This is a genomic window from Paenibacillus sp. Y412MC10 (genome assembly GCF_000024685.1).
GTDB lineage: Bacteria > Bacillota > Bacilli > Paenibacillales > Paenibacillaceae > Paenibacillus_AQ > Paenibacillus_AQ lautus_A.
In genome coordinates this window covers 6,831,030-7,061,715 of record NC_013406.1, presented here as the reverse complement: position 1 = coordinate 7,061,715, position 230,686 = coordinate 6,831,030, and the positions used below count along the sequence as shown (strand labels likewise).

The following is a 230,686-nucleotide window of genomic DNA, read 5'->3' as shown; positions in this document are numbered from 1 at the left end:
TAGAAAAAGGGGCCTTCGGCCCCTGATCATAGCTGCGTCATAGCAGCGATATTACTTCATGGCAGCCGCATGATCGGCTTTGGCCTGCTCCAGCATCGATTTCCAATCCGGGAAATCGGTTTCTCTGGAAACATGACGGTCAAACAGTTCGTCCGGAATGTTATCGATATCTTCGTGCGTTTCCACTTGGAAGTTACCTTTTACGACAAAATCCCCAAAGCTGGTATGGGAAGAATGCTTACGCATAAACGATTCATTGAACAGCTTTTCCAGAGAAATGTTATCCGGATCCTCCTGTACCGATTTTTGGCCTTGCAATTCCTTCAGCAGATCATCAAACGACATGGGCTTTTGCTTTCTCAGAGTACCACTCCTATAAATTAATATTTGTGTTCAGTATAACATAACCGGAATTCTCATATACATGGTGAGCATCCGGAAGGCTGGGCGCACCGTTATCTTCTTAACAAGGAAGACCAGGTTTGCTCCAGCCAGCTGTCGAAATCGGCGCCTTTGTCGCCCTCGTACGTATCGTAGATGTCGATTCTCATCTTCTTCAGCTTCTCTTTGAAGTCTTCATACGTGTGGTCACGGGGAAGGCTCTTTTTGATGCGCAGGAGCACCTTCGAAACGTCTTTCATCAGCTCGCCTTTGCGTCTTTCGGGCATCTGCACGTCCTCGCCAAAGGCCAGGAGTTTATGATAGGCAGCCTCCCGTACTTGGTGAACCGCATCCGTATTCAGTCTATGCAGCAAAATATCGATGGATTTTTGATTTTTCCATTTTCCCAGCTCTTCAACGGCGTTTAAGCGTTCTCTCCAATTGGCGTTTCGGTTGGCGGAGCTTTTCAATTCCTCATAATTCGACGGCATGTCCGTCAAAACTTCTTGATTGTCCAATCCGTTCATCTCCTTCATTAGGTTGTATCAGGGGTTCTTAAAACCATATGTTCATTATGGGGTACCTTTATGATTATCGGCGTCCGCTGTATTGTCCGCCTGCTTGGTCCCTTTACTGGTATAAGGTTTGGGTTTACTCTTGGCTCTTCTTGCGCTTGCATCCCATCGGCTCCAGCCTTTCTTGCCCGTGCCTCTGCCTGTTCCGCCCTTGCCCTTGGATTTACTCAACCCATCACTCCGTTACGGTATATTCTTGTTCCTATATGCTGATTCTTTACCAGCCCTGTTGAAATATACACCGTATTTGTCCATATGTATAGGATACCACGGAAATAAACCTAAGAATCGAAATAGATCGAGATGGAATCCAACATTCATATGGAGGGAAGGCGTATCCGTTGACTAATTTTTGCCAGCATGGTATCTTATTTTTGAACTGACCAGTCAGAATAAGAACAGTGAACTAAATTTAGCTGTGAAAGGGCCAACCCTATTGTGAGCAAAGAAAAAATTATCCAAGCAGCCATTGAAGTATTCTCCGAGAACGGATACCACCGCGCAAGCATGGACGAGATTGCCGCCCGCGCCCAGGTTGCCAAGGGGACGCTGTACTACAACTTCCCGGGCAAATCCCAGCTCTTCAAGACGGTGGTGAAGCAGGGCTTTGAGGATATCATGCAGCGGACGGAAGCGGATCTGAATTCCTCGCTGCCGATGAAGGAGAAGATTGAGCGGACGATTCGCCATCATTTGGATTTGTTTCTTGAATCCCGACATTTCTCGCATATCGTATTCAATGAGATTTCGAACGGTATCGAGCAGGATGTCCTGGATGAGTTAAAGGAGCTTAAGCGAAATTATTTAAGCTTTCTGGCAAGCATGATTGAAGAAGGACAGTGTGAGGAGAACCTGTGCCGTGCCGTGGATCCCAACCTGGCCGCTGCCAGCATCGTCGGTACGCTGGAGAGCACTTGCAATTACTACTTGAATCATCAAGATCGGTATTCGCGCGAGGATCTGGAGCGGTTTGCATTCACGATGATTACCCAAGGCCTGTTTATATCGCTTGAATAAGCAAGGCCTTCTTTTTTTACATGTGTGTAACTGACCAGTCAGTTCAAATTTGATGAGGAAAGCGAAGGTGTTAAGCATGGAATGGAATAAGAACGGTTTACTCCCGCTGGAATGGTTTCGCCAGATGCGGACGGAATCTCCGGTGACGGCCATTGATGGTGGCGGAGCCTGGAACGTATTTAAATACGAGGATGTTAAAGCGGTCTTCACGAATTACGAAGTGTTCTCTTCCCAGGGCTCCTCTTCCTCCGATGACCCTATTGAATCCAGTGTGCTGCGGCAGGATCCGCCGAAGCACCGCCAGCTCCGCAAGCTGGTATCCCATGCTTTTACGCCTCGCATGATCGAATCGCTTGCCCCTAAGATCCAGGAGATCACGACCTCTTTGCTGGACGAAGCCGAGAAGAAGGGGAAGATGGATATTGTGGCCGATCTCGCAAGTCCGTTACCGATCACGGTGATCGCGGAAATGCTCGGCGTATCGATGGAGTATCGGGAACGGTTCAAGGCCTGGTCGGATGCTCTGGTGGGTGACAATGCCGATGCCTATTACCAATGCCAGCGCGAGATGAGCGAATACTTCTCCGAGATCGCAGAAGACCGTCGCCGGCATCCTCAGGACGATTTGATCACGAAGCTGGTCGAGGCCCGTATCGACAATGAACACCTGACCGAACTGGAGATTATCGGGTTCTGCATTCTTCTTCTCGTAGCCGGCAACGAAACGACGACCAACCTGATCTCTTCGGCCGTGCTCGCCTTCGACAGCCTGCCTGAGGTCCGTGCAGCGGTGCTTGGAGATTCACAGCTGCTTCCTGGGGCCATTGAGGAAGTCTTCCGCTACTTCTCGCCCGTTCAGCTGATGTTCCGTAGCTTGAAGCAGGACACGGTGCTGCGGGGGCAGGAGCTGAAGCAGGGACAGTTCGTTTATATCTGGATGGCCTCGGCCAACCATGACGAGGATGTGTTCGATCAGCCGGATGTATTCAACATCCACCGCAACCCGAACCCGCATCTGGGTCTGGGAAGCGGCATCCATTACTGCATGGGCTCCCAGCTGGCACGTATGGAGACCCGGATTGCCCTTCAGACTTTGCTGGACCGTTATCCCCAATTTCGTCGTGATCGCTCCGTAGAACTGGCACGGATGGACAGCACGATGATGTTTGCGCTGAAAGAGCTGCCGGTTATTTTAAAATAGATAGGAAGTGAAGAAGAGTCGCTCCCGTTGGAGAGGGCTCTTTTTTAATATACGGCTTGAGTTTAGTGGAATCGAAAGAGGGTGAGAGCTCTCTTAGGAGGTGGGATGCGTATGGTATGTCCTTAAATTGGCAGCGGTACCATGTTAGAATGAACGTCATAAAGTCGAGTTTAAGGAGCGAAAATACGCCATGAATATACAGATGGTATGCGTAGGCAAGTTGAAGGAGAAGTACCTGGTTCAGGGCATTGCGGAGTACAGCAAGCGTCTTGCGCCTTATGTGCGCCTGACCGTGCACGAGGTGCCGGATGAGAAGGCGCCCGAGAACATGAGCGAAGCCGAGATGCGCCAAGTGCAGGAGAAGGAGGGCGCCGGCATTCTCGGCCACATCAAGCCGGACACCCACGTCATCGCCTTGGCGATCGGTGGCCAGCTGTGGTCCAGCGAGGACCTGGCGGCCCATATGGACAAGCTGGGCACGTACGGGACCAGCAACGTGGCTTTTGTCATCGGCGGCTCTAACGGCCTGTCCGAGGACGTCCTGAAGCGTGCCCAGACGAAGCTCAGCTTCGGTCGGATGACTCTTCCGCACCAGCTGATGCGCCTGGTGCTGGTGGAGCAGATTTACCGGGCGGTGAAGATTAATCGGGGGGAACCCTATCATAAGTAGGGCGAAAGCCCCAAAGTATTTATATTAATTTGTCAATTTTACTGATAAAATGTTGGTGATTTAAATAAAACATTTAGGGAGTGGAGGGAACTTTGGAAGAGTTACTAGAAAAAGTCCTGCTTTATTTTAGAGATGACCCCGATGGTTTTTTCAATAACTTTGATGAGAATATTGCTGTAATATCCTCAGATAATAAAGATATTGACGGGTTAATTGAATATTCTGATCAAGATATAAAAGATTATTTAACGGCTAGTTATAGTGATAAAGAGCGAGAGAAATATTTAATGTTTTTGACACGTGTTAAGAATACTCTGTCAGTTGCTAAAATTGAAAATGAGACAAAAGGAGATAATACTGAGGGAGATGATCTATTATCGTCAATAAAAGAGTATTTTAATGAGTCAAATATTCCATTTGATGAACTTGAATTATCTTTAGAAAAAGATAGGTTAGTAATGAACATAAACTTTTCAGATGGTAGTAGATTCAAGGATAAAATCCAAGAACTAAATTCGTGGTCTACCGAAAATGTAATTGAAACTTTTTCTAATAAGTATAGAGTACCAGTTGTAAATATATCTTACATAGATAGTGTAAGTAAGTATATTGAGTTTATTTCAGGATTTGAAAATATTAATTATGTTTCAAGAGGGCAGAAAAATTGCCAATATGACTTGATACCATCTCTTCATAGATTATATAAATCAAGCTATAAGAGTCACTCTTCAATATATGAGTCTTTATTCAAACAAAAGGTAGCTTTCTATGATAGTTCCTTGGAAAATAAGGATGCTGAGGAATTACGCGCGTATGGCCAGCATTTTGGATTACCAACCAACTATTTAGATTTCACTGAAGCACACTTAATATCTTTGTTATTCGCAGTGGAGGATTATAGGTATACAGAAAACCATTCTATTGTTTATTTCGTCGATGCGCTAGCACATAATAAAGAAGCTATAAAAGATGAAATAAAATTAGTTGATTTCTCAGATAGAGAGCTGAAGGCGACAAAGGAGAAGAATTACTCTGATAAATCTTATTTTATCAAGGTTGGAAATTCGAGTGAGAGAATTCATTTCCAAAAGGGGTGTTTTCTAAAAGTTGAGCCGAATGACTCGCTAAGTAGTATGCTTCAAAATTATACAAAAGTTGCAATTATTGATCGGAATTCAAAGAAGACAATACTTACAGAACTGTTTAATTTAGGAATTACCTTCGAAAATATATATCCAGACAAAGATAACATGGTCAAAACAATTAAATTTATCAACGAAGAAATATGATAAGGAGGGGAACCGATTTTGGAAATCAAATATTCAAGGCCACTTGTTTCAGTCCAAGATGCTGTGAATTTTATAGATAAAGGCGAAAAATATATAAAAAGTGGGCTAGAAGGTCTGAATGATGCTGAACAACTGGAAGTACTACACGGAATTGTACTAAGCCCAGATTATCAAAGGCAGTATCGTTCAACACCTCAGGAAGAAATATCAATTATTGAATCTTTACTGCTTAATATTCCTATACCGGAAATATTCTTAGTAAGAACAAGTAACAAGGGAATTCAATTAAGACATGTAATGGATGGTCAACATAGACTAACTGCTATTTATCGATATATTAAGGATAAGTTCCCCTTGAAAAATTTAGAAATATTAGGTCCAGATTTAAGGTACAGCAATAGGAAATTTTCAGAATTAGATAGAGAAGATAAAATAAAAATTCTAGGTAGCCATTTGTCAATATTAGAATTTCTTCCTTTTGAAGATGATGATATAGAAATTGAATTATTTAAGAGATATAACAGAAATACAAAACCTCTAGAGAAACATGAAATTGCAATGGCTACTTATTACTCTAAAACCAGTCAGTATATCGGTAATTTCATAAATAGGATTACGGACGAGAAAGAAACTTCTGCTAAATATGAAAGACTAATAAAAGTTTATAATATTACCCCGGATAGAAAGAACAAACAAAAAAATCACCAAGAAATGTGTATTATAATCAGTATCCTTGATGAAGGTCCAGATTTTAAAGCTAAGGATGGGGTAGAAGCTTCTACCAATCTCCTGAGAAGAAAAGCTGATTTATTCAAAGCGGATGAAGATGAGAGACTAGATTTTTTGAAAACTGAATTTGATAATTTTAACGAGTTTATTCTTAAATTATCGGATAATATGGATTACCCTTTTTCAAGCAGTATATATAAAGAATTTGATAAGAGATTAGCTAAGTTTCATGTTGGAGTTTCGATGATTTTAGCAATCTTATTTTATTTTTTTGAGATTGATTTAGAAGATCCATTGTTGCTAAACGAAATTAGGAGTATTTTAGCAGATTCGCCTTTAGGTGATGTTGAGTATAATGCATCTAGTACAAACACAAGAAATATTATGAATTACCTAAGTGTTAAAAATAATGTTTTTGAACAGCAATATAGCTCACTTAGTTTAAAAAGAGATAGACTTTATAGAATTGAACAACAGCTCAGAATTTTTTGAAGTTTGGTTTAACAAATAAAACAAGGCACTCAACACTGAGTGCCTTTTCGCTTACTGGATGATACGGTGAACCGTATCATCCAGTAAGCGAAATTTATTAAGAGAAACCTGTTGAATCTTAATAATCAGTTAAATAATAGGTTTTCAAATGGTGAATGACAAGTAATAACCAAGTAAATATAATGATTTCATGGGCATCCGATAGGGTGCCTTTATTGTTTGTTAACTCGGTTACCTCTAAGAATTTAATATGATGAATTGAGTGGAAGTATGTCGAAAGAAGAGTTAATTTATATACAATTGTAATAGGCATTCTGTATAATAGGAATATGATGGAAATTTAGGAAGATGGGTTGTGGGTACCTTGTCACGAAGCGCCGACTATACTATACAAGGTTTTATTTATCAGTTTAATAAAACATTACTAGAAATATTAAATGATGAAGATGATTCATTAATTTCAATTGAAGGCATCATTGAGGATATAGAAATCGCCACTGCCCTCACAACAAGGGCAATACAGTGTAAATACCATGAGGAACAAGAGAAGTTCACCCTAGGTAATGTGTACAAACCTATTCTTCAGATGATGGAACATTATTTTGATAACATTGACAAGGATATAGAGTATAAACTCTATGCGCATTTTCCAAATGAAAGTGAGGGTAGTAATTTTGAGATAAATGAGGAACATATAAAGACAATACTTCAATCACGCGATCAGAGGTTTCAGAGAATTATTAATAAAATAAATGGAAATGTTGATATTCCAGGTTTTCTTAAACGCTTTACTTTGGAATTTGGTGCTTCTCTGCAGGTAATTATTGAACGTATCACTATGTCTCTGGAGAGAAACGGTCTACCAAGGGATGACATAGATACTTTATTTTACCCTAATGCCATCCAGATGATTGCAGACCTGAGTATACTTCATGAGGCTCAACAGAGGATAATCAAGAAATCCTCAATGTTAGAGGATCTACAGCAAATTAGGAAAACTGCAATTACAAGATGGACAAGATCATTGAGAACATTGGATAGAATTTTGACATTCAGAAGAAAACAGTTGAAAACTAATCTTGATAAGAACTCTAGGTTGCGATACTTATTTTTATCCCAACAATCTATCAATAATTTCAATGATGAAATAGTAAATTTCATATCTGATTTTGTGAATAAGTACCATTTTAAAGAGGTGCACGATAAAACGCCACTAATTTGTATAGATTGTTCACAGGAAGTTTTTAAAGAGATACGAGTAAGGTTACATAAAAAGAATATTAGATATAATGATGGATTAGTGACTGACGAATACTTTGATAAGAATAAATTTCTGACAGGACCTGTAAGATCCAAAATAGGGAAACAATTTTATTCTGAGTTTCAAGTACGACTTCTACGATATGATGAGAATGAAATCGGAATATTAAATCAAATAAAATCTGATGATTTCTTCTTATTTACAGATACTGTACCCGATTTAGATTTTCAAGATGTAAACGTGGAGCATATAAATCTAAACGAAATCAATCAAATTAAATTTGTTATGGGAATGGTGGACACTTATGAGTAATGTAATTGGTAAAGTATTGTCTAGTTCTCCTGATAGTATTGTTGTGACAATACAAAATTTAAAGGCCCTTGAAGATAACAAGGACAAATTACAAATTGGACAATATTTAAAAATAGCAGATGGAAACAGCAATTACATTGTGAGCGTGATAAATAATATTAAAGCGATGGATTATAGTATTGAGGATGACATTAAACTAATAATTGAAACGCAACCAATAGGCAGTATAATTGAGGATGGTTTCCGCAGGGGAACTAAAAATTTACCTGTTCCAACAGAACCCGTATATGTATTAGATGCTGGAATGCTTGATCGTATTTTTGGAGCAGGTGCAGAATATAATTTTCCTATGGGTGTTCTGTCTCAGAATGAGAACATTCAAGTAAAAGTAAATGGTGACAAGTTTTTTGGGAAACATATTGCTATTGTAGGCTCTACTGGCGCAGGTAAATCATGTACAGTAGCAAAAATACTACAAGGAGCTGTGGGTATTAATAATTCATTAAATATTTATTCAGAGGAACAAAAGAATTCTCATATTATAATTTTCGATATTCACTCTGAATATTCCGCTGCTTTTACACTAGCGCAAGAGCAGAAATTCACATTAAATAATCTTTCCGTGGATAAAATGAAACTACCTTATTGGCTAATGAATTCTGAGGAGTTGGAATCATTATTTATAGAGAGCAATGAAAATAATTCCCACAATCAGATCTCAATGTTTAAAAATGCCGTTATCTTTAACAAGGAGAAACATAATCCTACAATTAACGATATTACATATGATACGCCTGTCTATTTTGATATTAAAGAAGTATTTAATTATATCGAAAATATGAACAGAGAAGTGATTAGTAAGCTTGAAACTGAAAATTGCCCAAAATTAGCAGACAATACGTTGGTGAGAAATCGAAAACAACTCTACTTTGATGATGTATATGAATTTGTGCCACAATCTACAGCCGCTGCAACTAAAGCTTCTAACGGTCCATTTCATGGTGAGTTTAATCGATTTTTGTCCAGATTAGAAACGAAACTTACCGATAAAAGGTTGAATTTTTTATTGAATCCAACCAAAGAAGATGGTGGATTATATTCGACTAATGACTTTGAAGAACTAATGAAGCAGTTTTTAGGATATCTAAATAAAGCAAATGTCACAATAGTTGATCTTAGTGGAGTGCCCTTCGAAGTTCTGAGTATAACAGTTAGTTTGGTTGCAAGATTAGTATTTGATTTTAGCTTCCATTATTCAAAAATACAACATGATAGAGAGTTACTTAATGATATCCCGGTAATGATTGTTTGCGAAGAAGCTCATAATTATATTCCACGTAACGGTGGCGCAGAATACAATTCATCAAAAAAATCTATTGAGAGAATTGCCAAAGAAGGGAGAAAATATGGGCTAAGTTTAATGGTTGTAAGTCAAAGGCCTTCTGAAGTATCGGAAACAATACTAGCGCAGTGCAATAATTTTGTTTCACTTCGTTTAACAAATCCAAATGATCAAAATTTTGTGAAAAACCTCATGCCAGATAGTACAAAAAATCTTGGGGAAATACTCCCGAACCTTGGGCAGGGTGAGTGCATAGTCGTAGGTGATTCAATAATAATGCCTACTGTTATAAAGATGGAGAAACCGATACCGGAACCGAAATCGCAAAGTGTCCCATTCATTCAAGAATGGGAGCAGCCTTGGAAACAGGTAACCTTTTCAGATATTATTAAACGTTGGAGAAAAGAAGAAGGACTATTAGAAACAGTAATTATAAGTTAGGGATGCGGATGCATCTCGTTTATCTAGTCTATTAATCCCAAGCAACTCATAATATTCTTGAATTCTTCTTTTCATTTGATCTAATCTACCCTGAATACAAAGAGTTCTTTCAGTCGGTAGTTGAGGCTTGGAAGCTAGGAGCTTGAGTAAATTATTATTTAGCAAATTCAATTCCAATGGGACTAGCCTTTAGGACTGGTGGTGACTGTGCAGTCACACACCGTTCGAATATTCGCTGATAGGGTGATACGGTGAACCGTATCATAAATAGCGGTAAGTTTCTGTTGTACAGTATTACGTTTCAAGGGAGCAGTCAATGAACAAAACAGATCGTTTGTTGGCCATCGTGCTGGAGCTGCAATACAGGCAAGTGGTACGTGCCGAAGATTTGGCGGCACGATTTGAAACCAGTGTGAGGACCATCTATCGCGACATTCAGGCGCTCAGCGAAGCAGGCCTTCCGATTACAGGCACTACAGGCACAGGGTATTCCTTAATGGAGGGATTATTTCTACCTCCGATCAGTTTTACAATAGAGGAAGCTGTGATCTTGCTTATAGGAACAGAATTTATCGAGCAACGATTTGATGACAGGGAGCATTTTGACTTAAGGGAATATACACCTTTAGATGATCGCCACTTGCGAGTATGCCTTCGATTTAACCATGACATCGCAGATAAGGTGAAGGAATCGAACTATCATTACGTAGAGGATATGAAAGAGCATCAAGATGGATTGGATGTGGTCTTACGTGTTCGCCAGCTGGATGAATTGCTCAATGGGTGCTTGGTCGGGGAGCGGGCGTAACAGTGTTGGAACCCGAATCATTCCGAAATCGAACTCATGAGGAAGCCAAAGAATTCTAGTACGCTACTGACATAACGTTGTCAGTAGCGTTTTTTTATAATTGGACATGTAAATGTAAAGGAGATAGATAAGGAAAAAGTTTGTTTTACAACGGCTGTGGGACACAGTCAAACCTATTATTAGGAAGGATGATATCTTGTGAATTTCGCTTCTGTACGCATCATTACTGACGACGTGGATCGTCTCATCGAGTTCTATGAGAAAGTCATGGGGGTTTCGGCGGAGCGACCCGCGCCCGTATTTGCCGAACTCGCCTTGCCATCATGCACCCTTGCCATCGGCCACTCCCAGACGACGCAGCTATTCGGCACCGATTCTGTAGTGGGCGCCAATAATCGCACGGTCATTATTGAGTTCCGGGTCGACGATGTCGAAGCCGAATATGTGCGCTTGAAGCCACTTGTCGATCATTGGGTAAAGGAACCGACCATGATGCCGTGGGGAAACCGTTCTATGCTGTTCCGCGATCCCGATGGCAACCTACTTAACCTCTTCGAGCCGGTGACCGAGGATGCGATTAAACGGTTTAGAGGTAGACATTGACGGGCAGTAAGGCTGGCCTTCAAACTTGCCGTAACAGGCAACGCGGTAAGCCGTAAGTATAAGTAACGGCGGAAATTGGATGCAAATCGGTAACCGAGAAGTGGTAGGAGATTCAATTTCAAAACGGGGCTCAGCTTGTTTTAGCCTGCTGAGCCCCGTCTGAAATCGAATGCTTTTGGGTAGTATCTTATTTTGAAGGCTGAATGAAGCCAATCAGTTCATTCAATTCGGACTGTAATTGCAGATGGAGTTTCTTCACGATCGAAAAATCGGTGGCCGCAACATAATAGGCCTTAATTTGAGAATCGATGGCTTCGGCTTCCGCCAGATAGGAGGTGGCCTCTTTCATTTTTGCCGAATAGCGTGCTTTGATACCGGCAATTTCGTCAGCATGGGCTTCATCGGTACCAGGAGCTATAGTCCGTATATACATATCTAGGATCTCATCCCCGTCCCGATCCGGAAAGTATTCATGCGGAGCAGTACTGTCGAAGATAGCTGTTCGCAGCTCCGGGAATATCAGCATATCCAGACTGTTCGGATCAAAGCCGCAATGAAACACTTGAACGTCGATTCCTTTCTGTTCGGCAGCGGAGGCAAGCTTTTTCAGCAGCGTCGATTTGCCGGATCCCGCCCTTCCTTTGATGAAAATCCGTCTTTCCAGCTGAGCGGTCAAGCTTTGAATAAAATCGAATGCCCCCCTCGGAGTCGCAGCTCCGAAAAATAAGTGACGCGAAGCGGTTGGCGTATCGCTTTCATGACCGGCGTATAATTCTTGAATCAAATCCTGCGCAATCTGGTCGGCCTTCGCGAAATCCATATTTTCGATATAATATTTTTCCCACTCGTCATGAATCCGCAATGCCGTTGCGAACGTTTCATACGCATTTGAGTAGGCACTCTCAAGCTTGCCTCTAAGATCTTCTATCGTGATGAAGTCTTCCGATGAAATAAGGCTGTTATCAAACGCTTCCTCGAAATGGATAAAGGCGATTTCCCTAGCCCCGCTATCCGATATCCCCTTACAGACTCGCCCGTCGACAATACCCACCTTCAATTCCGTAAAAATGATGCCATCCAGTTCGTCGGGACGGAGAGGGGAGTGGAAGCACTGCACATGCAAGCCTTGATCAAGCAGGCTATCCGCCAAGCTTTGCATGACCGTCGATTTCCCCGTGCCTTGGGGCCCCGTAAGGACAAATATCTTGTTCAGCCCACCAAATGCGGATGTATACAAGAAATGAGCCCCGCGCGCAGTGTTGCCGTGGGCAAAATAGTGAGATGATTGTAGTACCAACCTACACACTCCTTTGTGCCTATTCCGATTTGCCAAGTTTACAGAATAAGCATGATTGGGATAAGTGCCTATATATTTGTATATTCCGTGTTGTAACAAGTGGTGTTCGTCCTCTCCCATGTTTTTCGTTATCTGTTGACCGGGCTACAGAAGGTAAAAATCAAACCTGCGATAAATGGGCAGATTTCACTTGCCCTGCGCAGGCTTTTCTGTTATTTTTGATAGTAACAAAATGTTATTAACAAAATGATACTAAGTATTGACTGAGTGGTTTCGCTCTATAAACCAGTGAAGAAAGCAGAGGGATGTATTGTGAAGATGGTTGCGCGCGGCTGGAACCTGTTCGAAATCGCTTGGTTGGCGCTGTTTACCTCGATTGCGGTGGGATTTACGGTGATGTCCAAGGATTCTTTATTCGGATTTACCGTTTTTATTACCGGGGTGCTATGCGTGGTGCTTGCGGCGAAGGGCAACCTGATGAGCTATGTTTTCGGCATGTACAATACCATCGGTTACGCTTATCTCGCCTATATTAACGGGTTGTTTGGAGAGGTTATGCTGAATCTGCTGTTCTTCGTTCCGATGAACGTCATTGGCTTCTACATGTGGAAAAATCACCGCCAAGACGGCAAGCTGATCATGCGCCAAATGGAGCTTAGAGGTCTGCTTCTCGTTGGGGCAGTCTGTGTATTAGGCTGTTTGCTGCTGGGATATGGGCTATCGTTCATCCCGGGACAGAACTCGCCTTACATCGATGCGACTACGACGGTGCTGTCCGTTGTGGCCACCTTTTTAATGGTCCGCAGATTCAAGGAACAATGGCTGGTCTATATTGTGTTGAATTTGTTTACGGTGCTGCTGTGGGCAATTCGATTGCTGGAGGGCAGCAGCGAAGGCATGCTGATGATCGTCATGTGGAGCGCGTATTTGGTCAATGCGGTATACGGGTATTACAATTGGAACAAAGGGGCCAAGGAGGTGGCGGCATGAAAACGCTCGGATTAACGCTGGGGAAGTTTGCCCCGCTGCATAAAGGCCATCAGTTCATGATCGAAACGGCGCTGCAAGAGGTCGATGAATTAATCGTGGTCATTTACGAGACGCCGGTCACTCCGATCCCGCTTCATATCCGGGCGAATTGGATACGGCGACTATACCCGGCAGTCCGGGTTATCGAAGCTTGGGACGGACCGGACGGGTATTCGGATGACCGAGAGCATGAGGTTCGGGAAGAACAGTATATACTCGGTTTATTGAACGGCGAGCAAGTCACGCATTTTTACTCGAGCGAGTTTTACGGCAGGCATATGAGTCTCGCTTTGGGCTCGGTCGACCGGCGGGTCGATGAAGCCCGAAAGCGGGTTCCGATCTCTGCAACCATGATCCGTTCCGACCCATATAAGTACAGGGAGTTCATAAGTGATATTGTGTACCGGGACTTAATCACGAAGGTGGTATTTGTTGGGGCGATGTCGACGGGGAAGTCGACGATCACCGAAGCGCTGGCAAGACGGTATAACACGACCTACGCGAGCGAATACGGACGCGATTACTGGACCGAGCATCAGGTGGACCGCAGAATCGGCCTAGAGGCGTTCGATGAAATCGCAGTGGGTCATATCGAGCGTGAAGAGCAGGCTTTGCTTGCGGCGAATCGATTCCTGTTCGTTGATACCAATGCGATTACGACATATATGTTCGCCTTGGATTACCACGGCCGGGCCCCGGAGCTATTGACCCGAATTGCTCTGGAGAACGCGCAGCGCTACGATCTGTTCTTCTTGTGCGACGATGATATTCCTTACGACGATACGTGGGATCGAAGCGGGGATCAGAAGCGGCATGTTTTTCATAAACAGATCATCGCGGATTTGAAGGAGCGGCGCATTCCCTACATTACGCTGCGGGGGAGCCTGGAGGAGCGTATGCGCAAGGTAGACGAGGTGCTGGCGAAGTTCGAGCCCTACCGGAACTACTTCGGGGAGCTGAACGGTTAGAATTCGATGCAGGCAGGGAGTAAAATGAACCCATAACCACAGCTCATTAGAATCAAAAAACAAGGAGGCGCACCCATTGGATTTGTTGGATCGGAACGGACTTACGGAACGCGAATTTTTGGAGCAGTACCGGGCAGGAGATTACGAGCGGCCTTCGGTGGCAGCCGATATGGTGATCTTCACGGTTACGGATGAGGAAGCTGACAGCTATCGGAAATTACCGGAAAAGGAGCTCCGCATCCTGCTCATCCGCCGGGGAGGTCACCCCTTCCTGGGGAAATGGGCGCTGCCTGGCGGCTTTGTCCAGCCGAGCGAGACGACTGAGCAGGCAGCTGCAAGGGAATTGCGTGAGGAAACCAGCGTGGACGACGTTTATTTGGAGCAGTTGTATACGTTCAGCGATATCGGGCGAGATCCCCGAACCTGGGTGATGAGCTGCAGCTACATGGCTCTGATCAACAGCGACAAGTTGGAGCTTAGAGCGGGAGACGATGCGGCCGACGCCTCTTGGTTCAAGGTCTCCTATCGGCTGCTGCGGGAGCAGAAAGAGTTGATGGAGGACGGATACGTCAAGACGCTGGAGTATGAACTCAAGCTAAGCGGTGAAGAGGAGCTTTCGGCGGTCGTGGCCAGAACGTTGACAGTGAAGACGACATCGACTAGCACGGAGTATAAGATCGTATCGAATGACGGATTGGCCTTCGACCATGCGAAGATTATAGCGTGCGCGATCGAGCGGCTGCGGGGAAAAGTGAATTATACCGATATTGCGCTGCACTTAATGCCAAAGCTTTTTACCTTGACGGAACTGCAGCAGGTTTATGAGGTTATTATGGATAAAGAGCTATTGAAGGCGGCCTTCCGGCGCAAGGTGGCCGATCTCGTGGCGGAGACCGATCATTACACCGAAAATGCGGGACATCGGCCATCCCGGTTGTATCGGAGAAAACTGGAGGATTAACGGATGATTTACAATCTCGATGAGCTAAGAAAAGCTTATAACGAAGGAAAAACGTTCAAATATGTATTCTTTTGGGGCCATACGCCGCCTAAGGACGGGAGCGTCGACAAAAGCTGCTTCAGCCAGTGGTGGATGTGCCCGTTCACGGTAGAGGGGACGGAGTATTCCTGTGCCGAGCAGTTTATGATGGCCGAGAAGGCAAGGCTGTTCGGCGACAACGAAATGCTGGAGTCGATCCTTACGGCTAAGCATCCCAAGGAGATGAAGGCTTATGGGCGCGCGGTCCGAAACTTTGACAAGGATACTTGGGACAAGGAATGCTACGGCATCGTCAAAAGAGCCAGCTTGGCCAAGTTTTCGCAGAATCCGGAGCTAGGCGATTATCTCAAGTCGACGAAGAACCGCATCCTCGTCGAAGCCAGCCCGCGGGACCGTATATGGGGGATCGGCATGGGCCAGTCCAATCCGGATGCGGAGAATCCCGTGAAATGGCGGGGCCGAAACCTGCTGGGGTTCGCGCTGACCGAAGCGCGGGACGAGTTGCTGCAGAGTGAGTAAGACATCGTGATGGAGTAGTGAAAGGGCGCTCTCCGTAAGATACATATTATTCTGGAGATAAAGGAGCCGTGGTATGCTTAAACGGGTGTTAGGCAAAGAGGAAGATATGATTCGGGCGTTCGCAAAAGAGATTGTTGACTCCATCGCAGATGGACGATATGAGGAAATTGCCCGAAACGTTGATGATATGCAGAATTGGGACATTGAGCTGTTAAAAGAGGTCATCGAGAGTTTTAAGGAAGATAATGAGTTCGAACAGATCGATAGGTTTGATGTAGAATGCACCTTTAGGCCTGTTTATAAAGATGGCAGTGTTTATCAACAAGAATCTTTCTATCACTTTAACGATGGAAGCGGAATTGCTTACGAATATGCATTGACGACCGATGGCGAACCTAATGATTTGACTTTGAGCGTTGAGTTTCACGTTGAAGGTGACTATTTGAAAGTCATTTTTGAGAGTGGGATTACTGTACTTTAATAATATCGTATTTAAGAACAACAAGGTACCAAATACGGCTACGAATATGCACAGCTATTTGTTGGCTGATGCATCCTGCTGCTTGCAGGATTGTTCCTGATCTGAAGAAAAAGGCATAAGGATAAAGGTTATTGAAGCAGGCCATCTGCAAGTTTACAGAGGGCCTGCTTTTACTTATAGTCCAGAAATCAAGGTATCCTACCGTGCAAAAATCTAACCGGAGAACTCCATCCAAGGGGGAGAGAATTCATGAAGGGGCGCAATTAAAGAGATAACGTATCCAGCGGTATTTCAAATGCACGTTTAATAACTAACCCGGCAGCAAGCTTGGTTTCATCCGGTTTGTCCTGAAGGTGGATCAATTGTACGTTATTAACTGTCACAGGCAACTGGTGCATCACTCTAGCTTTAATCTCGTTGAACATTTCGGGACTGATGGTAGGAATGACTCGGCCAGTCATAAGCAGACTGTCTGGATTGATAAATGTAATAATATTAGTAACGGCGATCGCGATGCCATCGACAATTTTTTCGTATAAACCAAGGAACTTAGGATCTCCTGTTCTTATGCCTTCTGCGAACTCCTCTAGTGTGCATTTGATGGAAACACTAAGTCCGCTGCTGGAAGCCAGCGTCGTTAAGCATCCGGATCTGCCGCAATGGCATGGATAGGCATCTTCTCCATAGAAGCCTTTATAATGCCCGAATTCACCTGCAACAAAGCTTGATCCTGCAATAATTTGTTTATCATGGACGATCGCGCCGCCTGTACCATAATCAAACTTGATGGTGATATTGTTATTGGAATCCTTCAAGCAGCCGTTCATATTCTCGTTGACAGAGAGAAGATTGACATCGTTCTCGATATACACGGGTATGTCATATTTGTCTTCAAGCAGCTGCTTGAGCGGCAGGCGATGAACGCCTATGCCAGGTGTGCGCAGAACGATGCCATGCTGAGAATCGACCAGGCCCTGCATACTGATTCCGATCCCTTTTACTTTGGAGGTGTTGGGTACCTGGGTGAGCAGCTCATCGATAACTTCATGCAACAGCTGCATCAGCACATCTATAGAACCATATTTGTTGCTCGTGCGTTCTGCGGATGCGACAGCTTCTTGACGCAGGTTGAACACTTTTCCGCGAATGTATTTGCCGGCGAGCTCAAGCCCGATGGCATAAAAATGGCCGCTGTTGATATGAAGGCCGACTCTTTTCCTTCCGCTGCCTGCCTCCAAGTCGATAAGCTCCCCTGTCACGATTATTTTTTCCTTCAACAGGCGATTCACGATATTGGTTACCGTTTGTCTGCTTAGTCCAGTCTTTTCCGCAAGCTCTACGCGAGAGATCGGCCCCTCTGAATAAATGAGAAAAAGAACCTTCTGCTGATTTATTGATTTTAATAACATATGGCTGGTTTGTTTAACCGAATCACTCACAATATGCATCCTCTTTCCAATAACGTTTTATATAATATAGATTCAAAACATTTGACAAATTAGGAACATACTTTGCTTCAAGTGTAGCATTAATACGAGGCGAATAAAAGTTGCAAGTTCGTTTAATTCAACTAACGTACATTTTTAAATTTCTTAAAAACGATGATAAATGGCGGCTTTATGCAGCATGATACAATCAGTACGAAAGCTTTCAATCCAAAAACACTGAAAAAAACGCAGCGAATTGTATTGACATTGTAATAAAAAAGGATATTATATTTGTAAACTGATTTGATTAAATACAACAATTTGACGCCTAGAGGAGTAAGTGATGGTATGGATTGGATGGATCATTGCAATAGCAGCGATGACGGTGCTGACTTACATATGCTGGCTGCATGCAGTTATGTTACAACCTGGTAAAGCAGATGCACTTATTGTACTTGGCTATGTATCTAAAGACGGCCGAATACACCCGTTGCTTAAAGAAAGACTGGATGAAGCTTGCAAACAATTTCGGCAATATGGGCACGAATATATTATTGTATCGGGGGGAGCGGTTGGTTCACGTCGCTCGGAAGCGGAGCTGATGAAGAAGTACCTGGTTGAGAAGGGCATCCCAGCAAAAAGAGTATTAAAAGAAGACAAGTCAAACAACACCGTTCAAAATTTAATCTTTAGCAAGCAATTGATGGAGCAGTACCAGCTAAAATCTTTTGTTATCATAACCAATTTATTTCATGTCCGCCGCACGAAGTATATTATGCATCGTCTTGGCATAAAAGGCGGATTCTACGCTAATCGAAGCCTTAGAAGCATTGTGGAATTCCAGCTTAAATTAACCTTTTTGGAGATTCGGGCATTTCGATTAACTCTCCCCATTATTAAGAGGGTCATTAATGATCAAAACAATTGACAAAAAGGTTGACAAATGACCAATTCGTAATTAAAATGAAAGCGTTTACAGCATATTATGGAGGTGAGGCTTAGCAGTCTAAAGCCAGTACTTATTTACAAATTATTTACCCTGACTTGATTGCTGATTAACAAAACATAGTTATGCTTAAATAGTTAATCCAATTTATTTATTAATTAACGGGGGAGTGAAATAATGTTGAATGGAAAAATGAAACGATTCATGAGCACGGGTGTGGCAGCGGTATTATCTTTAACCATGCTGGCTGGTTGCGGTGGAAACAGCGGAAAGAACGGGGCTAGTCCAAGTACAACTCCTGCTGGTTCGGATAAGCCGGGTGTATCTGCAGAAGTAGAAGTTTATGAGAATGGATTGCCGAAGAATGAGGAAGTAACGCTAAAGGTAGGCTTTTTTGTAGGAGGATATGGCCGGGAGTGGTTCGATTATGCAGTTGAATCGTTCACAGCCAAGTATCCAAATGTCAAAATAGACATCACGGCTTCAGCTGATATGAAGACGATTCTTTCTACAAAAATCTCTGCGGGCAATGATAATGACATGTTTGATCTATTTAATACAGATCCAGCGGGAGGTATTGTGGGGCTCGCTGAAGCCGGCAAGCTTGAACCAATGGATGACATTTGGGAATACCCTCTTCCAGATGTGCCGGACAAAAAGGTCAAAGATCTTATGATGCCGGGCATGTACGAGTCAACGCAACTGATCAATGGGAAAAGGTATGAATTTACGACGGCGAGCAGCTTTGGCGGGTTGTTTTTTAACAAAAAGCTATTCGAAGAGCATGGCTGGAACCAAAACCCGAACACATGGGATGAATTTAAAGCACTTCTCGCAGACATTAAAGCGGACGGCATTGCTCCCATAACGTTCCCGGGTATTCATCCAAGCTACCATAACTGGGCTTTCGGAACAGCTAAAAATTTTGAGCTGGCTGATATCAATGGCCATGTCGATGAATTTATCGAAAATTATAGAACCTATGCTCTGCCGCAATACACAAATCCGGAGACAGTTGAAACCTGGACGCGCATCTATGAGCTTGGCCAACAAGGATATTTTGCAGAAGGACTTCCGGCATTGAACCATACGCAATCGCAAATGCAGGTTATTCAGGGGCAAGCGGCGATGGTATCGACAGGGACTCATGTCGAGAATGAGATGAAGGAAGCAACACCCGAGGATTTCGATTGGGGCTTCATGGCTGTTCCTTTCAGAGATAACACAAATCAAACGCTTTGGATTCGAAGCGGAACTTCAAACTTCAACTATATCTGGGCAGCTAAGCCGGAGCTTAACAAAAAGTGGGCCAAAGAATTGATCACGTGGATGGTTACGCTTGAAAATCAACAATTTGCTGCTGAAAAAGCAGGCGCTTTGCCAATGCGCAAGGATTTGACGGAAGACCCTGCCAGAACGGCTAACCTTTCCAGTTCCGCCCAATCTGTTCTGAAGTACATTGCGGATAATAATGCTCAAACTTATAAAGCAAGCCGGTCTATCAGTATTTCGGATCCGAATCTTGCTCAAGCGGAAAAATTATTGAATGAGAATATTGTTAAATTTGCTATGGGTATGCAGGATCCGAAACCGATTCTGGAGCAAGCCGAAGAGCTGCTGAAGAAAGCTGTAGAGGCTGAAAAGAAAAAATAAGACGTGATGGAGCGGGGAGGATTCATCTCCGCTCCTCCGTTTTAACTTCTGCGACCCCATAGGCTACACGCTGAAAATGACTAATAGTACGTGTTCAAAAAGTCGGATTTTCACTTCCAGTAAGATAGGAGTTGATCTCTCGTGTCTGATTCAACCGCTGTGAAGACACCAAGGCCCTCTGTGCTGCGCAAACTGGGTCTTGATAAAGCGAATACGCAGAAGTGGATATTTCTGTTCATAGCCATTGTGCCTCCCTTTGGCGGATATTTGCTTTTCACGTTGTTTCCGAACATTTTATCCGTTTATTATGCGCTGCTTAATTGGGACGGGTTTACGGATGCAACGTTCGTCGGGGTGTCCAATTTCGTCAACGCATTTCAAGATAAATACGTGTGGCGCGCGCTTACCCACAACTTGATTTTAATGATAACGGTGCCCTTCTTTGTTATTATCATCTCTTTGATACTTGCCTATTTAATTACAAATAAATCGTATAAAGAAAATAAGTTTTTGAAGATATTGTTTTTCTTTCCGAATGTTTTATCTACGGTCGTAGTCGCGCTCCTCTGGGCTTTTATTTATGACGGATCGTACGGTTTGCTGAATGGGCTACTAAAGTTCATTGGCATTGATACCGGTAATTTCTATTGGTTGGGCAATGAAAATACGGCGCTTGCGTCGATTATCCCGGCATGGGTATGGGGCGGCGTCGGCTTGTACGTCATTATCTTTGCCAATGCGATGCTGGCGATTCCAAAGTCATTGTACGAGGCGGCGATTCTTGAAGGGGCCGGACATATGACGCGTTTGTTTAAAATTACAATGCCGCTTGTTATGCCCATTATTCGGGTCAGCGCTTTGTTCCTGGTCGTTGGCACGATGAAGGGCTTTGAAATCATCCTCATTATGACAAATGGGGGCCCATTCGGGTCGACGGATGTCATCGGCCTCTACATGTTTAACTTGGCTTTTGGCGTAGAGTATCGGAATTACGGCTACGCTTCCGCAGTCGGTATGATCCTGTTCGTCATATTAGTAACGGCAAAGCTGTTAATCGATAAATTTGTGCCGAACAAAGGCTACGAGTATTAGTTTCCATATGAAGTTCGGAGGGATAAAGTTTGAAGGAAAAACGAACGTTTATGGACGTTGTGTGGCGTGTGCTGCTTTATGCTTGGTCGCTGACCATATTATTTCCTTTAGTCTGGGTTATCTATGAATCGTTAAAAAGCAATCCTGAGTTTTTTAAAGATATATGGGCGCTGCCTTCGGAACTAAGATGGCAGAATTATTCGAAGGCTTGGAATCAATACGGTTTTGGGCAATCACTCTTAAATACCCTTTATTATGTTGGCGGAAGTCTGGTGCTTGGGCTTTTCTTTACGACAATTAACGCCTATGCGCTTACTCGAATGCAGTTCAAAGGCAGAAAATTGATTTGGGGCTTGATTATGTTGTCCCTGTTCCTGCCTGGCATCAATGCGCTTGTACCCCAGTATGTCATTATGCGGGAACTGAGTTTGACCAATAGCTTGACCGGATTAATTCTTCTGTCCAGTCTGGGTGAAAGCGTGTTCTATCTTATGCTGCTCGGAGGGTTTATGAGCTCTCTGCCGATGGAGCTTGAAGAGAGCGCAACGATGGATGGCGCTACATTATTCCAAAAGTTTTGGCGTGTTATCGTTCCTTTGTCTACACCGGGAATTGTAACCGTTGGCGTATTCAAGTTCTTAGGGTTCTATAACAATTTCTTAGCGCCGTTTATCTATTTGAGCGATCCCAAGAAATATCCCATTGCGGTGCAAATGTATTCTGCGAATAAGCAAATGGAGTTTACTGCGGATTGGGTAACTTTGTTTGCCGGTGTAACCATTGCGATGGTACCGTCCATTATTATTTATATCCTTTTCCAAAAACTTCTTATGGAAGGCGCGACCATGGGGGCGGTGAAGGGATGAATACTGCAGAACAAGTGAAGGCGAAATATAAGCTGATTGCATTGGATCTGGACGGGACGCTTCTGACGGATGAAAAGCACATTACGGATGAGACCAAAAAGTGGCTTCAATATGCAGTAGATCAGGGTGTTAAAGTCATGTTCTCCACCGGGAGAGGCTTGCAAACTGCCAAGGGCTTTTGGGATGAGCTTGGGCTCGATTCCCCCATGGTGCTGCTCAATGGAGCAGAAGTTTGGGAGGGACCGGGCAGGCTTAAAAAGCGAGTCTTCCTCCCTCGGGACGCGGTCCGCGATATGCACGCCATTGCTGCCAAGCGGGGCGAGTGGTACTGGGGCTACAGCGTGGAAAGCTTGACGGGCGACAAGGATTGGACGCCGGAGATGTTCGAACGGGATTGGATGAAATTCGGCATTGGCAGTAATGATCAGCGGAAGCTTGCGGAAATTAAGGAAGAGCTGCTCAGTTGGGGCACGCTCGAGGTTACCCATTCGGCTCCTACTAATATGGAGATTTCAGTTAAAGGCATTACAAAGGAAAGCGGAGTGCGCGAGGTTTGTCAGACGCTGGGCTTCTCGATGTCCGATGTCATTGCTATGGGGGACAGTGATAATGACGCGAAGCTCCTGAAGGCGGCAGGTCTCGGTGTGGCGATGGCCAACGGTGAAGAGCATATCAAATCCATAGCGGACGTAATCACGGCTACCAACAACGAGAACGGCGTTGCTCAGGCGATTCGGAAATATGTATTCCAAATGGAGTAAACCCATCAAAGGTATTCTAATAGTGCGAGTTCAAAAAGTAGGATTTTCAGCACCGAGAAGGTTGGATGAAGGTAGGGAGTGAGGAGCGGAGCGTACGTTTTGGGTACGTGAGCACCGGAAGGCCCGGCTGAATTCAAGATTCGATGCCGAGTTACTTCTTGGCTCACTTCGTGATCAAAAGGCGACTTTTTGAACAACCTCTAGTAAATATAGTGAGGGAGTAGATATAGATGGCCGTACAATCGAAAGAGATAAACTTAGATCAACTGGGCGGAACGATATACCCGGAGACAACAAATGGCGAACAGTTGAGATGGCATTCTCCGCTGGAAGCGCCCTTTCACATCGCGGGCTTCCCTTGGCTTGCGCAGGATGGGATATACAGACGCCTGCCCTTGGCTTCCGGGGCTGTCTTGTCGCCCGCGGTTGATACGCTTGCTTATTGTACGGCAGGCGGACAAATTCGCTTTCGCACCAATTCTTCAAGGCTGGTCATAAGGGTACGTCTTGCCGGACCGGCCAATATGTATCATATGCCGCCTACAGGGCAGTGCGGGGTTGACTGCTATCTTGGAGAGCCGGGAGAGCAGAGCTTTATCACCACGGCTAGATTCAAACCAACGGAAAGTGAATATGAATCCCAGCTTTATCAGTGGGATTCAAAAAAAGATGTGGCCGTCACCTTAAATTTACCGCTCTATCAAGGGGTAGAAGAGGTGTGGATCGGTGTAGATAAGGATGCTGTCATAAGCGATGCACCTGCCTATGCTAGCAGTAGACCCGTTATTATATATGGAACTTCGATTACGCAAGGGGGATGCGCCTCCCGACCGGGTATGGCTTATTCTAATATTCTCAGCCGTATGATTCCGGTGGAGTTCGTCAATCTTGGCTTCTCGGGGAATGGAAAGGGCGAGCCGGAACTCGCGCATATCATGTCGGAAATCGATGATCCGGCTCTATTCATTCTTGATTATGAAGGGAATACGGGGGAGGCCGGAAACATCGCACGAACGCTGCCTGCCTTCATCCAAATTCTGAGAGACCGGCATCCAGAGGTTCCTATATTGGTAGTCTCCAGGATTAGTACTGCCGAAGACCAATTCTATATAGAGAGGAGGGATCTTAATGACCGCCGCAGGCTGATCCAGATCGAGAATGTGGAGCAGAGGCGGACAGAAGGAGACGCTAATATCCATTTCGTTGACGGTTTTAAGCTGCTGGGCGATGATTTCGTCAATGATTGTACGGTTGACGGAACACATCCAACGGACCTCGGATTTTTGCGCATGGCACAGTCGCTTGCACCTATCATTAAGCGATTGTTGAGACTGTGATGAACAAGACAGATGATATGAACAGCCTTCAGACTGCATTTTTTGGTTTAGGGGCTGTTTGTTTATCAGTCAGACACCTGTCTTACCATTTAAGCCGAAAAAGGAGAGGATTTTAATTGAAGTCCCAAAGAAGAAGTCTGCCTTTTATTGTGGTGGCTTGTATGATTGCGGGGGTTGTTAGTCTTTATTACGGCATTAATGTATTCGCGGCGTCTTCAGAGACAGAGAATGTTGTCTCTAAAAAAGATAGAGCTAAGTACTTAGGAAATTCACTGTTCAAAGGTCACATGCATTCCCATACTTCTCTCAGTGACGGGATATTGCTGCCTAATGATGCTTATAATTTTGTGAAAAGTAATACAGATTTTGATTTTTTTGCAGTGACGGAACACGACGTGACTTATGATATCAGTACGGGCAGTGACTTTATTACGAATGTTCAAGACTCTTATTCAGAAGAATACAAGCTGCTGCATGAGCAATCCGATGCTCACAATCGTGATCACGAATTTATTACGCTGCCGGGCACGGAAGTGACTTGGTATGATGAAGCGGGCCATATCAATTTATTTAATGCTCCATGGTTTGCAAGAACACATGGAGTAGGTGCGGATGGCACTTGGGGCTGGAGCGACATCAAATATGATCTGCCAACCTTTTACGCAAGACTTGCCCAAGATCCGAATGCGATTGCGCAATTTAATCATCCACGTTCGTCAGGAAATTGGAGTTTCAATGAATTTAAACACTATAACCGGGAAGTTGACAGAAACCTTAATCTGATCGAATACAAATCCTCCAATGATTTTGCAATCTATACCAAAGCATTAGATCGAGGCTGGCATGTTTCTCCCGTGTTTGGCGGGGACGAGCACAAAGGGAATTGGGGAATGGTTCAGCCCCATGTGACCGGTATGTGGGGAAAAAAGCTTACTAGAGAAGGCCTTTACGAGGCGATGCGAAACCACCGCACCTATGTATCATTTGATCGCAACTTAGAAATGGCGGTTTCAGCCAAAGGTCAGATGATGGGGTCGATTCTTCCGGCCAAAACAAAGAAAATTAATCTCAAGATACAGATAAGTGACCCTGATGCTAACGATGTGTTGGATAAAGTCGTTGTTTACAAAAACAGCGGTGAAATCATCAAGGAGTACGGCAATATTGCCGGCAATCAATTTAATCAGGAAGTATCCTTAGCGAGTAAAGATGGGGACTACTTCCTCGTAAGAGCTTTCCAAGTGGACGGTGAAGAGGCTATAAGTGCTCCAATATGGATTGGTGATGAGACGAGGGGCACGGTGCATGCGCCTGAAATTAAGGTTCATGGACAATATCCGGATACTATTAAGCTTGGGGATCAAGTAGAAGTGCTGGGCGCTTCGGCGACAGATCACAGCGGTCAATCTTTATCGGTGGAAGCCATCGTTCTAAATGATAAGGGAGAAGTGGCGGCTCTAAATCAGCATTTCAAGGTCGACATGTATGGAGAGTATTTCATTAAGTATGTAGCAACCGACGCCCAAGGAAATACGCGTGTTGAACTTATTCGAATCCTTGTTGATCAACAAAATCTGGATGCCGATAAAGTTCTAAATGAATTTCAGCCCATTGTTAATGTAGGTGGGAATGAACGTGAAGTAGGAATAAATTTGGTGACGGATAAGGCGTTAGAAACGTCATATGTTCAGTATAAACCGGAGTCAGAGGCGACGTGGGACAATGCGGAAGTGGTACAAGCGGGAGTCTCTTATTTTCAAGTCGCGTATGGCGATACATTTGCCAAAAGTAACTATCGCGTGCTTGCAGCTCATGAAGCGAATATAACAGGTCTCGACTTAGGGACTACGTATGACTATCGGTATGGAATGTCACCGACTGGACCTTGGAGCGACAGTTACAGCTATAGGACCGCGCCAGCTTCAGAGGAAGCCGTTATGTATGTGATGGGGGATCTTGGCGTTCCGGATCGAAATCCGGAAAGCTTCCAGCTCTTTAAAAATATGCTGGACGTTCTGCAGGAGAAGAATTCAAACGGACAGACGGTGATTCAAGTCGGAGACTTGGTCGAGAACGGCGGCAATATGTATGCATGGGATGATGTGTTTAGCAACATTTACAACAATGATATGGGTCTAGTTTCTGCTCACATTGTCGGGGACCGTGAACGTGCGACGGAACGGAAAATCGGACCGTACTCCGGGTTTTTCAACCTGCCGAAGAACGGTGAAGGCAGTTACCGGGAAACGAATTATTCGTTTGATTATGGCGATATGCACATTGCTGTTCTGAATTCCGTGGTGGATTTCGACAAGCAGCTGTCATGGCTGGAAAAAGATTTGCGGGCAACCGACAAGAAGTGGAAAATCGTTATGGGGCACTATCCTTATTATGGCGGTCAATCAGGTGATGAGACCGGTATGGACATGATGAGAGTGAAATTGTCTCAAGCCTTTGAACGGCTTGGTGTCAGTCTGTACATTGGCGGTCATGATCATTTGTATAAACGGACAACCATACGAAACGGTGTAAAAGATATATCGGAAGAAGCGATGAATCTAGGTACAACTTTTGTGACAGTTGGTTCATCAGGTCCAACGTTCTATGATAACAAATCGTTTGACTGGGATCATATCGTATATGATGAAAATAAGCAGACGGGTGTTATTTTAGAATCAAACGATCAATCTCTTACGTTGAAAGCCTACAACAGCGACGGTGATGAAATTGATTCATTTACGATTAAACAACCTGCAAATTATATGAACTTAACAAGCGCAATAATAGAAAATAACGTCTTGAAGGGCGTCGGGGTCCTGAATTACCCGAGCTCCCTTGAACGTGTCACCGTTATCGGGGAAAAGCGGGATCATACAGGTGAACAACTGCTGGAAACGGTTATTCAAGAAGCAACGCTAGAACATCTCGGACGTGAACAAATCATCTTATTTGATAACCCGCTTGCATTTGGCGATGAACATACGATCGTCGTAAGAGTGGTTAATAATCCAATCGATCAAGAGCCGTTAACGGAACCGTTCATAGCTAAAGAAGGCATGCTGGGCGATGGTTCGGAAGGCAACCCCTATCAAATCAAAAGTGCCAGTGGACTCAATAAAATGCATGAGTTCCCGGACAAACATTTTATTTTAGCTCAAGACATTGACGGTAATGGCATGTTTTTTGAAGCCATTGGCGCGAATGGCACTCCATTTACGGGTACGTTTGATGGGCAAGGGCATACGATTACAGGTGTTATGGTCTCCTCGGGCGGCGCCGGTCTCTTTGCTATTAATGAAGGGACGATTCGTAATGTAGGAATCACCCATGCCGATATTGATGTTCGCCGAAGTAATATTGGGATCCTGGTTGATCAGAATGATGGGATCGTGGAAAATGCCTACAGTACCGGATCTATTCGAGGTAATTCTACAGTTGGCGGTCTTGTGGGCTACTCGAACGGTACCGTTAGAAACAGTTATTCAACAGCTCGAGTCCATGCGCGAGGCAAGCAAGCCGGCGGCTTGATCGGGATTACGAATCGGGGGAGTACAACAGAACAGGTCTATGCAACCGGAGCCGTAATAGCAGAAGAATCAAATGCTGGCGGCATCAGCGGATACGGATATAACCATACGGTCATTCGAAATAGTATGGCATTAAATCCATCTATTGTTACAGGTACTGCATCGAATCGAATTGTCGGCAGAGTACTAGCTGGGGAGACGGCAACTTTAGTCAATAATTACGCTGATGAAAATATGTTTGTTAGCAGTGAGAACGTTACGGTGAATGATCCGAACAATGAGAAAGGACAGGGGGTCGGTGCAGAAACATTCACGGAGCCATCTTTTTTCATTGAGACTCTCGGTTGGGATTTTGATACGATCTGGATCTGGAATGAAGATGCCAAACGTCCATTACTGCAAAGTAATTTGGAACAAATTGACGAAGATCATATTCCGAAGCCGAAGCTTGATCGGAATGAAGAGGGGTACTACATCATCCGCTCGATTCAAGAATTAAAAACGATATCCGAATTCCCAAATGAGAATTATATATTGGAGGATGATCTTGATTTTGAAGGGCGGCTATTTGAACCTTTATTTAAAGCGACGCCATTCCTTGGCACGTTTGATGGGAACAATAAATCCTTAACCAATTTTAAATCAGAAAATGGCGGCTTATTTCATCTCAATGGCGGAACCATTAAAAACATAGCTATGGTAGATGCAAGCGTCACTGGCGGAAGTAATATCGGCATACTCGTTAATACGAACAACGGAGCGGTAGAGAATAGTTATGTCACGGGCTCAATCGAAGGCTCCAGTACCGTGGGCGGTCTAGCGGGCTATTCCAATGGCATCGTGAGAAACAGCTATTCTACGGCAGATGTAACGGCCCAACTGAACCAAGCTGGAGGTCTAATCGGAATTACGAACTCAGGCAGCTTAACGGAAAACGTGTATGCATCCGGGGCTGTCCAGGCGCTTAGAAGCAACGCAGGCGGAGTGACTGGCTACGGTTATAATGATACGGTTGTTAGAAACGTGATTGCTCTTAACCCTTCCGTCGTGACGCCGACGATGGCGAACCGCGTGGTGGGACGAGTCCTTGCCGGGCATACCGCAACGCTTCAGAATAATTATGCGTTCGATGGCATGATTGTGGATAAAGAAGGCGAGAGTATTGCCGCTGCTGACAACAGAAAGGGTTTGGGGCTTTCTCAGCAGCAGGTTGAAGACCCTAACACGTATACCGATCGACTGAACTGGGATTTTGAGTCGGTTTGGATGTGGAATGATGCTTTAAAGCGTCCGGTATTGAGCAGTAACCCTGAAGAGGCAAGCGAGCCTGTCGTGCCTTTGGAAAGAAATGAAGCTGGTTATTACCGAATCAAGTCCATTGCTGATCTGAATGTTATGGAAGCCTTCCCGGCAGAAAAGTATATTTTGGACCATGATTTGGATTACGCAGGACAACCGGCTGAGTCACTTTTTAAAGATGTTTCGTTCACCGGTGTTTTGGATGGCGACGGGAAGAAAATAGTCAACTTTAATTCCTCGAGCGGCGGCTTAGTCCATCTTAATGGCGGAGTGATTAAAAATATAGCCATGATCGATGCCGGCGTCACTGGCGGGAGCAGAATTGGCATACTCGTCAACACGAACAATGGCGAGATAGAGAATAGTCTTTCAACAGGCTCCATTACAGGCTCCAGCACAGTAGGCGGCCTAGTGGGCTATTCTAATGGCATTGTAACAAATAGCTATTCTACCGCAGATGTAACCGCTCAGGTAAGTCAGGCCGGCGGCCTAATCGGAATTACGAACTCGGGCAGCCTAACAGAAAACGTGTATGCGTCTGGAACCGTTCGAGCGATGACGAGCAATGCGGGCGGAGTGACTGGATACGGATACAATGATACGGTCGTCAGAAATGTCATAGCCCTCGGCCCTTCGGTTACGGCGCCAACGATGGCGAACCGGGTGATGGGACGAGTTCTTGCGGGGCACACCGCCACGCTCGAAAATAATTATGCGTTTGACGGCATGATGGTGAATAAAGAAGGTGTCACTGAGGGAGCATTAACAACCCTTAAAGGATTAGGGCTGTCTGAAACTGAAATAGAGACTCCATCCACCTATACGGACAGATTAGGGTGGGACTTTAACGCTGTTTGGAGATGGGACGGTATTGTTAAACGGCCTGTTTTACAATCGGTATCAGAAGGCAACGAAGTGGAATTGGTTACTCTGACTGAGCTTGAATTCGAAGGGCCTGCTGTACTGGTCGTTGGAGAGAGTGCTCATACGGTGACTACCGCAGTATATAGTAATGGAAGTCGTGAAAAGGTAGACACAAACATTATCTACACAAGCAGTGATCCAAGTATAGCGGAGATTAGCGCTAGCGGTGTAGTAACAGCCAAGTCGGAAGGAACCGTGCTCATTACGGCAGAGTATGATGGCTTGATTGCATCCTATGAGCTAAAAATCTCGGCTCAGAAGCAAATCGATATGGAGGGGGGCGTGGATGCGGAAGTCACGCTTCCACTCACTTCTTCAGCCTTAGTAGGAACGGGAGAGCGGGGGATCGCGAACCGGATGCCGCACCCTCCTGCCTTCATGGCGGGAGCAAGCCATGAGATCGTTTGAACGGCACCATAAGTATTAGGCAGTTGAATGAAATGAGTCCGGTAATGATACGGGCTCATTTTCTTTTATCTCCGCAAGTAAACTTATTACTTTTTGAACAAGCCTCCGTTCCGATAACTGAGATCGTTTCAGGAATATCCTCCCTCATGATAACCCTCCCAATCTATTATTGAGATTTGTAAAGAGAGGCACTTCTTCACATTGTAGAGATTTTGTAGAGATTAGGTTTTTAAACTATGAAAAAGAAAGTGTGGAAATTCGGAATAAGGGAGGAGGTATAAAAGGAGGGAACTCCGCAAGATTTCGATGATGCAAAGGGCTGCTGGGATTAAGCAAACGGAAGATGTCTACTCGACTTGAGCGTAATCGGGTCGATGATCTTACTGTCGCTAAATTTCAGCAGTTTCGGGAATGGAGGAGAAATGTTTCTTGAAACGAAAACGCAGTATAGGTAAAGCAATACTCTCTTTATGCTTGGCAATCATGCTTGTCTTGCAGACGGTGGCATTCTCTGTCACTGGATATGCGGATAGCGCGCCAAGCGATTCCGGGCCGGCGGCTGTTATCGAAGCGGATTTGCCGAGCGCGGACGAACCGACGTCAGTAACTGAGGCAGTGTACGATGTGCCGGCTTCCGCCCCGATGGCCTTAGCGGCTGGGCCAACGGATAAGACGAGTTTATTTATGGGTAAAAATGACCCTTTTCCGCTGACGGTTTCCCAAGGGGCTCCTTCGAGTGAGATAAAGTCTACTACAGCCCCTGGCTACGACCCGAACGTTGACAAGATCAACGGCAGGCAGACTTTTACAATCACGTCGGAAAGTCTCCGTGTGCCGATGCGGAGCGATGAAGGCATTGATGTGAATGAACCGAACACATACATCCAAAAAGGCGACTTCATTGAGTTAACGCAAGCGGATTGGTTCGAGGGCGTAACCTTGACGAACGCCACAACAGTTCTGAACGTCACCCTGTTCGGGCAAAACTACAAGCTGGGCACCGCCTATTTCACCGAGACCAGCATCAAGGTCGTTTTTGACGGCGATGATAGCTTATTCCTCCAAGGGAAAAATGTTTACTTCCGCTTTGACACCACGGCTAAGGCCGATGTGGCGGGAATGGGCTACGGCACGACGAAGCCCCTCGCCTTATTCGGGAGCGGCTACATGCTGGAAAACCCGGAAGTTACAGCGAAGTATAACATCAGCTTACGCTCCAACAGTAACACGGACAGCTTTGTGAGCTATACGCAGCAGCGAGGCAGGGTTGAGATATCCAGCACCGATTTCCAAGCCGGCAAAGTTAAATGGGAAGCGATCATCACAGCTACCGATATGGACGACGTGAACATCAAGCTGCCGCTGGACGGAACGATATTTTCCAATGATTTGACTAATGTAGGCAATTATGTGACAGGTTCTTTCGAGGTAAAGGATGCCGCCAACAACGTCGTGACAGGAGCAACGCCGAACTATAACGGGAGCGAGCTGACCTACACCTTCCCTGACAATATCGGCGATACGGCAACCATCAACTTCGAAACCTGGATCCCGAAGGAAAAATATTACAAACAATATCGGTATAATGATAGTAGCTGGGACTTCAGCTCAACACAACAAGTAAGCAATGGTGCAACAACTGGTACGGCAACAAGCGCAGTAAAATTGCTGAAAGCGGACAATACGGAGCTGGCAACAAGTAATCTGTGGACTGTTGCGCTCAAGCCCGTCTGGATTCAGAAGGACGGCGTGCAGAACTACAAGGATAACACCATCACATGGACCATTACGGTCAACCATAATGGCAAATACAACAGGAAGCCTCTGCAAGACTTGTCAATAACGGATATCATCCCTGTAGGGCTCTCCTTCAAGTCGGCAACGTTTCAGAAGTCTGAAGCAAATGTATGGTCGGATATCAATACGATTACGACAAGGCCCGCAGACGATGTCTATTCCTTCGGACAAGTGGAAGGCCCGGTGAGGCTGGTCATTGTCACCGACATTACCGGCACTCAAACTAGCTTTACTAACAAGGCTACCGCCAAGTGGAATCTGGATCAGACAGACGGGAACGGGCAAAACAACGATATCGGGGTAACAGACCAGGCAACGGTCAACAAAGCGACCAATAGCCTGAGCAAGACGGCCAACGGCGGTGATTTGACATCAGGTACTTTAGGATGGAAGGTGACCGTTAAGCCGCTGGACGCGATGCCGGACGGGAACATTTATGACCTGCTCGTGTATGGAGATGGAAGCGACATAGACTGGAATAACGTTCAGGTCAGTCCGCCCATCGATTCGGAACTCTTGACAGCAATACGAACCAAAAGTACGGCAAATCCAAGGTACTGGCAGCGGTATAAGCCGGGTTCCTTTAGCTCTGCCGATGGGTTAACTGAAAAAGTCTATACCATTACCCAAGATGGCAAGGCAGTCGCCGATATTCTGGCCGTCACCAGCCTTACAACCGGAGAAAAGGTACATACGTATACCTTTAATACTTTCTTGACGAACTGGAAGCACTTTGCACACAATTTAGGGAGTAATTTCTATAATCAGGTATCTCTGTTCGACGCTGGAACTTATGTAATGGGTGCAGGCTCGAACGCTAACGCTTTCAACAGCGGAATGCTATCCAAGGGGATGCTCTTTGCGTCAAAACCGGCGAATCCGACAACCGGCGTGGAAGATAATGTTGCGCCAAATCAGGTCAACAGTTTTATCTACTCTGGAAATGAGAAGGACTATTGGACAAGAGCGGCCTATGACCGGTCGACCAATTCCGTAACCTTCCGTCTGTCGGTCAATGCCAACGGAATCAAAACCGAGGAAATGGCGCAGCATGGCGGCACGCATGTCGCACAAAATATTCAGGTGGTCGACATACTCCCCGAAGGCTGGGAGTTTAAACCTTATTCCGAGGGGAAAGCATTTGAGATTTATAAAGGGGCAAGAGCCGATTATGGGTTAAGGGTCGACGCTACTGCACCTGCTGTACCTATTGCCGATCCCGAAAATCTGGTAAGCTTTTCTGCCGCAGGCAACGTGGGGACATTTAGCTTTACGAAGTTGGAACAGCCTTACGTGATTTTGGTGAAGGCGGGTCCAACGGCGGCAACCCTCAAGCATTATGCCGATGCCGGTCAGACAGAACAGACGGTATATAACAAGGCGGAGCTGCGCATCAAATGGGGAGACGAGGATACGGTAGTCGACGTCGAGCGGGATAACAAGACGCCCATTCAACGTAAAGTCATCGTTCCTCCGTCAAAGTCCATAAACAAAACTGTGAAAAAAGCAGCGCCTGGCGTGCTGGAGTGGACCGTGGAATATGCCACGCCATTTACCGTGAAGGATACCGCCTACTTGCAGGATACGTTAGGCAAAGGACTTAAACTGCGCAATGATGAATTTGACCGACTCTCACTCCGGGCTCCCGATATGGCGGTCTATCCTGCCAAGCTAACGGCTAGCGGAGCTTTGGCGAAGGATGGTGAGGCTCTTGATCTGTACGCTCCAGACAGCGAGGTCAAGGTGGAGGCGAACAAGGAGACAGACGGGACAACGACTCTGACCTTCAAGATGGCGAACCCGAACAAGCTGTATCTGTTCGTCTACCAAACTGAAATCGACGGCACTGTACTGGGTGTCGGCGACAAAGCCGGCAACAATGTGCAGATGATGGGCGACGATGCCGCCAAGGATGTCGGCAGCCATGCAGAATACATGGTAGAAAGTGCGGATATTAGCGGAGGCGCCGGATGGCAGCCTATTCTGATGCTGAAAAAGGTCGATCCGGACGGCAAGCCGCTGCAAGGCGTAGAGTTTACGCTGTACAACAAGGACGGTTCGGTAGCTCGCGACAAGAATGGCGATCCGATCAAGGGATTTACCGACAGCAAAGGCGAGCTGATTTTTAATGTTGAGGTAGGGCTGTACGATCTGAAAGAAACCTGGATCGACGAGACGACCTATCTGCCTACCGAGCGAGTTTATAACGTGCGTGTGTCCAGTACACCATTTAACCCTATCTGGGTGGACGGCAATCTGGTAGATAGTAAAAATCCGCTGGTCGTACCTACGCCTGCCCAAGGTAAACTGACCATCAGCAATAAAGTGGAAGGCAACGGAAGCGATGCTTCTAAAGCTTTTGAATACACGGTGACCTTCACCGGCGAGGGCGAGGACGGAGAGTACACATATAAGAAGCCGGATAATACGTTTGGCACGCTCAAGAGCGGAGACAAGATTATCCTCAAGCATGGGGAATCTGTTGTCCTTCCGGCCCTGCCCGCGGATCTGGCCTATACCGTAACCGAGGCGGATTATACGACCGTTGACGGTTACATGACCATGCCGGAGACAAGAGAGCTTTCCGGTACAATCGTGAATAAAGGCGACCATAAGGCGGATTTCGTCAACAAGCGCTACGTTAACAATCTGACCGTAAGCAATACCGTCACGGGGGACGGCGCAGAACCGGACAAGCCGTTTAAATACACGGTGATCTTCGACGGTGCAGGTAAAGGTCAAGCTTACAATTACGAGCATTCAGACGGCACGACCGGCACGATCAAATCCGGCGATACCTTCGAGCTCAAACATGGTGAGATCATTATAATTAAGGATCTACCAGAAAATTTGAAGTATATGATCACCCAGGACGGTTACGCGAACGACGGCTACGCAACCACCCCTGCAGGATTGTCTGATGAGGGAATCATGGCAGGGGCCGATCGCAATGCAGACTTCATCAATGATCGGATCGTAAACAAGCTGACCGTCAGCAATACGGTCATGGGCAATGGCGGCGCCAAGACGAAGCCGTTCGAGTACACTGTCATCTTTGAAGAAGCAGGCAAGGATGGAAGCTACGCGTATACGAAGTCGGACGGCGCGACGAGTACACCGGGCACGATCAAGTCTGGCGAATCCTTCACCCTTAAGGATGGAGAGAAGCTGGAAGTTGTGGGTCTGCCTAAGGATCTGAAATACACAGTGACGCAGAAAGACTACACAACGGACGAATACGTGACCCTGCCTATCGAACGGCATTATACCGGGATTATGGAGGGCAAGAATGAAGCTGCTCCATTCACGAACGTGCGAGTTATCGAAGGCGGCCTGATCATCAGCAACAAAGTTGAAGGCAAAGACAACGACAAGACGAAGCCGTTCAAGTACACGCTCACCTTCACAGGCGAGGGAGCGGACAAATCCTACGCTTATGAGAAGTCGGACGGCAGCACAGGAACGATCACGAGCGGAGATACCTTCGAGCTTACCGACGGTCAGACGCTCGTTATCGAAGATCTTCCGACGTATCTCAAGTATACGGTGACCCAGGATGATTATTCGAAGGACGGCTATGTGACGGATCCTGAAAGTCTGGAACACACAGGCACCATTCCGGAGAAAACAAAGGCTGAAGCGCATTTTGTCAATATTCGCCCTTATCTGGAAGGCATACTGCGTGACAACAACACAGGAGAAGTCATTCCGAATGCATCCATCACGGTGACCAATCTGAAGTCAGGTGAGAAGCAGACGATTCAGACGAATGAGAAGGGTGAATATTCCGTCCCTGCCGAGGCGGATACCGACTATACGATCACGTATACGAAGGTGTACACGGTAGGCGGAAAAGAAGTGCCTATCGAATTCACGCAAAAAGCAAATGTGGACAGCAGTGTGACAGGCGAGACCGTGCCGGCGGATATTACGGCCGTAGGGATCGTTCTGTTCAAGCAGATGGACGGAACAACAGAGCTGTTCAACCCTTCGCTTACCAGTCAGATGCGCATCTACTTGAAGGACAAGGACGGCAAATATATTCAGGAGAACGGTCGTCCTAAGGCGTTCCCGCTGGCTTCGAAAGGCACCTTCTCCATAGAAGACGAACAGCTGAGTGCGCAGCAGTACACCATGGAAGTTCGCTATCAAGCTGAAACCGGCGAGGAACTGCTCTTCAAAGTAACGCAGCTGGACGTGAAGGCTAACGGAGAGCTGAATATTTCCGAGGCATTGGTCGACCCTTACGGTACGGTTTATGATGAAACGACAGGTGATGCCGTCACTGGCAAGAAAATTGAAGGAGCCACAGTGACACTGTATTATGCGGATACACAGCGGAACAGAGATAAAGGCCGTACTCCGGATACGAAGGTAACGCTTCCTCCGGTTCCGAATTTTGCGCCGCATGACAACAAGAGCCCGGAGCAGGATAGCGACGCAAATGGCTTCTATGCATATATGGTGTTTCCTGAAGCGGATTATTATCTGATCGTAACGAAGGACGGATACGAGACGCACAGAAGTGATACGATTTCTGTCGACTTCGACATTGTGAAATACGATGTGCCGATGAAGCCGATCAACACCGGCGGCGGACCAGGCCCTGTCAACCCAGCTCCAGAGCCGGAGAATCCAGGCCCAGTTACTCCAACGCCAGAGCCGGAGAATCCAGGTCCTGTTAACCCAGCCCCAGAGCCGGAGAATCCAGGTCCTGTTAACCCAGCCCCAGAGCCGGAGAATCCAGGTCCTGTCAACCCAGTCCCAGAGCCGGAGAATCCAGGTCCTGTCAGCCCAGCCCCGGAGCCGGAGAATCCGGGTCCTGTTAACCCTGTTCCAGAGCCGGAGAATCCAGGCCCTGTCAGCCCTGTTCCTGACCAGCCTGGCAATTCCGAGCCTGGCAACGTCAACAATGGGAATAACAACGACAACGTGCCTGATGTCAGCGACTTGGCCGATAAGGGTGCGGGCAATGGAATTAACGAGCTGGACGATGCTCCGAAAACCGGAGACAACAGCGTGTCGCCAATCTTCTATCTGGCTTTGGCGCTGATGTCCTTGATGACGATCGGGCTCTGTCTACTCGGTAACAAAAAGAAAACGCACATCCAGTGACCGGAAAGGCGGTAAGAAATGAGCAAAACCAAAAAAATTCTTATCGCCGTTTCTTTCCTTGTATTGGTATTTTCGCTCTTTAATTTTTCGAGAACTCTCTTGCGGGATTATGCGGAGCAGCAGAAAATCGAAGAGCTGGCAACAGCTTGGGAGGAAGGGTCGGACAAAGGCGGAGGGGCTGCATCCCCCTCCGTTTTGTTCAATAAGGCGAATGAGCCGGTCATGCTTCCCGAATTTCGAGAGCTTTACGAGAGGAACTCGGACATCGTCGGCTGGCTGAAGATGGACGGCACCCGAATTGAGTACCCGGTCATGCAGAATCCACAGGATGCGGATTACTATCTCAATCATGATTTCGATAAAAAGGAAAACCAAGGCGGCCTCCCCTTTTTGGACGCGCATAGCCGGACCAATGGTTCGGACATTTTGCTGATTCATGGCCATCACATGAAAAGCGGCTGGATGTTTAAAGATTTAATGAAGTACAAGAACGAAAGCTTTTATAGAGAGCATGCCACGTTCCAGTTCAGCACGCTTTACGAAAAGGAAGAGTATGAGATTGTTGCCGTCATTCTGTCACAAGTTTATCGCAAATCGGACGACGTTTTTAAATACTACCAGATTGAGAATGTAAGTACGCCCGCCGAGTTCGATTCGTATGTTCACAACATCAAAAAACTCGCTCTTTATGACACGGGCGTAACAGCCCGGTATGGCGACAAGCTTATTGTACTGTCCACGTGCGAGTACTCGACCGAAAACGGCCGGTTAGCGGTGGTCGCCCGAAAGCGTTTATGACGATGTTGAAACAGGAAATCAAGTTGTTTTATATCGCGTTCTTCCCTTGGAGGACGCGGTTTTTTTTGCCCGGAAGCAAAAACGGAATCGACGCACAAGCGCACAATAACGTCTACTAGGCGGAATACCAGCGTACTGTCGATATGGGCGAAGTATGTGGATAAAAAATGAAAGAACCCTCCAAACCTGGAGAGTTCTTTTCTTTCATTGAGTACCGATCCACTTATCCACTTCATGAATCTTAAAAACGCGGTCATGTCGACGGGGCTTCACAAGACGCTGAAGACCCTGATTTTGTCCTTTCCGCAAGCTTCGTAATCGACTCAATGTCTTGATCCGTTAATTGGTCAAGGAAATGTTTGCGTATTGCCTTGGAGACTATGGGACGGGCATCATCCAATGCCGATTTTCCGGCGGGAGTGATGACGACTTGGACACCACGATCCGTGTCTAATGGTTTCCTCATCACAAGTCTGCGTTTTTCCATTCGCGTCAGATGATGTGACAATCGACTCTTATCCCAGTTCATCGAGTCGGCCAATTCCTGTTGGCGAAGGCTTCCGTTCCCCAAGAGGTCTAACCGATCCAATACCCCATAATCACCCTCAGATAGTCCTGTATGCTCAGACATCTCTTTTATGACACGACCGAAAATGCTCTGAAAGGAGCCTTTCCACATGTGCCATATTCGCATTTCCTCTTCGTTCAGCTCGTTCTTATCCATAGGAACATCATAGCATGGTTGACGTGTCAACTACAATGTGTTATCGTTACTTTGGTTGACGCATCAACCTGTAAATTCGGTTTTTATCAGGATACTGCTTGACCGCTTCTTCCCTTCAACGGTTGGGCCAATCTTTCTCCAAGAAAGGAACATCTATTATGGAAATCAACATTAGTATGTCTGCTCCGGTCATCTCGGTGAAACCGGTAGTTCTATCGGCACCAGGGCGCGGCGAGGATCTGCAAGTGCGAGTGTCTGCACCCGCGGCAGGAAGTGAATTGCCTATTATTGTTTTCTCGCACGGCTTTGGCTGGTCGCTGGACGGCTACGGCCCGTTGGCCGACTACTGGGCTGCTCACGGCTTCGTGGTCATTCAACCCACTCATCTCGACTCGAGGACGCTGAACCTTCCTCCTGACGATCCCCGCACGCCACGGATCTGGCGTTTCCGAGTCGAGGACCTGAAGCGCATCCTCGATCAGCTTGATCTTATCGAAGCTTCCGTTCCCGGTCTTAGTGGGCGCCTCGATCGGAGCCGCATCGCCGCAGCCGGCCACTCCTGGGGAGGCCAGACGGTGAGCATGCTGCTCGGCGCGCGAGTCCTCGATCACAACGGCGAGCCGGGAGAGGATATGTCCGACTCGCGCATCAAGGCGGGCGTGCTGCTTGCCACGACTGGCAAGGGTGGAGCTGACTTGAGTCCGTTCGCGGCAGAGCACTTTCCCTTCATGAACCCGAGCTTCGCGGAGATGAGCACGCCGACCCTCGTGGTAGCGGGGGACCATGACCAGTCCAGACTGTCCACTCGGGGGCCGGACTGGTTCACCGACCCGTACTTCCTGAGCACGGGCAGCAAGAGCCTGCTCACTCTCTTCGGGGCAGAGCACTCGCTCGGCGGGATCTCCGGCTATAGCGTCGCGGAGACGACGGATGAGAGCCCCGAACGAGTTGCCTTGATCCAGCGGCTCACGTTGGCCTACCTTCGCAACGCGCTCGACCTTGAAGATTCCAGCTGGTCGGCAGCTTGTGCAGCTCTGGAAGAGAGCGCCATCCCGCTGGGGCGTATTGAGTCCAAGTAAGGGAAGTAGAAAATGAGATAGACAGCCTTTGCTAACACTGGGAATTAGCAAAGGCTGTTTCTATTCTGGAGGATTGTTACAAGTTTGGACTATTCAAAATTAGGACAGCCAAAAATTCTGGCAGAGCGTCACGATTTCACTTGAACCTTACGTAACGTAATGTTTTACAATAGAGCTACCGGTACATAGCTAGCGCCAAAGAGTGGAGATGGTTCATGAAGAGACATTGGAAGGTCGGGGATCTCGCCAAGCTGACGGGGCTTACCGTCCGAACCCTGCGGTTTTATGATCAAATCGGGTTGTTCTCTCCGTCGGGGCAAACGGAATCCGGCCACAGGCTGTACAATGAATCGGATTTGTCGCGTTTGCACCAGATATTATCGCTTAAGGAGCTGGGATTATCTCTGGAGGAGATTAAATCGGCCTTGAATGGCGGGCAGATCAGTCCGCTTGAGATCGTGGAACTGCAGATCGACCAAATCAAAGAACAGATTAAACTGCAGCAGAAACTATTGGAGCAGCTAAGATATGTATCCAAGCTTATGCAGGGCAAGGCGGAATTAACGGTTGAAGATTTCACGAGCCTTCTGCAGGCGATGAAGATGAGATTTGAGAAACCGGTCATTGAGCGGCAAACGGGTTGGGAGCGACATTTGGACCTGTTGGGAGATTTTCTTGCCGAAGAGAATGGAATTTCGAAACATAAGGAGGAAAATGAATGAACGAACGATTCGTCAAGCATGGAACCTTCGTCGTAGAACGGATTTATGCGGCTACACCGGAGAGGGTTTATCAAGCATGGGCCGACCCGATTGCTAAAGCCAAGTGGTTTTCGAAGCCGGAGATCTTCGATTTCCAGGTTGGGGGACGGGAGTACAGCCGCGGCGGGCCGCCGGAAGGGCCGGTCTTTACCTTCGATGCCAGCTACCAGGAGCTTGTTCCAGAGCAGCGTATTGTCTATACGTACACATTGGATTCAGGTGACGTACGTGTCTCCGTCTCGATCACAACGGTCGAGCTTATCAAGGTAGAGGGTGGTACGAAGTTGATTTTCACAGAGCAAGGTGCATTCTTTGACGGACACGATACGCCAGAAATACGGGAACACGGGACTAACATCATGTTGGAGACACTGGGCAAGGTAGTAGAAGGGGAGTAGGAACATGACCATAGGTGAGAATGAATTTATCGCTTCGCGCGAGTACGATGTCCCGCAGGAGATTGTGTATCGGGCATGGACAACCCCTGATTTATTAGCAAAATGGTGGGGGCCCAAAGGCTTCAGCAATACGTTTCACGAGTGCGATATGAGGCCGGGAGGTACGTGGAAGTTCACCATGCACGGACCGGATGGCGTGGATTATCCTAACCATAATGTCTTTGTTGAGTTCGTGCCGACGGAGCGGGTCGTGATTGATCATCTAAACGTTCACGAATTTCGGGTGACGGCTACCTTTGAGGGCTTCGATGGCCGCACCAAGGTCACCTTCCGTCAACGTTTCAAGAAACAAGAGGATTTTGAAAAAGCTAAGCCCATCTGCGTAGAAGCTAATGAACAGCTGCTTGACCGACTTGGCAAGGTGCTGGCGGAATTGGCCGACTAGCTTTGTAAAGTGATATCGCATTGACCCGAAATGACTGCTGCCTAGGTGATGACTCTAAAATGGTCGCCGTTCACGATCCCTGCCGGGGAATCGGACGGCGATTTTTGTTTTAGTAACGGAAGGCACCGGTAGAGATCTGTAGCGCCTATCAAGGCGGATCTTCCTTTGCTGATTTCTCCGTCAGCTGAGCCGTGAGCACAACCGAATTTGAATGCTCTCGCTTAAAGTCGGGTATCGAAGAATTATATAACCGATATTAGCCGGCTATCGCAACCTTCAGTCGCTACTTGTTAAAATATATTCACTTAGTTTGGTAAGAAATGTTGACCATCTCGCTTGAAATTCGGGGTCAGTCGACTCGACTCCAGTAATGATGTTGGCAATATTGCTGAAGATAATGGGATACGTCGTTAGAGCGGTTAATGCCAGTGCTAGAAGTTCAGGCTCAAGCTCTTGCGGTACTATCCCCTTTTTCTTTTGATCCTTCCAATAAGCTGTATAGGATTGAAGTGCGAGCTCGGACGGGTGGTCATGATTTATTGTTCGCCGACCTGAAAATTCAGGTGAAAAGTAGGTAGACTCAGGACAAACGATCTCTATAATGGAATAAGAGACATATGTTGCGAGGGGAAAAGGTGAGACGATTTGAAAGCAAATCGGATGGAAGCATTCAGCGATGGCGTGTTGGCCATTATTATTACGATCATGGTGCTGGAATTCAAAGTGCCGGAAGGCCATGACTGGCATGCGCTAGTCGAGCTTGGCCCCAAAATAATTAGTTATATTTTCAGTTTCGTCTATGTCGGCATCTACTGGAACAATCATCATCACCTGCTGCATATGGTTCGAACGATGAACGGAAGGTTGATGTGGCTCAACTTGCTGCTCCTATTCTGGCTATCCCTTGTGCCTTTCACGACAGCTTGGATGGGGGAAAGCCATTTTGCACCTACACCCACGGCGCTGTACGGGATCATTCTATTCCTAGCTGCGCTCTCGTACTGGCTGCTTCAGCGCATGATTATGAACCAGCATTCCGGCGATTCCTCATTCGTTGGAACGATGGGTAAAAATCGGAAGGGGAAACTCTCTCCTTTACTCTACTTGACGGCGGCCTTGACCGCATATGTGAGTGTTTGGATATCCGGCTTCTTTTTCGTACTTGTTGCCGTAATCTGGTTCATGCCCGATAAGCGAATCGAGCATGCCCTGAGAAGCCAATAAGAAAGACTCTTCGATTCTCGCATGCGGGCGGGCTTCGAAGAGCTTTTTTGGTTTATAGCGCTTGCTTTTGTTCGATCCTGGTTTTACTTTTCATCGGCATAAATAATGTGATAACTAACGCGATGACGGCCAGGATCATCATGAAGGAATAGGCGTCGCTTGCCCCTAAAATGGAAGTAAGGGATTTAAGGAGCTCAGCAGTCGTTGTAGGATTGTTCTGCATCACATCAGCTGCATGGCTGGTTGCTTGCACGGTATAAATCGTGATCACAACGGCAGTACCAATGGCGCCGGCTATTTGGCGAACGGTATTGTTCACCGCGGTACCGTGCGTACCGAGGTGTTTGGGCAGCGCATTGAGACCGGCCGTATTGAGCGGCATGGTAATGAAGCTTAATCCGATCCGCAGGCCAATGGTACGAATCATCAAATACATATACGTGGTCGACTCAGATAAATCTGTTACCGCCCACATGGATGGAATAATAAACAGCAAACCAATGATGAACAGCGGCCTCGCACCGAATCGGTCGTATAACCTGCCGGTGACGGGTGACATCAGCGCATTGACAACCGCACCCGGCAATAAGAGCAGTCCTGCATCGAATGCCGTAAAACCACGACCATCCTGCAGATAAATAGGCAGTAAGATCATGTCCGCGTACATCAACATCGTGACTAATACGTTAATTAGGGACGTTAACGTAAAGATTTTGTTTTTGAAGACAGATAGGTTCAACAGGGGATCATCGGACTTGACTTGTCGCATACAGAATATGGCCGTGACCACGATCCCGATGCCTAAGGACAGGATGACCATGGCATCGTCCCAGCCTTTACTGCCTGCACTGCTGAAGCCGTATAAAATAAAGCCGAATCCGATGGTTGATAGAAGAACGCTTCCCACATCAAGCTTTGACTTGGCCGTTTCGGAGACATTGACCAAATATTTGAATGCCAATGCGATGACCATGATGACAAGTGGGATGAGACCGATAAATAACCACCGCCAAGAGTGGTATTCGACAATAAATCCCGCGAGCGTCGGCCCAATGGCCGGAGCGAAAATCATGGCCAGTCCCAGCAGCCCCATAGCACTGCCGCGTTTTTCAACGGGAAAGATGGCGAGCACAACACTCATCATGAGGGGCATCACGATTCCTGCACCGGCTGCTTGGACCATCCGTCCTAACAAGAGCACAACAAAGCTTGGCGCCGCCGCGCAGATGACTGAACCGATCAATAAAAACGACATGGCGCTTATAAATAATTGCCGCGTGGTAAAGCGTTTCATTAAATAGGCCGTAATCGGGATCAATATCCCGTTGACCAGCATAAATCCCGTTGAAATCCATTGGACGGTGGCTGCCGTGACATCAAATACATCCATTAGATTGCTTAAGGCGACATTTAACAGCGTTTGATTGAGCGTGGATAAGAAACAACCAAGGATTAAGATGGTTAGTAATATCCCTTTATTTATGTTCTTTATGTCTTCTTGCATGGCTGCGGTCCTCTCTTCATTGCTTTTTCGACACAGTGTCAATAAAATATATCTTAACAGCATTGAAGAGCGATTCCTATTTACAATTCTGCTGAAACTGTCGACTAAACGACAGTATGGGAAGATCGGTCGATGAACTGTCAAATAAACGATAATCGAGGGATGACATGCCTGAACATAAAAGAGTGGATCCACGAGCCGTTCGCTCCAAAAAGCTGCTGAAACAGGCCGTTTTTTCATTACTGGCCGACAATCTGGAAATCTCTCAATTGACCGTCCAAAAAATTGCAACCCGCGCAGAGCTAAATCGCGCCACGTTTTATTTGCATTATGAGGATATTAATGATTTGCTGCGCCAGATCGTGCATGAGATCTTTGACGACCTGTCCATGAAAGTCGAGCCGTTATTACAAGTGAAGAGCAGAAACGAACGGGAGCAGCTAATTACATTTTTATATTATTTTTATGAATACCGAAAAATTTTCGCCGTGTTAGTTGAGCATACGGGCTTCAAAATCCACTTGTCGAACCTATTGAAAAACACGATAGAACAACGCAGAGACGCAAGAAACATCCATTCCACAAGTCGGGTTGCCTCCGTTGATATTGTGGCAGCATCGCTTCTGGGGATTATTATGTGGTGGATTAAGGATGGTACCGAGCATAGCGCCGAATACATTGCGGATCAGATTACCTTGATGTATAGAAGAAAGTATGTGTAACCGATGAGGGCAAAGAGGTAAAGCTTGGAACGTTAGAACCAACATGCATAGGAACATTGCAAATATTCCCAGTCCTCTATATGATGGACCTATCTTATGTAAAAAGCCTATCAAAAGAGATACATCCGCTTAAATGCACTGGGAAATCATCAAAAAATAATAGTGACAGCCAGTTTAGATATCCTGGCCCGGGAGGAGAAGAACATGCACACATGGGAAAGTTTAATGAAGCAATTAGAGCAGCTGGGCATTGACGGAAAAGGGACCTTGCTGGTCCATTCTTCCATGAAGAGCATGGGGCCGGTCGAAGGCGGCGCGGACACGGTCCTCGATGCGCTGACAGCGTATATGAAAGAGGGGCTGCTGGTGCTGCCCACCCACACGTGGTCTTATATCAATGCGGATAATCCGAAGTTTTACGTGGACCAATCCCCATCTTGCGTCGGCATCCTGCCCGAGCTGTTTCGCAAACGTGCGGGTGTGGTGCGTTCGCTGCACCCCACGCATTCCGTGGCGGCACTGGGCCAGGATGCCATCCCGTTCACAAACGACGATCATCGTTTCGACACGCCCTGCGCTAGAGGATCCGCTTGGGGCAAGCTGCTTGACCGCAAGGCGACGATTTTGTTAGTGGGTGTCGATTTAAAGCGCAACACTTTTATTCATGGAGTCGAGGAGTGGGTGGACATCCCGGGCAGGTTAACGGATGGCCATGAGAAGCTGTACACGGTTTTACCGGATGGAACGGAAATCCCGGTGCCTTCCCGCAGACATTGCGGGTTGTCGTGGTCGGAGCATTTTTGGAAGGTCGAGGAGGTCCTGGAAAGTCGGGGCGCGATGCATAAGGGGCATCTTGGCGATGCCGTCGTCCGGGTATGCGATGCGGCCGCGGTGGCGGATGTCATAACGGAAATGCTCAAGGACAATCCGGATTTGTTCTCGGATAATCAACCCTTGGACCATACCATGCATAACGTTTAGACGAGGACTTTCATCGCAAGCGCCCGAAGATATGAAGCATTGCGAACGCTGCGAATTGTGCAAACAACGGAATCGCTTCATCTGGGGTGAAGGCAATCCGCAAGGCTCGCTGATGATGATCCTGGATAATCCGGGAGCCCGGGAAGACCGGGAAGACCGGGAAGGAAATCCGTTCTTGTACGGGACCCGGGAAACCCTCCAACTCGGCATGAGGGAAGCGGGCATGGATATCCACTCGGTTTACGTCGCCTATTTGCTGAAACGCCGGCCAACCCGTGCTTACGATAAGCCTGCAACCCGAGCCGCATGCCTTCCGCATTTGCAGTCGCAGCTCCTTCAGAAGCAGCCGCTATTATTATTTGGCTTTGGCAATGTCGTAGTCGAAGGATTATTCCCGCAGAAGGAGAATGCCACCGTCAAGGAGCTGCGGGGGAGCTGGCATGAATTTGAAGGAATCCCGATTGGCTTTACCTATCATCCGCTGGCCGTTAGAAGAAGACTCAATTTGCTAAGATTCTTTGTCGAGGATTTGAAAGGTTTGAGGGCGAAGTGGGAGGAGAGAGCAGGGAGGGGGACATAAAAAGGAGCGAACGCACCCGGCGTTCGCTCCTTTTGCTGCAGCTTATTTCATCAAGGTCTCCATAAAATGTTCCTGAAACCGCTTGGCGTCGACGCCGATGCAGACGTTAACGTTCGGCTGGTCGGTACAACGCGGACGCAGATCGGCAATGGTTCTGCCATAGGAGTGGATGCCTTCCAGATCTACCTGGAGCACCATCGGCTGGACCTCGACCAGGGTCGGGTCGATCGCCACGGCTACCGCCAGCGGATCATGCAGGGCACAACCGGTCCGGTCGCCATAGGCTTCCCGGTAGCCTCCGATATAGTAGGAAGTCATGTCCGCCAAAAAGCGGGTCAGGTCCGAATCCAGATCTCTCCAGCGCTGGATATCCTTTAGACTGAGCTCGGTCTGCATGGTCACATCCAGTCCGACCAGCGTAATCGGAGCTCCGGATTGGAAAACGAGCTGGGCCGCTTCCGGGTCGGAGTATACATTCGCTTCCGCATGCATCCGGCGGTTGCCCGCCACGCCCACGGCTCCGCCCATCACGATAATCTGACGGACCAGCGACGCTATCTCCGGCGCCTGCAGAATGGCCGCAGCCAGATTGGTCAACGGGCCGACACAGATGAGCGTTACCTGCTTCGGATATCGCCGGACCTGATCCACCATAAAGGCCGCGGCGGATGTTGAGACCGGCTTGGCTGCAGGATCGGGAAATGCCAAGTTGCCGAGCCCATTCTCGCCATGAAACTGGACGGGATAGGACTTCATCGAGGGATGGAACAAGGGGGCGGCTTCCCCCATGGCGACTGGAACCCCGGCTGCGCCAAGCCGTTCCAGCACATGGAGCGTATTCCGGGTTGCATCCTCCACCGGTACGTTTCCGAAGCAAGTCGTTATTCCAAGGATATCGAGAGCCGAAGACCGGACAGCGTAGGCAATCGCCAGCGCGTCGTCAACGCCGGTATCCACATCCAAGACGATTCGATGCATCAATCATGCTCCTTCCTCTGACGGTTACGATAGCACCGTTTGGATATAATGTTGCAGGAATACCTCTTCACGGACCTGCATGCAGACGGAGGCATTAGTCCGTGACTGCGGGCGTCTGAAGTCGACCAGCGTTGCGCCGGAAGATACCTGTCCTTTTGTCTCGATATAGACGTAATAATCCTCCATCTCCACCAGGGAAGCGTCCTCGACGACAGCCAGCGCCAGCGGATCATGCATCAGCCGGTATCTGCCCTCGTTCAAGCGGTCGCTTGCCTCAAAGCTGAAGGTGAATATATGCTGCATGAAAGCTTTTAACTCTGCCTGTTCCTCCGTGAAGCCGCTCATGAGCTGTTGATAATGAGCTTCGCCGAACCTGGCCTTTCCGGTCACGTCCAGGCCCACCATCGTAATCGGAATCCCGGACTCGAACACCCGGTGCGCCGCTTCGGGATCGCCGTGGATGTTGGCCTCGGACACGGGCGTTATATTGCCCGGCACTTTGATGGCCCCTCCCATCAGCACCAGCTTGGCTTTCTGCGCGATCGACGGGTCCTTGGCGAGCGCCACCGCCAAATTAGTCAGCCTGCCGGTGAAGACCAGCGTAATGTCATGCGCTTGTTCCCGCACCTTCCGCACGATGAAATCGGATGCCCTCTCGTTCACCGGCGATCGGCGCGCCTCCGGCAGTTCATATCCGGCCAGGCCGTTGGCTCCATGAATGGCGGTTACGTTCTCCCGGCGAGGGCGAAACAAAGGGGCATCCGCTCCCATGGCAACGGGAATTTCGTACCGGGGCTGAGCCAATTCGAGCACCTGGAGCGTATTCTTCGTCGCCTGCTTCACGTCCACATTGCCGAATACCGTTGTAATGCCTTCTATATGCAGCTTATTGGACTTCACGGCAAAGATGAGCGCCAGGGCATCATCCACGCCGGTATCCACATCCAAGAGGATGTGTTTAACCTGCTCCTGCTCCATATTCTTGTCACTCCCTTACTCCATCACTTATGCTTGGCAAGCTCGTCCGCAAGCTCCGGTATCGCCAGGATGTTATCGCCGATATTCAGGGAGTGGCTGAGCCTGCTGATATGCGGCTGCTTCAGCATCGCCTGCTCCAGCACATCCGGATTCCAGAAGATGGCCCGCTTGTCGTCGTCCGCAATGACCTGACGGTTCGCCATGACGATGACCCGCTGGAAGTTGTTCACGACAAATTCCATATCATGCGTGATGGTGATGATGGTTTTTCCTTCCTGGTTTAAAGCCTCGATCAGATGGGCGAGCCGCGCCATGGCCGGAAGATCCTGACCTGCCGTCGGCTCATCCAGAATGATGACGCTGGAATCCATCGCAATGACGGAGGCAATCGTTACGAATTTACGCATGGAATAGGGCAAATTGTAAGGATTGTCCTTTAGAAACGGAACGACGCCTGCCAGCTCCGCCGCCTTCATGACATTCGCTTTGACCTGTTCTTCCGGTAGGCCCAGCTTGCGGGGGCCGAATTCAATCTCGCTGTACACATCGTTATGAAAAATCTGGTCGTCTGGGTTCTGGAACACGTAGCCGACCTTCCGCGATATTTGCGCGGTGGTATAATCCCGCGTATTCCAGCCGTCAATGACGACATCCCCCTCGGAAGGCTTGAGGAGCCCGTTCATCATCTTGACGGTGGTCGTTTTACCTGCCCCGTTCTGGCCGACAATGGCAACGGATTCCCCCTTTCGGAAGGACATGTTGACGCCATCCACCGCTTTGTAGCCGTTCGGATAGGCAAAGGAAACATTCGTCAAAGTCAGAAAGCTCATGCGTTAACCCCCTTCTTCATCCATGTCTTCACGGCCTCAAGGGCTTCTTTTTCCGTTAAGGGGATGCTCCCGAGATCCATCCCCCGTTTGCGCATGTCCAGGCCGAACAGCGAGTATTGGGGGAGCGCGGCTCCGAATGCCAGGGCACGCTCATCGGTAAGAATCTCCTGTGAGCTGCCTTGCATGGCCACTTCACCCTCGTTCAGCAGGATGACATTGTCGGCATATTCGGCGATCAGCTCAATTTTATGTTCGACGAGAATGATCGTTTTCCCCTTTTTCTTCATCAGCTCGATAATCTTGAACACTTCTTCCGTTCCCTTCGGATCAAGCTGCGAGGTCGGCTCGTCAATGACCAGTACATCCGGCTCCATGACGATGATGGAGGCGAGCGCAACCCGCTGCTTCTGGCCGCCGGAGAGCTCGAACGGGTTTTTGTCCCGCAAATAACCGATCTCCAGCATGTTGATGACCTGATCTACCTTCTCCCGGATCAGTGCGGGCTCCATGCCCAGATTTTCCAGGCCGAATGCAATCTCTTCAAACACGTTATCCTTCACGCCACTGATCTGTGTAAAAGGATTCTGGAACACATAGCCGATTTTTTGGGAGAGCTCGCCCATTTCCCATTCGCGGATATCCTTGCCTTCGATCAGCACCTCGCCGCGCAGATCTCCCTTATAGAAGTGAGGGATAAACCCGCGAATGACGTTGCACAGGGTTGTTTTTCCGCCTCCGTTGGCCCCGATCAGCGCATACAGCTTGCCTCTTTCGATCGTTACGTTCACGTTCTTGAGTGCATCGGACTCGCTGATCGGATATTGGTAGGATAAATTCTTGATCGTAATGATACTCATAGCGCAACTCTCCAGACGATTAAGATAGCAAGCAGTACGACCAGCAGAATTCGAACCAGCCGATCATGCTTTGTTTTCTCCAGTTTGTAGATGCTGCTTTTTTTGACATTGGCCGAGAAGGCTCTCGACTCCAGCGTCAGTACCCGTTCCTCCGTGCTAGCCACGGATCCGAGAATAAGCGGACTAAGGGTCGGCAGGAAGGCCTTCATGCGGACAAGCAGCTTGCCTTCGGTTTCAACGCCTCGTGTTTTTTGGGCATCCATGATGACGTGGGTCAGCTTTTTCATCTCCGGGATGAGCTGCAAGGTGGACAAGATGACATAGGTTACTTTGGACGGCAGGCCGATCTGTTCCAGGGAATGCACCAAATCCTTGACCTTGGTGATGCGGAAGAACAGAATGAAGGCCGATGCGACCGCCACGATTTTGGATGTCAGGAACAGGGCGAATTCCAGTCCTTCCCGCTTGATGGAGAAGATGCTCCAGCTCCACAGAATGTCGTTGCCGGGATAGAAGAAGCTCTGCAGGATAAAGATGAACACAACAATCATCAGCAGAGCCTTAATCGCCAGATTGGAAAACTCCTTAAAGCTGCCGGCGAAGTAGGCCAGCACCATGCAAATCGGCAGAACCGCGTAGCTGAACCCGTAGCCGGGCACGATAAATGCGGCCAAACATAAAGCGATGATAATCATAAACTTGGTTGTTGGATAAAGACGGCTCAACAAGGACCGTTCGTTATTCACAAGAACCCCTCCTTTATGAAAGCGTATCCATTACGGACTATACGTCATTTCTTTTTGATAAAAGCTGCACCGTAATTGAGCTTGGACAAGTACCTTGGGGACATCTTCATCACGATGACAAAGGCAATGACGTTGCTGATGATTTTGTCGACGCTTTCCACCAGGATTTTGGTTGAGAATACCGCTGTCCAGATCTGCTGACCGGAGGCCAGGAATGTAGCAACCACGGCATCCGAAGAGTTGCCGGTCGCTCCGCCGAACATCAGCACCTGGATCGGAGAGGCCACGATCAGAACGGTCAGTACGACAGCGAATGAAGACAAGATGACTTTCCACAGCTTCGTATACATGCCTCTCATGGAGAGCAGGCCGACCACCAGACCGACGGCCATTTGTACAGGCGTAAATGCGAACGAGACCGGGTTCGTTATGCCGACAACAAGATTGGTGCTCGCCCCCGTAATCATACCGACCCAAGGACCGGCGATCATGGCCGTCAGAATCGTCCCGATGGTGTTCAGGTAAATCGGCAGCTTGAGCAGCAGTATGATTTGCGCACCGACAAAGTTGATGGCGATCCCGATCGGGATCAACAAAATGGCCAACAACGAAAAATCATATTTAAATCCGCGTTTGATTCCCATTGATTTTTCCCCCTAGAGCATAGTTAGTTTTCAAGCAATCCCTATTCGTCCGCTAAGATGGTATGGAGCGCGACCTCGACCATGTCGTGGAAGGACTTCTCGCTGTCTTGATGGGACGAGCGTTCATTGGTCAGCAGATGACTGCCTACCGTCAATATGGATAGGGCCCTGACACCGTATTTAGCTGCCAGCGTGTATAGGGCGGCACTTTCCATCTCGACCGCGAGCACGCCGAACTCCATGAATTTATGAAGACGGTCCAAAGTTTCCCTATAAAATTCATCGGAATTATAGATGTTACCGACAAAGACATTCACCTGCTTCTCCTGAGCCAGTTGATGGGCTTTGCTTAACATGCCGTAATCGGCGGTTGGCGCGTAATTGCAGCCATGAAATATTTTTTCCATCAGATTGCTGTCCGAGGATACGGCTTGGGCCAGTACGATGTCGCGGACCTGAAGCTCTTTTTGCATGGCGCCGCAAGTACCGATGCGGATCAGCTTTTTGACCCCGTAATCCTGAATCAGCTCCGTCGCATATATGCTCATGGTCGGGTTGCCCATTCCCGTACCTTGGACAGAAACGGGAACTCCTTTATAAAGGCCGGTGTACCCGTACATGCCTCTCACTTCGTTGTAACAATATACCTCCTCCAAAAAGTGCTCTGCCACAAACTTCGCCCGCAGCGGATCGCCGGGCAGCAGCACGCGTTCTGCGATATCTCCCTGTTGTGCTCCCAAATGTATGCTCATCTTGCTCCTCCTGCTTACTGGCCTCCCTCTTAAGAAAGCGCTTTAATATTGTATGCCTTCATCATAGTCAGAATCGGAGGGATAACCAAGACCAGAAAGTTACGGAGCTTAACGGAAAAATGCAACCATGAGGTCTCATGGTTGCATTAATTCCTTGCGGATATTTTCTAAATCCCGTTTGGTCGGTATCGTTGAAATAATGACCACGGGCACCGTATGCAGCTCAACGGGGAACGTGCTGATCACGAAATCGATGCCGTGCTTCTGAATCATTTCATCGGTAAGCCCCTCCATAATGGAGGTGTTGATGATCAGCTCGTCACCGATTTCATTCTTGATGAGCTTGGCGACGTAATGGCGGATGGAGAATTCCTCGCCGATCAGCAGGAAAGCCTTTTTGCTGTTATAGCGCAGGCTGGAGCTGATCAACAGCGTCAGCTTCGTCAGATGATAGTCGTTATACTGAATGCCCGGATAGCGCTGGCTCCATTCCTGCATGCAGCTCTTTACGACCTGGTACATGGGGCGGCAATCCCTTAGGACATATTCCGTCAGGCTGCTTGCCGAGACGGCGATCAGATCGGGAAGCGCATTTTCCAGCCGGAGCTTCTCGAAGAAATCTCCGATTTCCCAGATGAACCGGTCGTTCATTTCAATCGCAGGGAACGCTGCAAGCGCCAGCATGAGGAAATGATTGAGGATTTGATATTTTTCCTCCGTGATTTCCACGAGATTTGCTTTCTCCCTCGATATCATCGAGCTGACTTTCGCTTCATCATAATAATTGTATTGGCCCAAGCTGAACATGGCCTGCAGAAACCGGATTTCGTCCAGCGGCAAATGAATAGCGTACCGCTGTTCCAGCCCTCTGGCTAATGCGGCAACAGAGGCGTGAAGCATGCGTTTCTCCCAGTCATATGGTCCGCTCGGAACATCCGCATATTTGCCCTGCAGCACTCGGGTAATCATGATCGCCGCCAGAAAAGACAAGCTCCGCTTAGCGTTAAGGAAATACACGATGTCATTCTCCGACTCGATTGCCGTTATGTACTCATGGATCTGAGCTTGGTCGATGTCGGCAAATGGCCAGCCGGAGAATTCATAGGCATCGTAAAACATTTTCCAGTAAAAATAACGGATACTGATTTCACTGCCTTTGACCTCTGGCATGGAATACGCAATGCGCAAATGGTATGGCTTCAATTCATGGTTGTTCAGCCGGATGATCAGCTTTTTCAGCGAGGAAGAACTCATATACAGCTTGTCGGCCAGTTCTTCCAGCGAGTAGCGCCCTCCCTCGGCAAAAAGCACAGCCAGCAGCTGGTAGAAGGTTCTCTGCCTGTACATGGAAGAGATGACCTCGCCAATCGCGACATTTCGTTTATCGTAATGGAGAATAACGCCTTTTCCCCGCGAAATTTCAAAATGAATGGAAGGAGGAAGCTCCTGCTTGGCTTCATCGATAATTTTACGAATGGTTTTGTCCGATACGCCAATTTGCTCTTCAATCTCGGCAAGGGTGAACCACCGATATTCGGAATCGAGCAGGGTCAACAGCTTATGTGTCAGTATGAATTCCTTTTCCAAGTGTCTGTTCTCCCCCTTACTGAGAGTAGGTTAGATGTCGGTTCTCACCATGCAGTCGGTGCCCATCTCCCTTAGCGATTACAAATAAATCCTCCGAGCCTCCTCATTAAAGAACGCAATCACGTTCGTATAATCGGCAATCTCGATACGATGATGCCGCAGGATCTTCTGCATAAAGATAGCATCCGTAAAAAGGGAATTAATCATTCTCTCGCACCATACCGGCGTATCTTTAAAATAATCCACCAAATGATGAATTTGCTCAAACTCAAAATAAAGGACATAACAGGCATAATTCTGAAGCAGCATACGGAAGCAATGATCGCGGTAAGGGGTGGAGCGAGCGTCCGAGAGGAAATCGCTCATGATCCCGAATAGCGTCGTTTTATCCACCGAATGCATGTGCATAAAACCATCCGCGTCATTGATCAGCCGTAGTAGGGCCTCTAATCCTTCTTCCGGTGGCATCTCCAGCTTGGCCGATTTGCCCTCGATGGACCTTAACAGCTCCAACATAAGATCCTGGCATGCCTGAATTTCAGGGGGAGCAATGAATATTTGATCTTTGTGCTTGTCGAGATGCTCGCTGTAGTAATCGTGATATGTAGTTACATAATGCTCAACATGAATGTTGGTTTTCGTATGGATCAAATCCTGCCCGCGGAATGAAAAGGCGTAGAGGGTCTCCTCATTCACAGGGTGCGCGTAAAGGTAGAAAAAGAAGAAAAAGTCTCTTAATTGCAGCTTCTGTTCCTCGTTCAAGCGGGTGACACCGTTTAATTGAGACAACTGAAAGAAAGCATAGTTCTTCATGAAATCATTCATGGCATTGTACGGGTTGATCTTGGCTATGGACGTCGTTGCATTGATCGTAAACAGCAGATAATAGAATACCAATTCATCATAGACGTCCAGCTGTTTAAAAGAATCGGACAGCACAGGCTTCCAATCCGGGATCGCAACATAATGGGCGTCCCTCGGCTGCAATTCATACGTCCACTCCACAAAAGCCTCATCGTTACGCTCGGCAAAGAATAATGCAGCGCCACCGTCCTCAAGAAGGCCGTATGCAAAGCCGCCTATCGGAGTGGACGGTAATCCTCGATTGAATTTCAGATTCAGATATTCATTATATAGGAATTGAAGTTTCATCAGTCATATCCTCGGTTCGTAAGGGTTTCATTCATCATGAACACGACAGTAGCTAACACGGATCCTTAATAAATATTCAACATCCAGCAGGGCATTCCTCTAGTTTCGCGACAGATGGACATTATCTGAAAGCAGCGACATGCCATGCCTTCTTCATAAGCGGCGGATCCTCAAAAACCTGCGGTGCCCTCCTTTTACGTTCTCTTCAGCAAAACCTCCTGCTAGTCTCTGGATATCCTATGCGGACCAGTTGAGGGATTCGCCACATCCAGTATCATGCAGATCGTCTCAATAACACGTTCGGTGGGGACGAACGGAATCCAGCCTGCCGTTTCCGGCACAGCCCATCCATGCCGTCCCAGTACAGCAGTGCTCGTTCACAGAGATGCAGAATGCAATTGCCGGGTTTACGGAAACGGTGTACACTGGGTGCCGAAGTGACCATTATAGAACAGGGTGTGTTACATATTTTCAGACTGCGCCAATTTTATTTAAACCATCTGAAGCGAAAAATGTTCAACAAAATCGTCGTGCTGTATTCGGCCGTCATGATCGTGCTGTTTGCGATTGCGGCGACCTTGGTCTATCAATACCAGACGCAGCGCATACTCCGCGAGCAGACGGACGCCAATCTCAAATCCGCGCATGTCCTGAATATCTATTTGAGCCGGCAGTATGAGAGCATCCAAAATATATTCCAGCAGATTTACGGCGACGCCACGCTGAGCGACGAGCTGATCTATTTTTTGAACAACGAATATGAAAGTTACCTCAAATACCGCCTGGATTTGTACACCAAGACGGGGGAGCAGCGTTTGCGGTCCTTCAATACCCTGCTGAAGAATTACCTGGAGCAGGAGCCCAGCGCCAAAAGCGTGTCCATCTACAGTTATCCGAACGATTTTTATATGCACATCAGCCGGACCAACCAGCAGCTGAATAATGAATCCGGTTCCAAAAGCAAGTGGGAGAACTGGTTCGCCCGCCGGGAGCAGCACAGCTGGGATACCATGCCGCTAAACGAGCTTTCAGGTTCAGTCGCAGGCTCCAGTGCAAGGTCCTATTCCTATTCGCGAGAGCTGAAGGACCCTTGGACCCTGGAACGGGTAGGCATGTTGAACGTGGAGTTCGACGCCCGGCAAATATCGACCTGGCTAGAGAGCAGAGCTTCGGTTAAAGGCCGGATCATGGTGTTGAACGCCCAGGGAACCGTGATTTACGACTCGGAGGATGTGTATTACGGTCAAACCTATCCCTACCACTTGGAACCGGAAAAAGCCGGAGACTGGGTGGAGCTGGACGAACCCTCCAAGGTGAACATGTTGAATGTCGGGAATGCGGGCTTGTCGGTGGTGGGTATCGTGTCGAAATCCTCGATCGAGGAGAATACGGAGAGTTTGAGGACCGGACTGATCCTGGTCACGCTTGTATTTATGGCGGCCAGCTTTGCAATTACGTTCACGATCGTTCGAAAATTCTCCAAAAAAGTGCAGCGTATCATCCGCTCGATGAACCGCATCGGCGAAGGCGATCTGTCGACGCGCATCCAGATGTCCGGCGAAGACGAGCTGCAGCAAATTTCCCGCCGATTCAACGACATGGGCGACCGTTTGGAGCAGTACATCGATAAGATGTACACCTCGGAAATCAAGCAAAAAAACGCGGAGCTGGTTGCCCTGCAGTCGCAGATCAATCCCCATTTTTTATACAATACGCTGGAATCCATTCGCATGAAGGCGTATTTCGTGGGAGCGAAGGAAGTGGGCCAAATGATATACAGCCTGTCGGTCATGTTCAAGAACATGGTGAAGAAGAGCACGATGGTTACCGTTGAAGAGGAGATTGATATGTGCTCGGTTTACCTCGACTTGTTCCGCATCCGCTATGAAGGGCGGCTGGAGACGGAAATTGAGGTCGACCCGGAAATCCAAAACCTTAGCATTATCAAGCTGCTCGTCCAGCCGATCGTGGAAAACTATATCGTTCACGGATTCCGTCCGCTCGAGGACAACAATAAAATTTCAGTCCGGGCCCATGGGACAGAGGACCGGGTCGTGATTACCGTCTCGGACAATGGAACGGGGATACCGGAGGACAAGCTGATCCAGATCCGCCAGACGCTGGACAAGGTTCTCCAGCCTCCGGACAAGGGCTACCGGTCGATCGGGCTGATGAACGTGCATGAACGGATCGTTCTGAATTACGGAAGCGATTACGGCGTGACCATCTGCAGCACGGAGGGGCGGGGAACCGAGGTCCGCATGGAAATACCGAAGCTTCGCAAGGGGGAGACGACATGAGGAGCGTGTTTTTTGTTGATGATGAGCCTTTGATTGCTCAGGGATTGGCCACGATTGTGGATTGGCAGGAATACGATCTGCACGTGTCCGGTTCGGCCAACGATGGGCTGCAGGCGTTAGAGAAATTGAGGGAAGAGCCTGTGGATCTGCTGATCACGGATATTATGATGCCAAGAATGAACGGACTCGAGCTCATTAAGAAGGTGAAAGCCATGCATCCCCGCACCAAGTTCATTGTGCTTAGCGGGTATGAGGAATTCGAATATGTGAAGATAGGGATCACGCTCGGCATCCAAAATTACATTTTGAAGCCGATCAACATCGAGGAGCTGGAAGCAACGATCAAGCATATCCGGGGCGATTGGGAACGCGAGGAGCTGAAGCGGTTTCGCTCCGAGGAGGATTGGAAGGTTCTCCGCAGCAATATTTTGCAGCGATGGGTGAGTGGCGAAATCAAAAGCTCGGAGCTCAAGCAAAGAGCCGAACTTCTCGGCATTCCGCTGCATTATCCGTCATACCAGGTTAACGTGCTGCGGCTCATATCCGACGAGCGCTCGGTATCTCAGCTCTTCCGCCTGACCAGCCTGGCGGATGAATGCTGCCAAGCTCTTTCGGAGGAGCTTGGGGGAGATCATGAGGTCATTTGTTTTCCCGATGCGGATGACGACATCGTTGTTTTGACGGCCTCGATGAAGGAGCGGAAGGATGCTGCGCGGGAGGGGATGCGAGGAGCCATGGCCAAGCTGCGGCAGTTGACCGGCTTGCGTATGTGGTGCGCCGAAGGTCATGCGGCTGTCCATGATTTTAAAGATATTCAGGAGAGCTACAGGCTAGCGAAAGGCCATTTCAACGCCTGCCTGATTGCAGGAGATGAAGAGACCTTGTACCATCCGCCTGCGGAACCGGAGTCCGATCCGGCATCTTCGCCGTCGGTTCGCCCCGATGCTTTTGCGAAGCTGCTGATCGAAGGCGATGTTTCGTCCTTGCAGGCCTACATCGAATCCGTTCTTGACGGCGGCAGCGGGGCGCAGACGGTACCCAGGGGAGCCTGCATGAATGCGGCAGTCCAACTGATGATAGCGGCAAAGGACGTGGAGAAAAGCCCCGACTACAGCGAGGTGTTCACGCCAATGCACCGGATCAATACGCTCCAGGGGCTCCGAAGCCATGTATGGCGCATTGTCGAGCGCAGCCTCCAGCGCCTGCAGGAAGCAGAACAGGGGTACAGCCTCCATGTATCGTTCCTTGTCGAGCAGGTGCAGCACCATTATCCGGAAGAGCTATCCTTGAAGACGCTGAGCCAGCGGCTGCAGATGCATCCGAATTATTTGGGGCAGCTCTTTCAGCAGGAGGTCGGCGCAAGCTTTTCGGATTATTTGAACCAGTACCGCATCGAGAAAGCGACGCAGCTCCTGCTGCATACCGATCAGAAGACGGCGGATATTGCTTTCAGCGTAGGTTACACGGACAGCTCGTACTTTTACAGGCAGTTCAAAAAATATACGGGCGTTTCTCCAACCGAGATGAGGTCCATGTATCGGATCTAACACCAACGTTTCTCTTTGCGACAGGCTCAAGGCGAATCCGCTTTGGCCTGTTTTTCTTGTTGTTTGTGGAGGATTCTTTAATTTATCCATCCCGTTCTAGTATTTTTCAACTTGAGGGCGGCAGCGCTTACTTGGCACAATGAAAGTAGTTAAAGGACGAGTGAGAAGATAACGGCCGGCTCTTGGATAAAGCCGCATTGACAACGATCATGGGAGATTTTAAAGCTTCGGTCGCATCGCTTGCATTTAACAGGGAAGAGGAGGAGTGCCCATGTCGGGGTTCATCAAAAAGGTTATACGCAACCGGTTCATGCTGCTGATGATACTGCCCGGAACCATTTGGTTTCTGATCTTTGCATACTTGCCCATGTTCGGTACCGTGCTCGCGTTTAAGGATTTCCGCATCAGCCCGGACGGTTTCTTCGCCAGCGTGTTCAACAGCGAATGGGTAGGATTCAAAAACTTCGAGTATCTGTTTACGACCAATGATGCCTATATCATTACGAGAAATACGATTCTTTATAACCTCGCCTTTATCATTCTGGGCCTGGTCATTGCGGTCGGATTTGCGATCATGCTGAGCGAGCTTGTCAACAAGCGGACGGCCAAGGTATATCAGACCGGCATGTTTCTGCCGCATTTTTTGTCGTGGGTCATCATCAGTTATTTTGCGTTCACCTTTCTGAGCGTGGACAAAGGAACGCTGAACCAAATCATTACCTATTTCGGAGGAGAGCCGATCAGCTGGTATTCGGAAGCGAAGTATTGGCCCTTCATCATCATTTTTGTCGGCATCTGGAAAGGCGTAGGCTACAACAGCGTTATTTATCTTGCGGCTATCACAGGGATCGACAAGTCTTATTATGAAGCGGCCGTCATCGACGGCGCCAGCAAGTGGAAGCAGGTGCGGTACATCACCATTCCGCTGTTGAAGCCGCTCATGATCATCCTGACCATACTGGCAATCGGCGGCATCTTCCGTTCCGATTTCGGATTGTTCTACCAGCTTCCGAAGGATTCGGGGGCGCTGTACCCGGTTACGAACGTCATCGATACCTTCGTCTACCGCGGGCTGATCAACATGGGAGACATCGGCATGAGCACGGCAGCGGGCTTGTACCAATCGTTTGTCGGACTGGTTCTGATTCTGGTTGCCAATTATATCGTTCGAAAAATCGAAAAAGATCATGCGATTTTCTAATCCGAGGGAGGTGTAACATCAATGTCGCAGCTATCAACGCAAACCGCCCGCCAGTCGGCCAAGCGTTCAAGGAAGAGAGACTATAATGCCATCTCCCCTTTGTGGAATACGATTTTCAATATCGTGATCGGGCTCTTCTCGTTCTCCTGTATCTTTCCGTTCCTATTTGTTATCATTATTTCCCTGACGGACGAACAGACGCTGGTCCTGGAAGGCTTTAGGCTGCTGCCGAGTCAGTTCAGCACGGCCGCGTACGAGTATATTTTCAAAACGGGAAGCGAATTGCTGTCCTCATTCGGCTTGACGCTCCTGGTCACGGTACTGGGAACGCTGGTGAGTCTGGCGCTGGTTACGACCTATGCGTATGCCTTGTCCCGCCGAAACTTTGAATTTAGAGGGTTTTTCAGCTTTCTGGCGTTCTTCACCATGTTGTTCTCGGGCGGCATGGTACCGGGTTATATCGTGATGACCCAGTTCCTGCATCTGCAGAACACGATCTGGGCGCTGATCTTTCCGCTATCCTTGAGCGCGTTCTCCATCATCGTCATGAGGACCTTTTTTCAAACGACGATTCCGGATGAGATTATCGAGTCCGCCAAAATCGATGGCGCCGGCGAATTTCTGACCTTTATCCGTATCGTCCTGCCGGTCTCGCTGCCGGGGATCGCCACCATCGGCTTGTTCAGCTCATTGGGCTACTGGAACGACTGGTTTAACGCCTTGCTGTATTATAACAATCCGCAGGCAACGCCACCGCTGCAGTTCATGCTCATGCAGATCGAGAAGAACATGGACTTCCTGACGAAGAATGCGCAGAATATCGGCTCGTTCGATGTGGCCGCCGGCCTGCCGACGGAGACGGTAAGGATGGCGATGGTCGTATTGGCCACGCTGCCGATCGTCATGGCGTATCCGTTCTTCCAGCGGTATTTTGTCCAGGGTCTGACCGTAGGCTCGGTCAAAGGATAATTTCATAAGGTTGAACCCGCAAGCGCACACTGCCGGAGAAATCCGGCTTTCATGTCTCGGGTGTGTAAGCGGTATCAATATAGCAATAACCATTAAGTGACACAGGGGGAAAAACTCATGTTTAAGAAGAAGATTTCTTTACTGTCCCTTGCTCTCGTGCTTCTGCTGACCGTTGTACTGTCGGCCTGCGGCAGCAAGGAAGGCGGCAGTAAGCCAAGTGAACCAGCGAAGGAAGAGGCGGCTGTCCAAAGCGACGGCACCATTGATGCCTCCAAACTGGATCCGGTCAAACTGAAAATGTACATGATCGGGCCAAACCAGAAAGACCTGCCTATGGTTCAAGAGGAAATCAATAAATATTTGACGGAAAAAATCAATGCAACAATCGAAATCAGCATGATCGACTGGGGCGATTATAGCCAGCGGATGCAGGTGATTACGAGCTCCGGCGAGAATTACGACATCGCCTTCACCAGCTCGTGGGCGTTCGATTACCTTCCAAATGCGGCAAAAGGCGCGTTTAAGCCGCTGAACGAACTGCTTGATCAGTACGGAAAAGGCATTAAAGAAGTACTGGATCCCCGTTTCCTGGAAGGAACGAAGGTTAACGGCGTCAACTATGGCATCCCGGCCAACAAGGAACTGGCACAGCAATTTGTATGGCGCTTCAACAAAAAGTATCTGGATAAGTACAACCTGGACATTTCCAAGGTGACCACGCTTGAAGATCTGGAACCGCTTCTCAAAACGATTAAAGAGAACGAGCCTGCGGAAATTACGCCGCTTGCCGTACCGAAAGGCTTTAAACCGTACATGCCGTTTGACTACCCGCTCGGCGATGAAATTCCGATCGGCATGTATCTGGACACCGAGGACTTTAAATTCGTGAATTTGCTGGATTCGCCTGAATTGAAATCGGCGCTTGAGACCATGCGCAAATACTATAAAGCGGGCTATGTGCGTGAGGACATCGCAACGCTGGACGGCATCGACAACATCAAAACCGGCAAATGGCTCGTGGACCGCGAAATTACGCAGCCATACGCAGAGCTTGGCTGGTCCAGAAACGCGGGCTATGACATCGTGACCAGACCGATGCATGATCCTGTCATTTACACCAGCTCCGCAGCAGGTTCGATGATGGCCATTTCTTCTTACTCCAAAAATTCGGAGCGGGCGATGATGTTCCTGAACCTGCTGAACACGGACGTGAAACTCCGGAACATGATTCAATACGGCTTGGAAGGAACGCACTACAAGAAGCTTGAAGAGCCGTATATCGAGGATATGCCTGCCATGCAGGAGAACTACGCGATGCCTGGTTTCGCGCTCGGCAACATGTTCCTGACGTACCTTCACGAAGGCGAGCCGAAGGACAAATGGGAAGCATTCGAGAAATTCAACACCTCTGCCGTAGTGGCGCCTACGTTCGGCTTTAATTTCGACACGGCTCCGGTCAAAACGGAGGTTGCCGCCATCACGAACGTAGCCAAGGAATTTATTCCGGCGCTGTACACCGGCTCCGTCGATCCTGAAGAATATCTGCCGAAAGCTAAACAAAAGTTTCAGGATGCCGGCATCGACAAAGTGATCGCCGAAGCTCAAAAGCAGTTCGATGAGTGGAAGGCTCAAAACAAGTAATCCGTAAAGGGGATGAAGGGTAGAAGCGGCTGTTCCTTACGGCCGTTTCTCTCTGTCCTTTCTTTCTTCACCGAAAAAGGCTCCAATGTGCGTAAGCGAAATGATCTTCGAATAATAGGAGGTTTTTCCATGAAACGAATCAAACCGGATTATTACGCAAGAACCCAGTGGAAGCGCAGAATGGCGGCATGGATGAGCACGGCTTTGCTTGCTGCATCCCTGACGGGCTTTGCCGGAGAAGCCGAAGCGGCCCAGCCGCATTCGTCGTATTGGTATCCGAACACGCTGCTGGAATGGTCGCCGTCCAAGGACAAGGATGCCCGTTTTAACCGGGGAACGGTGAAGCTGGAGGATCAGCGCATCCAAGGAAGCAAAGTAAACGGCAACGCCAAGGAAGAAGTGAAGGTGCTATCGATCGCTTCCATGTATCCGAGCACAAGCGGAGCTCCTTCGCAAGGCTCTGAGAAGTTCCATACCTATACGTTCAGCAATTGGCAGTACATCGACAAGCTGGTCATGTGGGGCGGCTCCGCAGGCGAAGGATTAATCGTTCCGCCAAGCAGCGACGTCATCGATGCGGCCCATAAGAATGGGGTTCCTGTTTTTGGAACCGTTTTCTTGCCGCAAACCGAGCACGGAGGCAAAATCCAGTGGCTGCATGATCTGTTAAAGCAGCGGGAGGACGGTTCTTTCCCGGTTGCGGATAAGCTGATCGAGGTAGCGACGTACTACGGCTTCGACGGCTGGTTCATCAATCAGGAAACGCAGGGCGGAACGCCGGAAGATGCGGCCAAGATGGCTGAGTTTCTGACTTACCTGCAGCAGAACCAAGCGCCCGGCATGGAAGTGATCTGGTACGATTCCATGATCGAGGAGGGGCCGGTGAAGTGGCAGGGGGCTTTGACGGATAAGAACGAAATGTTCTTCCAACAGGGAAATCAGCGGGTTTCCGACAATATGTTCCTCGATTTCCGATGGCAGTTCAAAGACGAGAAGAACGGCCAATACGATTACATTACTCCGTTCTTGAACTCCCCGGCCAAAGCGGCGGAGCTTGGCCGCAGTCCGTATGATCTATATGCCGGCATCGACGTGGAGGCGAAGGGCTACGAAGGTAGGTTCAATTGGCCGGTTCTGTTCCCGGACGGGAAGAAAGCCACGACCTCCCTGGGAATTTACCGTCCGGATTGGGCGTACAACAGCTCCGAAACCCATGAGGAGTACATGAATAAGGAGCAGATTTTCTGGGTGGGACCCGGAATGAATCCGGCGAACACGTCACAACCCGAAGGGACCGATCCGCTTGCCTGGAGAGGGATTGCCCATGATGTCGTTGCAAAAACCGTGCTGACCGACTCCGAATTCGTCACCCATTTCAATACGGGCAACGGCCATTTGTTTGCGGTGGACGGCAAAGTGATGCGAAGCCGCGATTGGAGCAACCGGAGCCTGCAGGATATTTTGCCGACCTGGCGATGGATCACGGAGACTAACGGCAAAGGCGAGGCCCTGAAACCGGGATTTGATTTCGGCAAGTCCTATTACGGCGGCAGCTCGCTTCAAGTGGCGGGTGCCGTAAGCAAAGGCTCCTCCACCCATCTCAAGCTGTACAAGGCGAATATCCCGGTGGAAGCGACCACGGAAGTATCGCTCGTGTATGCCGACAATGCCAAGGACGCCAAGGTGAAGATCGGCTTGGCATTCTCCGATGCGCCGGATCGGTACGAATTTTTCGAGCCTGGCAAGTGGACCGCGACGGGCGCGAATCAGGATTGGAAGCAGGGAAGCGTCAAGCTGAACAAGTATAAAGGCCGTACGATCACCGGAATCTCGCTTCAATTCGAGTCCGCGGCGGATCAGGCGGATTATCGGGCCAACATCGGCCGCCTGGCGGTTACGCAGGTGAACGACAAGGCGAAGAAACCGCACGCGGTGAACGATTTGAAGGTAACCGAGAATGATTTCCGCGATGGAATATATGGGGATGCGCGCTTGTCGTGGGAAGCGCCGAAACAGAATGAAGACGTTCTGTACTATCAGGTTTACCGCGTCCATCCGGACGGCAAGTACGAACTGATGGGCATGACGGGAAATACCGTTTATTACGTACCGGAAATGAAGCGTTCGCTTAAGGAGGAGGCAACCAAAATGGTTGTGATTCCGGTAAACCGCCACTACCAGCAAGGAAAAGCGGCATCAGCCAGCTTCGACTGGCCGGAATATCCGAAGCCGACGGCAGCCTTCAAGGCGGATAAAACCCTGATTGCGCCGGGAGAAACGGTGCAATTCACGGATCTTTCCTCGGAAGTGACGGAGTCCTGGAGCTGGAGCTTCCCTGGCGGGCAGCCGGCGTTCAGCACGGACCAGCATCCTAAAGTGACCTATCCCGAGGAAGGAACGTATGAGGTCACGCTGACCGCTAAAAATAGCGTTGGCGAGGATCGGATCCAGAAGAAGCTCATCACGGTAACCCGGGAAGCCGAGAACGGCGTCGGCAACCTTGCTCTAGGCAAAAGCGCGTCCGCATCCAGCTTTGTGAACGAGAAGGAAGCGCCGCCATTTGCAGTGGACGGCAATGTCGCCACCAAATGGTGTGCCGTCGGAGGCGGACCGCACTGGTTGACGATAGACTTGGGAGCCGAGCACAAGGTCAGCGAATTCGTGATCAAGCACGCGGAAGCCGGAGGCGAGCCGGCCGCGTTCAACACGCGGGCCTTCTCCATTCAAGTAAGCTCGGACGGCAAGGCGTGGAAGGATGCCGTCTCGGTCAAGGACAACACGCAAGGGATCAGCAGCCATGCCATCGAACTTACCTCCGCACGGTACGTGCGTCTTCAGATCGAGAAGGCGACACAGGGCGGGGACACGGCTGCACGGATTTACGATGTAGAAGTGCTGGGCTTGAAATAATGCGGATGACTAGAAAGAGTGTTTCCCTTAATTGGGGAACACTCTTTTTTGGTTATTTATATCGCCCCGATCGGTCATAGAATCGCCGTTTAGGCCCTGAGCCAGCGCGTCGTGTATAGATTTTGTATAGATAGGGTTGTTAATCTGATGTAGGACACTATATGGATGCTGCGCAAATGACGCGTGCTGAGGACGGCATTGATGGCAAGAATGCTGAAAGTGACCGGTCTGACCGATAAATAAGAGTAACGCAAACAACCATTGATGGCATGGTAGTCATCAATGGTTGTTCTTTCATTTGGGTTTGCAATTGTAAATAATGGAGCTATGCTTACGTTAAAGTGGATTAGGAGAGGAATATCTCTTGGCAAAGAGCCCACCAAGTCACCAAATAAGAAAGAGCCACATTTTATGGTTAATAGGATTACTCATAGTGATTCTATCGAGCATGCGCCTGCTGTGGGTGGAAGTGTTCCCTGATCAACAGCAGGTGACGATAAAGAAGGGGTATCTCGATTTGCGCGAATGGGATGCCGAAGAAGGCGGCATTCTGTTGCTTGACGGAGAGTGGGAGTTTTATCCCATGCAGTGGCTGCTGGATGGGAGCGGGCAGGATGCATCAGGCGGGCCGAAGCCGCCGAAGCTGATTGCGGTTCCGGGGGGATGGAATCAAGCTCTGCATGGTAATGGCAAAGCGTCTCCATATGGATTTGCTTCCTATCGCCTGCGTATTCTAGTGAATCCCGAGGAGAAGCTGAATTATAGCATTCGCGTGCCTAGCGTACGTTCGTCATCCGAATTATATGTCAATGGCCGTTTGCTTGCCGAATCCGGGCGGGTGGCGGACACGAAGGAAGCCTATACCGCGAAGAACCTGCCGTATTCTGCAAGCTTTACGGCGGACGGCAACGGCGTCATCGAATTAGTAATTCAGGCGGCCAATTATGTGGATAGCCGAAGCAGCGGCATAGCCAGGTCCATTAAATTGGGTTCAGAGGAAGCCGTGGCCAAAGAAATGAAACTCTCGGTTTCGATGCAAACGCTGGGAGCCGTTATCTTTCTTATGCATTCCGTTTATGCACTCATTTTATTTTTACTGGGGAATAGGGAAAAGAGGCTGCTGTATTTTTCCTTGCTGACCCTCTGCGTAACCCTTTCGAGCATATTGAGCACGGATGAGAAGCTGTTCCATCAATTCATATACATCAGCAGCGATTGGGATTTTCGGTTGTCCAATGCCGCCTTTATGATTGGATGCTATGCGTTGCTGGAATGCACGAATCATCGCGAACTCTCTTATTGGAACAGGGTTCATCCCGTTTATGCCGTCACGATCTTAGGAACTGCCGGCATTACATTGTTCTTGGCTCCGCCGCAGGTGATCATGCTTTTCCCGGTTTATTTTTTGCTCGGCTGCGTAACGGCCGTCATCACGATCATTGCAATCACCAAAACCATAATGAAGGGCATTAAAGACCATTTGCTGCTGCTTTTTTCCATGGTTGCGTTGGTCCATCATTTCCTGTGGGCGTTGTTCTTGCGGGAAAGCGCCTTAAGTGTTGCCCATTATCCGTTTGACCTGATCCTTTCGATGGGATGTTTGGCCGCTGTATGGTTTAAGGGTTATTTCAAGATGCATGCGAACACGAAAGAGATTGCCGCAACCTTGCAAAGAGTGAATGACCATAAGGATCAATTCCTGGCGAACACGTCCCATGAATTCAAAAATCCGCTGCACAGCATGCTTAACATGTCGCAATCCGTGTTGAACCGGGAACGGCCTTTGCTGCAGGACAGGAGTGTGAAAGAGCTTGAAACGATTCTGACCGTCGGACGTCGTCTAACACTAATATTAAACGATTTGATGGACGTCATGAGTCTGCGGGATGGCAATCCGCGGCTGCAGAAAAAAGCCGTATCGATCCAGCCCATCGTGACGGGGGTGATGGATATGCTGCAATTTAACGCGGAAGTGAAGTCGGTCAGCATCGTCAATCAGATCCCGGAGGATTTCCCTCCCGTCTTGGCGGACGAGAACCGGATGATTCAAGTCGTGTTCAATCTGCTGCATAATGCCGTAAAATACACGAATGAAGGGTATATTTCGATTCAAGCTTTTACAGAGGACGACAGAGCCTATATCGCGATTGCCGATACGGGGATCGGAATGGACGAAACCATGCTGAAGCGCTTGTTCCTTCCGTATGAGCAGGCGAGCGCCAGCGAGACCATGATCGAAGGCGGATTTGGGTTAGGTCTAAGCATAAGCAAGCAGCTCATTGAGCTTCATCGGGGTACGCTTGAGGTGGCCTCCGTTCCAGGGGAGGGCTCGAGATTTACGTTTTCATTAAAGCTGGCAGGGTTCGAAACAGAGGAAGTTCAGCGTGATTCTAACTCTAACGGACCGCCGACATTGCCGTCCATGCCGATGCAGGATACCATTGGGGCCGGTTTGCAAAAAGAGGAGATCTTCCCGCCAGCCGCGATACAAGGAGCTTTACCCGAAAGGAGAAGTAACCGGCCGACCCTGCTCATCATTGACGACGATCCCGTCAACCTTCAGGTGCTTGAAGCCATACTGCCTCCTGACGAATACGAGGTGACGATGGCAACAAGCGGTAAAGAAGCGTTGGCGGTACTGGATGCGAAGGAGTGGGATTTGGTCATCTCCGATATTATGATGCCGCAGATGTCCGGGTATGAGCTGACGCGGAGGATTCGCGAGCGGTTTACGCTCACGGAGCTCCCTGTGCTGCTGCTTACTGCAAGAAGCCAACCGAAAGACATCCAAAGTGGGTTTCTGGCGGGGGCCAACGATTATGTGACCAAGCCGGTGGAGGCCTTGGAAATCAGGTCGAGGATTGAGGCCTTAACGACGATTAAACAAACGGTCCGGGAGCAACTCCGACTGGAAGCGGCATGGCTGCAAGCGCAAATCCAGCCTCATTTTTTATTCAATGCATTAAATGCGGTGACGGCCCTAAGCGACGTTGATTTGGACAAGATGCGGAATCTGCTTGAGGAGTTCAGCAACTTTCTGAGATATAAATTCAGATTCCAAGACACGGCTGGACTTGTACCGATCGAGGAGGAGCTGAGTCTGGTGCGCTCGTATCTTTATATCGAGCAGGTTCGGTTTGAAGAGCGGCTGCAGGTGGTTTGGGAGGTAGACGACTGCGGAGCCTTGCAAATTCCGTTCCTTTCGATCCAGCCCTTGGTCGAAAATGCGATAAGGCATGGCGTCATGAAGCACACTTATGGGGGAACCATACATATTCGAATTTCCGTCCATGCCGCGCATGCCGAGATAACCGTTCAGGACGATGGGATCGGAATGGAAGAAGCTCAATTGCAGCGAATCCTAGAGAGAACAGCAAACCATCAGTCCGGGGTCGGATTGATCAATACGGACCAGCGATTAAAACGGCATTTCGGAACAGGGCTTCATATTCAGAGCAGGTTAGGCGAAGGAACCCGGGTAACTTTTCATGCACGCATCTAAACCTCGGGATAAAACGATATCAGGCGGTGAGATGAATGGAGAGATTGAAAAACAGCGGATTTTATAAACTGAAATTTCTAATAACGCCGGAAGAATTCAACCAAATGTTGACATGTTTTGAGCAAAAACAAGCCAAATTTCACCGTACGAATCATGCCATGACCCAGCATGATCTGGATCAGGTGACTGAGGCGTATCGTACCTATTATCAGTATTTTACGGCGCAAGAACGGCCCGATTACCACCCTTTCTTTGTCTATTCTATTTCGATTGCTGAGGGGGATGAAAGCTCCGGATTCTTTGTCAGAAATGAAGGTGTCTCATTCCCCTTCCGGGGACAGTGGGCAGAAGATGAATTACCCTATATCTTGCTCTCCCTTCCAAAGGGAATTCGAATCGATGCAGAGGATGAACGAGGAAAGTATTATCTGTATGAGGATATTCGGGGACACCGGCCGTTGACGTATGTTTTTTTCGAAGAAATGGCAGCATCCATGAAAAAAATGACCAAGCCGCTTCGTTTCTCGGTACAAGCCGCAAACGCTATGCAAGAGCAGAAGCCGGCTGTTCGCATAAGTCAACAAGCGGTGAATGATCTGATTGACTCGTGGATCGTTAAGAAATATGGGCTGGTTATGAACAACTAGAAGGACATATCAGGCACGTATAGAGCGTAAGGCAATCTAGCCTTCCAGAAACACCCGGTCCGGATACTTCACTTCCGGGTATTCCTCCGAGGGGCCGGTTAGAAGCTTACTCTCCATTCCGCGCAAATGCTGATTAAAGAATTCCAGCACGTAGCGGTTGACGATTTCGGCTCCCCTTGATCCATTCATGCTTCCGGTCATGCCGGTCAGGCGGGTAAGCGGAGAGTACAGCTGAAGATCGGTGAAATTATAGTGTCCTGCGCCTTCGATATAAACGGTCCGTCCTAGTCCCTGTTGAGATAAGCGATCCATTAGCTTCAGTTCCAATTCCCGATTCGCCAGAATCATGTCGAATTGTTCTCGCGTTAACCCCAGTGCTTGGAGCTCGGCTTCCGTAGCCGGGGTTTGGCGATACTTCGCCTGCTGTTCGTTCACCTTCATAAAATCCTCCGATTCCATGAACATAAACGGTTTCTCCATGTCGTCCCGGTCCTTCGTTATGAATAACGTTCCGTCCATATTCACACCGGCTTTGATCCGCGGGTTGGAATAAACGGCTTCAAAGGCTGCAGCCCCGCCGAAGGAATGGCCCATCATGCCGATGTTGTCCAGATCTAAGGCTCCTTTAAACTTGCTGGCGACGGCGCCTGATTGAAGCCTCTCCAACTGATCCGTGACAAAGGCGATATCCTCATTCCACACCTTCAAAATAGTGCGGCTGTCCTCGAATAATCGCTCCTGGGATTGTTCCGTGAGAAAACCGGTTACGCGCCCATCGGGAAATGCGGTGGCGGCCGTGCTGTACGTATGATCGATGGCAAATACGATATAGCCGTGGCTGGCAAGATGTTCAGCCTGGGACGAATGCAAAATTCTGCCGACCCCCATTCCGTGCGACAACAGCACCACCGGATACGGATTCTCCGCCAGCCGCAAATCGGCATGGCCGTTAGCGTTGGCCCGGCTGTATTTCCAATAGTCTAACGCGGCCGCGGGAAGGCCCAGATATTCGGAATATGCTTGCATATAGGTATGAAAGAGCCGTTTATCCTTAGGAAACACCGTAGCTTTCTCGGCGTCATGGCCAGACGCTGCGGCCGGATACCATACCTGAACGATAAGCTCACGTTTGTCGCCTTTTTGTTCGGTAAACGTTTCTTCCCGGTCCGCATCAACGAAATGGAGCGTATCCGTTCCCACCCTGAACTCGCCCGAGGGCTTCGGTAAATGGAAAACCGGCAGCAGTGCCGATAAGGCAACCGATCCGCCCAGCAAAACGACCGAAAGGCCCCATATCGTGTACCGCAGCGGTTTCTTGACCGTTCGGCGTTTGAACAGAACCAACACAAAGAGCAAAGCGGTGACGATGTAGGCCGGAATCATCTGCCACCTGTATCCCTCAACCAGCAGCTGCACGGCGAACAGCAAACCGCCAGCGATGCAGACGATCGCGCCAGCCTTCCGATTTATTGTGTTACGGCTCAACAGTATTATCAGCATCGCAACGCAGGCTGCAACCCACAACATTTCCAGAACTCTCATACGCACGCTCGCTCCTTGTTATCGCAATTATTTGTATGATAACGGATCAAGGTTAAAACGAGCGGATGGTTTCGTTTAAAAAAGGTTTAAATCCGTGCTGTCCTATGTAGGATTCTCCGGTGTCGGTACCGGAGGCTCGCGCTTTTTGCCAAACCTGCATGTTTCTACATATCGGCATCTTTCGGCTCGAGCAGTGCCAGCAGCTCCGAAATGGAGTCGGCATGCTGATCGCTGCCGTTCATAATTGCTTTGAATACAGGAGCCGCTTCCTGCAGCAGCACATAACTGAAGTAATAATAACTGATGAAGATTTCCGCTTCATAACCGGGGGGTTCCTCTTCTTCCCATCGCAAATCGTCTTCTTCGTCGTCTTCCGGCCATAAGTATCTTTCGTCCAGCAGCTTATCCATCGTTTCAACCGTTTGTGCCGAATCCATATATTCCACGGTTATGGCTGAAGCTACGGATAAGTATAATTCCATTTCCTCTGAAGAGACCTGCTCCGGTTTCTGTTTGGCAAGCTCCCGCAGGAGCATAAGCAGGGCCCATGGTGTCGTCTGCCACAGGGTGCCTTGGTGCTCGATCAGGCTGGCCAATTCTTTATATTGTCGTGTTTCCAATAGCCGAGGAATATCCGTACCTCTTCCATAGGCTGTCGTCAACCGCTGCCACGGCACGCTGGCTGTCGTATGGGTCAAAGCGTTCATCTCCTTCACCTCCTACATATGTATCCCGGGGAGTTTACAGCCACCCTTTATCTTCCGCGATCGTGACGGCCTGCTGCCGGGAATCCGCCTCCAGCTTCTGGATGGCGGAGGACAGGTAGTTGCGCACGGTTCCCCTTGTCAGAAACAAGGCTTTGCTGATGTCGCCGGTAGTCATGCCTTCCTTGGTTAACCGGAGCATTTCGATTTCCCGTTCGCTGAGCGGATTCTCCTCCTTCATGAAGAGCGCGGCCGCCAAGTCGGTGCTCACGACCCGCTCGCCCTTCATGACCCGCCGGATGGCCTCAATCAAGAAATCGATGGGCTCGTCCTTTAACAGATAGCCCTCCACCTGCGCCTCCATCGCTTTTTGCAAATAACCGGGACGTGCGAAGGTCGTGACGATCACGATTTTGCAGGATAGGCCTGCTTGACGTATGGACTCGGCCAATTCCAGGCCGTTAATATGAGGCATCTCGATGTCGAGCAGGCACACGTCCGGCTGATGCTGCCGAATCGCGTCCCAGGCGAGCTGCCCGTCCGGCACCTCGGCCACCACCTCGATGTCGTCTTCGAAATTGAGCAGTGAGGCGAATGCGCCGCGAAGCATTTGCTGATCTTCTGCAATGACGATTCGAATCATGATGCGTCCTCCTTTTCATGCCGGCGAAGCGGGAGTTTCAGGGACACCTTGGTGCCCCCCTGAGGCAACGGGTCGATGGCGGAGGACCCGCCCAGCGTCTTCATCCGCTCCATGATCGACGGAAGGCCGTTTCCGCCGGCGTTCCCCGCAAGACCCACGCCGTCATCCGCGATATGGATCCCGAAGGCATGATCCTTCGTTTCCAGTTTGACGGTGCACCGGTCGGCCCTGCTATGCTTGATAATATTGGTCATGGCTTCCCGGACGCAGAGCGCCAGCATCGTTTCTTCCACGCTGGATAACAGTGGAGGCTTCTCCGGATTCTCGATGCTCAGCGCAATTCCTGCCGTATGCAGCAGCTTGGCCGAATGCTCCAGCTCGCTTGCCAGCGAGATGAACTTCATATCGGATACCAGCTCCCTCACCTGCTTGAGGGCGGTTCTGGAGGTATCCAGAATCTCGCTAAGCTCCCGTTTGGCCTGGCTCGGATCCTTATCCACCCATTTCGTTGCCAGCTCGCTCTTCATTTTGATCATCATGAGGGTCTGACCCAAGGTATCATGGAGATCCCTGGCGATTCGCTGCCGCTCCTCCTGCTGGATATACTTTGCGATCTGCTCATTGGCTTCATCCAGCTCCCCCTGCAGGCTTTTTGCTTTCTCCTTGATGTAGATGACGATCGGATATACCGACTGTATGATCATGATCGGAAGGTAAATGGCATTGGACGTTTCGAGCAGCGGTTCCTTTCGGAAAACGAACACGAGCAGGAATGATAGGGCAATGGCCGCACAGCCGATGGCGATATGTACCTTGGACTTGGACCGGCCCAGCAAATCGGCAAAAATGATCCCGAACAGCAGGGTGCTCGGCCCCGTATACACCCCGAGTACGCCTACAGCGAACAGGCCCGCCAGCACGGCAGCCAGCAGCCAGCCGCCCCGACGCCATAATGCGACATAGAATGAAACAAGGAACAGCAGGAGCAGCAAAAGGCTGCCCCACAGTCCCAGCGCCGTATCCGAACGAAACACCTGGTAGCATAAGAATACGGTCAGTATGATATCGATGAGCAAATAACTTTTGATCTGATCCCTCGGGTACAACTTATAGAACATATCAAGCCCCCAATTTCGGCTATCTTGATTCGAAGAAACCTATCGCCTGTTTGCGGGCGGTCTCCATGGGCCCAAGCTTAAAGCGGCGGAGCCATAGGGACGCCATGCCCAGCAGAAATGCGGAGATAACCAGCCAGATGGCGATAATGGCCGCTGAATTCAGCTTGCCGGCAAGCCCCAACCCCCAGCCGTAAAAGATGGTGGATGCGATGATGTTCTGGAGCACATAGCAGCTCAGTGACATTTTTCCGACGTTCTCCAGACGGCACCATAGCCATTCCCATTTCGTATATTGTATCATTCTCGCAATGATTGCTATATACCCCATAGACATAAGTGGAGCGAATAAATAGCGCACCGGTAGATCGAAAGCGCCGCCGGGAACGAATATGAGCAGGTTGAGTGGCACGCCGACATATATACCCAGCTTGAATAGCCTTTTTCGCAGCCTTTTGCCGTTGTCATCTGGGGCGAATACGCCTGAGCGCATAAAGCGAACCCCTAGCAGGAACAGAAACACATTGGTCGGAATCACGAGGATGGCTTCCATTCGCAGCGGAAGGAAGTTCGCCAGCCGATATTGGACTTGCTCCATCCAAGTTCCTTCTTGATAAAGAGCAACGATATCGCCAAAACTGCCCAGCGATACGTTTGCGCCGCTCGCCAGCATCAGTCCTGCGAGGGCCAGAATCGCAATAGCGAAGACGCTGCCGATTATGTTCATCGTGCGGGCGATGAGCCGGTCGCCGCCCTTTACGATAAAGGCTGCAATGATGGCGGTAATCCCGTAACTCATCAAGATGTCATACTCCATGACTAATATAAAATGCAGCAGGCCTTCGAGGATTAAAAACAGAACGGCCCATAAATAAACACCAGGCCACGGCTTTCCTTTGCGCTTGGCCTGCCGGTACTTCATTTCCAGACCGACCCCGAACATGATCGTCAGCAGTCCGAGCAGCTTCCCGTTTACCAGAAACAAGACGATCATCCGGAGAAGATCGTCCGCTCCCCACCAGCCGGAGTGATCAAAGGTGGTAATGTAGCGTAGATCCCCCGCATGTGCGAAGATCCAAATATTCGTCCCGAGCGTTCCCAGGATCGCGAAGCCCCGCAAAATATCCAGCAGGCGAATTCTGCCCGTTCGTTGTTCCATTCTTCCATTCCTTCTTTCTTCTAGGTTCTCTTGTCTTTTTATTGTAGGTACGATCTCCCTGGCGCAACATTCACACCTGTAAAGAGATCCGTATGACACGTGTCATAAAAGCAGGGAGAACGAACGGAAGAAGTCGGATGGGGTTCTCGTCATGGCTTGAAAATTGTGGAATAATAGAAGAAAACAGGAGGAGTGATCATGTACATCGTATCGGGACCGAGGCCGCTGTCGGATGGCCAGAGTCAAGTGCTTGGAAGAGAGGAAGAGGGGGTTTATCCGCCGGGCTACGTCCGGTTTATGCAGCGATTCGGCGAAGGGACTTACCGCGGGTGGATGAATGTCCAGCAGCCGGATAGGGAGGTGCTGCAGCCTTTTGCCGAGTACGGGTTATGGGAGCATGACGATGACAGTCCCATTACGGAGCCGCAGATTGCAGAGTGTATCGCTATAGGCACAACGGTGGACGGTGATTTTCTGGCGGTGCATCCCCAGACGGCTCAGTTGCTCTGGCTGCCTCGGCATGCGGAGCATATACAAGCAATCTTGCTGCAGTCACGGGAGCGGAACGATGAAGGCCTGTACGCCGCGGTGCTGGATGAAATATACCGTCAGGTGTATGGAAGCAGCCAAGAGGGAGTCGTCTATTACGAACCGTGGACGGGTACGCGGAGCCATCTCTTTTTGCGTTTGCCGCCAGGGGAGGATCAGCCTTCGTTGCTCGAGCTGGCCGGTATGTGTCAAGCGTCCTTTCCGCCGGATCTGTGCGTGGAAAACGAATATACATGCAGCTTGTTCTATCGGGAACTGGGCGGATATGTACGATTCAATTATGCTTATCAGCAAGAGGTAGCCGTCTTCTATGAACAGGATGCAGGGCAGGCATTTGCCGTTATAGAGGCATGGCTCCTGTCGAAAGGGTGCGAAAGGGTATCATAACACTTAGATCCATATCGGTACTCATCAAGTGGGGAACTGCGTTTAAGATAAGGGGGGACATGGGATGAAGCTGGCTTTTTCGCTGGATGCACACGGAACGTGCGTAGGTCAATTAAGGGACGAGCTGCTGCCGTTAGGGGAACTGGCTGCCGCCTGGAAGTTTCCGTTCGATATCTTTGTTGTATTTCACGTTTTGCCGGAAAGTTATGGCCGAAAAACATCCAGACGTTTGGATAGCAGGGATCATACCCTCGACTTGGATATCAGTTTAAGTTATGAGCAGTACCAACGAATGTCCAAACACGAGCAGCGCGAGGCACTGGGGAGTTATCTCTACGACTATCTGTCGGAGTCCGTTGCTAAATATAAAAAGCACGCAGATGCGGAGACCCAAAAACAGCTGCTGGACCGGGTGAAAGAATGGATGCTCGAACACGGTTGGCTGCATGGAAAAATCCATCAGGCACGGGAGCTTCTGGCGCAGGACATCGACCTCTATGAAATCAGCCGAACGCTGCAAATGCCGCTGGAAGAAGTGGAATATATGTATCTCCGCATGAATGGACATGAGCCTGCAGACGTTCATCCCGATAACATCGCAGCAGGAAAAGCCCCGCCATATCCTTTGTAGGCGCCTAAGGAGCGGAGCTGTTCGTGTGATAGGAGCGTATCAAGCGACAGGGCTAGAGCTGTCCCAAATCTCGAACTGCCGTCTCCAAGATCAGCCGCGTATCTTCCTTAAGCTTGTCATTCAAATGCTCCCCGATGTAAGGGACAGCCGTTTCGCCGAGCTCGATCAGCTGCTCGTACGCTTCATAGTTCCACTGATTAGTTTGCCGATCTGCATATCATATGCACTCATTGCCTTGAACAACTCCTTTGATTTGATCGTTTATGCCATATTCAACGCCTGCCGGAGGCATTCCTGCCTTACACATCATGTGAAAGGAAAATTCGTTCCAATTATTGAAATAAGGAAGAAGCATACATACACAGGATTTACGCAGGGAGGAATATCGATGATCGTTCTGAAAGATATCGGTAAATTCGAGGAACTGCCGGAGATTGCGATGCACATCTACAAAGGGAACATTCCGGCTTTGCAGGAGGCAATAACCGCAGGCTGGGATATAGAGGATGGCATCGTACTAAGCAAATACACGACGGTAAGCCCGCTCGATCTGGCGTTGATCTCACAGCGCATGGATGTTGTGAAGCTGCTGGTCGAGCACGGCGTTAACCTGAATGTCCATCATAATCCGGCTTTTTTGCGAGCGGTGCGGTACGGCAAGGAAGATATCGTTCGTTATATCGCAGCGCAGGGCGCCGAGCTGGATAAACTCAATCAAACCGGGTCAGGCGCATATGCACAGGCCTATTACGGCAACAAAAAAAACATCCCGCTCATTCATGAGCTGGGATTGGATCTCAAGCTGCATGGCAGCGCGGTGCTGCGCCAAGCCGTGTCGGACCATGATTATAAGACACTCGATTATCTACTCGATCATGGGGCGGACATCAATTATAATCAGCCCGATATGGTCTATCCTTATCAAGCGACTCCGCTAACCGTGGCCACGCGGAGGGGGAATCAGCGCATGGTCAAGCATCTGATTGAGCGCGGCGCTGACGTGACGTTGGCGGAAAAGGACGGCGAGCGGCCGTATACGATTGCGGTCGGCAATAAGGATACCGTCCTGGCCGACTACTTGAAATCGCTGGAGCCGGCCGAGTTTCATAGCTTAGAGAACAAGAAGTATGCGCTGAAAAAGTATAAATTGACCGATGAATTGGTCCGTTTTCTGACAGGAGACCAGCTGCGGCTTAAGCTGCCGGAGAATGAATATGAAATCGGGTATATCGATTTCTTCACCCTGACAGATACGATCGAGATGAAAGTCGGCCGACAAAAGTTTCTGCGCCTGTCAGCCGACATTGACAATTACTCCGATCTGCAGCTCGTATGGAATCCGAAGAAAAAGGGCCTGATTGGCTGTTACGATGTGGAGCATCAGACGTATGCCGATCTATGCAGCTTTACCGAGTTCCTTGCGCAGCCTGAATCGTACCTCATCCCTTATCTTGAGGGAGAGCTGTAATCGAGAATTCAGGGTCAAGGTATATAGGCGCCTACGACCTCGAATTTCAACTCATTATCTATGGTCATATGCCTTACTTCGATGATATTGCCTCGTTGGAACGTGGGGATGCTTATGATCGGGATAACGGTTCTTACGACGGTATGGATCGTCCCACCATCCGGTTTGGTGACGCTTAGGTCGAGCAACACTTCAGGTTGATCGTTAACCTGCACATTCGTTTGCCGGATCGAGTTGATCTGTGCTTGAGCGGGCGTACCGCTCGCGAGAATCGTCTTGCGCTGCACGTTTCGGTTGTTGTACGCCCGTAATTCCTTGGTGAATTTCGCGATGAAGAAGGACGGCGTGATCAGTGAGAAAATGACGATGATCACAATAAGGGTCGTCAATGGCTGCACCTCGCTTTCCAATCATAATCGGAATTCTAAAATCGCACGGCTTCCATTTTAAGTTTATTTTAACAAAAAAGATAAGTCCAGGCGTTTCGCTTTTTTTTATCATCTATAAGAGTGAAATCATTCCTCATTTTCCAAAGTCGTAATACTTTCGCCCTGTTGGCCGGCTGCAAGGTATGGGATGATGGGTTCATCAAAGATTTGAGGTCATGGACTTTGAACCTTTGGCCTTCAGGCTATTGCGATCCTTCCTTCTATTTCAATTGGCGAACCTAGGGTCGCAGCTTTCCTGAGGGAGTTTGATTCAAGAGAGGAGGCGTCCAGGCTATCATATTCCTTCCTTCTATTATTCTTTCAATGACATTAGGGATATGGCTTTCCTGGACTCTTTAATATGATGAACTCGATTTATTTACGTAGAGCGAACAAATTGATGGTTGATGCAGAGAATGAATCGGATCGTCTCCCAAAAGCTTATCTTGCGACGGCCGCGAAGAATATCGAGCAGCTTGGGTATACGTTCTCGTATCCATTGCTGCACGCCGTGCGAGCCTTATCCAGAGAGCAGTTCGAAGCGCTTTATCAACCGCTGATTAACGATTTACGGGTGATGGTAGGCGCGCATGTAAAATATGAGCCGATGTATCCCGCGTTCCCGATGCAGGTGATGGGGGAGGCTGATGCGGAGCTGTACCTGAATGCCATCTATCATTATCTGACTTGGGATTTGCCTGCATATGAGCATGAAGAGAGACCTCCGTTGCAGGATGAAGTCAACCTGAAAACCATTGATCTGGGAAGCAAGGCGGGTTTCTATGCCATGATACGCCAGCTGATCCAAGCTAAAGGCTCCATCTCCCCAACGGATAAAGAGGATATTGAGACCGTTATTGAGCTTCTCGACCCCGAGGAACTGGATGTCATTCTCCCTCCCGAGATTCCGTTCAAGGAGAATGCGGGATTCGTGGCAGCTGCGTTAATGAAGCATGACAAGGGGAATGTCGAGCGGATCGGGCGTTATTTCAAAACCGCAACCGATGTCCTTCGACTGGCGGTGGCATGGTCAGGCGGAGATGTCAGTCTGGCGGAAGCCACCCGGTTTCGCAAATTTAAGCGGCGCGAAAGACGGCTGCTTCTGGGATTGCTGGAACGCTGCCATCCGATAACGGAGGATATGCTCAGATTTAAGGACCGCTGGATTCGTTTGGGCGAAATCCTCCATCCTTCCGAATATAAGCACCGGTATAAACGCTGCGAGGAAGCCTTTGATATTTTGCGGAATCATAAGCCCTTTACCACCTATAACGGGAGTGTCGAGCTTGCATTTCAGTACAACCAGGTCTGGAATTTGATCGATTTATTGATGCAGCGTCCGGGCGAATTTGCCCGCAGATTGGATCAGTTGCTGCGATCCACCGAACATACGGAGTATGTCGTTCTGGCGTTTGGCGAGGTGGCGAATCAAGTATCGACGCCGGTCTTGCTGCAAGTGAATAATCATTTTGCCCGTCGCCGTGAACCTCAAGAGCTGCGCGTCTTTTTCCCGAAAGGAAATGTGGCTAAAGCCTTTGCCGTACCCCACACTCTTCCGGAGATCGATGAAGCGGCATGCCGAGACATCGTGCAGGTATGCGAGCAGGTGCTGGTCCAGCGGTTCGCCTCGCTGCCGCCCTTGGGGAAGGCCTATGTCGATAAGCGATTGAAGGATTATCATGTGCCGTTCTCGCATAGATCGGCAAGCAAAGCCCTGCATACGTTGGTTCGGGGAAGCCGCGTGCCGATGGCGGAAGGGGATACCATCCGTTTCTTCAGCTGGTGGAAGGAAGGACGCGTGAACGGGGAGCCTACTGGCCGCGTGGATATTGACCTGTCCGCCGTCATGTATGATCACGACTGGCAGTACGTCGAGCATATTTCTTATACGAATCTGCGGTCCTCCCATTACAGGGCCGTGCACAGCGGGGATATCGTGTCAGCTCCTCAAGGAGCATGCGAATTCATTGATCTGCATATTCCAACCATCGTCCAATACGGCGGACGATATATTGTGGCGACTCTTCATTCGTATACAAATCAACCGTACTGCAACCTGCCGGAGTGCTTCGTGGGCTGGATGATGCGGAAGAAACCCGGTTCCGGTGAAATATTCGAGCCCTCGACGGTGGCTAATAAAATCGATGTCGCCGCCGATACGCAGATCGCTATTCCCGTTATCCTGGATTTGGTGGAGCGTACGGTCATCTGGACCGATCTGTCCCTAACCAGACATCCACACTACTACAACAATGTAGAGGGGAATCAGAAGGGGATGGTCTTGATGGGCAAAGCCATGACAGCCCTGCGGAAGCCCGATCTGTACGATCTGTTCATGCTGCATGCCAAGGCAAGAGGAGAGTCCGTAGACCATGCGGAACAGGCGGAAACGATCTTCTCGGTGGAACATGGGGTGACCCCGTTCGATATTGAGCATATTATGGCGGATTATGTTGTGTAAGTTCATGCGGATGCCGTTATGATTAGGAGCAGCTTAGGCTGCTCCTTTTTTGCTGGATCGAAGAGTGAAGAAGCATGTTTTTGGTTACCCCTGCATTCCGGAATTCAGTATTTCTAGGTAATGAGCATTGTACATGATGCCAAGTATGTTGCCGAATGGATCGGTGACGGATGCCGTGATGAATCCTTCCCCACGGTGGATGAGCGGTTCGTACTCTTTGGCTCCCATGGATTTCAATCGGCCGAAGGTGGCTTCTATATCATCGACATGCCAGTACATGATCGATCCGCCGGGGCCGGAGGTTGGCTGACCAGGGGCAAAACGGCGATCGATGAGACCCAGCTCGTGCTGGTAGTCTCCAATCCGAAATTCGGCGTAAGCCAGTTTCCCGTCGGGACCTGACCTTTCGAAGTATGGCCCCATACCCAGCAGATCGGAATACCAAGCCTTTGCCGCTTCCATATCATCTGCCCAGTAACTGATGGTCGCAAATCCCCGCAATGTTTGGTTTCTGTTCATCATTTATTTACCTCCTAAGACGTTTAAGATTGGTTTTATGGCTATTATGAGTGGTGATGACTGACGCCTTTATGTCAGTGTTTTGGTTTTTTCTAAGCGCCGGAGTATTTGGTTAACACGATAGGAGCTATCATTTTTATGATATGGGGATGTAAAATGACGATTTTCATGACAGCAGTCACTATTTTGAAAGAAATGGACGATATACAATAGAAGGCGGTTGGAATTTGTCGATAAAAGTAATTCACATCATATGGAATATGGCGTAAACTGCGATAATTCCGACGGTACGTACATAATTGGATAGGTTAAGGAATTTGACACCACTCATTAGGGGAGGCACATATGCATATTGTCAAGAAAATAGGGCTGTTATCTCTAATCGTATCTATTGTAGCTGGGCTGTTGTTTCTTAAGCCGACCGGTGTAGTCTATGCATCGTCTCCGACGGCCACGATCGTGGTTGCCGATACGACGCTATCGATTGGTGAAACTTCATTGGTAACGATCACGTTCTCGGAAGCAGTAACAGGCTTTACGCTAGCAGACCTGACAGTAGCGAATGGCACATTAAGCGGTTTGAGCACGTCCGACAATATCACGTATACGGTGACGTTAACGCCAGACACCGGCATCACAGATGCAACCAATGTCATTACGCTGGATAACACGGGCGTGGCCGATTTGGCGGGCAATGCGGGTACTGGTATCACCAGTTCCAACAATTACGCAATCGATACACTGAGACCAACCGCTACTATTGTAGTTGCCGACACGGCGTTATCCATCGGCGAAACTTCAACGGTGACCATTACATTCTCGGAAGCGGTAATAGGCTTCACGAATGCAGATCTGACGGTGGCAAACGGTACGCTGAGTGCCGTGAGCTCGTCCGATGGTGGGATCACATGGACGGCGACGTTGACGCCAACTTCTGGCATCATAGATGCAACCAACATCATCACGCTTGATAATACGGGTGTGGCCGATTTGGCGGGCAATGCGGGTACTGGTATCACCAGTTCCAACAATTATGCGATTGATACGACACAGCTGACAGCCACGATCGTGGTTGCCGATACGACGCTATCGATTGGTGAAACTTCATTGGTAACGATCACGTTCTCGGAAGCGGTAACAGGCTTTACGCTAGCAGACCTGACGGTAGCGAATGGCACATTAAGCGGTTTGAGTACGTCCGATGGCGGGATCACATGGGCGGCGACGTTGACGCCAGTCCCTGGCATCACAGATGCAACCAATATCATTACGCTCGACAATACGGGCGTACAGAATGCAGCAGGTAAAGCGGGTAAGGGTACCTCCGATTCGAACAATTACGCGATCGATACACAGCGGCCGACCGCTACCATTGTAGTTGCGGACACGGCGTTATCTATTGGGGAAACTTCATTGGTGACCATTACATTCTCGGAAGCGGTTAGTGGCTTCGCCAATGGGGACCTGACGGTGGCAAACGGTGCGTTAAGCAGCGTTAGTTCAACTGACAACATGACATGGACAGCAACGCTCACGCCGAATTCCAATGTAGACTCGGCGACGAATACCATCACGCTTGATAACTCGGGGGTGACCGATTACGCAGGTAATGCGGGAGCAGGCTTGACGGAATCCAATTCGTACTCAGTGTTCACGGTGCCGGCATCTGCGGATTTAAGCAGTGTGACGTTATCGAACGGGACACTAAGCCCTGTCTTTGCTTCTGGAACAGAAGTGTACACGTCAAGCGTGCCTAATTCCGTTTCCTCGCTGACCGTAACCGCGACTGCACTCGATAGTCGTGCCACGATGACGGTTAACGGTAATTTAGTAATAAGCGGGCAAACAAGTTCCAATATACTGCTGAACGTAGGATCCAATACGATTGTGATTGTTGTAACGGCAAGCGATCAATCGACGAGAACCTATACGATCACTGTGACCCGTGAGAATAGTTCCTCTACCGGTGGTGGTCCTTCTAATGGGGGAGGTTCATCCACTGACAGCGGTTCGTCTACGCCACCGGCTCTCATAGACAATACAGTTACATCATCCGATGGAAAAATCACGCTGCCAACAGGAAGAGCTGGGTTGGTTAGCCTGGGGAAAGAAATCATCATTTCCATTCCGGCGGGCGCCACATCTCAGGAGCTGAAATTATCAATTCAGAAAATTCGAAATACCGAAGCTCTCTTAAAGAACAACGAGGTTTTGGCAAGCCCGGTGTTTGATGTTCTAACAAACGTCTCAGGGAACTTTAGCAAACCGGTGAAACTGACTCTAGCTTACGACGCTGCAAACTTAAAGAGCGATCAAACGGCGGCCGTCTTTTATTTTGATGAAGTGAAAAAGGCATGGGTGAAAGTCGAGGGCGGCATGAAACAGGAGAATGATATATCCGTAGAGGTCAATCACTTTTCGAAGTATGCAGCACTCGTAGTAAATAAAGCCAACGGAATGCCCGTAGTCGACAAAACAACAGACCCGACAACGGAAATTTCCTTTACCGATATTTCCGGACATTGGGCCGAAGTCAGCATTAAGGAAGCGATACGTGAGGGTATCGTAACGGGATATCCCGATGAAACGTTTAAGCCGGGCAATACCGTGACGCGCGCTGAATTTTCCGTCATGCTGATGAATGCACTGAAGTCAACCGATGCTGAAGCGGAGTTGATATTCACGGATACAGCATGGATTGGGGAGTGGGCCAAGAAGGCAGTTTCGCAGGCTGTGCAGGCGGGCATTATTCATGGCTATCAGGATGGATCTTTCCGTCCAAATGCGAAAATGACGCGCGCTGAGATGGCAGCAATGATTGCAAATGCACTCGAGCTATCCACCAAGGAAATCCCCACCACCTCTTTTACAGATGACAAGGCTATTCCTGCTTGGGCGAAAAGCTCTGTTAAAGCGCTGAAGGAACTTGGCATTGTTAAGGGAGTAGGCGCAGGCGAATTTAATCCAAGCGCTCAAACCACAAGAGCAGAGGCCGTAATCGTTCTGATGAACATGTTGGGTCAATCCCAATAAAGATAACGACGAATACAGAGGACACCGATAAGGTGTCCTCTGTATTCGCATTGAGCGTAATAAACCGCAAGTGTGCTTGCTTGTTGTCATATACTTGATCCGTTCTCTGGCTTCCATGCTGGAGAGGGCTATGCTGGAATGGTATAATTTCAGAAAGGATGAATAGAGTGGGAGGCATGAACGATGAGTGAGGAGCTTTTGGAGCAGCTGGAAGAGTGGCATGAAGAGGACGAGTTTGAAGAAATCGTAGATGCGATTACGGAGATCCCGGAGGAAGAGCGGGATTATGCGCTGATCAGCCATTTGGGCCGGGCGCTGAACAATCTCGAACGTTACGAAGAGGCGGTTGAGCAATTTCTGTCCATTCAGGAAGAGGGCAAGGACGATCCGCTGTGGCATTACCGCATTGGGCTCGCGTATTACTATTTGGACCGTTACGAAGATGCTCGGAGAGCGTTTGAAGTGGCCGATCATTTAGAACCTGGAGATGAGGATACGCTGGAGTTTCTGGAATGGATCCGGAACAAAACGGCTCCGAAGCCAGCAGAGAAGTCCAGTGCCGCCGTGTCTTATACGGATCCTGACGTACTGAATTTCTGGGATGACGACGCCCCGAAAGCTGACAAATACGTCTCGGCTCCGCCTACGGACGAGCTGATCGAATCCGTGGAGGAAACGCTGGTCTTCAAGCTGCCGGCATCTTATATTCAAGCCATGAAAATACATAACGGGGGTATTCCCCGAAACCGGAAATTCCCTATAGAGGATGGAGCACAGGATTTTATTGAAATATCAGGTGTTCTGGGAATCGGACGAGACAAGAAAAAATCCCTATGCGGAAGCCTGGGCAGCCGCTTTATGATCGAGAACGGCGGGTATCCTGAGATTGGCGTGGTGATCTGCGATTGTCCGTCCCCGTCCGAGGTCGTGATGCTGGATTACCGTTCATCGGGGAACGATGGGGAGCCGGAGGTTATTCATGTGGACAAGGCCAGCGATTACAAGATCACCCGTCTTGCCGCGAACTTCGAGGCCTTCATTAGTGGATTGGAGTAAAAAGATAGGCAAGGCGAATTCACGATCCATGATCTCGCTTCTAACAAAGAAAGCATCCCCTGCAGGAGATGCTTTTTCTTTTTGCATACAGTTATCGTCATCATAGCTAGTTTCTAGTTCGTTTAGATTCGTCCGTAATGCAATATTTTGCGTATCCTAAAATATTCCAAGCTATGTTAAAATGGATATAAAACAGACAGTTAGGGAGGCAATTTATTTGATAGGGCGCAGTGGAAATCCGACACTCAACGAAGAAACCTTTGAGAAGAGTGGGTATTACAACAACCAAGAAACGATGACGATTGGCGGAACGGTGAACAAATCGTTCATGCTGCTCGCGCTGCTAATCGGGGCAGCGGTCATTTCTTGGGTTATGTTTTTTAACGGGTATGAGGTATTCCCGTTCATGATCGGCGGAGCGATCGGCGGTTTTGTCCTGGCGCTGATCATCAGCTTCGTGCCGAAGGCAGCACCGTATCTGGCGCCGATCTACGCGATCCTGGAAGGCTTCTTCCTGGGTGCATTATCCGCGCATTACGAATATCTGTACTATGGCATCACTTTGCAGGCGGCTTTACTGACGATGTGCATATTCCTGGGCATGCTGCTCGCTTATAGGACAGGTCTGATCCGGGCGACGCCAGGCTTCAAAAAGGGGATTATCGCGGCAACGATCGGCATTGCGCTTGTCTACCTGTTTAGCATGGTTCTCGGCCTGTTCGGCGTAACGGTACCTTACCTGCATGACAGCACCCCGATCGGTATCGGAATTTCCGTTGTGATCATCATCATTGCCGCTCTGAATTTCGTGCTGGATTTTAACTTTATTGAAGAGGGCGCGCAACACGGTGCACCTAAGTATATGGAGTGGTACGGCTCGTTTGGTTTGCTGGTAACACTCGTCTGGCTGTATATCGAAATTATCCGGTTGTTGGCGAAGCTGGCGAATCGGGACTAACGATTCGTATGAACCAAACATCGCTGTCGAGGGATTCTCGATGGCGATTTTTTTTATGAATGCAGCAATTAACCAGCAGAATAATAAATTTCCTTCAGTAAACCCTACAAAGAGCGACTTGTGTTTAAATAATAAGTGAATAACGTCACCATCAAACTGCTTGAAGAAGGAGATCCCATGACCAACCGGAAAGCTTTAAACGATATAGGATGGAATTTCGACAATAGTTACGCGAAATTGCCGGCATCTTTTTTTACCAAGCAAGATCCCACGCCTGTGCGCTCGCCGGAGCTGATTGTTCTAAACGAACCGCTGGCAGCGTCGTTGGGATTGGACGTCGATGTTCTGAAAAGCCCGGAAGGAGCGGCAATGCTCGCTGGCAACGAGATACCTGAGGGGGCCGAGCCGCTCGCCCAGGCATATGCCGGGCACCAATTCGGATATTTTACGATGCTTGGCGACGGCCGTGCGATTCTGCTGGGCGAACAAATCACGCCGCAGGGGGAACGCCTGGATATTCAGCTCAAGGGCTCGGGCCGGACGCCGTATTCCCGGGGAGGCGATGGCCGGGCTGCCCTGGGTCCGATGCTGCGCGAGTATATCATCAGCGAAGCCATGCATGCGCTGGGCATTCCGACGACCCGCAGCCTGGCGGTTGTGGCGACGGGTCAGCCTGTCACTCGTGAAAGAGATCTGCCGGGCGCCATTCTGACCCGCGTGGCTGCAAGTCACGTGAGAGTGGGGACGTTTCAATACGTTAGGGGAGCGGGCACAACCGAAGATTTACGGGCTTTGGCGGACTACACCCTGCAGCGGCATTACTCGAAGGCAGACCTTGGTGACGGTGCCAACCGTTATCTGGTCTTGCTTCAGGAGGTCATCAAGCGTCAGGCGGCCTTGATCGCCAAATGGCAGCTTGTCGGTTTTATCCACGGGGTGATGAATACCGATAATATGACCCTCAGCGGCGAAACGATAGATTATGGGCCTTGTGCCTTCATGGATACCTTTGACCCGAATACGGTATTCAGCTCCATCGACTCTCAAGGCCGCTATGCCTATGTGAACCAACCGTATATTGCGGCTTGGAATCTCGCAAGATTGGCCGAATCCCTGTTGCCTCTGCTGCATGAGGAAGAGGAACAAGCCGTCAAGCTGGCCGAGGGTGCGATTGGGTCCTTCAACGATCTGTATCACGAGCAGTGGCTTGCAGGCATGAGAGCCAAGCTGGGGATCTTCCATGAAGAGGAGGACGACGAATCCCTGATCGAAGACCTGCTCAAAATGATGAAAAATTACCAGGCAGACTATACCAATACCTTCCGTGCGTTAACGTTTGACAAGCTGGAGGACACGCCTCTAAACGGCACGCCGGAATTAGCTTCCTGGTACGAGCGCTGGCAAGCAAGACTTGGCAGTCAGCAGGAATCCAGGGACCAATCCCATCAGCTGATGCGCAGCAGCAATCCTGCGGTCATTCCGCGGAACCACCGGGTGGAGGAAGCGCTGGAAGCCGCCGAGAACGAAGGGGACTACAGCGTGATGAAAGAGCTGCTGAACGTTCTGTCTAATCCCTACGCGCATTCCCCGGAACAAGCGGAATATGCGATCGTGCCCGAGTGGTCCCGTCCTTACCGAACCTTCTGCGGCACGTAAGGGAAGGATTGCCACCCCGTGGAACGTCCCGAAGATTATTAGATGGATAGTATGGGGGCTCCGTCGTTCGCCTGATTATAACGATCCCCATCCGTTGATTATCGTGTATCACAGGAAACGGATGTGAAAACCGAGATCCTCAAGTAGACCAAGCAAGAATGACCCTGCTTGGTCTTTTTTATATATAAAACACATCAAAAAAGCCCCTGGACCAAGCATCCAAGGGCTATAAATCGTATGGCTATTTTATTCAAGACCTAATTCAACATCATAGCAGAGCCGAAAGAAATAGTCTATATTTTTCCCCGGAAATGCCATAGAGTGGGGGAGCCGGCAAAAACAATGGAACGGAGCGTGGTTTCATGAGTTGGACTTGTCACCTCGATGAAACAGATGTACAGGAGTATGTCGGGAAGGTTTTGGGTACCGGATATACTGTGGCGGATGTAACGAAGATGCATGGCGGAGCGCAAAAGGTGGTCTATAAAATTCACTGTCGCAATGGATTTGCCTGCGTGCTGTATGTGTGGGATTTGACGAAGAATTATTTTCAAGAAGAAATAGCGAATGAGAGTGTGCATGAACGATCCTTTGGCGGCCATTCGTTCGAAACCAATAACAGATGGTTAAGGAATCATGGTATTTCTACGCCTACTCTATATGATCTTCACACGGGACAGGACCGTTACCCGTTTGACTATGCTCTTGTTGAATGTATTGAAGGACAGAAGGCAGAAGCTTACTTTCAGGACCCGGATCAACGGGTCCGGGATGAGGTCCTGGAGCGGATAGGCAGCATGATCGAACGCATGCATGCAAACCACAGGCAGAGTTACGGAAAGCCCGATCAAAGCGGGAATCAACCGGAGCGATGCCACCTTGTACAGCTGGAAAATGCCAAGGAACAGCTGTCCTACATCGTCCTGCATAACGAGAGTATCCGGAAGAATCACGACAGGCTGCTCGCTGTGTTGGATGAGCTGGAAACCAGGATAGATTCACGCAAGCGATATGGCTTTATCCACGGCGAGTTGGGACCCGACCATGTCCTGGTCACAGACCGTTTAGAGCCCTATCTCATTGATATTGAAGGTGCGCAATTCTTCGACATCGAGCATGAGCATACATTTCTGGAGCTGCGATTCGGGAAGCATTATCGGTATTTCGAACAAAACGAACTTGATCCGAATCGGATGCTATTTTACCGTCTGCATCACTATATCTCATTAACCTCGGGCGGCTTGAAGCTGCTTCACCGTGGATTTCCGGATCAGGTCTTTGCTTCGAATTTGGCTGATTATCATGCGCGCAACACCCTACGATTCATGGAGGAATGGCAGCTCGATAACTAGCCCTCAAGAGATAGGCTGAAAACATCACGAACTCTCCGCTGCATAGGTTCTAAGATTTGACTGCAAACTCCTGCTTATAGATTAGCTCGATCGTGCTAAGCAGCTCTGCACCTTGGCTTGAGAATTTCAAAGGCGTTGCTTTGCCCTTGTTGAGAAAGACTCCCGTCGATTGTCGGGAGCGGCCTAGCGCTGCTTCATACAGGCGTGAGGCTCCTTCACTGGGATGGGAGAAGAACAGGTTGCGGATCGGAATCATAAATTTTGGCATCCCGGCGTTTTTGGTCATGGTTGTTTTATTCCCTCCCGGACAGACACTTCGGATCGTAATGCCATCTGCCTGCATGGAAGGGGCGATCTCCTGAGTCCACAACGATAAGGCTAATTTGCTCCTCGCATAAGGCCCAATCAGCTTCTTGAACCCGACAGGGGACGCCAAGGTACGGTGATCGAACTGTTTGAGATACAACAACGCATTCGAAGACGTATTGATTACCGTCTTGAAGCTGCCCTTCCCAAGAAGCTCTTTCAGTTCCATTAAGATGATATACGGGACCACGGAGTTTACTTCAAAATGCATCTCCCGCCCTTGTTGGGAGTAGGATAATTCGCCGAAGGAGACGCCTGCGTTATTGAACAGCAAGTCAATATGACCCTCGTATTTCTTGATCTGATCCAGCGAGGCTTGGAGATCCGTGAAATCCGACAAATCAGCCTTGTACGTTCTGAGCTGCCGCAATCGCAGTGCATCTTGAATCCGTGCATCGTCCGTTGGAAAGGCAGAACGGATCAAAGCGAGGACTTGCCAGCCTTCGGATAACAATCGCTTGGTTAGCTCCAAGCCAATGCCGGAGCTTGCGCCCGTGATCAAGGCGACGTTATTCATTCTTTTCTCTGTCATGTGTAAATCTCCTATACTTCGGATTCTTTGCTGGCCGCCTTGTCGGGATTAAGCAGGGACTGATTTTGGTTCAACTTGTCATCGATGAACCGCAGAATGCGCTGCAGGTCCGAAATCTGACCGGTAATTTTTTGACGGTAATTCTGGAGCATGGCATTCAGCTCCGGAACGGATTGAATATTTTCCTTAAAGGGAAGATGCACATAGGCTTTCATATCCTCCAGCGACATTCCTGTCTTCTTCAGGCATGTGATCAACTCCATAATTTCGGCATCCTCTATGTGATAGACACGGTGGCCGTTATCCTTTCTTTTGGGAGAGGGGAGGAGCCCGATTTTTTCGTAATAGCGAATGGCATCCTCGGTCAATCCGGTTCGTTCAGACACTTGTTTGATGGAGAATGTTTCTCCCATAGGATCACCTCTTTTCTGCAGCTCGTAACGGGTTGCAACGTTATCGTACAACTTGGTGTTCACACCAAGTCAATATCTATTTTTTATGGGGGAGAGTTGTTTAGTATAATTAGGCTAAACCAGCGAGAAGATTCGAAAAAAATGTAGCAAACAGCCTGTTGGATATTTATACGGGATGAAGGGAAAGGAGCTGAGGGAGCATGAATTTTGATATCAGGGAAGCCGTTGAGATTCTGGAACGAACCCCCGTCACCTTGGAGCACATGTTATCCGGTTTATCGGATGGATGGCTTAGGAGCCATGAAGGGGAAGGCACCTGGAATGCCATGGAGGTGATCGAGCATCTTATGGAAGCTGAGCGGACCAACTGGATACCGCGGCTGGAGTTTATGCTGCAGGAAGGGGAGGGTAAGCCGTTCCCACCCTTTGACCGTTACGCCCACTTGAACGAGGCAACTGAGCAATCCATCGATCAAAAGCTGCAGGCGTTCAAGGCTATCCGTGCTCAAAATCTGGCTAAACTGAAGGTTCTGATGGATTCGGCGCCTGATTTCGAACGGACGGGTCTGCACCCGGCATTCGGCGTGGTGAAATTAAGAGAACTGCTGTCGACGTGGGTGGTTCACGATTTAACGCATACGTCTCAAATCGTGCGGGTCTTGGCCGAGCGTTACCGGCATGACGTGGGCCCATGGATCGAGTATTTGGGAATTCTGAACAGGCGAGAATGATGTCAATCGGCAGGCCCTACCCTCAATACGGCCGCGGGTAAGCACCGCGGGAGTCTTGCCTACATATAAAAAGCCGATGATCCGCATACGACTGCGAGGATCACCGGCTTTTTTCACGTATAGAGTTGGTTGCTACCAGACCTACGCTCTTCTCAAGACGGGGGTGCAGCTCCGCTTAAGGCAGTCACCGATGTTACCGTTTGGCGTCTTGCTGACGCTCGTTCAAATGCTCACTCAAGTAGTTCACGATGCCATCCTCTGCATCCTGCGAATACTGCCAGACCATCGCGCCCGCGAGATTCTTGCTTTGGATGTAGCTCACCTTCTCCTTCAAGGCCTCCTGATCCTCGTAACTGATGAAGGTATGGCCGTCATAGAGGTAGGCAGCCTTGGCTTTGTTGTCATAGTAGCGCTTGAAGCCATTTTTGTTCAGGTACGCTTTCTCGATCTGCTTATAATGGAGATTTACCTTGTCGATGTCGATGGGCGTTCCGGGAGCAAAGAGGCCGTTCTTGGCCCCCTTGTTTTCCTTCACGTTCTTCCAGCCGTACGAGTAGGCAGGGATGCCGAGCAGCAGCTTCCTGCTGTCGATGTCGTGGTCCAGGTACATGGAGATGATGCCGTCAATGGAGTGTTTGGATTTCCCCTGGCTGTCCGCGTACAGATTGGAGTTAAAGCCCGTGGTATCCGACCACTTGCCTGTCAGGTCGTAGGTCATGACGTTGATGAAATCCACGTATTTCTCCACTTTTTTGACCTCGACGTTCTGGAAGTACCAGTCCTGCGTTCCGGAAGCGAAGGTAAGCAGATACTTCTTGTTCTTGTGAGGCAGCCTGTACAGCTTCTCCCGCAGCTCCTTCATCAGACTGGTAAAATTCTTCGTATCCTCCGGCCGTGCCTTCTGCGTGTTCCAGGCATGGAACGCCGGATACTCCCAGTCGATATCCACGCCGTCCAGGTCCAGCTCCTTGACCAGGTTGATGATGCTCTCGGTGAAGAGGTACCGGTTGCCGTCCAGCGAAGCGTCGGAGAAGCCGTCTGCTCCGTAGCCGCCTACGGCCAGCACCATTTGGGTCTTCGGATTCGCCGCCTTCAACTGCTTGATGTTTTCTTTGATCTGGTTGTTGGTCGTGCTGTCTTCATGGAAGTAGAGCTCCGTTCCCTTGATCTTCGCAAAAGCGATAAACGCAATGTCCACGCCTTTCTCCGATAGCTTGATGTTTCGGTAATCCTGCCAGGCCTCCACGTAGACCGCCGTAATTTTCCGTTCCTCCGCCGCGGAGATCTGATAGAAGTAAAGACCCATGCCTGCAAGCAGCACCACAATGAATATTTTCGTATATATCGTTATTCGCATCGTCCTTTAACCCCGCCCGCCGAATAGAATGTAGGTTGCCGTTTTGCTTAGGTTTAACACCTTGACGGTGATATAGCTGATGGCGAAGATAATGGTGATATTCACGATCAGACTAAGGGAGGCTTCCAGGAACGTGGCCTCGATTTCGGTTCGGCCGGATAGCATCATTTCTACCAGCAGGTGAACCAGGTAGATGCTGAAGCTGGCCCGGGAGAGCGAGCTGATCAATTTCTGGATTTTATAGTTCACTTGATCGCTGATCCTGGATTCCTTCTCCTTGAAGAAGATAAACAACCCGACAGCCATGAAGAACGTGGTGATGGAGTAATTGCCATAGAACATCTCATCCAGCACGCCGCTGCGCAGCGAAACGAAGTAGGTGGCAACCGGCGTGATAAAAAACGAGATGATGCCCAAATTGTACAGGATATTCTTGGCTTTGAGCGGCAGATCGAAATGGAAGAGATAGTACCCTAGTATGAAATAACCCAAGAATCCCATGAAGAACGGGATGTTCATGATCGGAATGTTGATGTATTGATCGGTTGCGCGGAAGACGGCATCCGAGATGAAACGATAGGCGATGCTGACGATGAACCAGAGCAGCAGATAATACCGCAGATCCTTCTCGCTGCACGATTTGATGAATTTGCTGATCAGCGGCACCGTCATATAGATGGCAATAATAGCGTACAGGAACCAGAGATGGACGTAATTTCGGTCGGTCAGCAGCCGGTAGCCGAAGTCGATAACGAACTCGTACGCACTCAGCTTGCTTCGCATCAGATAGTATTGATTGTACAAGCCGTAGATGAGCGACCAGGTCAGGAGGGGGATGAGCAGCGGCACGACGCGCTTCGTATAAAACTCACGGTAGGAGGTTATCTTCGTCCGCAGAATCATCGCTCCGCTGATCATGAAGAAAACCGGGACGGCAAAGCGGGAGATGGAGTTGAATCCATTGCTGATCCACCATGAGGAGGAGTGGAAATCATTCGTGCTGGTCAGCACCTCCGCCGTGTAGTGCAGGATAATGACGGCTACGATAGATAGAATTCTTAGAATATCGACATAGACAATTCGTTTGTTGGGAACCATGCGGTTTCGGCAGTCTCCTTCACTATAATTTAGTTCGATCCAGCGGCAATGTTCTGGCTGATGGCGGCCACACCTTTGCGCTCCACGAATCCCCAGCCCTCATCATTGTCAAAATATTTGAACGTGCCCGCAATGTTGATGTACAGCAGCAAATTCCGGTAGGTTAGCAGCTCCGCCTGGCTGAACAGGAACATCCTCACGTAATCGCTAAAGGCATAGGTGCTGCCATATTTACGGCATAAGTACAGAGAGATGACGATCTGCGCGGCATTCAGCACCACGCTCATCAGCAGAAAGATAATGGCATGCCACAGGTTCCCACCCACAACCAGCGTCTGCCCCAGATAAAATATCGTGGTAAACGCCGAGAGCGTCCCCAGCATAAATCCGTCAATGGCAAAGAACAGGCTCACGCTGACGCTGAACTTCCGGGACAGCCTGGACCAATAGATCAGGATGCAGTCAATGAAGGCCTTCTGCCAGCGAATGCGCTGTTTATAGAAGTTCTGAAGATTCTCCGGACATTCGGTGTAACATACCGCTTCGGGGGCATAGACGAGTTTTTTCTTCAGCCGATGGGCCTTGATGTATTCATGGATTTTCAGGGTAATGTCGATATCCTCGCCTACCGTGCTGCGGAAGCCGTCGACATGAACGAGGATTTCTTTATAGAAGGCCCCAAAGGCGCCTGAAATCACCACGATCGAATTAAAATACGATTGCGTGAGCTTGCGGACGTAGAAGCCGTGCGTATAATTGATGATCTGGCTTTTGATGAGCCCTTTTCCGCGAAATTTCTCGACGACGGCACCGTTCTTGTCCCGGACGGCCCCCTGCACGATTTTGACCGTACCGCCTAGCGCAATGATATCGTCATCGTGAAAATATTGATTCACATACTTGAGCGAGTCGGCTTCCAGCATGCTGTCCGCATCCAGGGTGATGACGATGTCGGAGACGGCATAATCGATGCCAGCATTCAGCGAGTCGGCTTTCCCGCCATTCATCTTATCGATAACGTAAATATGGCGGTATCGATTGGAACGATAGAATCCTTTTATTGACTTATAGTTCAGCTTGCTGTCGGCCGTCCTGGCACTCGGCTCCAAATCCAAGAGCTCGTCTAGGGCGGATAAGGTTCCGTCCTTGGAGCCGTCGTTGATGATCATGATCTCATAGTTGCTGTAGCGCAAGCCCGCCATGGCATCGATGCAATTCCGGATCGTCAGTTCTTCGTTGTAAGCGGGGACGAGCACCGTGATTGATTTTTCGGCGAGATCGGAATTCAGTTTTTTCACCTTGCTGCACAGCAGCGGTATGAACGTGTAGAGGGCCTGAAACACGAGAAACACGCCGGCTAATCCATAAAAAAAGTACTGCAAACTCCTCACTCCTCTCTTTCTCTATCTTTTTGTGATGAAGACTAGTATGATGCGCTTTGGGCCTGCTCTATGGGGTGCGGATTAGAGCGCTTTTTCTGTCCATTCGATGTCAAGGGATAAAATCGGGCATAGAGGGATAAAATCATACATTTATAACCTCTAATTCCATATAAATACAAATTACATCTTATGTAATAAACTATCGCAATCGTGCTAGTAATGTAAACCCGCTCCATGGATCAAGAAAACGAATACATAGATGCTTTTCGAGAACAGTCTCTGCATAGGTTCGTCTTTCTATATTTTAGGCGGCTAAAGCGATTAAGCATCTATGTACATGGAGCCCGTTCATCTTTCGCCTAACTTCGATTCAACTCGTCTTAAATCGACAAACATTCGGCAAAATGACTTGAAATTTACATAGGGTCCCTTAGAATGGAGAAAGAAGGAAGAGCATAGAGGAGTTTATGTCATGAATGAGGTTATTGCACGGAATCACGTGAAGGTGCGGGGGACAGGGGAGCGTACGCTCATGCTGGCGCACGGCTTCGGCTGCGACCAGAGCATGTGGAAATATATTCTGCCTGCCTTCGAACCGTTTTATCGTATCGTGCTGTTCGATTACGTAGGCTCGGGTGGTTCCGATTTATCGGGGTATACATCGGAGAGGTACGGCAGCCTTCGCGGTTATGTGCAGGATGTGCTGGACATTGTGGAGGCGCTCGAGCTTAGGGACGTGATTTTTATAGGCCATTCGGTCAGCTCCATGATCGGGATGCTGGCGTCGATCGAACGTCCGGAGTATTTCGCTCAATTGATCATGATCGGGCCGTCTCCGCGATATCTGAATGATGAGGGGTACGTCGGAGGATTTGATAAAAGCGATGTGACGGAGCTGCTGGATATGATGGAGATGAATTTTGCCGGATGGGCAAGCTTCCTGGCGCCGATCGCGATGAAGAACCCGGAGATGCCGAAGCTGACCCAAGAGCTGGAGCGCAGCTTTATTTCGGCGGATCCGGCGATTACGAGGGAGTTCGCCGAGGTGACCTTTTTCTCGGACTGCCGGCAGGCGTTATCCCAAGCCACGGTTCCCTCGCTGATCCTGCAATGCTCGGATGACAGCATCGTCCCTATTGCCGCAGGCGAGTATTTGCACAGTCATCTGGATAACAGCACGTTCCGCTTGATGGAAGCGAAGGGGCATTATCCGCATATCAGCCATCCCGAGGAGACGATTACGTTGATAAATGACTATCTGAAATCTGAAGCGGCGTATACAGGCTAGCGGGAATGTACTTGGAAAGGATCGATCGATAAGCAATGGATGAACGATTGAACTATGCGCCATGCGGCTATGTCTCCATCACTCACGAAGGCATGGTGGCGGAGGTGAACCAGACCTTTCTCGACATGATGGGGTATCGGCTGGAAGACGTGTTGCAGAAGCATTTTGAAGCTATGATGTCGACGGCGAACAAGCTTATATTCCACTCTTACTTCTATCCGCATATCAATCTGGACGGGCATGTGGAGGAGCTGTTTATCCGGCTCAAGAACAGCCGGGGGGAATCGGTGCCGTTAATATTGAATGGACGCAAATTTGAGCGTGAGGGCCAGGAACGGCTGGACTGCGTATTGGTGCAGATGGGGAAACGCATCGATTATGAAATGGAGCTTCGGATGGCCAACAAGCAGATTGAAGAGGCTTATTGGGAAAAAGACCAGGCATTGGCCGAGCTGCAGCAGATCCATGCCGAGATTGAACGGAAGCAGACGGAGCTCATGGAGATTAACGCGGTTCTGTTGGAGCTGTCGAATACCGACAAGCTGACCGGACTGAAGAACCGAAGATTCTTTCAGGAGAGGCTGGAAGAGCAGCTGATGCAGTATAACCATAACCGGATTCCGCTCTCGTTGTTCATCATCGACATTGATCATTTTAAGCGCGTGAACGATACTTGGGGACATGGGTATGGGGATGAGGTTCTGTTTGATGTAGCAACCATTCTGAAGACCCACGCCCTCGAAGGAGAGACGGTGGCCCGGTATGGCGGAGAGGAGTTTGTCATGATCCTGCCGGAAACGGATGCGGAGAAGGCAAAGGCCGGCGCGGAGCGGTTACGGCGGGCAGTCCAGGATTTCAGCTGGAAAACGGGCAGCATGACGATCAGTATCGGCATCATCACGGCCAATCCGGACGACAATGAAGCGACGCTCCTGCAGAAAGCGGACGAAGCCCTCTATGCCTCCAAGCAAAACGGACGAAACCAGGTTACCCATTATGACGATTTGAGGCTTCGGGGATATTCGCATTAATACATTCTTTATCCATGAAAAAGCCATAACCAAGTTGAGCCTAAGCTCGCATGGTTATGGCTTATAGAGGTTCAGGCCTCAGTGCCTCCTTTACCTATTTTTTGCGTGAGGATCGAAACTACATAAAATCGTAGAAGTAACGGATGAAATGAAAAAAGATCGGCGAGGTATAGGTCAGGCTATCCACGCGGCTCAGGTAGCTTTTCTTTAAAGCATCGAAACGTCCGTCATCCCCGATTAATAAATCGCGCTTCAGCACGGAAACCGTCAAGCTGCCGAAGAAGCCGGCGAGGCTGATCAGCATGCCGGATAAGAGCCCAAAGGTCGGGCTAAGCGGCGTCAGATAGGGATAGATAAGATAGGAGCATCCGGTGGTGACGAGAAACGCGCACGCAAAGCCTTCCCAGGTCAGATTCGGGTTCGATGTCGGGACGATTCGTCGTTTGCCAAAATAGAGGGAAGCTATAGTGTGCACCACATCGTTCAACTGCGTTAAGACGACGAGAAACAGCACGAGCCCTGCTCCATACTGGGGCGTGGCAAATTGAAAATAAGCCAGGTGGCTGAGACCGAATACCATGAGCATGAGTCCCCACTGGGTCGAGCTGACGCTGCGCATAAATCCGACGGTGCCTTTGTTGATTAACCGCGGAAGCGGCAGCACCAGGAATACATAGATTGGAATGAATACGATGAACATCCCGTACCATTCGATATAGATCCAGTAGAATTGGACGGGGATCGTTAGATAAGCCCACAGAAATAAACGGCGGTCGGCCTTCCGGGTTTTGATCATCGAGAAATATTCTTTGAGCGTAAAGAAGGTCAGCACCATAAGGGATAGCAGGGATACGACGGGATTCAAAAGCGTCGCCAAACAGAAGATGACGAGCATGCCCCACCAGGTTTTGATGCGGAATCCTACTTCGGTATAGTCGATATTCGGCTGCGTCTTACTCATCACGTAATACAGGAGCTGGATGACCGATAAGACGGAGAATATAAGGATCAAGGTTAAAAGCGAGCTTTCCATATGCCTGTCATCACCAACTTGTCACGGGGTACGATTCTTGTTCTACTAAAAGAATCATATGTTATTATGAAGGAATAATTCAATACGGATAAGGGGAAATTTCGTAAATGGTAGACGATCAATCGGTCTTTATATTGCTTACCAATACCGGAACGCTCTTTACGAAAGTCATTCAGGGCTATACGAGAGCGCCTTATAATCATGCTTCGATCTCCTTTAACCGGGAGCTGTCGGAGTTATATAGTTTTGGGAGGAAGAATCCGAACAACCCCCTGAACGGCGGGTTTGTAAAGGAAGATTTGAAGACGGGAACGTTCAGCAAGTACCCCAACACGACCTGCGTGATCTATGAGCTGCAGGTATCCGAACGCGACATCGCGAAGATGAAGCGGGTCCTGCAGGCTTTTATTCGAAAGGATAAAAAGTATTTTTATAACATATTGGGTGTCCTGGGCATCGCCCTGAAGGAACCGATCGAATTCAGCAATTCCTATTTCTGTTCGCAATTCGTGGCCGAGATTCTGCAGCGTTCCGGAGTAAGGTTATGGGATAAGCTGCCTGCCTTGGTGACGCCGGACGATTTTCGCCAAAGCGAGCGCCTGCAGTTGATATATGAAGGGAGGCTGAGCGAGTATGAGCCTTGAACTTCACAAGGCATTGCCGGATTCCGGCGGACATGGCCAAGCTGTACGGGGGACGGTTGCCAAGACATTCAGCTTCATGCGGCAGCAGCGTCAGCTTGTTCCATCCGAATGACCACGAGCTAAGGAAAAGCCCGCTTAGTCTGCATCCAGATGAGGCTGGGCTTTTTGCAGTTCGTGGATATGAAGGTCGGGGGCCCCTCCCAGCAGCAAGTACTGGAGATTAAACAGCATTTGCTATAAAATGGAGTTATAAAAAATGAAATACAGTTTCATCTAATGAAACGATAGACCGTCGGTGTCAGGATTCGCTTATATCTTGGATGGGAGCGTGGTTTAGGATGAACAGCAAGGAACGGTTTTCGAATCGCGTGGATTCGTACACGAAGTATCGCCCGAGTTATCCGCAGGAGGTCATGGATTATCTGTATGGCACGGTGGGACTGGATGGCGAGATCGCCGATATTGGCGCAGGGACGGGGATATTCACGAAGCTGCTGCTGAAACGGGGGAGTCATGTGACCGCCGTGGAGCCCAATCAGGCGATGCGGGAAGCCGCCGAGTCGGACCTTGGCAGCGAGCCCGGCTTCCGCATGGTTTCCGGTTCGGCCGAAATGACGGGTTTGCCCGATCAATCGGTGGATCATATCGTGAGCGCCCAGGCTTTTCACTGGTTTGACCGTCATGCGGCCCAGGCGGAGTTTCGGCGGATTCTGAGGCCGGGCGGGAAGGTTGCCCTGATATGGAATTCCAGGCTCACGGAGGGAACGCCGTTCTTGGAGGCATATGAGCAGTTGCTCCTTACCTATGGCACCGACTATAAAGAAGTGGACCAGAAGAATATTGGGCATGAAACGCTGGCGGCCTTTTTCCGGTCAGGAGATATGAAGGAGGCGAAATTCTTCAATCGGCAGACATTCGATTATAATGGACTATGCGGCCGTCTTCACTCGTCATCTTATGCTCCCCTGCCCGGGCATCCGAACTACGAGCCGATGATGAAGGAGCTTCAAACCATCTATGAACGGAATGAGCAGGATGGCTGCGTGTTTTTTGACTACGAGACGAAGGTGTACTGGGGAGAGGTTTAAGTCCTTTCGGAGGTAAACATAGAATGAACAAGACCGATCGATTACTGGCCATCCTGCTTGAGCTGCAGCAGCGCAAGGTTATGCGGGCCGAAGATTTGGCATCCCTATTCGAAACGAGTGTCCGGACCATCTACCGGGATATTCAGGCTCTTAGCGAAGCAGGCGTACCCGTGATCGGAGCCCCCGGGCAAGGATACTCGTTAATGGAGGGGTACTTTCTGCCTCCCATCATGTTCACGGCAGAGGAAGCCGTGGCGCTGCTCATAGGAACGGATTTCGTCGAGCAGCGCTTTGACGCAGACTATGGCGAGAAGGCTAGGGCTTCCCGCAAGAAGATAGAGTCCATTCTGCCGGACCGTGTCCGCGCAGACGCTGCCCGGGTTCGAAAGACCATGCGGCTCCTTGCTCCCGGCAGCAAGGCAGCTTTAGGAGAAGAGAGGGATTATCTGGAATTGGTTCGTAGGGCCATACTTGAGGAGCGGAAGCTAGAATTCCATTACGTGAAGAACATGCCGGATTCCAAAGGCAACCGAAAGAGCTTTCGCTCGGCGGCCCCTTATGGCCTGGCCTTTCTTCAAGGCTCATGGACATTGATTGCCTGGTGCGACCTCCGGCAAGGCATTCGCCATTTTCGGTTGTCCCGCATGAAGGATCTGACGATCCTTGAGGAGCGCTTTGAGATGCCGCCGGATTTTCATTTGGAGAATTATCGGCCACCGGATGACCGCAATCTGCTGGTTCGGATTCTGGCAATTCATGGCATCGCGGATCGAGTGAAGGAAGCCGGCAACTATTATATCGAGACTTTAGAGGAATGCGAGGAAGGATTGCTTGTGAGCTTTCGCGTCCGCCGTCCGGAGGAGATCCTGCATTGGGTTCTCGGCTGGGGATCGGATGTCGTTGTGCTTGAGCCGCAATCCTTCCGTGACCGAATCCGCGACGAAGCGGAGAAGATGTTTAAACGCTACTGACATGACGTTGTCAGTAGCGTTTTTGTATATTCGGTACAAAAGATGAAGGAGCTGTTGATATGAATACAAAGGAAGCATTGCAGCGTTTTGAAGAGACGGTGAAGGTTTATGTACAGGAACTGGATGGATTCAGCGTGGAGCAATTAAGATATAAGCCGGCGGAGGACGAGTGGTCGATCGGGCAAATGTACCAGCACTTGATTCAATCCGCGCTGTACATGCATCTGAGGAACATCGACCAGTGCTTGAACATGAATGGAGATGCGGCAGCTTCTCCGGCCGGAAAAACGGAAGTGGGAGCGGCGATATTCGAGCAGGGCAGTTTCCCGCCCATCCGCATTCAGGTTCCGCCGTCTCCGCACTACACGCCGGAACAGCCCGCAGACAAGGAGCAGCTGATTCAAGGCTTGAACGCCGTCCTCCATCGGGTGAAAGAAACCGAACCGAAGCTTGGTGAGGCATCCCTGCAGCATACCGTCCCCCATCCGAGGTTCGGAGGATTGCATGCCCAAGAGTGGTTTTTACTCATTGAGATGCATTATCGTCATCATATTCGACAGCTGAATCGGTTGAAACAGGCGTTAGAGCAGCGGGTATGACGAGATATCGGCAATATCGGTTTTCTTGCAAGAAGATTGTTTGAGACACGCTCGGTCCGGGTACTGGTACACGAGTGAACAACGAGTCGAAAGGAGCGGATGACCGTGGAAGTACATGTCAGATCATTTTTCGTGAATGATGATGGAGAGGTTCCCAACAATCCCGACCTGCCCGTCATTGTGTACAATGGGGTATTCGCGGATGACCCGAGCGGGTTGGAGGCAGCCTTTAACCGGCATCGCTGGAGCGGCAGCTGGTCAGGCGGCGTATACGATTACCATCATTATCACAGCAATACGCACGAAGTCCTGGGCGTGCGGTCCGGAAGCGCGACCGTCCTTGTGGGCGGGGATGCAGGGGAGCGGTTGGAGCTTGCTACAGGTGACGTGATCGTCTTGCCGGCGGGTACTGCACATATGAAGCTTACCAGTACGCCCGACTTCGAAGTGATTGGTGCCTATCCCGAAGGGAATACGCCGAACATGAGGGAGCGGAACCCGACGGATCGGGCCCAGGCGATCAACGAAATCCAAAGCGTGCCTGTACCGGATACGGATCCTGTCTTTGGAGAGGAAGGGCCTCTGCTGCATAAGTGGGTGAAATAACCTAAGCATGCGACATTATTAGAAACGAAAAGACTCCCGCTTGCCGCAAGCAGACGGGAGTCTTTCTGCGCGTTACAAAACAGCATGTTAGCCTCATGCCGGTTCACGCACGACCTCTGCAATGCTTCCTGCTCCACCCTCTGCTCAAAGTCCTGTGCGGTTCAACCCTTTTTGGAAATTGTAATGCACCCGTGCCCATGCTATCGTAAAGGATAGAAGGTCAAGTTGCAGTCAGTCTTCTCATTATTGCTACCGGAGGTGCAGTTTATGAAAGCGTTGTTTATTGGAGGAACCGGAACGATCAGCACGGCGATTACGAAGCAGCTGCTGGAACAAGGTTGCGAGTTATACTTGCTCAATCGAGGGAACCGAAACGACACGTTGCCCGAGGGCGCACATATTTTGCAAGCCGATATTCATGACGAAGACCAAGTAGCGAAACTGATTGAGCATCTCGATTTTGATGTTGTAGCCGACTTTATTGCATTCGAGCCCGCCCATCTGGAGAGGGATTACCGCCTATTTGCAGGAAAAACCAAACAGTTCATCTTTATCAGCTCGGCTTCAGCCTATCAAACGCCCCTATCCGATTATCGCATTACGGAAGGGACGCCTTTATCCAATCCATACTGGGCGTATTCCCGAAACAAAATAGCATGCGAAGATTATCTGATGAATCAGTATCGGGAGCATGGCTTCCCGGTGACCATTGTAAGGCCAAGCCATACGTACGATGAGCGGTCCATTCCGCTCGGCGTGCACGGCAGCCAGGGAAGCTGGCAGGTCGTGAAGCGCATGCTGGAGAATAAACCGGTCCTTATTCATGGAGACGGGACATCGCTGTGGACCCTGACGCATAACCGCGATTTTGCTAAAGGCTTCATCGGCCTGATGGGCAATATCCATGCCATCGGGGAGTCGGTGCATATTACCTCTGACGAGTCGCTCACCTGGAATCAAATCTATGAAATCATTGCGGATGCACTTGGCGTACAGCTGAATGCGGTGCATGTGTCTTCCGAGTTCCTGGATGCTACCAGCACGCAGGATTTCCGCGGCTCGTTACTGGGAGACAAAGCGAATACGGTGGTGTTCGATAACAGCAAGCTGAAGCGGCTGGTCCCTGAATTCGTGGCAACCATCCGTGCCGATCAAGGGATCAAGCAGACCGTGGACTATATTTTAGCCCACCCGGAACATCAGCGGGAGGACGCAGAGTTTGATGCGTGGTGCGATAAGGTCATCTCCGCGCTGGAAAAGGCCAAGTCGATCATTACGGGGTAAGGCTTAATCTTTCAGAGGCGGAAGTATTAGCGGACATCTGTTTCGAATATAGGGTATAGTTATTGTAAAACGAATGGAGAAACGAAACGATGTCTACTTTGCCGAATTGCCCGAAATGTAATTCAGAATATACGTATGAGGATGGGAACCTCCTGATTTGCCCCGAATGCGCTCATGAATGGACCCCGGGGTCCCAAGCGGAGCATGATGAAGATGCGAGGGTCATTAAAGACGCGAACGGAAATGTATTGGCCGACGGCGATTCCGTAACGGTAATCAAAGATCTTAAAGTAAAAGGCAGCTCATCCGTATTAAAAATAGGCACGAAAGTGAAAAATATACGTTTGGTCGACGGCGACCACGATATCGATTGCAAGATCGAAGGATTCGGGGCCATGAAATTGAAATCGGAATTCGTTAAAAAGAGTTAAGATGTGTTAGCACGGTTCCATCATGAATAGCAGCAGCAAAAACCCTCCATCAAGGAGGGTTTTTCTCGTCTAACCAGGGCTTTTGCAGCCTATTGCGACAACAAATGAGGAGCAGTCTTGTGATGGCCTTATGGTACAATGACAGGATGGGCTTGCTTCGTATAGGAGCTCCCCGAATAGGTGAAGAAAGCAGGTGCAGCGTGGATATCATACTATTTGCGGTTATTATATTCGTGGCGTCGATTCTCCAGACCAGTACCGGTTTTGGGTTCTCCATCCTGGCTACGCCGTTTCTGCTGTTGTTGTTCCGGCCCGCCGAGGCCATTCAGATTAATCTGATTTTATCGCTTGTCATATCGGCTGCCCTGGTTGCCAAAATCCGCAAAGACATCGACTACGGCATCCTTAAACGATTGGTGATCGGAAGCGCGGCAGGTCTCCCTCTGGGCATCGTTGTTTTTTCGCTCATCGATATCGGCTATCTGAAGCTGGGCGTCAGTCTGATCATATTGGCCCTGACCGTCATGCTGATGCTGAAGTTTAGAATAAACCAAAGCCGCGGCAGGGACTTGGCGGTGGGAGGACTCTCAGGCTCTCTAACGACGAGCATCGGCATGCCGGGTCCGCCCCTGCTGTTATATTTTTCGGGCACCGATACGCAGAAGGCCAAACTGAGAGGGACGACCCTGGCCTTCTATTTGTTCATCTACTCCCTGAGTTTGATCATTCAGGTGATTGTGGCGGGAACGTCCAAGACGGTCTGGGTATCGAGCGGAATCGCGCTGCCGCTGGTATTCATCGGGCTGTTTATCGGACAACGTTTATTCAACGTCATCAACCAGCGCGTGTTTCAGATCTTTACCTATATCATTTTGATCTTTACCGGTGTGTATATGCTGATCGAAAGCTTGTAGCCATGCCAAAGAAGATGGCAGGATCATCATTTGGACTGCTCGAACAGCGTCTCGGCCAGCAAGGGAAACAGGTTATCAAAAGCATGCGTATTCCCGTCAAACACGTATCCTCCCGGATAAGCGGGATCCTGATCCCGGAATTGGAGCATGCTTTCATGCAGCTGCTGCGCCCATGGGAGGTCATTGGTTTGCAGCGCCAGAATGATGGCCAGACCGTAAACGGCAGGCGACTCGTAGTCCGCGTCCGGTTTGCGGCTTTCACGGGTGTAGCGGCCTGCCAGCCGCTGATGCTGGCGGAATTCTCCCTTCAGGAACGCTATAAGATCTGTCGGCGGATGATTCATCTCGGCGAGATGGACGCCAACGATCAATTGATCGATCAGATTGACCGATGCGTCGTACTCATATTGGCCGGAGCCGATGTGATAGGTTTTGGGATAGAAAACGCCGTCCGAAGGCATATGAGCGAGCAGGTTTTGATATCGTTCATAATCCTGGGAGGGTAGGATTCCGTTATCATGCATTTCGCGCAGTGCCGATAAGTCAACGTAGACCAGGCTTAACGCGGCGGCGGATTCATCCCGTGCAAAATCATGATAATCGACGAGGTAACCTTCGGTTTGAATCGCAAGGAGTGCAGACCCGATCCTTTTTGCCAATTGAAGGTATTCTTCCTCGCCCCAGCGATCGAACGCCTTCAGCAGGGCATCGAGGATTCGCAGATCATCGCCCAGCGCATTGGTTGTGACCTCGGATTGACCGTCCGGTCTGAGCTTCCATTGGATATAAGGCTCTTGCTCCTGATTAAGAAAATAGGTGGTAAGAAGCTGGACGCTGTCGTCGAACCGGGCTCGATTGCCGGATACCACGGCAGTCTGCATCCAAAGCCCGAGCGACTCGGATAACGCTTCCCGACCGGCAACGATGTCCGGATTCTCGGAAGCAGCGGGTTTAAGATAGGTGGCAATGGTACCGTTATCGTTTGTCATATGCTCTTCAATGAACGCTGCGGTCAAATCAGGATTCTCCTTGTTCTGGATGATCCAGCAGGCTATGAGGACGATGCCGCCAAGGGCAAGAACGACGATGATCGCAAGAATGGCTTTCTTGCGCGTTGAAATCCGGTTTGTCATAGGTTCACCTCGACGATACTATTTCGATATTCAACAGGTTAAAGCCTTCAAGGAAGACTGGGCGGCGGTGAACATAGCCCCCTGGCTGTAGGAACGGTTATACTTCACTAAAAAAGGCTGTACCTGATGTTGGAAGCTCCAAGCCATCTAAGGTACAGCCCTTCTCGTATAAGGAATAGCGATTATTGCAAACTGACGATGGTAAGTCCCTGATCCTGCAGGCTCTTAATGATTTTCGGTAACGCATCCACGACCGCCTGGGATTCATGCAGGAGAATAATGGAGCCGGAAGCTTCGATGTGCTGGACATAATCCAGGATTTTGCCCTCGTCGCGGGTCAGCCAATCCTCGGGATCCCGGTTCCAGAGCACCACTTTATTGCCTTGCTGGCGGCTTAACGCCTCGGTCCGGTCATCAAAGGCACCGTAAGGCGGACGGAAGAGCACCAGCTTCTCATCGGTAATATGCTCAATGAGATCGGCCGCGCGGGTCAATTCCGCCTTTTGTTCTTCATAAGTAAGGCTTGGCATCTGGCTATGGGTCATCGAGTGGCTGCCGACGGAGTATCCGTTGGCATGGATGGCCTTGACGTAGTCCGGATGTTTTTTCACATTGGTGCCGACAAAGAAGAACGTCCCGCCAACCTCGTGTTTCTTCAAGACGTTCATGATATCCATGGAGTGCTTGGATGGCCCGTCATCGAACGTAAGGGCGACATACCCTTTAGGGATGCTGTAGGAGATGAAATCCTTAAGCTCCAGCTGTGGAACGGCAGCCGAAGTCTTGATCTCCTTCCTCGGTTTGCTATCCGCTTCCTTCTCCACGGAGGCGGCTACAGGTTTGGCGATCATCGCATTCCGGTTCTCGGCAAGCAATTGGATGACCGTTTCAACCTCCGCTGCGGCGGTTATCGCAGCTTCATGCCCGATATCACTCGGGTACGAGTAATTAAATGAACTTAGCAATACCACAAAAATCAAGCTCATTAAGGTTGCGCTTGCCAGCTTAAGCGGAAGCCGATGCCGCTTTCTTGCAGAGTGCGTGGTGTTTAGATTTCCATCGGTCTGTACCTCTTCGGCCAGACCCGGTTCGGATGGAGGCGCAGACAGGAAGGGCAGGGTAGATACAACGTCCAAATGCCGGATAGCCTTGATCGCCTCTAATTCGTTCCTGAAGTGAACGGAGCAAGCAAATGAAAATCGCTCGCCATGGTCACGATATGTACGCGTAATGGAGCCTATGTATTTGTGTTGGATGGCATCCCATGTTGTATGTAAAGATAACCGGTATTTGTGAACCCCGTCAAATTCCGATACGGTCGCTATATTCGCTATGGTTTCATGATCGGTTAACCACAACAGCTCCGCCGATTCCGATAAGGATAGCTTGATTCGCAGAGCAAAAGCCTCGGTATCCCTCTCGATCGCCAGCAGCTCAATGACTTTTCCATAGGAGTCAGACATGACGGCCCTCCTTTCTCTAGATGTTCATGCAGTGATTATGCTTATTCCGATGGTGTGTTGGGAGCCGATGTTTTTGGTGAGAAGGAGAAGGACATCTTCTCGGTAAAATCATTGATGGTCTGCATCAATTTGGCTTTATCGTCCAGAATGTTCTGGTACTGCTCCGCATACTTCTGGTTTGCAATCTCCAGCTCGCGCACCTTCTCTTCAAGCGCGTTGATCTTGAGCATGCTCTGATATTGGGTGTTGTTAGACTCTTCGTAGAGCTTGTTGTACTTGGCGGTTTCGGTCTCCAGCTGGTTGGAGAGCTTCTCGTACGCCAGGTTCGATGTCAGCTGGTATTCCTTGTAATCCTCCAACAGCTGGTCGTAACTCATCTGTTTGTTGGTCAGCACGTTCTCGAGCTCGCGGATTTCCTTGTTCTTCTCCTGGACCAGCTGATCGCGCTTGATCTGTTCGTGCTTATACCGGTTGATCGTCTCGTTGGCGGTAAATAGCTGATCCTCCAGGCCCTTGTTCTTATAGGACAGCAATTGCCGCTCCTTCAGCATGTTCTCGATCGAAACGATGACGTCGAGGCCGATTTTGTCCTGGTTGTCCTTGGAGAAAAGATGCTTGCTGCTCTCCGCGGCGGGAAGTTCAGGCTCCGCGGAATATGCCGGCTCTTCTTCGACGGTTACGGCAATTTCCTGGTGTTCGGCACTGTTCTTCTCGGGTTGGTTCTGGTTCGAGCGGGCATTCTTAAACCAGGCCATTCCCTTTTTTTCTGTTTCCCTGGCCAAAATATCAACTCCTATATATTTCAATGAATGCAGCATGAATTTAGGATAAAAGACCCTATTAATAGTCATCGGTAAAAACACCCTAAAAACTTTGCCCTTTGACCCTATGAAAATAAAAAAAAGCCCCGCAAGCGAGAGGGGTCTTTTTAGAGGGCGGATCTTCCGGTTTATGCGGCCTTTCGACCCGCCTATATTCATGAATTGAAACGAACGCGATGCTTCGACTTATTCCGTCTTCTTTATGGTCAGCTCCGGGGCGATAACGTCGACCCGGTTCGTCCAAATCCCGCCGCTGTAGTCGTCCGGCAGCCTTTCCAAATCCGCTACGGAGTCAAAGCCCTCCGACCAGCCGCCGTCCCCGGCCACGAGGATGACCCGCGTATTGATGCTGTCCATCCGGTTTAGGAATTTATCCGGCCATCCCCATAAATAACGGGCATATTTCTCTGGTATATGGAGCTGGGTGTTGCGGCAAACCGATGGAAGGTAGCCGCTCCAGCCGGCCCCGGCGTAGGATACGAGACAGCTTTTGAGCGTATCCCTGGACATGACGCGCAGCGAGGGGAGCTGCGATTTTAACGTGCGGATCGGCTGGTCGTCCCCGTAAACGGTCAGTTGGCTGAGACGCTTCACCGGCAGACCGGACAGATAATCGGCCAATTGTTTTCCCTCTTCAGGGTCCGTGCTTTTGATGTGGATCAGAAACGCGCCGTCCGGGAATGCCTCCAACACCTCGCCTAACGACGGAATCAGCCCGACTCCCTTTCCCCGAAAAGGATAAGTCGCTCCCTGGTCGGCCGTGTAGCCGTACCCGATGTCTATGTTTTTCAGCTCGTCCATGGTATAATCCTTGACCGAGCCCTCCACGTTGGTGCGGCATTCCAGCGTCCAGTCATGGAACACGGCGAACTGGCCGTCCTTGGTCGGTTTGATATCCAGCTCCACAATATCGGCGCCTGCCTCGAAGGCGGCTTTCATGGACGGAATAGTGTTCTCCAGGTATGCGTGCTCCGGCACATAAATGCGGGAGGCGGTACACGTGTCGGCTTCAATGCCTTCCATCGTGAAGGTCTGCCCAAGCCCGCGATGTGCCAGCAGAAGCGGCTCGCCGTCACGGTCTTTGGTGAACAGGGATGAATTGTTAACGAACAAAAACACGAGCAACACAACAAAAAACAGTATGATTTTCTTCCATCTTAGTTTTCGCATGATCCAATCCCCCAAAATCGTATACAATATGCAATAGTAGATTTATATTTTTCTCTTTCTCTAAACGAAGTTCTCTATTTATATCCTTCTTTATTCAATCTTAGTGATTTTGGGCGCATACTCAATGGCTGGAACATAACAATTGCATAATAACGAACTAACAAATACGAATGAGCGAGTATATGGGAACAGGAGGGAGCATGATGGACAAATCCTCCTTTTTGATGGTGGAGCGGGGAAATCCCTACGAACGCGGGGACGTTATAGCTTTGACCAAACCGATCACGGTGCTTGGCCGCAAGGGCCAGCATTTTGATCCGGATATCGCGTTTGACAATATTTTTGTGTCCCGGCGGCATGCGGCGCTGCTGCATCGAAACGGGAAGTTCAGCATCAAGGATCTGAACAGCAAGCATGGCACCTTCGTTAATCAGGCACGGCTGGCTCCCCATGATGAAATACCCCTTCAGCATGGAGATACCATCGTGCTTGCAGGAGATCTGATCGTGCTGTCCTTCTCCATCCTCAGCATGGATGAGACGATGGACATTACCCCGCTGATCAAGCAACTGGCGGCGGTTGAGGGCTCCGGCGGGCTTAAGCTGAATCCTTTCAAGCAGGAGCTGGTATACGGCGAGGACGTATACGTTTTTTCGGAAAAAGAGTACAAGTGCATGGAGCTGCTCGTCAATCACCAAGGACAGTTCGTGTCCAAGGAGCAGCTCAAGGCATACGTTTGGCCCGAGCGAAGCTACGGGACGGACGAAGTGCCCGATGTGAGCTCGGAGGAGCTGAATGCGCTGATCTACCGGGTCCGCAAGAAGACGAGGGATATTTTGGCCATTGAGAGCATCCGGGGAAAAGGCTATATTTTGCAGTCGACGGCTGAATGACGATCGCAAAAACAAAAACGCAATGAAATCTAAGGAACCATGCAAACGGCAAGCCCTTCCTCCATGCAGGAAGGGCTTGCTTGCATGAACAGGACAAATTCGATGGCGGTGAGAGGGAAATGGCAGGCCCCAGCGAACTGTTATAGCATGGAAGTTTCGAATGAAACGACAATCGAAGGGGATGTGCAGAGCAGATGAATATGGAGCACGTGCAGCAAAACGGCATTGCCGTTAACCAGCTAGGTTATCGGGGCCGGGACGCCAAGATTGCCGTCATTGCCGGTCAGGGCGGACGGTTTCGCATCGTCAATGCGCGAAACGGCGAGGTCGTATGGCAGGGGCAGACGGCGCCTGCCATAGAGGATGCGTCCAGCGGGCAGACGGTAAGCAGAGGGGATTTTACGGCATGGGAAGCACCCGGTACCTATCGAATCGAGACGGAGGCTGGGCAGTCGTCGGTACCTTTTGTCATTGCCGACGATGTATATGAGGATGCCCACCGAGCAATATTGAAAGCGTTTTATTATTTCCGGTGCGGGACGGCTTTGGATGAGCCGCATGCGGGGCCTTGGAAACATGAAGCCTGCCATCTCACGCAGGCCATCGTTCATGGACATGAATCGCGGCGGGTGGATGCTTGCGGAGGATGGCATGATGCCGGGGATTATGGCAAGTACGTCGTGCCTGGCGCCAAAGCCGCCGCCGACTTGCTGCTGGCCTTCGAGCTGTACCCCGAAGCGTTTGCCCAGCCGCTGCCGCTGCCGGAAAGCGACGGCCGCATGCCGGATGTGCTGCATGAATGCCGGTATGAGCTGGACTGGCTGCAGCGCATGCAGGATGAGGAATCGGGGGGGCGTGTTCCATAAGCTCACGACGCGGCAGTTTCCGGCGGGAGACGTCATGCCGGAGGACGATACGGCCCCGCTGTACTTGTCGCCGATCTCGGCAACGGCAACCGGCTGTTTTGCTGGTATCATGGCCATGTCGGCACGGATCTATTCTCCCTATGATGAAGCCTTCGCCGCGAGCTGCCTGAAGGCAGCGGTTCGGGCTTGGGCATGGCTGGAGGAGCATCCCGACGAGCCGGGCTTCCGCAATCCGGCTGATATTGCTACAGGCGAATATGGCGACGGCCAGGATGCGGACGAACGGTACTGGGCAGCGGCAGAGTTATACCGTACAACGGGGGAGACGCCATATCATGAGGCTTTCCAAGCTTTAGCCATGCAGGACTCTTTCGGAAAGTACGAGCTGGGATGGGCGGACATGGGCGGTTACGGGACGTTTGCCTATCTGATGTCGGAGCAGGAAGAAGAGCCCGAGCTGGCGCAAGAATTGATGGCGGGCCTGCTGCGGCGTGCGGGTGAGCTTGCTGCTGTCAGCGATCGGGACGGCTATGGCCTCTCGCTTCTGCCGGATCAATATATCTGGGGCAGCAATATGCTGGTCATGAACCACGCGATGCTCCTGTTGGTGGCGGGAAGACTGTCGGGGTCCGAGGACTTTGAGCGGCATGTGCACGAGCATGTGCACTATGTATTCGGGGCGAACGTGATGGGGACAAGTTATGTTACCGGATATGGGGCGAGGCCGATCCGGCATCCCCATCACCGTCCTTCCGAAGGCGACGACGTGGAGGAGCCGGTTCCGGGCCTCGTCTCCGGCGGTCCGAACAAGGGGCTTCACGACGATTATGCGCGTGAGCACTTGGCCGGCAGGGCGCCCGCAGCCTCTTTTGCCGATGTGATGGAGAGCTATTCCACCAATGAGGTGGCTATTTATTGGAACTCGCCGGCCGTGTTCGTACTTTCTCATTTTGTATAGAAAGAGCATTACATAGAAAAAGAAACGCCGAGAGATTCTTGACGTTTCTTTTTTTGTAATGGACTGAGGATTCTTCCATCTCCAAAGAGTCGAGTAAAGCATGGGCTTAATTTATCGTGATCGCTCGGTGAGGCTTGCTGTAATGGCTTGTTCCGCCCCCGCCAACCAGAACTTTTCCTCCTCTTCTAAACACCAGCAGCTTGGTTAGTCCGCCTGCCAGCAGCACCTCGACTTTGGCATGGTTCGAAGTAGCGATATAAACGACATAACCGCTTTTCGAAAGCACGGTTCTCCAGTTGCCGTCAAACTCCGATCTCAAGACGCGGTTGGAGTAAACTTGATTTTCCATTCGATCCGATTGCGTTGTTCTCATGGTGTACGCTCCCTCCATTCATGGCCAACGTGGGAAATGACCGTGCTGTCGCTGCATCATTTCCTATCTATTCTATGCAGCTGCAGATGATAGGTTTGGATGCTAGCCTCTTAATTTCCCCTTCACCAGCGGATGAAGCACCGTGGCAGCAATGCCGCAGACGATGCCGACGACGGTACCGGTCACGATGCTGCTGATGAAGGCGAAGGTTCTGGTCAAAAAGCTGTTGGCTGCTGCAGGGAGGTCGGCCAGGTTGCCCCCTAGAGCCGGCGGCGTTTCGAAGGCCATATTCCATAACAGCTGATGCGTGATGCCAAGAAACAGCCCATAGACGGCTCCGACGGCCATTAAGGGCAGAAAAGGGTGTTGAACGTGATGCCGCTTGCGGAGTACATAGAGTATCCAGACGATCGGGGGAATGAAGACAAGCAGCCGATTGATGATCCCGTGGGGATCGACCCATTGCAAATCGTGGGCAATGACGCGGGGAACGCCGAGCAATGCCAGAAGTATGATTGAGAGCATCGGCAAGCCGTTGTTATTTCTTCTTTGTATGTTCATCTCGCAATTTACCTCCGTAACCTTGAATTTTAGATTCCCGATGTTAGCCGAGATGGTTTTAGTTTACCGAAGGCATGTTGTGAACTTATGACGAGGGTATACGCAATCCGTGAAATTACGCCGCTTCGGCTTGAAACTTGGAATATACAGGATCAAGGAGCGGGCTTGTTCTACGAATGAAACCGCGTCAGGACTGCATTTTCATAATGATGACATGATCCATTTAAAATTTGTCAACAATATTCTTGACGAAACCCGCTTTTCCTTTCGTTGAGCCTTTTGCCGGGCTGACTTAACATAGAGGTGTCAGATGAAAGCAACACTACAACATTCAGCTTTATTTTCAAATATGACTAGGAGGTCAGTACGATGTCCAACGAGACAAATACAAACGCTTCCAAAGGCATTCGCGTAAGGGTTCAGCAGCTCGGCCGGCTCCTTAGCGGCATGGTGATGCCGAATATCGGCGCGTTTATCGCTTGGGGCCTGATTACGGCTCTGTTCATCCCGACCGGCTGGTTCCCGAACGAGAAGTTGGGAGCTCTGGTTGACCCGATGATCAAGTATCTGCTTCCGCTCTTGATCGGTTATACGGGCGGACAGATGATCCACGGCAAACGAGGTGCGGTTATCGGTGCGGTTGCCACGGTCGGCGTTATCGTCGGTGCAAGTATTCCGATGTTCCTTGGCGCCATGATTGTCGGCCCTCTGGCTGCATGGGTATTAAAGCAGTTCGACAAGCTGATCGACGGCAAAATCAAATCCGGCTTCGAGATGCTGGTGAACAACTTCTCGCTGGGGATTATCGGCGGTGCGCTGACGCTGCTGGCCTACACCGGAATTGGTCCCCTTGTGCAGGGCATTACCAAAGTTCTTTCAGCCGGCGTTGACGTACTGGTCGATGCCAACCTTCTGCCGCTGGTCAACATTATCATTGAACCGGCGAAGGTATTATTCCTCAACAATGCGATTAACCACGGGATTTTCAGTCCTCTCGCTACAGAGGAATCGGCTCGGATCGGCCAATCCGTCCTGTATATGCTGGAATCCAATCCGGGACCCGGGCTGGGCATTCTTCTCGCCTTTTGGTTCTTTGGACGCGGTTCTGCCAGATCCTCCGCGCCGGGGGCGGTTGTGATTCACTTCCTGGGCGGTATCCATGAGATCTACTTCCCTTATATTTTGATGAAGCCGGTCCTCATCCTGGCCGCTATTGCGGGCGGCGTGGCCGGAACCTTCACCTTCCAGATTCTTGGAGCGGGACTCGTGGGACCTGCGTCGCCAGGCAGTATCCTTGCTTATTTCGCCATGGCGCCTAAGGGCGGCCTGGTTCCGGTGCTGGCCGGTGTCCTTGCTGCAACGGTCGTTTCCTTCGTGATTGCGGCATTGCTGCTCAAAACGGGTAAACAAACAGAAGAAGAGCCGAATTTGGAAGAAGCATCCGCCAAGATGAAAGAAATGAAAACCGGCGGCATGAACGACCAAGTTGCCCCAGCTTCTGCGGCTGTGGCTAATCTGGACAAAGACAACGTGAACAAAATCGTGTTCGCTTGCGATGCCGGCATGGGTTCCAGCGCGATGGGCGCCTCGGTATTGCGTAAGAAACTTCAGCAAGCAGGCGTCAACATTACCGTTGTGAACTCGGCGGTAAGCGAAATACCGGATGACGCGGATATCGTCATTACCCAGAAGACTCTCACCGAGCGGGCCATCGCCAAGAATCCGAATGCCGAGCATATCTCGATCGACAACTTCCTGAAGAGTCCGAGATATGACGAGCTGGTGGAACGACTCAAAGACTAACATAAGCTTGAACCATATGACACGCTGGCGTATTTACGCCGGCGTTGTCTCCATTTCATGAAGAAGGGAGCCATGGATCTGGGACACATTACTGCCCGCCAGCGACAAATCCTTCTGCTCCTCATGAGCAGGACCGATGGCATGACGGCTGCAGAAATAGCCGCTGACGTTGGGGTCAGCGTCAGGACGGTTCACCGGGAAATGGAGGAGATCGAGAAGGACCTGCAAGGTACGGGCGTTGTGCTTCTCAAAAAGTCGGGAACGGGCATCCGGCTGGAAGAAGAGAAGCCCGAGGGGTTGTCCCTGCTGCGACGATCCCTGCTTGCGGGGAAGCCGGCCGATTATTCCGTGGAAGAACGCAAAATCCTCATGCTGTGCGCTTTGCTTGAGGCGGATGAGCCTATCAAATTGTTTGCTTTGGCCCATAGTTTGAAGGTTACCGTTCCGACTGTGAGCAATGATCTGGATGAACTGGAGCCGTGGATGAAGCGGTTTAACCTGAAACTCATACGGCGCCGGGGCTACGGCATCGAAATCGACGGCGCGGAAGGCGTAAGGCGAAGGGCGATTGGCAGGCTCGCCGAGGAATATCTGGATTATTCCGATCTTGTCGGTGACGGATACAGCGACACGCGGGAACCGGTGACGGCCCGGCTGCTGTCCATGATCGATAAACCGGCTTTGCTGGATGTAGAGAAAACCTTGTGGGATATGAATTGGGATTGGACGGAGGATCTTAGCGAGAGTGCCTACACTTCGACGCTGATCGCGTTATCGGTTTCCGTAAACAGGATCAAGCGGGGACGGGGCATGGAAGCTGCCGATATCGCCGGGTACCCTCCTTCCCCTGTTTCCGTCGAGGAGGCGGGAGATTTTGTGGGTCGCCTCGGCGAGACACTGGAAATGAATTTCCGCGAATCTGAAATGATCTATATCGCCCAATTGTTTGAGGCGGCGAAGAACATGTCCGAGGTCAGCGAACTGGTTCATGCGGACGTGGAAATGGTGGAGATCGCCCATCGCCTGATCGAACGGGTTCAGGGGCGCACCGGCATTCCGTTCCAGGAGGACCGCACGCTGCGGGCAGGTCTGGTGGAGCACATCGGGGCTGCACTGAAACGGATTCGGGAAGGGACCCGGATCCGAAACCCGCTGCTCAGTCCGATTCGGAAGGATTATGAGGAATTGTTCGGGATCGTCCGGCGCTCGGTCGACGAGCTGAAGCTGGATTTAAGCATCCCGGATGAAGAAATCGGGTTTCTGGTTATGCATTTCGGAGCATCGAGCGAACGGCTGAACCAGCCGGAACACCATCTGAAGGCCATCCTGGTATGCTCCAGCGGACTCAGCTCCTCAAGGCTTCTCGGGACAAGGCTGAATAAGGAGATGCCGCAGATCGAGGTGCTCGGCAACGTATCGTGGTATGAAGCGGCGCGGATCCCGAAGGAGCAATATGATCTCATCATATCGACCATTGATCTGCCGCTGCCGAAGGATCGATATGTAAGACTAAGCCCGCTGCTGACGGCGGATGATAAAGAGGCGCTGCTTCGATTCATCCAGAGCACATCCTTCGAACCGGCCAGCAGCAGGGCTGCCGTCAGCCGAATCGAGGAAGATCGTAAAGCTGCATCTTTCGAGCGGCTCCGCATGCAGGCCGCCCTGATGAACGAAATCGTATCGCTTCTGGACGGCTTCCATGTCTACCATCTGGATAATCTTCAGAATGATTTGCAGGGCACTTTGAACGAGGCTTTGGTTAAGGTATATGAGCAAGGGGCTCTCCGTGATGCGGAGATGGTGAAGGAGCGCCTGCTTGAACGCGAAAGGATGGGTACCCAGCTTATTCCCGACACGACGCTGGCTTTATTCCATACGCGAAGCCGCTATATCACCTGGCCTTCGCTGTCCCTGTTCAGGCTGGCGCATCAAGCGCCGCTTGAGGATGGGGCCCAGGCGGGCGTCATTCTGCTGATGCTGGCACCGAAGCAGCTTCCGAAGGAGAGTCTGGAGGTGCTCAGCGAAATCAGCGCCATGCTGCTTCGCTCCGAGCTGATCGAGCTGATGGAGCGGGGCGGCGAGGAAGAGATTCGATCCTATTTGGCGGAAGAGCTGCAGCATTTTTTCAATCACAGACCATAGAAAGAGGGAGACTAACATGAATAACATACTGTCCAAAGATAAAGTCGTACTGAACGCAAAGGCTGACAGCAAGAGCGAAGCCATCCGCATGGCCGGGAATCTGCTTGTGCAGGCAGGCCATGTATCGGCCGATTACGTGGATAAAATGCTGGAACGCGAAGAAATTGCGTCCACTTACATGGGCGGGGGACTTGCGATTCCCCATGGCACGAAAGAAGCGAAAGGCATGGTCATCTCCACGGGATTGTCGATCGTCCGCTTCCCGGAAGGCGTGGATTTTGGCGGAGACGAGCCGGCGTTCATCGTCATTGGCATCGCGGCTGCCGGCGGCGACCATATGGAGATTCTGACGAATGTGGCCATGATTTTCACGGATGACGAGAGCATCGAGAAGGTCATGAATGCTTCCAGCGAGGAGGAGATTCTGGCCATCTTCGAGGGAGGAATGGGCGCATGAAGGCAGTCCATTTCGGAGCGGGCAACATCGGACGCGGTTTTATAGGGCTCTTGTTGTCGCAGGCCGGTTATGAGGTTTGTTTTGTCGACGTAAACGAAGAGCTGGTATCAGAGCTGAAGGCGCGCGGGGAGTATCCCGTAACCCTGGCCAGCGAAGGGCAGGAGACCACGGTGGTCAAAGGCATCACCGCTCTCAATAGCGCCTCGGAACCGGAAGCTGCCGCGCGTGCGGTAGCGGAAGCGGATCTCGTCACGACGGCGGTCGGCGTCAACATCTTGAAATTTATCGCCGGCACCATTGCCGAGGGGCTGAAGCTTCGGCTGCAAACGGACTCGGCATCGCCGCTTCATATTATTGCATGCGAGAACGCCATCGGCGGCAGCTCGCAGCTGAAAGAGCATGTCTATGGGAAGCTTGATGACGAGACGAAGCGTAAGGCTGACCGGCTCGTGGCTTTCCCGGATGCAGCCGTAGACCGGATCGTGCCGCTGCAGCAGCATGAGGACCGTCTGAAAGTCGTGGTGGAGCCGTTCTATGAGTGGGCTGTGGATCGCTCGCAGATGTTTGAGGATTATGTCTCCGTTGAAGGCATTCACTACGTGGACCGCCTGGAGCCGTACATTGAACGCAAGCTGTTCACGGTGAATACCGGACACTGCTCGGCTGCGTATGTAGGCTTTCTGAAAGGCTATGAAACGATCCAGGACGCCATGAAGGACGAGGCGGTGGCAGGCCATGTCCGCGCGGTGCTCGAGGAAACGGGAGCTGCGCTCATACACAAGCACGCCTTCGATCCTTCCGAGCACCAAGCATATATTGACACGATCCTGGAGCGGTTCCGCAATCCCGCGCTGACCGACGAGGTGTCCCGCGTTGGCCGCTCCCCAATCCGGAAGCTGTCCCCGGGCGATCGCCTGGTGTCGCCGGCCATGCTGGCTTTCGAGAGCGGACTCGCATATAAGAGCCTGGCGAAATCCATGGCGGCGGCCCTGCTGTTCGATGTTCCGGAAGATCCGGAAAGCGTTGAGCTCCAAGCCTCCGTTCGGGATATTGGCGTAAGCGACACGGCTTCCCAATATACCGGCATTGCCGGAGAGCATCCCATCATGGGTGAAGTAATGGAGCAGTATGAGGTCTTGAAGGCCGAGCTCGAAGCGAATGCATAATCACTGGAAATATAATGATAAGCCCCTGATCCTCCTCGCGGAGATATCAGGGGCTTTATGCATAGCGGGCAGTGCCACATGCTTCAGAATGTGTTCGCTTCGTTGGCGCTGATCGGTTGAAACTATCATTAGGTATTAAATACCAAATATTCCATCCATAATATTTCAGAAAATTTTCGCTTATTTTCGAAATAAAGAGTACACTAGAAGTAAGAAACTACAAAATGGATGTGATGAGCATGGCAGAAGAATTGATCTTGACCCAGGAGGGCTATGACAAACTCCAGGAGGAACTTGACGATCTCAAGTATGTAAAACGCAAAGAATTAGCGGAACGGATCAAGCTCGCGATCAGCTATGGTGACTTGAAGGAGAACAGCGAGTACCACTCAGCCAAGAACGACCAGGCATTTATGGAAACGCGCATCATCATCCTGGAAAAAACGCTTAACAGCGCCCGGATCGTCGACGCTAAGGATGTAAGCTCGACCACGGTCAACGTCGGTTCGAACGTCGTCTTGAACGACATCGAATTTGGCGAGAAGCTTGAATATCAGGTGGTAGGCCCCGCTGAAGCCGACGTATCCAATAACAAAGTCTCCTATGAAAGCCCGCTCGGCAAAGCGCTGATGGGCAAAGCGGTAGGCGACCAGGTCCATGTGGAAGCGCCCATGGGCATCGTGAAATACGAATTGCTGGAGATCAAGGCGCTGTAATCGCCGATGGATCAACGAATATATAGATGCAAAAGGCGTAACCGGGTGCCACATGTCCGGTTACGCCTTTCTTATGCTCGTCCCGGTTAAGGGATCGGCTTTTCATGCCTGTTGGAGCCCTTTAAGCATTAGCCATCACGGCCTTGCGCTCATACATATAGCAGGCTGCTCCCAGAATGAAGGCGAGCCCTACCAATCCGGCGCCCACCCAAGGCAGGGCCGTTAAGCTTAAATGCGTAATGACCAATCCCCCGATAAAAGCGCCCGCCGCATTTCCGAGATTGCCCGCGGAATGGGTTGCTGTGGAGGCCAGTGCAGGAGCAGATTGGGCCAGACTCATCACGCGCACCTGCATTCCCGGCATAACGGCGAAAGAGGCGGCTCCCCACAGCACGATGGTCAGCACAGCCGTGACCGGGTGATGGATGGTCGCCGTGAGGATGGTCAGAATGACGGCCGTCGCAAAGTAAACGCCCAGGATGGAGGGCAGCAGCTTCCAGTCCGCCAGCCTGCCGCCTACGATGTTGCCGACGGTCACGCCGATACCGAACAGGATCAGAATCCAGGTGACGCTGGGTTCCGCAAAGCCCGTGATCTCAATCAGCAGGGGCGCGATATAAGTGAAGACGGCGAACAGGCCGGCATTGCCAAGCGCTCCAATCAACAGGAAGAGAAGAAGTTGGGGTCTAATGATGGCCGTGATCTGCTGAACGATGCTTGTCGCTTGCTCCTGCCGTATCTTCGGTATGAAGATCAGGATGCCGATCAAGGCCAACACGCCCATGACGGCAATCGCGCCGAATGAAGCGCGCCAGCCCATCGTTTGGCCGATGAAGGTACCGATCGGAACCCCGATGATGTTGGCTATCGTTAATCCGGCCATCATGATGGACACCGCTCCGGCACGCTTGTCCGGCCGCACCAGATTGGATGCGATGACAGCGCCCACGCCAAAGAAGGTCCCGTGCGTCAGCGCGGTCAACATCCGTGCGCCCATCAGAACGGCATAGTTCGGAGCGAAGACCGAGATGCCGTTGCCCAGGATGAACAGGCCCATGAGCAGCAGTAACAGCTTTTTCTGCGGAATTTGGTTAGTAAGGACGGTCAGAATAGGGGCTCCTACGGCTACCCCGAGGGCATACATCGTAATCAGCTGCCCGGCAGACGCGATGCTGACATTCAGATCATCGGCCACATTGGGGAGAATCCCCATAATGACAAACTCCGTCATGCCTATGGCAAATGCACCCACGGTGAGAGACAGTATAGAGATGGGAAAGGGTTCTTTGCCGCTTTGTTTCCCAGTGGCGTGTTGCGAAATATCCATGGTGTTCAAGTCAACCTTTCTGCTCTGTATGTTAAAGATATAATCCCAATCTCCATTATCGGTTTTAAAGAGGGACTGTTACATATTATTTAACGTAGCTGGCTGATAATCAAGAACTTTATTTTTGGGAAACATGGGCACCCTGTTAAGGCAGACTCTCCATGAACAGGAGAGCTTGTCCGTCACGTAAGAGCTGAAGAGCGCCCTTGTGGGCACTCTTCCCGTAAGCAGGCGCTAATGAGGTGGCCTATGGGAGCGGATTGATCCATTCCTCTTGATATAAGAGCATCAGAAACAGGTGAACGACTCGATACTTCTTAAGTCGAGCCCTGAATATACCCACATCCATCCCGTCCATCGGAAGCCGGCAACCGAGGTGCGGCCAACAAAAGTCGGGTAAAACCAGAAGCCGGGTCCACGTGTCGGCCAAATATAGGTATTTCTGAACAAACAGCCCCTAATCGCTCCTGGATCAACTGCGAAGGTACTGGCCATAGGCTGTTGGGGGACAGATGTTGGAGGCGGGGATGAGGGCCCTTGCATCGGTCCCTGGGGTCCTTGCGGCGGCATAAATGCCATAATGGATTCACTCCTTAATCGGGTTATTAGGTTTGAAGTGCGCGGGAGGCTTGCCGAGTAACAATGTAAGCCCTTCTTCTAGATGTAAAGCAAGGTGATGACAAGCAGTTCGAAGAGGACAAGTGGCAGGATGACATTGTTATAGTAACTGGGACCGAAGCCGCGCTGGTTTCCGTATCCGGGCATGCTCAAGTACAGAATCCCTTTTTCGCAATGCATAATAGTCCCTTCGAAAACATCGCCGTCAAGCGTTTCGACGCGAACTAGCTGATTCGCATGCCGTTTGCATAGTTGGTGGATATGATCGCGTACCGATTTGATGTTGTGCTTCATGCTGGGTTCGGCTTGATATAAGGTTTGTTCCTGGTGTCCGGGATATTGAATGCTCATATGGAAAAGACCCCCATCGTGAATTAGTCATACATAGTCCCATCCTATGCGAACGCCCAGAGAGGGGTGATAAGGGCTGCGGAATTTTCTGCATGGGCAAATAAGCCGATCAGTGATACGATTTAGATCAATACATGAATAGAGGAAGTGAACGTTAGTCGTGATCGATATAACCATCCCCAAGCCGGACGTCACCATAACCAAGCAGGATGCTCCGGAACTGAGCCATATTTACGGATTTACGGATTTCCACCTGATTCCGAGAGACCGGGGCGGGATTTTCATGTTCTACAACAGCAAGGAGGAGCTTCTATTCGTTGGCAAAGCTAGAAAGCTGAGACCGCGGATCAAGAAGCATTTTGAAGATAGCGTCTCCCCGATCAAGGAGCATCGGAATGAGGTGACGAGCATCGAGGTTTGCGTCATTGAAGACGCCGTGCATAGAGAGATATATGAAACCTATATCATTAATGAATTCAAGGCCAAATACAATGTGGACAAGGTGTTCTTTCGATAAGGAATACGAACGGTAAAGCGAAGAGGAGCAATAAGCGAGGTCAGGTAAGGAGCCGCGTTTGTTGCTTTTTTTGCGCTGTGATAAAAATAAATTGAAAAAAAAATCTAAATATTCCTTTACAGGAATATTCCCTTTGTGGTATATTCGAAACAAGAAGAACGGCAGCAAAAAAGAAGCCGAAAAAAGAGGTGATGATGGTGACGGGAACAGAGAGAACAGACAATCACCGTAAACGCTATAACAGCGGGTCTGTACCAGTCATCACGACAAGATGGAACTGACCACATTTAACGCACTAGCCGAACCAAGCCGTTTTCGTATCGTGAATCTCCTGCAGAAGGGACCGCTTACGGTAGGGGAAATCGCCGAACGTCTCGACATTCGGCAGCCTCAAGCCTCGAAGCATTTGAAGGTGCTGCTGGATGCCGGACTGGTCGAGGTAAGGGCGGATGCGAACCGACGGAATTACATGCTGCGGTCGGAGCCGTTTCAGGAATTGGACCGTTGGCTCGATAATTACCGCCGCATATGGAACGAACGGTATGACAACTTGGATGATTACTTGGAGAAGCTGCAATCGGATATGAAGAAACAGGAGTAAGCACCATCTAATTCGAGGAGGAATATATAATGACAAGCAAAATGATTACACGGGTAGAAGGTCAAGTGATCGTACTGGAGCGCGTATTTAATGCACCAAGAGAGCTGGTATTCAAGGTGTTCTCTGATGGAGAGCATCTGAAGCAGTGGTGGGGGCCTCGCGGATGGGACGTAACCGTATCCGACATGGATTTCCGTCCCGGCGGCCAATGGCATTACTGCATGAAGTGCATGGATCAGAATCAAGGGGATTTCTACGGCATGGAATCCTGGGGCAAATCGGTCTACCAGGAAATTGAGGAGCCGGAGAAAATCGTCTACATCGACTATTTCTCGGATGCGGAAGGCAATATTGCGGAGGGCATGCCCGCAACCACGGTGACGATGACGTTTGAGGAAGTGGATGGAAAGACCAAGCTGGTCAATCGAGGGGTATATGAATCCGCTGAAGCGCTCCAAACGGTATTGGATATGGGAATGGAAGAAGGCATTACCCAAACCTGGGATCGCTTGGAGGAATACTTGGCATCGAAACAATAAGCCCATTTCAAATGCATGGTTAAAAGGCAAAAAGAATGGCCGGAATCCGTATGGATCCCGGCCATTTTTGGATTCCATATGAATCGAATCCACCGATTTCACGTTATCAGTTAACTTGTAACTTGAAAAATCCGAACCAAAAGTTCAATATAAAGATAATTGCAAGATGATTAACGATACGGACTGCCCTAGGCGGAAAGCATCGATAACCTTTGCCTGCGGTTCTGACCGCGGCAAAGGATAATAGGAGGAAAACATAATGGAAATTGGGGTTAGCTCGTTCGTGGAGACGTGGCCGGATGTGAAGACCGGCGAAGTGATGAGCCATGCGCAGCGGCTGCGCGAGGTGGTTGAGGAAATCGTCCTGGCCGATCAGGTGGGATTGGATGTGTATGGCGTAGGGGAGCATCATCGCAAGGATTATGCGGCGTCTTCGCCTGCGGTCGTTCTTGCCGCGGCTGCGTCGCAGACGAAGTGGATTCGGCTGACCAGCGCGGTGACGGTGCTGTCTTCCGCGGATCCGGTACGGGTCTTTCAGGATTTTGCCACCTTGGACGCGATTTCGAACGGACGCGCGGAGATTATGGCCGGCAGGGGTTCGTTCATCGAATCGTTCCCGTTATTCGGCTATGATCTGAGTCATTATGACGAGCTGTTCGAGGAGAAGCTGGAGCTGCTGCTCAAAATCCGAGAGTCGGAAAAAGTCACCTGGCAGGGCGAGCATCGCCCGGCGATCCATAACTTGGGCGTCTATCCGCGTCCGGTTCAGAATCCGCTGCCGGTGTGGATCGGAAGCGGGGGCAATTCGGAATCGGTTGTGCGCGCAGGCCTGCTCGGCCTCCCGCTGGTGCTGGCGATTATCGGCGGCAGTCCCCTGCAGTTTGCGCCGCTGGTCAAGCTGTATAAAGAAGCGGCAGCTCATGCCGGGCATGATGTGTCAAAGCTGCCGATCGGCTCGCATTCCCACGGATTCATTGCGGAAGAAACCGAGCTGGCAGCGGACAAGTTCTTCCCTTCGACCCAAGCCAGCATGAACGTGCTGGGACGGGAGCGGGGCTGGGGGTACTATGACCGGGCAAGATTCGATGCGGCCCGCAGCTTCGAAGGTGCGCTGTATGTAGGGGATCCTGAGACGGTGGCCGAGAAGATCATTCACCTGCGCAAGCATGTGGGCATTACCCGCTTTATGCTGCATGTGCCTGTGGGAACGATGCCTCACGACGAAGTCATGAGAGCCATCGAACTGCTGGGAACCGAAGTCGCCCCTCGGGTTCGCAAGGAAATCGACCGCTGGGAAGCCGCTGGGGAGCCTGCGGAGTAAGCAGACTTACTTTTTGACGATATGAAATGAAGACGCATGTAACTTTTTCCGGCACGAGTTCGTCTATGACATAATCGGGCGGGGCGGTGTACATCTTGCGGGTGGCCAGATATTTTGTGTTGTGGTTCGTCTTTATGTTTCTGTTTACCGGTGCTGTCGTAGGCTTGGAGTATATCGAAGGATACAAGATCACGACGACGGAATATTTCGGCCTTCGTAATGCGGGTTTTGTTCTGATGATCATTCCGATTCTCATATCCTCGCTTCTATACCCGGTGATCGTGCTCCCTTTATCGTGGTTCATGGGCATGATTCGATGGGTCAGAGCTTCACTCATCCTGTATGCCCTGCTGTATGCCGTGATGTGGGCTGCGGTCGGGACAGTGCTGTTCTACGAAAGCTATGATGATCGATTCATACAGGAATATGAACTACATGTCAGCACCGCAGTCTTTCTGTTTGGGGTAATCGGCTTGATCTACGGCGGGATCGAGCGGAAGGTTCTGCGTAATCATCCGGCCGGCTCGGTTTAAGGTTCAAGAAAAGACCATGGGAAGCCATTAGGGCATCCGATGGTCTTTTTATTAAAAATAAAATTTACTCGCCGCTACTGAACTGCATCTCGACAGACTCGCTTGCCGGCGGCAGCTCCATGCCTTGTTCCCAGATCAGAACCCGGTCATCCGGCGTCCCTAAGTAGAGGGCCTTGATCTGTACGCCGTCGCCAAAGCTCTTCTCGTAGGCATTTCGCTCTTCAATATCGTTCGTATAGTACATATTGGACAGTCCCATATCCGCGAATTTTTTAGATTTAATGATGGGACGCTTGGGTGTCACATAGAAGTTTCCTTCCTCATCCGTATCGTAGCTGGCTTGGTTAACATTATAGCCGTCGGTCATCTTCACGTGATAAGCAATGCGCCCATCCTTCAGCTGGCTTATATCGGATACCTGCATCACGCGGGTCGGCACGCTTGTAATGTTCCATTCGAACAGACCCGCATATGCCAGGAACAAGAGACCGACTGCTAAGCAGCTGATCAATAGACCTTTGGTAAACGAGATCCATTTGGTGCGCGACCACTGGGCCGCAACTTGCCGCAAGCCGGCTCCCTCATCCTTGTTTTGCTCCATCGTTTGGGTGGGCAGCGACATCGGGGAGCTCATATGGCTCAGCACCTCCCGGCAAGGCGGGCAATCCGCCAGATGCTCTTCTACCAAGGTTTTGGTGTCTGCGCTGCATACATCATCATGGTGCAAAGGCAGCAAATCTTGAATAATCTCGCACGATATTCGGCTCACGATTGATTCCCCTCCTTGTATAGGCTTTGGATTTTTTGCTTGGCTCGAAAGAAGGTGACTCTTGCCCAGCTCTCGGTTTTTCCAAACAGCCGGCTGATTTCGCCAAAAGACAATTCCCCGAACACTCGCAGCGTAAACACCTCTTTATACGGCTCGTCCATCCGGTGCAGGATTTGATGGATGCGAAAAGCCTCAGCCCTTTCCACGGTTTGAAATGCGATATCCTGACCGCTGCCGTGGTCGATCTGCGGGGCAGGCTCATACCGCTTTTGTTTATCAAGATAGGAGAAGTATGTATGTTTAGCGATTTGGCATAGCCACACGCTCAGCTTGCATGTGCCTTGAAACGAATCGATATGCTTCAGCGCTTTGAAAAACGTCTCCTGCGTGAGTTCTTCCGCAACATGCTCGTCTCTGCTGAGCGACAGCAGAAACCGATACACGTCTTGAAAGTGTTGATGGTAGATCTGGTGCAAATCCGTCACCTGTTCACCTCCTTGCCTATATGACCGGGTCATGGCCGATTCGTTACAAAAATCCGCGAAAAAAATATTCAGGTTAGTGATCTACTCATAACGGATGCCGTTCGAGGCGGTCTCCAGCGCGGTCCAGTCCAGAATGCGGATAGTCTGTCCGTTTCGTTCCAGGATCCCCTTTTGGGCGAAGGCAAACATTACCCTATTCAAATGTCGGTGCGTGGTGCCAAGCAAGCTGGCAATCTCCCCGATATGGTCGGTTTTCAACTCCATCCCGAAGGAAGGATCCGATCCAGGCGACATGGTGGACATCAGATAGCTGGCAAACCGGTTCTCCACGGAAGCCAACAGATTGACGCGTGAAGCGGTCGTGCAGGTCTGGAGTTTGTAGCTCAGGTGATCCAGCAAGGTGGAGGTAAAGCGGGCGTTCGTCATTTCATGCAGCCTGATATAATCAAACGACAGCCCGATGAACAGGCATTCGTTAACGGCTTCAATCTGGGATTGGACAGGAACGTCTCGAATCAATTCAATATCCCCGATGATGGAAAAGGGATGGCCAAAACGCAGAAGCAGCGACTTTCCGGTTTCGATGCTGGAGGTCACCTTGATTTTCCCTTGCACTAGGAACAACAGGGACTGCATGGCAAAACCCTCATGCAGAATGATCTCGCCGGGCTCGTATTGTTGCAAGGTAAAGGGCGCAGGCTTGCCCAAATCCAGCATGTTTCCGAATTGAAATTGCTCCAGCTTGGCTTTCAGCAATGGTGCATCATGAAGTCGTTTCACGGGTTTCTTTTGCGCTCCCTTCTCATCTGGACAAATGTCCTTCTCATTATACGACCAACTGCTATGATAAGAGCAATGAGAAGATACAGGGGGAACTGGACATGAAATTCGTATTCGATCTGGACGGAACGATCTGTTTTAAAGGTCAGCCGGTTTCGGACGCGTTGTTGAAGGCATTGGAGGAGCTGGTAGCACAGGGGCATGAGGTTGTTTTTGCTTCCGCCCGGCCGATTCGCGATTTGCTTCCCGTCCTTCATGAGCGTGTTCATCACTACCCGATGGTCGGGGGGAACGGCTCGATGGTGGCGGCAGGGGGAGCGCGGATCTCTACGGTCGGCTTTGACGGCGAGGTGCTTCCGGTTCTTCTTCAGCTGTTAACCACGTATAACGTGAGCTACTTGATCGATGGGGAGTGGGACTATGCCTATAGGGGTCCTGCGGACCATCCGATCCGGCTTCACTTGGACCCGCACAAACTGGCCAGAAATGTGCCGCTGCAGGAACTTGAATCCATTGTAAAAATATTGATGCTGACCTCGGATCATATGGCAGAGCTGGAGGAGCGGCTGAGACAGCTGGATGTAGTCGTTCACGCGCACGGAGGGGAAGGGGTGCTGGATATTAGCCCAAAGGGGATCCATAAATGGAGCGGGCTCCAGCAGCTGGGCGTGAAGGAGAGAGAGTATATCGCCTTCGGCAACGATGCCAACGATATCTCGATGTTCCGGCATGCGCTGCACGCGGTGATGATCGGCGAGCATCCGCAGCTCGCGCCGTACGCCTCGGAACAATTGCCGCTGGATGAGCAGATCGAGCGCGCGATTGCGGAACGTCTGACGGCGCTCGGGCGGTTATATGCGGTAGCGAGTGTGTAGGTGCGTTATCCAAGCGAATGACTAACTGTCTCCAAACATGATATGGAAAATGGATTTACTTAGGATGGGGGAATTCCTCATCCTTTTTTGCTTAGGCTAAAATTAACAAAAAATGTTTAGTATTCCGCGATCGTACACAGGAAATATCATGATTCTCGTGTAATTATTTATATTAACTCGCGAGTAGGTTCGACCGATAAATTAATTAATCCAAGATCGATAAGGAGGTAATTGTGTTGAAGAAAAAACGGCTGTATTTTGCGGCAGCAATGTTGCTCACCTTGAGTTTAGCGATCGCACCCGTCACGCAAGCGGCAGGCATCACGATGCAAGTCAACGGGATAACCAAGCCTTTGGATGTTGCCCCGGTTATGGTCAAAGGCAAAGTGCTGGTGCCCATTAAGCATGTAACCGAAATATTGGGCCTTTCCATTCGGTGGGATGCTTCTGCCAAGAAGATCACAGCCGTTCGGGGCGATATCTCTGCCGAGCTGGTTATGGGCAGTGATGTGGCTACGGTAAGAAAAGATACTATCGTCACAAAAGTGAAGCTGGACCAGCCCGCCAAACTGCAGGATAACAGGGTGATGGTTCCGCTTCGTTTTTTGGCGGAAGTGTTTGAGGCCAAGGTGCAGTGGAACCAACAAAAGCAGCTGGTTAGCATTGCGTATGGCAGTGGCGGGGGAACTCAGGAGCAGGGGCAGCCGGGTCCGGCCGGCCCGCAAGGTCCAAAAGGCGAACCTGGCGAAAAGGGCCCGCAGGGTCCACAGGGGCCTCAAGGGCCCCAAGGTCCGCAAGGTCCGTCCGGGTCTTCAGGATCTTCGGGCTCCCAAGGTCCAACTGGACCAGCAGGGCCATCCGGGCCTAAGGGCGATCCAGGCCCCACGGGATCCCCGGGTCCGAAAGGCGATAAAGGAGATCAAGGCGAACAAGGCCCGGCAGGTCCGCAGGGTGAAAAGGGGGATCAAGGGGATCCTGGACCTCAGGGAATCCAGGGCGATAAGGGCGACCTCGGCCCGGTAGGGCCACAAGGTCCGCAAGGGATACAAGGAGCTCAGGGACCCCAAGGCCCCGCAGGTCCAGCGGGGCCTGTTGGACCTGCAGGAGGGAGCTCCACAGGAACTTATGCATACGCAGGGAATACGTCGGGAGGCGTTATTCCAGTACTGCTCGGCGGGACCCCGGTTCCGCTGCCGGACAATCCGAAAGTAGCAGGAATCATGGCAGATGGAAGTTCAACATTGTTTACGGTTCATGAAACAGGGACATATTATATTTCTTATACGATTAATTTAGCATCAGATTTGCTTGCGGGCTCAAGGATTACTCGAAACGGTGTCTCTATCATACAGAGTGACGAAGCTCCAATTAAGTACAAGTCACATTACCACGCCCAGTTTATAGAGCGATTGGATGCAGGAGATGCGCTTAGTCTTCAATTGTATGGTGCATTAGGTGCTGCAACCCTTGCACAAGGCAACGGCGCTTCCCTAACCCTCATCAAATTAGCCGATTAAGATTCGGGTCCAGCCAACCAAAGGCTGGGCTCTTTTTATTTGCGCGGATAGTGGTGTGCGGAAGGATAATCCGCTACCTTCGAGAATATCATGTGGCATAGGCGTGAGGGAAACGGGAAGGTGTTGATGTAGGGGTGTCGACATACGAGTATTATAAAGAGATTTTCGCGGAGATTCCGAAGCCGTTCGCCTTGGTGGATCTGGACATGCTGGACGACAATGCCGAAGCGATTGCACAAGCGGCTGGGGGTAAGAAAGTGCGGCTGGCCAGCAAGTCCATCCGCTCCGTGGACGTGTTGAACCGTATCCTTCGTACGAACCCGATCTTTCAAGGAATCATGTGTTATACGGCAGCGGAGGCCGTATTTCTGGCGGAACAGGGCTTTGACGATCTGCTGCTGGGATATCCGCAGTGGCAGCCGGAAGCCATTCGCTCCATCGTGAATCTGGTCGGCGAAGGTCGCAGGATTACCTTAATGGTGGACAGCGTGGAGCATGTCGAGCACATCGAACAGTTCGCCAAACAACAGCGGACCGTGATTCCACTATGCATCGATGTGGATATGTCGGTCCAATATCCGGGTCTGCACTTCGGTGTATGGCGATCGCCCGTCCATTCGTGGGAGGGCATGTACCCGATAGTGGAGCAGATTATCCGCTCTCCATGGCTCCGCCTGGACGGCATCATGGGGTACGAGGCGCAGGTAGCAGGCGTTGGGGATAACGCAGCCGGTAAGCATATGAAGAATACCATGGTCCGGTGGCTGAAAAGCCGCTCCATCGTTGAAGCGGCCAAGCGGAGGAAAGAAGCCGTGGAGCGGCTTGCCGCCATGGACCTTCGGCTCCGCTTCATGAATGCAGGGGGAACCGGAAGTTTGGACAGCTCCCGGGAGGAAGCTTGGGTAACCGAAATTACGGCCGGGTCAGGCTTCTATGCGCCGGGTTTGTTCGATCATTATGCCTCGTTCCGTTATAAGCCGGCAGCGGCCTATGCCGTAGAGGTGGTTCGCATCCCGAAGGCAGGGATCGTGACCTGCATGGGAGGCGGCTACACGGCATCGGGTACGGCAGACAAGGATAAACTTGCGAAACCTTACTTGCCTTCGGGATTGAAGCTGTTCCCGCTTGAAGGGGCCGGGGAAGTGCAGACACCGCTGCGTCTGCCTGCCCATGTGGAGCTTGGCCTGGGAGACCCGGTGTTCTTCCGCCATGCGAAGGCCGGCGAGCTGTGCGAACGGTTCAAGGTGCTGTATGCGGTCTCGCAAGGCCGCATCGTAGGCGAATATGCAACCTATCGCGGAATGGGGGAGTGTTTTCTATGAAGCAGGTCCAGTGGTCGAATTGGTCGGGATCGGTACGAGCCAATCCAAGAACGGTGTTGTATCCTGCCTCCATAGCGGAAGTCGAAAAAGTGGTCCGGATGTGCCGGCAAGAGGGCAGGCGGCTGCGAGTGGTCGGTTCAGGGCACTCTTTTACCCCCATTGCGGCATCCGAGGACTGCCTGATCTCCTTGGACAGGATGCAGGGCCTGGTCCATGTCGACGCCGAAGCCCGAACCGCCACCGTGTGGGCAGGGACGAAGCTGAAGCTGTTGGGCGAGCTGTTGTTTCGGCAGGGGCTGGCACAGGAGAACCTGGGGGATATTGATGTCCAGTCCATTGCCGGCGCCATTAGTACAGGGACGCATGGTACGGGCCGGGCCTTCGGGAATATATCCACGCAGGTTGTCGGAATGGCGGTGGTCACCGGTACGGGCGAGGTGCTGGAGTGCAGCGGGGAGTCGCACCCCGATTGGTTCAAGGCGCTGCAGGTATCCTTAGGTACACTCGGCATTATCGTGCAAGTGACGTTGAGGCTTGAGCCGGCTTACAAAATCGAATATGAAAGCCGGAGAATACCGCTCGGCGAATGCTTGAAACAGCAGGCGCGATTGGCGGAGGAGAACCGTCATTTCGAGTTTTATTGGTTTCCTTACGCAGAGCCGTGCCAGATCAAGCTGATGAACAAGTCGGACCAAGAGTTGAGGGAGCATCGGATCAAGGATTATATCAGCGACGTGTTGGTGGAGAACACCTTCTTTGGTCTGATCTCGGAGCTGTGCCGCAAGCTGCCCAAAGCAAGCCCGTATGTGAGCCGTCTCTCGGCGTCGCAGGTTCCGCTGGGTCGCAAAGTGAATTACAGCCACCGGTTATTCGCGACCCGGCGGCTCGTTCGTTTCAACGAAATGGAGTATAACATTCCCGCGGAGTCGATGAATGCGGTCATTGAAGAGATGCGTGAAGAAATGTCGCGAAACAAGTACCATGTGCATTTCCCCGTAGAATGCCGTTATGCCAAGGGCGATGATATTTGGTTAAGCCCCGCCTACGACCGGGATTCCGCCTATATTGCGATCCATATGTACAAAGGCATGCCGTATGAAGATTACTTCAGTGCGATGGAGCACATCTTCCTGCGGTACGGCGGCAGGCCGCATTGGGGAAAAATGCATCATCTCGAGGCTGCTCAATTGAAGGAGCTGTATCCCATGTGGGAAGCATTCAGCGCGGTTCGGCAAGAGCTGGACCCGGACGGTATCCTGCTGAGCGATTATACGGGCAGACTGCTTGATGTATCCGGGCCGATTTCCGATTCGTTCAGTGATATTGGATAGAATTCACAACAGATTTGATACCCAATTGAAATTGCCGCATAGATCGCATACCTGGTTCGAATCGCCCTTGAGATGGCAGCACCACCTTCCATCGCCCCAGGGCGATTTTTTTTGTCCACCGCTACTTGTAATAAGCGGCAGAAACGTGAATAGAGCCATTCCTAAACAGGGAGAATAAGCGTCGGTATGCCGTCCGCATCAGTTCGAACTTGGATTTGGAAATCATTCCGGATGGACAAGCAGAAGGATCTTCTTTATAATCAATAAATAGTTACCCAAGGTAACTAATTTGAACGGAGGTCTCGAATGGACGCCCACAGACACTTTTTTCATAAATACTTTACGTTGTATCGCCCTTTCGTCAATGAGCTTAATCGTAAGCTCGAAGACTACAACCTGTATTATGCCCAGTGGTCCATCATGTACTATCTGGATTTTTATCAGTCGATGACTTTGGTGGAGCTGTCCAGAATGCTGTACGTGGAGAAGCCCACCGTCACCCGAACCGTCAACGCGCTGATTAAGCTGGAATATGTGGAGCAAATCCCGGTGCGGGATAAACGGGAGAAGCGCATTCAGCTATCCAAGGCCGGAGCTGACGTCTTCCTGCAAATTCGCAAGATATTTGACCGATATGAACAGGAGATTATGGAAGGCGTTTCTGAAGAGGATCAAAATGCGGTCATCCGCGTGATGGAGACGGTCAGGGACAACATTATTAGAAAAGGTGATTAACTTGGAGCAAGCAGACTCGCGAGAACGATTGTGGAGCAAGGACTTTTTGATTGTGTTCGGCGTCAATTTCCTGCTCTTTTTATGTTTTTACTTATTAGTGGTGATCATGTCCTCATATGCAAAGAATGAGTTTCACGCATCGACGGGAATGGCTGGCCTGGCATCCAGCATTTTTGTCGTCGGCGCATTGATTGGACGGTTGGTCGGAGGCAGCATCATCGAGCGGGTCGGCCGCAAAAAACTGTTGTTTACCGGTCTGATCGCCTTCAGCGTTCTCATCGGTTTGTACTTCGTCGTAAACAGCTTGAGCATGCTGCTCGTTGTCCGTTTCTTTCACGGTATCGCCTTCGCCCTTGCCTCAACGGCAACAGGCACGATTGCGGCCAGCCTGATTCCGAATTCGAGAAGAGGCGAGGGCACAGGTTACTATGGCGTGAGCATTATTATCGCTTCGGCAATTGGCCCTTTTATCGGCCTGATGATTAACGAGCATGCTTCGATGATGGCTAACTTTACGCTGTGCGCCGCGCTAGGGGTGCTTTCGCTGCTGTCGGCTTTCTTTATGAACATACCGAAACTGAAACTGACCGCGGAGCAGAAGAAGGATCTGCAAGGGTTGAAGCTATCCAACTTTATTGAGCCGAAGGCGGTGCCGATTTCGCTGGTCAGCTTTGTCATGGGGTTCGGGTATTCCAGCATTTTAACGTACCTGATGATTTTTGCCGGGCAGATCAGTCTGGCCCAAGTGGCAAGTTATTTCTTTATTGTCTATGCGATTGTGGTCATTCTGTCGAGACCGTTCACGGGTCGCTGGTTTGACCAGAGAGGGGCCAATGTGGTGATGTACCCGGCCATTCTATCGTTTGCGATTGGGATGGTTCTGCTCAGCCAAGCCCACCACGGCCTGACCTTGCTGCTCTCGGCCGTATTCGTCGGTCTGGGCTACGGGACGACGCAGTCCAGCGCTCAGGCCCTGGCTATTAAGCGTTCGCCGGCGCACCGAATCGGGCTTGCAACATCGACCTTTTATATTTTCGTGGACGTGGGCATCGGGTTCGGCCCCTTTATACTTGGCTTCCTGACGCCGCTTGTCGGTTTCCGGGGCATGTATATCGCGATGGCGGTCCTGCTAGCTGCGGGAATCGTGCTGTATCATATACTGGTTGGGAAAAAAGAAAACGACGGGAACGACGGACATGCGATCGTTCATTCATCAACGATTTAAACTAATGAAAGACTGCCTTCAAGGCAGTCTTTTTTACTTGGGGGCGAGCCGAGAAAGAATGACTTTAATCATTTTTTGCGAATCACAGGGCTTCATCCTATAGTAAAATTAGTCATGATTTGTGATGCTGCTCATAACCGGGCACATGAAGGAGTGAATGACCCATGGCGCATGCAAATGATGTATTAATGAATCAGCTGTTAGCGAACGCGAACGATCCCAGCTGGCACGTCCCGTTCCAGCAATCCGTGGAGAAACTGACGGAGGACGAAGCGTTCTGGACGCCGGCCAATGGCAGCCACAGCATTGCGGAGATCATGCAGCATCTGCTGTATTGGAACGAAACGTGGCAGACGCGGTACCGCGAATCGCAGGTAGATGCCGTTCCTTCGATTGGAGACAACCACAATAGCTTCATGATTCCGGATAACGCGACTTTTGCCGAGTTAAGGGATCGGCTGCTTGAGGTTTTGCTGCAATGGCAGGAGCTGTTGTCGGCGGCCAAGCTTGAGCAGGAAGTGAACGGATTCCCAGTACCGGCCAAGTGGTGGGAATTGGTGAGTAATGCGGCCACGCACAATGCTTATCATATCGGTCAAATCGTGTATATCCGGAAGCTGCAGAAGAGCTGCAGCCCGTTGGAATGGTAATCCGCGGTTTTTTCACGCCTGCGCACGAAAAAATGCATGGATGGTACCCGAATCATCCCTGGGCCCAACCATGCACCTCGTTTATAACGCTTCTTTAATTACCCGTTTATAGAACATGACCGACAACAAACCGAATATGGAGTACAGCGCCGTATACAGGAGCATTACCATAACCATCGGCAGCCACAGCTCGGTTCCAAAGAAGAACCAGCCGGATTTAACGGCAAAGTAACTGTGGGACAAGCCGACGACCAGCGGTATGCCGAAGTTGAACAGCTGCTTGATCTGAATCCCCGTCAGCAGGTTCCCTTGAGTGAATCCCAGTTTCCGAAGGATCGTGTAATTCGGCTTCTCCTCTTCGCCTTCGTCCATCTGCTTAAAGTACAGGATGCATCCTGAAGTGATCAGGAAGGTGAGCCCCAGGAATCCCACGATGAACATCATCAAACCCATATTGCTCTTCTGGTTGAAAGCCATTTCCGTCTGAGAGAGGTTCCCGGTTTTCTCGCTAATGCCGAGGCTCTTAAAAATCTGATTGGCTTGATTAATAGCGGTCGGATCCACAATATCGATGCCGTGATAGACATTGGTTTTCTTCTGGATCTTCGGATCCAGATCCTGAACCAGCTGATCAAATACGGTCTGGTCCACAATCGCCGTCGGCAGTCCGCCGCTTGCATAATAATAGGAAACGTAGGCCTCCTTGTCCAAGCCGATCAGCTTCTGCTTAAAGCTTTGTTTAGGGCTTATGAGTTCAATTTCCCCTGTGGTCTGAATCGCCATGAATTGCTGGATCGCGTCACTGTACCCCGTGAACAACGTCTCGCCGGGGGAAACATCCTTGTCCTTCACGCTGGCATCACTGATTACCGGGATGATCATGGAACCGGAATCCACTTGCCCAGATACCTCCAGGCTGGCGCCGATAATGTCGGATAGGTCCGCATTCACCTGGATTACGTCCCGTTGGGTCTTCTTAAATTCGATATCTTCATCTGTAAGTGCCTGAATAAATGTGGAAAAATCCTTCTGATCCGCTACCGCAAAATGATTGGGCACGTTCTGCTCGGCCGATTTCTCAGCGGAATAGTACGAAATATAACTAAGAGACAGCAGTCCGATCGCGAGTGCGGACACGGTCGTAATGATCGTTAACAGCAGCGCGTTCGATTTCATGCGGAACATGATGGAGGACAGGGACAGCACATTATTCAGGGACAAGTAACCGCCCTTGCTCTTCCGGATCGCGTTGAATATAAAGCTGACCGACCCTTTATAGAACAGATAAGTCCCGATGATCACCGCCCCCAGGATCAGGATCATGGCCATGAACAGCTCGTTCATGGTGGTGAAATCTCCGCTGAACAGCTTGGTCGACACATAGTAGCCAAGAAGTATGAGTCCGATGCCGAGCAGGCCGAACAGCATTTCGGCGAAGGACATTTTCTTAATTTGGTTCTCGGTCGTCGATACCGCGCGGAAGAGGGATAGAATGCTCTGCCTTTTGATGAACGTATAATTCATGATCATGATCAGCACATAGATGACGGCAAACACAATCACGGTCTGGATGAGCGCCTCGGTCGAGAAGGAGAGGGCTGCTTCGGTGTCTACGCCGGTCACCTTGAACAGGATCATCAGAATTAAGCGCGAAGCCGCGAAGCCGGCAAAGATGCCGATGACCATGGAGCCGAAGTACAGAATCAGGTTCTCCGCACTGAGGATCCGGAAGATCTTGCCCTTGGTCAGTCCGATGAGCTGAAACAGTCCGATTTCCTTGCTGCGCCGTTTGATGAAAATCGTGTTGGCATACAGCAGGAAGATCGCCACGATGGCCACGAGCAGCACGGAGGCGGCTCCAAGCGCAGCCGCTCCCTTTATGGAGCCCTTCGCTTCATCCATTGCGGGATCATACTGCAGCGTGACAAACGCGAAGTACAGACCCACGCTGAAGATCAGCGCAAATACATACAGATAATAGTTCTTGATATTCTTCTTCAAATTCCGGTAGATCAGATAATTAATGTTCATTCTGAACACCGCCTAGCACGCCTTGAGTCTTGATGATGTCGTTGAAGAAGGCCTGCCGGGATTGCTCACCCTTGTTCAGCTGGGTGTAGATCTGTCCGTCCTTGATGAAGACCACCCGGGTGCAATAGCTGGCCGCTACGGGGTCATGGGTAACCATGATGATCGTGGAGTCGATCTTCTGATTTAATTCGCTCAGCTTGTTCAACAGATCGGATGCAGACTTCGAGTCCAGCGCACCCGTCGGCTCATCAGCAAAAATAATGCTCGGATCATGGATGAATGCGCGGGCCGCGGAGGTCCGCTGCTTCTGTCCCCCGGAGATTTGGTTCGGATATTTATCCTTGATTTCGTAGATGCCAAGCTCGGTCGCGATTCTTTGGAATTTCTGATCGGCTTCTTTTTTGGATACCTTCTTAATGGAGAGCGGCAGCAGGACGTTTTCTTTGACGGTCAGCGTATCCAGCAAGTTATACTCTTGGAAAATAAACCCGAGATGATGCTTGCGGAACTCGGCCAGCTCCTTCTCCTTGAGGCCCGTAAACTCTTTGCCCTCGATTTTGATGCTGCCGAGGCTCACTTTGTCGATCGAGGAGAGCACGTTCAGCAGCGTGGTTTTCCCGGAGCCCGAAGCGCCCATGATGCTGACGAACTCGCCTTTGTCCACGCGGATGTCGATGCCCTTCAGCACTTCCTGTTTATTGAATTTGTTGCCGTAGCTTTTATGAATTTGGTTTGCTTCAAGAATTGCCAATTTCACTCACTCCTTTGTTATCTGTCCTTATCATAAAGGAGTCGAGGGCCCTTTTCCTTCGATTCGCCGAACAAAGCGCAAAAGCATGTGACATTGTTGTCACATGCCGGTAATGCTTACGAAATCATTCCGTTTCGGAAAGATCAAGGTAAAGGTTGTGCCGATGCCGGGCTTTGATTCTACCTGGATCCGGATCATCAAGGCCTCGGCTACTTTTTTCGTCAGATAGAGCCCCATGCCGGTTGCGGCACGATCCTGATGCGAGGTGGTGGACGTGAAGCCTTTATCGAAAATCCGGGGCATGTCCTTCGGATCAATGCCGCGTCCGGCATCCCGAATGATGAGTCTGACATGTTTGGCCACGAGATCGCTCTCGATGTTAATGTCCGAAGCGGAGCTGTATTTGACCGCGTTGGTCAACAGCTGGCGGATGATAAAGCCCAGCCATTTGGCGTCGCTCAGCACTTCCGCTGCCTGCAGGGAAACGTCAAAGCCGATGCCCTTTTGCATGCACCAGGTTTTGAGCCCGCGGATCTCCTGAAAGATGATCGGCTCAAGGGCGGACACCTCGATCAGCAGATCGTTCTGAATAAAAGGGATGCGCTTCTGGTGCAGCTGCTGGTCAAGCAGTAGGTGAATGCGGAGCCATTCATACTGGAGCTGCGCTTTCAACGTTTCGTCTTCCATGCGTTCGATCATTAATTGCATCGTGGTGAGCGGCGTTTTCACTTCATGAATCCAGGATAACAGCTCGTCCTTCTCCCCTTGCATCTCCATCAGGCGCATGGAGGATTCCTTCTTGAAACGCTCGGTCTGCAGGGAGAGCATGTCCATGGCAATCCCTTCAAAGGGGCGCTCCGGCTCGCTGATGGCGGCTAAGTCGTAGGTATCGTCCCATGCCTGGAGACTTTTGTAGAACTTGGTTTCCCGGTTGTATCTGACGAACAGAAACACCAGGAAGAACAGCGTCGACAGAAACACGATATAGAGGATGGGCAGGAACGGGATTTGGGCGTCCACCGCAGCTATAAACAGAAGCATCAGCTGCAAGAACACGAATAACAGAATCCAGCTTAGCCGTTCCCGGATATAGGCCATGATCATGCATGGACCTCTTCCGTGGCGATATAACCTTGTCCCACCTTGGTTTCGATGTAAGGGTCAAGTCCCAAGGGCTCCAGCTTCTTGCGAAGACGATTCACGTTGACCGTTAACGTATTATCGCTGACAAAATGCTCGTTGTCCCACAGGCTCTTGATCAGGTCCTCCCGGCTGACGATCTGGTTCTTGCGCTCCATGAGGATCTTCAGAATGAACATTTCATTCTTTGTCAGTTCAGCGGTGCCCTGAGGGCTGCTTATCGTATTTTTGCCGAATTCGACAGTGGCTCCCCGCCATGTTCTCAGCTCGGTCCGCTCGGTGTTGTAATTGTATACCCGGCGCAGGGTGGCCTGGATTTTGGCAATCAGGACATCGAAGTGAAACGGCTTCTGAATGAAATCATCCGCACCCAGCTGCATCGACATCACCATATCGGTGGGATGATCCCGGGAAGACAGGAATATAATCGGGACGTTGGAGTGGGAACGAATCATTCGGCACCAATGGAACCCGTCAAACTTCGGCAGCTGGATGTCGATAATGACCAGGTCGGGCTGAATCGCCGTGAACTCCTGGAGTACGGCGCTGAAATCGTGGACGCCATAAACGTCATACGACCATTGCGAGAGGCGCTCCTGCACTTCATGGAACAGGGTCGCGTCGTCTTCGATCAGCATAATTTTAAACAAGAGATTCACCACGCTTTATAGGTTGTTCAAGCCGCACTTCATGAATGTGCGCTGTTCCGTCATGATTTTCATTCCCCAGTGTATAGCAAAAAGTCGATATATGCTATCTTGAGGCGCCTTCCCATGTGCATACATGACGAGGCTTAAATACCTATTTACAAACATTTCCTCCCTTCCCATAATAGAAATGAGCCTATGACCTGGGAGGGGACGAATATCAAAATGTATAAGAAGTTCAAATGGTTGACCGTACTCATTGCAGCCGTGTTGGTCGTTATGACAGGATGTCAGGCCGTCGGGGGACTGGATATCAACAAGGCGATGCTGACCAGTCTTGATGTGAAATCCAGCGAATCCAGCGCAAGTATTCGATTCGAGGTGGTGCCTGCGGACAAGGCCCTATCGTCTGAAGATAAAGAAGCGATTGATCTTATTAATTCCTTATCCTTAAATATTGACCATGCCATCGTGGAGGATAGCAATACGGTGTCCATGCAAGGCAGCGTTCATTATTCGGACAAGAAGGTTCCGCTTCATCTGTCCATGGATGCCAAGGGAATGGCGATTCAACTGGACGGGGCGAAGCAGCCGTTCTATCTGTCGATGGATACAACCGTTCCGGGAATGCCTGACACCAGCCAGTATGAGCAGGCGATTCAAGATGTCGTGAAGAAGGCGGCAGGACTTGTGCTGAAGCATTTCCCGAACCCGTCCAAAGTTTCGGTGAAGCCGGTCCAGGAGAAGGTGAACGGAGAGAGCTTGAACCTGACGCATCTTCAGATGGAGCTTACGGGCGAAGAGATTTTGAACATGGTTAAGCCTTTTGCCGAAAGTCTGCTTAAAGACGAAGCCGGCTTGAAGCAGGTAATCGGTGATGCTTATGATGCCATTTATCCGATGATGACCAGCATCGGCGAGGCATACGGCGAAGACGTTGAACTCCTGCCGCAGGAATCCAAGGAAGAGGTCGTTGCGTCGCTTTACGAGATCGTGCACGGCGCGCTTACCGAATTCACGGAGAACTATGATGAGCAGAAGGAACAATTATTGGAGGAGCTTCCGGGATCCGAAACCGTCTTCGGCAAGGATACGACCCTTAAATTGGACTACTATTTCGACGAGCAGCTGAATACGCGCAAGAATGCGCTGGAGCTGACCGTCGCGCTTCCGGCATCCGAGGACCTGCCATTGAAGGCCGTCAAGGTGTATTCCGAAGGTGAGGTCTGGAATATCGGCGGCGCAGTGAAAGCCAATAAGGTCGATACGTCCAAAGGCGTGCTCGATGTCCTGAATGATTCCGTGACGCCGGGTCAAGTGCTGCGGAACTTCGAGAAGGATTCCCTCATCTACAACGTGCTGAAGGATGATCTGAAGATTACTCAAAAGTCGATGTATTTGAATATCTCGAACGAGGATTTTGGATACGGCGCCATCAAGAAGAACCATCAGAGCTTCGTTCCGCTCCGTTACCTGGCAGATCAGCTGGATGCCGAAGTGAAGTGGACCAAAGGCTCGAATAAAATTATAGTCATCAATGATTTGACGGGAGAAGAAATCGTGGTGACCGTAGGCTCCAAAAAAGCCAGCGTTGGCGGTAAAAGCGTGACGCTGCCGGAAGCGCCATTCGTTCATAGCAACGGATCTACCTACGTTCCGCTCCGGTTTATGGCCGAAGCGCTCGGCGCAACGCTTTATCTCGAGGGAGATGGCTGGATATCGGTCGAACGCGATTAACGATAATTTTTATCGATAACGGTCGGCAATGCCGATGCTGTTATGAAAGAATGCAAGTTGAAGTATATATAACGGGGCTGTTTCCTCTCATCCGGGGATGACGGGAAACAGCCTTTTTGTCGTTCTCCTTCATCGCGCTAACTGTACCGGTACAGTTAGCGTTATTTCAAATCGTAACGAAGTCCTTCGTGCCGTAAGATAAATAGCAAATGCTCCGGCCCTCCCGGTTGGACATAAAAAAGAGAAGATGAAGGAGATACACATATCATGAATCTACCGCATACAAGCCGTGCCTATGCCGCCGCTTTGGGATATACGGCCATCATTGGTTTTTCGTTTATGTTCGTAAAGCTGGCCCTGGTCCATGCTAACCCGCTGGATACGCTGGCGCATCGGTTTACCCTTTCGTTCTTAGCCGCATCGCTGGGGCTCCTCATTGCCCGCAGAAAGGTCCCGATGGACCTGAAGCGGCTGCTGACCATCGTGCCGCTGGCCATATTCTATCCGTTCCTGTTCTTTACGCTGCAAACCTTCGGATTAGTCTATACCAGTTCGGCCGAGGCCGGGATTATTCACGCTACCGTACCGATCTTTACGCTGCTCTTGGCGTCGCTGTTCTTAAAGGAGCGCTCCAGCTGGGCACAAAAGCTGTTTACCGTGCTGTCGGTGACAGGGATCATCTCCATCTTTGTGTTGAAAGGCGTGTCCTTCGAGCAATCGAGCACCCTCGGGATTGTGCTGATTCTGCTCTCTGCGCTATCCAATGCCATTTACAGCGTGATGGCCCGCAAGATGACGCAGAAGCAGTCGGTACTGGATATCACCTTCATCATGTCGATGATCGGATTCGTGCTGTTTAACCTGATGTCCGTTTCTCAGCATGCGGCGCAAGGGACGCTGGTCCATTATTTTGACCCGTTTATGCACTCATCCTTCGTGTGGTCGGTTCTTTATCTCGGCGTCTTGTCCTCCCTGGGAACATCGCTCCTGTCCAACTATGCCTTGTCCCAGATCGAGGCGTCCCGGATGGGCATCTTTAACAATCTGGCTACCGTTGTCACGATTTTTGGAGGCGTCGCTTTCCTGAATGAACAGCTGGCTTACTATCATGTCATCGGGGCAGTGCTCGTGATTATCGGCGTGATCGGGACCAGCCTTGCAGGCAGAGCCCGGAACGCTAAGAAACGGCTGGCCCGGAACGAATCCAAGCCTGCTTAATCCGGGCTGCTGCAAGCTGTAGAGAAATTGTAGAACTTCATCAACGAGTATTATGCTAGAAGGGTCTCTTCCAATAAATTTGTCAGCGAAGGGTCATCGCGAGCTCTGGAGAACCACTTTTGTCAGTCCCTATAGAAATGGGCTTGAGATATTAGGCACTACCTAATAAAATTAGGTGTGAACTAATATTTTGATGAACGGGAGGGTGACCCTTTGCTCGAATGGATGTTGCGTAACGTGATGGCAGAGAGAGGGATATGGTCGGGAGCGGCTTTGGCGCGGCTGATGAAAGAGAAGGCGGGTTACAGCCTGTCGGCTGCTTCCATTAGCGCATTGCTGACGAACCAGCCCAGGCAGATGAAGGCAGAGACGTTAGATGCCCTTTGCACAACCTTAGAGTGTACTCCAAGTGACTTATGGGTGCATACACCTCCTTCCAAAACTAAGGGGGCTTAAGTGAATGACGGTGAAACCTATTGTGCCATTCGGCGATCCCATCCTGCGCAAGATTGCTCGGCCGGTCGATTCCGTGAATGCCAGAGTGTTAAAGATACTGGATGATATGGTCGAGACGCTGTACGACAGCGATGGGCGCGCCGGCCTTGCCGCACCGCAAATCGGCATTTTGCGACGGCTTATTGTCATGGACTGCGGAGAAGGGCTGATCGAACTGATTAATCCTGAAATCGTGGAGATGGACGGGGAACAAATGGGCCCTGAAGCGTGCCTCTCCTATCCGGGCTATTACGGATACGTGAAGAGAGCCGACAAAGTGACGGTGAAGACATTGAACCGGCAAGGCCAGACGGTAATCCTGAAGGGCGAGGATTATCTGGCCAGATGCATGCAGCATGAGATTGATCACCTGAACGGCATTTTGTTTGTGGACCATGTTCGGGATGGATGGTTGTATCATGAGGAGACGCATCGACGCATCGAGCTGTTACCCGTCATTGGATTATCCAATACAGGTTCATAGCGTCCATGTAGAGACCAAGGCGAAATGAATAGAACGGCCGGATCTGATGTCCGGCTGTTTTTTTATTGGTTATGGCTGCGAATGTTGATGCTTGACGGAAGAGGAAAGTCGTGATATTATTATCTTAAATTTAAGATATTCTAAATCGAAATAATAAATGAAACAGATTCGACACACACTTTACAATATAAGAGACGGAGGCGTTAACTATGAACGGATTAAAAGGAATTCACCACGTAACAGCCATTACGAGCAGTGCCGAGAAGAACTACGAGTTCTTCACCTATGTGCTGGGCATGCGGCTCGTGAAGAAGACGGTTAACCAGGACGATATTCAGACCTACCACCTGTTCTTTGCGGATGACAAGGGCAGTGCAGGCACGGATATGACCTTCTTCGACTTCCCGGGTATCCCGAAGGGCCGACACGGTACGGACGAGATTTACAAAACCTCGTTCCGTGTTCCTAACGATGCCGCGCTGGAATATTGGGTCAAGCGATTTGATCGGATGGACGTGAAGCATCAAGGCATTCAAGAGTTATTCGGCAAAAAAACACTCGCTTTTGTTGATTTCGACGATCAGCAATATCAACTCATCTCCGACGAGAACAATGAAGGCGTGGCTTCGGGAACGCCTTGGCAGAAGGGGCCGATTCCCTTGGAGCATGCGATTACAGGACTTGGCCCGGTCTTTGTGCGGGTGTCCAATTTCGATCATTTCAAAGAAGTGATGGAGAAGGTGCTTCAGTTTAAGGAAATCGGCAAGGAAGGCTCGCTTCATCTGTTTGAGGTTGGTGAAGGCGGCAATGGCGCGCAGGTGGTTGTCGAGTACAACGCCGTGCTCCCACGGGCCCAGCAGGGCTTCGGTACCGTTCACCACGCGGCCTTCCGGGTAGAGGACCGTTCGGTGCTGGAGCACTGGATCAAGCGTCTGGACGACTTCCAATTCCATACGTCGGGCTTTGTCGACCGCTTTTTCTTCCAGTCCCTGTACGCACGCGTCGCGCCGCAAATTCTGTTCGAGTTTGCTACCGACGGTCCGGGCTTCATGGGGGATGAGCCGTATGAAACGCTGGGCGAAAAATTGTCCCTGCCTCCATTCCTGGAGCCGAAGCGCGAGCAGATCGAGAGCATGGTTCGCCCGATCGATACGGTGCGCAGCACGAAGGAATTCGTGAAGGAATGATGCAATGAATCTCAAGAAGCAATCCGCTTGTTCATGACAAGGGCGGATTGCTTTTTTTGTGCCACCGAAATCACGGATTTTACGGTCATTCCCATGTATCCGAACCGAATGGATGGTCTACGATGTACAGCCAGCTTCCATCGGGCTGTTGTCTCACGATCTCGGAGGTATGTCCTTGCAGCACCAGCGGTTGGCCATCCGGGTCGGTCGTTTGCAGGGTGAACCGAGCGCGCAGCAAAGCGATATTTTCAAACGGAATACAATATACATTGGTGGAGACCATGGTGCCTTTGAGCCGCAGCAGTTCCTCCAACGTATGGCGGAAGGAATGGATTCCGATTTCCAGGCTTCCGTTTCGGTGGACATGAACGCCGTTCGGTTCATACAGTGCCAGCAGTTGATCGATATCCCCGCTATTATACGCGTCTGCAAAAGCTGCATTCATATCTTCCGGCCTCCGGACTGGTTTTGAAGGATTTGATGGTTTCATTGTATCTCCTCTTTCTGTAAGATGATAATCAATAGCCTATCTGAAAAAGAAAGCCATGGTAAGTACGCAGAATATGGTGACCTAGTCATCTATTCATGACCAAGGGAGTTGAGGAATAGCAATATGCCCTATCAGGATGAGAGTTTTGGGTGTCCGGCTGAAGTCGGCCTCCACATGATTAGCGGAAAGTGGAAGCCTCGAATACTATATGAGCTGTTTCAGGAAACCCGCCGTTTCGGTGAGTTACACCGGAGAATTCCTGAAGTATCGCGGCACGTGCTGACCTTGCAATTACGGGAGTTGGAGGAGAACGGCATTGTGAAGCGGACGGTGTTTCATGAGCTGCCTCCCAAGGTGGAGTATTCGATCACGGAGTTTGGCCGACAGTTTGAAGCGGTACTGGAGCAAATGGTCATTTTGGGCCAGCAGTATATCGGATCTCAACAAGATTTTAAGGAGAAGTAACGATAACGATAGCTTTGATCAGATGAGTACCCGATGCAGCACACATTCAGCGATTAAGTACATCAATTCTGGTTTAAATACAAATACTGTATGGGAAAACGATGACTTATCTGTTGAGGTGGAGCTTGTGAAAGGAAGTTTACTGAAGAATATCGTGTTTTCGGTATCAGCTGTCATTATTGCCGTGTTGGCTATTCTGGGGGCCGTCAAGCCCGGGGCTTTCGGTGAAGTGGCAGGGTATCTGTACAGATTTACAACGAATACGTTCGGCTGGTTCTATATGCTCTCGATCTTTGCGATTATCATATTTCTGATCTGGGTTGCGGCCAGCAAATACGGCACCATTCGCCTTGGCGGAGATAAGGAGAAGCCCGAGTACCCGTTCTTTACCTGGATCGGCATGCTGTTCTCCGCAGGATTTGGCGTCGGGCTGGTGTTTTGGGGCGTGGCCGAACCCATGAGCCACTTTTTTAAGACGCCCTTCGGAGGCGTCGAAGCACAAGGCGTCGAAGCGGCACGCGTGGCTATGGGCTATTCTTTTTTTCACTGGGGGATAAGTCAATGGTCCGTGTTTGCCCTAGTCGGGCTTGTGATTGCGTTTCTGCAGTTCCGTAAGCAGAAGGATGGGCTGGTGTCTACCGCGCTTGAGCCTGTTACCGGTTCAAAGCGCAGCGTGAAGAATATGATTGATATCCTGGCGGTCATTGCAACGGTCATGGGTATCGCTACTTCGATCGGACTTGGCGTTCTGCAAATGAGCGGCGGGTTGAATACCATTATGGGAATTAACAATGGCGTAGGGCTGCAGTTATTGATGCTGGGGATTATTTTTGTCGCTTACATGATCTCGTCGACAACGGGATTGGACAAGGGGATTAAATACTTAAGCAACCTGAACCTCGGGATGGCGCTAGCCTTTTTATTGTTTGTGTTTATCTGCGGACCCTCCGTATTCATCTTGGAGACGTTCACATTAGCGCTTGGCGACTACATTACGAATTTTGTCTCGTACAGTTTAAGGCTCCAACCCTATGCGGAAGGCACGTGGGTACGGGAATGGACGATATTCTACTGGGCGTGGGCCATTGCTTGGTCGCCGTATGTGGGAGCCTTCGTGGCGAGGGTATCCAAGGGAAGAACGGTTCGCGAATTCATTGTGGGCGTGATGGTTGTACCGCCGGTCATTGCCTGTCTCTGGATCGCCGTGTTCGGCGGAACGGCCATCTGGTTTGACCTGCACGAGAACACCGGGATAGCGGCAGCCGTTAACGCAGATGTCACGTCGGCGCTGTTCCAATTGTTCAACCAATTGCCTTTCGCTTCCGTCATGAACGTGCTGGCGATTATACTTATACTGACGTTCCTGGTAACGTCCGCGGATTCGGCAACGTATATATTAGCCAGCATGACCACTTATGGCAGCTTGAACCCTCCCCAAACGGCAAAAATCGTGTGGGGCACGCTGATGGCAGCCATTGCCGGCGTCCTGCTGTATGCAGGTGGCCTTGAAGCCCTACAGACCGCTTCGCTGATTGCGGCATTGCCGTTCACCGTACTGCTGCTTCTGATGATCGTTGCGGTAGTGAAACTGCTGAGCCGAGAGCCGCTTCCGATTCGCAAAGCCGATCTGAAACGGTTTCGCCGTCTCGAAGAGGCAGCAAACCGTGGGAAGAAGTGAGACAAGCGCGAGGTACAGCAAAGTTCAGAAGAATTGGATTCAAGAGGGCACTCATGCGGTGTCCTCTTTATTTTTATGAAAATGAGCCCGGATATGACAGCAGCCATAACCAAACCCATATAACACAGAATCGAAAAAGCCCGCATCACACCCGCGGGCGTGCAATGAGAGCTTTGGAAGTTCGGCATAAAGTATCCGTAAATCCATGTTGACCCGAGTGCAAGCAGATCGCCCGCGTTGGAGGATAACACAATCTCACGCGCGGCGAATTGGCGGGCACCTCAAGCGGGACCGTTCTCGGACTCATATGTAATGGTTCTGGGATTGCCGCAAGCGCTAGGAATGAACAGCAGTACGATAAACGGGATGAGCAGCTTCGTCGTAGTTGTCGTTATGCTCCGCCGTTTTGAGTATGTCCTCTTTTTCCCCTTTTAATAGATTATAAGTGATGCAGATCGGCTTCGCCGTGCGCGGATCGCGGCCGATCTCTGCGTCGATATGGAATACTTTCTTTAATACTTCGTGCGAAATGACGGCTTCCGGATCGCCGGCCTGAATGATATCTCCATCCTTCATTGCGATAATGTAATCCGCGAATCGGGCAGCCTGGTTCAAATCGTGCAGAACCATGACGATGGTCCGCTCTTGTTCGATATTGAGCCTCTCGAGCAGTTCCAGAATCTCCAGCTGATGCGCCATATCCAGATACGTGGTCGGCTCGTCGAGGAAGATCATTTCGGTCTCCTGCGCGAGTGCCATCGCAATCCATACCCGCTGGCGCTGTCCGCCGGACAGGGCATCCACCGAACGGTATTTATAATCCTGGGTGCCGGTAACCTCGAGTGCCCAGTCGATGACGTCCATATCCTGCTTGGTCAAGCGGCCAAAACCGCGCTGATGGGGATAGCGCCCGTAGGATACGAGTTCGCCCACCGTTAATCCGCCCGGACCTTCCGGAGTCTGGGGCAGAATGGCCAGCTTCTTCGCCAGCAGCTTGGTGTTCATCTTGGCGATTTCTTCCCCGTCCAGAATGGCTGCACCGGATTGATAAGGAATGATGCGGGTAACAGCCTTCAAAAGAGTGGATTTGCCGCAGCCATTAGGCCCAATGATGGTCGTGATTCTTTTATCGGGAATATCTACGTTAAGACGATTCAATATCAGATTCTCGCCATAACCGACGCTTATTCGATCTGTACTTAGGCGAATCATCATTTCACCTCCAGAGTAGTTAGCTATCAAACGATAATGATTCTCAATTTCATCCATAAATATAATGTGAGGCCGCACCGTTGTCAATAAATATCTTAATGGAAATTTTAAATAATATTCATGTTTCAGCCGAAAAATACCCATATATAGTTCAGTGGAATATTACAGGCCTACATCTAGGCGAAATTGTGACAAAATGAATTTTTTCTAAATGTTTGATTGTAAAAAGGGCAAAGGCAACGTATACTAATTGATAATGATAATCATTTACGTTACAAGGTGATCACAAACAGCCTTTTAATTTATAGACCGGGAGTGAAACGCATGAGTGGGAATGAGATATTTGATGTAACGGTTATTGGCGGAGGACCAGCGGGATTGTATTCCGCTTTTTATAGTGGACTGCGTGGCATGAAAACCAAGATAATAGAATATCAGCCCATGCTTGGCGGAAAGGTTCACGTGTATCCGGAGAAAATGATATGGGACGTCGGCGGATTGACGCCGATTCCGGGCGCGAAGCTGATCGAGCAAATGGTTCAGCAAGGCCTGACGTTCAATCCCGAAGTGCTGTTAAACGAGAAGGTTGAATCGATCGCCTGCAATGAGGAAGGACTGTTCGAATTACATACCGCGAATTCCGGCGTGCATTTGTCCAAAACGGTCATCGTGGCGGTCGGCGGAGGCATCTTGAATCCGCAGAAGCTGGAGATTGAAGGAGCCGAGCGGTTCGAAGTGTCGAACCTGAACTACACCGTGAAATCCCTGCAGCATTTCAAGGGCAAAACCGTCATTGTGTCCGGCGGAGGGAATTCAGCCGTAGATTGGGCGAACGAGCTGGAGCCTGTGGCGAAGAAGGTCTACCTGGCCTATCGCAAGGACGAATTGTCAGGCCATGAAGCCCAGGTCGAGCAGCTGATGAACAGTAAGGCGACCTGCTATCTTAATACATCGATCACGAAGCTCATTGCTTCGGATAATCATGAGGTGATTGAGCGGGTAGAATTGACCAATAATGCCACAGGGGAAGTTTCCTATTTAGCGGTAGACGAGGTCATCATTAACCATGGCTATGAACGGGATATGTCGCTGCTGGAGAACAGCAACCTTGATATTCACCGGGTGGATGACTACTATATCGCGGGCAACGCAAGCTGTAATTCTTCCATACCGGGACTGTACGCTGCCGGCGACATCCTGCATTTTGACGGGAAGCTGCACCTGATTGCAGGCGCCTTCCAGGATGCCGCGAACGCGGTGAACAGCGCGAAGCAGTTCATTGAGCCGGATGCCAGGAAGTACGCGATGGTCTCTTCGCATAACGAGGTATTCAAGGAGCGCAATCGCGAATTAGTGAAGCAATTAATCAATTAGAACAGGGCATGCGTGTACATGCATGTAACGATAGAAGAGAAGCGAGGAAACCTCCGCTTCTCTTTTTTTGCGTGCCCTTATTGTTTTTGGATAATCCCTGAAGTTATCAACGGGCCGTAATTGATCAGCTGCGTCATCATGATGCCCATCTCTCTTGCGGACTTGTTCATCCCGGACTCGATCCAGTGTATGACCAAGCCGATATTGGCGGAGATCATATAAGCGATCAGGTAATCGCTCGGAATGATCTGATTCCCGCCTGTGGGCATTCTGAACGCATGCTTGGCAAACATATGCTCCTTCATGAACTCCCTGAATTGCCGAACGAAGGAAATGTCCCCATTCGGGCCGACAATAGCCTTGAAGAAGTCGGCGTGCCGGACGAGCTCCTCGAATATTTGTTCTGACGCCGGATAAGGCTCTCCCTTTTCCGCATAGTCCCTGGAATCCCTGGGATCGATATGAACCACGATGTTCTCAATCTTTTGAAGCACCTCTTCTTTGATCTTATCCAGCATATCCGGCACATCCCGATAATGCAGGTAGAAGGTACCACGGTTGATATTGGCGCGATTGGCGATATCGGTCACGGTAATGGCATCTATCCGTTTCTCCTCCATAAGTTCAAACAGGGTTTGCCGCAACAGCTGGTTGGTCCGGATTTGCCGGCGATCCGTCTTTTTTGTCAAGGAATTCCCCCCAGTACGAATGTGAAGACTTAATCAACAGAAGGCTCGTACACTGATGAGTAATGAACACTCCGCTGAAAGCTGATGATTGAACAAATCACTCCCTTCATTATAATTAACGCTGTGATCATTAATCAACAGTCTGTTCATTAACGAGGAGTGGTGGATATGGGGTTCTTAAGACAAAAAATGCTGTGGATCGGCGCATTGGTTGTCCTTCTGGTGCTGGCCATCTTCGGCGTAGCCATGATGGGGTCGATCGCGGGAGCGAAGCCGAAGTCGCTTCCCGTTGCGCTTGTTGCCTTGGATCAGCCGGTTGAGTTACCAAGCGGCGAAACCCTCGCTGTCGGTGACATGATGAAAGGAATGCTGCAGGCAAACTCGCAGCTGCCCATTCATTGGGAGATCGTGAATTCGGAAGCGGAAGCGCGGGAAGGACTCGACAGCCAGAAGTATTACGGTGCCCTTGTGCTGCCTGAGGACTTAAGCGCCGGCATCTTGTCGCTGCAGTCGCCTGCTCCGAAGCCCGCTGTGGTGCAGGTGCTGGCGAATGAGGGGATGAGCACGCAGGCATCCACTGCGGTGAGACAGATGCTGGGGCAAGCGATGAAAATGGCGGGAGCGGAGCTCTCCAAGCAGGCGTTGACCATGATCGGCTCGCAGACGGATATGCTGCCGGTCACAACCGCGCAGGCTCTGCTCATCCCGTTCGAGGTTCATGAGGAAGTCGTTCATCCTGTAGGTGCGAACCACGCAAGCGGCAATGCGCCGGGAATGCTGATACAGATTCTATGGATCGGCTGCCTGATCCTTAGCGTGTTCCTGTTCCAGGCGCTGCAGAAAGCAGTGAATGACGGCAGCAGCAGGGGAATCGCGATTGTGCTGCAAGGCGCTGCCGGTTTGCTGCTGGCGGGTCTGGTCTCCGGTTTTCTGGTATGGATGGCTTCCTCCTGGTATGGCATGGAGCTTGCGAACGGAGGCAGCGTATGGCTGATGCTGTGGCTGGCCGGGTCGGCATTTTTCCTTCTTCAGTCGACCTTGTTGAACTGGATCGGGCTACCGGCCATGGGCATCTTGGTGCTCCTGATGTTCTTCTCGATGCCGCTTCTCAATATGGCGCCGGAGTTTCTGCCGCAGGCGACGCAGGATTGGCTGTACTCCTGGACGCCGCTGCGTTTTGCCGCTTCCGCTCTCCGGGATGTGATGTATTTTGACGGGTACGCGCCATCTTCTTCGCATTCTGCGGTAATGTGGTTCATAGCCGGAGGTTTTCTTGTTCTGCTGCTGGCCTCGACATTCAAGAAAGGGAGTCGTTCAGACCCAAGAAAATCGATGGCCGCTTCTTAATAGAATAGGTTGGCGCCTAAGCAGTGCGGGGTTTATCCCTGCACTGCTTTTTATAGTTTGCTCAAGCCGACCGGTTCATGTGGAAGGGATCATGGCCAAAGTCGCAGCATCAGGACGTTTCTCCCTTTATTCAAGTAAATAAAATACTATCGTTCTTCAGGATGGCAGCCTGTATAATCCTGAATAAGGGAGCGTGAGCGTAAATTGAAGATTAAAGTGATCATTGCGGACGATAACTCATTTATCAGGGAAGGCATGAAGATCATTCTGGCGACGTTTGATGAGTTCGACGTGGTGGCAACCGTTGAAGACGGACAAGAAGCGGTCGCCTATTGCGAAGCGCATGAAGTGGATGTGGCGCTGATGGATGTCCGGATGCCGAACCTGAATGGCGTTGAGGCCACGAAACAGCTCACGGAGCGTACCAAGACCAAGACGCTGATCTTAACGACGTTTGACGACGATGAATACATTACCGATGCGATCCTGAATGGCGCCAAGGGTTATCTGCTAAAGAATAACGACCCGGAACGGATTCGCGATGCGATCAAAACCGTATACCACGGCCATCATGTGCTGCAGGACGTCGTACTGGATAAAATCAAATCCGGGCTGTCTCCCGGAAATCCTGATAAGACAGACAAGGCAGACAAGTTCGACCGAAGCTTATTCACCGAAAGGGAACTGGATATTATGGCGCTCATCGCCAAAGGGCTGGCCAACAAGGAAATCTCGAAGAAGCTGTTTATTTCCGAAGGCACGATTGCCAATCACATCACTTCGGTTCTCAGCAAGACAGGTCTGGAGCATCGAACCCAGATTGCGATTTTTTATCTGACGGGAGAAGTGAATAAGTGAGCGAACGCCGAAACTATGCCGAACTGTGGGTCATCGGGTTCAAAAGCATGCTGTTCCTGTATGTGATCAGCCAGTCCTATGCCTCTGATCTTGCGATAACGCCATGGTATATACTTGTCATTCTTCTCTACCTGTCCGTGAATGTATCCGTCTATATTTTCAAGAGCCGAAGCATACAGCCGTACCTCATGCTGCTTGCGGTTCTTGTTGTCGCGGCTTCCTCGTTCTACATCCATCCGCTGCTCCTCATACTGCTTCCCGTGAATCTGTACGAGCTGTTGTCGCTTTACGTTCGCAGGAGCTGGATGATCCTGATCCCTCTGCTGGTTCCAGCGCTTATCGTGCCTCAGGGGTTTGTTATGACCTATGTTTCTACATCCGTTCTATCCTATATTTATCTTACGATGCTCAGAACCTTTGTTAACCGAGCCGCATCCTACCAGGAGCAGAACGAGCAGATGCATCGCGAACTCGATCGGTTGACCCAGCGACTGAGCGAAAATAATGAGTACATCCGGCAGTTTGAATATATGTTCAAGCTGGAAGAGCGAAATCGGCTGTCCCAGGAAATTCATGACAAGATCGGGCATTCCATGACGGGAGCGTTGATTCAGATGGAAGCGGCCAAGCGCTTGATGACATCGAATCCGGACAAATCCGCCGAGCTGCTGCAAAATGCCATATCCATCTCCAAAGAAGGCATTGAGAGCATCAGGCTGGTTCTAAAGAACGTAAAGCCTCCGACGGAGCAGCTCGGCATCAACCGAATGCGTTTGTTTCTGGAGGAGTTCTCCGCCCAGCACTCGATCAAGACCGTACTAACGCATGAGGGCAATATGGATGTGATTACGCCGCTTCAGTGGAAAATCATTCAGGATAATACCCAGGAAGCGTTAACCAATACGATGAAGTATGCGAATGCAACGGCAGTCTCGTTACATATCGAAGTTCTGGGCACCATGATCAAGGCCAAAGTCAGCGACAACGGCAAGGGCATGCAGAAGGTAATCAAGGGCCTTGGGATTATAGGCATGGAGGAACGCGCCGCGGTCGTGAATGGAACCGTGATCGTGGATGGCTCCAGCGGCTTCTCGGTGACCACTTTAATTCCTTATAGCTAAAGCTGGTAAGCGCATTTGGCGGGTTAGGGATACCGGGTCAAACAAGACATTCCCCACAAGGGTGAAGATTTGGATCGTCAACAACATGAATATTCTCATGGGTAAGGATGAACTTGTGCACTATCGCAAGGGCATCCTTTTTTCGTACGATAAATGCAGATCAAGTCCACCGGTTGATGCGTGGATGGAATATGGAGGCGAAAAACGTATGAACGTGCTGGAGATCAAAGGGCTCACGAAGAAGTTTGGGGATTTCATAGCGGTAGACCAGCTGTCGTTGAACATACGGGAAGGCGAGATTTTCGGCTTCCTGGGCGCGAACGGAGCAGGCAAGAGCACAACCATCAATATCATATCATCGCTCATGCCCATGACCAAGGGAGAGGTTCATGTCCTGGGCAAGAATCTGACGAAGCATCGAAAGTTCGCGAAGCAGCAGATCGGCATGGTTCCGCAGGAGGTTGCGATTTATGAGGATCTGACCGCCTATGAGAATGTTCATTTTTTTGCCGGATTGTATGGACTGAGAGGATCGGAGCTTAGGAGCAGGACTGAAGAGGCGCTTACCTTCGTCGGACTTAGCGACAAACATAAGATGTACCCGAAAAGCTTCTCCGGCGGCATGAAGAGACGATTGAATATCGCTTGCGCGATTGCCCACAGACCGAAGCTGATCATCATGGATGAGCCGACCGTCGGCATCGATCCCCAATCGAGGAACTATATCCTAAACTCGGTTAGGAAGCTGAACGAGATGGGCAGCACGATCCTGTACACGAGCCATTATATGGAGGAAGTGGAGGAGCTCTGCACCCGGATTGCCATTATCGACCACGGCAAGGTCATAGCGGAGGGCACGCAGGCACAGCTGAAGGCCATTATTACGGACCAGAAGGATATCGGGATCGAAGTGCAAACGGCCGCCCATCTTGAAGCGAACAAGTTGAAGGAGATCGCGGGCGTCAAATCGGTTGAAGTGAAGGAGAATATCGTGCACATCAGCTCCGACGCAGGGGTCAATAACCTGAATAAAATCATTCAGCAATTCATGGCGCAAGGCATTGAAATTCGTTCCGTTCAAGCGTCCGAGCCGAATTTGGAAACGGTGTTCCTGACGCTGACCGGCCGGAGCCTTCGGGATTAGCTGATTTAGGAAGAGGGAGGTGGAAGTACATGAATGTGCTGAGAATCGCGCTGAAGGAGATGAAGATCGTCCGGGAGCCGCGGATGCTGGTATTTATGCTGGCAACCCCGGTGCTGCTCATTCTGATCCTAGGGACGGCGCTTTCGAATGCTTTTAACGGCAGTACCACGATTGGAGACATTCGGGTGCTATACCATAACAATGGAGCAGAACCCGCGCTTACGGAGCAATGGCAGGCATTCATGCAGGAGGCGGAGCGCTCATCGGGCATGGCCTTTGAGCAGATCGAGGAAGGCATGGACGGAGGGCGGGAAGTGAGAAACAACCGGTACACCGGTTACGTGGAAATAGACGGCCAAGGCATCCGATATGAGGGGAACAGCCGCAGCAGTATGGAGAACGGGATTGTGCAGGGGATGCTGTCCGCATTTACCGACCGGTACCGGCTGTCAGCCGAAGCCGCGAAGATCGATCCGGAATATCAGAGCAAGCCGATTGTTGATGATGGAGGGAGCTATGTGCTGGAATCTTCCATTCAGGGAGCGAGGCAGCCGGGTTCGCTTGATTATTTTTCGATTGCGGTCACCACGATGATCATCCTGTACAGCGCCTTGACGGCAGGCGGACTCATCGATAGTGAGCGAAAGCGAAACACCGCACAGCGCCTATTGGCTTCACCGGTGACGAAAGCCGAGATTTTTGCCGGAAAAATAACGGGCACGCTCGCAATCAATGCCGTATTTGTCATCATCGTCGTGCTGATCAGCAAATATATGTTCAATGCCTACTGGGGGGAGAACCCCGTCATGGTATTCCTGGTGTTGTTCACCGAGATCCTGTTTGCGCTCAGCCTTGGGCTCGGTATCAGTTACGTGCTGAAGGGCAATGCAGCCGGAGCTGTCATCATGGTCATTATTCAACTGGCTGCGTTCTTTGGCGGAGGATATACGCCGGTTGCAAGCACAACGGGATTCATGAGGGAGGCCGCAACGTATTCTCCCTTGCATTGGTCCAATGAAGCTCTGCTGCAGCTCATTTATTCAGGCAGTGGGTCGGCAGCCATGCAGGCGATGATGCTGAATATCGGTTTTTCCATCCTGCTGCTGGCGGTAGCCATGATTTCGATGCGAAGAAGGGAGGGGCTGTAATGTCGAAGGATATGCTCTGGCTCATTCGAAAAACGATATTGACCTCGTTGAAGGATTATAAAAATCTGCTGCTCGTTATTGCGCTTCCCATTGTCGGCATTCTGCTATCCACCTTAATCTACAAGGGCTCCGGCGATACCTCCGTTACCCTTGGCATCGTGAATCACGATATTGAACAGAAGGTCACGCAAGATACGATCGATTTTGTTGCTCAATTGGAGCATACCGAGGCATCGGTCATTAGGGAATCGGAAGCGGATGACTTGGTTGTGTCGGGTGAGCTGGATGCGGTGCTGATCTTCCCCGAAGGGTTTGCGAAAGGCGTAATTCAGGGGACACCCGAGCCGGTCCGGATCGAGTCGATTAAGGGCGCTCAGGTTACGGGGTATGTCAAATCGTATCTGAACGCGTACGTCCAGAATATTTCATCCATGGGGGTTATAGCGGGTGGCGACGCCGCCGCGTTTAACGAATTATACAGCGGTTACCGCAGTTCTACGTTTCAATTGTCCACGACTATGGTTGCGGATCAATCGGCCAATCATGATATGACCAACCGGACGATTGGTTACTTGGTTGTGTTCATGCTATTCTCCGCCGTGAATCTATCGGCATTGACGATCCGGGATCGCGAGAACCGTACGTACTATAGACTCTTATCGTCGCCTATTACGGCCCGCAGTTACGTCTTCTCGAATGCCATCGTGAACATCATTCTGATGATGATCCAGATTGCGGCCACCTTGTTCGTCATGACCCGGTTCTTTCATATCGAGCCAGGCATTCCATTATGGCAGATGTTTCTGATTCTGTCGCTGTTCGCTCTGGTCGCGGTTAGTTTATCGCAGGTCATTGTCGCGTTCTCGGACAGCACCATGATGGCTAACGGAATCCAGACGATGGTGATCATGCCGACATCGCTGCTGGCGGGGTGTGTATTCCCGCTCTCCGTGATGCCCGAAGCGATTCAGCGAATCGCCGATTTCCTGCCGCAGTATTGGCTGCTCGATACGTTCGGCAAGCTTCAGCAGGGAAGCGGCCTGACCGACGTGATTCTGAACGTGGCGATTCTGCTGGCTTTTGCCTTGGCCTTATCGCTGATTGCAACCTACAAGTTCGCAAGAAATAGAGATACGCAGAGCTATATTTAAATTTAATGGCAGGGTCTCCTTGTACTGCACATAGGATGGCCGGCTATAAGCGATCAGGGGCTTGCTTGAACAGCAAGGCTCCTTTTTTTTCATTAGTCTAAAACCCGTTCTTCCGGCGAAAAATCTATTGGAAAAAATGAACAAAGCTATTTCATCTGGAGTTACTCCATGGTTTACAATGAGTTCAAGATACAGGATCTGGTTGAAACGTTGAACGATCGGGGGATGGTAAATGTTAGGTAAAGCGCGAAGTGCCTTGCGGCAAGCCTTTCGCTTCACTGCTACCGGACTGACTCTAGGGGAGAAATGGCGTCTGGCTCTTCCTGGTCCGATCCTGTCAGTCGGGGGAGTGCTCATCCACAATGTGTTCTTGAAGTATTACACGGATATCATCGGCCTCATATGACCTGGTGGTCGATACCGAGCGTTCCAATTACGGTTAAGATAGGGAGATGATGTCAAGGGGCGACAGCGACATGGCAGGCATCTCAATAAACAAGTCGGGAATCAGAAGAACCATGGGTTATAGTGAGGCAGGACAGACTAAAGCGGTGTAGACGCTTATGTACAACATAAAAAGGCCAGCCGACAAAAATAAGCAGGGCGTCCCTTGTTCTGATTCCCGATAAGGATCAGTAATTAAGGGGACGCCCTCTCGGTTCTTTCAGAACGTGACCAATCCCATCGCTTTCTTGGCGGCAAGGAGTGTCGGGACTGCGGTTTCGGAAGCCCGCTGCGCTCCGTCCATCAAAATGCGATCAAGCTCGGAGGAATTCACGATTTCATGGAACCTCTCCTGGATCGGTTGAAGTTTCTCGATGACCACTTCGGCTAATTCCTTCTTGAACGTACCGTATCCTTGGCCTTCATACCGTTTCTCGATGACGGAGATGGCTTCCTCGGAGAATACGGAATATATTTCAATCAGATTGCTGACCGCCGGCTTCTGCTCCCAGTCGTGCCGGACCTGGCCATCGGAGTCGGTAACGGCCCTGGAGAACTTCTTGCGGATATCCTCCGGCGTATCCATCATGTGGACGCAGCTGTTCTTATTCGGGTTGCTTTTGCTCATCTTCTTGGACGGATCGTCAAGCCCCATGACGCGGGAGCCAATATCCTGAATGATCGGCTCAGGCACCGCAAACGTGCGGCCATACCGGTTGTTGAAGCGCTCGGCCACATCGCGGGTCAGTTCCAGATGCTGCTTCTGGTCGTCGCCGACAGGCACGTGCGTTGCCTGGTAGAGCAGCACATCGGCAGCCATCAGGACCGGATACGTAAACAACGCGGAGCTTACGGTATCCTTTCCGTCCGATTTCTCCTTGAATTGGGTCATGCGTTTTAATTCACCAAAATGCGCCTGCGTCTCCAGCAACCACCCGAGCTCTACATGCGCGGGGACCTGCGATTGCAGAAAGATCGTCGCTTTATCGGGGTCAATGCCCGACGCAATGTACAGCGCGGCAATGTCGCGCGTGCGCTGGTGCAGCTCCATGGGATCCTGATAGACCGTGATCGCATGCAGATCCGGCACGAAGAAATAGGACTCATACTCATGCTGCAGCTTCACATATTGACGGAGGGCACCTCCATATCCGCCAATATTCAAATCTCCGCTCGGCTTGATGCCTGACAATAATCGTTGCATAATAACCACCTCCTAATTTGTTTGCGAACAACACAAAAACACCTCATCCCTGTATGGGACGAAGTGTAACTTTCGCGGTACCACCCAAATTCGACTGTACGGTCGCTCTTTAGCATGACGCGGAAATGGGGAAACGCACCATTTTCCCTGCCATATCTCCCAAAGTAACGGTGGAGAGCCGTCAAGGCCTACTGCTCCGGCAGAGATCGGAGGTTCGGGTTGAAGCGAGAAGATCCATTCACTTATTCCGGAGTACCGGGCCTCGCACCAATCGCCGGTTCGCTTGGACCTCAAGAGATAAGCTACTATTTCTTCTCATAGCCGTGTGGTATGTTGTTCTTAAATTCATCTGTGCAGCTCTGTTCGAATGTGAATAGAGAACAAGATGATTTGATGAGTATCATCACACAGATGTTAGGTGAATGTCAAGAGGGATCGGGGGGGCAGGATGAGCGATAAGGACAGAGCGATTCTTGGGGACGGATTATCCATACTGTCGCAGTGCAGAATGCTAACAGGGGATATTTGGCAGGCTCATTACGGAGCGGCCGCGATCGCGGGTTATTTTTTTGTAAAGGCAAACCATTTGCCCGGGAAGGTCGAGGAGGCCGTTACGGCGGAGAACCAAAGGATGATCGCCAAGTATTTGCAGTCGGGAACGGTGACAGGGGAAAGCTTGAGTGTGAAAAGTGCCGAATCAAGGATTCTTGCGGCCCTTGACGATACGATTGATGGGCTGCACTGGGTCGGGCACAATGTGATCTATGCCGCAATAAGCCTGGCTGCACTCCACGAGCTTGGAGGCGGTCTACGGCATGAAGCAGCCGATATCGCGGAATTAATAGCCTCTTTCACGAAGACGATTCCGGGAAGGTCCTGGATCGGATATTCTGCTGCCGAGGTCAAACGGTTGACCCTGGATGAACTTGACGGGATATCAGAAATAACGGACGGCGATCAGCTGTCGGCCTTAATTTTAAACGAGCTGGCCTCTTATTCGGTGATCTACCGCGCAGAAGCCCATCATGACTTGATGGGGCATATGCTGACGTACTCGCATGCCTTAAACATCTTGTACGATCTTGGCCATCATGATTATTTCCACAGAGGCTTGCCGGGTCTGCTCAAAATCGTGAAGGTGCTCCGTGCCAGCAGTCAGCTGGATCCTGCAGAGCCGATCCGAATCGTGTCTCCGGTGGATCGGCTGCCACTCGTGGGGACTCCAAGATCGGCTTGGCTGCCGCACCAGCCGGAGTACTGGGCGGGTATCGACGGGGCTGTCATCGATTGGGACTTCGGCCATCTGTTCAAATTTCCGTTCAGTTTCTACCATCATTGGAACCGTGTTTCGGAGGCCCCGGCGAAGGCTATGGAGAATTTTCGATATATCATCCATCCGGTGCAGACGATCATTTCCTGAAGAGAGGTAACTTTTTTCATTTAGATCGGCACTTAAGGGATAGAGACACCGAGAGGGAGGTGAAGTGAGCGTGATCCAGTGGATTGAGGAAGCCCGGAGGGGCAGTGCCGAAGCTCAGGAAAGCTTGGTCCGGCATTTTACCGGCATGGCGCTGGCCGTGGCCTACGATAAGCTGCAGGATTCCCATTTGGCGGAGGACGCCGTGCAGGAGGCCTTTACGGAGGCCTTTGCGAATCTGCATAAGCTGCAGGATCCCCGGCGTTTCCCCGGATGGTTCAAAGTGATCGTGGAACGGCAGTGTTACAGAGACTTGCGCCGCAAGCAATTGCAGACGTTTCCGCTGCATGAGATAGAATTGCCGATGGGAGATCAGCGAAGCTTGGAGTCGGTCGTGGAAAAGAGAGAGCTGATCGGTCAGCTGCATGCCACGATCGCGGACTTGCCATCGGGCATGAGGATTGCGGTCCAGCTCTATTATTTTCAAGGCTACAACCTGCGTGAGATCTCGCAATATTTGGACATTTCTTTGCCGGCTTTGAAGAAGCGACTTTTTGATGCCCGGCGGAAGCTGAAGAACACGCTGCACGTAGCCGACTTTGTATCGGTGTTCACCGATCTGTATGAGGGAGGAAAACGCATGCTGCATATCGTTAACGGGGATTCGGTAGGGGATAAGCTGAAGCAAGGGAACATTCAAGGAGATATCCTGGTGTGGAGGGAGCTTTATTCGTTTGGTCCGGTTTATACGAAGATGGACGAGCCGGATCATCGGAGAACAAGAGCTCAGTATTTGGAGCAAACGCTGGGGATTCCACAGAAGGAATATATCGGGACCTGCGAGTCGCAGGAGAGGAAGCTCCAGGATTTTCGGAAATATGACGAAGTTGTGCTCTGGTTTGAGCATGACCTGTTTGACCAGACCATGCTGGCCTACTTGCTGCATTGGTTTAAGGAACAGTCACTGGGGAATACGAGGCTGAGTCTGCTGTGCATTGGCGCATACCCGGGCATCGAGCTTTTTCGCGGGCTGGGGCAGCTTAGCACAGAGCAGCTCGAGACTTTATCGGGCACATGGCATGCGATTGGAGACGAAGAGCTTATGCTGGGCAGCATGTTGTGGGAAGCCTATGCCTCGGACCTGCCGGAGAAACATCAGCGTATGCTGGAAATGGATTCCTCGGCACTGCCTTTTGCGAGGGATGCGTTCGAGGCCCATCTGGCACGGCTGCCCTCTGTGAGCCATGGCCTCGGGATCATCGAGCAGACGACGTTAGAAGCTGTAGCGGGCGGAATTCATACGCCTTATGAGTTATTCCGCACAGTAGGTGACCGGCTTCATACACTCGGAATGGGAGACCTGGAATTCTGGTATTACCTGGCGAAGATGATTGAGGGGCCGGATTCCTTGCTGGTTATCGATGGTACAGCACTGTTTCCTGACTTCAAACTGGCTGTACCCCATTTTCAAGAGCGGGTGCTGCAAGTGACGAGTTTGGGGCATGAGGTGCTGGCCGGTAAGACCGACTATGCCTGCGCCGCAACGATCGATAAATGGGTAGGAGGCTTGCAGGTAAGGGGGAAGGATCCGTTATGGCGCTGGAACCCGGAGCGGAAGTCGGTTGTGCGGATAGCTGAAGCCGATTAACCGAAGACATAGGAAAGAGCGATATTGAGCAGAGTGACGAATCTGATTAACAGTAGAATACAGCAAAAGAGCTATCCTTTCTGGCGTTAATGCCAAGCAAGGATAGCTCTTTTCATAGTTACAGATGAGAGCCGCCGGTTGCATCGACCATCTGTCCCGTGACCCAGCGCCCGTCAATTGATGACAGAAACGCTACGACGTCCGCAATATCCGACGGCTGACCGATTCGGCCAAGCGCGGACATCTCTGCGGCATGCTGCTGCCCTTCCGGAGTATGAAGCCATGCAGCATTCACGTCCGTATCCACGATGCCCGGAAGAACCGCATTCACCGTGATCCCTCGTGGACCCAGCAGCTTGGCGAGGTGCAAGGTGAACGTATTGATGGCTCCCTTGGTGATGTTGTAAGCCATAATATGCGGATAGGCGATACGCGTCACACCGGAGGAGATGTTGACGATACGCCCGCCGTCACGCAGGAGCGGCAGAGCCTGTTGGACCAGGAAGAACGGTGCTTTTACATTAACGGCAAGCAGCTCGTCGAAGCTCTCCTCGGTCGTCTCTTCAAAGGTCTTTGAGGTTCCGATGCCTGCGTTATTCACCAGAATATCAAAATGCTGGTCCCGCGTTACACGCAGCAGCTCCTTCTTCAGCGAATGAATAAGCCCCTTGGCTCCATCTACCGATTCCAGCCCAGCACCTAAGGCGATAGCTTGCCCGCCTTGAACCTGTATGGTCTGCACAACCTCATCCGCAGCATCCCGGCGGTTTCCGTAATGAACAACGACCAGTGCCCCTTCTTCCGCCAACCGAAGCGCGATTCCTTTACCGATTCCTCGGCTTCCGCCTGTAACCAATGCAACTTTGTTTTCCAATCGTTTCATGAAACTCCACTCCTCTTGTTTGATTTAAAACTACTGTACACTCTCCGGTTAGGGGGAGAGTCAAGAGGTTGATTTAGAATTTTTCGAGAGTTATTCATGAACAACAAAGACATGGCGATTACTGCTGCTACAAGTACGGATGGAGGCGATGGAGGCTGGGCAGAAGCCTGCTCCGGCAGCCTATGGATGGGTTACAACGCGTTGCCTTGTAAGGGGATAAGCAATTCCGCGGGGCGCTTCTTGCCATAGATATCTTTATCCGAGGTGAGATAGATTTCGCGGATCGGCTCCCGATCCGATTGAACGAGGCCTTGGGACGAAATCCATGCTTTGAGCTCGCTTGCAACGGGACAGCTATAGCCGTACGGATCACAACGATGTACAAGAGATGCGGCGGATTGAAGCATCGGCAGGTAGTCCACACGAACACGGCCATTAACAGGTATGTCCCTGGTTACGGGGATTGCGACTTCGATGTCGGCGATGTCGGCATTCTCGCTGCCGTGATCATGCCAAAGGATGGTTAACTGGCTAGCTTCCTCTTCTCCATAAGAGGAAGCATATTTCGTAATCTCATCAAGCAAGAGACATAGCTGGCTGCGGGGGACTTGGTCGCGAATCGATGCGGCGAGCTGGGATGGGACTTCCCGGATACGGATGAAGCCTGCCGGATCACCGGCTTCCGATGGCTCCAAGCGCGACATTCTGCTGTTCACCTCATCCAGCTGCAGCTGGAGGGTCTGCATCGCATGTCGAAGCTCCGTCATTTTATCCGCAAGTTTGTTCTTTACGGCATCGGTTCCTATATCCTCTGCAAAAAAATCCTTGAGCTGTTCCAAGGTAAACCCCTGTTCCTTGTAGGCGGCAATCCGCTTGACGGTCAGAAGCTGCTCCTCGGAATAGTAACGGTATCCGCTTTGCTCATCAACATGGGCCGGCCTTAACAGGCCCAGCTCATCATAATAACGCAATGCTTTGATGGAAATGCCGCTGACCTTGGCAAAAACGCTGATCTTCATCATACCGTTTGCTACCTCCTTTACGATTCGGTCTCTCGTGGATAACGATATCATATCCCGCTCTCCTGCCTACGTAAAGAACGCAACTCGCCGGAACTGAAGGAACAACTCGGTCCCAAGACCGAGTCTGTTTTCATCCCGGGGCGGGAATTCATTTCGGCCGGATTATCGTACAATGTGTTCAAAGAAGATTCGTGATCCCGCTTCAGAGCAAGAAAGGAGATAAGGTTGATGAACGGAACGCACGAGGATCGCCAGGCGATCCAAACGTTATTCGATTCGCTGTCCAAGGCGTGGGGAGAAGGGAATGGCCGGGCTTATGCGGAATGCTTTACGGTTGATGCGGATTACGTGACGTTTAGCGGGCAGCACTTGAAGGGCCGCCAAGAGATCGATGAGGTTCATCAGAAGCTGTGGGACGGGGTGCTCCGCGACTCCAAACTGGTAGCGGGGCCAACCCCGACGCAGCTGCGTTTCCTGACCCCGGAGCTTGCGATAGCCCAGGCTACGGGAGCGGTGCAGCTGAGATTCCATAAGAAGCCGCCCACCAGCCGCTTCTCCATTAATACCAACGTGCTGGTCAAAGTGAACGGAGAGTGGAAGATATCGGCATTTCATAACTGCCGGATTCAGAAGCCAGGCTGGATTCAGCGGATGATGATGCGTTCGAATTCAAAATCCAGCTGATTAAAGATGTGGAGGATGAGCTTTTGAAGAAGGGTGCGCTGATTGGAAAAGGCAGGAGTGCAGAGGTCTATGAATGGGGAGAGTCTCAGGCACTAAAGCTGTATTATGAAGGGTATCGCCCGGAATGGGTGACGTATGAGGCGGAGATGGGACGCATCGTTGCGGAAGCGGGGGTTCCCGCCCCTTCCGTCTTTGACATGGTGGATATTGAAGGACGTACGGGGCTGGTGTATGAACGGATTACGGGCCCTTCGATGCTGCGTCAGGTTCAATCGGCACCGTTTCAGCTAACGAAGTGCGCCCGGGATATGGCGCAGCTCCAACATGCGACGCACTGCTGCACGACCAGCCTGCTGCCGCCGCAAAAAGAAAAGCTGGAACACGCGATTCTTGATGCAAGCGGCATCCTGCAAGAAAAAGCGCAGGCCATATGCAAGGTGCTGGATTCATTTCCGGAAGGCGATTCCATCTGCCATGGCGACTTTCACCCGGACAATGTGATCGTCGCGGAGAACGGATGCCGGGCGATCGACTGGAACAATGCCCATGTGGGTAACCCGCTATGCGACGTCGCCAGGACATCGCTCATGTTCCAATCGCCGTTTAACCCGGTCGATCAGCCGGGCATCCTGGTGCTTCCGCTTCGGATGGCCCGCATGCTGTGGAATAAAGTATACCTGAACGAGTACTGCCGATTATCCCGTGCGAAGCTGGAGGATATCGACCGGTGGATGCTGCCCGTAGCGGCGGCCAGGCTGAGAGAGGATGTTCCCGGGGAAAGAGATTGGCTGCTCGGACTGATTGATGACCGGCTCCGTGCTTATGCGTAATGAAATCGTGACTCCTGCGGGGGGAGAGCGGCTTCCATAATATAGGGCAAGTTCCCCGGTCGCCGCATCCGGATTTACATGCCTGTCTTCGCATGATATACGGCGGATGAAGTTCCCGTCCGGTAATAGGGGTAGCTCATATCCGTCTGGACCCGTTCTGCTGTCGCTGCATCGGTTAGCCTTTCGAGCACATATAAGCCGAGATCAATAGACGATGACACTCCGCTGCCCGTAAAGAGACGGCCGTCCTGTACAATGCGTGCTTGAACAACTTCCTTGCAGTAGGGTGTCAACAGTTCGTAAGCCGAAGCGTTGGTGGTAGCCCGCTTGCCCTCCAGCAAGCCGGCCGCGCCCAGAAGCAGCGATCCGGTGCAGACGGATACGAGATGTTTGGCTTCCCGGGCGGTCTGGAGCCAAGTCAGCACATCGGGGTCATATCTCAGCTCCCTCGTGGTAAAGCCGCCAGGCACGAAGACCAGATCGTATTCCGAAAGATCCGGTTTGACCCGGGATACGACATACGCCAATCCGCGATCATCGGTAATTTGCGTGCTCAGCGCGCAATAATCCCAGGATATATCCGCTTCGGGACGGATGCGGGCAAGCCGGGTCATGACTTCGGTGAAGCCGATCAGGTCCAGGGCCGTCATGCCATGGAATAGAATGAAAGCCATTTTCATCAAGAACACCTGCCTATAGTGATTTTTTTAAGCTGGCGCCGCCCGGCTGGCCTGGAACGGAACGCCTTCGATTCGACGCACGATGAATCTGGTAATAGCCCGTGGCCGACAGAACGCTGAATATCAAGTTGATCCCGATCAGCGCTTGGTAGCTGTTCGTAAGGTCATACAGGAATCCGCCGGAGAAGGAGCCGAGAACGGCGCCCGCCTGATGGAAAATAAGCAGCGTTCCGGCCTGCAATCCAACGGAGCGATGGCCCATGGCCTCGCCGGCTACCAGAATACCGCCCGGAATGGCGCCTAAATAGCTGGCTCCGAAGATGAACGAGAAGAGGATCGGAGAGGCGCTGAAGTGCAGATACAGCACCATAAAGGCCACGATTCGAAATACGTACAGGAAGGACAAGGCCAAACTCCTCGACATCCGGTCCAGGAGGAAGGCAAACAGCAGTCCGCCTGTCAGCTCAAGCAAACCGAGAATACTCAGTGAGGACGTGAACATTACCGAACTGATCTGATGATGGCGATGGATGGCCATCAGGTGCATTTCAACCGTTCCCATGCTGAAGCCGCATGTGAACAAAGCGAAGATCACCAGAAGTACGGTGCGGCTGGTTACCATCTCCTTGGCGATCGGGAGGATCCGTGGCCTCCCAGCCGATGGGGGCAATTCAGCAGCGGAGGGGTCGGCTTCGTGCTCTTCGCGCTTTCGTTCTTTCATGATAAGCAAGGTGAGCGGTATGGATACAAGCGTGATCCATAAGGTGAACGTGAATGCCGTTGTCCAATCGAGCCAGTCCCGGTTGCTTACAAATAGAGGCGTCAGAATGGCCAGGCCGAGCGAGCTCGCGCTGGTCATGATCATGAGTGCCTTCGCTTTATGGCGGCTGAACCAGCTTGTGACCACGACATAACCTGTACTTGCAGCCATGCCGGAGAGGCCGGAGAGCAGCCCGAGCCCCAGGAAGAATCCCGCCGGATGACGAAACGTAAGCACGGTCAGCATGGACATCACGCCAAACAGGGCGTTCAGGAGCATCATTTTTTTGGGACCGTATCGATCGGTCAACCATCCGCCGAGCGGAGAACAGATGGCGGCAACGGCAATGTTAACGGACCAGGTGAAGCTGATAAAGGTGAGGTCGACGCTTAAATCCCTTGCCATTTCGTGCTGGTAATAAGACATGACAAACCGGCTGATGGCCGCCGCAAACCCTAGCATCCATAGAAATATGAGAATGACCCATGCATAACCCCGGTCTCTTTTCATCGCAACCCCGTCAGCCCCTCTCCCAAGTCTTTACTTCCGCTATGTCATGCAATAAGCTAATTTTAATCATGGAGTCGGAAATGAACAGGACAATTTAGAGCAACTGTATCAATACAGGGGGATAAGCGGGATGGACACGAAGCACGAACAAATTGTTGCCCATATGATCCGTGAAGTGGAGAGGGGGCATATCCGATCAGGTCATAAGCTGCCATCGGTCAGAGCCTTGGCCAAAATGTTCTCCTGCAGTCCCAATACGGTCGTTCGTGCGTATCAGACCTTGGAGCACGATGATATCATTTACCCGGTGCCCAAAAGCGGATACTATCTCGTGGAGGGGAGGGGCCGAGCCTCTGCGCGGACGGAAAGCGGGCCGATTGATTTCGCCTCAACGACGCCCCGGGGCGATTTTTTGCCGTTTCAGGAGATGGAGCACTGCCTGCGTAAGGCGATTTCCTTATACAAGGAGGAACTGTTCGGTTACACCGATCCACAGGGGATCTTTTCGTTAAGGAACGAACTGAGCAGGTATTTCCACGCGCAGCAAATGTTCGCTAAACCTGATCAGATCGCTGTGGTGACCGGGGCTCAGCAGGCCTTCTCGATCCTGACGCGCATGCCTTTCCCGGGCGAGGGACGGGCGGTCCTGGTGGAGCAGCCGACGTATTTCGGTTTCTTGGCGGCGGCGCACGTTGCAGGCTGTCCGGTGATCGGCATCCATCGGGATGAGCATGGTATCGACCTGGAGGTGCTGGAGTCTTATTTTCGCAGCGGACAGATCAAGCTGTTCTACACGGTGCCGCGATTCCTCAACCCGTTAGGCACCTCGTATTCGCTGGAGCAGAAGAGGCGTATCGCGGATCTCGCCCGGCAGTATGATGTCTATATCGTGGAGGACGATTATCTGGCGGACCTGGAGGAGGATTCGAAGGCAGACCCTTTGTACGCACTGGATCAGTCGGACCATGTCATCTATGTCAAAAGCTTCTCGAAGACGATCCTGCCAGGCATTCGAATGGGCGCCGTCCTTCTTCCGGATCGGCTGTTGGATCCGTTTATTAGGCATAAAAACGCCGCAGACATATCGTCGCCGATCCTCTCCCAAGGCGCGCTTGAACTTTATATCAAGAGCGGCATGTACAAACGCCATGCAGCCCGCATCCGGGAGCATTACCGGGAGAAGATGCGCTATGCCATCGAGGTATGTGCCCGTGTCTTCGGCAGCGGCATTCACTATACGTGCCCCTCCTCCGGCGTGTTCATCACCATCCGGCTGCCCCAGTATGTAAAGGCATCCGCACTTCAGGATCGCTTGCTGCAGAGAGGTATCTCGGTTACGAACGTGGATCAACATCTGCTGCCTGAGAATCAGGGCAATGACCGGATTCGGTTATGTATCATCGGGGTGGAGAAACCCCGAATCGAGGCGGGTATGATTGTGATCGAGGAGGAAATACGGCGTTTAGAGCGGCGGATGAGGTAGAAGGAATGGCGGATCAAGCTGGGCAGCAGCGTGGGGAGAATACTTGGAAAACCTTGCAGCACGGCTGCTTCCGAAATTAAGGATTATCATCGATTCCGTCATCGGGCAAAGACAAACCAAAAAACAGGGGACCTATAGGTCTCCTGTTTGTTTGCGAATCGGCACGAGGGTCCAATAGGTACCGCATCGCCACAACCATTCCAAAGGTCCATATTGGAACCAACGCATCCACACTTGGCTGGCTATGATCTGAAATATCACAATCCCCAGGGAAACGAGCGAGGACACGGCATAAGTCGTCGGTGTGGTGTTCAGCATGAAGCGCTGAATGCCTACCAGAAAGACGGTTTGCCCAATGTAGTTGGTAAGCGCCATGCGCCCGTATGCCTGTAACGGATACAGCATCTTCGCACCTACGCGGGTACGTCCAAGCATTAAGAGAGAGCTTAGATAAAATACGGATACGAGAGGGCCTGTCGCCACCCCGATATGTGCCAGAGTGAAGGCGGCTTCCATGGTTGGCGACGGCGACTCGCCTGCTACCTCGAACAGAAACGATGGCATCGGCTCGGAAGGCGCTACCCACCACATGATACCGATGGCCAAAATCGTTCCTAACAGAGACGGTATCCAAATCATGCGCAACGAGCGTAATCTTAATCTTAATCCCTTGTTGATCGCATCAAGTAATCGATATTGGCCAGCAGCTAGACCTAATACGATCAGGAAAGGGATGGTGAGGAGTTTGACGCCCGTAACGGCCGCCAGAACAAACCCCGCCAATCCGATGAGAAGGTTAACCCTCCGCGGAGCCCAGTAGAGAGGAACCGTAAGCAGGCCAACAACCGCATAATAGAATAATGCTTCCCCCGATTGATACTGCTGATGGATGAAGCCGATCAGCACCAGAATCGCTAACCGGCGAATATACAGCCGAAGTCTTGGCTTTCCGCCCATTGTAGCGCTTCGTGATAGAAACATGTAGAATCCAAGTCCGAACAGAAACGTGAAGATGGTATAAAATCGGGCTTCCACAAAAAAGTTAAGTCCTCGCTGGAGCCAATAATCAGCTGCCGTTTCGGGTGTGTCGATGAGCCAGAGTCCCAACACGTTGACAAACGGCAGTCCAAGGAGGGCAAACCCCCTGAATTGGTCCAAAAAGTGCAAGCGTGTCTTTTCAAGGGCAGGGCGATACCGAGTCGCAGCGTCGTGTTGTCCTGCATGCATGATCACACCATCATCCTGTTCACGGATTTAATATAACGGGCTCTGGCGATCAGGAAATATATCATTTGGGCGGCTAAGAATGCCGATGATGCTGCCATTACAGGTCCGTTTACATTCGGGACATCCAGGTAGCCTAGAATCGGGTCGAGCACGACCAAGGACTGCAGGGCTGCAACAAGGATGGGAATAAAGAATAGCACGGCAATCTGTATGGTTGCGGAGATGTTCATCTCTCGCGCGCTGAGTCCGATCTTGGACAGGGAACGGTACATCGCCTGATCGGCCGAAAGCTCTGTATGCAGTTTGAAATACAGGAAGCTTGCGGTTGAGATCGAGAAGATCAGGGCGACAAACACCCCGATAAAGCTGAATAACGAAAATCCCTGTTTATTGACGTAATAGTTCTCCGCCCTGGATTCTATATAACCTTCTCTGATTGCACTTCCGTTCCACTCCGACAGCTCAAGGCCGAGCTTGGTTTCGGGATCATCCTTCTCGGGGAGTCCTTGGGAATCGGGAAGAATAAACGGATACGTATGATTCACACTGATTTTATTTGCTTTGTTCCCGCCCTTCAGCTCTTCAAACATGGTGTCCGTAACGACCAGCAACCTGCCGCTATATACCAGAGCCGCAATCCGGTCTGTGCGGTTTTCCAAGATGAAGGAGTAGGGTTGGCCGGATAGTTCGATATCTGCTTCCGTTAGCTTCCCTTTACTCTTCCTCGCTGCATTCGGGGTTTCCGTCAATAAGGCTTCATTCTCGCCGAGTGTCCCGGCCGGCTTGGTATTCAACATAGCAGCCAAACGGTCGTATTGGGATTGCGGCATGATGTGTAAGGAGTCCTCCCCATTCGCTGACAAGCGATAGTAGATGGTTCCGACCTCCGCCCGTTTATACTCCAGCCCTTCTATTTGCAGACGATTTTCAATCAGGGCCAATTCGTCCTGCACCTTAGTCTCGTCGTCATTGTTATAGTAGCTGTAGCTAAGCGCGTACGGGTTATCCAAATATACCGATTTGATCGATTGCTGCATGGCCAGTACGAATCCGGTGCTCATGGAAGCCAGCGCTACCACAACCGTGACCAGAAACAGCATGCGGGCATTATCCTTAATCTTGTAACTCATTTCGGAAATCCACAGCAGGTTTGTTCCTTTCCAGGTGGTCCTGCGATTTCGCTGCAGCATGCGGACAATCCACACGGATAGCTGGGAGTAGAAGAAATACGTGCCCATAATTCCGGTTGCCGCAGCGATTATCAATCCCGCAGGGTCTAACGCTTTGACACGAAGGACGGTAAAGCCGATGGTAAGCAGCACCACGCCCAAGAGGGCCAGGAACAGATTGGCTTTCGGTTCGGTTTTCGGTTTGCTGGTGCCTTTGAGAAGCTCCAGAACTTGATTCTTCCGGATAAATAACAAGGTAAAGAGCGAAATGACGAGAAACAGCGCAGCGAACGCACCTGCGGTCAGCAGCATCGCTTTGACCGGCCAATAGAATGGCAGCTCGTCCATATCGATCACCTTGGTGCTGATGAGCAGGAACACCTTGGATAACAGCATTCCGCTGGCGATGCCCGTTACGATGGCAATGGCGCCAATCAGAATGTTCTCCAGGAAAATCAGCCAATTGATCTGTTTGGCTTCCGCTCCCAGAATCGTCAGAATGCCGAATTCCCGATTTCTCGACTTCAGGAATACGCTGATCGAATACAGAACGAACAAGAAGGCAAACACATAGACGATCACCGTGGCAATCGTCATTCCCGTACGCGTCATCGCGCCCATGGGCGAATTCTCGATGGCCGGATGGTAGATGAATACCGCGTACGTAAAGAAAATCATGACCATGAATGAGCTGCTCAGCAGGTAAGCGAAGTATTGGCGAGCATTCCGCCGGACGTTATTAAACGCGAATTGAGGAAAGCTCACTTGTATTCCCTCCCCAGAACGATAGCGTATCGATGATTTTTTGGAAAAAGGCCTGCCGGTTCTCTCCGCGGTGAATCTCGGCGGCAAGCTTGCCGTCTTTAATAAAAACGATGCGGTTGCAATAGCTTGCGGCCAGGGGATCATGCGTAACCAGCATTAAAGTGGTACGATCCCGCTCATTGATCTCGGCGAGCGACTCCATCACGATCCGAGAGGAGTTGGAATCGAGCGCTCCCGTAGGCTCATCCGCAAGCAGTAACAGGGGCGAGCCGATGATCGCCCGGGCAATCGCGGTGCGTTGCCTTTGGCCCCCCGAAATTTCGTACACGCGTTTATTCAGAATTTCCCGGATGCCAAGCCGCGAAGCGGTTTGCTGCAGCAGCGATTCCATGTCCTTTAGTGGACGGCGGTCCAGCGTAAGCGGGAGCACGATATTCTCGGCAACCGTTAGCGTGTCGAGCAGATTGAAATCCTGGAACACAAAGCCGAGCTGTCTGCGGCGGAAATGGGCAAGCTCGCTTTTTTTCATGGCGTAAGGATTGCTTCCCCCGATCTTGACCTCGCCCGAGCTGGGGCGATCGATGGTGGATACCATGTTCAGCAGGGTGGTTTTGCCGCTGCCGGATGGCCCCATGATGCCGACGAATTCTCCTTCTTTGATGGTGAGATGAATATCGGTAAGAGCTTGTGTCGCCACTTTGCCCGCATATACTTTGTTTAAAGCCTTTACTTCAAGAATATCCATAAATCCATAGGCTCCTTTCTATAACCTTGTTATTGTGCGAGTTCAAAAAGTCGGATTTTCAGCACCGAGAAGGTTGGATGAAACTAGGGAGTGAGGAGCGGAGCGTACGTTTTGGGTACGTGAGCACCGGAAGGCCCGGCTGAATTCAAGATTCGATGCCGAGTTACTTCTTGACTCCCTTCGTGTTAGATATAGAATTTATTCGTTATCAGCAGAGCTGATGAAATTCTATATCGCAAGAAAACCTACCTTTGAATCGCGGTCGCTCATCCTTGATTGGCCTCGATTGGTTTTCTTATCAAAAGGCGAATTTTTTGAACAACCTCTCAGTGTAGCCTAACTCTACCGCATACCGACATGCTCCTGCTATGGATTTAGGTGAAACGGAGCTTACATCTGCCATAAGGTTATGTTCGCATATTCTGTTCGTATCCTGAGATGCCGGCATGAAGTTTAAGCTTAACCGCCCCATGAAAATAAGGCACACCTATGAAAAAGATGTGCCTTGGATTGCTGCAGTGCGCAGCGTTAAGATAACGGTGGTTCCCTCACCGAGCGTGGATTCCAGTTCGACGGAATGGTCAAGCTTATGGGCGATTTCACGGACTAGATACAGGCCCATGCCGGTGGATTCATGATATTGCCGGCCGCGCTCGCCGGTGAAGTAGGGATGGAATACCCGGTTGATGTCCTCCGGTGCAATGCCGATCCCCTCATCGCGGATACGAAGTTTGATGTGTTTCCCTGCTTCTTCTGCAGTGAATTGAATCTTCTTGCCGGGGCTGCCGGAGTAGTTCACGGCGTTTGTCAGAATTTGACCCAGCATAAATCGAAACCATTTGGCATCCGTGTAGACGGAGATCCGATCATCGATGCGAAACACCGGGGTAATCCCTTTGCGAATGAATAGCTTTCGGTTCTCCACGACGGATTCGCTGACCGCGGCACGGAGTCCGACGGCTTCTACCGCGAAGTCCTGCTCGAACCGGTCCAGGCGTGCGGTATAGAGCACCATTTCGAGGCCTTTGCGTATTCGTTCAAGCTCTTCCCGTATATGTTCGGCGGGTGCTTCTTCGACTTCATCGAGCGTTAATTGAATCACCGACAGCGGGGTCTTCATCTGATGAACCCAGCGGTTGACGAAGGCCAGATGCTGGTCGGTTCCGCTTTGATGCCGATGCAGCTGTTCCCGGTATAAGCGTTCATAATGGCTGATCCGCTCGTGGATCGCTTCCGGCAGCGGCGCATCGCCCAGAGGAGGATTGGAGAACTCCTCCGAAAGTTCCTGGCTGGAAAGCTCTTGATACATCGTGCGATGAGAGAGATACCGGTACACCAGATAGACCAGCAGCACGACGCTGCTCAACAGTACCCCGTATAGTACGACAGTAAAGGGTCTGCCTTCACCGGTAAGCCAGTACAGCAGGGGGACAAGCAGCATTTGAACGGCAAAAAACAGCATGAGCGGGAGGTGCTCCCTCAAAAAAAGTTTCATAGGGTCTCCTTGCCTGTCATGAACCGGTAGCCTGCTCCCCGGACGGTTTCGATGAGATCCCCGGCTCCGAGTTCACGAAGCTTGCGGCGAACCCTCGTAATATAAACATTCAACGTATTGTCGTCAATGAAGTGCTGATCTTCCCACATTAGGTCCAGGAGCCGCTCGCGGCTGACCACGCGGCCGTCTTTTTCCATGAGCATCGTCAGCAGGGCAGCTTCCTTCTGAGTTAACTCGGCCGAACGGTCTCCATAGGTCACGAGGAGTCGCTCGGGATACAGGAGGAGGCCGGCGCTTTCAACGGTAGGCTCCTCCTCCTGGCCGGAGGCATAGGCGCCGACCGCGCGGCGCAGGTGGCTGCGGACTTTGGCCAGGACAAGCTCCATGTCAAACGGCTTCGTAATATAATCATCGGCCCCGTTTTCGAGCGCCATGATCTGGTCCATGCCGCTGTCGCGTGCCGAGATGAAGATGATCGGGCAGTGGGATTGGGTGCGGATTTGCCGGCACCAGTAGAATCCGTCGTATTTCGGCAGATTGACGTCCAGCAGAACCAGATCCGGCTTCGTCTCCGCAAAAATGTCCATCACGCGGTTGAAATCTTCGATAATCCGTACGTTGAAATCATATTTGGAGATCGCTGACCTTAGTTTATCCGCGATTCGTTCATCGTCTTCCACAATCAGAATGGTATACATGTCATCAACTCCTTTAACGCAAAGCAGGGGCTTGCATTCACTATACCACACCCTTCCCGGAGATCCGTAAGCGTATGATAAGTACGGGTCATGAACCCTTGCCCAGGCCCATGCATAAGATGTAGTCACACAAAACCTGCTGCCTGGGAAAGGGCGTGGCTTCATATGGGAATTCATCTAACCGCGATTCACTGGGTTTACCTGGCGTTTATCGTATTGATCATGACGCTGTTGATCCGGCGGCGCGATACGACGCTGGTTTGCATTACCGGAATATTCGCGCTTGGCATTCTGGCAACGGAGACGCTGAGCGGCTCGGTCTCCGGCGTATTTAATTCATTTATCTACGCGACCAAAGAGCTGATGGGCACGATCATGATTATTTCCATTATCGTGGCGATGAGCCGGGTCTTGATCAAGACGGGGATCAACGAGACGATGGTAGCCCCGTTAACCCGTTTTCTCCGAACTCCGGCTATGGCTTACTGGGGCATCGGGATCATCATGATGGTCACCTCCTTTTTCTTCTGGCCGTCACCGGCGGTGGCGTTGATCGGAGCGGTCCTGCTTCCCGTTGCCATCCGGGTCGGCTTGCCTGCCCTGGGAGCAGCCGTGGCGATGAATCTGTTCGGGCACGGCATCGCGCTATCGGGAGATTATATCATTCAAGGCGCGCCTAAATTGACTGCCGATGCAGCCGGATTGCCTGTAGCCAGCGTCATGGCCGCGAGTGTGCCGCTCGTGATCGTGATGGGGCTGGTGACGACGGTGGCGGCATTTTGGATGATGAAGAGAGATCAGCGCAATGGCAGCTGGAGGGATGGATTGGTCTCCATCAAAAGCACGGGAGACGCGCTGACCACGCGTACCGATGAGGATGATACCGTTGCAGCCGTTTCTCCCGGCATGAAAAAATGGCTGGCCATCGCGATCCTGCTCCTGTTCGCGGCAGACGTCGCGGCCATGTTCATCTTGAAGCTGCAAGGCGGAGATGCGACGGCCCTGGTAGGCGGAACAGCCGTCCTGATCCTCGGCGTCATTGCGCTGGTCGCTCATCGCAACCGCGGTTTGGAGAAGGTCACCTCGTATTTGATTGAGGGCTTCATGTTCGGATTTAAGGTGTTCGGTCCCGTCATTCCCATTGCGGCTTTCTTCTATCTGGGGGATGCTGCGTTCAGCGATCTGTTCGGCAAAGTGCTTCCGGAAGCATCCCATGGGATCGTGAACGACCTGGGGGTTGCCCTTGCGAATGCAGTACCGCTGAACGGCGCCGTGGGTTCGGTGACGTTGACGATCACCGGTGCCATTACGGGTCTGGACGGTTCGGGCTTCTCCGGCATATCGCTCGCCGGCTCGATCGCGCAGTTGTTTGCCACGGCCATCGGCTCAGGGGCGGCTACCCTGACCGCGCTCGGCCAGGTTGCCGCCATCTGGGTAGGCGGCGGGACGCTCATTCCGTGGGCACTGATTCCGGCCGCCGCCATCTGCGGGGTCAGCCCGTTCGAACTGGCAAGACGGAATCTGAAGCCGGTGCTGCTGGGCCTTGCCGTTACCACGGTCGTAGCAATGTTTCTGGTGTAAGCCAAGGCAAAAGAGCGCTGACGGTATTGCGTCAGCGCTCTTTAATCCGTTGAGGAACCGAAGTCCGTGATCTTCATGTCGACTTCATACGTAATTGGGATATGGCTAAAGGTTTCATCCCAATCCTTCTCTACTTTTTTCCACAATTTTGGATATTTGATTCGGATCTGATCGGCAAAGCCCCCAACGTCTACATGATAGACATGCTGCATTTTATCCAGAACCTGTTCGATCTGTTTACGGGCTTCTTCTTCAAACAGTCGTTCCAACTCTCTCATATATTGCTCGGTTGTGGGAATCTCCGGAAAGCTCCAATCCTCAATTAATCTGCCTTCCGAACGGACCTTGATATGAAATGATATTTCGTCTCCCTGAATCTTGGGGATAATGGTGCTGTGGGAATTCTTGGGCTCATAAATAACGGTATGTCCGGTTTTATGCGCGTACGTTTTCAGCGCCCCTCCCTTCACGTCCTCCTTGATCCAGGATAAGCCTTCAAGATCATATTGGCTTAGTTCCCCGATAAATTTCTTGGTGTTGCCTTTGAATACGGCGGCACCCGAGAATTTATGCTCGCTTTGCGCGGTAACGACATTTTGCAGCAGGAAGCTCTCTCCCGACTGCATGGTGCTATCCAGCTTTATGAGTGACATCGGGGGAAGGATTTTGTTGGAACGATATCGGTTGTCCACAAGTCCCATCAAGTAGAAAGCGGGAATTTCCCCGGGCTCGGTGGAGCTCAATGCTTCAAGTGCACTCCGGTGGCTCACCACCACCATGCAGCTGGGGCGGATATCATTATCGCGGAGAATAAAATCAAGGATCTGCTCTAGGCTGTACCGTTTGGCGAGTTCGCTTGAAACGACGATGACCTTGAGATGATGGCCGATCAGCGGACGGTCTCGTCGCAGAGCAAATTGGCGGAAGATCTGAATAAGGGAATCTCCCGTTAATTGTTCATTCAGGTAGGCCTTGCTTGGGGGTGACGAGCTGGATCCGCCTTGTTTCTCGCTCTTGCTCGTAATCGGGGGCACGATCTGGACCGTCGCCGTCAGCACTTTCCTTTTGGGGTAAGATGCCCCTTGTTGGTTGATCTCCCGTTCGAATCGGGATTCATTCGCTGCATCCAGTCCTAAACCTACATAGACGCTGACATCCTCGATCTCGTTGCTGCTCCAGCATCCGGTTGTCAGCAGCAGCAGGACGCTGGCCGTTACTATCGACACGCATCGTTTATATCTGTTCATTTCGGCTTCCCCCCTTTCTTGCGGGCCTTACTGATCAATAATAGGATGAGTGGCAGTCCTCCGAATAAATATATCGACATATAACCTACGGTATCTCCCAGCTTGAACGTCTCCGACACATCCTTCGGCACCATGGCGATCAGGAAGATCACCGGAAGCATGATGAAGAGGATGGGGCGTATATTCTTCTTCAGCAGCTGGGAGAGCCCTAGAGAGGCTGCGTAATGCGCGACCGTAAAGGTCGAGAATATTTGCATGATCCAGATGACAAGCAGCAGGGATTCAAAGCGCTCGAATATCAAGCCCTGCATCTCGAAACTCCGCATTAAGTCCAGCGTGGGCCAGGTTCTCTTCTGTACGCCGTGAATGGAGAGCCCGCCAATGACCATGATGACGGTGATCAAATAGATCACCATGGGAACCGTAATACCGACGAGCATAGCCTTGGTGCCTTTCTTGGGCGACTTCATGAACGCCATGGCAACAAACATGATCTCGTAACCGGTGAACGATAACAGCGAGGGTTTAATCCCTTTCAGCACGGGCATGATGCCCGAGCCAAGCACCGGCCTTAAATTTTTGACGTCGAATATGCTGCTGCTCAGCATAATTGCAATAATGAAGAACAACAGCGTAATGGGCAAAATGATCTCGTACATTCTGGCGATGCAGTTGATCCCTCCTGTGGTCAAATACAGACCGATCCACATAAACGTCATCACGATGATCCATACGGGTGTGCCCTCAAGCAGGTAGAGCCCCGTAACTTCCGCCATCACCCGGATTTCAAAAGCAGAAATGGTAATGAGATAAGCAATGACCAGCAAGCTCAACAGGAAGGCCACCCATTTACCAGTGATTTCGGGCACGAATTGAAAATAGGTTTTTCCCTGAAATCTGCGGCATAGCGTCACGACGATGAATCCGGCCAGCATGATGATCATGCCGGAGATTAGAATGGATATCCATACATCCGGGGTTTTGGCAGCCTCTACCGTCGTTCTCGGGAGCGTGAGAATACCGGCGCCCAGCATGTAGTTAATGATCATGACGGCAGCCTGGGAAGTGGTAATTTGGTCTTTGGTCTGTAAACTGGAGCTGCTCATGGTCCTCACCTCATTTCGTGCTTGGAATGATTAGTTTCGACGATCGGGATCCTGCGGTTTTAACAGTTGGGGGCGTTTCTTCATCACCTTCAAGGGGAAGCGGATGAGGAAATCCTTCAAGTCGTTGATACCGTAAGGCACCATGGGGCTTGCGTAAGGCACGCCAAAGCTCTTCAATCTGACCAGATGACTGCACAGCAAAAGGAAGAACATCACGACGCCGAACAAACCGAGCACTGCCGCAAAGAACATCGCGGTAAACCGGAGGACGCGCAGTGTAATGCCGGCACTGTAGACCGGGATCGTGAAGGAGGAGATCGCGGTTACAGCTACGACAATAACGAGAAACGGACTGACAATTCCGGCATTTACGGCAGCATCGCCAATAATCAGACCGCCCACGATGCCCATCGCAGGTCCAATGGGTTTCGGAAGCCGGATCCCGGCCTCCCGCAAAATTTCAATGGCGATCTCCATGATGAGCGCTTCGATGATCGAGGGAAAGGGCACGCCCTGCCTCGTCCCGATAATAGTCAACGCCAGCTTGGTGGGTATCAGCCCGGGATTAAACGAAATAAACGAAATGTACAGTGCGGGTGCCAGCAGCGCCAGAAGGGCGGAGAGAAAGCGCAATAAGCGGACAAAGGAGCCCGAGATCCATCTCTCGTAATAGTCTTCAGGCGATTGGAGCAGCATGCTGAACGTGACCGGCACGATTAACGCGTAGGGCGTGCCGTCAAGAAGGATGGCTACCCGCCCCTCCAGCAAAGCGCCGATGACCCTGTCCGGTCTCTCGGTATTTTGGATTTGCTGAAAAGGACTCATGACGTTTTCTTCAATCAATTGCTCGATGTATCCCGATTCCAGCGGGTCGTCGATTTCGATTTTCCGGATGCGCGTAACGACTTCATCCACCAGATTGGGGTCGGCGATGTCCTTCATGTAGGCGACGACCAGATCTTTCTTTACCCGGTTTCCGACCTCGAATCGGGTGAGCTGAAGACTTTCATTTTTTCCATGAAGCCTAAGCAGGCCTGTATTGTCTGACAATCTTTCGGTAAATCCGATACGGGGACCTCGAAGAAGGGCTTCCGATAGAGGCTCTTCTACGTTTCGGCTTTTTCCCTTCGCCGACCCCACCAAAAAGGCTCCTTGCATTCCATCCACCAATAAACAGGGCGTGCCTGCAAGAACGGCTTGTACAAGGTCCAATAATTGACGAACATGCTTAATCTCACATACCGGCAGCATCTGGCTGCTGATGTAGGCTTTGATGGCATCGCTCGAATCATTAAAGTTGTCGTGCTCCGTTTCCGGAACCCCCTCCAGCATCAGGGGTCTTATAAGATGGGTGTCGATGAGGTCGCTATCCAGCAATCCGTCCACATATACGACGACCGCCCGCGTTCGCGTGCCCCGTATCGTAAATTCTCTGATTTCCACGTCCGCATTGTCACCGATCGCTTGGCGAACCGACGTGATATCCGTGTCGTAAAGTCCCGTTAGGGAAGCGTCTGGCGAGACGCTATCCTCCCTCACGGGTGAAGAGGGGATGTTAGGCTTTAGGGAAAAGCTTGAGTTGATTGACTTGTGAAACCATTTGGAGAACATCAGCATCACGACGGGGACAAAAAAGAGCAGAAAGGCTTGGAAAAATATCGTCCACTTCGGAATATAAGACGCAATGACGGACCACACCGATAATCACCCCGCAGTTTCTTAGCAATTGGGTCATAATGCGAATCATGTGTATTGTTACCCGAGGTGATCTTGAAAATTCCTGTATTTTCAATATTAGAGAAGGGGACCCACGGGTCTGCCTTCCAATGATGACGAATTGCGCTGGAAAACTGGATACGCAAAAAAAAGGCATCCCCCAGGCCGCTGACCTGATGGATGCCCTTATGATGCGAGTTAAGCTGAAGCTCTTACTTCTTCGATATCGAGAACGGCAGTTCCTCCGCACTGTAATGACGGTAGCTTGGAGCCAATCCAAGACGGAAATCGAGGGATTTGCCTGCCAGAATATCCTCATGCGTAATGTACAGTTTAGTGTAATCCTGTCCCTCCAATTGCACGTTCGCCACGAAATTGGACTGCGGATTGTTGTTGTCGGTATGAATCAACATCTGTTTGCCGTTTGGCAGCTCAATGCTCACGCTGTCGAACAGCGGGATGCCGAGCACATATTCATTGCTGCCCGGACATACCGGATAGAAGCCCATGGAGCTGAACACATACCAGCCGGACATGCTGCCGTTATCCTCGTCGCCCGGGAAGCCGTCAAAGCCGCTGTTGAACAGGTTCGACATCAGCTGTTTGAGGATCACCTGGGATGATGCGGGCTGCCCTACATAGTTGAACAGATAAGGAATATGGAAGCTCGGCTGGTTGGAAATCGCCAGCTGGCCATAATCGATGGCGGCCATCTCGCTCATCTCATGAATTTCAAAGCCGTAGCCCCGGACGTCGAAGTCTGGCGCTTTGTTGCACAATTCGGTAATTTTGTCGAAAAAGCGTTCTTTCGAACCATACGCTTCGATCAAGCCTTGGAAATCCTGGAATACGGCAAAGCTGGTTTGCCAAGCGCTTCCCTCGGCATAATCGAGTCCCCAGCTCGTGTCGTTGAAATTCGGACGGAACTGGCCGTTCTGATCTTTGGCCCGCATGAAGCCGGTCTCCGCATCAAAAATATTCTGATAGTTGAGCGCGCTTTGTCTGTACTGCGCGGCTATGTCCGACCGGCCCAACACATCGGCCACGCGGCTGATGCAGTAGTCGCTGTATGCGTAATCCAGCGTGTGGTTTACGCTCTCATGATAGCTGCTCGGAACGTAACCGTACTTGATGTAGTCCAGCGTTCCTTGACGTCCATAACAATTCTGTCCGCTCTGCGTGGTGGCTGCGGTCAGCATGGCCTCCAGCAGTTCCGGCAGCAGATGCTGGGCGAGTCCCTTAGCCGCCGCATCCGCGATGACCGCGTCAATAAGCGTGCCCGGCATCAGTCCGCGCTCATCCGGGGACAGCCATTTTGGCAAGAAGCCGGTCTCGCGGTAAGAATTCAGGAAACCTTCCAGCATTTCCTCATATTCCTTCGGCGCGATGATGGAATAGAGCGGATATACGGTCTTGTAAGTATCCCAGAAGCCGTTATTGGTATAGAGCACGCCCTTCTTGACGGATCGGGCCGTTGTGTCGTAATGAACCGGCTCCATATCGGCATCGAGCTCATAGAACTTCTGCGGGAACAAGAACATGCGGTAAAGGCAGGTATAGAAAGTGCGCATATATTCCTCGTTCGGGTGAGTGACCCGGATTTTGTTCAGGTAATGATTCCAGGCTTCCGCCGCCAATTCTTTCTGTTCGTCCAAGGTTGTGTCGAGCTCGCGCGTCAGATTAAGCTCCGCTTGCTCCTGGCTGATGAAAGAGGTCGCCAGCTTAACATCCAGCGTGCCCCTTTCACAGTCTTTGAAGCGAATGACGACATGCTGGTCCGCATTGACGAAAGCGACCTCCGGGAAGAACTGGCCTTCGGCGTCGTAGTAACCGGTCGCAGAGAGATCCACGTCCTTGCTGAAGCTCATGGCCACGTACATGCGGAATCCTTTATCGTGACAGTCTGCGAAGTTGCTGACATAGCCGGTGATTCGGCGCTGGGCAGCATCCACCCGAAACTCGCTTTGGTTATGGATGTTTAGCACGAGGCCAGCCTGCTGCCCGGAATTGTATTTGATGCGCAGCGACGCGCCATAGCAGCTCGGTACCAGCTCCGTGGTGATGTTGTAGCGCTGCTGCTTCACTTTGAGATAATGAGGCTTGAATATCGCTTCCTCCGGCCGATAGGAGCTTTGGCAGGTGAAGACGGAGCCCCTGATTTTGTCGTCTGCGATCGGAGTCATCAGGAAGTGGGCGAAGTCGCCCATCCACGGGCTCGGCTGGTGCGTCAAGCGAATGCCTTGGAAGATCCGGTCATTGGGGTTGAAGAACCAGCTTCCTTCGTTTTTGGTCTGCACGACATAGTGGTTCATACCGAACGGCACACCCGTGTAAGGGAGTGCATTCCCGTTGGAAAAGGTATATTGATTGTTGGTGCCCTGTCTGGTATCGACATAGTTCAACATGTAAAAGTCTCCTTTGTTATTGAGGAATAGGCGGATTATAACTTCTTCACGGTCTGGCGTTCCATGAGCCGAACGGGAATCACCACATTCTCAAGAGGGTGTTCCAGAGGGTGCTCTATGAGGGATATGAGGTTCCGTGCAGCCTGATATCCCATCTGTCCAAAATCCTGCGATATGGTGGTCAGCTTGGGTTCAACGAAGCTCGCGAGATGAATGTCGTCAAAACCGACCACGGAGAAATCGTCCGGAACGGACAAGCCCAACTCCTTGGCGATTTGAATGATCTCGATCGCAATGAGGTCATTCTCTGCCACAATCCCCGTAATTCCTTGGTTCACGACGGACTGAAGAAACTGAATATAGTATTCTCTGCCGTTGTCGTGGTCATGGGTTAAGTAACGGTCGGTCAAGTCATTGACGCTGTAATCGATCAGGCTGTAATCATACAGAGCCTTCAAGTAACCGAAATAACGCTCCCGGATGGAAGAGGAATTCTCTACCTTCAAGGAGGAGATAAAGGCGATTTTTTTGTGATTGTTCTCAATCAGATGTTTGGAGGCTTGGTATCCGCCGCCAAAGTTATCGGAGACGACCGACAGGAAGGGGATGCCTTCAATGCACTTGTCCATCGTCACAAGCGGGTACTTTGCCAGGTGATATTGATACAGAATCCCAAGGTCCGAGATGCTGCTGATCGGGTAGAGGATCAATCCGGAATAGGCGCTTTGAAGCGCAGACTCCAACAGCTTGCGCTGCCCGACAATCGTGTTGGACTGAATGTTCAAGCTATAGTCGGTCGTTGCGAGATATTCATTGATGCCTTTCTCGTAATCGCCGAGTCCCGGATTATGGGCGAACGGGAGAATCAGCAGAATCTCTTTGCCAGTCTTGCTCAATGGTCGGTGATCAGCCTTAGCGTCGCTTACGAAGCTCCCTTTGCCCTGGATCCGGTAAATCAGCTTGGCATTCTCCAGCTCGTTCAGCGCTCTCTTCGATGTAATCCGGCTGACCTTATATTCCTTGGAAATCTCGGCTTCGGTCGGAAGCTGGTCTCCAGCCTGAAGCTCTCCGGATTCAATCTTGGCTGTTAGAGCGTTGACGATATGTTGATATAGTGGAATTTGTTCCATATGAGATCACCTCGCTAAATTTGATATATCATTTTTCAGGAAGAATGTCAAAGTTTAAAGATGTATTTGAATAAGATGATACGGTTGTTATGGTTGAGCGGCTGGAGTGGGAATTCCCGATATGTGTCAGACGGGGTTATTAAAGTATGGTTGCTATTATAAGGATAGTCTCCCTGGTCATACTTCGGAATGAAACGTGCGCCGAGCCGCTAAATAGAGAAGATGAGCACTGAAATATCGATTAAATGATATGTCCTTTGATCAAAAATAAGGGATATTTGATATATCGAATATAAGCTGTATGTATTCAGCGGAGGACCTGCATCCGGCACATTTATTATTCCCGTAATCATGCTGACCCTTGGCATATTGCATCTTGGCAGCCTTGATGCTTGCTGGTATCAGCTTTATGTACATGATTTGACAGCTTATCATTTGAGTGATAAATTGACTGTGATTACGATAGAGGAGGTCAATGGAATCAATGAAGCAATTGGGATTTCATCAGGAGAACCGGTTAGCCATGCTGTCATGGATTCGGATCACCCGGTTTCAGCAGATCGGCAATCACATCTCGAATGAGTTTTTGCAGCCTTTCTGCATTACCGTTGCCCAATTCGACGTGCTGATCCAGGTCATGGCCCACCAACCTCTATCTCAGCAGGAGCTGGCCGAATACCTGTCCATCAGCGGCGGCGGCGTTTCCCACATGGTGAAACGGCTGGAGAAGCTGGGCCTGATTGTCCGCAAGCAGGATTGGAAGGTGAAGTACATCTCGCTAACCGAGAAGGGACAAGCCTTGCTGGAAGAAATTATCCCGCTGCTGTCGGATTTTCAAACCTCCATGTTTGATATTTTGGATGACCAAGAATTACAGCAGCTTTACAAGACCATGAGAAAGCTCCATCAGTATAACTTAAAGAAGAAGTCGGCAAACCCTCGGATTCGCGTCGAAGAAGAGTAGCGGAGAGGAACCATCACTGCTCTTATAGCGATACCCGGATGGGCGATCAGCCATGATAAGGAGTCCCCTTAAGAGCGGATTCCTTTTTTTGCGTGGAAGGGTACTCCCTCCTTAAGAATGAGACACAAATTTTGATATACAAGTCGGGAACAAACGTTCTATAATGGAAAGGGATGATTATGATCTGTACGGGAGGTTGTTATAGTTGAAGAAGAGCGCGCTGTTGGTCATTGATGTGCAGAATGAGATGTTTCAAGTAAATGATCCGGTGTACGAAGGAGATCGATTGCTCCATAATCTCAAGCAGCTGATCGCAAAAGCGAGAAGCGGCGGCATTCCTGTTATTTACATCCAGCATAATGACGAAGGGTTGAAGGCAGGTTCGGAGGCGTGGAAGATTAATCCTGAGATCACGCCTGCGATGTCGGATACCGTCATTCAGAAGACAAGACCGGATTCCTTCTACCATACGACGCTTGAGGAGGAATTGAAGAGGCAGGGCATCGAGCATGTAATCCTTGCGGGCATGCAAAGCGAATTATGCGTGGATACCACCTGCCGGAGAGCATCCAGTTTGGGCTATGATGTCACGCTGGTGTCCGATGCCCACAGCACCTGGAACAATTCGGCGTTAACGGCGCAGCAGATCATTGATCACGTGAATGCAACGCTAAGATGGTTTGCGGACATCAAGACAACGGAAGATGCCCTTTGTACAGAAGAAGCCGGCGCGTAAATGCCGGCTTTTTATTTGGAGTTAGAGTATGCCTTCGGGCACTTTTCCCTCCCAGCAAGCCTGAGCGGGCAGTCCCAGGACGTGACCGATGACGACGGTCGTGTCCATGATGCTGATCGGTGCTTCGATAAGGCCGGGCTTTACGTCTGGGCCCGTAATTCCCCAAGTAATGGTCATATCCATGGGGTGATCACTTCCGTGATCGTTAGGATGTGCGCCTCCTCCGCCGTGATCCGTGACCGTAAGGATCCAGGTGTCTTCCAGCAGCTGCTGATCTTCGAGTGCTTTGACTATCATGCCTACGTACTGATCGGTTACGGCAATTTGCTCCAGCTGCTGATCCGTAGCGAATCCGTGCTTGTGGCCGGCGCCGTCGGGGTGATCCAGCTGAATGAACATCAGCTTGAACTCGGGCTGTTGATGAATATAATCGACGATGGCCTCCGCCAGCTCGGGGTCCGGTTTGGATTCCATATGAACGTTAATCGTATTCTCAATGATTCCCGTGTTGATCGGTGCCCAGCAGCTGAATGCAGACAAAGGGGCATCCGGCCATTGCCGGCGAGCCAGCTTGAACAGCGAGGCATAGGGGAAGTCCACCGGAATCCTTCCGTGGATCGCCCGGTCATTATCAAGACCATGTCGATCCGGTTTTACGCCGTATAACAACGAGCCCCAACATTCGGCACTAATGCTCGGATATACGGTCTGAGCATCGTAAGAGTATGCTCCTGCCTTCAGCAGAGCGTGAATATGCGGAGCGTCCGCGTTTTGAATGAACCCGCCTGCTCCATCAATTCCAAGAATAACGACACGGTTAGCCATCGATAGATCCTCCTCGGTATGAACATTTTGATCTTCATGAATTCATGCAGACGATTCCTACCCCCATAGGGCAATCGTGATGATGCCTATCGTGATGAGCGCAGACATGACGATTCGCCGCCAGCCTTGCTGTTCGCGCAGCACGATGATGCCCAGAACGGTGCCGAACACCGTGCTGATTTCACGGACCGGGGCAATGTGGGCAAGCGGTGTGAGCCGCATGGCAAACAGGAACAGCAAGTATGAACCCGGTGCCAGGATGGAGCCCAGCAGAATCGTGCGCCAGTTCACCGACCATTCTCGTGTCAGCTGCCTGGACAGCGCCACGGGAACGACCAGGGCGACGAAGTAACTGATGTTGGATAACTGGATCAGCGAGACGGGGGAGACCCCTGCATCCAGAATGGCTTTGTCGGTCAAGGTATATCCGGAAATGCAAAGCCCGACCAGACAAGCATATAACAAGGCTTTGGGGTTTACGCTGGATTGGCCCCTGAGTCTCAAACCCGATAAAGCAAACAGCGAAAAAATGATAAGACTCAGCCCCATATAGCCTGCCGTGCTTAATTGTTCATGAAACAACACGAGGCTGCACAGCGAAGTCAACATCGCGCCAAGCCCCCGCATGAACGGATACACTTGAGACATGTCGCCATGGGTATAGGCTTTGGAGAGCAGCGTGATATAGCAGCCTTGAATGGTCATGGACAGCAGCATAAGACCGTAAACGGGCAGTTCCAACCGCAGCCCCGACATCTCCACGACAAAATAAGGCATCAGAAAGACTAACGTGACGGAGTGGATGCACCACAGAAATACCGATTTATGAATGCTTCGCTTCGTAAACAGATTCCAGAGGGCATGGGTCAGTCCGGAAGACAGCACCAGCAGCAGTGACAGCAGCTCCATCAGCTATTGTCCTATGAGCACTTCGATGCCGCGGGCGGACAGATTATCCATCCATTCCCGTGAACATCCTTGATCCGTGATGACCATGGAGATATCATCCAGCTTGGCGAGCTTCGAGAACGTGGTTACCCCAAGCTTCGTATGGTCCGCCAGAACGATGCCTTCCTCCGCACGCGCAAGCATTTTTCGCGAGATATAAGCTTCGTCCAGATCATAATCGGTAATGCCATCGGTTAACGAGATCCCGCCAACCGAGATAAACGCTTTATTCACCTTGAACTGCTCCAGCAGCATTTCGGTAAGAGGTCCGGTTGACGCTTGCTTGGTCCGATCCATATCTCCGCCGATAAAAATAATCCTCCCCTGAAACATCTCCATCGCGAGGTTCAATATAGGCAGCGAATGGGTGATGACCGTGACATCAGGCCGGTCTTTAAGATAGCGCATGACCTCAATCGTGGTCGTCCCGTTATCGAGCAGAACGGTTTCGCCATCCTTGACAAGGGAGGCGGCGAGTTTGCCGATCGCGGCTTTTTCTTCCGCGCATGTCTGAGAACGGCTGGTGAAGGACGGCTCGATATGTCCGGAACGCGATTTGACGGCACCGCCGTAAACCTTGCGCAGTTGGCCTTCTTTCTCTAACCGGTCCAAATCCCTCCGGATCGTTTCGGCGGATACCTCCAGCTGCTCTGCCAAGGCGTGGACTTTCACCTTGCCTTCAAGCTCCAATTGATTCAAAATCTTCCCTCTGCGCTCCTCATAGGTTACGGACATAAATGCATTCGCCTCCATGTGATATATGACTGATGATGACCGAAGTTGTGGATTCGATCCTATATTAGGATGGATAATTGACAATGTCAACAAAAATCATTGACTTTGGGGCGTTTTCTCCTCTAATATACACATAAAACCACAACAACCAACATGAAAACCACATGTCCAAGTAAAAGGAGGCAATGTGCGATGAAGCCGATTCTTCGATTCGGAGACGATCATACCTTCAAGATCGTGCAGTTTACAGATATTCATTGGAAGAATGGGGAGCCGGAGGATCTGATGAGCCGGCGCTGCATGGAGACGGTGCTCGACCTGGAGCAGCCCGATCTGGTGGTGTTTACGGGCGATCTTATTTATTCCGGCGAAGCCGACACCGGTTATAGAAAGTGCCAGGATCCGGCGCAGGCCTTCAAGGATGCCGTGTCTGCGGTGGAGTCCCGCGGAATCCGCTGGGCCTTCGTATTCGGGAACCATGATACGGAGGGCGAGATCACGCGCGAAGAGCTGATGGATGTCGCCATGCAGCACGCTTATAATTGCGCAGAGCACGGCTCGCCGGATATTCATGGCGTAGGGAATTATACGCTGCCTTTATACGGAAGTAACGGAGAAGAGACGGCGGCCGTTTTGTACTTCTTCGACTCAGGGAGAGAATCTGAACACCCTGCCGTTCCGGGGTACGATTGGATCCGGCGCGACCAGATCCAGTGGTATGAAATGGCGTCCCGGGCATACAGCGCCAAGCATCAGGGGAACCCGCTGCCGTCATTGGCTTTTTTCCATATCCCGCTGCCGGAGTATCGCGAGGTGTGGGAGCGGAGGACGTGTTATGGCAGCAAGTTTGAGAGGGTATGTTGTCCGGAGGTGAATACCGGGCTGTTCGCGGCGATGCTCGAGCGAGGGGATGTAATGGGCACGTTCGCAGGACATGATCACATCAATGATTATTGGGGCGAACTGCACGGCATCCGCCTCTGCTACGGCAGAGCGACCGGGTATGGCACATATGGCCGCGAAGGCATGCTCCGGGGGGCAAGGGTCATTCGCCTGCATGAAGGACAGCGGCAGTTCGACACCTGGATCACGCTGAGCGACGGCTCGCAGATCCGGGAGCAGGAGAAGCATGAACCCGGGACGTCTGACTGATACACGACACGCACGGCAGTAACAAACACACCTCTTATGAACATGGCGGTTATGAACCCGGCCATTTCATGAGAGGTGTGTCTGTTTGCGTTATTTTCCCTGTCCGTTCGTAAGCATGCGCAGCAGCAGCTCCGCTCTAGGAGGCGTATAGCTCGGATCCTCCTGGGACTTCAGCGTCATTAATCCCGACAGCACGGATAAATAACAGGCCGCCAGTTCTCTCAGATCGCCAGCCGCGATCTCTCCTGCCTGCTGTCCGGCTTCGAACAGCGGCATGAGCTGATCCACGAAGGCATGGATGGAATAGCTCTCGATAATCCGTTTGGCCTCTTCCGGCACGCCATCCGAGGTGCGTGCTTGCTGAATCAGCATGAAGTGCGAATTATCGTCCTCTTGAAGAATCATGGAGGTCAGCAATGTAATTTTCTCAAGAGGGGTACCGGGCACGTCATAGATGTCGGAGAGCGCGTGCCGTGCCTCATCCATTGACCATTGTACGAGCGTAATGAACAACTCGTCTTTGGATTTGAAGTAATGATAAAGCAGGCCGTGACTGACCCCGGCTTCGCCGGCGATCATGCTCATTTTGGTTCCGAAAATACCTCTTTTTGAGAATACTTTGATGGCTGCTCGCATGATTTGTTCTTTTCGTTCGTCGCGTATTTGATGCAGTTGTTCTTCATTCAACGGGGCCATTTCTTGTCAATCCCTCACCATGGTATTCTCTTGCTGATATCCACAATAACGCATTTGAATTATTCGGGCAATCCCATGGTTAAGGGCAGGAATTCCGTATTGAAAGCGGGGATGATCTGTTCCAATAGCTCTTCCAGCGGCACGCCGGCCTCTTCCAGCGCTTGATGGAGCCAAGCGTTGCCCTGTCCGGAACGATCCGCATTCACGATGGCGGTGATGCTTTTAGCATTAAACAGATCATTAGGCGAAGCGAGCAGGCCGGTGACCATCATGTACTGCTCAAATACGGCCATGTCGTGATGGCTGTAAGCCAGTTCCTGGCATATGTCGAACAGCCTCTGGGCAAAAGAAAACCCTTGGGCGGACAAGCGGCCTTCGTATTTCACGCCTGCCCATCTTAGATCGGCCGCTGCACTAAGCCACCATGCAGGTTCTATGGCGGATTGAATCTCCTGAAGTGCCGAACGCTCGAATCCCTGTTCAAGCAGGACTCCTTCCTGCTTAGACTGCAAGCAGCGGTCCAGCGTGTCTGCCTGGATAGCCGCCACCGTCATGCCTTGGCCGAATATCGGATCGAAGCTGCAGAAGGCATCGCCAAGCACTAGAAGACCGGAGGGCCAGTCTTCCATTTCCTCGAAATGCTGTCTCACGTACTCTTCGATCCGGTAGCCTCGCGGACTCGAAACAGGCTCCAACTGCTCAAGGAAGTTTCCGATGGCGGGTCCGAATAGATCTTGGGCTTCCTGATTGTACAGGTCGCTTTCGGTTGTCGGATAAGATGCCCCTCCCGCTCGATACAGCACGATCTCAGCAAGCTGATTCTCGATCGGATTGAAGACGGCCGTGCCGATGCCGAGAGCGGGGTCTCCTTCGTTCACGATGGTGCTCCACGCCGCATGGATTTCCTCAGGCACCTTATAATGCCGCGTGCTATAGCCGAGAGAGATGTGCAGCCGTTCAGCCTCCGGTATCGCATAACCGAGGTCCTGCAGCCAATCAGCCAGCTTGGACCCGCGACCGCTTGCATCCACGACGATATCCGCATTCATATGAAGGAACGCCGGCTCCTTGACGTTCCTGTCCCGGAACACAACGCCGGTAACGGCCTTCTTGCCGGCGTCAAACAGCAATTGTTGCGCCGTCAGTTTCGGTAAGAGAGTAACGTTTGGCAGTTTGGCCACTCTGCTGCGAAGGGTCCACTCCAGGAGGGATCGGCTGCATCCCGCATTAGGCTCATCGGGCAGTTCCAGCGTGCCGAAACGGTTGGTCATTTTAACGGACTTTTGCGCTCGGGGGTGAGCACCCTGCTGAAGCAGTTCCTCGGTTATGCCAGGGAACCATCGTTCAACGATCATTTTGCCGCGTTCAAGAAAACGGTGGGGATGATAAGCCTGCGGCGTACCGGCTCGATTCTCCGGACCTGCGGGAAATTCATCCCGATCGGCGATGACCACCTCCTCATAATGCCTCGATAACACGTTGGCGGTGAATAGTCCGGCTATGCCTCCACCAAGAATCAGGGCTTTTCCTTTGGAATTCATTTGTTTACCTCCAATGTAGATTGATTTAATCAGTCAATCTTAAACGAAAAAATACCATCTGGTTTTCTGACTTGGACGAAGGTGACGGACTGACTGGGAGTGAGCTCCCTAAGAATAAACGAGAAGTTGTAGTTCTTTCCGTCTCCCTAAATTATGATTGATTCAGTCAGTCAATAATAAGATAAAGGGATTTCCTGGATATGTCAATCCCGTTTTGTGTCAAAGAAGCGTGAATTGCCTATAACTCCCCTTGTGTTCCCCTCGGAATTTTGGGACAATAAGGAGTGGACTATGAATAGAAAGAGGACCAATCAATGAACAAACCATCCATTTATGGATTAACATTAGATCAGTTGACGGCTTGGCTAGGCGAGCGTGGACATAAAAAATTTCGGGCAACGCAGGTGTGGGAATGGCTGTATCGGAAGCGGGTAACGTCTTTTTCCGATATGACGGATGTGCATCCGGAATGTCTGCAGCTGCTCGAGGAACATTATACGATCCTGACCTTGGAGGAGCATACCAAGCAGGAGTCTCTGGACGGCACGGTTAAGTTTCTGTTCAAGCTGGTGGACGGCAACCTGATCGAGACCGTATTGATGCGGCATAAATTCGGATTGTCGGTGTGCGTGACCACACAGGTCGGGTGCAATATCGGCTGCAGCTTCTGTGCCAGCGGGTTGCTGAAGAAGAGCCGGGATTTGTCCGCAGCGGAAATCGTGGAGCAGGTCATGCAGGTTCAGCTTCACTTGGATCGGAGAGGCAGCAGCGAACGGGTCAGCCATCTCGTCGTAATGGGGATCGGGGAGCCTTTTGACAATTATGAGAACATGTCGGATTTCATCCGCGTGATCAAGGATCATAAAGGGCTTGCGATTGGCCCTCGTCATATTACGGTATCGACCAGCGGGCTGGCTAACAAAATCGTCGAGTTCGCGGACAGCGATCTGGGCGTGAATCTCGCCATTTCCCTGCATGCGCCGAACGACGAGATCCGGACCCGCATCATGAAGATCAACAAAGCGATTCCGATCGAGAAACTGATGGCAGCGATTGATTACTATTTGGAAAAAACGAATCGCCGCATCACGCTGGAGTACATTCTGCTGAAGGATGTGAACGATCAGCGGGAGCATGCGCTCGAGCTGGCCGAGCTCGTGGGCGAGCGCCGCAATCTGGCGAACGTGAACCTCATTCCGTACAACCCGGTGGATGAGCACAGCCAGTACCAGCGCAGCACCAAAGAATCGATCACCGCATTTTACGATACCTTAAAGAAACAGGGCATCAGCTGCAGCGTGCGGCTGGAGCATGGCACGGATATCGACGCAGCCTGCGGACAGCTGCGCAGCAAGCAGATCAAGAAGGCTCAGTAACAAGCAGACAACGGGCATCTCTTGGAGGCATTACCAACGCACCATGGGTTGCCGAGAAGTAAGGGCGTATCCATTCGTATGGGTATGCTCTTCTTAAATTGGGTCCGGTAGGTGGCCTATACGAATCCATCGCGAGAGGAATGAGCAGAAATGCCGGAGATTCATCCAATCATCAAAAAGCTGCAGTACAAGGACCTCGGCCAGCCGGTTCTGATGCTTAACGCACCGCAGGCCTATCAAGAGGTCATCAGTTCCCTGCAGGGAGATGTTCATACGGAGCCTGTGCAAGCACCGTACGACTTCGTGCAGGCCTTTGGGACAAGCAATGAAGAATTACGGCGGCTGGCCGAGATTGCAGCCGGCTCCGTGGCGGATAACGGCCTGCTCTGGCTGTGTTACCCCAAGAAGACGTCCAAGACGTACAAGAACTCCGATTGCAGCCGGGAGAGCGTTACGGGCATCCTTGCCGACGAAGGCTACGAGCCCGTTCGGCAGATCGCCATCGACGAGGATTGGTCCGCCTTGCGTTACCGCAAAGCGGAGCTGATCAAGACGATGACCCGATCGTTCGCCGCAACCGCGAAGGGGAAGGAACGGACCGGTCAAGAGGACGGCAAGTGATCGGCTTCAGGGATATTTTTATAACCCGAATCAGCAAAATGACCCCTGCGAGGGTCATTTTGTCTTCCTAATACGTGCTCTTCTTGGGTGGTCTTCTTTTTTTACCGTAAGTCAATTCGGTGCAGCTCGTTAAAGGTATGCGCTGATAGAATCGTAAATTGGGGAACGGCCTCGGGTTCCGGCAGAGGCAGTCTTTGAGCAATTAGAAAGAGTGTAGGGATGGGCGCTCTCTTGTGTATAATAAGCAGAGTGATAGAAAGGGTGGGAATATGTTAACGATCAAAGAATACAGCGTCGAGCTGGTGAAGGACCCGTTTGGAATCCTGACCGGCAAACGCTTTGAGTTTGTATGCGATTTGGACGTGCCGGAGGATGACGAGCTCTATTCGGAGCATGGCGTCTACCTGCGAGTGATCTACCTGGATGATGAGGATGCTTCGCGTATCGTCAAATACGATTTCTATGAGCGCACAACGGATCAGTATCTGGATTTTGATATGGAGCCCGAGGAAGAGGAAGAACTCACGGCTTTTTGCAGGGAGCATTTGCAGGAAGAAGCCTAAGGCATGATGATGCGGTTAGAAAAGCGCCATTGAGGGCTTCATTGCTCATCCCGTGTGAACTTGCGTGTTATGCGTCACCTTATAAAGGCAGCAAACTGCTCAAGAAGTTCTTGCAAAGATTTCGTGGTTTTGGTAAAGTTATACACAACTTAGGATGAACGGAGGGTTACGTATGTTGGATTATTCCCGATTGAGATCTTTTCGCGGCTAATGAAATAGCGCTAAAGAGACCTGCACAGTTGCAGGGTAATCGGGATGGGTCCGTCATTTTTACGTAACCCATTTTTATGATATGTCTATAGGAGTGCATGTTTTTTCATGTGCGGGACAAGAGGTGTCTTCACCTTCCCGTATTTGAACGTGTATTCGAGTAGGCATTTCCAGGAACGGTGGACGGTAAGGTCCCGTTTCGGTTACCCAGCACAGGCAGCTCGTTGCCTGTGCTTTTTTTGTTGTGATGACGGCCTATTACGATATCAATGAAATATGGAAGGGATGGATTCCTTATGACAATAGCTAAGCCCAATGACGATTATACGCAAGTGATCCAAGAGATGCTGGAGATAGCCGGTAAGCACGGGGTGAATTTGAATCCCGAAGGCATTGAGATGAATGAATCCGGGATGGACTTTCTCGTTGGATTTGCGGAGGAGGCCAAGACCGGGGCAAGGTGGATCCTGCGGAAGCCGAGAAGAACGGATGTGCTGGACAGGGCGGATAATGAGGCACGAGTCCTGAAGCTGATCCAGTCCCATCTGCCGGTCGACGTGCCGGATTGGCGCATATATACGCCGGAGCTCATCGCCTACCCGCTGCTCGGCGGGCAGCCTGCCGCTTCCGTCAGCATGGAAGGATATGCATTTAATATGGATGCCGAGAATCCGGGTGAGCCGTTCGTTCACTCCCTGGCTGAGGCACTGGTCGCCCTGCACGGAATCGACCACGATGCAGCCCGAGCCGCAGGCCTGCGGGTAAAAAGCCCCCAAGAAGTTCGCGAGGAGACTGCCCGAAACATGGACGACATCAAGGCCCGCCTAGGCGTTTCCGAAACGCTCTGGGAGAGGTGGCAGAAGTGGCTGGGAGACGATTCTTACTGGCCAACGCATTCCGCGCTGATCCACGGAGATCTTCATCCGCCGCATATCCTGATTGATGAGCGCGTGCGGGTTACCGGGCTGCTGGATTGGACGGAGTCGGAGGTAGCCAGTCCCGCCAAAGATTTCGTGCTGTATTACGCCATATACGGCGAGCATAATCTTCGTGTCCTGTTGGATCGGTATGAACAAGCGGGAGGAAAGGTATGGCCGCGCATGTTCGACCATATTGTCGAGCAGCATGCGGCTTATCCCGTGCTGATCGCCCAGTTCGCGCTCCTTACGGGTCAGGAGGAATATATGACGATGGCGCGGAATGCGCTGGGCTTGACGGAGCAAGCTGGTTCGAATTAAGAGGACGGGGAGGGGCGAGGTGCTCGATCCGATCCACCCTGATTCCGCAGAAATTAAAGAGCCAACCGACGCATACATTCGGTTGGCTCTTTGCATGATATAAATAACAGAATTCAACATAATTTTGGATGAGCCGTAGGACATATAATGAAATCGTGGTGAAATAAGGAGTAGGTTTAACGTATTTTACTCCATTTCGTAACGCAATTTACATACCTGTAAACCTCTTGGAAGAGTAAATATGTTATCCTAGACATACTAAACTTACATACATCATTCATTAAGGAGGGATTGACCGTGAATATTGAGGTACGTTTATGCCCGAAGGAACAGTCATTTATTCTGCATAACATATATCCGCTGTACTTGCATGACATTGCTGAGATATGGGGGGTCCGTCCTAACCGGTTCGGTGTATTTGAAAAAGAGGATGTGCCGACCTTAAGCGAGCAGAGCAAGCAGCTCGATGTGTGGTGGGAGCAGCCGTCGGTTCTTTTTCCTTATCTGATATCCGTAGATGGCATTGCGGCAGGGTTGGCCCTGGTGGCGACCACGCCATACATTCCATCGCCGAATATCCAGTACTACTTGAATGATTTTTTTGTGCTTCGGACTTTTCGAAGACAAGGTGTAGCCCAACGAGCGGCTGAGCTTGTGTTCGATCAGTTCCAAGGCGCATGGGAGCTTCAGACGAATCCGACCGAGCGCAATATGAGCACCCAGATTTTTTGGCGCAAAACGTTAAACACGTACACGGGCGGACGGTATACGGAACATGATGGCGTCCATCCGGAGAAGGGGGATATGCTGGTCTTCCGTTTTAATAACAAATAAGACGGGGACTTAAGCATCCTAGTTGGAATAGGGCTTGACAGCCGGATGATGCCGGGATAAACTGAGTTAAATTTTTCGAAAAATGCTTGGATGAGGACGCCAAGATCGCAAAGGAAGCTGAATCAGAGAACTGCTGGGCGGTGCGAAGCAGTCAGCGGCGATGAATTGGCCATCACCTTGGAGCAGATCCGCCGATTTATGTTGAGGCGTATCCGGGTTTACCCAGCCGTTACCATGGGGCATCATTGATGGATGATGACAAGAGTGCGTGCCCGGCTAGCCGGCACGAATCAGGGTGGTAACGCGGAGACAAGGCTCCGTCCCTACAGGGGACGGGGCTTTTTTGTGCTTTGGGATGCCGGAGACGCCAAAAGGCGGCGGGGCCGTCGATCGGTCCACCACTTGGGTCGGGCAGGGAAAGATCATGGGAAGAGAGAGGGATGAATCATGTTAACGAAGCTGATGCCACAGGACGAGGCGCTGTGCCGGGAAGAATTTATTCGGGATGAGGTATCGTACAACCTGATCCATCTCATTGCCGGGTCGCCGCAGCGTATTGGCCTGAAATCGCCGGACGGACGCATGATCTATGCGCAGTCGCCCCGCGGGAACGCCTGGTTATGGATATCCCGGGACGTTACCATGGATCGGCGGCAGTTTCTGCTTCGAGAACTGGTCAGCGAGCTGGGGGAAGCAGCTCTGCCGGGCGTAACGGGAGAACCGGGCGTGGCCGAGCAGTTCGCCAGCTGCTACGCAGAGGAGCGCCATGGAGCCTACCGTCATCAGATGACGATGGAGTCTTACCATGCCCCCACCGTCAAGAGCCCTTTAGGCGTAGAGGGGAGGATCAGACGAGCCGCTGTGGAAGATACGCAGAAGGTGGCCCGGTTTCTGGTCGGATTCTCGGAAGATGCTTATGGGGTCCGAGCGAATGCGGCAAGCCAGGTCGAGACCGCCGAACGACTCATTCAGCAGGGCGGGTTATATGTATGGATGGCCGGCAGCCACACGGTATCGATGGCCAACATTGCGCACCGGTCGCCAAGACACGGCCGCATCAACGCGGTGTACACGCCCAAGGAGGAACGAAAAAAAGGGTATGCCAGCGCATTGGTTGCAGACCTTGGATCTATCCTGCTGCAGGAAGGATTGGTTCCCATGCTGTACGCCGACCAGGCCAACCCGGACTCCAACCGGCTGTATCAACATATCGGGTTTACCCGATGCGGGACGATTAGCGACCTCAAGTTTGTCCACAATGGATAACGAAGCCCCGATGCGGCAAGGCTTGGACAAAGCTGGGGAAGACGAGGGGCCTCAACAAGTGTTATTCTATAAAGGTAGCTAGAAAATGCCGGGCCCGATTGGACAGGACATGATCCCTGAGCCAAACAATGCCCACGTCCGATTGGAAATCAGCGCTTGTAATGGACAGCGTCCGGATGTCGGGAATCGCGAAGGAGGACATGACCGACTCGGGCAAAATGGTGGCGCCAATGCCTTCGGCTACCAAAGCGACGATAATGGCAACGCTGGAGCATTCGCATATGACGCGCGGCTCAAGTTCGCCGCGTTTGAATTCTTGAATGACCCGCTCATGCATCCCGATCGTCTGATCGGTTTTTAAGGACAGGAACGGATATTCCGCCAGCTCGCGCATCGAGATTTCCGAATGGGAGGCAATGCTCTCCCAGCTGCTTGGAATGACCGCGACGAACGGGTCGGAGGGCAGGGGCTGAACGGCATAACGCTCGGGCCCGAAGCTGGATTCGAACGGAAGCCGGGTCACTGCGAGCTCGATATTGCGCTTGTCGAGCTGATCGGCCAGCAGGGAATGGTCGCCTTCCCGAATCTTGAAGGTGACCTCGGGATATTGCTGCCGGAAGATATGGATGCGCTGAGGCAGGAGCGAAATGCAGGAGACGACGGCACCGATGGAGAGCATGCCGCGGACTCCCGCGTGGATCTCTTTCACCTCGGTCAGCGTTTCATTGAACTGGTTCAGCAGGGAGGCGGCCCTGCTCTGCAGCAGCTCGCCTGCGTGGGTGAGCTGAAGCTGCTTGCCGCTGCGTTCAAACAGCAGGACGCCGAGTTCTTCCTCCATCAGCTTCAGCTGACGGCTTAATGGAGGCTGCTCCATGTTAAGCTGTTTAGCCGCACGCGTGATCTGTCCTTCCTGGGCGATCGTCAGGAAATATCGCAGCTGCCGAATGTCCATTTTTCATACCCCCTCTCCATACCTTAAAGGTATGGTATCCCTATAAATCAGATATTTTTAATATAGGGCATCGATTGATATGATTCAACTAATAACGTTTGCAAAATAAGGAGATGTGTGCACATGACTTACGCGATATCCGTGGAATTAACGACCACCCCGAAGGAGAAGCCGAGCCATCATAAACAGGCTTTCGGCACGGTATTTACGGATCATATGTTTATTCTGGACTATGACGCCGGCAAAGGCTGGCACGACCCGCGCGTCGTCCCGTACCAACCGATCGAACTTGACCCTGCCGCCAAAGTATTTCACTACGGCCAGACCGTATTCGAAGGCCTGAAGGCTTACCTGACGGAAGATCAGCGAATTCTCATGTTCCGTCCGAACAAAAATATTCAGCGGCTGAACCTGTCCAACCAGCGCCTGAGCATTCCGACATTGGACGAAGGGCTTGTGATGGAAGCGCTCAAGCAGCTCGTGCTCGTGGATCGCGACTGGATTCCTTCCGAGCCGGGCACATCGCTCTATATCCGTCCGTTTGTCATCGCAACCGAGCCCGTGCTCGGCGTAGCGCCGTCGCTGCAATACAAGTTCATGATCATCCTGTCGGTGGTCGGTTCGTATTATGCGGAAGGCATCAATCCGGTCAGCATCTACGTGGAGCCGAAATACGTGCGTGCCGTTGCCGGGGGCGTGGGCAATGCCAAGACGGCCGGCAACTATGCGGCAGGTTTGAAAGCGCAGGATGAAGCCACCCTAAAAGGGTATTCGCAGGTGCTGTGGCTCGATGGCGTGCACCGCAAATATATCGAGGAAGTCGGCAGCATGAACGTGTTCTTCAAGATCGGCGATAAGGTGATAACGCCTGCGCTGAACGGAAGCATCCTGGATGGGGTTACCCGGAACTCCGTCATCCAGCTGCTGCAGCATTGGAACATCCCCGTGGAAGAGCGGGCCCTTTCCATCGATGAAATCGTGGAGGCTCACCGCAGCGGCTTGTTGACCGAGGCTTTCGGCACCGGCACGGCAGCGGTGATATCGCCGATCGGTTCACTGGAATGGCAGGAGGAGCAATTGGTGATTGGCGAGGGAGCGACCGGCGAGCTTTCCAAACGCGTTTATGATGCCATCACGGGCATCCAGCTCGGAACCGTTGAGGATCCGTTCGGCTGGACGGTTGAACTTCCATTATCTTAATGCACCTGTAAGGATCCGCCCCAGGCATACTTGGGGGCGGATCCTTTTTTTTCACGGGCAAGAATAAGGCTTCCGTGGTTTACCTTCTATCTCGCCGCAGCTTGCGGTTTAATCATCTGAGCGTAAACGTCGCTCCATGTTTTTCTTAAGAGAGGCGCTCATGTTACGATGTGAGTACATCGTTGACACGTTATTTACGAGGCATGGAGGTGCAATTGAAGTGAATCGTCCGCAAAGCGTCGTTCCGGACGCCATAGATTTTTCGAACGCTGCCTTTCCGTTTACCGCGTCGACCACGCACGGCATATTCGCCGGAGCCCAGCGCCTGCATTGGCATCATGCGTTGGAGCTTAACTATATTCAAGGCGGAACCGGTTTTATTCTGATCAACGGGATGAAGCTCCCGTTTCGGCAGGGGGATATCATATTCATCAACAGTAATGATCTGCATCGCGCGTATGAGACCGAGAACCTGGTCATGGACGTCATTATGTTCGAGCCCTCCCTGCTGTCCATCGATCTCAAGTTCGATCCGGACCTGATGGCTCCCTTCCGCTCGCTCGGAAACGTAGACAGGCAATCTCCGGTGCACGATGAACTGGCCCGGCTGCTTCGGCGCATGATGGAGGAGTATAAAGCCCGGGGGACCTCTTATATGAGCCTGATCCGTTCGGATCTCATTCGTTTCCTGAGCTTGGCGAACCGCCATCTGTCGTCTCCGGCTCAGGAGCACAGGCCGATCAAGGGCAGGGGGATGCACGCGTTAAAAGAAGTACTGCGCACGATGGAGCTTCATCTGGACTACGGCTGGACGCTGCAGGAGCTGTCGGATTTAACGCATCTGAGCCCTTCCCGGTTCAGCGCCCTGTTCCAGCAGGCGGTCGGAACCTCACCGCATCATTATCTGATCCAGCTGCGCTTGACCCATGCCGTGCACCTGTTGGAGACGACGGACCAGAAGATTATCGAGATCGCGGAAACCTGCGGGTTCCGGAATCTGTCCAATTTCAATCGTCTGTTCAAGCAGCATGTCGGGGCTTCGCCAAGCGAGATCCGGGAGCGCGCTTATGCAGGCAGTCCCATGATCCCCTCCGCCACGAGTTCCAAGAAACAGTAAGATAGTATCACTCCTTGATCGTATAACAGTAGATGGCAACCTGTGGAAGCGGTATCTTAAACATATACCACCACATGACGCCGCCGTTAGGCGGGTAGGAGTGAAGTCCATGAGTTTGTATCTGGGCGTGGATGCCGGCGGCAGCAAAACACACGCCGTCATCTGCGATGAACAAGGGAATATCCTTGGCAAGGGAGCGTCCGGCAACGGCAATCACCAGATTCACCGTGAGCATGCGGCCCGTAACATTGAGGAGGCCTGCAACCGGGCGCTTCAAGAGGCTGGAGCTGCCAAGGAAGATATCAGTTATGCCTATTTCGGCCTGGCCGGAGCCGATCGGGAAGCCGATTACGAGATCCTGCGCCCGATGATCGGGGCGCTCGGATATCCGAGACATGCTATCGCATGCGATACCATCATCGGGATGAGGGCGGGAACGAGCCGTCCGTATGGCGCCGCATTGATCTGCGGTACGGGCTTCAACAGCGCCGCCCGTAACCGTGCGGGGGAAGAGCTGCAGTATGGCGGCTTCGGTTTCTTGTACGGGGATGGATACGCTGGCGGATCGGGGTTTGCTACGCTTGCCTTCCGGGCGGTTATTCGGGCCTGGGATGAGCGGGGACCGGCAACCTTGTTGACGTCGCTCGTTCTGGAGCAGATGGGATATACGTCCGTCGAACCGATGTATGAGGATGTCCTCTACGGCAGGACGAAGGTTCCGCCAAGTCTGGTGAAGACACTGTTTCAGGCGGCTGAAGCGGGCGACGAGGTGGCTACCTGGATTCTCGAGAACGAAGGCGAGGAGCTGGCCAATGCGGTATGCACGCTGATCCGGCGGCTGGACATGGCGGACGAAGCCTTCGACATCGTTTACATCGGCAGCGTGCTGAACAGGCCGAACAGCTCGATCCTGACGGATGCAATCGAACGGATCGTTGCGGTCCGGGCACCCCATGCATCCTGCGTAAGGCTGACATCCGATCCGGTTTCCGGCGCGCTGCTGTGCGCGATGGATGCCGACGGTCATGCCGTTGATGTTGAGACGGAGGCCAAACTGAAAGCATTTACGTTTGAGCAGGCAACCACAGCCTGATCAGCAGATTGTGGTAATAGAGCGCAATAGATCCGGATCGAAACGGATTGATATCATACCTTGGAGGCGATTAACGTGGCAGCAGGATTGAAGATAGCGGTCATCGGGGGAGGTTCCTCCTATACCCCGGAAATTGTAGAAGGTTTCATTCGCAATTATGAGCAAATGCCGATTCGCGAACTATGGTTCGTTGATATTGAAGAAGGTAAGCATAAGCTGGAGATCGTGGGCAATTTGGCCAAACGCATGGTCAAGGAGTCGGGTCTGCCGATCGAGGTTCACCTGACGCTGGATCGGAGGCAGGCGATTGCGGGTGCCGATTTCGTGACGACCCAGATGCGCGTCGGCTTGCTGGCGGCACGCAAGCAGGATGAGCATATTCCGATTAAACACGGCGTCATCGGCCAGGAGACGACGGGCCCGGGAGGCATGCTGAAGGCGCTGCGCACGGTACCGGTGATTCTGGACATTTGCAGCGATATCGAAGAGCTGGCACCGAATGCGTGGATGCTGAACTTCACGAATCCGGCAGGCATCGTCACCGAGGCGGTTGCGAAGCACAGCAAGGTCAAATCCGTCGGTCTGTGCAACTCCCCGATTAACTTTCAGAAGTTCCTGGCGGCGGAGTACCGCGTGTCGGAGAGGGACGTTCTGGCCGAGTTCGTCGGGATCAACCATCTCCATTGGGTGACGTCGGCGATCGTCAACGGCGAAGAGAAAATGCCGGAGCTGCTGGACGGCGGGAAATCGTATACGGCGAAGAACGTGCCGACCTTCGGCTGGGACGCGGATTTTATCCGTTCCCTTGGGGCGATTCCGACCTATTATCTTAAATATTTCTACATGACCGATACGATGTTCGCGGACATGAAATCCTCGCTGGAGAAGGACGGAACCCGGGCGGACGTGGTCAGCCGGGTAGAGGAGGAGCTGTTCGAGCTCTACAAGGACGAGAATTTGGCCGTGAAGCCGAAGCAGCTGGAGCAGCGCGGCGGCGCTTATTATTCCGAAGCGGCCGTCAACCTGATGACGTCCATTTATAATGACCGCCATGATATTCAGACGCTGAACGTTTCCAACGGCAATATCTACGACTTCCTGCCTGCGGATGCCAGCATCGAGATCAACTGCGTGGTTACGGGCCAAGGGCCAATACCGCTGGCGCCGCAAAAGGTTCCTTCCCATGTGAAGGGACTGATGCATGCGGTGAAAGTGTACGAACAATTGACGATCGAAGCTGCCATTACCGGCGATCGCGGCATTGCGCTGCAGGCGCTGGTGCATCATCCGCTGGTGCCGTCCGTGACCGTAGCGAAGCAGCTGCTCGATGAAATGCTGGAGGCGAACAAAAAATACTTGCCGGCTTTTTTTAATCCGGAGGCCGTGGTGTAACAAGATATCCAGGGCAACATAAAGTGAAAACATAAAAAACGAGCCTCAGCATGGCGCTGAAGCTCGTTTTTTATGTTTTCCTTGCAGGCTTAACCTCTAAGACTGACGGACAGCAGCGGAATGCCGCGGTCCGAAGATCGGTGCCGCAGATCGATTCACGCGGCCAGCGCTGCCATCCGTTATACGCCTGAATATGCCATGAAGCCGCCGTCCACGGGAATGACCGTTCCCGTAACGAAGCCGGAGGTCTGATCGTCCACGAGCCAGAGCAGGGTGCCGAGCAGATCCTCCGGCACGCCGAACCGCCTCATGGGGGTATGGGAGATGATTTTATGAGACCGCTCGGTTAATGAACCGTCGCTATGGGTCAGCAGATTGCGGTTCTGCTCGGTCAGGAAGAAGCCCGGCGCAATCGCGTTCACGCGAATGCCGGATTCCGCGAGATGTACGGACAGCCACTGCGTAAAGTTGTTGATGGCCGCTTTGGCTGCACTGTAAGCCGGGACCTTGGTCATCGGGCTGGGTGCGCTCATGGACGAGATATTCAGCACGACGGCCCCGGGACGTCCCAGCATCCCTTCCGCAAAGACTTGCGTCGGTATCAGCGTGCCGATGAAGTTCAAATCGAATACGCTGCGGAAGCCCGGTACGCTTAACCCGAAGAAGGTTGTCACATCGGACTGCCCCACATCTTCCGGACGGAAAATCTCGTTGGTTGTATTCGCGTCTTTCCGATTGCCGCCGGCTCCGTTAATCAGGATATCGCAGGGTCCGAAAGACTCGCGCACAGCTTTTTCCGCTTGCCGAACGCTTTCCACATCCGTTACATCGCAGGGAACGGCAATCGCCGTACCGCCGGCAGCCGTAATTTCATCGGCCACCTGCTGCCCTTTCTCGGCCGTACGGTTCAAGACGGCCACCTTGGCACTTTGCCGCCCCAGCTCAAGAGCCATCGCCCGGCACAATACGCCGGAGCCGCCCGTAATGACAACCGTCTTCCCGTTTAATGACGGATGAATGGGAAGGGATGGCGTCGCTTGCGGTGCGGATTCAACAGAAGCTCCGCTTGATTCGGCTTCGGATGTACCTGCTGCACGGATATTTACCTCACTCATTGTACGGCCTCCTTCAGCTCGGCTGGACTTCCCGCGCGCTCCCGGCTGTAAGCGTCCCACAGCCCCCAGAGATACATAATGCCCAAGGCGCGGTCATACAGGCCGTAACCCGGACGGCACTGCTCGCCCCAGATATGCCGCCCGTGATCGGGCCTTACGTATCCGGTGAAACCGTTGTCATGATAGGCCTGCACAATGCCGGAAATATCGACGGTGCCGTCCTCGGTACGATGGGACGTTTCGATGAAATCGCCGTTCTCGTAGACGCGTACGTTCCGGATATGCGCGAACGGAATCCGGTCGTGGAACTCATGGATCATGGAGACGATGTCATTGTCAGGATTGGCGCCTAGCGAGCCGCTGCACAGGGTCAGGCTGTTCGCCGGGCTATCATACAGCTGCAGGAATCTCCGGAGATTTTCCTGGCTGGTGATGACCCGCGGCAGGCCGAAGATCGGCCAAGGCGGATCATCCGGGTGAATGGCCATTCGGATGCCGTTCTTCTCGGCAGCCGGGATGACGGCGCTCAAGAAATATTCGAGGTTGCTCCACAAGTCCTCCTCGGTAACGCCGCGGTACGCTTCGAACAGGGAGGTCAGATGCGCCAAACGCTCCGGCTCCCAGCCCGGCATGGTAAGCGCGCTGTTCCGGTTGATCGTCTGAACCAGCTCCATCGGATCGATGCCGTGGATTTTGGCCTTCTCGAAGAAGAGGGCTGTCGAACCATCGGGGGTCTGTTTATGAAGATCGGTTCTAGCCCAATCGAAGACCGGCATGAAATTGTAGCAGATGACTTTGACACCGACCTGGCCCAATTTCTCAATCGTCCGGATGTAGTTGGCTATGTACTGATCCCGGGAAGGAAGGCCGAGTTTGATGTCTTCGTGCACATTCACGCTTTCCACGACGTCAATATGAAGCCCGTACGCTTTGGCCTGGTCCGCAATTTCCTCAATTCGCTCCATCGGCCATTCCTCGCCGACAGGAATATCGTGAAGTGCCCATACGATGCCCTCCACGCCGGGGATTTGTCTAATCTGATCCAGCGAGACCGTATCGTTGCCCTCGCCGAACCATCTGAATACCATGCGCATTTCTTCACCGTCCTTTACAAGTTTAAGGAGTTAACGCACTGCTGGGAATTTTGCAGTTACGAGTGTAACGCCAAGATGAAGCCGTGACGAATAAGGGTCTTTTGCGGGTAACGGCTTATTTGAAATAATCGGGATGCTTCTCTTTCAGCACGGCCAGATTGGAGATAATCAGGCTCAGATGCTGCTGCATTTCACGTTCGGCATGATCGGCGTCATGACGCGAAATCGCGTCCGCGATCTCCCGATGCTGCTCGTACAGGTTGGTCCAATTCGGATCGGCAGACAGCCATAACATCCGGCTCCGGTTCAGATGAGCGTTCATCTGCTGCAGCACGTTCCATGTGCCGACCTTGCGGCAGCCTTCAAACAGAATACGGTGGAAGGCCTCATCCAGCTCAAACATGTGCTTGCCGTCATGCTTCTCGATGCTCTCGCGCTGCTCGGACAGATTTCGCTCCAGCTCGGCGAATTTCTCTTCGGGGAAGCTTTCGCAGGCAAGCCGGACGACGGCCTTCTCCAGCTGCTCGCGCATGAAGCGCGCTTCCTCGACCAGCTCCGAATCGATGAGCGAGACGCGCGTGCCGCGCTGGGGAAGCACGACCACAAGGTCCTCCTGGGCCAGGCGGACGAAGCTTTCCCGCACCGGCGTCCGGCTGACTTCGAAGGAAAGGGAAACCTCCTTCTCGGACAGAGCCGTTCCCGGGGGCAGCTCGAGACTGACAATCTGCTGCTTCAGCCGGGAGTACACGATATGTCCGGCCGATCCTGGCTGTAATCGCAAAGATTCTACCACTGCATCACCTCCTAATGTATTCCATACTACCATACTTGTATGGTAGTATGGAACTGAAAATCGAAATAAGAATCGGAGGGGAACCACATGAGCCGTTTGGACACGGAGAATCTGCTGCTGAACAGCAACAGCGCGAAGAAACTTTATTATGATTATGCGGAAGGGATGCCGATATTCGATTACCACAACCATCTGAACCCGAAGGATATTGCCATCAACCGGCAGTTTGATAACCTGACGGAGCTATGGCTGGAGGGGGACCATTACAAATGGAGGGCAATGCGCTGGCTTGGCGTCGACGAAGAGCTGATTACAGGCAGCGTCAGTCCTGAAGCGAAGTTTATGGCCTGGGCGGCATGCGTTCCGCGATTGGTCGGCAATCCGCTCTATCACTGGACCCATCTGGAGCTGACCCGCTATTTCGGGATTCAAGAGCGGTTGACTGCGGAGAATGCCAAGGAGATCTGGGACGCTTGCAATGAGCAGCTGAAGGTTCCTGCCTTGCGGGCAGGCGGAATTTTGGAAAAATTCAAGGTCAACGTGGCCTGCACGACGGATGATCCCGTCGATTCGCTGGAGTTTCACCGGGCCATTCGGGATCAGGGGGAATTGTCCACCGTCGTGGCCCCTGCATTTCGGCCGGACCGGGTACTGGATATCGCGAACGCGGACTTCCCCTCCTATGCACGGACGCTGGGAACAACGGCCGGTATAGCCGTGGACACCTATCAGGGATTGCTGGATGCCCTGCAGGATCGGACCCAATATTTCCATGACCATGGCTGCCGCCTGTCGGATCACGGCTTTGGCGTTTTTCCTTATGAACAGGCCGACGTTAAAGAAGTTGCGGACATTTACGGCAAAGCCATCGACGGAGGCAGCTTAACCCCGCTCGAGGAACGGAAATACCGCACCCATACCCTGCTCAAGCTGGGGGAGATGTATTATGCCAAGGGCTGGACCATGCAGCTGCACATTGGGGCGACTCGGAACAATAATGCGCGCATGTTCGCGAAGATCGGCAAGGACAGCGGGTATGACTCGATTCTCGATTTCCATCTGGCGGAAAGCCTGAACGGATTCCTGAGCAGGCTCGACAGGAACGATCAGCTGCCGAAAACCATTGTGTACAGCCTGTATTCCTCGCATTACGAAATGATCGCTACCACGATCGGGAATTTCCAGTCGGCCGGCGTCGAGGGCAAGCTTCAGCTCGGTTCCGCTTGGTGGTTCCACGATCAGAAGGAAGGGATGCTGAAGCAGCTCACCGCGCTGTCTTCCATGGGGCTGATCAGCACCTTTGTCGGCATGCTGACCGATTCCAGGAGCTTTATGTCGTTCCCGCGGCATGAATATTTCCGGAGAGTGCTGTGCCGCCTGTTCGGCGATTGGATCAAGGAAGGGGAACTGCCCGCGGATTATGAATATATCGGTGCCATCATCCAGGATATTTGCTACCACAATGCCGAGCGATATTTTCAAATTCATTGACAATTGCGTGCAGAGCATGAACAATAGATTTACTATATGAAAGCGTTTGCTGATGAACCGATAGAAGATCTGTTACAGGCAGATGTGCGCGAAAAGGCGAGGGGGACATACCGTGCAAGGGAACCGGGCGATATTGGTGGATGACGAGGTGTTTACGCGCAAAGGGCTTCTGAAGCTGATTGATTGGGAAGCCTGCGGCTTTCACATTGTGGATGAGGCGGATAACGGGGAAGACGCGCTGGAACTGATTGAACGGCTTCGGCCGGATGTGGTCATCACCGATATCCGCATGCCGGTGCTGGATGGACTCGAGCTGATCCGACGCGTCGTCACGGACGATATCGTGAAGCCGTATTTCATTATTGTAAGCGGATACGATGACTTCAACTATGCCCAGCAGGCTGTCCGTTACGGGGTGCATGATTTCATTCTGAAACCGATTGACGAGACGGAATTCAGTCAGGCGCTGGTCCGGCTCAGCGAACGGCTGGAGTCGGACCGCGAGGCACGCTCGCGGGAAGAGAAGCTGTTGTCGGGCGCCTTGATGGAATCGCTCATTATAGGGGAGGCGGATGAGAGTCTGCTGCAGGAATGGGAGTTGCGTCTTGAACTCCGGCCGGAAGACCGTCTGTTCTATGTCTTTGTCGAACGGAACGACCATCCGCCGGCTTCGGCTAACGACAACGACGGAGGCGACTTCAAGGACAGGGTGGAATCGGCCCTTCTTGCGATTTCTAATGGAGAACAGCCCTTCTATCTGCATGAGCACCGGAACCGGATCGGCATCATCGTTCCGGGAAGCATCCTGCAATCGTTCCAGGGGTGTCAGCGGGGATTTGCTAGGCGCCTTCAGCAATCGCTCGCCGATTCGAAGCACGAAAGAATCTTCGTCTATTTTGGCCGGCCGGTTTCACGTCTGTCCCTCGTCCAGGATGCCTACGAAACGGCCAAGCAATCACTCCTATACAAGTACATCTACGATGAGAGCGGCATCGTGATCCATGAAGAAGCCGCGGTGCATGATCTGCAATACATCGGGCTGGAGGAGCGTCTTTACCAGCAGCTGCTGGAGCAGATCGAGGAGCTGCATTTCGAGAAGCTGGAGGAGACGATTCGTTCGCTGTTCGAATCCTTCCAGGAGAAGTTGTATGCTCCCGAAGCGGTGAAGACGGCGATCAACCAATGCGTCCTGGGCGTGGTCCGTGTGCTCAGCAGCATGGACGGGGATCAGAGCCGGCTGTCCAGTCTCGAGCCGATGACCGAGTGGCATGACCGCAACTTGTCGCTTCAGGGGCTGAAGCGGTTATTCACGGATTTCGCGATTGAGAGCGCGAACTATATCGGACAGCTTCGCAAGGAACAGCACAAGGGCGGAATCCAGAAGATCCGGGCTTATATCGAGGCCCATTATCATGAGAATATCAGTCTGAAGGGCATCGCCGGGAAGTTTTACATGAACCCGGTTTATCTGGGTCAGCTGTTCAAAAAAGCGTACGGCATGTATTTTAATGATTTTTTGCTCCAGCTGCGCGTGAACGAAGCCAAGCGCTTGCTGCGCCAGACGGATCTGCGCATCTATGAGGTGGCGGAGCGGGTCGGCTTCGGCAATCCGGACTATTTCGTGACGCAATTCGAGAAGATTGAGCGGATGACGCCAAGCGAGTACCGGAACCGCTTGATGAAGGAGGCCGCGTCCGAAGGGACGAATGCATGAAGCCGAGCCTGAATAATGTCCGTCTGCGGGACAAGATGCTGCTGCTTTATTTCCTGGCCGTCTTTTTGCCGATCCTGATTACCAACCTCATCTTCTACAATGTGACGTCCGGCAGCGTAAGGGAGCAGCGGATCCAGGATATTACCGTAGCGCTTGAACAGATGAAGAACGAGTTCCGCCGTGAAGTCGAGGACGCCCTGGAGATCTCCTCGGTCTTCTACACGGACGTTCAATTGAACGAGATCGTGGAAACGGTGTACGATCATCCAGCCGATTATATCGAGGCGTATGATACTTATCTCCGCCGCATATTGAATTCGGGCAGCGCCGTATACAATTCGGTCAGCGAAATTGCGGTGTATGTCGACAATCCGACCCTGCTGTATTCCGGCGGCATCAATTATATCGATGGCCAGGTGAAGGAAGAGGCTTGGTACAAGGCGATCGCGGGCAAGAACGTAACCCAGCCGATCGTGATGCGTACGGGCAAGAACGGTCAATTGGACAGCTTCAGCATCATCCGGAGCATGAATTATTTCAGCTCCCAGGATGACCATACCAAGTATCTCAAGATTGATATGCGGATGCCCTCGATCCGGCAGATCATGAGCAATCTGAATGTGCAGGGCAAAGTGTATCTGCTGAGCGGCGCCGGAAATATCGAATACACTACGGATCCGAAGGTCGATGTCACGCAGGGCGCTGTACCGTACAGCAGCATCGCGCATGGCGACAGGTTTCTGGAGTTTCATACCGATACGTTCACGACCAACAATCTGAACACCTGGACGATCATGGCGGTGACGCCGGAGGATGTGGTGCTGCGCGATGTGCATCAGTCCTTGCGGTTCGTCATTGTGCTGACCTGCCTGAATTTTCTGCTTCCGAGCCTGGTGATTGTTTGGATCAGCCGTTCCCTTAACGTACGACTTGTACGGATTCTCAAACATATGAGGAAGGTTAAGAACCAGAATTACGACACCATCCAAGAGGCTGAGGCGCGTGACGAGATCGGTCAGCTGACGGGTGAATTCAACCGGATGACCTTGCAGCTCAAGAGTCTGATCAATGACGTGTACGTGGCGGATATCCAGAAGAAGAATTTGGAGCTGCAGCGGCGGCACGCGCAATTGAATGCGCTGCAGAGCCAGATTAATCCGCACTTCCTCTTTAATGCCCTGGAGACGATCCGCATGCGCAGCCTGATGAAGGATGAGGATGAGACGGCAAGGATCATTCATAATATGGCGAAGATCTTCCGCAATTCGCTCGTTTGGAAAAAAGACATGGTGACGCTCAAGGAGGAAGTGGAGTTCATCCATTGTTTCCTTGAAATCCAGAGATACCGGTTTGGCGACAAAATCGATTATTCGGTTCATGCTCCAGCCGAAGAGGGTCACCTGCAAATACCGAAAATGGCCATCGTCACGTTTGTGGAAAATGCCAGCATTCACGGCATCGAGCCGCTCAAGCACGGGGGGCGCATTGAAGTTCGGGTTGTGCGCGAGGGCCAATCCCTGTTCTGTACCATTCAGGATAACGGGGCAGGCATGCCCGCGGAGAAGGTGGAACGCATCTACCGTTATCTCGAGACCGAGGACGAGATGGGAGAGCGGATCGGCATACAGAATGTGATTTACCGGTTAAAGCTCTACTACGGCAGCCGGTTCCGGTTTGAAATTGACAGCTCGCCTGGACAGGGCACACGGGTCAAACTGTCCATTCCCATTGAATCATAAGGACGGCAAATCCTGCTGTGGCATTCCGAATCGGAGTGACCCTAGCAGGATTTGTTCGTTAGTCGGCGGAAGTGCAGGGGAGAAGGCTGGCTGCGGAGCTGCCATTTTTCACGGCTAAGGATACGGTTCTATAGTTTTCAAAGTATCACCTAAAGATTGACGGGTGAAAATCGTCCCAGAGCTCTCTTATAATGAAAGTGCTTACAAATTAACGAGACCGAAAGGGGTAGGTCAAGAGCATGAACAAGAAATTTTGGCTGAGCTGTCTGACCGTGGTTATGATGGTATCGCTTCTGGCAGCATGCGGCGGCAGTAAAGAGGCAGCGGATAATACACCGGCAGCCGGCGGCGAAGGCGAGAAGAAAGAAGAGAAGGTCACCTTCACCTATTTCAACGCGGCAGCCGGTAAAGACAAAAATACGAACGAAACCACCATCGGTAAAATTTTCGAAGACCAAACCGGCGTGAATTTTAAAATGGAGCATTTGGTAGGAGACGAGAACACCAAGGTGGGAACCTTCATTGCCAGTAACGACTATCCCGATGTGATTGTGCCGGGGAGCTCAATCGATAAGCTGGTCGGGGCGGGCGCCTTCATTCCGCTCAATGACCTGATCGATAAGTACGGCCCTAACATCAAGCGGGTGTACGAGCCTTATTACAACCTGATGAAAGCCGAGGACGGCAACATTTACTTCCTGCCGCTGAGCGCGGTTGTTGGAGAGTACACGTCGGCTCCGAATATCGAGCAAGGAGCATTCTGGATTCAACGCCGCGTCCTGAAGGAAGCGGGTTATCCGAAAATCAAGACCTTCGACGAGTACCTGGCCCTGATTCGCGACTACGTGAAGAAACATCCGGAGGAAGGCTTGACCGGATATCTGGCACTGACGACGCAGGATAAATTTTTTGCCCTGACCAATGCCCCGATGCACTTGGCCGGCTATCCGAACGACGGCGGCATCATCATCGACATGGAGACTCACGTAGCGAATGATTACGCCGACGACGACATTACGAAGCGGTACCTGCAGGAGCTGAACAAGCTGAATGCGGAAGGCCTGTTCGATAAATCCTCTTTCGTGGACAACTATGATCAATACCTTGCCAAACTGACTTCCGGTAAGGTGCTTGGCTTCTTCGATTATCGATGGCAGGTAGGCCAAGCGATGAACAATCTGCGCGAAACAGCCAGTAAATCGGGTAACGACGATCTTGAATATATGGCGCTGCCGATCGTATACGATGAGAATACCAAGGATCAGTATCTGGATCCGCCATCCTTTGTGAACAACCGCGGCGTCGGGATCTCCGTCAGCGCGAAGGATCCGGAGCGCATTGTGAAGTATTTCAACAACCTGCTGACGGACGAGAACCAGATTCTGTCGAACTGGGGCATCAAGGACGAGACGTATTCCGTCGATGAGAACGGCCGCTTCTACCGTACGGAAGAGCAGATTGCACAGACCAATACGGAAGCCTTCCGCGAATCGTTCGGTTTCAAGTACTTTGAATACAACTGGCCTCGTTACGGCAACGGATCTACGCTTCCTGACGGTAATTCCGTGGGTGCGGGACGCCAGCCTGAGGTTGCCAAAATGTCCTACTCCGAACCGGACAAGACATTGCTTGAAGCATACGACATCGATTCCTTCTCGCAATTGTTTGCGGCACCGGACGACCGTCCTTGGTACCCGGCTTGGAGCATTCCGATCGATCAGGGCTCGCCGGCCCAAATCTTCACGCAGAAGAAAAGCGATTTGCAGCGTAAATACTTCCCGAAACTGGTTCTTGCCAGCCCTGCAGAGTTTGACGGCATCTGGAACGAATACGTGGGCGAGTTCGGCAAGCTGGACGTGAAGGGATACGAGGATCTGATCACCGAGGAAGTAGCCAAGAAAATCGCAAATGCCCAAGGACAATAATAGATGAAGGAGAGGCGAACAAGGGCGGACCGCCGAAATGGCCCAGATCCGTCCCTCCTCTTCTAGGGCTGGATAGGAAGGAGAAGAAACCGTGGATAAGGCGAACCCGATTGGACCTGCAGAGACCACGGCGCTACGTGAAACGCCGGCGGTATCGAAAGGTTTCTTCAATAAACAACGAAAAAACGATACTGGTTTGAATCATGAACGGCCATCAGGCGAAAAAAGCTTCTTCCGGAAGCTGCTGCAGCAGAAGGCGCTGGTCTTCATGTCGATTCCTTTTTTGATATGGTTGTTTGTCTTTAAGTACATGCCGCTGTGGGGCTGGACCATCGCGTTTCAGGATTTTAAACCGGCGAAGAAGATATTCGATCAGGAATGGGTAGGCCTGCAGCATTTTACCTTCCTGTTTCAGGACGAACACTTCCTCCGGGTCATGCGCAACACGCTCGCCATGAGCTTCATCAACCTTGTCTTAGGGTTCGTGACGGCGATTGTGTTAGCGATTCTGCTTAATGAACTGCGTAATTTGATGTTCAAACGGGTCGTGCAGACGATCAGTTATTTGCCCCATTTCATCTCTTGGGTTGTGGCTGCGAGCATTATTTCGACGGCCTTGTCCGCAGACGGCGGGATTATCAATGAACTCCTCATGTGGTTCGGGATCATTAAGGAACCGATCCTATGGCTTGGGGAAGGGGAATATTTCTGGGGAATACTCGGTGTTTCGGAAGTATGGAAGAATGTCGGCTGGAACACCATTATATATTTGGCAGCCATGACGATGATCGATCCCTCGCAGTACGAGGCGGCGGAAATCGATGGCGCCGGGCGCTTTCAACGGATCTGGAACATCACCTTGCCGGGTCTGAAGCCGGTATTCATCATCCTGCTGATCATGAATATCGGCAACCTGCTCGAATCCGGTTTTGAACCGCAATACTTGCTTGGCAACGGCATGAACGTGGATTATTCCGAGAACCTGGATATTTTCGTGCTGAAATACGGTATTCAGATGGGCAACTTCTCGCTCTCGATTGCAGCCGGCATGTTCAAGACGGTCGTCAGCTTCATACTCTTGTTCACGGCTAACCATATCGCGAAGAGACTGGGCGAAGATCGATTGTTCTAAGCGAAAGCTTGCGAGGACCGTTCTCTATCAGAAAACGTACAGGAGGATTCATATGGCGAAGATTTCAGATGCACCGCGAGCCCATGCCCGGTTCAAGTCTCCCGCGGACCGGTTATTCGATACCTTTAACATAGTCTTCATGATCTGTCTCATGATTGTCACGCTGTACCCGTTCATCAATACGCTCGCGGTTTCCTTCAACAATGCGACGGATTCGGTGAAAGGCGGCATTTATTTATGGCCGCGGGATTTCACGTGGGAGAATTATAAATATGTATTTAACGAAGCCACGATATTCCACGCTACCTTCATCTCGGTTCTGCGTACGCTGATCGGTACGGTTACTTCCGTATTTTGCTGTGCCATGGTGGCCTACACGATCAGCCGTCCGGAATACGTGCTGCGCAAATTCGTGTCGATCGCCTTCATTTTGACCATGTATTTCAGCGGCGGTTTGATTCCGAATTTCCTGCTGATTCGCGAATTGGGCATGCTGGGCACCTTCTCGGTGTACATCATTCCGGGCCTGATCGGCGTATTCAACGTCATCGTCATCCGCTCCTTCATCGAGGGATTGCCTGAGGGGATCCTGGAATCGGCCCGGATCGACGGCGCCGGCGAATTCACGACCTTCCTGAAAATCGTGCTTCCGCTGTGCGTGCCCGTGCTGGCCACGGTATCGCTGTTTACGGCAGTATCCCAGTGGAACTCCTGGTTCGACGTGTTCTTGTACAACTCCTCGTACGGCGAGCTTAGCACCCTGCAATACGAGCTGATGAAGATACTTCAGAATTCCAACTCCTCGCTGAATTCGGGCAACGATTATGCAAGCCAGTTTGCAAGCTCGGAAAGCGGCGCGAATCAGGTTACGCCGACCTCCATTCGGGCGACGATGACCATTGTGGCCAGCGTGCCGATCATTCTGGTGTACCCGTTCCTGCAAAAATACTTCGTGCAAGGGATGACCCTTGGCGGGGTGAAAGGTTAAGCCGCGGGAGTTGCTAAAGATGTACGTCGTGCGCACTGCTCCATGGTGCACACGGTGCGTGGTCCGCGGCATGTCTGGATGCCCGTCGACCAACGGATGCCGCCGCATCACGATCATCAACCATCAATCTTGCTATTATCTTTAATTCTAAGGAGGGATTGGATATGTCCAACACGCAGCGAAGTGAACCCAGGCTTAAGGAGATGTTCGCGGATGACTTTCTCATTGGAGCGGCCGTGAACCCGAGGACGATCGAAACGCAGGAGGAATTGCTAGCGTACCATTTCAACAGCATTACGGCGGAAAATGAAATGAAGTTTGTCAGCGTGCACCCGGCGGAGGATACGTACACGTTCGAGGACGCGGACCGGCTTGCCGCTTTCGCCCGGAAGCATGGCATGAAGATGCGCGGCCATACGCTGGTATGGCATAACCAAACGACCGACTGGCTGTTCGAGGACAAGAACGGGGGCCTGGTGGATAAAGACACGCTGTACGAACGGCTAAAGTCGCATACCGACACGGTCGTGAAGCGGTACAAGGACGATATTTACGCCTGGGACGTCGTGAATGAGGTAATCGCCGATGAAGGCGCTGAACTTCTTCGTCCGTCCAAATGGCTGGACATTGCGGGTCCCGACTTTATCTCCAAGGCATTCGAGTATGCGCATGAAGCCGATCCGTCAGCCCTCTTGTTCTATAACGATTACAATGAGTCCCACCCGAATAAACAGGACAAAATCTACACGCTGGTCAAGTCTTTGCTGGATCAAGGAACTCCTGTTCACGGCGTTGGCTTGCAGGCCCACTGGAATCTGTACGATCCGGATCTTGACGATATCCGGGCGGCGATCGAGAAGTACGCGTCGCTCGGCCTGCAGCTTCAACTCACGGAGCTCGATGTGTCGATGTTCCGGTTCGACGACAAGCGGAAGGATCTGACCGAGGCGCCGGAGGAGCTGCTGGAGGCTCAAGCCAAGCGGTATGAGGCGATGTTCGGCATATTGAAGGAATACCGGGATTATATTACGTCCGTGACCTTCTGGGGTGCTGCTGATGATTACACCTGGTTGGACAATTTCCCGGTACGGGGGCGGAAGAATTGGCCTTTCCTGTTCGATGAGCGGCATCAGCCGAAACCGGCGTTTCATCGCTTGGTGGAGCGTATGGTCAAAGTGTAAGGATTTTAGGGGTTGAACCCATCATTTTAGATAACGACAGCGATAATATAGGCGGCAGAAGACGCCATCAGCTTGTCATCTAGCCGGTCCTTGTGACCGGCGTCTGCATGTTAGTCCTTAAGGAAGCAGGAGTCGAAAACAGTGAGATGCTGGGGAGAAACGTTAACCTTGGCCCAAGAAGGGGGAAATTACGTTGAACAGTACTTTATATCAAGCGTGGCTGCAGTATGCGCCCATTAAGGACGAGGAGCTTGCTGCCGCTTACAGCCGACTGTTAGGCACCGTGGTTGCGGATCTGCAGCAGTCGCGGGTGGCAAACGCTGCGATCCAGGAACTGAGGAATGCATGTCGATCCATGCTCGGCATCGTACCGCCCATCACATCCGAGGCCAAGGCTTCATCCTATTTCGAGGTGCGTATTCATGCGGCAGACGCCGAAGAGGGCACGGAAGAGATTGGGGAAGATTTGATGGGAGCGGGGAAAGCCCGGCTGGGCGCAGAGGGTTTTCGGCTGGAGCATACAGGCCATGGGCAGCAGGAGAAGCTGATCCTGACCGGCGGATCCGGGAAAGGCGTGTTATACGGGGTGTTTCATTTATTGAGATTGCTGGCATCCCACCAGCCGTTGACCGGTCTGAACATAACCGAGCAGCCTGTGAACGGAGTGCGGATGATAAATCAATGGGATAATGCCGACGGCTCGGTTGAACGGGGGTACTCGGGCAACTCGATTTTTTACGAAAACGGACGGTTCACCGAAAATCTGGATCGCGTAAGAGACTACGCCCGTCTGTTAGCTTCCGTGGGCCTGAATGCCATCTCCATTAATAACGTCAATGTGCATGAAATCGAGACGAAGTTCATTACCGCGGAATATTTGCCGACGATTGCAAAGATTGCGGATATCTTCCGGGAATATGGCATCACGCTGTACCTGAGCATAAACTTCGCCGCTCCGCTGCATATCGGCGGCGTACCCACGTCGGACCCGCTGAACGAAGAGGTTCGGCAGTGGTGGAAGGATACGGCGGATGAGATCTACGATCATATACCGGACTTCGGCGGCTTTGTGGTCAAGGCGGATTCGGAGCACCGTCCGGGCCCGTTCGCCTATGGCAGAGACCACGCCGATGGCGCCAATATGCTGGCCGAAGCGCTGGAACCGCATGGCGGGCTTGTCATCTGGCGCTGCTTCGTCTACAACTGCATGCAGGATTGGCGGGACCGCAGCACGGACCGCGCGCGGGCGGCCTATGATCATTTTACCCCGCTGGACGGACGGTTTAAGGACAATGTGCTGCTGCAGATCAAGAACGGTCCGATGGACTTCCAAGTAAGGGAGCCGGTATCCCCGCTGTTCGGCAGCATGAAAGAGACCAATCAGGTGCTGGAGTTCCAGATCGCCCAGGAATATACCGGACAGCAGCGCCACGTATGCTATTTGGTGCCGCAGTGGAAAGAGGTGCTGGATTTCGATACCTACGCGAACGGAACGGGGTCCGAGGTTAAGAAGATCGTGGACGGTTCGCTGCACGGCATGAAATACAGCGGGATCGCCGCCGTTTCCAACATCGGGAATGATGAGAACTGGACGGGTCACACCTTAGCGCAGGCGAATCTGTATGGATTCGGCCGGCTGGTCTGGAATCCGGATATGTCCGCCGAAGGGATCGCGGAGGAATGGACGAGGCTGACCTTCGGCAATGATGAGACGGTGGTCGCCGTGGTGTGCGGCATGCTGATGCAATCGTGGCCGATCTATGAAAGCTACACGTCGCCGCTCGGGGTGGGCTGGATGATTACGCCGCATACGCATTACGGACCGGATGTGGACGGTTATGAATATTCAAGGTGGGGCACCTACCATTTCGCGGATCGGGACGGTATTGGGGTGGACCGCACGGTGGCGACGGGCACGGGGTACACCGCACAGTATTTCGAGCCGAATGCGGCCCGATATGATTCGCTGGAGGAGTGTCCTGACGAGCTGCTGCTGTTCTTCCATCATGTGCCGTACTCGCATGTGCTGAAATCGGGCAAAACGGTGATTCAGCATATCTATGACACGCACTTCGAAGGTGCGGAAGCTGCGGCCGGGCTCCTGAAAGCCTGGACATCGCTCGAAGGCAAGGTCGATCTGGAGCGTTTAACCCAAGTCACCGAACGGTTAGCTGACCAGGCCGAGCATGCCAAGCATTGGCGGGACGTGATCAATACGTATTTTTACCGCAAATCCGGCGTGCCGGATGCGCAGGGGCGGACGATTTATTAATGGAGCTCAGGTTTTCCGCATGCGGAAATATAGGGGGGTGCCCCATCAGGCTGCTGGCCTGATGGGGCACCCTTTTTCATGGGCCGAAAATTATCGCGGGTACAAGCATATACTGTAGATGACATGCCCCCACGGCAAAATGATCCGCAATCTCATTCCATAAGCTGGGCTTTATAGGGTGGGGGGCTATATGATATACTAGGGTTAGAATAAGAAGAAGTAACGTGATCAAGGGGGGAATGGGTATGACAACCGAGAACCATGTACATGATGCATGCGCAGTAACCGGTGAACGGAAGAGCCATCATTCGGACAAAACGAAAAGCAATCTCATCAGCCGGTTGAACCGGATTGAAGGGCAGATCCGCGGCGTGAAGGGCTTAATTGAGAAGGATACGTACTGTGACGATGTGTTAAACCAGATCTCCTCGATCCAGTCGGCCTTGAACGGCGTCAGCAAATTGCTGCTCGAGCATCATATGAAGAGCTGCGTGGTGGAGCGCCTGCAGGAAGGCGACGATGAGGTCATTACCGAGCTGTTAACCACCATGAACAAGCTGATGAAGTAACGAAAGTTCCTGCTGGGACTACCCAATTGCGATGAATATCCATGGAGCTGCCACCTTGGGAAGGTGGCAGTAATTGTTTGTTGAAGTGCCAGAAATACCGCACGGTTATGCGGTTTCATCATAGCGCGGTTATGTTTTTCAAAAAAAATGAGAAAACCCATTGACTAATTATAGGGTAGGGGGGTATACTAACATCAAGAAATGAGAACAACGAGTTTGATAACTCATTCGGGCTTGGCTATTACAGGGCCCTAATAAATCCAATACCAAAAGGAGAGATTGATTATGGAACAGGTAACAATCAAAGTAGAAGGCATGTCCTGCATGCATTGCGTTAATTCCATCGAAGGAGCTTTAAAGAATGAGAACATCGAGGGGCACGTGGATTTGAAGGCAGGCACGGTCTCCGTGAAATATGACACAGGCAAAGTCAATTTGGATCAAATCAAAGAAATTATCGAGGAACAAGGATATAACGTAGTTTAACCAAACGGCACGAGGATGAAGAGGGGTGAGGAGAAGATGGGAGCAGAAGCAACAATGGAACAGAAGAAAACGTCGCTGCAGTTAACGGGTATGACATGTGCCGCCTGTGCGAATCGGATTGAGAAGGGTCTTAGCAAAATGGAGGGCGTCCAGGAAGCAAATGTGAATTTTGCGCTGGAAAAAGCGTCGGTTACATTTGATCCGAATGTGGTTACCGTCCAGCAGATGGAAGAGAAAATCGAAAAGCTGGGTTACGGAACAGCAAAGGAAACGGTGGACCTGCAGCTGATTGGCATGTACTGTGCGGCCTGTGCTACGAAAATCGAGAAAGTGGTTAGCCGGATGCCAGGTGTTAATCAGGCCAACGTCAATTTTGCACTGGAGACGGCCCGGGTGGAATTCAATCCCGCCGAGGTAAGCCTTAGCGATATTCAACAGCGCGTGGAGAAGCTTGGGTATCAGGCGGTTTCCAAACAGGAGACGCTTGATCAGGAAGGTCACCGCAAGGAGGCCATCACCAAGCAAAAGCGGAAGCTGCTCCTGTCGGCGATTCTGTCGCTGCCGCTGCTCTGGGCCATGGTGAGCCATTTCTCCTTCACCTCCTGGATCTGGATGCCGGATCTGTTCATGAACCCTTGGTTCCAGCTGATCCTGGCAACGCCGGTACAGTTTTTTATCGGGAAACAGTTCTATGTGGGAGCCTACAAGGCTCTCCGCAACAAAAGCGCCAATATGGACGTTCTGGTCGCACTCGGTACCTCGGCAGCCTATTTCTACAGCCTGTATTTAACGATCGATTGGGCCGCTGCCGGAGCAAACGCACACCATGGGCCTGAAATGTACTATGAAACGAGTGCGGTGCTGATCACGCTGGTCATTATGGGGAAACTGTTCGAATCTCTGGCCAAAGGCCGTACCTCAGAGGCCATTAAAACCCTGATGGGTCTTCAAGCCAAAACGGCGCTGGTCGTTCGTGACGGTCAGGAGATGACCATCCCGGTGGAACAGGTCCTGGTGGGTGATTTCGTACTGGTAAAGCCGGGTGAGAAAATTCCGGTGGACGGTAAAGTCGTGGAGGGCACTTCGGCGGTAGACGAGTCGATGCTGACCGGTGAGAGCATTCCGGTTGAGAAAAAAGCGGGCGATGCCGTCATCGGCGCCACGATTAACAAGAACGGACGCTTGACGCTTGAAGCAACGAAGGTGGGCAAAGAGACCGCTCTAGCCCAAATTATCAAGGTGGTTGAGGAAGCGCAGGGCTCCAAGGCCCCGATTCAGCGGGTGGCCGATGTCATCTCCGGCATTTTCGTTCCGATCGTGGTCGGCATTGCGATTGTTGCTTTCCTCGTATGGTACTTCTGGGTAACGCCTGGTAATTTCGCGCAATCGTTAGAAATTGCCATTGCAATCCTGGTTATTGCTTGTCCGTGCGCGCTGGGTCTGGCTACGCCGACCTCGATCATGGCCGGTTCGGGCCGCGCTGCAGAGCTGGGCGTTCTGTTCAAGGGCGGGGAGCATTTGGAGTCCACGCACAAAATCGACGCGATTATTCTGGACAAAACAGGAACGGTCACGAAAGGCAAGCCTGAACTGACCGATGTGGAAGTTGATAACATCGATCAGGAGCTGTTCCTGCGTTTGGTCGGAGCTGCCGAGAAGAGCTCCGAGCATCCGCTTGCCGAAGCGATCGTGGCCGGGATTGAGGCGAAAGGGACGAAGCTTCCGACTGCCGAGCATTTTGAGGCGATTCCAGGCTACGGCATCCAGGCCAGCGTGGAAGGACACGAAGTTCTAGTCGGTACTCGCAAGCTGATGGCACTGCATAACGTGCCGGTCGATGCGGTCCTGGCCAGAATGTCGGAGCTGGAAACCGAGGGTAAGACCGCTATGCTTACCGCGGTAGACGGCCGATATGCCGGTCTTGTGGCCGTAGCGGATACCATCAAGGAGACGTCTAAGGCTGCCGTTGCTAGGCTGAAGCAAATGGGTATTGAAGTGATCATGATTACCGGCGACAACGAACGCACGGCTCAGGCCATTGCCAAACAGGTTGGCATTGACCATGTGCTTGCCGAGGTACTGCCGGAGGGCAAAGCGGATGAAGTGAAGAAACTCCAGCAGCAGGGCAAGAAGGTCGCCATGGTCGGCGACGGCATTAACGATGCGCCGGCCCTTGCGGTTGCCGATATCGGCATGGCCATCGGCACAGGTACGGATGTGGCCATGGAAGCCGCCGACGTTACGCTGATGAAGGGCGACCTGAACAGCATTCCGGACGCCATTTACATGAGCCGCAAGACGATGAGCAACATCCGTCAGAACCTGTTCTGGGCCTTGGGCTACAACTCGCTCGGCATTCCGATTGCCGCCATTGGGCTTCTGGCGCCTTGGGTGGCCGGGGCCGCCATGGCACTTAGCTCCGTATCGGTCGTGCTGAATGCCCTTCGTCTGCAGCGGATGAAGGTATAACGGGAAGCAGGCAGGCCTTTTATATAGAATATGTTGGTAGCCAAGCAAGAAAACGATATTAGGGTGACTTGATGGGAGTGTAGACATTTGGCCATGCAAAAATTTGCTGTGACCCCCGGCTTTGAAGTGGGCGGAACGCTGTTCCGCCCGGATCAGCTGGCCGTATTGGGGTCCATCGTAGGCGATGATGCCCGCATCGAGATGACAACCTTCAAGCAGCTGTACGTGGAGATGGATGAAGAGCGGGTGGAGGAAGCCAAGGCGAAGCTGGAAGCCGCCGGACTGGAGGTACATCCCGCCGGCTTCGTCTCCAAGAGCCTGATTACCTGCAACTTTTGCCGGGGGGCGGAGGATTCGGGACTGGATGTTGCAAAGATGCTGGATGAAGCTATCGCCGACCATCCCGTACCCAATCCGCTAAAGATCGGGTACGCAGGCTGCGCGCTCGGCACCAGCGAGCCGCTGCTGAAGGATATTGCCGTTATCAAGATGCGAAATACCTACGATATCTATGTAGGCGGGGAGCCGAGAGGCTTGAAGGCTTCGCTGGCGAAGCAGCTGCATGCGGATTTAACGCCGGATCAGCTGGCCCCGATCATCCTGAAGCTGATCGCCATCTATCAGGAGCACGGTAAGAAAAAAGAGAGGTTCTCGCGTTTCGTTGAGCGCATGACACTGGATCATCTCCGCCAATCCACGCTGGAAGCGCGGATGGATACGGCAGGATGAACGAAGGACAATGAAAGGCATCACCTCAGGGGACTGACCCCATAACGTGAGACAAATTAAAAAACACCTTCAAGAGAATGCAACCATGTCGTAAGATATGGGGACAACTTTGGAGGTGTTTTTGCGTTGGCAACAAGAGTCAGCTATCCAGTAGAAGTGAAAAAGAAAGCTATTGAAATGAGGTTGGATGGCATTCCAGTGAAAGAAGTCATGGACCAACTGAACATACGAAATAAGACACAAGTGGAGACCTGGATGAGATGGTATCGCAGCGGCCAATGGAACCGGTTGGAGCAACCTGTCGGTAAACAATACAGCTACGGTAAAGGCCCTGAATATACGTCAGAACTCGAGAAGGTACAGGCGGAAAATCGGTTTCTGAAGCAACAATTAGATCTGCTAAAAAAGTTCGTGGAAATGCAAAGGAGGTGTCGCCAAAGGCTGTAGTGGAGTGGGTGGAGTCTGTTCGAGGAGAAATCAGTGTAACTCAAGCGTGTGCATGGATCGGGCTTTCTCGCTCCACCTACTATCGCTGGAAGAACGCCTACAAGAACCCATGTAAAGATCACATGGTAGAGACGATTCGAGAACTCTGTAGTCAGCATAAATTTCGTTATGGATACCGGAAGATCACGGCTCTGCTTCGGATGGAGCGTAAGATAAACCATAAACGCGTGCAGCGGATTATGCAGCGCGAGGGGCTCCAATGTCGTGTCAAAGTGAAGAAACGCAAACCTACTGGGCAGCCAGCTTATATCGCAGAGCACTTGTTAAAGCGCCAGTTTGCAGCCGATGCCCCCATGCAAAAACTCGTTACAGATATTACGTATTTGCCGTTTGGCGGAAAAACGTTATACCTGTCGAGTATCTTGGACTTGTTTAACGGAGAGATTGTGGCGTACAGTATTTCTGACAAGCAAGACACCGGGTTTGTCCTGGACACGCTGGGTCAGCTGCCCACTCTGCCAGGCACTATGCTCCATAGCGACCAGGGCAGCGTCTTCACATCTCAGGCCTATCAAGAAGCTGTGAAGGGAAAAGGCATTACCATGAGCATGTCCCGCAAGGGTACGCCCGCTGATAATGCCCCCATTGAATCGTTTCATTCCACGCTAAAGTCTGAAACGTTCTATCTCGAAGGTTTAACCTGTACGACGACAGCCATCGTCGAGCAGACCGTTCGAGACTACATTACTTACTATAACTCAATTCGCATTCAAACAAAACTAAACAACCAGTCGCCGCTTCATTTCCGGCAACTGGCTGCTTAAACTTGCAAGGTGTTTTGATCCCTGTCTCACAAACGGGGGTCAGTCCCTCAGGGTGGTGCCTTTTTTTGTTGGTGGAGGCTGAACACTGGAGTTCTTCCCATCCGTCGGAGTCCAGCTCGGCGCCACCATGACATCTTCTTTATTCTTCAAGGTAACATGTGTAGTTTAGAGGGTTACGCCGAAGCAACGATGGATATACTTTCAAGAGCACCTGCGGGTGCTCTTTTTTTATTGGCCGATTTGTAGTGCAGCAGCATCTTTGCCCATCTTTTTTAATATAGACTGGTTGTTTCCTGCGGGTGTGGTGTTTGTGGGAATAACCACCAAATCGGGCATTTTATCGTGGTTGACGAGCCATGTGAAAGGGTATACAATTTGAATTGTTAAAAGCTTTTAACTATTTAAATTTGTAATATATAAGTGAGGGACTTCGTTAAGCATCGAGGTGATGAAACTGGATAAGCGGGAGCATTTATCTAACATGGTAGCCCGTCAGATGATGACGCTTGTGGCGAACTATGCCAAGATTCTGGACAATGATTTGACCGGCCCCCAGTATTACGTGCTTCAGACCTTGGCGTATGAGGGGCAGCAGACCAGCTCATATTTTGCCAATGCCCTGAATGTTACGCTGTCGGCTGTCACCAACTTGAGCAACAAGCTGGTAAGCAAGGGTTATATTGAACGGGTAGCGTCGAGCGAGGACAGGCGTCAAGTCTATCTTAGGATCACGGAGCAGGGACGCGAGGTGGAAGCCCGGATGATTGCGAAGTACCGTGACTTGAATGAAGGCTTATGGTCGGATTTCTCGGATCAGGAGATGGATGTCTTGATCGCTTCGTACGAGAAGATGACCGAGCATTTGCAGCTTAAGATCGGGCAGTCCCATATGGACAGCCAATCCAACGGCTAACATTAGGAGGTATTTATATGGGGAGATTAGACAATAAAGTAGCGATTATTACGGGTGCGGCTGGAGGCATGGGTAAGGCTGACGCTCTTTTGTTTGCGCAAGAGGGGGCCAAGGTAGCGATTACGGACCTTCAGGAGGATAAAATCAAAGACGTCGTCGCTGAGATTGAAGCGCTCGGCGGCGAAGCGCTGGGGATCAAGCATAATGTTGCTTCCGAAGAAGATTGGGTCCGCGTCGTGGACGAAACGGTTCAAAAATTCGGCAAAATCGACATTCTGGTCAACAATGCCGGTGTCTCCAATGCAACGCCGTTCATGGATTTGACGGTCGAAGGCTGGGAGAAGACGATGTCGATCAACGTTACGAGCATATTCCTCGGCCAAAAATATGTCATACCGCACATGATCGAAGCCGGCGGCGGTTCCATCGTCAACATCTCCTCCATTGCCGGCCTGACGGGCGGAAGCGGCGCCGGTCCTTACACGGCAAGCAAAGGCGCGGTACGCATGCTGACCAAAGCCACGGCCGTTGACTTTGCGAAGCATAACATCCGCTGCAACTCGGTGCACCCGGGCTACATCGAAACGCCAATGACCGTGGATCTCTTCAAGGACGAAAAAATGATGCAGTGGTTCCAGTCCCAGACGCCGTTGCCACGACTCGGCAAAGCGGAAGATATCGCACGCGGCGTGCTGTTCCTGGCATCCGACGAGTCCTCTTACATTACGGGCGTCGAGCTGCCGATCGACGGCGGGTATTACGCGAAGTAAGCCAGACATCCATTCGGCTTGTTCATAAGCTGTCGATGTTTTCAATCAGAAGGACACAAGCGCAGTCAGACGTTATATTTATTTTCATCAAGGGGAGTGTTGTTTCATGTCCGATAACCAACAGATTGCTGTCATTACCGGCGCGGCCAGCGGGATCGGCAGAGCCGCCAGCCTGAAATTGGCTGAGAACGGTGCCGCGGTTGTGCTCGTGGATTTCAACAAGGAAGCCGGCGAAGAGACGCTGCGCTTGATTAAGGAGCAGGGCGGAGAGGGAATCTTCGTGCAGGCGGATGTGACAAAAACCGAGGATGTTCAGAACTATGTGAACAAGGCGGTTGAAGCTTACGGCCGAATCGATTTCTTCTTCAATAATGCAGGTATCGTGCAGAAGTTCTCCATGCTGGACGATATCGACGAGAACGAATTTGACCGTCAAATGTCCGTGAATGTGAAGGGCGCTTTCCTTGGCATGAAGTATGTTTTGAAGGTCATGAAGGAACAGGGCAGCGGACATATCGTGAACACGGCTTCCACGGCGGGCATCCGCAGCGAACACAGTGCCGCCGCATATTCGGCAAGCAAGCACGCGGTTGTGGGCTTGACCAAGGCAGCTGCGCTGGAATACGTGAAGCAGGGCATTCGCGTGAACGCCATCTGCCCGGGCGGCGTTCAGACGCCGCTGACCGCAGCGGTGGCCAAGTCCTTCATGGAAGGCGGCTACGTGCCTGAGGAAGTGGGCAACATGCGGATGGGCCGTCCGGCTGAGGCGGACGAAATCGCAAACGTGGTTGCCTTCCTGGCTTCCCCGGGCTCCAGCTACATGACAGGCTCGCTGGTTACGATTGATGGCGGGCTGACGCTGTAATATCCGGATTGAAAACAAGACCAGTCAGGCACCGGGATTCCGGGCTTGACTGGTCTTTTTGGCATGACGTTTATTTGATGCCGACGACTTCCGCCAGCAGCTCATAAGAACGGAGGCGCGCCTGATGATCATAGATCGCGGCCGCGACAATGATTTCGTCCGCGTCCGTCGACTGCTGGAACTGCTCCAGCTGCGCGCGGACGGTTTCGGGACTGCCGATGGCGGAAAAACTGAGCTGGCGCTTCACGATGGCCTGCTCCTGCAGGTTCCACAGATCATCCATGCTGTCCACCGGCGGACTCAGCTGGCCCGTGCGGCCCCGGATGATGTTCAGGAACTGCTGGTACGGCGAGGTAGCCAGGCGCTGCGCTTCCTCATCCGTGTCGGCGCAGATCACGTTCACGCCGATCATGGCATACGGCTTGCTCAACTCGGATGAAGGGCGGAAGCTGGTCCGGTACAGATCGAGCGCAGCCATTAGATAGTCCGGAGCAAAGTGGCTAGCAAAAGAGAACGGAAGCCCCAGCTGACCCGCAAGCTGCGCACTGAAACCGCTGGAGCCGAGCAGCCAGATCGGAACATGCAGGCCTTCCCCCGGAATCGCCCGGATGCGCATGGACGAGCCGGAGGTAGGCTGGAAGTAATTCCGCAGCTCGCCGAGGCGGTCCGGGAAGTCCTGGCCGTCGCTGCCCGGGCCGCGGCGGAGCGCCCGGGAGGTCAGCTGATCTGAACCCGGCGCACGGCCAAGACCTAGATCGATCCGGCCGGGATACAAGGATTCGAGGGTGCCGAACTGCTCGGCAATGACAAGCGGAGCATGGTTCGGCAGCATAATGCCGCCGGATCCGACGCGGATCTTGCTGGTGCCTCCGGCCACATGGCCTATGACCACCGAAGTGGCCGAGCTGGCGATCCCCGGCATGTTGTGATGTTCGGCAAGCCAGTAGCGGTTATAGCCCCACTTCTCGGCATGCTGAGCCAGATCAAGCGTATTCCGCAGCGACTGTGCAGCTGTGCTGCCCGCTGTAATCGGCGCCAGATCGAGGATGGAAATCGGGATATCGCGAAGCGTTTTGGACGCTGTATGGTCAAGATTTGCTTCTGTCATACGGAATGACCTCCTTATTTGTGCACGGCACGGTAAGTATTCTATATAGAGACGGGCACCCGGTCGAACGGACGCCGGGCATGAAATCCATCTATCGAAAAATGGTATCTCTATATAACGAACATTATATACCTACTTAATCCATAAGAAAAATGTACATCGATGTACTTTCACAGAAGCCAGACCGCGTTTAGCGGAATTTTTTCTTGCGATGATCGAATGGTCCGGCTTTGCTGAAAGCTTGCAAATTCGATCATCTAAAGAAAAATGTACATCGATGTACTTTCACAGAAGCCAGACCGCGTTTAGCGGAAATTTTTCTTGCGATGATCGAATGGTCGCTTTGCTGAAAGCTTGTAGATTCGATCATCTAAAGAAAAATGTACATCGATGTACTTTCACAGAAGCCAGACCGCGTTTAGCGGAAATTTTTCTTGCGATGATCGAATGGTCGCTTTGCTGAAAGCTTGTAGATTCGATAATCTAAAGAAAAATGTACATCGAAGAATCCCCAGAGAAGCCAGACCGCGTTTAGCGGAAATTTTTCTTGCGATGATCGAAAGGTCCAGCTTTGCTGAAAGCTTGTAGATTCGAAATCGGCATGCAGCTCATCCATATAGTATATGCTTTTTAAGCTGGTCTAAGTATCGCCAAACCCTATTCATGCATTTTTAATGAAGGAGTTTCGATGCACAGCTTCTCACATAATATGAGTTCAAAAACACCAAACAACGCAGCCATCACATGGCTGCGTTGTTGAACGTTAGATAATAAGCTGATGGTGTCCTTATTCCGCTCCGTTGGGCAGCTCAATCCGCTCCATCCCGTTCATGTAAGGCCTGAGCGCCTTCGGAATGAGGATCGAACCGTCGGGCTGCTGGTGGTTCTCCAGCAGCGGGATGAGAATTCGCGGCGAAGCCACGGCCGTATTGTTCAGGGTGTGACAGTAGCGCAGCTTGCCTTCCGCGTCCCGGTAGCGGATGTTCGAGCGGCGCGCCTGGAAGTCGAGCAGATTCGACGACGAGTGGGTCTCCCCATAAGCTCCGCGGCTTGGCATCCATGTCTCAATGTCGTATTGTTTGTATGTTTTCTGCGACATGTCCCCGGTACAGACGGCAACGACCCGGTAAGGCAATTCGAGCTTCTGCAGTAGTTCCTCGGCATTGGCCGTAATCTCTTGCAGAAGCTGCTCCGAGGCCTCCGTGCTGGCTTCGCAGAGAACGACCTGTTCCACCTTCGCGAACTGGTGCACCCGATAGAGGCCGTGGACGTCCCGGCCGCCCGAGCCAACCTCGCTCCGGAAGCAAAGCGATGCTGCTGCCAGGCGAATCGGCTCCGCTACATCGACGATTTCCCCGCTGTAGAACGATACCAACGGCACCTCCGAGGTACCGACGAGCCATTTATCTTGCTCCGTAATTTGAAAGGCCTGATCCTGACCGAGCGGGAAGAAGGCGGTATTCTGCATGGCCTCCGTCCTTACGGTTAACGGTACATCCATAAGGGCGAAACCCTTGGCGACCAGCATATCCACCGCCAGCTGCTGAACGGCCCGATGGAGCATTGCGCCGATGCCTGTCAGGTAGTAGCTGCGCGTGCCAGCGGTTTTGACGCCGCGGGGAATGTCGACCATGCGGTGCAGTTCCCCGAGCGTGACATGGTCCCTGAATTCATAATCAAACACGGGGAGCTCGCCGACTCGTCTGATCTCCACGTTGTCCTCATCCGAGGCTCCCACAGGCGTGTCCGGCGACACGATATTCGGCACGAGTATAAGCAGCTCGTTATAAGCTTCGTTAACCTCCCGGTATAACGTTTCCTGCTGGTCTAGTTCCTCGTTGATGGTTTTGACCTGCTGTTTTTGCCGTTCCGCTTCATCCGGTTTGCCTTGCCGCACCAGGGCACTGATCTCCTGC

General features: G+C 51.1%; 202 protein-coding genes, 1 pseudogene and 1 other annotated feature (1 of these 204 running past the window's edge). Of the genes and pseudogenes, 130 read left to right on the top strand and 73 right to left on the bottom strand.

Annotated elements, in window-relative coordinates:
* Nucleotides 1–51: 51 nt before the first annotated feature.
* From GYMC10_RS31215 to GYMC10_RS32100, 3 genes are all read right to left on the bottom strand, one after another.
* A complete protein-coding gene (locus GYMC10_RS31215) occupies nucleotides 52–345 on the bottom strand; it encodes a hypothetical protein (RefSeq protein WP_015738093.1) in 294 nt (97 codons plus the stop codon).
* A 110-nt stretch (nucleotides 346–455) separates the two neighbouring features.
* A complete protein-coding gene (locus tag GYMC10_RS31210) occupies nucleotides 456–899 on the bottom strand; it encodes a HEAT repeat domain-containing protein (RefSeq protein WP_015738092.1) in 444 nt (147 codons plus the stop codon).
* Between the two features lie 54 nt (nucleotides 900–953).
* Entirely contained in the window at nucleotides 954–1,127 is a 174-nt protein-coding gene (locus GYMC10_RS32100) for a DUF3934 family protein (RefSeq protein ID WP_015738091.1), read from the bottom strand.
* 267 nt (nucleotides 1,128–1,394) lie between these two features.
* On the opposite strand from GYMC10_RS32100, the gene GYMC10_RS31205 reads away from it, so the two are divergent.
* The 9 genes and pseudogenes from GYMC10_RS31205 to GYMC10_RS31165 all read left to right on the top strand — a co-directional run bounded on the left by GYMC10_RS31205 (nucleotide 1,395) and on the right by GYMC10_RS31165 (nucleotide 11,121).
* The gene (locus GYMC10_RS31205) at nucleotides 1,395–1,973 is read left to right on the top strand and encodes a TetR/AcrR family transcriptional regulator (protein ID WP_015738090.1); all 579 of its coding nucleotides are present in this window, start codon (nucleotides 1,395–1,397) and stop codon (nucleotides 1,971–1,973) included.
* 76 nt (nucleotides 1,974–2,049) lie between these two features.
* The gene (locus tag GYMC10_RS31200) at nucleotides 2,050–3,174 is read left to right on the top strand and encodes a cytochrome P450 (protein ID WP_261979495.1); all 1,125 of its coding nucleotides are present in this window, start codon (nucleotides 2,050–2,052) and stop codon (nucleotides 3,172–3,174) included.
* Between the two features lie 190 nt (nucleotides 3,175–3,364).
* Nucleotides 3,365–3,844, top strand: coding sequence for a 23S rRNA (pseudouridine(1915)-N(3))-methyltransferase RlmH (gene rlmH / locus GYMC10_RS31195; RefSeq protein ID WP_015738088.1), 480 nt, complete (start codon nucleotides 3,365–3,367; stop codon nucleotides 3,842–3,844).
* Between the two features lie 92 nt (nucleotides 3,845–3,936).
* Complete coding sequence (locus tag GYMC10_RS31190; protein WP_015738087.1) at nucleotides 3,937–5,133, top strand: FRG domain-containing protein; 1,197 nt, start codon at nucleotides 3,937–3,939, stop codon at nucleotides 5,131–5,133.
* Between the two features lie 18 nt (nucleotides 5,134–5,151).
* A complete protein-coding gene (locus GYMC10_RS31185) occupies nucleotides 5,152–6,354 on the top strand; it encodes a DUF262 domain-containing protein (protein ID WP_015738086.1) in 1,203 nt (400 codons plus the stop codon).
* Nucleotides 6,355–6,709: 355 nt separating this feature from the next.
* On the top strand, nucleotides 6,710–7,927 hold the full coding sequence (locus GYMC10_RS31180; RefSeq protein WP_015738085.1) for a hypothetical protein: 1,218 nt from the start codon (nucleotides 6,710–6,712) through the stop codon (nucleotides 7,925–7,927).
* Nucleotides 7,920–9,710 (top strand): ATP-binding protein, encoded by a 1,791-nt coding sequence (locus GYMC10_RS31175; RefSeq protein ID WP_015738084.1) that lies wholly within the window; start codon nucleotides 7,920–7,922, stop codon nucleotides 9,708–9,710. Before GYMC10_RS31180 ends, GYMC10_RS31175 begins: the two co-directional genes overlap by 8 nt.
* A gap of 316 nt (nucleotides 9,711–10,026) precedes the next feature.
* Nucleotides 10,027–10,577, top strand: a pseudogene (locus GYMC10_RS31170) (helix-turn-helix transcriptional regulator).
* 139 nt (nucleotides 10,578–10,716) lie between these two features.
* Entirely contained in the window at nucleotides 10,717–11,121 is a 405-nt protein-coding gene (locus GYMC10_RS31165; RefSeq protein WP_015738082.1) for a VOC family protein, read from the top strand.
* Nucleotides 11,122–11,308: 187 nt separating this feature from the next.
* Here GYMC10_RS31165 and GYMC10_RS31160 read toward each other — a convergent pair whose 3' ends face one another.
* Nucleotides 11,309–12,418, bottom strand: a complete 1,110-nt coding sequence (locus tag GYMC10_RS31160; RefSeq protein WP_015738081.1) for a PRK06851 family protein — start codon at nucleotides 12,416–12,418, stop codon at nucleotides 11,309–11,311.
* A gap of 318 nt (nucleotides 12,419–12,736) precedes the next feature.
* On the opposite strand from GYMC10_RS31160, the gene pnuC reads away from it, so the two are divergent.
* The 5 genes from pnuC to GYMC10_RS31135 all read left to right on the top strand — a co-directional run bounded on the left by pnuC (nucleotide 12,737) and on the right by GYMC10_RS31135 (nucleotide 16,415).
* Nucleotides 12,737–13,408 (top strand): nicotinamide riboside transporter PnuC, encoded by a 672-nt coding sequence (pnuC, locus tag GYMC10_RS31155; protein WP_251502092.1) that lies wholly within the window; start codon nucleotides 12,737–12,739, stop codon nucleotides 13,406–13,408.
* Nucleotides 13,405–14,415, top strand: a complete 1,011-nt coding sequence (locus tag GYMC10_RS31150; RefSeq protein ID WP_015738079.1) for an AAA family ATPase — start codon at nucleotides 13,405–13,407, stop codon at nucleotides 14,413–14,415. The genes pnuC and GYMC10_RS31150 overlap by 4 nt, the downstream gene beginning before the upstream one ends.
* Before the next feature lie 76 nt (nucleotides 14,416–14,491).
* On the top strand, nucleotides 14,492–15,376 hold the full coding sequence (locus GYMC10_RS31145) for an NUDIX hydrolase (RefSeq protein WP_015738078.1): 885 nt from the start codon (nucleotides 14,492–14,494) through the stop codon (nucleotides 15,374–15,376).
* Between the two features lie 3 nt (nucleotides 15,377–15,379).
* Nucleotides 15,380–15,934, top strand: a complete 555-nt coding sequence (locus GYMC10_RS31140; protein ID WP_015738077.1) for an NADAR family protein — start codon at nucleotides 15,380–15,382, stop codon at nucleotides 15,932–15,934.
* Nucleotides 15,935–16,007: 73 nt separating this feature from the next.
* Nucleotides 16,008–16,415, top strand: a complete 408-nt coding sequence (locus GYMC10_RS31135) for a hypothetical protein (RefSeq protein ID WP_015738076.1) — start codon at nucleotides 16,008–16,010, stop codon at nucleotides 16,413–16,415.
* 263 nt (nucleotides 16,416–16,678) lie between these two features.
* On the opposite strand, the gene GYMC10_RS31130 is transcribed toward GYMC10_RS31135, so the two are convergent.
* Nucleotides 16,679–17,863 carry an ROK family transcriptional regulator gene (locus GYMC10_RS31130; protein ID WP_261979492.1) on the bottom strand — a complete coding sequence of 395 codons (1,185 nt, stop codon included), beginning with the start codon at nucleotides 17,861–17,863 and terminating at the stop codon, nucleotides 16,679–16,681.
* Nucleotides 17,864–18,185: 322 nt separating this feature from the next.
* Here GYMC10_RS31130 and GYMC10_RS31125 point away from each other — a divergent pair, with 322 nt between their 5' ends.
* From GYMC10_RS31125 to GYMC10_RS31085, 9 genes are all read left to right on the top strand, one after another.
* Nucleotides 18,186–18,770 carry a YdcF family protein gene (locus tag GYMC10_RS31125; RefSeq protein ID WP_015738074.1) on the top strand — a complete coding sequence of 195 codons (585 nt, stop codon included), beginning with the start codon at nucleotides 18,186–18,188 and terminating at the stop codon, nucleotides 18,768–18,770.
* Nucleotides 18,771–18,965: 195 nt separating this feature from the next.
* Nucleotides 18,966–20,441, top strand: coding sequence for an ABC transporter substrate-binding protein (locus tag GYMC10_RS31120; protein WP_015738073.1), 1,476 nt, complete (start codon nucleotides 18,966–18,968; stop codon nucleotides 20,439–20,441).
* A gap of 141 nt (nucleotides 20,442–20,582) precedes the next feature.
* A complete protein-coding gene (locus GYMC10_RS31115; RefSeq protein ID WP_015738072.1) occupies nucleotides 20,583–21,533 on the top strand; it encodes a carbohydrate ABC transporter permease in 951 nt (316 codons plus the stop codon).
* A 29-nt stretch (nucleotides 21,534–21,562) separates the two neighbouring features.
* Nucleotides 21,563–22,399, top strand: coding sequence for a carbohydrate ABC transporter permease (locus GYMC10_RS31110; RefSeq protein ID WP_015738071.1), 837 nt, complete (start codon nucleotides 21,563–21,565; stop codon nucleotides 22,397–22,399).
* Nucleotides 22,396–23,160: a Cof-type HAD-IIB family hydrolase gene (locus GYMC10_RS31105; protein ID WP_015738070.1), complete on the top strand. Its 765-nt coding sequence runs from the start codon at nucleotides 22,396–22,398 to the stop codon at nucleotides 23,158–23,160. The genes GYMC10_RS31110 and GYMC10_RS31105 overlap by 4 nt, the downstream gene beginning before the upstream one ends.
* A 230-nt stretch (nucleotides 23,161–23,390) precedes the next feature.
* A complete protein-coding gene (locus tag GYMC10_RS31100) occupies nucleotides 23,391–24,497 on the top strand; it encodes an SGNH/GDSL hydrolase family protein (RefSeq protein WP_015738069.1) in 1,107 nt (368 codons plus the stop codon).
* Between the two features lie 116 nt (nucleotides 24,498–24,613).
* Nucleotides 24,614–30,655 carry a CehA/McbA family metallohydrolase gene (locus GYMC10_RS31095; protein ID WP_015738068.1) on the top strand — a complete coding sequence of 2,014 codons (6,042 nt, stop codon included), beginning with the start codon at nucleotides 24,614–24,616 and terminating at the stop codon, nucleotides 30,653–30,655.
* A gap of 429 nt (nucleotides 30,656–31,084) precedes the next feature.
* On the top strand, nucleotides 31,085–37,567 hold the full coding sequence (locus tag GYMC10_RS31090) for a carboxypeptidase regulatory-like domain-containing protein (protein WP_015738067.1): 6,483 nt from the start codon (nucleotides 31,085–31,087) through the stop codon (nucleotides 37,565–37,567).
* Nucleotides 37,568–37,585: 18 nt separating this feature from the next.
* A complete protein-coding gene (locus GYMC10_RS31085) occupies nucleotides 37,586–38,365 on the top strand; it encodes a class B sortase (RefSeq protein ID WP_015738066.1) in 780 nt (259 codons plus the stop codon).
* A 253-nt stretch (nucleotides 38,366–38,618) separates the two neighbouring features.
* On the opposite strand, the gene GYMC10_RS31080 is transcribed toward GYMC10_RS31085, so the two are convergent.
* Nucleotides 38,619–38,996 carry a MarR family winged helix-turn-helix transcriptional regulator gene (locus tag GYMC10_RS31080; RefSeq protein ID WP_251502094.1) on the bottom strand — a complete coding sequence of 126 codons (378 nt, stop codon included), beginning with the start codon at nucleotides 38,994–38,996 and terminating at the stop codon, nucleotides 38,619–38,621.
* 251 nt (nucleotides 38,997–39,247) lie between these two features.
* Between GYMC10_RS31080 and GYMC10_RS31075 the strand changes: the two genes are divergently transcribed.
* The 5 genes from GYMC10_RS31075 to GYMC10_RS31055 all read left to right on the top strand — a co-directional run bounded on the left by GYMC10_RS31075 (nucleotide 39,248) and on the right by GYMC10_RS31055 (nucleotide 42,996).
* Nucleotides 39,248–40,168 carry an alpha/beta hydrolase family protein gene (locus GYMC10_RS31075; RefSeq protein WP_015738064.1) on the top strand — a complete coding sequence of 307 codons (921 nt, stop codon included), beginning with the start codon at nucleotides 39,248–39,250 and terminating at the stop codon, nucleotides 40,166–40,168.
* Between the two features lie 215 nt (nucleotides 40,169–40,383).
* Nucleotides 40,384–40,890, top strand: a complete 507-nt coding sequence (locus GYMC10_RS31070; RefSeq protein WP_015738063.1) for a MerR family transcriptional regulator — start codon at nucleotides 40,384–40,386, stop codon at nucleotides 40,888–40,890.
* Nucleotides 40,887–41,327 carry an SRPBCC family protein gene (locus tag GYMC10_RS31065; protein ID WP_015738062.1) on the top strand — a complete coding sequence of 147 codons (441 nt, stop codon included), beginning with the start codon at nucleotides 40,887–40,889 and terminating at the stop codon, nucleotides 41,325–41,327. Before GYMC10_RS31070 ends, GYMC10_RS31065 begins: the two co-directional genes overlap by 4 nt.
* 4 nt (nucleotides 41,328–41,331) lie before the next feature.
* Complete coding sequence (locus GYMC10_RS31060; RefSeq protein WP_015738061.1) at nucleotides 41,332–41,772, top strand: SRPBCC family protein; 441 nt, start codon at nucleotides 41,332–41,334, stop codon at nucleotides 41,770–41,772.
* A gap of 645 nt (nucleotides 41,773–42,417) precedes the next feature.
* Nucleotides 42,418–42,996, top strand: coding sequence for a TMEM175 family protein (locus tag GYMC10_RS31055; protein ID WP_015738060.1), 579 nt, complete (start codon nucleotides 42,418–42,420; stop codon nucleotides 42,994–42,996).
* Nucleotides 42,997–43,048: 52 nt separating this feature from the next.
* On the opposite strand, the gene GYMC10_RS31050 is transcribed toward GYMC10_RS31055, so the two are convergent.
* Complete coding sequence (locus tag GYMC10_RS31050) at nucleotides 43,049–44,500, bottom strand: DHA2 family efflux MFS transporter permease subunit (RefSeq protein ID WP_036659517.1); 1,452 nt, start codon at nucleotides 44,498–44,500, stop codon at nucleotides 43,049–43,051.
* Nucleotides 44,501–44,667: 167 nt separating this feature from the next.
* Here GYMC10_RS31050 and GYMC10_RS31045 point away from each other — a divergent pair, with 167 nt between their 5' ends.
* From GYMC10_RS31045 to GYMC10_RS31035, 3 genes are all read left to right on the top strand, one after another.
* Entirely contained in the window at nucleotides 44,668–45,222 is a 555-nt protein-coding gene (locus GYMC10_RS31045) for a TetR/AcrR family transcriptional regulator (protein WP_015738058.1), read from the top strand.
* A gap of 204 nt (nucleotides 45,223–45,426) precedes the next feature.
* Nucleotides 45,427–46,203, top strand: a complete 777-nt coding sequence (locus GYMC10_RS31040) for an AAC(3) family N-acetyltransferase (protein WP_015738057.1) — start codon at nucleotides 45,427–45,429, stop codon at nucleotides 46,201–46,203.
* Between the two features lie 31 nt (nucleotides 46,204–46,234).
* Nucleotides 46,235–46,783 carry a uracil-DNA glycosylase family protein gene (locus GYMC10_RS31035; protein WP_015738056.1) on the top strand — a complete coding sequence of 183 codons (549 nt, stop codon included), beginning with the start codon at nucleotides 46,235–46,237 and terminating at the stop codon, nucleotides 46,781–46,783.
* Between the two features lie 42 nt (nucleotides 46,784–46,825).
* Here GYMC10_RS31035 and GYMC10_RS31030 read toward each other — a convergent pair whose 3' ends face one another.
* From GYMC10_RS31030 to GYMC10_RS30990, 9 genes are all read right to left on the bottom strand, one after another.
* Nucleotides 46,826–47,761, bottom strand: a complete 936-nt coding sequence (locus tag GYMC10_RS31030) for a nucleoside hydrolase (protein ID WP_015738055.1) — start codon at nucleotides 47,759–47,761, stop codon at nucleotides 46,826–46,828.
* A gap of 24 nt (nucleotides 47,762–47,785) precedes the next feature.
* The gene (locus tag GYMC10_RS31025; RefSeq protein WP_015738054.1) at nucleotides 47,786–48,739 is read right to left on the bottom strand and encodes a nucleoside hydrolase; all 954 of its coding nucleotides are present in this window, start codon (nucleotides 48,737–48,739) and stop codon (nucleotides 47,786–47,788) included.
* A 23-nt stretch (nucleotides 48,740–48,762) separates the two neighbouring features.
* A complete protein-coding gene (locus GYMC10_RS31020; RefSeq protein WP_015738053.1) occupies nucleotides 48,763–49,569 on the bottom strand; it encodes an energy-coupling factor ABC transporter ATP-binding protein in 807 nt (268 codons plus the stop codon).
* Nucleotides 49,566–50,426 (bottom strand): energy-coupling factor ABC transporter ATP-binding protein, encoded by an 861-nt coding sequence (locus GYMC10_RS31015; protein WP_015738052.1) that lies wholly within the window; start codon nucleotides 50,424–50,426, stop codon nucleotides 49,566–49,568. Before GYMC10_RS31015 ends, GYMC10_RS31020 begins: the two co-directional genes overlap by 4 nt.
* Nucleotides 50,423–51,172, bottom strand: coding sequence for an energy-coupling factor transporter transmembrane component T (locus GYMC10_RS31010; RefSeq protein ID WP_015738051.1), 750 nt, complete (start codon nucleotides 51,170–51,172; stop codon nucleotides 50,423–50,425). Before GYMC10_RS31010 ends, GYMC10_RS31015 begins: the two co-directional genes overlap by 4 nt.
* A gap of 44 nt (nucleotides 51,173–51,216) precedes the next feature.
* A complete protein-coding gene (locus GYMC10_RS31005) occupies nucleotides 51,217–51,816 on the bottom strand; it encodes an ECF transporter S component (RefSeq protein ID WP_015738050.1) in 600 nt (199 codons plus the stop codon).
* Nucleotides 51,817–51,857: 41 nt separating this feature from the next.
* The gene (gene deoD, locus GYMC10_RS31000) at nucleotides 51,858–52,568 is read right to left on the bottom strand and encodes a purine-nucleoside phosphorylase (RefSeq protein ID WP_015738049.1); all 711 of its coding nucleotides are present in this window, start codon (nucleotides 52,566–52,568) and stop codon (nucleotides 51,858–51,860) included.
* Between the two features lie 135 nt (nucleotides 52,569–52,703).
* Nucleotides 52,704–54,155 carry a helix-turn-helix domain-containing protein gene (locus GYMC10_RS30995; protein ID WP_015738048.1) on the bottom strand — a complete coding sequence of 484 codons (1,452 nt, stop codon included), beginning with the start codon at nucleotides 54,153–54,155 and terminating at the stop codon, nucleotides 52,704–52,706.
* A 78-nt stretch (nucleotides 54,156–54,233) separates the two neighbouring features.
* Nucleotides 54,234–55,307 carry a hypothetical protein gene (locus GYMC10_RS30990; RefSeq protein WP_015738047.1) on the bottom strand — a complete coding sequence of 358 codons (1,074 nt, stop codon included), beginning with the start codon at nucleotides 55,305–55,307 and terminating at the stop codon, nucleotides 54,234–54,236.
* A gap of 437 nt (nucleotides 55,308–55,744) precedes the next feature.
* On the opposite strand from GYMC10_RS30990, the gene GYMC10_RS30985 reads away from it, so the two are divergent.
* From GYMC10_RS30985 to GYMC10_RS30950, 8 genes are all read left to right on the top strand, one after another.
* On the top strand, nucleotides 55,745–57,607 hold the full coding sequence (locus GYMC10_RS30985) for a sensor histidine kinase (RefSeq protein ID WP_036659614.1): 1,863 nt from the start codon (nucleotides 55,745–55,747) through the stop codon (nucleotides 57,605–57,607).
* Nucleotides 57,604–59,154: a response regulator transcription factor gene (locus GYMC10_RS30980; protein WP_015738045.1), complete on the top strand. Its 1,551-nt coding sequence runs from the start codon at nucleotides 57,604–57,606 to the stop codon at nucleotides 59,152–59,154. The genes GYMC10_RS30985 and GYMC10_RS30980 overlap by 4 nt, the downstream gene beginning before the upstream one ends.
* A gap of 271 nt (nucleotides 59,155–59,425) precedes the next feature.
* A complete protein-coding gene (locus tag GYMC10_RS30975; RefSeq protein WP_009590960.1) occupies nucleotides 59,426–60,355 on the top strand; it encodes an ABC transporter permease in 930 nt (309 codons plus the stop codon).
* Between the two features lie 21 nt (nucleotides 60,356–60,376).
* Entirely contained in the window at nucleotides 60,377–61,324 is a 948-nt protein-coding gene (locus GYMC10_RS30970) for a carbohydrate ABC transporter permease (protein ID WP_009590967.1), read from the top strand.
* A 117-nt stretch (nucleotides 61,325–61,441) separates the two neighbouring features.
* A complete protein-coding gene (locus tag GYMC10_RS30965) occupies nucleotides 61,442–62,965 on the top strand; it encodes an ABC transporter substrate-binding protein (RefSeq protein ID WP_015738044.1) in 1,524 nt (507 codons plus the stop codon).
* Between the two features lie 129 nt (nucleotides 62,966–63,094).
* Nucleotides 63,095–65,875 (top strand): endo-beta-N-acetylglucosaminidase, encoded by a 2,781-nt coding sequence (locus GYMC10_RS30960; protein ID WP_015738043.1) that lies wholly within the window; start codon nucleotides 63,095–63,097, stop codon nucleotides 65,873–65,875.
* A 448-nt stretch (nucleotides 65,876–66,323) separates the two neighbouring features.
* Complete coding sequence (locus tag GYMC10_RS30955; protein WP_410002351.1) at nucleotides 66,324–69,377, top strand: ATP-binding protein; 3,054 nt, start codon at nucleotides 66,324–66,326, stop codon at nucleotides 69,375–69,377.
* A 35-nt stretch (nucleotides 69,378–69,412) separates the two neighbouring features.
* A complete protein-coding gene (locus GYMC10_RS30950) occupies nucleotides 69,413–70,024 on the top strand; it encodes a hypothetical protein (RefSeq protein WP_015738041.1) in 612 nt (203 codons plus the stop codon).
* Between the two features lie 36 nt (nucleotides 70,025–70,060).
* On the opposite strand, the gene GYMC10_RS30945 is transcribed toward GYMC10_RS30950, so the two are convergent.
* From GYMC10_RS30945 to GYMC10_RS30925, 5 genes are all read right to left on the bottom strand, one after another.
* Entirely contained in the window at nucleotides 70,061–71,566 is a 1,506-nt protein-coding gene (locus tag GYMC10_RS30945) for an alpha/beta hydrolase family protein (protein ID WP_015738040.1), read from the bottom strand.
* A 164-nt stretch (nucleotides 71,567–71,730) separates the two neighbouring features.
* A complete protein-coding gene (locus GYMC10_RS30940) occupies nucleotides 71,731–72,273 on the bottom strand; it encodes a hypothetical protein (RefSeq protein ID WP_015738039.1) in 543 nt (180 codons plus the stop codon).
* 34 nt (nucleotides 72,274–72,307) lie between these two features.
* The gene (locus tag GYMC10_RS30935) at nucleotides 72,308–72,913 is read right to left on the bottom strand and encodes a response regulator transcription factor (protein WP_015738038.1); all 606 of its coding nucleotides are present in this window, start codon (nucleotides 72,911–72,913) and stop codon (nucleotides 72,308–72,310) included.
* Nucleotides 72,910–74,031 carry a sensor histidine kinase gene (locus GYMC10_RS30930; RefSeq protein ID WP_015738037.1) on the bottom strand — a complete coding sequence of 374 codons (1,122 nt, stop codon included), beginning with the start codon at nucleotides 74,029–74,031 and terminating at the stop codon, nucleotides 72,910–72,912. The genes GYMC10_RS30935 and GYMC10_RS30930 overlap by 4 nt, the downstream gene beginning before the upstream one ends.
* A gap of 19 nt (nucleotides 74,032–74,050) precedes the next feature.
* Nucleotides 74,051–75,187: a DUF418 domain-containing protein gene (locus tag GYMC10_RS30925; protein ID WP_015738036.1), complete on the bottom strand. Its 1,137-nt coding sequence runs from the start codon at nucleotides 75,185–75,187 to the stop codon at nucleotides 74,051–74,053.
* A gap of 198 nt (nucleotides 75,188–75,385) precedes the next feature.
* Here GYMC10_RS30925 and GYMC10_RS30920 point away from each other — a divergent pair, with 198 nt between their 5' ends.
* From GYMC10_RS30920 to GYMC10_RS30910, 3 genes are all read left to right on the top strand, one after another.
* On the top strand, nucleotides 75,386–76,123 hold the full coding sequence (locus GYMC10_RS30920) for a hypothetical protein (RefSeq protein ID WP_015738035.1): 738 nt from the start codon (nucleotides 75,386–75,388) through the stop codon (nucleotides 76,121–76,123).
* 64 nt (nucleotides 76,124–76,187) lie between these two features.
* On the top strand, nucleotides 76,188–76,754 hold the full coding sequence (locus GYMC10_RS30915) for a hypothetical protein (protein ID WP_015738034.1): 567 nt from the start codon (nucleotides 76,188–76,190) through the stop codon (nucleotides 76,752–76,754).
* A 388-nt stretch (nucleotides 76,755–77,142) separates the two neighbouring features.
* A complete protein-coding gene (locus GYMC10_RS30910; RefSeq protein WP_041622285.1) occupies nucleotides 77,143–78,222 on the top strand; it encodes an ankyrin repeat domain-containing protein in 1,080 nt (359 codons plus the stop codon).
* Nucleotides 78,223–78,236: 14 nt separating this feature from the next.
* Here GYMC10_RS30910 and GYMC10_RS30905 read toward each other — a convergent pair whose 3' ends face one another.
* Nucleotides 78,237–78,620 (bottom strand): hypothetical protein, encoded by a 384-nt coding sequence (locus tag GYMC10_RS30905; RefSeq protein WP_261979487.1) that lies wholly within the window; start codon nucleotides 78,618–78,620, stop codon nucleotides 78,237–78,239.
* 391 nt (nucleotides 78,621–79,011) lie between these two features.
* Here GYMC10_RS30905 and GYMC10_RS30900 point away from each other — a divergent pair, with 391 nt between their 5' ends.
* Entirely contained in the window at nucleotides 79,012–81,111 is a 2,100-nt protein-coding gene (locus GYMC10_RS30900; RefSeq protein WP_015738031.1) for a TerD family protein, read from the top strand.
* Nucleotides 81,112–81,195: 84 nt separating this feature from the next.
* Here GYMC10_RS30900 and GYMC10_RS30895 read toward each other — a convergent pair whose 3' ends face one another.
* Nucleotides 81,196–81,630 (bottom strand): VOC family protein, encoded by a 435-nt coding sequence (locus GYMC10_RS30895; protein WP_041622284.1) that lies wholly within the window; start codon nucleotides 81,628–81,630, stop codon nucleotides 81,196–81,198.
* A gap of 345 nt (nucleotides 81,631–81,975) precedes the next feature.
* On the opposite strand from GYMC10_RS30895, the gene GYMC10_RS31665 reads away from it, so the two are divergent.
* From GYMC10_RS31665 to GYMC10_RS30870, 5 genes are all read left to right on the top strand, one after another.
* On the top strand, nucleotides 81,976–84,663 hold the full coding sequence (locus tag GYMC10_RS31665) for an Ig-like domain-containing protein (protein ID WP_015738029.1): 2,688 nt from the start codon (nucleotides 81,976–81,978) through the stop codon (nucleotides 84,661–84,663).
* Between the two features lie 183 nt (nucleotides 84,664–84,846).
* The gene (locus GYMC10_RS30885) at nucleotides 84,847–85,719 is read left to right on the top strand and encodes an SMI1/KNR4 family protein (protein WP_015738028.1); all 873 of its coding nucleotides are present in this window, start codon (nucleotides 84,847–84,849) and stop codon (nucleotides 85,717–85,719) included.
* Between the two features lie 217 nt (nucleotides 85,720–85,936).
* Nucleotides 85,937–86,677 carry a Bax inhibitor-1/YccA family protein gene (locus tag GYMC10_RS30880; RefSeq protein ID WP_015738027.1) on the top strand — a complete coding sequence of 247 codons (741 nt, stop codon included), beginning with the start codon at nucleotides 85,937–85,939 and terminating at the stop codon, nucleotides 86,675–86,677.
* A 177-nt stretch (nucleotides 86,678–86,854) separates the two neighbouring features.
* The gene (locus tag GYMC10_RS30875) at nucleotides 86,855–88,333 is read left to right on the top strand and encodes a protein adenylyltransferase SelO (protein WP_015738026.1); all 1,479 of its coding nucleotides are present in this window, start codon (nucleotides 86,855–86,857) and stop codon (nucleotides 88,331–88,333) included.
* A 362-nt stretch (nucleotides 88,334–88,695) separates the two neighbouring features.
* Nucleotides 88,696–89,685, top strand: a complete 990-nt coding sequence (locus GYMC10_RS30870) for an aminoglycoside phosphotransferase family protein (protein ID WP_015738025.1) — start codon at nucleotides 88,696–88,698, stop codon at nucleotides 89,683–89,685.
* Between the two features lie 49 nt (nucleotides 89,686–89,734).
* On the opposite strand, the gene GYMC10_RS30865 is transcribed toward GYMC10_RS30870, so the two are convergent.
* Nucleotides 89,735–90,583, bottom strand: a complete 849-nt coding sequence (locus tag GYMC10_RS30865; protein ID WP_015738024.1) for an SDR family NAD(P)-dependent oxidoreductase — start codon at nucleotides 90,581–90,583, stop codon at nucleotides 89,735–89,737.
* Between the two features lie 11 nt (nucleotides 90,584–90,594).
* On the bottom strand, nucleotides 90,595–90,996 hold the full coding sequence (locus GYMC10_RS30860; RefSeq protein WP_015738023.1) for a MerR family transcriptional regulator: 402 nt from the start codon (nucleotides 90,994–90,996) through the stop codon (nucleotides 90,595–90,597).
* Nucleotides 90,997–91,196: 200 nt separating this feature from the next.
* Between GYMC10_RS30860 and GYMC10_RS30855 the strand changes: the two genes are divergently transcribed.
* Nucleotides 91,197–91,727 carry a DinB family protein gene (locus tag GYMC10_RS30855; protein WP_015738022.1) on the top strand — a complete coding sequence of 177 codons (531 nt, stop codon included), beginning with the start codon at nucleotides 91,197–91,199 and terminating at the stop codon, nucleotides 91,725–91,727.
* Between the two features lie 193 nt (nucleotides 91,728–91,920).
* On the opposite strand, the gene GYMC10_RS30850 is transcribed toward GYMC10_RS30855, so the two are convergent.
* Genes GYMC10_RS30850 through GYMC10_RS30840 form a run of 3 tightly spaced genes read right to left on the bottom strand, consistent with a single transcriptional unit; the run spans nucleotide 91,921 to nucleotide 95,564 of the window.
* A complete protein-coding gene (locus GYMC10_RS30850) occupies nucleotides 91,921–93,084 on the bottom strand; it encodes a glycoside hydrolase family 18 protein (protein WP_015738021.1) in 1,164 nt (387 codons plus the stop codon).
* A gap of 6 nt (nucleotides 93,085–93,090) precedes the next feature.
* Nucleotides 93,091–94,182: an acyltransferase gene (locus GYMC10_RS30845; protein WP_015738020.1), complete on the bottom strand. Its 1,092-nt coding sequence runs from the start codon at nucleotides 94,180–94,182 to the stop codon at nucleotides 93,091–93,093.
* A 29-nt stretch (nucleotides 94,183–94,211) separates the two neighbouring features.
* Nucleotides 94,212–95,564 (bottom strand): glycosyltransferase family 2 protein, encoded by a 1,353-nt coding sequence (locus tag GYMC10_RS30840; RefSeq protein WP_015738019.1) that lies wholly within the window; start codon nucleotides 95,562–95,564, stop codon nucleotides 94,212–94,214.
* Between the two features lie 472 nt (nucleotides 95,565–96,036).
* On the opposite strand from GYMC10_RS30840, the gene GYMC10_RS30835 reads away from it, so the two are divergent.
* Nucleotides 96,037–96,852 carry an alpha/beta fold hydrolase gene (locus GYMC10_RS30835; RefSeq protein WP_015738018.1) on the top strand — a complete coding sequence of 272 codons (816 nt, stop codon included), beginning with the start codon at nucleotides 96,037–96,039 and terminating at the stop codon, nucleotides 96,850–96,852.
* 35 nt (nucleotides 96,853–96,887) lie between these two features.
* A complete protein-coding gene (locus GYMC10_RS30830) occupies nucleotides 96,888–97,883 on the top strand; it encodes a sensor domain-containing diguanylate cyclase (protein WP_015738017.1) in 996 nt (331 codons plus the stop codon).
* A 118-nt stretch (nucleotides 97,884–98,001) separates the two neighbouring features.
* Here GYMC10_RS30830 and GYMC10_RS30825 read toward each other — a convergent pair whose 3' ends face one another.
* Complete coding sequence (locus GYMC10_RS30825; RefSeq protein WP_009591157.1) at nucleotides 98,002–98,916, bottom strand: phosphatidate cytidylyltransferase; 915 nt, start codon at nucleotides 98,914–98,916, stop codon at nucleotides 98,002–98,004.
* A gap of 107 nt (nucleotides 98,917–99,023) precedes the next feature.
* Between GYMC10_RS30825 and GYMC10_RS30820 the strand changes: the two genes are divergently transcribed.
* The 9 genes from GYMC10_RS30820 to GYMC10_RS30785 all read left to right on the top strand — a co-directional run bounded on the left by GYMC10_RS30820 (nucleotide 99,024) and on the right by GYMC10_RS30785 (nucleotide 105,453).
* Nucleotides 99,024–99,560, top strand: a complete 537-nt coding sequence (locus tag GYMC10_RS30820) for a hypothetical protein (RefSeq protein WP_015738016.1) — start codon at nucleotides 99,024–99,026, stop codon at nucleotides 99,558–99,560.
* A complete protein-coding gene (locus GYMC10_RS33190) occupies nucleotides 99,550–99,672 on the top strand; it encodes a hypothetical protein (RefSeq protein WP_015738015.1) in 123 nt (40 codons plus the stop codon). The genes GYMC10_RS30820 and GYMC10_RS33190 overlap by 11 nt, the downstream gene beginning before the upstream one ends.
* Nucleotides 99,673–99,898: 226 nt before the next feature.
* Nucleotides 99,899–100,648, top strand: a complete 750-nt coding sequence (locus GYMC10_RS30815) for a class I SAM-dependent methyltransferase (RefSeq protein ID WP_015738014.1) — start codon at nucleotides 99,899–99,901, stop codon at nucleotides 100,646–100,648.
* 23 nt (nucleotides 100,649–100,671) lie between these two features.
* Nucleotides 100,672–101,619, top strand: coding sequence for a helix-turn-helix transcriptional regulator (locus GYMC10_RS30810; RefSeq protein WP_015738013.1), 948 nt, complete (start codon nucleotides 100,672–100,674; stop codon nucleotides 101,617–101,619).
* Between the two features lie 59 nt (nucleotides 101,620–101,678).
* Complete coding sequence (locus GYMC10_RS30805) at nucleotides 101,679–102,218, top strand: DinB family protein (protein ID WP_015738012.1); 540 nt, start codon at nucleotides 101,679–101,681, stop codon at nucleotides 102,216–102,218.
* Nucleotides 102,219–102,323: 105 nt separating this feature from the next.
* The gene (locus GYMC10_RS30800) at nucleotides 102,324–102,824 is read left to right on the top strand and encodes a cupin domain-containing protein (protein WP_015738011.1); all 501 of its coding nucleotides are present in this window, start codon (nucleotides 102,324–102,326) and stop codon (nucleotides 102,822–102,824) included.
* 267 nt (nucleotides 102,825–103,091) lie between these two features.
* Complete coding sequence (locus GYMC10_RS30795) at nucleotides 103,092–104,108, top strand: SDR family oxidoreductase (protein ID WP_015738010.1); 1,017 nt, start codon at nucleotides 103,092–103,094, stop codon at nucleotides 104,106–104,108.
* 89 nt (nucleotides 104,109–104,197) lie between these two features.
* Entirely contained in the window at nucleotides 104,198–104,539 is a 342-nt protein-coding gene (locus GYMC10_RS30790; protein ID WP_009591139.1) for a zinc ribbon domain-containing protein YjdM, read from the top strand.
* 200 nt (nucleotides 104,540–104,739) lie between these two features.
* A complete protein-coding gene (locus tag GYMC10_RS30785) occupies nucleotides 104,740–105,453 on the top strand; it encodes a sulfite exporter TauE/SafE family protein (RefSeq protein ID WP_036659603.1) in 714 nt (237 codons plus the stop codon).
* Between the two features lie 26 nt (nucleotides 105,454–105,479).
* Here GYMC10_RS30785 and GYMC10_RS30780 read toward each other — a convergent pair whose 3' ends face one another.
* The 4 genes from GYMC10_RS30780 to GYMC10_RS30765 all read right to left on the bottom strand — a co-directional run bounded on the left by GYMC10_RS30780 (nucleotide 105,480) and on the right by GYMC10_RS30765 (nucleotide 110,040).
* Nucleotides 105,480–106,586 (bottom strand): glycosyl hydrolase family 8, encoded by a 1,107-nt coding sequence (locus GYMC10_RS30780; RefSeq protein WP_015738008.1) that lies wholly within the window; start codon nucleotides 106,584–106,586, stop codon nucleotides 105,480–105,482.
* Between the two features lie 182 nt (nucleotides 106,587–106,768).
* Nucleotides 106,769–108,049, bottom strand: coding sequence for a polysaccharide deacetylase family protein (locus tag GYMC10_RS30775; protein WP_015738006.1), 1,281 nt, complete (start codon nucleotides 108,047–108,049; stop codon nucleotides 106,769–106,771).
* A gap of 41 nt (nucleotides 108,050–108,090) precedes the next feature.
* Entirely contained in the window at nucleotides 108,091–108,831 is a 741-nt protein-coding gene (locus GYMC10_RS30770) for a hypothetical protein (protein WP_015738005.1), read from the bottom strand.
* A gap of 225 nt (nucleotides 108,832–109,056) precedes the next feature.
* The gene (locus GYMC10_RS30765) at nucleotides 109,057–110,040 is read right to left on the bottom strand and encodes a glycerophosphodiester phosphodiesterase family protein (RefSeq protein WP_015738004.1); all 984 of its coding nucleotides are present in this window, start codon (nucleotides 110,038–110,040) and stop codon (nucleotides 109,057–109,059) included.
* Between the two features lie 200 nt (nucleotides 110,041–110,240).
* Between GYMC10_RS30765 and GYMC10_RS30760 the strand changes: the two genes are divergently transcribed.
* The 3 genes from GYMC10_RS30760 to GYMC10_RS33180 all read left to right on the top strand — a co-directional run bounded on the left by GYMC10_RS30760 (nucleotide 110,241) and on the right by GYMC10_RS33180 (nucleotide 112,757).
* Nucleotides 110,241–110,933: an FHA domain-containing protein gene (locus GYMC10_RS30760; protein ID WP_141397989.1), complete on the top strand. Its 693-nt coding sequence runs from the start codon at nucleotides 110,241–110,243 to the stop codon at nucleotides 110,931–110,933.
* A gap of 194 nt (nucleotides 110,934–111,127) precedes the next feature.
* Complete coding sequence (locus GYMC10_RS33185) at nucleotides 111,128–111,799, top strand: glycoside hydrolase family 9 protein (RefSeq protein WP_261979485.1); 672 nt, start codon at nucleotides 111,128–111,130, stop codon at nucleotides 111,797–111,799.
* Nucleotides 111,789–112,757, top strand: coding sequence for a glycoside hydrolase family 9 protein (locus GYMC10_RS33180; RefSeq protein ID WP_261979484.1), 969 nt, complete (start codon nucleotides 111,789–111,791; stop codon nucleotides 112,755–112,757). The genes GYMC10_RS33185 and GYMC10_RS33180 overlap by 11 nt, the downstream gene beginning before the upstream one ends.
* A 106-nt stretch (nucleotides 112,758–112,863) precedes the next feature.
* Here the strand turns inward: GYMC10_RS33180 and GYMC10_RS30750 are convergent, their stop codons facing one another.
* Both GYMC10_RS30750 and GYMC10_RS30745 read right to left on the bottom strand, forming a co-directional pair.
* The gene (locus tag GYMC10_RS30750) at nucleotides 112,864–113,130 is read right to left on the bottom strand and encodes a hypothetical protein (RefSeq protein ID WP_015738002.1); all 267 of its coding nucleotides are present in this window, start codon (nucleotides 113,128–113,130) and stop codon (nucleotides 112,864–112,866) included.
* 102 nt (nucleotides 113,131–113,232) lie between these two features.
* Nucleotides 113,233–113,691 carry a hypothetical protein gene (locus tag GYMC10_RS30745; RefSeq protein ID WP_015738001.1) on the bottom strand — a complete coding sequence of 153 codons (459 nt, stop codon included), beginning with the start codon at nucleotides 113,689–113,691 and terminating at the stop codon, nucleotides 113,233–113,235.
* A 369-nt stretch (nucleotides 113,692–114,060) separates the two neighbouring features.
* On the opposite strand from GYMC10_RS30745, the gene GYMC10_RS30740 reads away from it, so the two are divergent.
* The 5 genes from GYMC10_RS30740 to greA all read left to right on the top strand — a co-directional run bounded on the left by GYMC10_RS30740 (nucleotide 114,061) and on the right by greA (nucleotide 119,975).
* On the top strand, nucleotides 114,061–115,494 hold the full coding sequence (locus tag GYMC10_RS30740; RefSeq protein ID WP_015738000.1) for a PTS mannitol transporter subunit IICB: 1,434 nt from the start codon (nucleotides 114,061–114,063) through the stop codon (nucleotides 115,492–115,494).
* A gap of 72 nt (nucleotides 115,495–115,566) precedes the next feature.
* Entirely contained in the window at nucleotides 115,567–117,636 is a 2,070-nt protein-coding gene (locus tag GYMC10_RS30735) for a BglG family transcription antiterminator (protein WP_015737999.1), read from the top strand.
* 16 nt (nucleotides 117,637–117,652) lie between these two features.
* The gene (locus tag GYMC10_RS30730; protein WP_009591149.1) at nucleotides 117,653–118,093 is read left to right on the top strand and encodes a PTS sugar transporter subunit IIA; all 441 of its coding nucleotides are present in this window, start codon (nucleotides 117,653–117,655) and stop codon (nucleotides 118,091–118,093) included.
* Nucleotides 118,090–119,259, top strand: a complete 1,170-nt coding sequence (locus GYMC10_RS30725) for a mannitol-1-phosphate 5-dehydrogenase (RefSeq protein WP_015737998.1) — start codon at nucleotides 118,090–118,092, stop codon at nucleotides 119,257–119,259. Before GYMC10_RS30730 ends, GYMC10_RS30725 begins: the two co-directional genes overlap by 4 nt.
* A gap of 239 nt (nucleotides 119,260–119,498) precedes the next feature.
* Entirely contained in the window at nucleotides 119,499–119,975 is a 477-nt protein-coding gene (gene greA / locus GYMC10_RS30720) for a transcription elongation factor GreA (protein ID WP_015737997.1), read from the top strand.
* Between the two features lie 121 nt (nucleotides 119,976–120,096).
* Here greA and GYMC10_RS30715 read toward each other — a convergent pair whose 3' ends face one another.
* Complete coding sequence (locus GYMC10_RS30715) at nucleotides 120,097–121,302, bottom strand: MFS transporter (RefSeq protein ID WP_041622078.1); 1,206 nt, start codon at nucleotides 121,300–121,302, stop codon at nucleotides 120,097–120,099.
* 657 nt (nucleotides 121,303–121,959) lie between these two features.
* Nucleotides 121,960–122,271 carry a hypothetical protein gene (locus GYMC10_RS30710; RefSeq protein ID WP_015737995.1) on the bottom strand — a complete coding sequence of 104 codons (312 nt, stop codon included), beginning with the start codon at nucleotides 122,269–122,271 and terminating at the stop codon, nucleotides 121,960–121,962.
* A gap of 160 nt (nucleotides 122,272–122,431) precedes the next feature.
* Here GYMC10_RS30710 and GYMC10_RS30705 point away from each other — a divergent pair, with 160 nt between their 5' ends.
* The 5 genes from GYMC10_RS30705 to GYMC10_RS30685 all read left to right on the top strand — a co-directional run bounded on the left by GYMC10_RS30705 (nucleotide 122,432) and on the right by GYMC10_RS30685 (nucleotide 125,782).
* A complete protein-coding gene (locus GYMC10_RS30705; RefSeq protein WP_015737994.1) occupies nucleotides 122,432–122,788 on the top strand; it encodes a nucleotide excision repair endonuclease in 357 nt (118 codons plus the stop codon).
* A gap of 271 nt (nucleotides 122,789–123,059) precedes the next feature.
* Entirely contained in the window at nucleotides 123,060–123,389 is a 330-nt protein-coding gene (locus GYMC10_RS30700; protein ID WP_015737993.1) for an ArsR/SmtB family transcription factor, read from the top strand.
* A gap of 29 nt (nucleotides 123,390–123,418) precedes the next feature.
* Complete coding sequence (locus tag GYMC10_RS30695; protein ID WP_015737992.1) at nucleotides 123,419–123,928, top strand: SRPBCC domain-containing protein; 510 nt, start codon at nucleotides 123,419–123,421, stop codon at nucleotides 123,926–123,928.
* A gap of 259 nt (nucleotides 123,929–124,187) precedes the next feature.
* Complete coding sequence (locus GYMC10_RS30690; protein ID WP_015737991.1) at nucleotides 124,188–125,249, top strand: LLM class flavin-dependent oxidoreductase; 1,062 nt, start codon at nucleotides 124,188–124,190, stop codon at nucleotides 125,247–125,249.
* Nucleotides 125,250–125,350: 101 nt separating this feature from the next.
* Entirely contained in the window at nucleotides 125,351–125,782 is a 432-nt protein-coding gene (locus GYMC10_RS30685; RefSeq protein ID WP_261979760.1) for a hypothetical protein, read from the top strand.
* A gap of 64 nt (nucleotides 125,783–125,846) precedes the next feature.
* Here the strand turns inward: GYMC10_RS30685 and GYMC10_RS30680 are convergent, their stop codons facing one another.
* From GYMC10_RS30680 to GYMC10_RS30670, 3 genes are all read right to left on the bottom strand, one after another.
* Nucleotides 125,847–126,551, bottom strand: a complete 705-nt coding sequence (locus GYMC10_RS30680) for a zf-HC2 domain-containing protein (RefSeq protein WP_015737989.1) — start codon at nucleotides 126,549–126,551, stop codon at nucleotides 125,847–125,849.
* Nucleotides 126,548–127,036 carry an RNA polymerase sigma factor gene (locus GYMC10_RS30675; RefSeq protein ID WP_015737988.1) on the bottom strand — a complete coding sequence of 163 codons (489 nt, stop codon included), beginning with the start codon at nucleotides 127,034–127,036 and terminating at the stop codon, nucleotides 126,548–126,550. The genes GYMC10_RS30680 and GYMC10_RS30675 overlap by 4 nt, the downstream gene beginning before the upstream one ends.
* 81 nt (nucleotides 127,037–127,117) lie before the next feature.
* Entirely contained in the window at nucleotides 127,118–127,816 is a 699-nt protein-coding gene (locus tag GYMC10_RS30670; protein WP_015737987.1) for a Crp/Fnr family transcriptional regulator, read from the bottom strand.
* 101 nt (nucleotides 127,817–127,917) lie between these two features.
* Here GYMC10_RS30670 and GYMC10_RS30665 point away from each other — a divergent pair, with 101 nt between their 5' ends.
* The 7 genes from GYMC10_RS30665 to GYMC10_RS30635 all read left to right on the top strand — a co-directional run bounded on the left by GYMC10_RS30665 (nucleotide 127,918) and on the right by GYMC10_RS30635 (nucleotide 135,471).
* Complete coding sequence (locus GYMC10_RS30665; RefSeq protein WP_015737986.1) at nucleotides 127,918–128,691, top strand: HAD family hydrolase; 774 nt, start codon at nucleotides 127,918–127,920, stop codon at nucleotides 128,689–128,691.
* Between the two features lie 233 nt (nucleotides 128,692–128,924).
* Nucleotides 128,925–130,208, top strand: coding sequence for a BclA C-terminal domain-containing protein (locus GYMC10_RS30660; protein ID WP_015737985.1), 1,284 nt, complete (start codon nucleotides 128,925–128,927; stop codon nucleotides 130,206–130,208).
* Between the two features lie 134 nt (nucleotides 130,209–130,342).
* Nucleotides 130,343–131,530 carry an amino acid deaminase/aldolase gene (locus GYMC10_RS30655; RefSeq protein WP_015737984.1) on the top strand — a complete coding sequence of 396 codons (1,188 nt, stop codon included), beginning with the start codon at nucleotides 130,343–130,345 and terminating at the stop codon, nucleotides 131,528–131,530.
* A complete protein-coding gene (locus GYMC10_RS30650) occupies nucleotides 131,527–132,861 on the top strand; it encodes a D-arabinono-1,4-lactone oxidase (protein ID WP_015737983.1) in 1,335 nt (444 codons plus the stop codon). Before GYMC10_RS30655 ends, GYMC10_RS30650 begins: the two co-directional genes overlap by 4 nt.
* Nucleotides 132,862–133,167: 306 nt before the next feature.
* Complete coding sequence (locus tag GYMC10_RS30645; RefSeq protein ID WP_015737982.1) at nucleotides 133,168–133,596, top strand: MarR family winged helix-turn-helix transcriptional regulator; 429 nt, start codon at nucleotides 133,168–133,170, stop codon at nucleotides 133,594–133,596.
* Nucleotides 133,589–134,821: an MFS transporter gene (locus GYMC10_RS30640; RefSeq protein WP_049788773.1), complete on the top strand. Its 1,233-nt coding sequence runs from the start codon at nucleotides 133,589–133,591 to the stop codon at nucleotides 134,819–134,821. The genes GYMC10_RS30645 and GYMC10_RS30640 overlap by 8 nt, the downstream gene beginning before the upstream one ends.
* A gap of 164 nt (nucleotides 134,822–134,985) precedes the next feature.
* Entirely contained in the window at nucleotides 134,986–135,471 is a 486-nt protein-coding gene (locus tag GYMC10_RS30635; protein ID WP_015737980.1) for a DinB family protein, read from the top strand.
* A gap of 81 nt (nucleotides 135,472–135,552) precedes the next feature.
* Here the strand turns inward: GYMC10_RS30635 and GYMC10_RS30630 are convergent, their stop codons facing one another.
* From GYMC10_RS30630 to GYMC10_RS30615, 4 genes are all read right to left on the bottom strand, one after another.
* Entirely contained in the window at nucleotides 135,553–137,502 is a 1,950-nt protein-coding gene (locus GYMC10_RS30630) for an FtsX-like permease family protein (protein ID WP_015737979.1), read from the bottom strand.
* Nucleotides 137,492–138,253 carry an ABC transporter ATP-binding protein gene (locus tag GYMC10_RS30625; RefSeq protein WP_015737978.1) on the bottom strand — a complete coding sequence of 254 codons (762 nt, stop codon included), beginning with the start codon at nucleotides 138,251–138,253 and terminating at the stop codon, nucleotides 137,492–137,494. Before GYMC10_RS30625 ends, GYMC10_RS30630 begins: the two co-directional genes overlap by 11 nt.
* Before the next feature lie 99 nt (nucleotides 138,254–138,352).
* Nucleotides 138,353–139,357 (bottom strand): sensor histidine kinase, encoded by a 1,005-nt coding sequence (locus tag GYMC10_RS30620; protein ID WP_015737977.1) that lies wholly within the window; start codon nucleotides 139,355–139,357, stop codon nucleotides 138,353–138,355.
* Complete coding sequence (locus tag GYMC10_RS30615; protein WP_041622076.1) at nucleotides 139,354–140,043, bottom strand: response regulator transcription factor; 690 nt, start codon at nucleotides 140,041–140,043, stop codon at nucleotides 139,354–139,356. The genes GYMC10_RS30620 and GYMC10_RS30615 overlap by 4 nt, the downstream gene beginning before the upstream one ends.
* A gap of 222 nt (nucleotides 140,044–140,265) precedes the next feature.
* On the opposite strand from GYMC10_RS30615, the gene GYMC10_RS30610 reads away from it, so the two are divergent.
* The 5 genes from GYMC10_RS30610 to GYMC10_RS30590 all read left to right on the top strand — a co-directional run bounded on the left by GYMC10_RS30610 (nucleotide 140,266) and on the right by GYMC10_RS30590 (nucleotide 145,161).
* Nucleotides 140,266–141,777, top strand: a complete 1,512-nt coding sequence (locus tag GYMC10_RS30610; RefSeq protein WP_015737975.1) for a copper amine oxidase N-terminal domain-containing protein — start codon at nucleotides 140,266–140,268, stop codon at nucleotides 141,775–141,777.
* A 267-nt stretch (nucleotides 141,778–142,044) separates the two neighbouring features.
* Nucleotides 142,045–142,995, top strand: a complete 951-nt coding sequence (locus tag GYMC10_RS30605) for a DMT family transporter (RefSeq protein WP_015737974.1) — start codon at nucleotides 142,045–142,047, stop codon at nucleotides 142,993–142,995.
* A gap of 213 nt (nucleotides 142,996–143,208) precedes the next feature.
* Nucleotides 143,209–143,451, top strand: a complete 243-nt coding sequence (locus tag GYMC10_RS30600) for a helix-turn-helix domain-containing protein (RefSeq protein WP_015737973.1) — start codon at nucleotides 143,209–143,211, stop codon at nucleotides 143,449–143,451.
* A 4-nt stretch (nucleotides 143,452–143,455) separates the two neighbouring features.
* The gene (gene def / locus GYMC10_RS30595) at nucleotides 143,456–143,974 is read left to right on the top strand and encodes a peptide deformylase (protein ID WP_015737972.1); all 519 of its coding nucleotides are present in this window, start codon (nucleotides 143,456–143,458) and stop codon (nucleotides 143,972–143,974) included.
* Between the two features lie 209 nt (nucleotides 143,975–144,183).
* Complete coding sequence (locus GYMC10_RS30590; RefSeq protein ID WP_015737971.1) at nucleotides 144,184–145,161, top strand: ring-cleaving dioxygenase; 978 nt, start codon at nucleotides 144,184–144,186, stop codon at nucleotides 145,159–145,161.
* An 85-nt stretch (nucleotides 145,162–145,246) separates the two neighbouring features.
* Here the strand turns inward: GYMC10_RS30590 and GYMC10_RS30585 are convergent, their stop codons facing one another.
* Nucleotides 145,247–145,606: a YybH family protein gene (locus GYMC10_RS30585; protein WP_261979482.1), complete on the bottom strand. Its 360-nt coding sequence runs from the start codon at nucleotides 145,604–145,606 to the stop codon at nucleotides 145,247–145,249.
* Nucleotides 145,607–145,774: 168 nt separating this feature from the next.
* Here GYMC10_RS30585 and GYMC10_RS30580 point away from each other — a divergent pair, with 168 nt between their 5' ends.
* Entirely contained in the window at nucleotides 145,775–146,116 is a 342-nt protein-coding gene (locus tag GYMC10_RS30580; RefSeq protein WP_015737969.1) for a winged helix-turn-helix transcriptional regulator, read from the top strand.
* A gap of 127 nt (nucleotides 146,117–146,243) precedes the next feature.
* Nucleotides 146,244–147,794 (top strand): BCCT family transporter, encoded by a 1,551-nt coding sequence (locus tag GYMC10_RS30575; RefSeq protein ID WP_015737968.1) that lies wholly within the window; start codon nucleotides 146,244–146,246, stop codon nucleotides 147,792–147,794.
* A 336-nt stretch (nucleotides 147,795–148,130) separates the two neighbouring features.
* On the opposite strand, the gene GYMC10_RS30570 is transcribed toward GYMC10_RS30575, so the two are convergent.
* A complete protein-coding gene (locus GYMC10_RS30570) occupies nucleotides 148,131–149,006 on the bottom strand; it encodes an ABC transporter ATP-binding protein (protein WP_015737967.1) in 876 nt (291 codons plus the stop codon).
* A gap of 324 nt (nucleotides 149,007–149,330) precedes the next feature.
* Here GYMC10_RS30570 and GYMC10_RS30565 point away from each other — a divergent pair, with 324 nt between their 5' ends.
* A complete protein-coding gene (locus GYMC10_RS30565) occupies nucleotides 149,331–150,380 on the top strand; it encodes an NAD(P)/FAD-dependent oxidoreductase (protein WP_015737966.1) in 1,050 nt (349 codons plus the stop codon).
* 77 nt (nucleotides 150,381–150,457) lie between these two features.
* On the opposite strand, the gene GYMC10_RS30560 is transcribed toward GYMC10_RS30565, so the two are convergent.
* On the bottom strand, nucleotides 150,458–151,069 hold the full coding sequence (locus GYMC10_RS30560) for a TetR/AcrR family transcriptional regulator (protein WP_015737965.1): 612 nt from the start codon (nucleotides 151,067–151,069) through the stop codon (nucleotides 150,458–150,460).
* A 168-nt stretch (nucleotides 151,070–151,237) separates the two neighbouring features.
* Between GYMC10_RS30560 and GYMC10_RS30555 the strand changes: the two genes are divergently transcribed.
* The 7 genes from GYMC10_RS30555 to GYMC10_RS32700 all read left to right on the top strand — a co-directional run bounded on the left by GYMC10_RS30555 (nucleotide 151,238) and on the right by GYMC10_RS32700 (nucleotide 158,244).
* Nucleotides 151,238–152,416: a YhgE/Pip domain-containing protein gene (locus GYMC10_RS30555; protein ID WP_015737964.1), complete on the top strand. Its 1,179-nt coding sequence runs from the start codon at nucleotides 151,238–151,240 to the stop codon at nucleotides 152,414–152,416.
* A gap of 204 nt (nucleotides 152,417–152,620) precedes the next feature.
* Complete coding sequence (locus GYMC10_RS30550; protein WP_015737963.1) at nucleotides 152,621–153,274, top strand: response regulator; 654 nt, start codon at nucleotides 152,621–152,623, stop codon at nucleotides 153,272–153,274.
* Between the two features lie 47 nt (nucleotides 153,275–153,321).
* Nucleotides 153,322–154,395: a sensor histidine kinase gene (locus GYMC10_RS30545; protein WP_049788838.1), complete on the top strand. Its 1,074-nt coding sequence runs from the start codon at nucleotides 153,322–153,324 to the stop codon at nucleotides 154,393–154,395.
* Between the two features lie 208 nt (nucleotides 154,396–154,603).
* Nucleotides 154,604–155,539, top strand: coding sequence for an ATP-binding cassette domain-containing protein (locus GYMC10_RS30540; protein ID WP_015737961.1), 936 nt, complete (start codon nucleotides 154,604–154,606; stop codon nucleotides 155,537–155,539).
* 29 nt (nucleotides 155,540–155,568) lie between these two features.
* Nucleotides 155,569–156,687, top strand: a complete 1,119-nt coding sequence (locus tag GYMC10_RS30535) for an ABC transporter permease (protein WP_015737960.1) — start codon at nucleotides 155,569–155,571, stop codon at nucleotides 156,685–156,687.
* On the top strand, nucleotides 156,687–157,838 hold the full coding sequence (locus GYMC10_RS30530; protein WP_015737959.1) for an ABC transporter permease: 1,152 nt from the start codon (nucleotides 156,687–156,689) through the stop codon (nucleotides 157,836–157,838). Before GYMC10_RS30535 ends, GYMC10_RS30530 begins: the two co-directional genes overlap by 1 nt.
* Before the next feature lie 232 nt (nucleotides 157,839–158,070).
* Complete coding sequence (locus GYMC10_RS32700) at nucleotides 158,071–158,244, top strand: hypothetical protein (RefSeq protein ID WP_015737958.1); 174 nt, start codon at nucleotides 158,071–158,073, stop codon at nucleotides 158,242–158,244.
* Between the two features lie 258 nt (nucleotides 158,245–158,502).
* Here GYMC10_RS32700 and trpS read toward each other — a convergent pair whose 3' ends face one another.
* Nucleotides 158,503–159,486 (bottom strand): tryptophan--tRNA ligase, encoded by a 984-nt coding sequence (gene trpS, locus GYMC10_RS30525; protein ID WP_015737957.1) that lies wholly within the window; start codon nucleotides 159,484–159,486, stop codon nucleotides 158,503–158,505.
* A gap of 51 nt (nucleotides 159,487–159,537) precedes the next feature.
* Nucleotides 159,538–159,814: a binding site (T-box leader), on the bottom strand.
* Nucleotides 159,815–159,934: 120 nt separating this feature from the next.
* Between trpS and GYMC10_RS30520 the strand changes: the two genes are divergently transcribed.
* Together GYMC10_RS30520 and GYMC10_RS30515 are read left to right on the top strand one after the other, a co-directional pair.
* Nucleotides 159,935–160,906 carry a hypothetical protein gene (locus tag GYMC10_RS30520; RefSeq protein WP_015737956.1) on the top strand — a complete coding sequence of 324 codons (972 nt, stop codon included), beginning with the start codon at nucleotides 159,935–159,937 and terminating at the stop codon, nucleotides 160,904–160,906.
* 64 nt (nucleotides 160,907–160,970) lie between these two features.
* Entirely contained in the window at nucleotides 160,971–162,551 is a 1,581-nt protein-coding gene (locus GYMC10_RS30515; RefSeq protein ID WP_083775426.1) for a sigma-70 family RNA polymerase sigma factor, read from the top strand.
* A gap of 118 nt (nucleotides 162,552–162,669) precedes the next feature.
* Here the strand turns inward: GYMC10_RS30515 and GYMC10_RS30510 are convergent, their stop codons facing one another.
* Entirely contained in the window at nucleotides 162,670–163,434 is a 765-nt protein-coding gene (locus tag GYMC10_RS30510) for an SDR family oxidoreductase (protein WP_015737954.1), read from the bottom strand.
* Between the two features lie 191 nt (nucleotides 163,435–163,625).
* The gene (locus GYMC10_RS30505; protein ID WP_251501016.1) at nucleotides 163,626–164,456 is read right to left on the bottom strand and encodes a MerR family transcriptional regulator; all 831 of its coding nucleotides are present in this window, start codon (nucleotides 164,454–164,456) and stop codon (nucleotides 163,626–163,628) included.
* Between the two features lie 228 nt (nucleotides 164,457–164,684).
* Between GYMC10_RS30505 and GYMC10_RS30500 the strand changes: the two genes are divergently transcribed.
* Both GYMC10_RS30500 and GYMC10_RS30495 read left to right on the top strand, forming a co-directional pair.
* Entirely contained in the window at nucleotides 164,685–165,140 is a 456-nt protein-coding gene (locus GYMC10_RS30500) for an SgcJ/EcaC family oxidoreductase (protein ID WP_015737952.1), read from the top strand.
* Between the two features lie 23 nt (nucleotides 165,141–165,163).
* Nucleotides 165,164–165,970 carry a phosphotransferase family protein gene (locus GYMC10_RS30495; RefSeq protein WP_015737951.1) on the top strand — a complete coding sequence of 269 codons (807 nt, stop codon included), beginning with the start codon at nucleotides 165,164–165,166 and terminating at the stop codon, nucleotides 165,968–165,970.
* Nucleotides 165,971–166,044: 74 nt separating this feature from the next.
* Here the strand turns inward: GYMC10_RS30495 and GYMC10_RS30490 are convergent, their stop codons facing one another.
* A complete protein-coding gene (locus tag GYMC10_RS30490; protein ID WP_015737950.1) occupies nucleotides 166,045–166,650 on the bottom strand; it encodes a DJ-1/PfpI family protein in 606 nt (201 codons plus the stop codon).
* 13 nt (nucleotides 166,651–166,663) lie between these two features.
* A complete protein-coding gene (locus GYMC10_RS30485; RefSeq protein WP_015737949.1) occupies nucleotides 166,664–167,920 on the bottom strand; it encodes an MFS transporter in 1,257 nt (418 codons plus the stop codon).
* A gap of 130 nt (nucleotides 167,921–168,050) precedes the next feature.
* Between GYMC10_RS30485 and GYMC10_RS30480 the strand changes: the two genes are divergently transcribed.
* Nucleotides 168,051–169,403 (top strand): PLP-dependent aminotransferase family protein, encoded by a 1,353-nt coding sequence (locus tag GYMC10_RS30480; RefSeq protein WP_015737948.1) that lies wholly within the window; start codon nucleotides 168,051–168,053, stop codon nucleotides 169,401–169,403.
* Between the two features lie 132 nt (nucleotides 169,404–169,535).
* On the opposite strand, the gene GYMC10_RS30475 is transcribed toward GYMC10_RS30480, so the two are convergent.
* The 5 genes from GYMC10_RS30475 to GYMC10_RS30455 all read right to left on the bottom strand — a co-directional run bounded on the left by GYMC10_RS30475 (nucleotide 169,536) and on the right by GYMC10_RS30455 (nucleotide 175,502).
* Nucleotides 169,536–170,630: a DUF418 domain-containing protein gene (locus GYMC10_RS30475; protein ID WP_015737947.1), complete on the bottom strand. Its 1,095-nt coding sequence runs from the start codon at nucleotides 170,628–170,630 to the stop codon at nucleotides 169,536–169,538.
* A gap of 2 nt (nucleotides 170,631–170,632) precedes the next feature.
* Nucleotides 170,633–172,564, bottom strand: a complete 1,932-nt coding sequence (locus GYMC10_RS30470; RefSeq protein WP_015737946.1) for an FtsX-like permease family protein — start codon at nucleotides 172,562–172,564, stop codon at nucleotides 170,633–170,635.
* Nucleotides 172,539–173,309: an ABC transporter ATP-binding protein gene (locus tag GYMC10_RS30465; RefSeq protein WP_015737945.1), complete on the bottom strand. Its 771-nt coding sequence runs from the start codon at nucleotides 173,307–173,309 to the stop codon at nucleotides 172,539–172,541. The genes GYMC10_RS30470 and GYMC10_RS30465 overlap by 26 nt, the downstream gene beginning before the upstream one ends.
* A 487-nt stretch (nucleotides 173,310–173,796) precedes the next feature.
* Nucleotides 173,797–174,804: a sensor histidine kinase gene (locus GYMC10_RS30460; RefSeq protein ID WP_015737944.1), complete on the bottom strand. Its 1,008-nt coding sequence runs from the start codon at nucleotides 174,802–174,804 to the stop codon at nucleotides 173,797–173,799.
* Nucleotides 174,801–175,502: a response regulator transcription factor gene (locus GYMC10_RS30455; protein WP_015737943.1), complete on the bottom strand. Its 702-nt coding sequence runs from the start codon at nucleotides 175,500–175,502 to the stop codon at nucleotides 174,801–174,803. Before GYMC10_RS30455 ends, GYMC10_RS30460 begins: the two co-directional genes overlap by 4 nt.
* A gap of 165 nt (nucleotides 175,503–175,667) precedes the next feature.
* Between GYMC10_RS30455 and GYMC10_RS30450 the strand changes: the two genes are divergently transcribed.
* Nucleotides 175,668–177,083, top strand: a complete 1,416-nt coding sequence (locus GYMC10_RS30450; protein WP_015737942.1) for a hypothetical protein — start codon at nucleotides 175,668–175,670, stop codon at nucleotides 177,081–177,083.
* A 41-nt stretch (nucleotides 177,084–177,124) separates the two neighbouring features.
* Here GYMC10_RS30450 and GYMC10_RS30445 read toward each other — a convergent pair whose 3' ends face one another.
* The 5 genes from GYMC10_RS30445 to GYMC10_RS30425 all read right to left on the bottom strand — a co-directional run bounded on the left by GYMC10_RS30445 (nucleotide 177,125) and on the right by GYMC10_RS30425 (nucleotide 184,687).
* On the bottom strand, nucleotides 177,125–178,330 hold the full coding sequence (locus GYMC10_RS30445; protein ID WP_015737941.1) for a Ger(x)C family spore germination protein: 1,206 nt from the start codon (nucleotides 178,328–178,330) through the stop codon (nucleotides 177,125–177,127).
* Nucleotides 178,327–179,436, bottom strand: coding sequence for a spore germination protein (locus tag GYMC10_RS30440; protein ID WP_015737940.1), 1,110 nt, complete (start codon nucleotides 179,434–179,436; stop codon nucleotides 178,327–178,329). The genes GYMC10_RS30445 and GYMC10_RS30440 overlap by 4 nt, the downstream gene beginning before the upstream one ends.
* A gap of 30 nt (nucleotides 179,437–179,466) precedes the next feature.
* Nucleotides 179,467–181,134: a spore germination protein gene (locus tag GYMC10_RS30435; protein ID WP_015737939.1), complete on the bottom strand. Its 1,668-nt coding sequence runs from the start codon at nucleotides 181,132–181,134 to the stop codon at nucleotides 179,467–179,469.
* Between the two features lie 230 nt (nucleotides 181,135–181,364).
* Nucleotides 181,365–183,557 carry a GH92 family glycosyl hydrolase gene (locus GYMC10_RS30430; protein ID WP_015737938.1) on the bottom strand — a complete coding sequence of 731 codons (2,193 nt, stop codon included), beginning with the start codon at nucleotides 183,555–183,557 and terminating at the stop codon, nucleotides 181,365–181,367.
* Between the two features lie 35 nt (nucleotides 183,558–183,592).
* The gene (locus GYMC10_RS30425) at nucleotides 183,593–184,687 is read right to left on the bottom strand and encodes a GntR family transcriptional regulator (RefSeq protein WP_015737937.1); all 1,095 of its coding nucleotides are present in this window, start codon (nucleotides 184,685–184,687) and stop codon (nucleotides 183,593–183,595) included.
* 484 nt (nucleotides 184,688–185,171) lie between these two features.
* Here GYMC10_RS30425 and GYMC10_RS30420 point away from each other — a divergent pair, with 484 nt between their 5' ends.
* Both GYMC10_RS30420 and GYMC10_RS30415 read left to right on the top strand, forming a co-directional pair.
* The gene (locus GYMC10_RS30420) at nucleotides 185,172–185,651 is read left to right on the top strand and encodes a MarR family winged helix-turn-helix transcriptional regulator (RefSeq protein ID WP_015737936.1); all 480 of its coding nucleotides are present in this window, start codon (nucleotides 185,172–185,174) and stop codon (nucleotides 185,649–185,651) included.
* Between the two features lie 205 nt (nucleotides 185,652–185,856).
* Nucleotides 185,857–186,387 (top strand): cysteine hydrolase family protein, encoded by a 531-nt coding sequence (locus GYMC10_RS30415; protein WP_015737935.1) that lies wholly within the window; start codon nucleotides 185,857–185,859, stop codon nucleotides 186,385–186,387.
* 21 nt (nucleotides 186,388–186,408) lie between these two features.
* On the opposite strand, the gene GYMC10_RS30410 is transcribed toward GYMC10_RS30415, so the two are convergent.
* From GYMC10_RS30410 to GYMC10_RS30400, 3 genes are read right to left on the bottom strand one after another with little or no spacing between them, the layout of a single operon-like run.
* The gene (locus GYMC10_RS30410; RefSeq protein ID WP_015737934.1) at nucleotides 186,409–187,212 is read right to left on the bottom strand and encodes an alkaline phosphatase family protein; all 804 of its coding nucleotides are present in this window, start codon (nucleotides 187,210–187,212) and stop codon (nucleotides 186,409–186,411) included.
* Between the two features lie 57 nt (nucleotides 187,213–187,269).
* On the bottom strand, nucleotides 187,270–188,121 hold the full coding sequence (locus tag GYMC10_RS30405) for a DMT family transporter (protein WP_015737933.1): 852 nt from the start codon (nucleotides 188,119–188,121) through the stop codon (nucleotides 187,270–187,272).
* Nucleotides 188,122–188,124: 3 nt separating this feature from the next.
* Nucleotides 188,125–188,895, bottom strand: a complete 771-nt coding sequence (locus tag GYMC10_RS30400) for a DeoR/GlpR family DNA-binding transcription regulator (protein WP_015737932.1) — start codon at nucleotides 188,893–188,895, stop codon at nucleotides 188,125–188,127.
* A 192-nt stretch (nucleotides 188,896–189,087) separates the two neighbouring features.
* Between GYMC10_RS30400 and GYMC10_RS30395 the strand changes: the two genes are divergently transcribed.
* Nucleotides 189,088–190,047, top strand: coding sequence for a metallophosphoesterase family protein (locus GYMC10_RS30395; protein ID WP_015737931.1), 960 nt, complete (start codon nucleotides 189,088–189,090; stop codon nucleotides 190,045–190,047).
* Between the two features lie 90 nt (nucleotides 190,048–190,137).
* Here GYMC10_RS30395 and GYMC10_RS30390 read toward each other — a convergent pair whose 3' ends face one another.
* Nucleotides 190,138–190,743 carry a TetR/AcrR family transcriptional regulator gene (locus GYMC10_RS30390; RefSeq protein ID WP_015737930.1) on the bottom strand — a complete coding sequence of 202 codons (606 nt, stop codon included), beginning with the start codon at nucleotides 190,741–190,743 and terminating at the stop codon, nucleotides 190,138–190,140.
* A gap of 59 nt (nucleotides 190,744–190,802) precedes the next feature.
* Nucleotides 190,803–192,284, bottom strand: a complete 1,482-nt coding sequence (locus GYMC10_RS30385; RefSeq protein ID WP_015737929.1) for an NAD(P)/FAD-dependent oxidoreductase — start codon at nucleotides 192,282–192,284, stop codon at nucleotides 190,803–190,805.
* Nucleotides 192,285–192,598: 314 nt separating this feature from the next.
* Here GYMC10_RS30385 and rlmN point away from each other — a divergent pair, with 314 nt between their 5' ends.
* The 6 genes from rlmN (at nucleotide 192,599) to GYMC10_RS30355 (ending at nucleotide 198,392) form a co-directional block, all read left to right on the top strand.
* Nucleotides 192,599–193,660 (top strand): 23S rRNA (adenine(2503)-C(2))-methyltransferase RlmN, encoded by a 1,062-nt coding sequence (gene rlmN / locus GYMC10_RS30380; protein ID WP_015737928.1) that lies wholly within the window; start codon nucleotides 192,599–192,601, stop codon nucleotides 193,658–193,660.
* Between the two features lie 150 nt (nucleotides 193,661–193,810).
* Nucleotides 193,811–194,281, top strand: a complete 471-nt coding sequence (locus GYMC10_RS30375; RefSeq protein ID WP_015737927.1) for a hypothetical protein — start codon at nucleotides 193,811–193,813, stop codon at nucleotides 194,279–194,281.
* A gap of 269 nt (nucleotides 194,282–194,550) precedes the next feature.
* The gene (locus tag GYMC10_RS30370; protein WP_009592692.1) at nucleotides 194,551–194,844 is read left to right on the top strand and encodes a DUF6509 family protein; all 294 of its coding nucleotides are present in this window, start codon (nucleotides 194,551–194,553) and stop codon (nucleotides 194,842–194,844) included.
* A gap of 506 nt (nucleotides 194,845–195,350) precedes the next feature.
* The gene (mphI, locus tag GYMC10_RS30365; protein ID WP_015737926.1) at nucleotides 195,351–196,292 is read left to right on the top strand and encodes a macrolide 2'-phosphotransferase MphI; all 942 of its coding nucleotides are present in this window, start codon (nucleotides 195,351–195,353) and stop codon (nucleotides 196,290–196,292) included.
* Nucleotides 196,293–196,589: 297 nt separating this feature from the next.
* Nucleotides 196,590–197,126 carry a GNAT family N-acetyltransferase gene (locus tag GYMC10_RS30360; RefSeq protein WP_015737925.1) on the top strand — a complete coding sequence of 179 codons (537 nt, stop codon included), beginning with the start codon at nucleotides 196,590–196,592 and terminating at the stop codon, nucleotides 197,124–197,126.
* Between the two features lie 447 nt (nucleotides 197,127–197,573).
* Nucleotides 197,574–198,392, top strand: a complete 819-nt coding sequence (locus GYMC10_RS30355; RefSeq protein WP_015737924.1) for a GNAT family N-acetyltransferase — start codon at nucleotides 197,574–197,576, stop codon at nucleotides 198,390–198,392.
* A gap of 61 nt (nucleotides 198,393–198,453) precedes the next feature.
* On the opposite strand, the gene GYMC10_RS30350 is transcribed toward GYMC10_RS30355, so the two are convergent.
* On the bottom strand, nucleotides 198,454–199,344 hold the full coding sequence (locus GYMC10_RS30350) for a LysR family transcriptional regulator (protein ID WP_015737923.1): 891 nt from the start codon (nucleotides 199,342–199,344) through the stop codon (nucleotides 198,454–198,456).
* A gap of 123 nt (nucleotides 199,345–199,467) precedes the next feature.
* Between GYMC10_RS30350 and GYMC10_RS30345 the strand changes: the two genes are divergently transcribed.
* The 4 genes from GYMC10_RS30345 (at nucleotide 199,468) to GYMC10_RS30330 (ending at nucleotide 204,146) form a co-directional block, all read left to right on the top strand.
* Nucleotides 199,468–200,544 carry a branched-chain amino acid aminotransferase gene (locus GYMC10_RS30345; protein WP_015737922.1) on the top strand — a complete coding sequence of 359 codons (1,077 nt, stop codon included), beginning with the start codon at nucleotides 199,468–199,470 and terminating at the stop codon, nucleotides 200,542–200,544.
* Between the two features lie 220 nt (nucleotides 200,545–200,764).
* Complete coding sequence (locus GYMC10_RS30340; RefSeq protein WP_041622075.1) at nucleotides 200,765–201,661, top strand: AraC family transcriptional regulator; 897 nt, start codon at nucleotides 200,765–200,767, stop codon at nucleotides 201,659–201,661.
* Between the two features lie 109 nt (nucleotides 201,662–201,770).
* Complete coding sequence (locus GYMC10_RS30335; RefSeq protein WP_015737920.1) at nucleotides 201,771–202,754, top strand: N-acetylglucosamine kinase; 984 nt, start codon at nucleotides 201,771–201,773, stop codon at nucleotides 202,752–202,754.
* A 75-nt stretch (nucleotides 202,755–202,829) separates the two neighbouring features.
* Nucleotides 202,830–204,146: a 6-phospho-beta-glucosidase gene (locus GYMC10_RS30330; RefSeq protein ID WP_015737919.1), complete on the top strand. Its 1,317-nt coding sequence runs from the start codon at nucleotides 202,830–202,832 to the stop codon at nucleotides 204,144–204,146.
* A gap of 179 nt (nucleotides 204,147–204,325) precedes the next feature.
* Here the strand turns inward: GYMC10_RS30330 and GYMC10_RS30325 are convergent, their stop codons facing one another.
* From GYMC10_RS30325 to GYMC10_RS30315, 3 genes are all read right to left on the bottom strand, one after another.
* Nucleotides 204,326–205,261: an SDR family oxidoreductase gene (locus tag GYMC10_RS30325; protein ID WP_015737918.1), complete on the bottom strand. Its 936-nt coding sequence runs from the start codon at nucleotides 205,259–205,261 to the stop codon at nucleotides 204,326–204,328.
* A complete protein-coding gene (uxuA, locus tag GYMC10_RS30320; RefSeq protein ID WP_015737917.1) occupies nucleotides 205,258–206,355 on the bottom strand; it encodes a mannonate dehydratase in 1,098 nt (365 codons plus the stop codon). The genes GYMC10_RS30325 and uxuA overlap by 4 nt, the downstream gene beginning before the upstream one ends.
* Nucleotides 206,356–206,470: 115 nt before the next feature.
* Nucleotides 206,471–207,148, bottom strand: a complete 678-nt coding sequence (locus GYMC10_RS30315) for a GntR family transcriptional regulator (protein ID WP_009592701.1) — start codon at nucleotides 207,146–207,148, stop codon at nucleotides 206,471–206,473.
* Between the two features lie 87 nt (nucleotides 207,149–207,235).
* Between GYMC10_RS30315 and uxaC the strand changes: the two genes are divergently transcribed.
* The 16 genes from uxaC to GYMC10_RS30230 all read left to right on the top strand — a co-directional run bounded on the left by uxaC (nucleotide 207,236) and on the right by GYMC10_RS30230 (nucleotide 227,662).
* Nucleotides 207,236–208,639, top strand: coding sequence for a glucuronate isomerase (gene uxaC / locus GYMC10_RS30310; protein WP_015737916.1), 1,404 nt, complete (start codon nucleotides 207,236–207,238; stop codon nucleotides 208,637–208,639).
* A gap of 112 nt (nucleotides 208,640–208,751) precedes the next feature.
* A complete protein-coding gene (locus GYMC10_RS30305) occupies nucleotides 208,752–210,353 on the top strand; it encodes a response regulator transcription factor (RefSeq protein ID WP_015737915.1) in 1,602 nt (533 codons plus the stop codon).
* Nucleotides 210,350–212,092: a sensor histidine kinase gene (locus tag GYMC10_RS30300; protein ID WP_015737914.1), complete on the top strand. Its 1,743-nt coding sequence runs from the start codon at nucleotides 210,350–210,352 to the stop codon at nucleotides 212,090–212,092. The genes GYMC10_RS30305 and GYMC10_RS30300 overlap by 4 nt, the downstream gene beginning before the upstream one ends.
* A gap of 239 nt (nucleotides 212,093–212,331) precedes the next feature.
* Complete coding sequence (locus tag GYMC10_RS30295; protein WP_015737913.1) at nucleotides 212,332–214,017, top strand: ABC transporter substrate-binding protein; 1,686 nt, start codon at nucleotides 212,332–212,334, stop codon at nucleotides 214,015–214,017.
* 91 nt (nucleotides 214,018–214,108) lie between these two features.
* Entirely contained in the window at nucleotides 214,109–215,149 is a 1,041-nt protein-coding gene (locus GYMC10_RS30290; RefSeq protein ID WP_015737912.1) for an ABC transporter permease, read from the top strand.
* Between the two features lie 52 nt (nucleotides 215,150–215,201).
* Nucleotides 215,202–216,137 (top strand): carbohydrate ABC transporter permease, encoded by a 936-nt coding sequence (locus GYMC10_RS30285; RefSeq protein ID WP_015737911.1) that lies wholly within the window; start codon nucleotides 215,202–215,204, stop codon nucleotides 216,135–216,137.
* A gap of 164 nt (nucleotides 216,138–216,301) precedes the next feature.
* The gene (locus GYMC10_RS30280; protein ID WP_015737910.1) at nucleotides 216,302–217,318 is read left to right on the top strand and encodes an endo-1,4-beta-xylanase; all 1,017 of its coding nucleotides are present in this window, start codon (nucleotides 216,302–216,304) and stop codon (nucleotides 217,316–217,318) included.
* Nucleotides 217,319–217,511: 193 nt separating this feature from the next.
* The gene (locus GYMC10_RS30275) at nucleotides 217,512–219,590 is read left to right on the top strand and encodes an alpha-glucuronidase family glycosyl hydrolase (protein WP_015737909.1); all 2,079 of its coding nucleotides are present in this window, start codon (nucleotides 217,512–217,514) and stop codon (nucleotides 219,588–219,590) included.
* 245 nt (nucleotides 219,591–219,835) lie between these two features.
* Nucleotides 219,836–220,159, top strand: a complete 324-nt coding sequence (locus tag GYMC10_RS30270) for a metal-sensitive transcriptional regulator (RefSeq protein WP_009592707.1) — start codon at nucleotides 219,836–219,838, stop codon at nucleotides 220,157–220,159.
* A 285-nt stretch (nucleotides 220,160–220,444) separates the two neighbouring features.
* Nucleotides 220,445–220,645: a cation transporter gene (locus tag GYMC10_RS30265; RefSeq protein ID WP_015737908.1), complete on the top strand. Its 201-nt coding sequence runs from the start codon at nucleotides 220,445–220,447 to the stop codon at nucleotides 220,643–220,645.
* Nucleotides 220,646–220,681: 36 nt separating this feature from the next.
* Entirely contained in the window at nucleotides 220,682–223,114 is a 2,433-nt protein-coding gene (locus tag GYMC10_RS30260) for a heavy metal translocating P-type ATPase (protein WP_015737907.1), read from the top strand.
* Nucleotides 223,115–223,201: 87 nt separating this feature from the next.
* Nucleotides 223,202–223,843, top strand: coding sequence for a nitrite reductase (locus GYMC10_RS30255; RefSeq protein WP_015737906.1), 642 nt, complete (start codon nucleotides 223,202–223,204; stop codon nucleotides 223,841–223,843).
* A 126-nt stretch (nucleotides 223,844–223,969) separates the two neighbouring features.
* A protein-coding gene (locus GYMC10_RS30245) for an IS3 family transposase (protein ID WP_155989902.1) occupies nucleotides 223,970–225,114 on the top strand; the annotation gives its coding sequence in 2 pieces (ribosomal slippage) (nucleotides 223,970–224,264 and nucleotides 224,264–225,114; 1,146 coding nt in all).
* A 481-nt stretch (nucleotides 225,115–225,595) separates the two neighbouring features.
* Nucleotides 225,596–226,027, top strand: a complete 432-nt coding sequence (locus GYMC10_RS30240) for a MarR family winged helix-turn-helix transcriptional regulator (RefSeq protein ID WP_015737903.1) — start codon at nucleotides 225,596–225,598, stop codon at nucleotides 226,025–226,027.
* 17 nt (nucleotides 226,028–226,044) lie between these two features.
* A complete protein-coding gene (locus tag GYMC10_RS30235; protein ID WP_015737902.1) occupies nucleotides 226,045–226,797 on the top strand; it encodes an SDR family NAD(P)-dependent oxidoreductase in 753 nt (250 codons plus the stop codon).
* 106 nt (nucleotides 226,798–226,903) lie between these two features.
* Nucleotides 226,904–227,662 (top strand): SDR family NAD(P)-dependent oxidoreductase, encoded by a 759-nt coding sequence (locus GYMC10_RS30230; protein WP_015737901.1) that lies wholly within the window; start codon nucleotides 226,904–226,906, stop codon nucleotides 227,660–227,662.
* Between the two features lie 70 nt (nucleotides 227,663–227,732).
* Here GYMC10_RS30230 and GYMC10_RS30225 read toward each other — a convergent pair whose 3' ends face one another.
* Together GYMC10_RS30225 and serS are read right to left on the bottom strand one after the other, a co-directional pair.
* Complete coding sequence (locus GYMC10_RS30225) at nucleotides 227,733–228,770, bottom strand: LLM class flavin-dependent oxidoreductase (protein ID WP_015737900.1); 1,038 nt, start codon at nucleotides 228,768–228,770, stop codon at nucleotides 227,733–227,735.
* 787 nt (nucleotides 228,771–229,557) lie between these two features.
* A protein-coding gene (gene serS / locus GYMC10_RS30215) for a serine--tRNA ligase (protein WP_015737899.1) crosses the window boundary here: on the bottom strand, nucleotides 229,558–230,686 show its 3' portion. 173 nt of this gene lie beyond the right edge of the window; 1,129 of the gene's 1,302 nt are visible here — the last part of the coding sequence; its start codon lies off the right edge, out of view; its stop codon occupies nucleotides 229,558–229,560.

What these genes read in the sequence shown, in the direction of transcription:
- GYMC10_RS30375 (WP_015737927.1), top strand. Translation starts at nt 193,811, where the DNA reads ATGCCGGAGATTCATCCAATCATCAAAAAGCTGCAGTACAAGGACCTC.
- GYMC10_RS30390 (WP_015737930.1), bottom strand. Translation starts at nt 190,743, where the DNA reads ATGGCCCCGTTGAATGAAGAACAACTGCATCAAATACGCGACGAACGA.
- GYMC10_RS30530 (WP_015737959.1), top strand. Translation starts at nt 156,687, where the DNA reads ATGTCGAAGGATATGCTCTGGCTCATTCGAAAAACGATATTGACCTCG.
- GYMC10_RS30910 (WP_041622285.1), top strand. Translation starts at nt 77,143, where the DNA reads ATGATCGTTCTGAAAGATATCGGTAAATTCGAGGAACTGCCGGAGATT.
- GYMC10_RS30710 (WP_015737995.1), bottom strand. Translation starts at nt 122,271, where the DNA reads ATGAGCATTCAATATCCCGGACACCAGGAACAAACCTTATATCAAGCC.
- GYMC10_RS30875 (WP_015738026.1), top strand. Translation starts at nt 86,855, where the DNA reads ATGACCAACCGGAAAGCTTTAAACGATATAGGATGGAATTTCGACAAT.
- GYMC10_RS30630 (WP_015737979.1), bottom strand. Translation starts at nt 137,502, where the DNA reads ATGAACATTAATTATCTGATCTACCGGAATTTGAAGAAGAATATCAAG.
- GYMC10_RS30475 (WP_015737947.1), bottom strand. Translation starts at nt 170,630, where the DNA reads ATGCATGCAGGACAACACGACGCTGCGACTCGGTATCGCCCTGCCCTT.
- GYMC10_RS30395 (WP_015737931.1), top strand. Translation starts at nt 189,088, where the DNA reads ATGAAGCCGATTCTTCGATTCGGAGACGATCATACCTTCAAGATCGTG.
- GYMC10_RS31040 (WP_015738057.1), top strand. Translation starts at nt 45,427, where the DNA reads ATGCACACATGGGAAAGTTTAATGAAGCAATTAGAGCAGCTGGGCATT.
- GYMC10_RS30745 (WP_015738001.1), bottom strand. Translation starts at nt 113,691, where the DNA reads ATGAACATACAAAGAAGAAATAACAACGGCTTGCCGATGCTCTCAATC.
- GYMC10_RS30650 (WP_015737983.1), top strand. Translation starts at nt 131,527, where the DNA reads ATGAAGCAGGTCCAGTGGTCGAATTGGTCGGGATCGGTACGAGCCAAT.
- GYMC10_RS30860 (WP_015738023.1), bottom strand. Translation starts at nt 90,996, where the DNA reads ATGGGAGAAACATTCTCCATCAAACAAGTGTCTGAACGAACCGGATTG.
- GYMC10_RS30645 (WP_015737982.1), top strand. Translation starts at nt 133,168, where the DNA reads ATGGACGCCCACAGACACTTTTTTCATAAATACTTTACGTTGTATCGC.
- GYMC10_RS30325 (WP_015737918.1), bottom strand. Translation starts at nt 205,261, where the DNA reads ATGAGTGAGGTAAATATCCGTGCAGCAGGTACATCCGAAGCCGAATCA.
- GYMC10_RS30460 (WP_015737944.1), bottom strand. Translation starts at nt 174,804, where the DNA reads ATGAAACTTTTTTTGAGGGAGCACCTCCCGCTCATGCTGTTTTTTGCC.
- GYMC10_RS30335 (WP_015737920.1), top strand. Translation starts at nt 201,771, where the DNA reads ATGAGTTTGTATCTGGGCGTGGATGCCGGCGGCAGCAAAACACACGCC.
- GYMC10_RS30780 (WP_015738008.1), bottom strand. Translation starts at nt 106,586, where the DNA reads ATGACAAACCGGATTTCAACGCGCAAGAAAGCCATTCTTGCGATCATC.
- def (WP_015737972.1), top strand. Translation starts at nt 143,456, where the DNA reads ATGACGGTGAAACCTATTGTGCCATTCGGCGATCCCATCCTGCGCAAG.
- GYMC10_RS30230 (WP_015737901.1), top strand. Translation starts at nt 226,904, where the DNA reads ATGTCCGATAACCAACAGATTGCTGTCATTACCGGCGCGGCCAGCGGG.
- mphI (WP_015737926.1), top strand. Translation starts at nt 195,351, where the DNA reads ATGACAATAGCTAAGCCCAATGACGATTATACGCAAGTGATCCAAGAG.
- GYMC10_RS30940 (WP_015738039.1), bottom strand. Translation starts at nt 72,273, where the DNA reads ATGAACGCTTTGACCCATACGACAGCCAGCGTGCCGTGGCAGCGGTTG.
- rlmN (WP_015737928.1), top strand. Translation starts at nt 192,599, where the DNA reads ATGAACAAACCATCCATTTATGGATTAACATTAGATCAGTTGACGGCT.
- GYMC10_RS30295 (WP_015737913.1), top strand. Translation starts at nt 212,332, where the DNA reads ATGAACAAGAAATTTTGGCTGAGCTGTCTGACCGTGGTTATGATGGTA.
- GYMC10_RS30825 (WP_009591157.1), bottom strand. Translation starts at nt 98,916, where the DNA reads ATGGAAAGCTCGCTTTTAACCTTGATCCTTATATTCTCCGTCTTATCG.
- GYMC10_RS30845 (WP_015738020.1), bottom strand. Translation starts at nt 94,182, where the DNA reads ATGGTTCCCAACAAACGAATTGTCTATGTCGATATTCTAAGAATTCTA.
- GYMC10_RS30370 (WP_009592692.1), top strand. Translation starts at nt 194,551, where the DNA reads ATGTTAACGATCAAAGAATACAGCGTCGAGCTGGTGAAGGACCCGTTT.
- GYMC10_RS31075 (WP_015738064.1), top strand. Translation starts at nt 39,248, where the DNA reads ATGGAAATCAACATTAGTATGTCTGCTCCGGTCATCTCGGTGAAACCG.
- GYMC10_RS30900 (WP_015738031.1), top strand. Translation starts at nt 79,012, where the DNA reads ATGATGAACTCGATTTATTTACGTAGAGCGAACAAATTGATGGTTGAT.
- GYMC10_RS30605 (WP_015737974.1), top strand. Translation starts at nt 142,045, where the DNA reads ATGAATCTACCGCATACAAGCCGTGCCTATGCCGCCGCTTTGGGATAT.
- GYMC10_RS30300 (WP_015737914.1), top strand. Translation starts at nt 210,350, where the DNA reads ATGAAGCCGAGCCTGAATAATGTCCGTCTGCGGGACAAGATGCTGCTG.
- GYMC10_RS30925 (WP_015738036.1), bottom strand. Translation starts at nt 75,187, where the DNA reads ATGGAACAACGAACGGGCAGAATTCGCCTGCTGGATATTTTGCGGGGC.
- GYMC10_RS30240 (WP_015737903.1), top strand. Translation starts at nt 225,596, where the DNA reads ATGGTAGCCCGTCAGATGATGACGCTTGTGGCGAACTATGCCAAGATT.
- GYMC10_RS30700 (WP_015737993.1), top strand. Translation starts at nt 123,060, where the DNA reads ATGGAACTGACCACATTTAACGCACTAGCCGAACCAAGCCGTTTTCGT.
- GYMC10_RS30270 (WP_009592707.1), top strand. Translation starts at nt 219,836, where the DNA reads ATGACAACCGAGAACCATGTACATGATGCATGCGCAGTAACCGGTGAA.
- GYMC10_RS31085 (WP_015738066.1), top strand. Translation starts at nt 37,586, where the DNA reads ATGAGCAAAACCAAAAAAATTCTTATCGCCGTTTCTTTCCTTGTATTG.
- GYMC10_RS30545 (WP_049788838.1), top strand. Translation starts at nt 153,322, where the DNA reads ATGCTGTTCCTGTATGTGATCAGCCAGTCCTATGCCTCTGATCTTGCG.
- GYMC10_RS30870 (WP_015738025.1), top strand. Translation starts at nt 88,696, where the DNA reads ATGAGTTGGACTTGTCACCTCGATGAAACAGATGTACAGGAGTATGTC.
- GYMC10_RS30280 (WP_015737910.1), top strand. Translation starts at nt 216,302, where the DNA reads ATGTCCAACACGCAGCGAAGTGAACCCAGGCTTAAGGAGATGTTCGCG.
- GYMC10_RS30725 (WP_015737998.1), top strand. Translation starts at nt 118,090, where the DNA reads ATGAAGGCAGTCCATTTCGGAGCGGGCAACATCGGACGCGGTTTTATA.
- GYMC10_RS30565 (WP_015737966.1), top strand. Translation starts at nt 149,331, where the DNA reads ATGAGTGGGAATGAGATATTTGATGTAACGGTTATTGGCGGAGGACCA.
- GYMC10_RS31045 (WP_015738058.1), top strand. Translation starts at nt 44,668, where the DNA reads ATGCCTGAACATAAAAGAGTGGATCCACGAGCCGTTCGCTCCAAAAAG.
- GYMC10_RS30445 (WP_015737941.1), bottom strand. Translation starts at nt 178,330, where the DNA reads ATGAACAGATATAAACGATGCGTGTCGATAGTAACGGCCAGCGTCCTG.
- GYMC10_RS30760 (WP_141397989.1), top strand. Translation starts at nt 110,241, where the DNA reads ATGATGGACAAATCCTCCTTTTTGATGGTGGAGCGGGGAAATCCCTAC.
- GYMC10_RS30665 (WP_015737986.1), top strand. Translation starts at nt 127,918, where the DNA reads ATGAAATTCGTATTCGATCTGGACGGAACGATCTGTTTTAAAGGTCAG.
- GYMC10_RS33185 (WP_261979485.1), top strand. Translation starts at nt 111,128, where the DNA reads ATGAATATGGAGCACGTGCAGCAAAACGGCATTGCCGTTAACCAGCTA.
- GYMC10_RS30750 (WP_015738002.1), bottom strand. Translation starts at nt 113,130, where the DNA reads ATGAGAACAACGCAATCGGATCGAATGGAAAATCAAGTTTACTCCAAC.
- GYMC10_RS30265 (WP_015737908.1), top strand. Translation starts at nt 220,445, where the DNA reads ATGGAACAGGTAACAATCAAAGTAGAAGGCATGTCCTGCATGCATTGC.
- GYMC10_RS30620 (WP_015737977.1), bottom strand. Translation starts at nt 139,357, where the DNA reads ATGATCATGGCCTATATCCGGGAACGGCTAAGCTGGATTCTGTTATTC.
- uxuA (WP_015737917.1), bottom strand. Translation starts at nt 206,355, where the DNA reads ATGCGCATGGTATTCAGATGGTTCGGCGAGGGCAACGATACGGTCTCG.
- GYMC10_RS30810 (WP_015738013.1), top strand. Translation starts at nt 100,672, where the DNA reads ATGAACAAGACCGATCGATTACTGGCCATCCTGCTTGAGCTGCAGCAG.
- GYMC10_RS31030 (WP_015738055.1), bottom strand. Translation starts at nt 47,761, where the DNA reads ATGCATCGAATCGTCTTGGATGTGGATACCGGCGTTGACGACGCGCTG.
- GYMC10_RS31135 (WP_015738076.1), top strand. Translation starts at nt 16,008, where the DNA reads ATGCTTAAACGGGTGTTAGGCAAAGAGGAAGATATGATTCGGGCGTTC.
- pnuC (WP_251502092.1), top strand. Translation starts at nt 12,737, where the DNA reads ATGGTTGCGCGCGGCTGGAACCTGTTCGAAATCGCTTGGTTGGCGCTG.
- GYMC10_RS30385 (WP_015737929.1), bottom strand. Translation starts at nt 192,284, where the DNA reads ATGAATTCCAAAGGAAAAGCCCTGATTCTTGGTGGAGGCATAGCCGGA.
- GYMC10_RS30450 (WP_015737942.1), top strand. Translation starts at nt 175,668, where the DNA reads ATGGGAATTCATCTAACCGCGATTCACTGGGTTTACCTGGCGTTTATC.
- GYMC10_RS31665 (WP_015738029.1), top strand. Translation starts at nt 81,976, where the DNA reads ATGCATATTGTCAAGAAAATAGGGCTGTTATCTCTAATCGTATCTATT.
- GYMC10_RS30865 (WP_015738024.1), bottom strand. Translation starts at nt 90,583, where the DNA reads ATGACAGAGAAAAGAATGAATAACGTCGCCTTGATCACGGGCGCAAGC.
- GYMC10_RS30945 (WP_015738040.1), bottom strand. Translation starts at nt 71,566, where the DNA reads ATGAGAGTTCTGGAAATGTTGTGGGTTGCAGCCTGCGTTGCGATGCTG.
- GYMC10_RS30820 (WP_015738016.1), top strand. Translation starts at nt 99,024, where the DNA reads ATGGTAGACGATCAATCGGTCTTTATATTGCTTACCAATACCGGAACG.
- GYMC10_RS31125 (WP_015738074.1), top strand. Translation starts at nt 18,186, where the DNA reads ATGGTATGGATTGGATGGATCATTGCAATAGCAGCGATGACGGTGCTG.
- GYMC10_RS30430 (WP_015737938.1), bottom strand. Translation starts at nt 183,557, where the DNA reads ATGTTGAACTATGTCGATACCAGACAGGGCACCAACAATCAATATACC.
- GYMC10_RS30850 (WP_015738021.1), bottom strand. Translation starts at nt 93,084, where the DNA reads ATGCGAATAACGATATATACGAAAATATTCATTGTGGTGCTGCTTGCA.
- GYMC10_RS31015 (WP_015738052.1), bottom strand. Translation starts at nt 50,426, where the DNA reads ATGAGTATCATTACGATCAAGAATTTATCCTACCAATATCCGATCAGC.
- GYMC10_RS31070 (WP_015738063.1), top strand. Translation starts at nt 40,384, where the DNA reads ATGAAGAGACATTGGAAGGTCGGGGATCTCGCCAAGCTGACGGGGCTT.
- GYMC10_RS30400 (WP_015737932.1), bottom strand. Translation starts at nt 188,895, where the DNA reads ATGTCCGTAACCTATGAGGAGCGCAGAGGGAAGATTTTGAATCAATTG.
- GYMC10_RS31020 (WP_015738053.1), bottom strand. Translation starts at nt 49,569, where the DNA reads ATGAGCTTTCTGACTTTGACGAATGTTTCCTTTGCCTATCCGAACGGC.
- GYMC10_RS32700 (WP_015737958.1), top strand. Translation starts at nt 158,071, where the DNA reads ATGTTAGGTAAAGCGCGAAGTGCCTTGCGGCAAGCCTTTCGCTTCACT.
- GYMC10_RS31050 (WP_036659517.1), bottom strand. Translation starts at nt 44,500, where the DNA reads ATGCAAGAAGACATAAAGAACATAAATAAAGGGATATTACTAACCATC.
- GYMC10_RS30765 (WP_015738004.1), bottom strand. Translation starts at nt 110,040, where the DNA reads ATGCGAAAACTAAGATGGAAGAAAATCATACTGTTTTTTGTTGTGTTG.
- GYMC10_RS30715 (WP_041622078.1), bottom strand. Translation starts at nt 121,302, where the DNA reads ATGGATATTTCGCAACACGCCACTGGGAAACAAAGCGGCAAAGAACCC.
- GYMC10_RS30485 (WP_015737949.1), bottom strand. Translation starts at nt 167,920, where the DNA reads ATGAAAAGAGACCGGGGTTATGCATGGGTCATTCTCATATTTCTATGG.
- GYMC10_RS30410 (WP_015737934.1), bottom strand. Translation starts at nt 187,212, where the DNA reads ATGGCTAACCGTGTCGTTATTCTTGGAATTGATGGAGCAGGCGGGTTC.
- uxaC (WP_015737916.1), top strand. Translation starts at nt 207,236, where the DNA reads ATGAGCCGTTTGGACACGGAGAATCTGCTGCTGAACAGCAACAGCGCG.
- GYMC10_RS30585 (WP_261979482.1), bottom strand. Translation starts at nt 145,606, where the DNA reads ATGAATGCAGCTTTTGCAGACGCGTATAATAGCGGGGATATCGATCAA.
- GYMC10_RS31150 (WP_015738079.1), top strand. Translation starts at nt 13,405, where the DNA reads ATGAAAACGCTCGGATTAACGCTGGGGAAGTTTGCCCCGCTGCATAAA.
- GYMC10_RS30425 (WP_015737937.1), bottom strand. Translation starts at nt 184,687, where the DNA reads ATGGAACAAATTCCACTATATCAACATATCGTCAACGCTCTAACAGCC.
- GYMC10_RS30505 (WP_251501016.1), bottom strand. Translation starts at nt 164,456, where the DNA reads ATGATGAAGATCAGCGTTTTTGCCAAGGTCAGCGGCATTTCCATCAAA.
- GYMC10_RS30355 (WP_015737924.1), top strand. Translation starts at nt 197,574, where the DNA reads ATGTTAACGAAGCTGATGCCACAGGACGAGGCGCTGTGCCGGGAAGAA.
- GYMC10_RS30735 (WP_015737999.1), top strand. Translation starts at nt 115,567, where the DNA reads ATGGATCTGGGACACATTACTGCCCGCCAGCGACAAATCCTTCTGCTC.
- GYMC10_RS30440 (WP_015737940.1), bottom strand. Translation starts at nt 179,436, where the DNA reads ATGAGCAGCTCCAGTTTACAGACCAAAGACCAAATTACCACTTCCCAG.
- GYMC10_RS30225 (WP_015737900.1), bottom strand. Translation starts at nt 228,770, where the DNA reads ATGACAGAAGCAAATCTTGACCATACAGCGTCCAAAACGCTTCGCGAT.
- GYMC10_RS30965 (WP_015738044.1), top strand. Translation starts at nt 61,442, where the DNA reads ATGTTTAAGAAGAAGATTTCTTTACTGTCCCTTGCTCTCGTGCTTCTG.
- GYMC10_RS30955 (WP_410002351.1), top strand. Translation starts at nt 66,324, where the DNA reads ATGCGCCTGCTGTGGGTGGAAGTGTTCCCTGATCAACAGCAGGTGACG.
- GYMC10_RS31060 (WP_015738061.1), top strand. Translation starts at nt 41,332, where the DNA reads ATGACCATAGGTGAGAATGAATTTATCGCTTCGCGCGAGTACGATGTC.
- GYMC10_RS30695 (WP_015737992.1), top strand. Translation starts at nt 123,419, where the DNA reads ATGACAAGCAAAATGATTACACGGGTAGAAGGTCAAGTGATCGTACTG.
- GYMC10_RS30420 (WP_015737936.1), top strand. Translation starts at nt 185,172, where the DNA reads ATGAAGCAATTGGGATTTCATCAGGAGAACCGGTTAGCCATGCTGTCA.
- rlmH (WP_015738088.1), top strand. Translation starts at nt 3,365, where the DNA reads ATGAATATACAGATGGTATGCGTAGGCAAGTTGAAGGAGAAGTACCTG.
- trpS (WP_015737957.1), bottom strand. Translation starts at nt 159,486, where the DNA reads ATGCAACGATTATTGTCAGGCATCAAGCCGAGCGGAGATTTGAATATT.
- GYMC10_RS30455 (WP_015737943.1), bottom strand. Translation starts at nt 175,502, where the DNA reads ATGTATACCATTCTGATTGTGGAAGACGATGAACGAATCGCGGATAAA.
- GYMC10_RS30730 (WP_009591149.1), top strand. Translation starts at nt 117,653, where the DNA reads ATGAATAACATACTGTCCAAAGATAAAGTCGTACTGAACGCAAAGGCT.
- GYMC10_RS31065 (WP_015738062.1), top strand. Translation starts at nt 40,887, where the DNA reads ATGAACGAACGATTCGTCAAGCATGGAACCTTCGTCGTAGAACGGATT.
- GYMC10_RS30345 (WP_015737922.1), top strand. Translation starts at nt 199,468, where the DNA reads ATGACTTACGCGATATCCGTGGAATTAACGACCACCCCGAAGGAGAAG.
- GYMC10_RS30350 (WP_015737923.1), bottom strand. Translation starts at nt 199,344, where the DNA reads ATGGACATTCGGCAGCTGCGATATTTCCTGACGATCGCCCAGGAAGGA.
- GYMC10_RS30510 (WP_015737954.1), bottom strand. Translation starts at nt 163,434, where the DNA reads ATGAAACGATTGGAAAACAAAGTTGCATTGGTTACAGGCGGAAGCCGA.
- GYMC10_RS30885 (WP_015738028.1), top strand. Translation starts at nt 84,847, where the DNA reads ATGAGTGAGGAGCTTTTGGAGCAGCTGGAAGAGTGGCATGAAGAGGAC.
- GYMC10_RS30835 (WP_015738018.1), top strand. Translation starts at nt 96,037, where the DNA reads ATGAATGAGGTTATTGCACGGAATCACGTGAAGGTGCGGGGGACAGGG.
- GYMC10_RS30490 (WP_015737950.1), bottom strand. Translation starts at nt 166,650, where the DNA reads ATGAAAATGGCTTTCATTCTATTCCATGGCATGACGGCCCTGGACCTG.
- GYMC10_RS30740 (WP_015738000.1), top strand. Translation starts at nt 114,061, where the DNA reads ATGTCCAACGAGACAAATACAAACGCTTCCAAAGGCATTCGCGTAAGG.
- GYMC10_RS30260 (WP_015737907.1), top strand. Translation starts at nt 220,682, where the DNA reads ATGGGAGCAGAAGCAACAATGGAACAGAAGAAAACGTCGCTGCAGTTA.
- GYMC10_RS30580 (WP_015737969.1), top strand. Translation starts at nt 145,775, where the DNA reads ATGCCCTATCAGGATGAGAGTTTTGGGTGTCCGGCTGAAGTCGGCCTC.
- GYMC10_RS30790 (WP_009591139.1), top strand. Translation starts at nt 104,198, where the DNA reads ATGTCTACTTTGCCGAATTGCCCGAAATGTAATTCAGAATATACGTAT.
- GYMC10_RS30610 (WP_015737975.1), top strand. Translation starts at nt 140,266, where the DNA reads ATGTATAAGAAGTTCAAATGGTTGACCGTACTCATTGCAGCCGTGTTG.
- GYMC10_RS31025 (WP_015738054.1), bottom strand. Translation starts at nt 48,739, where the DNA reads ATGGAGCAGGAGCAGGTTAAACACATCCTCTTGGATGTGGATACCGGC.
- GYMC10_RS30970 (WP_009590967.1), top strand. Translation starts at nt 60,377, where the DNA reads ATGTCGCAGCTATCAACGCAAACCGCCCGCCAGTCGGCCAAGCGTTCA.
- GYMC10_RS30775 (WP_015738006.1), bottom strand. Translation starts at nt 108,049, where the DNA reads ATGTCTGACTCCTATGGAAAAGTCATTGAGCTGCTGGCGATCGAGAGG.
- GYMC10_RS30855 (WP_015738022.1), top strand. Translation starts at nt 91,197, where the DNA reads ATGAATTTTGATATCAGGGAAGCCGTTGAGATTCTGGAACGAACCCCC.
- GYMC10_RS30935 (WP_015738038.1), bottom strand. Translation starts at nt 72,913, where the DNA reads ATGATTCGAATCGTCATTGCAGAAGATCAGCAAATGCTTCGCGGCGCA.
- GYMC10_RS30690 (WP_015737991.1), top strand. Translation starts at nt 124,188, where the DNA reads ATGGAAATTGGGGTTAGCTCGTTCGTGGAGACGTGGCCGGATGTGAAG.
- GYMC10_RS30570 (WP_015737967.1), bottom strand. Translation starts at nt 149,006, where the DNA reads ATGATTCGCCTAAGTACAGATCGAATAAGCGTCGGTTATGGCGAGAAT.
- GYMC10_RS30895 (WP_041622284.1), bottom strand. Translation starts at nt 81,630, where the DNA reads ATGAACAGAAACCAAACATTGCGGGGATTTGCGACCATCAGTTACTGG.
- GYMC10_RS30815 (WP_015738014.1), top strand. Translation starts at nt 99,899, where the DNA reads ATGAACAGCAAGGAACGGTTTTCGAATCGCGTGGATTCGTACACGAAG.
- GYMC10_RS31035 (WP_015738056.1), top strand. Translation starts at nt 46,235, where the DNA reads ATGAAGCATTGCGAACGCTGCGAATTGTGCAAACAACGGAATCGCTTC.
- GYMC10_RS31140 (WP_015738077.1), top strand. Translation starts at nt 15,380, where the DNA reads ATGATTTACAATCTCGATGAGCTAAGAAAAGCTTATAACGAAGGAAAA.
- GYMC10_RS31005 (WP_015738050.1), bottom strand. Translation starts at nt 51,816, where the DNA reads ATGGGAATCAAACGCGGATTTAAATATGATTTTTCGTTGTTGGCCATT.
- GYMC10_RS30405 (WP_015737933.1), bottom strand. Translation starts at nt 188,121, where the DNA reads ATGGAGCTGCTGTCACTGCTGCTGGTGCTGTCTTCCGGACTGACCCAT.
- GYMC10_RS30465 (WP_015737945.1), bottom strand. Translation starts at nt 173,309, where the DNA reads ATGGATATTCTTGAAGTAAAGGCTTTAAACAAAGTATATGCGGGCAAA.
- GYMC10_RS30235 (WP_015737902.1), top strand. Translation starts at nt 226,045, where the DNA reads ATGGGGAGATTAGACAATAAAGTAGCGATTATTACGGGTGCGGCTGGA.
- GYMC10_RS31215 (WP_015738093.1), bottom strand. Translation starts at nt 345, where the DNA reads ATGTCGTTTGATGATCTGCTGAAGGAATTGCAAGGCCAAAAATCGGTA.
- GYMC10_RS30500 (WP_015737952.1), top strand. Translation starts at nt 164,685, where the DNA reads ATGAACGGAACGCACGAGGATCGCCAGGCGATCCAAACGTTATTCGAT.
- GYMC10_RS30555 (WP_015737964.1), top strand. Translation starts at nt 151,238, where the DNA reads ATGGGGTTCTTAAGACAAAAAATGCTGTGGATCGGCGCATTGGTTGTC.
- GYMC10_RS33190 (WP_015738015.1), top strand. Translation starts at nt 99,550, where the DNA reads ATGAGCCTTGAACTTCACAAGGCATTGCCGGATTCCGGCGGACATGGC.
- GYMC10_RS30920 (WP_015738035.1), top strand. Translation starts at nt 75,386, where the DNA reads ATGTACATCGTATCGGGACCGAGGCCGCTGTCGGATGGCCAGAGTCAA.
- GYMC10_RS31200 (WP_261979495.1), top strand. Translation starts at nt 2,050, where the DNA reads ATGGAATGGAATAAGAACGGTTTACTCCCGCTGGAATGGTTTCGCCAG.
- GYMC10_RS30520 (WP_015737956.1), top strand. Translation starts at nt 159,935, where the DNA reads ATGAGCGATAAGGACAGAGCGATTCTTGGGGACGGATTATCCATACTG.
- GYMC10_RS30535 (WP_015737960.1), top strand. Translation starts at nt 155,569, where the DNA reads ATGAATGTGCTGAGAATCGCGCTGAAGGAGATGAAGATCGTCCGGGAG.
- GYMC10_RS31120 (WP_015738073.1), top strand. Translation starts at nt 18,966, where the DNA reads ATGTTGAATGGAAAAATGAAACGATTCATGAGCACGGGTGTGGCAGCG.
- GYMC10_RS30795 (WP_015738010.1), top strand. Translation starts at nt 103,092, where the DNA reads ATGAAAGCGTTGTTTATTGGAGGAACCGGAACGATCAGCACGGCGATT.
- GYMC10_RS30960 (WP_015738043.1), top strand. Translation starts at nt 63,095, where the DNA reads ATGAAACGAATCAAACCGGATTATTACGCAAGAACCCAGTGGAAGCGC.
- GYMC10_RS30915 (WP_015738034.1), top strand. Translation starts at nt 76,188, where the DNA reads ATGAAGCTGGCTTTTTCGCTGGATGCACACGGAACGTGCGTAGGTCAA.
- GYMC10_RS30590 (WP_015737971.1), top strand. Translation starts at nt 144,184, where the DNA reads ATGAACGGATTAAAAGGAATTCACCACGTAACAGCCATTACGAGCAGT.
- GYMC10_RS30930 (WP_015738037.1), bottom strand. Translation starts at nt 74,031, where the DNA reads ATGTTCTATAAGTTGTACCCGAGGGATCAGATCAAAAGTTATTTGCTC.
- GYMC10_RS30285 (WP_015737911.1), top strand. Translation starts at nt 215,202, where the DNA reads ATGGCGAAGATTTCAGATGCACCGCGAGCCCATGCCCGGTTCAAGTCT.
- GYMC10_RS31130 (WP_261979492.1), bottom strand. Translation starts at nt 17,863, where the DNA reads ATGCATATTGTGAGTGATTCGGTTAAACAAACCAGCCATATGTTATTA.
- GYMC10_RS30830 (WP_015738017.1), top strand. Translation starts at nt 96,888, where the DNA reads ATGGATGAACGATTGAACTATGCGCCATGCGGCTATGTCTCCATCACT.
- GYMC10_RS31100 (WP_015738069.1), top strand. Translation starts at nt 23,391, where the DNA reads ATGGCCGTACAATCGAAAGAGATAAACTTAGATCAACTGGGCGGAACG.
- GYMC10_RS30635 (WP_015737980.1), top strand. Translation starts at nt 134,986, where the DNA reads ATGGCGCATGCAAATGATGTATTAATGAATCAGCTGTTAGCGAACGCG.
- GYMC10_RS30950 (WP_015738041.1), top strand. Translation starts at nt 69,413, where the DNA reads ATGGAGAGATTGAAAAACAGCGGATTTTATAAACTGAAATTTCTAATA.
- GYMC10_RS30980 (WP_015738045.1), top strand. Translation starts at nt 57,604, where the DNA reads ATGAGGAGCGTGTTTTTTGTTGATGATGAGCCTTTGATTGCTCAGGGA.
- GYMC10_RS30975 (WP_009590960.1), top strand. Translation starts at nt 59,426, where the DNA reads ATGTCGGGGTTCATCAAAAAGGTTATACGCAACCGGTTCATGCTGCTG.
- GYMC10_RS30990 (WP_015738047.1), bottom strand. Translation starts at nt 55,307, where the DNA reads ATGAAACTTCAATTCCTATATAATGAATATCTGAATCTGAAATTCAAT.
- greA (WP_015737997.1), top strand. Translation starts at nt 119,499, where the DNA reads ATGGCAGAAGAATTGATCTTGACCCAGGAGGGCTATGACAAACTCCAG.
- GYMC10_RS31080 (WP_251502094.1), bottom strand. Translation starts at nt 38,996, where the DNA reads ATGTCTGAGCATACAGGACTATCTGAGGGTGATTATGGGGTATTGGAT.
- GYMC10_RS30540 (WP_015737961.1), top strand. Translation starts at nt 154,604, where the DNA reads ATGAACGTGCTGGAGATCAAAGGGCTCACGAAGAAGTTTGGGGATTTC.
- deoD (WP_015738049.1), bottom strand. Translation starts at nt 52,568, where the DNA reads ATGAGCATACATTTGGGAGCACAACAGGGAGATATCGCAGAACGCGTG.
- GYMC10_RS31175 (WP_015738084.1), top strand. Translation starts at nt 7,920, where the DNA reads ATGAGTAATGTAATTGGTAAAGTATTGTCTAGTTCTCCTGATAGTATT.
- GYMC10_RS31105 (WP_015738070.1), top strand. Translation starts at nt 22,396, where the DNA reads ATGAATACTGCAGAACAAGTGAAGGCGAAATATAAGCTGATTGCATTG.
- GYMC10_RS30805 (WP_015738012.1), top strand. Translation starts at nt 101,679, where the DNA reads ATGAATACAAAGGAAGCATTGCAGCGTTTTGAAGAGACGGTGAAGGTT.
- GYMC10_RS30480 (WP_015737948.1), top strand. Translation starts at nt 168,051, where the DNA reads ATGGACACGAAGCACGAACAAATTGTTGCCCATATGATCCGTGAAGTG.